We start from the raw sequence: 230,686 nt of genomic DNA on the forward strand, positions 1-230,686 counted from the left end.
GAACCTCGGCGATCTCCACGCCATCCAGGCCCTGCGCCAGGGTCTTGGCGTCGCCGCCCTGCGAGAGCTTGATGCGCAGGCGCACCTCGTTCTGCGAGTCGGCGTAGCGCAGCGCGTCTTCGTAGCTGATCTCGCCGGCCTGGTACAGCTCGAACAGGCTCTGGTCGAAGGTGCGCATGCCCAGGTTGGTGGACTCCTTCATGATCTCCTTGAGCTTGTGGATCTCGCCGTCGCGGATGTAATCCTGCACCAGCGGTGTACCCAGCATGATCTCCATCGCCACGCGACGGCCGCGGCCATCCGGGGTGGGGATCAACTGCTGCGCGACCACGCCCTTGAGATTGAGCGACAGATCCATCAACAGCTGGTTGCGCCGGTCTTCCGGGAAGAAGTTGATGATGCGGTCCATCGCCTGGTTGGCGTTGTTGGCGTGCAGGGTGCACAGCACCAGATGGCCGGTTTCGGCGAAGGCCACGGCGTGTTCCATGCCTTCTCGGGTGCGCACCTCGCCGATCATGATCACGTCCGGCGCCTGGCGCAGTGTGTTTTTCAGCGCGTTTTCCCAGCTATCGGTATCGATGCCGACTTCGCGCTGGGTGATGATGCAGCCCTCGTGCTTGTGCACGAATTCGATCGGGTCTTCGATGGTGATGATGTGCCCGGTGGAATTCTGGTTGCGGTAACCGATCATCGCCGCCAGCGAGGTGGACTTGCCGGTCCCGGTGGCGCCGACAAAGATGATGATGCCGCGCTTGGTCATCGCCAGCGTCTTGATCACCGGCGGCAGGCTCAATTCTTCCACCGTGGGAATGCGCGTTTCGATCCGGCGCAGCACCATGCCGACTTGGTTGCGCTGGTAGAAGCAGCTCACGCGAAAGCGCCCGACCCCGGACACGCCGATGGCGAAATTGCACTCGTGGGTCTTTTCGAACTCTTCGCGCTGCGACGGCGTCATCACGTTCAGCACCAGGTCGCGACTCTGTTGCGCGGTCAGCGGCGTCTGGGTGATCGGACTGATCTTGCCATGCACCTTGATCGCCGGCGGCATCCCCGAGGTGATGAACAGATCCGACGCCTTCTGGTGCGCCATCAGCTTGAGGAAGGAGGTGAAGTCGATGGTGCTCATGGCGTGCTCCTCGGGAGCAGGGATTCGGGATGGGAGATTCGGGATTCGCAAGAGCGGGGTCCGGTCCGGGAAATCGCCGTTGCGAATCCCCAATCCCGAACCCCGAATCCCGGCTACTCGAATATCCGCTTGTCCTTGGCGTACTCGCGGGCCTGGTTGCGCGTGATCAGGCTGCGCTTGACCAGGTCCTGCAGATGCTGGTCGAGCGTCTGCATGCCGTACTGCTGACCGGTCTGGATCGAGGAATACATCTGCGCCACCTTGTCCTCGCGGATCAGGTTACGGATGGCCGGGGTGCCGACCATGATTTCCCAGGCCGCGGTGCGTCCGCCGCCGACCTTCTTCAGCAGCGCCTGCGAAATCACCGCACGCAAAGATTCGGACAGCATCGAGCGCACCATCGGCTTTTCGCCGGCCGGGAACACGTCGATGATGCGGTCGATGGTCTTGGCGGCCGAGCTGGTGTGCAGGGTGCCGAACACCAGGTGGCCGGTTTCCGCAGCGGTCAACGCCAGGCGGATGGTTTCCAGATCGCGCAATTCGCCGACCAGGATGATGTCCGGGTCTTCGCGCAGCGCCGAGCGCAGTGCCTCGTTGAAGCCGTGCGTATCGCGGTGCACTTCGCGCTGATTGATCAGGCACTTCTGCGAGGTATGCACGAATTCGATCGGATCCTCGACAGTGAGGATGTGGCCGTATTCGTTCTTGTTGATGTAGTCGATCATGCCGGCGAGCGTGGTCGACTTTCCCGAGCCGGTCGGGCCGGTCACCAGGATCAAGCCCTGCGGCTGGTCGATCAACTGGCGAAAGATCGGCGGGCAGCCCAGGTCTTCCAGCGTCAGCACTTCGGAAGGAATGGTACGGAACACCGCACCGGCGCCGCGGTTCTGGTTGAACGCATTGACGCGGAAGCGCGCCAGCGACGGAATCTCGAACGAGAAGTCGACCTCGAGAAATTCCTCGTAATCGCGACGCTGCTTGTCCGACATGATGTCGTAGACCAGCGCGTGTACCTGCTTGTGGTCCAGGGCCGGAATATTGATCCGACGGACATCGCCATCGACACGGATCATCGGCGGCAAGCCGGCCGACAGATGCAGGTCCGATGCCTTGTTCTTGACAGAAAACGCCAATAGTTCAGCGATATCCATGCGCTGCTTTTCCCCTAGGCTGCGATTGGAAGGTACTCCCCAAGCGGCAGTATAGCGTTCTGGCTGCTGGCGGGAAGCGGCGCGCGGCCGGTTCAGGCCGGCATCGTCGCGCGGGCCTGAAGGCGTTGGTCTGGAGCCGCGGCGCGGGCACGGCCGATGCCTGGGCAGCTCCGGCATCGGCCGCCAGCTCGCCTCGCTGTGGGCCGGCCCGGCGCGTCCATGGGCCATGGCCGCGTCATTGGCCGGCCCGGTTCGGCGACCCGGCTGGAAGGACGCAGCCGGGGGCGGCACTATAGCGTTCCTTCCCACCTGGATTGCCACGTGCCGGCTTCGTCGCTGCAGCAGATTCTCGATGCCATCCACGCCGCCGCGACTCCACACGCGCGCACCGATGTGCGCCTGCTGGCGGTGTCCAAGACCCGACCGGCGGACGCGGTTGCCGCGCTGGCGGCGCAGGGCCAGCGCGCATTCGGCGAAAACTACGTGCAGGAAGCGCAAACAAAGATCGCCCAACTGCAGATGCTGGGACTGGAGTGGCATCTGATCGGCCACCTGCAATCCAACAAGGCCGAACTGGCCAGCCAGTGGTTCGACTGGGTGCAGACCGTGGACCGCGCCAAGCTGATCGCGCCGCTGGTCAACCACCGCCCGGCCGATCGCACCCCGTTGAATGTGCTGATCCAGGTCAATATCGACGACGAGGACAGCAAGCACGGTTGCGCGCCGGAAGCGGTCGACGGGCTGGCCGCGGCCATCGCGCTACAGCCGCGGCTGCAATTGCGCGGCCTGATGGCGATTCCCGCGCCATTCCCCGAGCAGGCGCGCCGCATGGCGGCGTTCACCCGCATGCAGGCACTGTTCGAAGAGCTCAAGCGCCGCTACCCGCAGGTGGATACCTTGTCGATGGGCATGAGCTCGGATTTTGCCGAAGCGATTGCGGCCGGCGCGACCATGGTGCGGGTCGGGACTGCGTTGTTCGGCGAACGCGGCTCGTCGGCTACTGCAGCGTCCTGACCGTTTTTCCCGATCAGCCTCGCCCAGCACGCTGTGTCCTCTTACTTAAGGTGTCGCAATGACTCTGCCCTCCTCGCCCTCGCCTTCTGCCGCTGCGCTTACCGCATTCGTCGGCGGCGGCAACATGGCGCGCAGCCTGATTGCCGGGCTGATCCGGCAAGGCGTGCCCGCGGCCAGCATCCGCGTCGCCGAGCCGGTGGCCGACCTGCGCGATGCGCTGTCGCGCGACTTCGGCGTACATGTTGTGGAGCAGGCGCGCAGCGCCGTGGACGGCGCAGCCCTCTGGGTGCTGGCGGTCAAGCCGCAGGTGCTGCCAGGGGTATGCGCGCAGCTGGCCGATCTTGCGCAGGCGCAGCAGCCGCTGCTGCTGTCCATTGCCGCCGGCATCACCGCTCCGCAGCTGGATCGCTGGTCCGGCGGCGACCTTGCGGTGGTGCGCGCAATGCCCAATACGCCCGCCCTGCTCGGCGCCGGCGTGACCGGGTTGTACGCCAATCCACGCGTGTCCGAGGCGCAACGCGCGCAGGCGGCCGGCTTGCTGGAGAGCGCCGGTGTCACCGTCTGGATCGACGACGAGGCGCAGATGGACGCGGTGACCGCGGTGTCCGGCAGTGGGCCGGCCTATCTCTTTCTGCTGGCCGAAGCGATGGAGGCCGCCGCGCAGGCACAAGGCCTGCCGGCCGAGACCGCACGCACGCTGGTGCTGCAGACCCTGCTCGGCGCCTCGCGCATGCTGACCGAATCGGGAGAAGCACCGGCACTGCTCCGCCGCCGGGTGACTTCGCCCAACGGCACCACGCAGGCGGCAATCGAGACATTTCAGGCCGGCCAGTTCGAAGCGCTCACCGCCAGGGCGATTGCCGCAGCGACCGAGCGCGGCCGCAGCCTCTCGGCGGCCAATGACTAGGCCGCCTGTGACCGGGCATCATCCGGATTAGGAATGTTCCGCAGCGGCCGGCCGGGTCGCGCGCAGGACAGCCACGGCAATTGCGCAGTGGAACCGTCACGCAACGCAGCGCACCGGCCCTTGTCGGGTGTGGAAAAATCCGGCGCACGCTGCCGGCGCCCACGGCAGCAGCGGCGCGAACGCAGCGGATTGGCTGATCAGAACAAGGCCTCAGGAACGTGCGCCAGCAGTTGGCGACGCAAACCTGTCCTGCACCGCACGGCCACGCGACGCTTGATCGCGGCAGCGAACGCCACCGGCGGCAGCACACTTTGGCCAACGCTCGGCGCCCAGCACGCGGCGAAAACGCCCAGATGCCTGCGCGCAAACGATCTGCTGCTATGCGTCAGACACCGCGTCTGCCTGCGCATCGCAGCCGCGTCGACAGCGCTTTCGCCGAGGTTTTCTGCCACCGGTGAACGAATCCCCGTCAAAAGACGCTTTTTTTCCGTCGTTTCATCGTTTCCCTATTGGCGGCGCGCAGCAGTTGCCCTACATTTCGCGTTGCCGACTGGGTCGGCAGACCCAACACCACCAACGATCACGGAACACATAACTCATGGCAAAAACCGCCGCTAAGAAGGCTGCCCCCAAGAAGGCAGTGAAAAAGGTCGCCGCGACCAAGACCGCAAAGCCGGCCAAGGCCGCTGCTGCCAAGTCCGCTGCGCCGAAGCCGATCAAGGAAGCGCTGAGCAAGACCGGCCTGGTCGCGCACATTGCCGAATCCACCCAGCTGGCTCCGAAGGACGTCCGCGCCGTTCTGGCTACGCTGGAATCGGCCGCACATTCGTCGCTGAGCAAGAAGGGCGCCGGTTCGTTCACCCTGCCGGGCATGCTGAAGCTGACCAGCGTCCATGTGCCGGCCAAGCCGAAGCGCAAGGGCATCAACCCGTTCACCAAGGAAGAGCAGACCTTCGCGGCCAAGCCGGCCAGCTTCAAGGTCAAGGCTCGCCTGCTGAAGAAACTGAAGGACGCCGCGCTCTAATCGAGCACGCCTCCGGTGTCACGAAGGCGGCCTGCGGGCCGTCTTTTTTTTGAGCGTGCAGGACCGCCCGCGGCACTCCCCACATGCCGCTCATCGCCGCTTGCCTACCCTGCACGCTGATTTGCAACGCAGCAGGTGCATGTGACCGGCCCATCGTCTCCTGGCCCATCCACACCGCCGTCATCGGCAACCCGTAGCCCTGCACGCCGCGTGCGCCGGCTGCTGGTGTCGATCGCGCTGCTGTGCGCCCTGGGTGTCGCCGCGCCTTGGGCATGGCAGTTGCCGGTTGCCGAACAACTGCGCACCAGCTGGGAGCTGTCGCGCATGTCGCCACCGGTGCAGTTGTTGGTCCCGGTTCAAGGCGTGCAGGCGCGCCGCATTGCCGACACCTTCGGCGCACCGCGCGGCCGCGACCGACGTCATGCCGGCGTGGATATCTTCGCCCCGCGTGGCACAACGGTGCTGTCCGCGACGCGCGGAGTGGTCAGCGCCATCCGCGATCAAGGCCTGGGCGGCAAACAGGTCTGGGTGCTCGGGCCGGCAATGGAACGCCATTACTACGCGCACCTGGACGATTGGGCCGCGGGCCTGGCTGTTGGCGATATCGTCGAGCCCGGCACACCGCTTGGCATGGTCGGCACCACCGGCAACGCGCGCGGCACCCCGCCGCATCTGCACTATGGTGTCTACGGGCGCAACGGTGCGTACGATCCGCTGCCGTTGCTACGCAAACCCGTGCCACAGCCGGCACAGTGAGCATGCTGGAACACTGCGTCATGGCCTGAGCTATCGAGGCCGTTGCCGGCTACGCCTATGGTGGAGGCAGCCCAAGGAACGCCCCCCTCCATGTCCCGAAGACGCTATCGCATTACGGTCACGCCCATCGAGAGCGATGGCCGCCCCTGCAGCGATCGCTGCACCATCGAATTCGAACAGCGCTCGCGGGCCGACTGGATGCGGCTGCTCGAGGAGCTGCACCTGCGACGCGATCTGAGCAGCGACGAATGCGCGGCGCTGACGGTCGGCTCGCAGCTGCTGGAAGACCTGGCCGCCCGCCCGCGCGCGCAGCCAAGCGATGCACTGGAGGCCTTGCGGCCAAAACTGCAGTTGCTGCTGGAGCGCCTGCAACGTGTGCAGCCGGCCGCCGGCACCTGAGACCGGCATCGCAGCGATCGCTACACTGCGTGCATCTGGGGACGAGAGATGCGCCATGCGAGGGTTGGGGATCGTCATGCTTGCAGCGGCAATCGCAGGTTGCAGTTGTCATCGCAGCGCAGACCAAGAAACCGACAACGCGGCAGCGTCCTCGCACGTTGTCGCGGCGACGCAAACGCCGGGCGTCGGCTCGGGGGGCAATGCGCGCCCAACACCGCCAGGCGACGCCAGGCCCGACGATGCCGTCGCGCGCGCCAACTTCGCTAAAGCAAGCGCAACCGTGCGCCGGTACCTGGGGGCGTTGCCAGGTACGGCGCGTGGCGATGCCGACGCCCTGTGGAGCGGCGGTCGCCCTGCGCCGGTGCCTGACGATGCAGCGCTGCGCGGCATCGGCAATATCCAGTCGATGCGCATCAACAACGACCCGCCGGTCGCACTGGATCAGGAACGGCCCTCGCGCCGGATCGAAGTGCCGGTGCAGCTGATCGTGCGTACCGACACCGGCACCCAACGTCTGGTCGGCGCCTATCGGCTGCAGCCGCGCAACGGCAGCGACGACTGGGAGATCTACTCGGCCACCCTGCACCCGGTATTGCGCTAACCCACGGTTCACCGGCACTGACTAAGGTGATGTCACCTGTTGCCGGAGTCACCCGATGAAACTGCGTTCGCTTGCCGGATCCATGCTTGCCCTCGCTCTGGCGATACCGACGACCGGCGCGTGGGCGACGCCGCAGATCCAGGGACACCAGATCAGCGTACAGGGCAGCGACCTGCAGCAATTCCTGGGCGGTCGCTTCCCGCAGACACACGATGCGCTGGGCGGCCTGGTCGAGATGACGGTCAGCAATCCGGCGCTGTCGCTTCCGCCGGGCGACCGGCTCAAGATGGCATTCGACCTGGCGCTCGCCACCGCCGGCGGCGCGCCCGCGCCGGTCGGCAATGTGACCTTGACCAGCGCACTGCGCTACGACACGGCCAAGCAGGGCTTTTATCTCGATCAACCCACCATCGACGATTTCCGCCCGGCCAACGCTGGCGCAAAACTCGACCACAGCACCCGCGAGTTGCTCAATGCCTGGCTGGCCGATTACGCGCGCAAGGAGCCGATCTATCGCATCGATCCGGCCATCGCGGCGGTGATGGGGAATGTGCAGGTGGAGTCGGTGGGTATCCACGACGGCCGCGTCGCGGTGAATTTCAACCAGAACATCGAGCAACTGGTGCCGGCCGCTGCATTGTCCGGGAAATAGGCTGACGCGCTAGTTGCAATGCAGGACCGAAGCGCGCCGTCATGCCGTTGCGCCAACCTGCGCGAACGGCCATTCGGTCAATACAAAGGCCCGGCGTCATGACGTCAGGCCTTTGTCTTGATACTTCCAACATTGCAACGAACCGGTCAGGCCACCAGGGCCTTGGCCACTGCAGCGGTGAAGGCCGGGATGTCGTCGGGCTTGCGACTGGTGATCAGCGCCCCGTCGACAACCACCTCCGCATCCTGCCAGCGTGCGCCGGCATTGCGCAGATCGGTCTTGACCGACGACCACGAGGTCACATCGCGGTCGCGAACCAGATCGCTTTCCACCAGCAGCCACGGGCCGTGGCAGATCGCGGCAACCAGCTTGTCGGCACTGGCAAAGGACTGGATGAACGCAATCGCCTTGGCGTCGCCGCGCAAGGTGTCGGGGTTGAGCACGCCGCCGGGCAGCACCAGCGCATCGTAGGTGTCGACCTTGGCCTGATCCAGGCTCTGGTCCACCGGCACCGAATCGCCCCAGTCGGTCTTGTTCCAGGCGCGAATCTGCGCAGCGTCGCCGGGCGCAATCACATCGACCTTGGCGCCCCAGGATTCCAGCAGGCGCTTGGGCTCAATGAGTTCGGATTGTTCGAAGCCATCGGTGGCCAGCACTGCGATGGTCTTGCCGGAGAGCGAATACGACATGCGGGAATTTCTCATTGAAAAGAAGCCCGCACGCTAGGCATGCACCTGTTGCGCATGAGTGAATCGATGTGTGCGCCGCGTCAGTGCGGCAGCCGGATGCGGATGCTCAGCGCTTGGGCTGCAGCATCGTGCCGGTGCAGTTCTTCGACCCGCAGCGGCACGCCCAGATCTTCTTCAAGCGCGGCGTATGCCGCTCGGCCAGGGTGATGCCGTAATTGTAGGTGAGTTCCTCGCCGGCCTTGATCGCGCGCTTGGCCTCGATGAAGATCTTGTCCTTGCTGCGGTCCTCGCCTTCGGCCTCTTCGATCACCGCTTCGCAGTTGGGATTGCAGCTGTGGTTGATCCAGCGCGCGACGTTGCCTTCGTAATTGGCATCCAGCACGTAGTCGTCGCTGAGCGTGAACAGGAAGGTGTGGCCGCTCTCCACATCGCCGGTGTCATCGGCATCCACTTCCGCGTGCGTGCGCAGGCGCCCCTTGTACTGGATGATGCGCTCGCCTTTGCGGAGCGCGGCGAGGGCGAACATGCCATTGCCGTGGATACGTGACTTGCGGGCGGCAACTTTGCGCGACATGAAGGGGTCCAGTGATGGGGCCGCTCATTGTGACTGCAGCGCGACGATGCGCCAAGCACAAGCGCACCAGAAACCGCAACGGCTACTGCTTGCCGGCGGCTGAACCGGGCAGGTGGCCCTGCTCCGGCTGAAAGCGTACAATTTCGGTCCGCTTTAGGATTTATCGCCTTCCTCATGTTGCGCGTCACCAAACTCACCGATTACGCCACTGTCGTGTTGACCGTCTTGGCAGCGCGCTGCGGTCAGGTGCTCAGCGCCAGCGAACTTGCCGAGCAGGCCGGCCTGGAAGCGCCGACCGTGAGCAAGATCCTCAAGCCGCTGTCGCAAGCGGGCCTGGTCGAAGGGCTGCGCGGCGTGCACGGTGGCTACCGGCTGGCGCGCGCGGCCAGCGAGATCACGCTGGTGGAAATCGTCGAGGCGATGGAAGGCCCGCTGGCGATCACCGAATGCAGCCAGGACCACAGCCAGTGCGGCATCGCGCAGACATGCGGCGTGCGCTCCAACTGGCGCCTGATCAACGACGTGGTCGGCGATGCATTGCGTCGTGTCACGCTCGCACAGATGTTGCAGCCCCTCTCTCTCCCTGGCGACGGCCGTCGGCGTTCCATCGCCGCACGCGTCGCGACCACCTGACCCTGTAGGCAGCCCGATGGCCACCGAACTTGCACCCCCGCAGAATGCCGAAATTATCGAACGGCTGGGCCGACGCTATGACGCCGGCTTCATCACCGAGATCGAATCGGACTCGCTTCCGCCCGGCCTGGACGAGGACGTCATCCGTGCGTTGTCGGCCAAGAAGGACGAGCCGCAATGGATGACCGACTGGCGTCTTGAGGCGTACCGGCACTGGCTGAAGATGCCGATGCCGGAATGGGCGAAGTTGAAGGTCTCGCCGATCGATTTCCAGGCGTTGAGCTATTACTCCGCGCCCAAGGGCCCGAAGTACGCCTCGCTGGACGATGTGCCCAAGGAATTGCTCGACACCTACGACAAACTCGGCGTGCCGCTGCACGAGCGTGCCCGGCTGGCCGGCGTGGCGGTGGATGCGGTGTTCGATTCGGTCTCTGTCGGCACCACCTTCCGCAAGGAACTGGCCGAAAAGGGCGTGATCTTCTGCTCGATGTCCGAGGCGATCAAGGAACATCCGGAAATCGTCAAACAGTATCTGGGCAGTGTGGTGCCGGTCGGCGACAATTATTTCGCCGCGCTCAACTCGGCGGTCTTCTCCGATGGCAGCTTCGTGTTCATTCCTGCGGGCGTGCGTTGCCCGATGGAACTGAGCACCTATTTCCGCATCAACGCCGGCCATACCGGGCAGTTCGAGCGCACCCTGATCGTGTGCGAAGACAAGGCCTATGTGTCGTACCTGGAAGGCTGCACCGCGCCGATGCGCGACGAGAACCAGTTGCACGCGGCGGTGGTCGAGCTGGTGACGCTGGAAGATGCCGAGATCAAGTATTCGACCGTGCAGAACTGGTACCCGGGCGACGAGGAAGGCCGTGGCGGCATCTACAACTTTGTCACCAAGCGTGCCGAATGCCGTGGCGCGCGCAGCAAGGTCACCTGGACCCAGGTCGAAACCGGCTCGGCGATCACCTGGAAGTATCCCTCGTGCGTGCTGCTCGGCGACGACTCGGTGGGCGAGTTCCACTCGGTCGCGCTGACCCACCATCGCCAGCAGGCCGACACCGGCACCAAGATGATCCACATCGGCAAACGCACCAAGAGCAAGATCGTCAGCAAGGGCATCAGCGCCGGGCGCGGGCAGAACACCTATCGCGGCCTGGTCAAGGTCGACCGCAACGCCGACGGCGCGCGCAACTACACCCAGTGCGATTCGCTGCTGATCGGCAAGCAGTGCGGCGCGCATACCTTCCCCTACATCGAGGTGAAGAATCCCGGCGCCACCGTCGAGCACGAGGCCACCACCTCCAAGATCAGCGACGACCAGCTGTTCTATTGCCGCGCGCGCGGCATCAGCCAGGAAGACGCGGTGTCGCTGATCGTCGACGGCTTCTGCAAGCAGGTGTTCCGCGAACTGCCGATGGAGTTCGCGGTGGAAGCCAAGAAGCTGCTGGAAGTCTCGCTGGAGGGATCGGTCGGATGATCAGGCCTTTGCTTCTGCTGCTGGCCTCGGCGCTGCCGACGCTGGCCCTGGCGGCCGCGCCGGCGCCCGCCCCCAGTTGCTACGACGCCCCCAGCCAGGGCGCGCTGAATCAGTGCGCCGCGAACGAGTTCAAGGACGCCGACGCCCGCCTCAACCGGACCTGGAAGGCGATCCAGGCCAAGTACGCCGACAGCCCGTTGTTCCTGGCCAAGCTCAAGCTCGCCCAGCAGCGCTGGCTCGCGTTCCGCGACGCCGAGCTGGAGGCCCGGATGCCGCTCACCGCGCACGCCGATCCCACCGCCGAATACGGCTCGGTCTATCCGATGTGCGTCGGCCAGATCGAGGCCGAGCTGACCCTGCAGCGCGTGAAGCAGCTGCAGGCCTGGCTTGACGGCGTCGAGGAAGGCGAGATGTGCGCCGGTTCCATTAAAAATTCTGCGGAAGTGAAGTGACATGCTGACCATCGAAAACCTCCACGCCAGCATTGCCGGCAAAGATATCCTCAAGGGCTTGTCGCTGGACATCCAGCCGGGTCAGGTGCACGCCATCATGGGGCCCAATGGCGCAGGCAAATCCACGCTGGGCAATGTGCTGGCCGGGCGCGACGGTTATGACGTCAGCGCCGGCACCGTGCAGTTCGAAGGCAAGGACCTGCTCGACCTGTCGCCGGAAGAACGCGCGGCAGCCGGCCTGTTCCTGGCCTTCCAGTACCCGGTGGAAATCCCCGGTGTCAACAACACCTACTTCCTGCGCGCCGCCCTCAATGCGCAGCGCAAGGCGCGTGGCGAGGACGAGCTGGACTCGATGCAGTTCCTCAAGCTGGTGCGGCAGAAGCTGGCCGTGCTGCATCTGAAGGACGAGCTGCTGCATCGCGGCGTCAACGAAGGGTTCTCCGGTGGCGAAAAGAAGCGCAACGAGATCTTCCAGCTGGCCGTGCTCGAACCCAAGCTCGCCATCCTGGACGAGACCGATTCGGGCCTGGACATCGATGCGCTCAAGAGCGTGGCCGACGGCGTCAACGCGCTGCGCTCGCCGGAGCGTTCGTTCCTGGTGATCACCCACTATCAGCGCCTGCTCGACTACATCACCCCGGATGTGGTGCATGTGCTGGCCGAGGGGCGCATCGTGCAGAGCGGCGGCCCGGAACTGGCGCTGGAGCTGGAAAAGCACGGCTACCACTTCCTCAAGGACCGCGTGGTACCCGAGGCGGCTGCCTGATGAGCGCCCTGCTGGATTCCCTCGCCCGCGGCTTCAAGGGCAACGACGCGCGTCGGGTCGAACTCGATGCCGCGCTGCAGACCGGCCTGCCCGGTCCGCGCGCCGAAGCCTGGAAGTACACCTCGCTGCGGCAACTGGAGCGGCGCAGTTTCCAGCCCGCGCCGCTGGTGCCGACGTTGATCGATGCGGCGCTGCTGGACGAGATCCCATCGCCGCGGCTGGTGTTCGTCAACGGCCGCCCGTCCGACGCATTGAGCGAGCTGTCGACGCTGCCGGACGGCGTGCGGCTGGACACCTTGTCCGCGTCGCTTGCCGCAGGCGACGGTGCCCAGCAATTGCTTGGTCGCCGTTTCGAAGGCAGCGATGAAATCTTTGCGCGCCTCAATGCCGCGCTTGCCGACGAAGGCGTGCTGGTGCACGTGCAGGAAGGCGCGCAGATCGAGGCGCCGCTGCACCTGGTCTTTATCGGCGCGGCCGCCGAGCACGACCTGTCCTGGCATCACCGCCACCTGATCGAACTGCGCGCCGGCGCTGCGCTGAATGTGGTCGAGCATCACCTGCATGTCGGCGATGCCGCGCATCTGCACAACAGCCTGATGCATGTCCATCTGGCCCAGGATGCGGTGCTGTCGCATGCCCGCGTGCAGGCCGGCAGTGCGCACGCAACGGCGCTGCTGCGGACCGATGCGGTGCTGGCGCGCAATGCGCGCTACCAGCGCGTGGATCTGGAACTGGGTGCCCACCTGTCGCGCCACGAGCTCAACGTGCGCCTGGAAGGCAACAACGCCCAACTGATCGCCAATGGCGTGCTGCTCGGCAACGGCCGCCGCCATGTCGATACACGTCTGGGCATCGCGCACATCGCACGCGACACCACCTGCGAGCTGGTCTGGCGCGGCGTGGGCGCCGATCGCAGCCGAGTGGTCTTCCACGGCGGCATCAACATCCGTCCCGGTGCAGACGGCACCGATGCGCGACTGTCGAACAAGAATCTGCTGCTGTCGGCCAATGCCGAGATCGATACCCAGCCGGTGCTGGTGATCGATGCCGAGGAAGTACAGGCCGCGCATGGCGCAACCGTCGGTCAGCTCGACGACAACGCCTTGTTCTATCTGCGCTCGCGCGGTCTGCCGCAGGCCCAGGCGCAGCGCTTGTTGAGCGCCGCGTTCTGCCACGAGCCGCTGCGCGTACTGCCCGCAGCGCTGAGTGCGGTACTGGCGCTGCAGCTGGACCGCGCACTGACCTCGGCAGGCGTGGCATGAGCGCACCCGCCGTCACGCACCTCGCCGCGCCGGATTGGGAACGCGTGCGCTCGGATTTCCCGTTGTTGATGCGGCAGGTGCACGGCAAGCCGCTGATCTATTTCGACAACGCCAACACCGGGCAGAAGCCGCTGCAGGTCATCGCCGCGACCGACGAGTTCTATCGTCGTCAGAACGCCAATGTGAGCCGCGCGGTGCATGCGCTGGGCACCGAAGCCACCGACGCATTCGAGGGCGCGCGCAGCAAGCTTGCACGGTTTCTCAACGTACGCACCGACGAGCTGGTGCTGTGCAGCGGTACGACCTTTGCGATCAATCTGGTCGCCTATTCCTGGGCGCTGCCGCGCCTGGGTAGCGGCGATGTGATCCTGATCTCGCGCATGGAGCACCACGCCAACATCGTGCCGTGGCAGTTGGTGGCGCAACGCACCGGCGCCACCATTCGCGTGGCGGAAATCACGCCGGACGGCGCGCTGGATCTGGACGCCTTGCGCACGGCGATGACGCCGGAGGTCAAGCTGCTGGCGATCACGCATGTGTCCAACGTGCTGGGTACGGTCAATCCGGTGCGCGAGATCTGCCGCGAGGCGCGCAAGCGCGGCATCGTCACCGTGGTGGACGGTTCGCAGGCCGCGCCGCATCGGCGTATCGACGTGGCCGGCATCGGCTGCGATTTCTACGCCATCACCGGCCACAAGATGTGTGGGCCCACCGGTACCGGCGCGCTGTGGGCACGGCGCGAGCACCTGCAGGCGATGCCACCGTTTCTGGGCGGCGGCGAGATGATCAAGGAAGTCAGTTTCGAGGGCACCGTGTTCAACGATGCCCCGCACAAGTTCGAAGCCGGCACGCCCAACATCGCCGGTTTCATCGGCCTGGGCTCCGCAGTCGACTACCTGGAATCGATCGGGTTGGCGCATGTGGAAGCGCGCGAGGCCGAGCTGCTGGCGCATTTCACCGAGGAGCTGCAGCGCATCGACGGCCTGCGCATCTTCGGCACCACACCGGACAAGGCCGCCGTGGTGTCGTTCCTGATCGAAGGCGCGCATGCTCATGACTTGGCCACCCTGCTCGACCTGGAAGGGATCGCGATCCGCTCGGGTCAGCACTGCGCGCATCCGCTGCTGCAGTACTACGGCGTCGCCGCCACCTGCCGCGCCTCGCTGGCGTTCTACAACACGCATGACGAGATCGAGCGCTTTGTTGCTGCGTTGGTGAAGGTGCGTCGGTTGCTGGGTTGACGGCGGGGGATTGGAGATTCGGCATTGGGGATTCGGAAGACCCCTTCGCTACCCTGCAGCGCGTGCGCCAGACCTCCTTGCGTTGGCGCACGTGCCCATGGCAAGACTCAGCGCAACACCCCAATCCGGGCACCCGACACGGCGCAAGAAACAGCGTTCTTGCGCTTTTACGAATCCCAATCCCGACTCCCGCTAAACTGCACCCCATGCAGACCACCACCTTCCGAACCGCCACCGTCGACGACATCGACGCCCTTGTCTCGCTGGTGACCTCGGCCTATCGCGGTGATGTCAGTCGCGTTGGCTGGACCACCGAGGCCGACTTTCTGGACGGCGCGCGGATCGATCCTGCGGTGCTGCGCGAGGACCTGTTGCGCGATCGCAGCCTGGTGCTGCTGGTCGAGCAGGACGGGCGCCTGCTGGCCTGTGCGCATATCGCCGACGACCACGGTGCCGGCTACTTCGGCATGTTTGCGGTGGACCCCTCGCTACAGGGCGGCGGGCTGGGCAAGACGCTGCTGGCCGAGGCCGAGCGTATCGCCTACAGCGAGTGGCAGCTGCCGGTGATGCGGATGACGGTGATCGACATCCGCGACGAGCTGATTGCGTTTTACCAGCGGCGCGGCTATCGCCGCACCGGCATCACCAAACCGTTCCCGTATGGCGACGAGCGGTTCGGTGTGCCGCTGCGCCAGGACCTGCGCTTCGAGGTACTGGAAAAACCGCTCGGCGGCGCAGCGCTGTGAACCAGGCCTGGACCTTCGTCTGCGCCAGCGAGGCGCTGCTGCCCGGCGAGCTGCAGACCGTCTGGGACGAGGTGACCGATACCCCGATCGTGATCTTCAACCTCGACGGCGAGTTGTATGCGCTGGAAGACCGCTGTAGCCACGAAGACTATGAATTGTCGCCGGGCGCGTTCGACACCGCAGAAGGCAGCATCGAGTGCCTGCTGCACAGCGCGCGCTTCGACATCCGCGACGGCCGCCCGCTCTGTGCGCCGGCCTACACCGCGGTGCCCAAATTCCCGGTCAAGCGCGAACACGGCGGCATCTGGACCCGCGACGACCGCTGACAACCGCCGGATCCGTGCGTGACACGACACCCTTGAGCGGAGACCACCCGAGGCTCTGATCCGAAGTCTCGGCCCCGGCCGCACGCCCCCCCCTGGCATCTGCGGATCTGCAGCCTGCCTGAGAAGAGGCGCTGCGCCATCAACGAGCTCGACCAGCCCGATGGCGGCACGTGGGCATCTTGCCAGGGCGCATACATGCCAAGGTCCCTGCGACCTCAGATCGATGGCGCAAGGCCTGACGCTCCGGGCAGCGTGGTTGCCTCGATGTGTGGCGCCAGACGACAATCATTGCAAAGAAGAATGATTTTCATTTAAGATCTCAGCCCTTCAGGCCTTCTTAACAACTGGCCTGCCCTGCGATCCCATGCGCCCAATTCTGCTCGGCACTTCCTTCCTGACCTTGCCTCGTTTGCGCCCCGCTGCGCAGCGCCGGTGCGTGGCCGGAAACTGGTCGGGTCAATTGGCCGCCTCGGGCTAGCGGGCGCGCATTTTCCGATCTGCCTTCCCATCCGCATCCGCCGAGCCATCGCCAGGCAGGAGCCTCGCTTTCCTCTTCGAGACGCCTCATGACTCCCAGGATTTCCCCGCTCACCTCGGCCGTGCTGCTGACGCTGTCCGCTCCTGCCTTCGCCCAGCCTGGCGATGCGCCGGCACCTCCGGGCGCGGTCGATCTGGACGCCATCCGGGTGCAACAGGAACGCGCGCAGAAGCCATCCTCGCCCAAGTACACCGAGGTGCTGCGCGACACGCCGCAGACGATCACCGTGGTCACCAAGCAGACCATGGACCAGCAGAACCTGCTGTCGCTGCGCGACGTGCTCAGCACCCTGCCCGGCATCACCTTTGGCGCGGGCGAAGGCGGCGGCGGCTACGGCGACAGCATCAACCTGCGCGGCTTCACCGCCAGCAGCGACATCACCACCGATGGCGTGCGTGACAGCGCGCAATACAGCCGCAGCGACATCTTCAACCTGGAAGCGGTGGAACTGATCAACGGCGCCAATTCGGCGATGTCCGGCGCCGGCTCGGTCGGCGGCAACATCAATCTGGTCACCAAGACCGCCGGCCAGGGCGACTTCACCAATGTGGTGGTCGGCGGCGGCAGCGATCGCTATGGACGGCTGACCGCCGACAGCAATCACGACTTCGAGAACGGCACCGCCGTGCGCCTGAACGCGATGGGCCACACCCAGGACGTGCCGGGGCGTAACGAGGAATTCCGTCACCGCTGGGGCTTTGCGCCGTCGGTGGCGTTCGGCCTGGGCTCGGATACCCGCTTCACCCTGAGCTACCTGCACCAGCACGACAACAACCTGCCGCAGTACGGCGTGCCGTTCGCGCTCAGTCCGTTCAACGACGGCCCGCTGCCGGGCGTGGACCCGGAAACCTTCTTCGGTTACCGCAACACCTCGCGTCAGGAAATCGACGTGGACATGCTGACCGGCGTGCTGGAAATGGATTTCGACGACAACGTCAAACTGCGCAGTCTGGCGCGCGTGCAGCGCGTCGACCAGACCACCAACGCCACCGCACTGCAGGGCACCTGGTGCCTGCCCAACGGCACCGACCCGTACACCGGCCGCGCCTGCGTCGGCCAGCCAGCGGCGAGCTGGAATCCCAACAGCGGCCCGCGTGGCCTGGTCCGCGAGACGGAGAACTTCATCGCGCACAGCCAGACCGACCTGACCGCCACCCTGCACACCGGCGCCATCGAGCATCGCGTGGTCGCAGGCGTAGCCTTCAGCAAGGAAGACTTCGAACTCGATAGCGGCACCACCTTCCGCAATGCCGACGGCTCCGCCACCGGCATCACCTATCCGCTGCAGTCCTTCGACAATCCGTACAACATCTGGACCGGCCCGCAGAATTACGTCCGCACCGGGCGCAGCAAGGGCAGCCTGACCAATCAGGCGGTGTACCTGTTCGACACGCTGCAGTTCAACGAACACTGGATGCTCAACCTGGGCGGCCGCTACGAACACAACGAAGGCGACAGCACCACCTACACCGTCAACGCCGCCGGCAACGTCACCGGCGTGAGCGCGGGCTTCCCGGCCGGCAGCGAGGAGGACCTGTTCTCGTATCGCGCCGGCCTGGTATTCAAGCCGGTGGAGAACGCCAGCCTGTATCTGTCCTACGCCAACAGCAAGACGCCGTCCAAGGCCTCGGTCAACGGCTCGTGCACGCCGATCGCCACGGCCACCGCCGGCGCCAACTGCAATGTCGAGCCCGAAACGGCGGTCAACATCGAACTGGGCGGCAAGTGGGACGTGCTGGACCAGCGTCTGGCACTGACCGCTGCGCTGTTCCGCAACGAGCGCGAAAACTACAAGGTCAACAGCGGCGATCCGCTGATCCCCGAGCAGGTGCTGGACGGCAAGGCCCGCGTGGACGGCATCGCGCTTGGCGCCGCCGGTTACCTGACCGACCGCTGGTCGATCTTCGCCAACTACACCTTCCTGGACAGCGAAGTGCTGCAGAGCGTGTCCAACCGCACCGAGAGCCTCACCGGAGACCCGGTGGCCGGACGCGCGCTGGTGCAGACCCCGCGCAATGCCGGCAATATCTGGACCACCTATACGCTCAACCAGTGGACCTTCGGCTACGGCGTCACCTACCAGGGCGGTTTCTATCCCAACAACGCCTCGGCTGCGGCCTATCTCAAGACCGACGACTACTGGGTGCACCGCGCAATGGTCGGCCTGCGCGTCAACGACTGGCTCAGCCTGCAGTTGAACGTCAACAACCTGTTCGACGAGGAGTACTACACCAGCGTGCGCAACAACCTCACCGTCAATGCGGCCGGCACGGTCACTGCCGGCAATGGCTGGGCGCTTCCGGGCGAAGGCCGCTCGGCGGTGTTGAGCGCCACCTTCAGTTTCTGACCCACTGGCACGCCGTCCGCACAACGCGGGCGGCGTGGAGACCACCGCATGTTGCTGCCCATTCCCGATGTTCTCAGTCCCGCCCAGCTCGCCGAGCTGCGCGCGCGGCTGGACGCGGCCGACTGGGCGGACGGCCGCATCACCGCCGGCCATCAGTCGGCGCAGGCCAAGGACAACGCACAGCTGTCCGAAGCCAGCGCCACCGCACGCGAGGCCGGCGCGCTGGTGCTGGACGCGCTCTCGCGAAGCAGCACGTTCTTTTCGGCGGTATTGCCGCGGCGCATCTATCCGCCGCTGTTCAATCGCTATAGCGGCGGGCAATCGTTCGGCTATCACGTCGACAACGCGATCCGCTATGACCGCAGTCGCGGCGGCGCAGATCCCGTGCGTACCGATGTTTCGGCCACCTTGTTTCTCAGCGACCCGGACAGCTACGACGGCGGCGAGCTGGTGATCGAGGACACCTACGGTACGCAGTCGGTGAAGCTGCCGGCCGGGCACCTGGTGATCTATCCCGGCACCAGCCTGCATCGGGTGATGCCGGTAACCCGCGGCGCCCGTGTCGCCTGTTTCTTCTGGACCCAAAGCATGCTGCGCGACGATGCGCAGCGTCGCTTGCTGTTCGAACTGGATGTGTCGATCCGGCGGCTCACCCAGGACACCCCCGGCCATCCGTCGCTGATCCAGCTCACCGGCGTCTATCACAACCTGTTGCGGCAATGGGCCGATGTCTGAGCCCGCACTGGACCCGCCGCAGCTGATCGAGCTGCTGCACACGCAACCCGATCGCGCGGTCGCGCTGCTGCGCAGGGCCGCCGAGCGCCAGGATCTGGCAGCGCAACTGCTGCTCGCCCAGCTCTACGCCGAGGGCCGCGGCATCCCCGCCGATCCAGCCATGGCGATGCTGTGGTACGAGGTCGCCGCCAATGCCGGGCATCCGGAAGCGATGAACCAGCTGGGGCGCTGCCACGAACTGGGCTTCGGCACCGCGTGCAACGAGGTGCTGGCGGCGCTGTGGTACCGCCGCGCCGCCGAGCATGGGCTGGATTGGGGCATGTACAACCTCGCCCATCTGTATGGCTCGGGCCGGGGCGTGGCGCAGGACCACGCGCAGGCGTTGGCGCTGTATCGCACCGCCGCCGAGCGCGGGCATGCCAAATCGATGAACTTCGTGGCGCGCTATCTCGACCAGGGCCTCGCCTGCACTGCCGATCCGGTCGCCGCGCGCCACTGGTACCGCCGCTCTGCCGAGGCAGGCGATTTTCGCGGCCAGGCCGGTTACGCCACCTTGCTCGCAGACGCCGGCGACATCGACCAGGCCGAGCGATGGATGCGCCGTGCGATCGCCGGCGGGCATGCCGGCTTCCTGCAACAGCTCACCCCGTTGCTGGCGGGTGCAACGCAGCCACGTCTGCGCGGGTTGCTGAGCGAAGTGGCCGCGCGGCAATCGCACCTGCGGCCGTCGCCCGCAGCGGATGTGGCCTGAGCGCGCCATGGCGACCTCCAACGACACTCTTGCCACCACCCAGCAACGCCGCGGCTTCTGGCTGCGCATGCTGCATCAATGGCATTGGATCAGTTCGGCGCTGTGCCTGATCGGCATGCTGCTGTTCACCATCACCGGGCTGACCTTGAACCATGCCGGGCGCATCGAAGCCAGCCCCTCGACCGAACACCGCACGCTCACGCTGCCGCCGGCATTGCTCAAGTCCCTGGGCACCCGCGACGACGGCGATGCCCCGTTGCCGCCACGCGTGGCGCAGTGGCTGGGGCGTGAGCTGGATATCAGCATCGGTAACCGTGCTGGCGAATGGTCGGCCGACGAGGTGTATCTGGCGCTGCCGCGTCCTGGCGGCGATGCCTGGCTGAGCCTGGACCGCAGCACCGGCGCGATCGAATACGAGCGTACCGGGCGCGGTGCCATCGCCTATCTCAACGATCTGCACAAGGGACGCAATGCCGGGCCGGCCTGGGGCTGGTTCATCGACGTGTTCGCTATCGCCTGCCTGGTGTTCTGCATCACCGGGCTGTTCCTGCTGCATCTGCATGCGCGCCAGCGCCGCATGACCTGGCCACTGGTCGGCCTGGGTCTGCTGATTCCGTTGCTGCTCGCCCTGCTGTTGATCCACTGACTTTTTTCCTACCGGAGACGATCATGCGCGCCACCCTGACCATCGCCCTGAGCGGCCTGCTCGCCATGCCGGCGTACGCCGCCACGCTCGACATCAACGTCGAGATCCCCAAGCTCAACGTCGCCGAATATCACCGCCCGTACGTAGCGATCTGGCTGGAAGGTGCCGACCAGAAGGTCGCCGCCAATCTGGCGGTCTGGTATCAATCCAAGGACACCGCCGAAGGCCACGGTACCAAGTGGCTGCCGGATCTGCGCCAGTGGTGGCGCAAGAGCGGCCGCACGCTGGACGTGCCGGTCGACGGCGTCACCGGCCCCACCCGGCCTGCCGGCGCGCACGCGTTGTCGTTCACCGATACCAAGGGCGCGCTGAAGTCGCTGCCGGCCGGCCAGTACACGCTGGTGGTGGAAGCCGCGCGCGAAGTCGGTGGGCGCGAACTGGTCAAGGTGCCTTTCACCTGGCCGGCGACGTCTGCGCAGACCGCCAAGGCCAGCGGCAGCAGCGAGCTCGGCGCCGTCAGCCTGGTCGCAAAACCCTGAGCATTGCCTGCTGGTGGCGGCCGCGCGCAGCGTACGCGGCCGGCCGCGGCACAGGTGCGCAGTGCATCGCGTTGCCAGACACATATCGCTTCCCACGCATCCACCCAGCGCCATACCTGCGCGCTGATCAGACACGTGACCTACCGTCCTCATCGTCCTTCAAGGAGTTGTCATGAAACGTTCGCTCGTCCTGATCGCCATGCTCGCCGCATTGCCGGTCAGCGCACTCGCCCACAAGGCCTGGTTGCTGCCGTCGCAGACCGTCATCGCCGGTGAGGCGCCGTGGATCACCGTGGATGCAGCGGTGTCCAACGACCTGTTCTACTTCAACCACGTGCCGCTGCGCCTGGACAACCTCAGCATCACCGCGCCCGATGGCAGCGCGCTCAAGCCGGAAAATCTGGCCACCGGCAAGTACCGCAGCGTGTTCGATCTGCAGCTCACCCAGCCCGGCACCTACAGGCTGAGCATCGTCAACGCCGGCCTGTTCGCCAGCTGGAAGGAAGACGGCAAGCCAAAGCGCTGGCGCGGCGACGAAGCCCGCTTCGCCACCGAAGTGCCGAAGAACGCGCAGGACCTGCAGGTCTCGCAGTCCTTCAATCGGGTGGAAACCTTCGTCACCCGCGGTGCGCCGACCACCACGGTCTTCAAGCCCGCCGGCAAGGGCATCGAGTTGATTCCGATGACCCATCCCAACGATCTGGTTGCCGGCGAAGCGGCGCAGTTCACGCTGCAACTGGATGGCAAACCGGCGGCCGGGCTGGAGATCGAGATCGTGCGCGGCGGCACCCGCTATCGCGATGCGCAGAACGAGATCAAGCTCAAAACCGATGCCAAGGGCGGCTTCAGCGTGACCTGGCCGGAGCCGGGCATGTATTGGCTGGAAACCACCACCGAAGACACCAAGACCTCGCTGCCGCAGGCCAAGCAGCGCCGCCTGGGCTATGTCGTCACGCTGGAAGTGTTACCGCAGTAATCTGCCGGTGCGCGGCAGGAGCGCACGCAGCGTGCATCCTGCCGCCCCATCTTCATAAGATCCGTCCATGTCCGCATCGTCTTCCGCCGACCACGCCATCGCCACGCTCGGCGGCCGCAGCATGGGCACCACCTGGAGCGTGAAGCTGGTGGCGCCGCGCCGGCGCGATCTGCACCCCTTGCATGCGTGCATCCAGGCCGCGCTGGATCGCGTGGTCGCGCAGATGAGTACTTGGGAGGCCGATTCGGATATCAGCCGTTACAACCGTGCACCGGCAGGCAGCTGGCACCGTCTGCCCGACGAATTCCACACAGTGCTGACTGCAGCATTGGAGATTGCGCAGGCCAGCGAGGGGGCCTTCGACCCCACTGTCGGCCCGATGGTCGAGCTGTGGGGCTTCGGTGCTGCCGGCGCGCGCCAGCGCGTGCCGGCAGCGGACGCGATCGCGTTGGCGAGCCTGCGTTGTGGTTGGCAACGCCTGCGCCTGGATGGCATGCGGGTGCTGCAGCCGGGCGCGGTGGCACTGGATCTGTCCGGCATCGCCAAGGGCTTCGGTGTGGATTGCGTGCATCGGGCGTTACTGCACTCGGGTATCGACAGTGCATTGATCGAGATCGGCGGCGAATTGTTCGGTTACGGACGCAAGCCCGACGCCAGCGCGTGGCGCGTGCTGGTCGAATCCACCCCCGACGAAGACGCCGGCACCGCGCTGCCGGCACGTGTGCTGGCATTGGACGGCCTGGCGGTCGCCACCTCCGGCGATCGCTGGCACCGCTTCGATGCCGATGGCGCACGCTATACGCACACCTTCGACCCACGCACCGGCGCGCCCGTTCCGCATGCCCCCGCGGCGGTCACCGTCCTCGCATCCGATGCAATGCAGGCCGATGCCTGGGCCACCGCGATGACTGTGCTTGGCATTGATGCCGGTCTTGCCCATGCCCGCAGCGCAGAACTGGCCGTGCGATTTCTGGTGCGCAGGGACGGCATTCTGTTCGAATCCATGAGCCCTGCATTCGAACGCCACCTGTCCGCGTCATGATCACCGCCAACTCACGCGTGTGGCTCGGCAACGGGCTGGTACTGCTGGCGCTTGCCGCCATCGTCGGCTGGCTGGCCGGCCTGCATGACGGCACCTGGTGGAGCGTACCCACGCCGCATCGCTGGCAGCTGGCAGCGCTCGGCCTGGCACTGTATCTGGCCCTGTGCGCGGCCGTGCTGCTGCGGGCACGCAAACGCGGTGGCGCACACCATGCACACGCCAGCGGTGTGTTGATCGTCTGGGCAAGCCAGACCGGATTTGCGCGTGAGCTGGCGCAACGCAGCGTTGCCGCGCTGCAATCGGCAGGGGTCGCCGCACATGCGCTGCCGATCGAAGCCGTCGATAGCGATCAACTCGCACGCGTACCGCGGCTGCTGTGCATCGCCAGCACCACCGGCGAAGGCGATGCACCCGATCATGCGCAGGCGGCCGAGCGCGCCTGGCTGGCCGACGACGCGCATGATCTGGCTGCCGTGCGCTATGCCCTGCTGGCACTCGGCGATCGTGGTTATGCGCACTTCTGCGCGTTCGGACGGCGCCTTGACGATCGCCTGCAGGCGCGCGGCGCCACTCGCCTGTTCGAGCGCATCGAGGTCGATAACGCTGACCCGAACGCGCTGCAGCAATGGCAGCGTCTGCTGGCGGAACTGGCGCCCGCGCTCGCGACGCAACCCGACTGGGGCCTGCCGACCTATATCGCCTGGCAGCTACGCGAGCGTGTCCACGTCAATCCCGGTAGCGCGGGTGCGCCGGTCTACCGACTGCGCCTGACGCCATGCGATGGCGCCTTGCCGCACTGGAGCGCAGGCGATATCGCGGAGATCGCACCGCATAATGCGCCGGACGCGGTGGAGTCCTGGCTGCAGCGCAACCAACGCGATGGCGCGCAGCGAATCGACGGCCGCACCCTGCGCGACTGGCTCGGCGGTGCACAACTTCCCGTCGATGCCGATGCCGCTCTGGGTAGCGATGTGGGTGCCGGCGCCAGTCCTGTTTCCGCTTTTGGTTCCGATGCCGATGCCGGAGTCAAAATCGGCCAAGGTACGGATACGAGTACAGACACAGCCACAGCAACTACAGGTGGAAATTCAGCACTGGACGCAGAAGCACTGGTGCGCCGCCTGGCCGCCTTGCCCCATCGCGACTACTCGCTTGCCTCCATTCCCGAGGAAGGCCACGCCGAACTGCTGGTACGCGAGCATCGGCACGCCGACGGCAGCCTGGGGCTGGGTAGCGGCTGGCTCTGCGTCCACGCACCGATCGGCGCGGCCATAGCGCTGCGCCTGCGCAGCAACCCCGGCTTCCACCCGCCCGCACCCGACCAGCCGATGCTGCTAATCGGCAACGGCACCGGCATCGCCGGTCTGCGCGCGCATCTGCGTGCACGCATCGCAGCCGGTGCACGTCGCAACTGGCTGCTGTTCGGCGAACGCAATGCCGCGCACGACGCACTGTATGCCGACGAACTGCAGCAGTGGCTGCAGGACGGATGGATCGAGCGCCTGGATCTTGTCTACTCGCGCGACCAACCACAGCCGCCGCATTACGTTCAACACGCACTGGCGGCTGCCGCCGATCGCTTGCGTCGTTGGATCGATCAGGGCGCCTGCATCTACGTCTGCGGCAGCCTGCGCGGCATGGCGCCCGAGCTCGACCTTGCGCTGGATTCCATCCTCGGTGCCGGTGTCAGACAGGAACTGCTACGCAACGGGCGCTATCGTCGCGACGTGTACTGAACCATCTTGTGCGGCTGCCAGAGGGACCACAACGCGATTGCACAGACGCCAGCCGAGCGCGCCTGTTGCTGAAATCCGCAGCTTCCATGCATCAGGTAGCAGCGCGCCAACCGTAACGGCTGATCAGCCGTCACGGTTAGCGCGCAGCCACCTGCCCTTCCCGATGGTCCCAACCGTTGCCAGCTGCCGACAACCGCATGTGGCGTTGTGTCAGCCGCCGACGGCGAGGGAGAAAGCACATTGCCCCGAAGTGCATCGGAAAGCGTCCCCGTTATCGCCCAACCACCCCAGTTACGCTGCCAGATCGACCAGAGTGCTGGTTGCCGCGCTGCCGCCAATGCTGCGGTACTGCCCTACAGCCATCTGTACCAACGCTGCATACGCCTGCTGCGTGCCATCACTGCTGGATGCATCGGCGGACGACGGCGGGCGCGGCGGCGGATCGCGCGGCTGCATCGCCTCTTGCAGTTCCTGCAGACTCAGCGCTCGGCTCTTGTCGCTGTCAAGCAGGTCAAGCAGTTGCGTGCTCGATGCGCTGTCGCCATTGACAAGCGTGCTCAATTCACCGCTGCTGACACTCTCGTCGCCATCGCTGTCCAGGCCCGCGAACAACGACTGCACGTCCTGTCCTTGCTGACCCGGCGGAGGCGGCGGCGGCGGTAACGCCTGTGCCAGTTCGCTCTCGCTGACGGTGCCGCCACCATCTTGATCTAGCATGCTCAGCAGCCCATCGATGTCGATCTTGCCGTCCTCATTGCTACTGGACGACAACGCGGTCGACAGTTCCGACGCGGTCAGGCTGCCATCGCTATCGCTATCGATGGACTTGAACAATTGCGTCAGCGGATTGGCTTTTTCCGACTGCGCCGTGGATGCGGTGTTGCCGGTGGCCGCACTGCGGTTTGCATAGGACGTGTAGGCGGCATAGCCGGACCCGACCGAGCTGATGGTACTCATGGATTTCCCCCTGGAATTGCCGGAACCACTCCCGACGCTCGCACTGTTCCCGAGCCAGGTGGCACAGCGATGCCATCGTTTGTCTGCATTGACACGAATGCATCCGGGCACGTGCTGAGGGGCGCGACCTGCCGCGGATAAAGATGCAACGTCCTAGACCGGCCTTACCCGGATCGCCAGTAACTCGCCGCCGCCATCGAGCACGTAACGGGTACGCGAGGAGGCGCTCAGCCACGCGGTATCGCCCGCAGCCAACGGCGGCAAGCCACTATCGCGTCCAAAGCTGGCCTGGCCTGCAAGCAGATGGATTGCCCAGGCGCTGCCCGGATCGGCGAAGAACAGCATGGTGCCGACCAGCGGCCGATGCAGCAGTTCGGTCTGCACCAGGTCACGCCGCCACATCAGGTTGAAATCCCGAGTCGGCCCGTCGAGCAGCGTCGCATGTACCGTTTCTTCGCCTGCGAATCGGGCTCGCTGATACGGCGGCAGCAATTCGCAGCTGCGATGACTGCTGCCGGAAGCATCGGTACCGCCATCGGCGCCGGCGTCATTGCCGCCATGGTCAGCGCTACCGCCCTCATTGCCGCTATCGCTTTTGCTGCCACCGCCACCGCCACCGCCACCGCTAACAGCAGTGCCACCACCAATACCGGTCGCGGTGCCAGTACCGCTGGCGGCATCGCCAAACTGCAACCGCATGCCATTGCCGTGCAATAGCACTAGCTCGCGATCGATGCCCGGGAATGCGGAAAATGCGGCGTCCTGCTCGATCTCGGCGATCGACAGCCGCAGCGCCCAAGCGTCGACATGGCCGAGGCGCAGGATCTCGCGCGTCCAGCCCAGTCGATTGCGCCATCGCTCGCGCCGGTAGTCGGTGGCCGGAATCACCCGGCTGCTCAGGTCTGTCAGCTGCATTGGCGCATTGTGCCGCAAGCGTGGCGCCCAGGCCGTCTCGTATTGTGCATCGCGCCTGACGCTGAGCCTCAGGCGTGACGCCGAGCCTCGAACTTGATGGTGTGGCCAACACCTCACAAAGCGGCCGGTGCCTTGCGATATGACTGGCGCTTCCTGCTGAGACCGCCCTTCCTGCGGTCACCGCCGGTTGGGTGCGCGTAACCCAAGTGGCCCCAAAACGAAAAACGCCCGGCTGCACATCCAAGTGCAACACCGGGCGATTCCACGTCCTTGTCGGCTTCCAGCCATCCCCCGGACATCCTGTCCAGTTAGGTTGCGGCCACGCATCCTCGCGTCGAACCGTATCTCGGATCCCTTCCCCTCAACGCCGTCCCACCGGTTTCACCGCCGCCCCCTTGGCAGCCTTCTTGGCGGGAGCCATCGTGGCTCCTACTTCGATCAGGTCTCGATTCCGTTCGACCGTCTTGAGTCCGATGCCCTTGACCAGTGCCAGTTCCTCGGCACTTTTGAAGGGACCGTTCGCCTGACGGTGCTCGACGATTGCCTCGGCTTTTGATCGCCCGACGTTCGTCAGCACCTTGTCCAATTCCTCAGCAGACGCGGTGTTGATATCGACCTTGTCGAACGCATACGCATTCGAGGACAACAGCAACGCCAGTAGCAGGGACTTCAGGGCTACGGTAAATGACTTCATTGCAACGCTCCTTGTGGCTTGGGTGATGGTCCTAGCCAGCATTCCTGCCGGCGGAGCCAGTGTCCCGCGCCACATGCAGCAATCCTATCGCCAACGAACTTTTCACACAGCCGGTGAACTGCGCGCCGCCTTGTAGGGAAATACCTACCCCAAGGCGCGGAGGTAGAATGTGCCGTTACGTCACGTATTCGGAGTCTCCATGGACAGCGCCAAGATCGACCAATTCATCAGCGACACCTGGGACCGCGAAATCGTCCCGCAGTTGGTCGATTACATCCGTATTCCCAACAAATCGCCGATGTTCGATGCCGATTGGGTCGCGAATGGCTATATGGAACAGGCGGTCACCCTGATGGAAACCTGGGCGCGCGTGCAGGCGATCGAAGGCATGCAGGTCGAGGTGGTGCGCCTGGAGGGCCGCACGCCGTTGATCTTCATCGAGATCCCGGCAACCGGCGCCGAATCGGGCGACGACACCGTGCTGCTGTACGGCCACCTGGACAAGCAGCCGGAAATGACCGGCTGGGACGCCGACCTCGGCCCATGGGAGCCGGTGCTGCGCGACGACAAGCTGTACGGGCGCGGTGGCGCAGACGATGGCTATGCGATCTTCGGTTCGCTGGCGGCGGTACTGGCGCTGCGCACCCAGGGCCTGCCGCATGCGCGCTGCGTGGTGCTGATCGAGGCCTGCGAGGAATCCGGCAGCTACGACCTGCCGGCCTATGTCGACCATCTGGCCGCACGCATCGGCAAGCCATCGCTGGTGGTGTGCCTGGATTCGGGCTGCGGCAACTATGAGCAGTTGTGGTGCACCACCTCGCTGCGCGGGCTGACCGGCGGCAATCTGAGCGTGAAGGTACTGGAGGAAGGCGTGCACTCTGGCGACGCCTCCGGCGTGGTGCCGTCCAGCTTCCGCTTGCTGCGCCAGTTGCTGTCGCGGATCGAGGACGAAGTCAGCGGCCGCATCCTGCTGGACGGACTGCATGTGGAGGTGCCGGCCGAGCGTCTGACGCAGGCCAGGGCCGCGGCGGCGACGCTGGATACCGCCATCTTCGACAAGTTCCCGATGGTCGATGGCCTGGCGCCGATGCATGACGATCTCACCGAGCTGGTATTGAACCGCACCTGGCGCCCGGCGCTGTCGATCACCGGCGTGGCTGGCATGCCGCCGCTGGCTTCGGCCGGCAACGTACTGCGCACGCAGACCGCAGTGAAGCTGTCGCTGCGCCTGCCGCCGACCGCCGACGGCAAGGCCTGTGGCGAACTGCTCAAGGAAGCGCTGCTGCGCGATCCGCCCAACGGCGCCCAGGTAACGCTGGAGCTGGAGAAGGCATCGTCCGGCTGGAATGCGCCGGCGATGGCGCCGTGGCTGGAAAAGGCCATCGACGAGGCCAGCCTGGCGTTCTTCGACAAACCGGCGATGTACATGGGCGAAGGCGGCTCGATCCCGTTCATGGGCATGCTGGGCGAGAAGTTCCCGGGTGCGCAGTTCATGATCACCGGCGTGCTCGGCCCGCACTCCAATGCGCATGGCCCCAACGAGTTCCTGCACATCCCGATGGGCAAGCGGGTGACGGCCTGCGTGTCCAAGGTGATCGCCGAGCATCACGCCGCCTGCCTGCGCGGCGAGACCAGCGGCTCGCCGGTGGCGGCTGACAGTGGCACCCGTCATGGCGGGCATGGCTGCTGCTGATTGATCCCTGACCGCCCCGCGCATCATGGGGTGGTCAGGTGCTTTGTCATGCGCGGCGGCGCGCATGGATATGGTCCCAACGCCGTCGCGGCAGTCGGCACTGCACACGTGGTTGCCGCGGCGGCGAATGCTAGTCTGCCGATCCCTCTTCCCTCAGTGCCTGCGATGAACAATCTCTTCGGTAGCGACAGCTGGCTTTACATCATCCTGGTTGGCTTCGTGGTCGGGCTATTGGCCCGTTTCATCACGCCCGGCACCCAGCGGCTGGGTTGCCTGCTGACCATCGTGCTGGGCATCGCCGGTGCAGTGGTGGCCAGCTGGTTCGGCCGCTACATGGGCTGGTACCACGCCGGCGAACCGGCCGGTTTCCTCGGCGCATTGTTGGGTGCGATCGCGATCCTGGCACTGCTGCGCCTGTTCAGCGGCAGCAAGCGTTGATCGAACCGGCGTCGCTTTCGACCTGGCTACGCCTCACTCCCCGAGACAGCGCTCACCCATGACGTCATCGTTGCTTACCGATACCGCGCGCGATGCGCTCCGTCTGCAGTGGGCGCGGCATGTGTTAGATGACCTTGAGGTCACGCTGCAACGTGCCTCTGTCGATGCGGGATTTCGCAGTTACTGGCGTACGCAAGGACGCGGCGCGGATCGCATCCTGATGGATGCGCCACCTGCACTGGAAAACGTGGCGCCCTGGTTACGCATGCACGCCCTGCTCGGCACCCACGGCGTGCGCGTGCCACAGGTGCTTGCGCAGGATCTTGAAACGGGCTTCCTGCTGCTGGAAGACCTGGGCGTGCCGACCCTGGCGCAGATACTGACCGACGCCAATGCCGACGCGTTGCTGGATGCTGCGATCAGTCAGTTGCTATTGCTGCAACGCATTGCCCCGCCTCCCGACAGCGGCGTGTTCGGCGAGGCGCTGCTGCAACGCGATGCCGGCCTGTTCGAAGAATGGTTTCTCGGCCGCCACCTGGGCCTGCAGCTGGACTGCGGGCATGCCGAGCAGTTGCAGTTGGTGCAGCGCCGTTTGATGGACAACGCGCTGGCGCAGCCGCGCGTGTTCGCCCATCGCGATTTCATGCCGCGCAATCTGATGCCGGTCAGTGACGGGCTGGCAGTGCTGGATTTCCAGGATTGCGTGATCGGGCCGATCGCCTACGACCCGATCAGTCTGTTCAAGGACACCTCGGTGAGTTGGCCGCTTGCGCGCGTGGATGGCTGGCTGGAGCGCTACCACGCACGTGCCGCAGCAGCCGGTTTGCCGGTGCCGCCGCTGGCGCAATTCCTGCGCGATGCGGACTGGATGGGCGTGCAGCGGCACCTGAAGAATCTCGGCATCTTCTCGCGCCTGAACCATCGCGACGGCAAGCATTGGTATCTGGATAACGTGCCGCGTTTCATCGCCTATCTGGACGAGGTGTTGCCGCGTCATCCCGAGCTTGCGCCGCTGATCGGCCTGCTGGAAGACCTGGTCAAACCCGCCTTGGCGGCACGCTCCGCGCAGGCCGGGGCATGAAGGCGCTGATCTTCGCAGCCGGCTTCGGCGAACGCATGCGTCCGTTGACCGAGCGCACGCCCAAGCCGCTGTTGTCGGTCGGCGGCACGCCGCTGATTGTCTGGCATCTACGTAAGCTGGCCGCGCTGGGCGTGGACGAGGTGGTGATCAATACTTCATGGTTGGCCGACCAATTTCCTCATGTACTGGGCGATGGCGGCGCATTCGGGCTGCGGCTGACGTACTCCTTCGAGGGCGACAGCCCGCTGGAAACCGGCGGCGGCATGCTGCACGCGTTGCCGTTGCTGGGCGATGCCCCGTTCCTGCTGGTTAACGGCGATATCTGGACCGATTTCGATTTTGCGCGGCTGTCGGGTGCGCCGGCGGGACTGGCGCAGCTGGTGCTGGTCGATCAACCAGCCTATGCAGCACGCGCAGACTTTGCGTTGGATGCCGATGGCAAGGTGCGCGCAGATCTGCCCGCGACGCTGACCTACGCCGGCATCGGCATGTATCGACCGGCGTTGCTGGCCGATTGGCAATCGGTCATCGGCCAGCTCCCGGAGCCCGCCGGCACGGCGCCGCGCTTTGCGCTGGCGCCGATCCTGCGCGCGCAGATGGCCGCAGGCCTGATCGACGGCATCCACCATGCCGGGCGCTGGACCGATGTCGGCACGCCGCAGCGATTGGCGGAGCTGGATGCCCGGTTGCTGCGCGACGACGGCTGATCGCAGCCACGCCACTGCAAACGCCCGGCCCCATGTCATGCATTGCTCGAACCACGAACACCGACCATCTCGACGGGCCTTGCATCCAACCCGGTGCCCACCGCTCCTGCTGTAATCCATGCGCACCGCCATCCCGACAGGTCCTTGCCTGCCCACCGTCGCGGGACCTTACGCGGCATGGATGCCGCGTAAGAGCCTACATGGACGTACTTGCGGCGTGTCCTGCGATGGTGGGCGGGCAAGGGCCTTGCAGACAACCCACAGATCTGGAGCTCTGCAGTTCTGCAGCCGATCTATCGCACTGTCTGGGCCACTCGAGACAAACGTGGAGACGTGGACCGTGGCGGTGCTTAGTTGCGGTCCGACATTTGAACCAACGGTTTGGTTGGTCGAGGGCGCGATGCCCTCACCACTTCCGGGACACGCCGTGAATCCGTCCGTGGAGGCTCCTTGGCGGCATCCATGCCGCCAAGGGTCCCGCAACCGGTGAGGACATCACGCCTGCCAGGTTGGTCGTGCGCTGTTGGAACTGCACAAGCGAGATGACTTACAGTAAGCCAGATGACTTAACGTAGCGGCATAGTCGCTTGCATGCATGGATGCACGGCTATGTAACGACATGGGCAATCCCGATTGCCTCTCTGCGCGCATTCGGCGGAAAGCGTCGCTGCAATCAGATCACGTCAGTCAGATCACACAAAGTCCATGGAACTACCGCTGACCTAACTCGCCGACCGCCGCTCCTGCTGTGATCCATGCACACCGACCATCCCGACGGGTCCTTGCCCGCCCACCGTCGCGGGACCTTACGCGGCATGGACGCCGCGTAAGAGCCTACATGGACGTACTTGCGGCGTGTCCTGCGATGGTGGGCGGGCAAGGGCCTTGCAGCAGCGCCACAGACCATCTGCTCTAAAAGCTTTAGGCGTTGTGCCTCGAGTGCCTGGACACTGCGATAGATGCAGATGGGAAGCGCAAAGCAGCCCGTGCCTGTCTAGCGGTGAGCGGGGTAATTCCGTCAGCTGCTCGACGAGCCGCGATCCTCCAGCACCCGCCGCAGAAACGGCACGGTGATGCGGCGCTTGGCAGCGAGCGACTCGCGATCCAGCCGGTCCAGCAATGCCACCAGTCCGGCCAGTTCACGCTCGCTGTGGGTCAGCAGCCAGTCGATTGCCGCTTCGTCCAATGCCAGCCCGCGCCGTTGCGCACGATCGCGCAATACCGCCGCGCGCCCCGCGTCGTCGAGCACGGGCAGGCTGACGCGGATGCACTGCGACAGCCGCGAGCGCAGATCCGGCAACACCAATGCCAGGCCATCGGGCATGTGTCGTGCGGTGTACAGCAAGGTGGTGCCGGCAGCACGCGCGCGGTTGTGGAAATCGAACAGCGCCACCTCGTCGTCGCGCTGTCCGGCGACAATCTCCACGCCATCCAGTGCGACCAGGCTGCGCCCTTCCAGCGCCTCGAGCGCATCGCGCAACCGGCCAGTGGCGGCATGCAGAGGCAGGTACGCCGGGGCACGCCCGGCCTGCTCGGCGGCCGCGCACAACGACAACGCCAGATGCGTCTTGCCGGTGCCGGCGGGGCCGGCCAGATACAGCCAGTCGTTCACCTGCCCGATCGCCAACGCCTGCAGTTGCGACAGCAGGCCGTCAGGCGGGGCGATGTAACTATCGAATCGCTGATCGGGCGGCGCGCGTAGCGCCAGTGGCAACTGCGGAACGCTCACAACCGATCCGTGTCCTTGCTCGGGTCGATGACCACGCTGCGCTCGTTGGTGGACTGCAGCACGATACCGGCGCGTTCGCCCGCATACAGATCGCTGCGCGTGTACTGCTCATGCGCATAGCGCAGCAGCACATTGGCCACCGCCGCCACCGGCAACGCCAGCAGCATGCCCAGGAAGCCGAACAACTGGCCGCCCGCCATCACCGCGAAGATCACCGCCACCGGATGCAGGCCGATCTTGTCGCCGACGATGCGCGGCGTCAGTACATAGCTTTCCAGCAACTGGCCGACGGTGAACACCACCCCGACGCCGATCAGCAGCTTCAGGTCGAAACCCTGCGCCTGCACCACCGCCGCCAGCAGGGCGAGCACGATGCCGGTGGTGGCGCCCAGATACGGAATGAAGCTGATCAGGCCGGCGATGATGCCGATCAACAGGCCCAGATTGAGCCCGATGATGGACAGCCCGGCGGCGTAGATCGCCCCCAGCGCCAGCATCACCAGGAACTGGCCGCGGATGAAGCCACCCAGCACGTCGTTGGATTCCTGTGCCAGCCGGCTCACGGTGCCGATGTAGGCGCGCGGAATGACTGCAGCCACACGCTCGACCAGGCGGTCCCAGTCGCGCAGGAAGTAGAACGCCAGGATCGGCAGCAACGCCAGGTTGATCACCCAGGTCACCATCGCAAAGCCCGACCGCTGCACATAGCCGAAGAAGGTCTTGGCGGCGCCGCCGGCCTGTTCCCAGTGGCTGCGGATCCAGTCGATCAGACGCTCCGGGTCCAGCCAGCCCATCAGCTCCACGCCGGTCTTGGCTTCCAGCCACGGGATGGCGGTACTGATCGCCCAGGCACGCATCTGCGGCAGCGCATCGATCAGCGTCATGATCTGGCGCTCGATCATCGGCACCAGAATCATCAGCGCCAGCACGAACAGCAGCAGCGCCAGCACGAACACCAGCACCACCGCGATGTTGCGCGAGCGGCCGGCGCGCTCGATGCGGTCCACCAACGGGTCGCCCAGCCAGGCCAGCAACAGCGCCAGCACGAACGGCGTCAGGATCGGCGACAGCAGCGATACCACCCACAACACGCCGACAGTCAGCGCCACCCATTTCAGGCGACGCAGAAACAGGGCGATTTCGGCTTCGGGAGTCAAAGTCATTTCAGGCGGTACTCGGCGTGCTCGTTTTCGAGAATGATCGGGCCCTCGGTCGGCACCGAAACGGGTACCAATGGGCTGTTGTCGCCGAGCATACGGTTGAGACCGGAAATACCCGTGAGCAATTCCAGATCCACTTCCATGCGGTCGCCGTTGGCGCTGATTGGGCGGATGCTGCGCACCACCGAGACACCCTGCAGCGCGGCAGAGACGCGCAGGTAATCGTCGGCGCTGCCGATGCCGGTGATCACCGCGCGGTAGACCCCGGGCACACCCGAATCCACGCGCTTGGCGTAACGCTTGACCAGCGCATCGGCCGCGCCGTCGGCACCGGCAGCCATCGCGCGACGCGCGTCGCCGTCGCTGCTGGTCCAGCTGGACAGCACGTTGCCGTTGTCGACGAACACCCAATCGGCGGTCCAGCCGGCGTCATTGCGGTAGAGCTTGCCGATCAACTGCATCGGCGGGCTGTACTTGGCTGAGGCGCGCGCCACTGCGGCGGTGTCCTTGCGCCAGATCGCGCCGGCCAGCACCTGCTCGGCGGCGGCACCGCCGGGCAGGCCGAGCCGGTAGCCGCGCTCGATTGCCCGGTCCAGCACGCTGCGCGCGGCATTGGCCTGCGCCACACCGACCAGGCGCGGGCCGCTGCCGTCGTCGATGGCCAGCCACAGCACCGGCTTGGGCCGCGGCAGCGGCCACACCGGCAGGCCCAGCGCGGCGATCAGGCCATCCACGTCCGATTGCCGGAAGCGTGCCACCAGCACGGTGCGGAAGGTCGGCGCTCCGGTGCGCGAGGTGCCCTGGTCCTGACGGTAATCGTAGTTTTCGACATAGCCCGGCGCGCCGCGCAAGGCCTGCGAGACGCCGGGGCGGCTCATCACGCCGCGGTCGCCGGAGACCTTGCCCAGCACCGCGCCAAGCGCGCGCGCCAACGCACCGGGGCGATCGGACTCGCTCTGGCTGTTGACCGGCACATCGGCCTCGTAGGCACTTTGCGCCTTGGCGACGTCGCCTTCGGTGCGTAGATCGGCCTGCGCAAAGGCCGGCGCGAGGGGCATGGCGACCACGAGGGCGAGAAAGAAAGCGAGACTGCGGCGCATCGACGGTTCCATGACTTAAGCGTATCCGGGTGAATTGTTGCCCGAATGGGGCGCCAGCGCCAACGTGGCTGCTAAAATCGCCGCCTTTACAGCCGAGCCCTCCCCGCCCGTGACCAGCCCAACGCCTTCCAATCCCTCGCCCATGACCTACCGTGAGGCAGGCGTCGACATCGATGCCGGCAATGCATTGGTCGAACGCATCAAGCCGCTGGTCAAGCGCAGCTTCCGGCCGGAGGTGATGGGTGGCCTGGGCGGTTTTGGCGCCTTGTTCGACCTGTCCGGCAAGTACAAGGAGCCGGTGCTGGTGTCCGGTACCGACGGCGTCGGCACCAAGCTCAAGCTGGCGCACCAGCTGGGCCGGCACGGCACCATCGGCATCGACCTGGTCGGCATGTGCGTCAACGACGTGCTGGTGCAGGGCGCCGAGCCATTGTTCTTCCTGGATTATTTCGCCACCGGCAAGCTGGACGTGGACACCGCCGCGGCGGTGGTCGGAGGCATCGCGCGCGGCTGCGAGCTGTCCGGCTGCGCCCTGATCGGCGGCGAAACCGCCGAGATGCCCGACATGTATCCGCCGGGCGAGTACGACCTGGCCGGCTTCACCGTCGGCGCGGTGGAAAAATCGCAGCTGCTGGACGGCGCGCAGGTCCGCGCAGGCGACGTGCTGATCGGCATCGCCTCGTCCGGCCCGCATTCCAATGGCTACTCGCTGATCCGCAAGATCTACGAACGTGCCGGCTCACCCGCCGAGCTGGTGCTGGACGACGGCGTCAAGCTGATCGATGCGCTGATGGCGCCGACCGCGCTGTACGTCAAGCCGATCCTGGCGCTGCTCAAGTCGCATCGCGACAGCATCCACGCCATGGCGCACATCACCGGCGGCGGGCTGACCGAAAACATCATCCGGGTGATCCCCGACGGCCTGGGCCTGGACATCGCCGCCAAGGCCTGGACGCTGCCGCCGGTGTTCGCCTGGCTGCAGCGCGAAGGCGTGGTGGCCGATGCCGAAATGTGGCGCACCTTCAACTGCGGCATCGGCTTCGTGCTGATCGCCGCACCCGAGCAGGCTGCCGCGCTGGAACAGGCACTGGATGCGCAGTCGCTGGCGCATTGGCGCATCGGCCAGGTGGTCCCGGCACAGGGCGACGAGCGCGTGCGGATCGGTTGATCGAGGAGAGCTGCATGGACGCTTCCCCACGCGCACTGCCGGCATCGGCCAGCGCTGACGATCTCCAGCATCTGAAACTGCTGTCGGTCTTTCACTATGTGCTGGCCGCCATCACTGCGCTGTTTTCGCTTTTCCCGTTGATCCATCTATTCATGGGCATTGCAATCATCACCGGGCACCTGCTCATGACAAATGCCAATGCGGACGCACCATCGATGGATCCGCGATTGTTCGGCTGGTTCTTCGTGGCGTTCGCGGCTGTGTCCATTGGCTGCGGCCTGACGCTGGCGGCGTTCATGGCCTACGCGGGCCGCTGCATCGCCCAGCGCAGACGGCATCTGCTGTGCCTGATCGTGGCCGGCATTTCCTGCTCCTTCATGCCGTTCGGCACCTTCGTCGGCGTGTTTACGCTGGTGGTGCTGCTGCGCCCGCAGGTCAAGGCCTTGTTCGCTCCGACCGCCACCGCAGCGTGACGCGCACTGCCCCATGACTTCAGCGAACCCGACCCCATGAGCCTGCGTCTGGCCGTCCTGGCCTCCGGCCGTGGCAGCAACCTGCAGGCCATCCTCGATGCCATCGCCAGCGGCCGGCTGCGGGCCAAGGTCGTCGGCGTGTTTTCCGATCGCCCGCAGGCGCCGGCACTGCACAAGGTCGATGCGGCATTGCGCTGGAGCGCCAGCCCGCGCGACTTCGCCGACCGCGCGGCCTTCGACGCTGCGCTGGGCGATGCGATCGCCGCCGCGCAGCCGGACTGGGTGATCTGCGCCGGCTACATGCGCATCCTCGGCGAGCCGCTGGTGCGTCGCTTCGCCGGGCGCATGCTCAACATTCATCCCTCCCTGCTGCCCAAATACCGCGGCCTGCATACCCATGCCCGCGCACTGGAGGCCGGCGATGCCGAACATGGCGCCAGCGTGCATCTGGTGGTGCCGGAACTGGATGCCGGCACGGTGATCGCGCAGGCGCGCGTGCCGGTGCTGCCCGACGACAGCGCCGAGCAACTGGCCGCACGCGTGTTGGCGCGCGAACACCCGCTGCTGCTGGCCACGCTGGACCTGCTCGCCAGCGGGCGTGTGCAGGTGCGTGGCGATGGCGTCCATATCGACGGTCAGTGCCTGTTTACGCCACTGCGACTAGAGTCCGCTGACACCGCATTCGCCTGAATGCGGATACGCCCTCCTCATCCTGTCTCGGACATCCTGGCGGTCCCGTGCCCCGCTCTCAGCGCATGAAATTCCTCCCGATCGCCACCGCGCTGTTGACCACCACCCTGCTCGCCCCGGCCGGCGCCGGCCGTGCGCAACAGGTGCGTGCGGTGCCTGCGCCGGCGGCCCCTGCTCCAGGCGCGGCGCCACCAGCGGCGCCGGCCTCTGCGGCTTCCCTGCCTGGCAGCACCTGGACGCCGCCGCCGCTGCAACCCTTCGTGGCGACGTACCAGGCGTTCTACCGCGGCAAGGAGGCCGGCGATGCCACCATGCAGGTCAGCAACAGTGAAGGCAGCCAGTGGCGTATCGACATGTCGGTGCGTGGCCGCAAGGGTTTTGCCAGCATCCTGGGTTTGAACCTGGAACAGAGCACGGTGTTCCGCGTCGATGGCGACACCTACGTGCCGTTGAGTCAGAGCACCGTGCGCAAGGCGATGTTCTTCGGCAAGAAGGTCACCGGCGTCTACAACTGGCAGACCGCCAGCGCCCAGTGGGACGGCGATCTGAAGAAGGAGCGCCAGCAGCCGATTCCGCTGCAGCGCGGCGATCAGAGCGCGCTGTCGCTGAACCTGTCGCTGATGCGCGATGCACAACCCGGGCGCAGCCTGAGCTATCGCTACGTCGATGTCGGCCGGGTGCGCAAGTACGACTACAAGGCCGCCGATGCCACCGAAGTGGTGCAGGTCGGCGACCTGAGCTACGACGCGTTGCGCGTGTACCGCGTCAACAGCGGCGACAACGAAACCATCCTCTGGATCGCCAACGGAGTTCCTACCCCGGTGCGCATCCTGCAACGTGACAAAGGTGAGGATCAGGTCGATCTACGCCTGGTCGAATATCAAGGAGCCTGACCCATGCACACCGTTTCCCGCACCTGTTCGCTGATCGCCGCTGCCGCACTGGCGGTGGCCAGCCTGCCCGCGTTCGCCCTGCAGCCGTTCCAGGCCGATTATTCGGCCAACTACATGGGCATGCAGGCCAACGGCACCATGACCCTGGCCGCCGCCGGTGCCAATCAGTGGCGCTACACGCTCACCATCCAGAACCAGCTGGCCAACCTGACCCAGAGCACGGTGTTCGAAGAGAGCAGCGGCCAATTGCGCCCGGTCAGCAGCAACGACACCTCGTCGATGATGGTCAAGCGCCGCAACGTCACCGCCAATTACGATTGGAAGACCAGCCAAGCGACCTGGGGCGGCGACATCAAGCCGGACCGCCGTGGCCCGGTGAAATTGCAGCCCGGCGACATGGATGCGCTGCTGATCAACCTGGCGATCACCCGCGACCTGGCCGCCGGCAAGCCGCTGAACTACCGCATGGTTGATGAAGGCCGCATCAAGCCGATGAGCTACAAGGTGGTCGGCAAGGAAACCATCACCGTCAACGGCAAGCAGGAACAGGCGACCAAGGTGTCGCGCGTGGACGGGGACAAGGAATTGATCGCCTGGGTGGTCAAGGACCTGCCGGTGCCGGCGCGCCTGCTGCAGAAGGAAAAAGGCCAGGACGCGCTGGATCTGACCATCAAGGGCCTGCGCTAAGCAAGATGTAACTGACATTTTAAGAGCGCGCCAAGGCGCAAGGCTTTAGGAGCCAGTGGGTCGAGGGCGCGGTGCCCTCACCGCTCGCGGGACACGCCGTGAACCCGTCCCTGGGGCTCGGTGGCGGCATCCATGCCGCCACACGGTCCCGCAATCGGCGAGGACACCGCACCAGAGAGTTAGTCGGTTGTCTTATTGAAAACATGCGCACCGACCATTTCGACGGGTCCTTGCCCGCCCACCGTCGCGGGACCTTACGCGGCATGGATGCCGCGTAAGAGCCTACATGGACGTACTTGCGGCGTGTCCCGCGATGGCGGGCGGGCAAGGACCCTGCAACCAAGCCGCAGATCAGCCACTCTACGACTGATCTATATCCGCACCGACCTATCACTCCTCAGGGCTTGGCCGCCGCCTTGTCGTCCCCGTTGGAAAACACCGTGCGGCAGTCCACGCGGATCTGCTCGCCGTTGCTGCGCCAATAGAACAGATCGCAATGGCGCTTGCCGTCGACGGTCTTCTTGACCGCCACCGCATAGAACGACTGCGCAATCTCGTCGCGGCTGGCGGTGCCGTCGTTGTTCCAGTCCATGTCCTTGAACTCGACGCCCTGGGTGATCGCCATGCCCACCGACCAGGCATACGCCAGCCACGCCAGGATCAGCACGATCACGCCGAGCAGGATCTTGCGCCGGGTGGTGAACCGCCCGCGCAGGATCATGCGATGCGCCGGATGGTCGCACCCAGCGCCCCCAGCTTCTCCTCGATGTTTTCGTAGCCACGGTCCAGGTGGTAGATGCGATCGATGGTGGTGTCGCCGTCGGCCACCAGGCCGGCCAGGATCAGCGACGCCGAGGCGCGCAGGTCGGTCGCCATCACCGGCGCGCCACTGAGGCGCTCGGCGCCGCGCACGATCGCGGCATGGCCCTCGACCTGGATGTCCGCGCCCAGGCGCAGCAGTTCGTTGACGTGCATGAAACGGTTTTCGAAGATGGTCTCGTTGATCACGCCCACGCCATCGGCCACGCAGTTGAGCGCCATGAATTGCGCCTGCATGTCGGTGGGGAACGCCGGGTATGGCGCCGTGGTCAGGTTGACCGCGCGTGGGCGCTTGCCGTGCATGTCCAGCGTGATGCTGTCAGCGGTGGTGGTGATGCTGGCGCCTGCTTCGGTGAGCTTGTCCAGCACCGCGTCCAGGGTGTCCGGACGGGCACGACGCACGGTGACGCTGCCGCCGGTCATCGCCGCAGCGACCAGGAAGGTGCCGGTCTCGATGCGATCCGGCAGCACCGCATGATGCCCGCCGCCCAGGCGCTCGACGCCCTGCACCACGATACGCGGCGTGCCGGCGCCTTCGATCTGCGCACCGAGCGCGATCAGGCAGTCGGCCAGGTCGGTGACTTCCGGCTCCATTGCCGCATTTTCCAGCACGGTGGTGCCTTCGGCGAGCACGGCGGCCATCAGCACGTTCTCGGTACCGGTGACGCTGACCATGTCGAACACGTAGCGGCCGCCCTTCAGGCGCCCGTTGCTGGTGGCCTTGATGTAGCCGTTCTCGACGCTGATCTCCGCACCCAGCGCCTGCAGGCCCTTGATGTGCTGGTCGACCGGGCGCGAGCCGATCGCGCAGCCGCCTGGCAGCGACACCTCGGCGCTGCCGTAGCGCGCCAGCAGCGGGCCGAGCACCAGGATCGAGGCGCGCATGGTCTTGACCAGCTCGTAGGGCGCGACCTGGTGGGTGACCGAGCGCGGGTCGACCAGGATCGAGCGCCCCTTGGCCAGCGTGCCTTCGTCGATGGTGACCTCCGCGCCCAGTTCGCCGAGCAGCTTCACGGTGGTGATCACATCGTGCAGATGCGGCACGTTGCTGATCTCCACCGGCGCATCGGCCAGCAGGGTCGCGCACAGGATCGGCAGCACCGCGTTCTTGGCGCCGGAAATATTGACCTCACCGTGCAGCGCTTGGCCGCCGGTCACTACGATTTTTGCCATGGGAGCTTGGGGAATCCGGTAAAGGGATGTCGGGGGAATGGGAAGCGTCGCCAGGAGTCGGCCGGGCAGCTGGCAGTCGGGGCGCAGGCGCAGCCCGACCGGCCAGGACCCGACTGACGCTCAGCCTTCGTCGGGCGTCAGCGTCTTGAGCTGCAGCGCATGGATCGCCCCGCCCATCAGCTCGCCCAGGGTTGCGTACACCATGCGATGGCGCGCCAGCGGGGCCTTGCCGGCAAATGCGGGGCTGATCACGGTCGCCTCGAAGTGCACGCCGTCGTCGCCGTGCACGTCGACGCGGGCTTCGGGCAAGCCGGATTCGATGAGTTTACGGATGGTTTCGGCGTCCAAAGGGCGTTTCCTCATAAAATGAGCGCACATTCTACTCTTCACCCGAGCCCCCGCATGGCCGTCTCGCACCTGCCCTCCACCACCGTCAGCGACGCCAGCCTGGTCGCCAGCGGCCAGCGCGTGCTGGAGATCGAACGCGAGGCGCTGGCCAGCGTGGGCGCACGGATCGGCAGCGACTTCGCCGCGGCCTGCCGGCTGGTGCTGGCTTCGCGCGGGCGCGTGGTGGCCACCGGCATGGGCAAATCCGGGCATATCGCGCGCAAGATCGCCGCCACCCTGGCCTCCACCGGCACGCCGGCGTTCTTCGTGCATCCGGGCGAAGCCGGGCACGGCGATCTGGGCATGATCACCGAGGCCGACATCGTGCTGGCGCTGTCCTACTCCGGCGAATCGGACGAGGTGCGCATGCTGCTGCCGGTGCTCAAGCGCCAGGGCAACCCGATCATCGCCATGACCGGGCGCCCGAGCTCCTCGCTGGCCCAGGCCGCCGACGTGCATCTGGATGTGAGCGTGTCCACCGAAGCCTGCCCGCTGCATCTGGCGCCCACCTCCAGCACCACTGCCTCGCTGGCGATGGGCGACGCGCTGGCCGTGGCGCTGCTGGACGCGCGCGGCTTCACCGCCGACGACTTTGCGCGCTCGCATCCGGCCGGCAGCCTGGGCCGGCGCCTGCTGCTGCATATCACCGACGTGATGCACAGCGGCGATGACCTGCCGCGCGTGCGCGAGGACGCCAGCCTGAGCGAGGCGCTGATGGAGATGAGCCGCAAGCGGCTGGGCATGACCGCGGTGGTCGATCACGACGGGCACCTGATCGGTCTGTTCACCGACGGCGATTTGCGCCGCGCGCTGGACAGCGACATCGACGTGCGCAGCGCCGGCATTGCCCAGGTGATGACGCACAACCCACGCACCATCGGTGCCGACCAGCTGGCCGCCGAAGCCGCACGGCTGATGGAGGATTACAAGATCAACGGTCTGATCGTGGTCGACGCGCAACAGCGCGCGGTGGGCGCATTGAACATTCACGACCTGTTGCGCGCCAAAGTGGTTTAACAGGTTCAGTTTTCTACCGTTGGAACCCCGTTCTCACCGATTCGTACCGATGCCCTATTCCCCATTGCAGCACCTGCCCGCCGACATCACCGACCGCGCCGCGCGTATCCGCCTGGCCTGTTTCGACGTCGACGGCACCCTGACCGACGGCCGGTTGTATTACGACCATGCCGGCAACGAGAGCAAGTCCTTCAATGTGCTCGACGGCCAGGGGCTCAAGCAGCTCGACCATGCCGGCATCCATGTCGCGCTGATCACCGCGCGCGCCAGCCTGTCGGCGGAAAAGCGCGGCCAGGATCTTGGCCTGCATGTGCAGATCGGGGTCAAGAACAAGCGCCTGGCCGTGCTGGCCCTGTGCCAGGAGCACGGTCTGTCGTTGGACCAGGTGTTGTTCATGGGCGACGACCTGCCCGACCTGCCGGCCCTGTTGGCGGTCGGCCTGCCGGTGGCGCCCGCCGGCGCGCACCCGTTGATCGCCGAGCGCGTGCAGTGGCATACCCGGGCACGTGGGGGCGAAGGTGCCGCGCGCGAGGTCTGCGACGTGGTGCTTGCCGCGCAAGGCCAGATCGAGGGCATCATCGAAAGGTTTTCCGCATGAGCTGGAACTGGCGCAGCACCCTGGGCGTGGCGCTGTTTGCCGCCGCAGTGATTTCCGGCTGGTCGGCCTGGCAGCAGCGCGCGCGCCCGGTTGCCGAGGCGGTGGACGATTCGCGTGCCGACTATGTGCTACGCGACTTCGAACTGATTGCGCTGGACAAGGAAACCGGCAAGGAATCGATGACGCTGCGTGCGCCGGAAATGCATCGCAACCGCGCCGATCGCACCTCCGAGGTCACCACCCCGGTGTTCCTGTTGCCCGACAACGCCAATCAACCCTGGACACTGCGCTCCAAGACCGGCTGGATCAGCCCCAAAGGCGATGAGCTGCGCCTGCGCGGCGATGTCGAGGGCGACAGCCCCACCGGCGGCGCAACCCCACCGACCACGTTCCGCACCCAGAGCCTGGACGTGTTCCCGCAGCAGAATCTCGCCAAGACCGCTGCTCCGGTGAGCATGAGCCGACCGGGTATCATGCAAAGCGGGGTCGGCTTCGAGGCCGATCTCAAATCACGCCAGTACAAGCTCCTTTCCCAGGTCAAGACCCGTTATGAACCGAATGCTGCCCGCTAAACTGGCGTTTGCCGCGCTGCTGCTGCCCGCCCTTGCGTTGGCCAAGACCAGCGATCGCAATCAGCCGATGGCGATCGATTCCAATGCCAACGACTGCAACATGCTCGACGACAGCGGCAAGTGCCGCTTCAGCGGCAATGTGGTGATCACCCAGGGCACGCTGGAAATCCACGCCGACACCGCCGACATCTTCCAGAAGAACGGCCAGACCGACCGCGTCGTGCTGACCGGCAAGCAGGCCACGCTGAAGCAGCAGATGGACGACGGCGCGATGATGAACGGCCAGGCCGACAACATCGAGTACCAGGTCGCCAACGAAGTCATCGTGCTGACCGGCAACTACAAGGTCGACTCGCCCAAGGGCACCAATGCAGGTCAGCGCATGGTCTACAACACCAAGACCGGCAACATGCAGAGCGGCGGCGACGGCAGCCGCGTGCGCACCATCATCCAGCCCAAGACCGCGGCGCCGGCAGCAGCAACGCCTGCGGCAACGCCGGCCGCCAAACCCGCTGCCAAGCCGCAGGGGAAGAAGTAATGCTGGTCGCCACCGGTCTGCGCAAGAAATACAAGCAGCGCGAAGTGGTCAAGGAATTCGGCCTTACGCTCGAGGCCGGCGAAGTGGTCGGCCTGCTCGGCCCCAACGGTGCCGGCAAGACCACCTGCTTCTACATGATCGTCGGTCTGGTCGAGGCCGATGCCGGGCGTATCGAGCTGGATGGCCGCGATCTCACCGCCGAGCCGATGTACGCACGCGCCAAGCTCGGTGTCGGCTACCTGCCGCAGGAGCCGTCGATCTTCCGCAAGCTCACCGTGGCCGACAACATCCGCCTGGTGCTGGAGCTGCGCGAGGAACTGGATGGCGACGGCCGCGAGAAGGAACTGGTCTCGCTGCTGGAAGAACTGCAGATCACCCACGTGGCCGACCAGCTCGGCGCCAGCCTGTCCGGCGGCGAGCGGCGGCGTTGCGAGATCGCGCGCGCGCTGGCGGCCAAGCCGCGCATGATGCTGCTCGACGAACCCTTCGCCGGCGTCGATCCGATTTCGGTCGGCGAGATCCAGCGCATCATCATTCACCTCAAGGAACGCGGCATCGGCGTGCTGATCACCGATCACAACGTGCGCGAAACCTTGGGAATCTGCGACCGCGCGTATATTCTCGCCGAGGGGGGCGTGCTGGCGCAGGGGGCACCAGATGCGCTGCTAGCCAATCCCGACGTCCGTCGCGTGTATCTGGGGGAAACTTTCCGCCTTTGAGCGCGTCGCCGCGCCATCGATTCTTCCAGTCAGTGCCCGCATGAAAGCCCGGCTCCAGACATCGCTAGGACAGCAGTTGGTCATGACGCCTCAGTTGCGTCAGGCGATCAAGCTATTGCAGATGTCCACCACCGAGCTGGAACTGGAAATCGCCGAAGCGGTGGAGACCAATCCGCTGCTGGAGTGGGCCGACGAGGCCGCGCATGCGGCCAACGAGCTGCCAGTGGAGTTGTCGTCGTCGGCTTCCACCGACAACACCCCGCGCGAAGAACCGGCGCCGGCAGAGCGCGACGACGACTGGTCGCAGGACGAGTTGCAGTGGACCGGGTCGGGCAGCGGCGGCAGCTTCGACGACGACGAGTCCGGCGATGCCGCCGAGCGCGTGGCCGAATCCGAGACGCTGGCCGACCATCTGTTGTGGCAGCTGCACCTGTCGCCGCTGTCGCCGCGCGACCGCCAGATCGGCGCGCTGCTGATCGATGCGCTGGACGAAGACGGCTACCTGCGCGAGCCGCTGTCGGCCATTCTGGAAACGCTGGCGCTCGGTGCGGCGGTGGACGAGGCCGAAGTGTTCACCGTGCTGCACCAGATCCAGCGTTTCGACCCGGTCGGCGTGGGTGCACGCAATCTTGGCGAATGCCTGGCACTGCAGCTGGCCGTGCTCGATCCGGCCACGCCGGGGCGAGAATTGGCGCTGCAGATCGTGGCCGGCCCGCTGGAGCGCCTGCCACGCAGCGGCGTGGCCGGTCTGGCGCACGAACTCAAGCGCTCCACCGCCGATGTCGACCAGGCGGTCCAGCTGGTGCGCTCGCTGGACCCGCGCCCGGGCAAGCAGATCGGCGGCCTCACCCAGGACACCTACGTGGTGCCGGACTGCGTGATCTGGCGCCAGCGCGGCGTGTGGCGGGCCTCGCTGGCCGGCCGCGCCCAGCCCAAGGTCACCATCCACCGCGGCTACGAGAATCTGATCCGCAGTTGCGGCGAGTCCGACGCCGGCTATCTGCGCGGCCAGCTGCAGGAGGCGCGCTGGCTGCTCAAGAGCCTGGAGGCGCGCGGCGAAACCCTGCTGCGGGTGGTGCGCTGCCTGCTGCAGCACCAGGCCGGATTCCTGGAGTTCGGCGCGCAGGCGCTGCGGCCGCTGACCCTGCGCGAGATCGCCGGCGAGCTCGGCCTGCACGAATCGACCATTTCCCGCGCGATCGCCCGCAAATACGTGCGTACCCCGCGCGGCACCATCGCGCTACGCTCGTTCTTCGCCTCCGGCATCGACACCGACAGCGGTGGCGAGGCCTCCAGCACCGCCATTCAGGCCATGATCCGGCGCCTGATCGAGGCGGAAAACCCACGTAAACCGCTATCCGACGCCAAGTTGGCCGATCTGTTGAAAACGTCCGGCGTACCAGTGGCGCGGCGTACCGTTGCGAAGTATCGTGAGGCCATGAACATTTCCGCCTCCCACGAACGCGTCCGTATCGCCTGACGTTGCACCCACTGCAACGCCGGCCTGCGCCGGGTGAGTCGGATCACCGGAAAGGTTCATTGGCCCACCGACCAATGGAGGTATCCGATGCGTATCGAGACGTATGGCCACCAGCTTGAAGTGACCCCCGCGCTGCGGGAGTACGTGGCAAGCAAGCTGCAGCGACTGCAGCGCCATTTCGACCAGCACTGCGAAGTCCGGACCCAGCTGGCCGTTCGCAAGCCAGACCATCACGTGGTCGCCACCGTCAACCTTCCCGGTCGCACCCTGCACGCAGATGCCAGCGGCGCCACCATGTATGCCGCCATCGACCTGCTGGTCGACAAGCTCGACCGCCTGGTGCTCAAGCACAAGGAAAAGAAATGTAACCACCATGCACGCGAGGTGCGCGACAATCCCGCATGACGCTTCCCGCTTGATGCCCTCATGCCTTTAACCGATCTGATGGCGGCCGTGCGCACCGTGGTGTCGCCGGCCGCCGATCGCGACACCGTCCTGCATGCCGCCGCCGACTTGCTGTCCTGCCGTCAGGCCGGCGCCGACGAGCTGTATGCCAACCTGTGCGAACGCGAGGCCCTGGGCAGCACCGCCATCGGCCACGGCATCGCCATCCCGCATGGGCGTTGCCCCAATCTCACCGAACCCCGTGGCGCATTGCTGCGGCTGGACACCCCGGTGGCCTTCGGTGGCGATGAGCCGGTGGACCTGATCTTCGCGATGGCGGTGCCTGCGCACTACACCCACCAGCATCTGATGCTGTTGTCGGAACTGGCCGAGCGGTTTTCCGATGCGGACTTCCGTCAGCAGTTGCGCGCCGCCCCCAATGCGGACGCCTTGATGGCGCTGCTCACCGACGCACCGCCAGCACAGGCCAGCGCCGCATGAATACCAGCATCACCGCACGCGAACTGTTTGACCAGCAGCGCGACAAGCTGGCATTGCGCTGGGTGGCCGGCCACAAAGGCGAGCATCGCGAGATCGAGGCCGGCAGCAACATTGCGCGCCGCCCGTCGCTGGCCGGCTATCTCAACGTGATCTACCCCAACAAGGTGCAGATCCTGGGCACAGAGGAGCTGGCCTGGCTGGACTCGCTGGATGCGCGGCAACGCTGGGAAACCATCGAGAAGATCATCCAGGTGCAGCCGTTGGCGCTGGCGATCAGCAAGAACCAGTCCTGCCCGGAAGACCTGCGCGCGGCCGCCGACGAATCCAACACGCCGCTGTGGATCTCGCCCAAGCGCGGCCACGAGCTGCTCAATCACCTCTCCTATCACCTGGCACGCACGCTGGCGCCACGGGTCACCCTGCACGGCGTGTTCATGGAGATCTATTCGATCGGCGTGCTGATCACCGGCGAGGCCGGCTCGGGCAAGAGCGAGCTGGCGCTGGAGCTGCTCAGCCGCGGTCATCGGCTGGTGGCCGACGACGCGCCCGAGTTCACCCAGATCGCCCCCGACGTGCTCGACGGCACCTGCCCGGAATTGCTGCAGGACCTGCTGGAAGTACGCGGCCTGGGCGTGTTGAACGTGCGCGACATGTTCGGCGACACCGCGGTGAAGAAGAACAAGTACCTGCGCCTGATCGTGCACCTGACCCGCCCGATGACCGAGCCCACCCCGTCCGGCTACGAACGCCTGACCGGCGATTCCGGCAGCCGGCATGTGCTGGATCTGGACGTGCCGCTGATCACCCTGCCGGTGATGCCCGGCCGCAACCTGGCGGTGCTGACCGAGGCCGCCACGCGCCTGCATATCCTGCGCACCAAGGGCATCGACCCGGCGGCGATGTTCATCGCCCGCCACAGCAACCTGCTGGAGCGACGCACGCCATGAGTGCCGCGCCCTCCACGTTGATGATCGTGAGCGGGCTGTCCGGCTCGGGCAAATCGGTCGCGTTGAAGACCTTCGAGGATCTGGACTACTACTGTTCGGACAACCTGCCGGTGGAGCTGCTGCCGGATTTCGTGCGCAGCCGCCTGCGTGGCAACCCGCTCGGCGATCAGCGCCTGGCGGTGGGCATCGATGTGCGCAGCCGCAGCGATCTGACCCAGCTGGCGCAGTGGCGCCAGGCTGCGCAGGAATACGGGATCGAGGCGCGACTGCTGTTTTTCGAAGCCAGCGACGAGGCGCTGATCAAGCGCTACGCCGATACCCGCCGCCGCCATCCGCTCAGCCATCTGGGTCTGGCGTTGCCGGAAGCGATCACCCGCGAACGGCAGCTGACCGAGCCGCTGCGTACGCAGGCCGATGCCATCATCGACACCAGTACGCTCAACGTGCACCAGCTGCGTCGCCGCGTGGTCACCGAGTTTGCGCTCGGCACCAGCGACCGGCTGTCGCTGCTGTTCGAATCGTTCGCCTACAAACGGGGCGTGCCGGCCGAAGCCGACTTCGTGTTCGATGCGCGCGTCCTGCCCAATCCGCATTGGGACCCGGAACTGCGCCCGCTGACCGGCCGCGATGCCGGCGTGCGCGACTATCTGGACGAGCAACCGGATGTGGTGCGCTACAGCGCGCAGATCGTGGACCTGCTCGATACCTGGCTACCGCGGCTGCGCAACGATACCCGCAGCTACGTGACCATCGCCTTCGGCTGCACCGGCGGCAAGCACCGCTCGGTGTATCTAGCCGAACGCATGGCGCGGCATGCGCGCGAACAGGGCTGGCCGGAGGTGGCGACGTTTCATCGCGAGCAGGATTGAGGGGCTGTGATTGGGGAATCGGGATTCGGGAATCAGGAATCGTCAAAGCGGTGTAACGCGGCGTGGAATGTGCGAACGACCACCACATCCGTGCGTCGAAGCATTGTCGCGTGAGTTCTGGCTCTGGCGTCGGGTCCCTGCCCCGGGTTTGCTGTCGATGCTTTGGTGTTGATGGCCGTTTGGAAGCTACGGGCCACCTTTTGTCGCTGCTGCTTCCCTTGTCTTGCCGCGGGCGCAGATCGATCGGGCAGGCGCAGGCATTGGGCCTGCAAGAAAAAAACTTTTTTGATCGGTGCATTTCGTCGGCGCGTTCTGGTCGCGCGCTGCAGCGTTCGCTTGTGATGCGGTTCGCATCGGGAGACTGCGCACGTCACGATCACCGCCACGCCGGCAGCAACGCGCTTGCTGCGTGCATTGCACGCGACACACCGCAGCGGTCTTAAACGGCTATTCATTTCGCAACACATCGGTGCCGGCAAACGCTATCGCGCGGTCATGCCGACCTGTTAACGTTTCGGCATGGCCTGTGGCATTCTCCTCATTACTCATCCCGGCATCGGCGCGGCGTTGTTGCACGTGGCGACGGGGCTGTTGCGGCAGTTGCCGCTGAAGACCGAAGCGTTCGATGTGCCGCTCGATGCAGACCTGGACGCATTGCTGCCCCAGGCTTCGTCGGCGATGCGACGGGTCGACAGCGGCGACGGCGTGCTGGTCATGACCGACCTGTACGGCGCCAGCCCCAGCAATCTCGCCAGCCGGTTGGCAAAGCTCGGCACGCCGGTCCGCCGGGTGTCCGCACTCAGCCTGCCGATGCTGTTGCGGGTGATGAACTACCCCGAACAAGGATTGCAGGAGCTACCCGCCACCGCGGCGGCAGGCACCCGCAACGGAGCGATCATCGACGATGCTTGAACGCGAACTCATAGTTTCCAATCGACTCGGACTGCATGCGCGGGCAACCGCCAAGCTGGTGCAGACGCTGTCGTCCTATCGCAGCAACGCCACCCTGGCGGCCAAGGGCCGCGAGGTGAATGCCAAGAGCATCATGGGCGTGATGCTGCTGGCCGCCGGCCAGGGCACCAGCGTGGTGGTGCGGCTGGATGGCGAGGACGAGGCGCAGGCCCTGCAGGCGCTGGTGGATCTGTTCGAGCGTCGTTTCGACGAGGACAGCTGAGCATGTGCTGCGTCGGTGCGGGGCTGACCGACAGGGCGCGGCCGCGCCCGGGCCGCGCATGAGCATGCGTTTGCGTGGACACGCCGCCTCGCGCGGCAACGCGCTCGGACGCGCGCGCGTGCGCCAGAGCCACACGCTGGAAGTGGCCGAACAGCGCGTGCCCGCCAGCCAGGTGGAAACGCAGCTGCAGCGTCTGCATGTGGCAATCGAGGCGGCACGCACCGAGATGCAGCAGCTGCGCGATCGCCTGCATGGTGCGCTTGCGCGCGAGGTCGGCGAATTCCTCGAACTGCATGCGCTGCTGCTCGACGACCCGGAGCTGTTGCAAGGCCTGGACGAGTTGATCCGTACCCACCGTTACAGCGCCGACTACGCCCTGCGCGTGCAGCGCGACCGGCTGGCGGCGGTGTTCGACGGCATGGAGGACGCCTACCTCAAGAGCCGCATGGACGACCTGGATCACGTCATCGGTCGCATCCATGCGTTCTTGCACAAGCGCGCGCCCGACCTCAAGGGCGTGGCCGGAGAAATCCTGGTCTGCGACAACGTGGCACCGTCGGAGCTGGCGCAACTGCAGGCGCAAGGGGTGGTCGGCATCGTCACCACTGCCGGCAGCGCGCTGTCGCATAGCGCGATCCTGGCGCGCAGCCTGCACCTGCCGTTGGTGGTGGGTGTGAGCGATGCGGTACAGCGGATCGACGATGGCGATGTGTTGATCGTCGATGCCGGTTCCGGCCAGGTGATCGTCGATCCCAAGCCCGAGCATCTGCGCGACTACCGCGAGCGCCTGCGCGCGCTGGCCAAGGAACAGCGCGAACTCGGCCGGCTGCGCTCCAAACCCACGCGCACGCGCGACAACGTCGATATCACGTTGCTGGCCAATGCCGAATCGCTGGAGGACGTGGCGAAGGCGCACGCGCTCGGTGCCAGCGGCCTTGGCTTGTACCGCACCGAATTCCTGTTCCTGCAGCGCAACGAGCTGCCGGGCGAGGAGGAACAGTTCCACACTTATCGCGACACCGTACTGGGCATGAGCGGCCGCCCGGTCACTATCCGCACCCTGGATCTGGGCGCCGACAAGGCCGACCGCACCGGTCTGACACTGAGCGATGAGGACAATCCGGCGCTGGGTCTGCGTGGCGTGCGGTTGTCGCTGGCCCGCCCTGCGGTGGCGCAGGCGCAGTTGCGCGCGATCCTGCGCGCCTCCGGCTACGGGCCGGTGCGCATCCTGGTGCCGATGGTCAGCGGCCGCGAGGAAGTCCAGCTGCTGCGCCGGCAGATCAAGAAACTGGCCGCGCAATTGCGCGAGCAAGGCCACGAGATCGCAGAGCACATTCCGCTCGGCGCGATGATCGAAGTGCCGGCTGCGGCCCTGGCGCTGGACTGCTTTATCGACGACATCGATTTCCTGTCGATCGGCACCAACGATCTGGTGCAGTACCTGCTGGCGGTGGATCGCAATAACGAGGCATTGGGCGAGTTGTATTCGCCGTTGCATCCTGCGGTGCTGCGCCTGATCGCACAGGTGATCGCCACCGGGCGCGCGTATGCCAAGCCGGTGGCGGTGTGCGGCGAGATCGCGGGCGACCCGCGCTTCGTGCCGATGTTGCTGGCCTTGGGGCTCACCGAGTTCAGCCTGCATCCGGCCACGTTGCTGGAAGTGCGCCGTGCGGTGCGCGACATCCACCTGGGCGAGTTGCGCGTGCAGGGCGACAAGCTGCTGCGCGCGCGCGACCGCAAGGGCATCGAGAAGTGGCTGGCCACTGTCGCGCAGGGCCTGGCGCGCTGAGCGATCGCGTCATCGCGCGGGCGATGTTCGAGCGCGTTGCGAGCGGCACTGTAGGTTTCGTCACCATGCGCAAGCGATAATGCCGTGCTGATTCAGCAGCGCGTCTTCCATCGGGACGTGTCCACTCTTCCAGGGAGCCGCGCATGGCCGAAGCCGTCCGCCACGACAAGACCGCGCGCCAGCTGCGATTGCTGTCCGATGCGCTCGACAGCGGACGCCTGGGCCCGGTACGACGGCTGGTCAATACGCTGGCGCCGGCGGAGATCGGCAACCTGCTGGAATCGCTGCCGCCCGGCAAGCGCGAGGTGGTGTGGGGGCTGGTCGACCCGGAAGACGACGGCGAAGTGCTGCTGCATGTCGGCGATGAAGTGCGCGAAAGCCTGCTGGCCGACATGGACACCGACGAGATCGTCGCAGCGGTCGAAGACCTCGACATCGACGATCTGGCCAATCTGGTCGAAGACCTGCCCGACACCGTCATCGACGAAGTGCTCAAGTCGATGGACCGCGAGAACCGCGAGCGGCTCGAGCAGGTGCTGTCGTATCCGGAAGACACTGCCGGCCGCCTGATGAATCCGGACGTGGTGACGGTGCGCGCCGACGTCAATGTCGATGTGGTGCTGCGCTATCTGCGCCTGCGCGGCGAACTGCCCGACCACACCGACCACCTGTACGTGGTGAGCCGGCGCCATCAGTACCTGGGCCGGGTGTCGCTGGCCGCGCTGGTCACCCATGAAGACAGCACGCCGGTCAATCGCCTGATCGACGACGAACAACCGGCGATCGATGTCGGCGATGGCTCCGACGAGGTCGCGCGGCGCTTCTCGGACCACGACTGGATCTCCGCCCCGGTGGTGGACGACAACAACATCCTGCTCGGCCGCATCACCATCGACGACGTGGTCGACATCATCCGCGAACAGGCCGAACACCAGGCCATGAGCGCGGCCGGTCTGGACGAGGACGAGGACATGTTCAGCCCGGCGCGGCGCGCCTTCCGCCGCCGCCTGATCTGGCTGGGCATCAACCTGTGCACCGCGTTCCTTGCCTCCAGCGTGGTCAGCCGGTTCGAAGGCACGATCGAGAAGCTGGTGGCGCTGGCGGCGCTGATGCCGATCGTCGCCGGCATGGGCGGCAATGCCGGCACCCAGGTGCTGGCCCTGATGGTGCGCGGCCTGGCGCTGGGCCAGATCGGCTCTTCCAACGTGATGACCCTGCTCAAGAAGGAGCTCACCGTTGCGCTGATCAACGGCCTGGTGCTGGGCGTGGGCCTGGGGCTGATCGTGCTGGCCTGGTTCCAGCAGCCGATGCTGTCGCTGGTGATCGGCACCGCGCTGACCTTGAACATGCTCACCGCCGCATTCGGCGGGGTACTGGTCCCGGTGACGCTGAAACGGCTGGGCTTCGACCCGGCGTTGGCCGGTGGCGTGATCCTGACCACGCTGACCGACGTGATGGGCTTCCTGAGCTTCCTCGGCCTGGCGACGCTGATCCTGTTGCCGTAGTCGTGGTCTGTAGCCATTGCGCCGAACTTTCGTGCCGCGCACACCGCGGCGGCAAGCAAATGAATATTCCGCAGAAAATCGCCGCAGCGCGACATGCCAGCACACCTGCATGCGGTGATACTGCGGGTCTGTCATCGGTCAGGAGGTATGCGTGATCCGTCGTTGTCTTGTTCTTGCGATTCTTGCGCTGGTGCTGGCCGGCTGTTCCAGCATGGCTGAGCGCCACCACGACGGACGCCGCGGCCATTTCGTCACCCGCACGCTGCAGCTGGAGGGGCGGCTCTACCGCTATCAGGTATTCGTGCCGACCTCCAGGGCGCCGCAACCGCGCCCCATCGTGCTGTTCCTGCATGGCTCGGGCGAACGCGGCGACAACGGACGCGATCAGGCCGAAGTGGGCGTTGGCCCTTACCTGAGCGAACACACTGCCGCATTCCCTGCCCTGGTGGTGCTGCCGCAGGTGCCCGACGACGAGGAGTGGCTGGGCATCAACGCACGCATGGCCATCGCCGCATTGGACGCGGCCAGTGCCGAATTCGATGCCGACCCGCAGCGTACCTACCTCACCGGCATCTCGATGGGCGGCTATGGCGCGTGGGAAATCGGGCTGATGCAGCCGCAGCGCTTCGCCGCGATCGTGCCGATCTGCGGTGCACTCAAGGCCCCGCGCGATGAACGTCGCACGCTCTACGTCAGCCTGGTGGCCAACGAGGCCGACCCGTATACCGCTGCGGTCACCCGGCTCAGGCATGTGCCGATCTGGATGTTCCACGGGGCCAAGGACGACTCGGTGCCGCCGCACGACGACCGTGCGCTGTACCGCGCCGCAAAAGGCGTCGGCGCCAATGTGCGCTACAGCGAATATCCGGACGGCAACCACAACGCCTGGGACGCGACCTACGCAGACCCGGCGATGTGGGAGTGGATGTTCAGGCAGCGCCTGCACTGAGCGGGGGCCCATTGCGCGGATGCGGTCTGCGCCCGCTCAGTGGTGATAGCCGGTATCGGCGGTGATCTTGCCGCGGAACACGCGATACGACCATACCGTGTAGCCCAGGATCAGCGGCAGCAGCACCACCAGGCCGATCAGTGCGAACAACTGCGACGACGGCGGCGCGGCGGCCTGCCAGACGGTGTAGACCGGCGGCACCAGATACGGCCACATGCCCAGCACCAGGCCGAGAAAACCGAGCACGAACAGGCCCATCGCCAACAGGAACGGCGGCGTATCCGGCCGCCCCGCTTCGGTGCAACGCCAGAGCGCGAACCCGACGATGGCGACCAGCACCGGCACCGGCATCAGCCACAGGTAATGCGCACCGCTGAACCAGCGGTCCATCACATGCGATTGCAGCGACGGCAACCACGCGCTGACCAGGCCGATGAAGATCAACACGCTGATGGTCAGCGGCCGGCTCAACTGCCGCGCGAGCTGTTGCACATGGCCTTCGGTCTTGAGGATCAGCCAGGTGCTGCCGAGCAAGGCGTAGCCGAACACCAGCGACGCGCCGGTCAGCATCGCGAAAGGACTGAACCAGCCCCAGATGCCGCCGACATAGCGGTCGTTTTCGATCGGCAGGCCCTGCACCAGCGCGCCGAGGATCACGCCCTGCGCAAACGTGGCCAGGATCGAGCCGGCAGCGAAGGCATTGCTCCACAGCCGCCGCGAGCGATGCGCCTTGAAACGGAACTCGAACGCCACCCCGCGGAACACCAGCGCCATCACCATCAACAACACCGGCAGATACAGCGCCGACAGGATCACCGCATACGCCTTGGGAAACGCCGCCAGCAGCCCTGCCCCGCCCAGCACCAGCCAGGTCTCGTTACCGTCCCAGATCGGGGCGGCGGTGTTCATCATCAGATCCAGCTGCGCTTCGTCCTTGCGGAACGGCGCCAGGATGCCGATGCCGAGCACGAAGCCGTCCAGCACCACGTACATCAGCACCCCGAAGCCGATCACCGCGAACCACGCCACCGGCAATACGCTGCTCATGTCCATCATGCGGCTCCGTCGATCGGTTCATCGGCCGCCGACAGCGGCCGTGCCGGGGTGTGTTCGCCGTGGTCCAGCTGCGGCGCGTCATGCGGGGTCGGGCCGATCTTGCCGATCTTGACCAGGTACCAGATGCCCCAGCCGAACACGAACGCATAGCCGGCCACGTACACCGCCAGCGAGATTGCGGTCATCAGCGTCGATTGCGGGCCGACGGCGTCGGCGGTGCGCAACAGCCCGTAGACCACATACGGTTGCCGCCCCATCTCGGTGACGAACCAGCCCGAGACCAGCGCGATGAAGCCGCTCGGCAACATCCAGCGCCAAGTCGCCAGCAACCAGCGCCACTGCAGCAACTTGCCGCGCCACCAGGCGAACGCCGAGACCCAGGCCACCAGCAGCATCAACGAGCCCAGCCCGGCCATGATGCGGAAGGCGAAGAACACCGGCGTCACCGGCGGGCGATCGGCCGCCGGCACCGAGGTCAGCGGCGCAATGCTGCCTTCCAGACGGTGGGTCAGGATCAGGCTGCCCAGGCGCGGGATCGCCACCTCGTAATCGTTGCGCTCGGCCTGCGCATTGGGCAGGGCGAACAGCACCAGCGGAAACCCCTGGCCCTGGCCTTCGTCATGCCAGTGCGCTTCCATCGCCGCGATCTTCATCGGCTGGTGCTTGAGCGTGTTCAAGCCATGCATGTCGCCAACGAAGATCTGCAGCGGCACGGTGATCGCCGCGAACGCCACCGCCAGCTTGAGCATGCGCAGCCCGGCCTCGCGGTGCACGCCGCGATGCAGATACCACGCCCCCACCGCACCGACCACAAAACAGGTGGTGATGAACGAGCCCAACGCCATGTGCGCAAGCCGGTACGGGAACGAGGGGTTGAAGATGATCGTCAGCCACGCCACCGGATGCACGATGCCGTCGACCACTTCATAGCCGGCCGGAGTCTGCAGCCAGCTGTTGGACGACAGGATCCAGAACGTGGAAAACAGCGTGCCCAGCGCCACCATGCAGGTCGCCAGGAAATGCAGGCGCTCGGAAATGCGCCCCCAGCCGAACATCATCACGCCCAGGAAACCGGCTTCGAGGAAGAACGCGGTCAGCACTTCGTAGCTCAGCAACGGGCCGATCACGCTGCCGGCGATCCGGCTCAACTCCGGCCAGTTGGCCCCGAACTGGAAGGCCATCACGATGCCGCTGACCACGCCCATGCCGAACGACACGGCGAAGATCTTCTGCCAGAAGAAATACAGCTCGCGCCACACCGGCAGCCGGGTGCGCAGCCAGCGCCATTCGAGAAATGCCAGCAGGCTGGACAGCCCGATGGTGAATGCGGGAAACAGCACGTGGAATGCGATGACGAATCCGAACTGGATCCGCGATAACAGCAAGGCATCCATGGAGAATCCTCCAGGAAATAGGTCAGCATCAGCGCACGGAGTCCAGGTCGATTGCCAAGACGACAGGCCAGTCGATCGCGACGTCTGCACGAAAGGATCATCATAACGACGGTCGTGCGCGTTCCCGATGCGACACGGCGTCGCATCTGCGGCAAATGGCCGCGCTTGTGCAGCCAGGCGCGGCCAACGAAACGTAGCCAGCGGTCGTCAGGCAGATGCGGACGGCGCGCTCAGAACCGGAGCGCACGAGCGGTTCGTGCCCATTCCGAGCAGCGACCGTGCCGGCCTGACGGCAGCGCAGTGGTTCTGCTGGTTGCAGCGCGCGATGCTGCACCCGGTGTGCAATGCAGCGCGCATTCCTTGCACCCAGATGTGTTGCGCGCACACCGGTCACCGCGATGCACCCGGCTCTAGCGAGTGCACGCCGGCACGCGATGGAAGGTCCACCGCCCCACCCCAAACCGACCCAGGCCGCCGGGAAGCGCTATCTCCCAGGCCCGCAGCAAATGGCTGCTTACGCATCCCCGATGCCTCGCGCGGACCCGCCGGCACCATGTTCGGCTTGCCATCGGCCAGATGGCAATGTTGCAGACACATGGATCAGCAGATCCGGCGACCCGCCCGCCTGATGGCAAGGAAAACACCGCAAGACTGCTTGCGTGTTCTGGCTCCGGCGGTGTGCAGGAACTCACTGCAGGCTTGTCCTCGCTGCCGGACGGTCACGCACTCAGTCACGTGAACCCGCACGTTTAGGTCCGACCACGGGCGCGTCGTGCCACTCCGCTGACCATTGCAATGAAGGCGGTCAAGCCGACCATCGACAGGAACTGCGCACGGGTGTCCACCGACGATGCCAACAGCACGAAGATCACCGCCAGGATCGCCAAGGCCAGCAAGGTCAGAAACGGGTAACCCCGCATGCGGAACGGCAACGCGATGCCGGCGCGGTCGGCGCGTGCGCGCAGGATCAGCTGCGACAGCAGCGAGATCGCCCACACCAGCAGACAGGTGGCGCCGACGATGTTGAGCAGCATCGGCAGCACCTTGTTGGGATACAGCAGTTCCAGTGCTGCCGCGGCAAAACCGAACAGCACGCTGGCGATCACCGCCGCCAGCGGCACCTGCTCGCCGCTGGTCCTGCCGAGCAACCGCGGCGCTTCGCCGCGCTGGGCCAGCGAGAAGATCATCCGCGAGGCGCCATACAGATTGGCGTTGAGTGCCGACAGCAAGGCCACCACGGCGACCAGTGTGATGGCGGTGGCCGCGCCGGGAATGCGCGCCACCTCCAGCACGGCAGCGAACGGCGAGCTGAGCGCCGTGCTGGTCCACGGCACCACTGCCACGATCACGCTGATCGAGCCGATGTAGAACACCAGGATGCGCCAGGCCACGGTGCGAATCGTGCGTGCCAGACTGCGGCCCGGGTCGGCGGTTTCCGCAGCGGCCACTGCCACGATTTCGGTGCCGCCGAAGGCGAACACCACCACCAGCAACGCCGATCCGATGCCGGCCAGCCCCTTGGGCGCGAATCCGCCGTTGCGGGTGAAGTTGGACAGCCCCGGCGACACCACGCCGGGCAGCCACCCGGCCAGCAGGGCCACGCCGATGAGCAGGAACACCACGATCGCAACGATCTTGAGGATGGCGAACCAGAATTCGAACTCGCCAAAATTGCGCACGCCGAGCAGATTGATCGCGGTGAAGGTGGCCATGAACACCACCGCCAGCAACGGCACCGACAACGCCGGCCATACCGAAGCGAGCAGGCCGGCCGCGCCGACCGCTTCGGCCGCGATCACCACCACGATCTGCAGCCACCACAACCAGCCCACCGTCGCCCCGGCGGTCGGCCCCATCGCGTCGGCTGCGTACACCGAAAACGCACCGCTGGCCGGCTTGGAAGCGGCCATTTCGCCCAGCGCGTTCATCACGATGATCACCAGCGCCCCGGCGATCAGGTACGACACCAGCACGGCCGGCCCCGCCGCGTGGATCCCCACGCCCGAGCCAAGAAACAGCCCGGCGCCGATCGCCGTGCCCAGGCCCATCATCATCAATTGCCGCGGTTTCAGCGCATGGCGCAATGCGGGCGCGGCGGACGGAGCGTGCTCAGCAACGGGATCGGTCGGAAGCGGCATGGACGGGCTTGGATGGATGGAATCGCAACACGATACCGCGTCGCGTCGCCCGCCGCGCCTCTTGACGCAGACCAGGAAGCGAGGGTGGATCAGCCCGGGCGGGCTCTTGCCCGTCTCCACCGCCGGCAGCTTCACCGCCACGTACGCAGCAACCGGTGACCACGTGCCCGGCTTCAAACCACCGGTGCACGAACCAGCTGCACACCACAGACAAGAATCCCCGGACAGGCCGGGGATCCACGTGACCGCGCCCCGTCGCCGTTTACTCGGCCAGGTTGGTGGCTGCGCCGGCGGTGGCGATCACCTTGGCCTTGACCTGTGCGGCCGGAGTGATGCTGTAGGTGTAGCCCAGCGGTTCGGGGAACACCTTGCTGGTGATCCAGTTGGTGGCGTTGGCGTAGGGCTTGCTGCCATCCGGGGTGCCCCAGGTGATGCCGCTGCCGACGTAGTTGTTGATCAGGTCCCAGTAGCCGATCTCGCTGCTGTCGCGCGAGGTCACCGGGTTCTTGATGTTCTCGAAGTAGTTGGACTCGATCTTGGCCACCCCGCCCATGCGCACGTTGATGCCCGAGGTGGTGACGTTGTTGAAGTAGTTGTTGTAGATGTGGCTCAGCCCAAAACGTTGCAACGGCACGCGCGATTCGACGTTCTCGAAGCGGTTGTGGTGATAGGTGGTGCGAGCGGCCGAATTCTTGGTGTCGCTGTCGCTGAATCCGTTGAGCGCGACCTTCTGATAGTTGTAGACGTAGTTGTAGGACACGGTGACGTGATGGGTGCCCTTCTTCATGTCGATGCCGCCATCGAAGGACGCATCGCCGGCACCGGAGCACTTGGTCAACGAGGCGAACACGGTGTTGTGGTCGACCCAGATCCTGGACGGCGAACCGCTGGAAGTGCCTTCCAGGGAAATCGAATCGGCATCTTCGCCGCCCTGCAGCAGGCCGATGGTCATGTTCTGGATGATGACGTTGCTGGAGTTGCCCACCACCCACAGCCCGAAGTTGGCCGACGAGCCGTTGGCACCCTTGATGGTGATGTCGCTCTTGTTCTTGATCTGCACGGTCTTGGCCGGCAATTTCCACTGTGCGCAGACGTCCTTGATGGTGCTGAAATCGAACTTGCCGGTGTAGTTGAGCACCAACCCGCCGCTGCCGGAATAACTGTCGATCGCGGCCTGCATCGCCGCGAAGGTAGCCACAGTCACCGGTGTCTTGTTGCCGCCGCCGGTGGTGCCGGCACCGTATCCGACCGGGCCGGCGATGGCGCCCGCAGTGCAGGCAGACAGTGCAAGCGCAAGTGTGCCCTGGAGTGTCTTGATCATCATGCAGCCTCTCCCAAAGAAGTGAACGAGCGATGCATGCTGTCTGCGCCGGAGCGACGACAACAGCAAAGCGATGCGTGGGGGCCGCATTTTTTGCGCGATTTAAGACATAAAACAATTATCCATCACTGAAACTTTGACGCACCACGGTGTTCTTCTTGCAGGACATGCGAAAGAGACAGCGGGAGACACCCGGGACAGGACACTGCTGCGCCGCGCGCAATGTACATTTTGTATGCACATGTGTTTTCTATCCATGCAAACGCCGGCCGATGCTGCGTTTGCGCACGCGCGCTTTCGACTGCCATTGGTAGCGGCAAATGCGCCTGTGGCATCCGCGTGCATCACCAGGTACTGCGCACTGGTAGCTGCGCACGACCGCGTGCCGTGGGCAGTCGGACGTATGAGGCGCAGCTGCGTGCATCAATACGACTGCTCTTCACGATCACTGTTGCAACCTTGCTCCCACGATGCGCAGGCAAGGCAGTTCATGCTCAATTGCGACCCGTCGCAGCAGCGCCCGCAGGCCGCGCACGCGCAGGTTCGCGTGCGCACTCACGTGTCCCACACTGCATCGGCTCAGACCGCGCGACTGGCCTGCATGGACGCATGCACCAGCTGCTCGCCGGGCCACGGCGTGTGGTCGTCGAGGAAGTTGCCGACCAGGCGCATGCACGCCGGGCGTTCTTCCACATGCGGCATATGGCTGGAATTGGCGAACACATGCCACCGCACGTCCGGGATCAGGCGCGCGTACGGCTCCACCGTTTCCGGTGTGGCCTCGTCGTATTTGCCCGACAGCACCAGCGTGGGCGCATTGATGCGATGCAGGCGCTCGATGATGCTCCAGTTGCGCAGGCTGCCCACCACATGAAATTCGGTCGGGCCATTCATGGCGTGATACACGGTCGGGTCGGCATCGATGGCGGCGAAGGTACGCGCCACTTCCGCAGGCCAGGGCAACACGCGGCAGACGTGCTGGGCGTAGAACACCTGACTTGCGACGCGATAGGCCGGGTCGTCCAGGGTGCCGGCCGCTTCGTGCGCGTCCAGCGCCGCCTGGATGTGTTCGGGCAGGTGCGCGCGCAGCCGCAGCGCAGCAGCGCGCCACAGGCCCATCGATGCCGGCGAGTTGGCAATCACCAACGCACGCAGGCCGGCCGGCCGCCGCACCGCATGCTCGGCCGCCAGCATCCCGCCCCAGGACTGCCCCAGTAACGCGTACTGCGACAGCCCCAACTGCGTGATCAAGGCCTGCAACTCGTCCAGAAACAGTCCCACCGTCCAGAAACCGGGGTCTGCATCGGGAAGATGGGTGGACTTGCCGTTGCCGAGCTGGTCGTAATGGATCACCGCGCGGCCATTGGCCGCCAGGTCCTTGAAGCTGTCCACATAGTCATGGGTGCAGCCGGGGCCGCCGTGCAGCACGATCAGCGGGCAGGCATCGTTGCGCAGATCGCCGGTGATGCGGTACCAGGTACGGTACCCACGGAATTCGACGTAACCCTCGGTGGACTGCATGACCTGCGCCTGCTGACGGCAAGAATGAGCACCGAGCCTAGCCAGCGAAACGCCGCGCCATAACTGGCAAAACTCCCAGGTTCGCGCCGCTTTGGAAGGTCAGTGCCCGACAGGCGAGCGGTGCGATCCAGCCGAGCGCGTAGCTGGTCGCCAGGACGGGCATCGACCAGTGCAGCGATTGCGCTTGCCGATCGCCAAATTTCACTACTGGGGAAATCGTCTATCGCGGCCTGGAGTCGCAGGCGCCGACCGCGACGCGCCTACGGCTCCAGCAATCGATAATGCATGCCGCGTACGACGGCCTCGACGCGATTGCGCGCGCCCAGCTTGCGTGCTGCCGAGTTCAGATGCAGGTTCACCGTGGCGGTGGAGCGGTTGAGCGCAGCGGCGATGCTCTTGGCTGTCAGCCCCTTGGCCGAGTATTGCAGGCATTCGCGCTCGCGGCGGGTCAACGCGATGTGGTGGCAGCGGCGTTCCTGCGGATCGAGCAGCTCCTGCGCGCGTGCCTGGAAGGTATGCGCGAGCAGCAGGAATGGCGACAGCTGGGTTTCGGCCAGCCGCAGCGCCTCGGCCGCGACCGCGTCGACCGCAGCGCTGAATGTCGCGAACGCGCCGCCCGGCAGGTGCAGGGGCACGGTGACACCGGTTCCCATGCCGCTATCGCACAAATAGCGTGTGACTTGCCGATGCTGGCTGCCGACGTATTCCACGCCTTCCATCTCGCCGTCGCTGCGGTATGACCACACGAATGGCGTGGTGCGGCGCGTCGCACGCTGCTGCACCGGGTCGTGCTGGTAATAGCCGTGCTCGCACCAGATGTGCTGCATGTCGCCCGGCGCATTGCGCTGCATGAACACCGACGGGGTGATCAATGCCCCTTCCAGGCTCAGCGGGACCGGTGCGTAGTCGTAGACCAGCGACTGGAAGCCCAGCCCACAGACATCGGCAAACGCCCGATCCAGGCAGGCATTGAGCGTGTGCAGCGCCTGCAGATCGCGGCCCAGGCTGGCCAAAGTGTCGAACATGGGGGTCCTTCGGTACCGACGTGCGCCGCTGGATGACATCCAGCAGGGAAAACCTAGCATTTTTACCAATGGATGGGTTTGGCGGCCACATTATCGTCACAATGCCAGCCAGGCAGCTGCACAGAAGCATCGACGTCCAGACGCTCCCACCGCGCCTGCGTCGCGACCCGGCATTCCTTTCAGCGGACACCTGCATGACCGACACACCCTGCCGCGACGCCGCGGCCGCGCTGGAACGCTTTGGCTACGCCCAGGAGCTGAAGCGGCAGCTCACGCTCAAGGATCTGCTGATCTACGGGCTGGTATTCATGGTGCCGACCGCGCCATTCTCCATTTTCGGCGGCGTGTTCGACATCAGTGCCGGGATGGTGCCGCTGACCTACCTGGTCGGCTTCGTGGCAATGCTGTTCACCGCGTTGAGCTACCAGCAGATGTCGCAGGCGTTTCCGGTCGCCGGCTCGGTGTATGCGTACGTGGGGCGGGGCGTGAGCAGCGGCGTGGGCTTTCTGGCCGGTTGGGCGATCCTGCTCGATTACCTGCTGGTGCCGACCCTGCTCTACGTGGTCGGCGCCAACGCCATGCACAACGTGTTGCCGGCGGTGCCGCAGCCGGCGTGGATCGCCTTCTTCGTGGTGCTCAACACGCTGGTCAACCTGCGCGGCATCGAAACCACCGCGCGTGCCAATCGCTTCTTTCTCTACGCGCAGCTGGTGGTGCTGGCGGTGTTTGTGGTGCTGGCCAGCATGGCGATCCAGCGTGGCGTCAATGGTGCGCACTGGAACCTGCGTCCGTTCTACAACCCGCAGGCATTTTCGCCGCAGTTGATCTTCAGCGCCCTGTCGGTGGCGGCGGTGTCGTTCCTGGGCTTCGATGCAATCTCCACGCTGTCGGAAGAGGCCCGTGGCGGCAACCGCGTGGTCGGGCGGGCAACCCTGCTGTCGCTGTTGCTGGTGGCCGGCTTATTCGTGCTGCAGACCTGGCTGGCGGCGCTGCTGCAGCCCACCCTGCAACGCTATCCCAGCGCGCAGGCCTCCAACGATGCCTTCTTCGAGATCGGGCGTTTGATCGCCGGGCCGTGGTTGCAGATCGTCATTGCGCTCACGGTTGCGATCAGTGCGGCCGTCGCCAATTCGTTGGTGGCGCAGGCCGCCACATCGCGCCTGTTGTTCGCCATGGCGCGCGATCGCCAGCTGCCTGCCTTTCTGCGCTACATCCATCCACGCTCCGGTGTACCGCAGCGCGCCATCCTGCTGGTGGCAGGCTTGAGCATGGTGCTGGGCGAAGTCTTCGTCGGACAGATCGCGCTACTGTCCTCGTTGTGCAATGTCGGCGCGCTGACCGCCTTCATTCTGTTGCATGCGGCAGTGCTGTGGCATTTTCGCGGACAGGGCCACAGCACGCTGTTGCATGTGGCGACACCGTTGATCGGCATCGTGATCCTGGCGTATGTGCTGATCAATGCCGACCAGCATGCGCAACTGGGCGGCGCAGCCTGGATGATGGTCGGGTTTGCCGTCCTGGCGTTTCTGAAAGTCAGCGGTCGCTCGACCGACTTCCGCGCCAGCGACGCGTTGGAATAGTGCGTCGCGGCTCAGTGTGCGGCCCTGCAGCGGTCTGCTGGCGCGCATCGACATTGCAGGTACGTCGAGCACGCAGGGCAACGCCCGCAACGGCGATGCGCGCTGGCCCTCCCGCATGCAGCGTATCCGCCTGAAGCGTCCGACAGGTTGGTCGAAGCGTCGTTGCCGGCGGCGTGCGCGATCGTGTTGCCGCAGGTGGAGCGGCACGCGTGTCGCAGACGATTCCCAGCATGCCGCATTGCGGCGCCTTGCGTCTGCGCAAGCGAGTGCCGAGGCGTGCACACGTCGACCGCCGCACGCAAAATACGCTTGTGTTTTTGTCGACTGCTAACCTCTGAACGAGATTTTCAGCACATATTCAGCCGTCAACATTCGCTAGTCTCATTCGGCGCCAACGATGGCGCCCGCAGGATGTGGCCCCCGCCGCAACCTGTCGTTCCCTGACGAGAAGGACTACCCATGAATCGCAAGAATGCGTTGTACCTGGCGCTGTTTTCCGCCGTTTCCGGCTCTGCACTGGCAACGCCGCCGACCGAAATGGACGCCGCGCCAGTGAGTACCGCGCCGCAAGCAGCCAAACTCGGCGCGGCGACGTTGCAGTCGGCAAGTCTGCGTGGAGGCATCCTGCCCACGCGTGTGGTGCAACTGACTGCGCCCACCAGCACCGAGATCAGTCGCGTGCGTGAGCGTCGCATCGCACAGGTCAAACATGGGCAGCCCCTGCAGATCGGGTTCTCGCGCGCGGTTGCCAAGCCCCTGGTGAATCTGGCCACACTCGATTGGAAGATGGCCAAAGACGGCTCGCGCGTGGCGACCTTGAACGTCGGCTCCGCGCAGGCGGCCTCGCTGCGTGCGTCGCTGATCCTGCGTGGCGCCGGCGCCACGCCGGGCGATCCGTCCAAGGTGACGCTGCGCTTTGCCGGCGACGACGGCAGGGTGTTCGAACAATCCGGTGCCAGCTTCACCGCCGGCGGCGACGCCATCGGCTGGTCGCCCACCGTAAACGGTGAGAATCTGCTGGTGGAGCTGTCGCTGCCGGCCGGCCAGTATCCGGAGAACTTCAGCCTGAGCATCCCGCAGCTGTCGCATCTGGACATCAGCCCCACCGCCAGCACGCGCGACATGATGACCATTGCCATCGGCGAGAGCGATTCCTGCCAGAACGATATCGTCTGCCGCGCCAATCCTACCGCCGGCTTCACCAACGCTGCAAAGGCGGTTGCGCGCATGGTGTTCACCACCAGTCAGGGCTCGTTCCTGTGCACCGGCACGCTGCTCAACAATACCAACTCGCCCAAGCGCAATCTGTTCTGGACTGCGGCGCATTGCATCAGCACGCAGACGGTGGCCAATACGCTGCAGACCTACTGGTTCTACGACGCGGCCAGCTGCAACGGCAACACTGCCAGCGCGCAGGCCACCACGTTGACCGGTGGCGCGTTCCTGCGCCACGCCAACACCACGCGCGACACCGCGTTGCTGGAGCTGAAGACCGCACCGCCAAGCGGCGCGTTCTATGCGGCCTGGAACAGCGCGGCGATCGGCGCGACCGGCACGTCGATCGTCGGCATCCACCACCCGTCCGGCGACGTCAAGAAGTACTCGCTGGGCACCGTCAACGGGCTGAGCACCACCATCGACGGCAAGAGCCCGCTGTACCGTGTGGTCTGGAACGATGGCGTCACCGAAGGCGGCTCGTCCGGCTCGGGCCTGTTCACCGTCGCCAGCGGCGGGGCCTACCAGCTGCGCGGCGGCCTGTACGGCGGCTACTCGTTCTGCACCGCGCAGACCGACCCGGACTACTACTCGCGCTTCTCGGACGTGTATTCCAGCATTTCCACCTACTTCGGCCCGTAAGCGGGTGATGCGCGTGGCAGGCGGGTAGCGCCTGCCACGTGCGACTGCGCACTGTACTGCGCGGAGCGCGGCCGGTTGTTTGAGGTGCTTCGTGGATCGATGGAAGTGCATCGATCTTAGGTGAGTCGATCTGGGGATCGTTGTCGACCGCATACGTCGGTCAGCGTGCAGTCCTTCATCTGCAGTGCCCGGATGATGCAGACTTGGCAGCTCGTCCTTCACCTGGATCGGCATGCCCGTTCAACGCACTCCTCATGTAATCGCCGCAGCTGCACTCCTGGCCTTGTCGCTACAGGTCACCGCCCATGCAGCCGGCAAGCCCGCCAATCGCGACGACGTCAAGGCCTACGCGCTGCAGCTGTGCCTGGACAATAACTATCAGCGCAGCGGCAAATACACCGCCGACCAGCTGCGCGATCGCTCGTATCTGCTGACCACCTATGCGCTCGACAATGCCAAGACCGGTGCCACCGACCGCCTGCATCGCTTCGTGGCCGAGCGGACGGCAGACTTCCATCGCGCCGAAGTGCCGATGAAGGACGAAGCCCGCCGCGGCCCGTTCAACCGGATCTTCGCGCAATGCATGGCGTTTTATCGTTCGCCTGCGTTGAACGAGTTCATCGCACGGGAGCTCTGAAGGCACTCGATGCAAGCTCACCGTTGGAAGGCGACGGATGGATCGAACGTGGCCGATTCGGAGAGGGTCATCGGACCGAGCGCTGCACGCACCGCATGCGTCGCAGTTGCGGCTCTCCTGCATCGGGCGCGGGCATGCCGGTGCCGAGGTTTGCGTGGCGCCGTCGCAAACCCGGCCGCCCCACGATAGTCTGACGCAGTGCCACGCCCCGCCTGGCACATTCTCTCCCCCGCTTCGACAGGAGCCGTCATGTCCGCCTCTTCGCCACGCCCTTCCCGTCGCCAGGTGCTGCGCATCGCGCTGGCAGCGGCCACGCTGAGCGTGACGAGCCAGCTCGGTGCCGCGTTACGGCGCGAGCCGAAGGAAGACATCGCGTCATCCGACCCAACGCCGCCGGCGTCCTTCCCGGCCAAGGGCAGCGTACTGGTGCTGCTCGGCACCAAGGGCGGCCCCACGCCATCACCGCTGCGCGCCGCGGCCGCCAACGCGCTGGTCATCGACGGGCAGCCCTACCTGATCGACTGCGGCAATGGCGTTGCACAGCAACTGGCCAAAGCCGGCATCCGCCTGCCTGCGCTGCGCGACATCTTCCTCACCCACCACCACTCCGACCACAATGCCGACCTGCTCAACGTGGTGTGGCTGGCCTGGGCCAGCGGGCTGCAGACGCCGGTGCATCTCTATGGCCCGCCCGGCATCGCCAGGATGGTGAATGCGTTTGTCGAGATGAATGCCATCGACATCGAGGCGCGCATCCGCGAAGAAGGCCGCCCGCCACTCAAACAGCTGATCCATGTGCACGAGTTCGACCACCCCGGCACGGTGCTGCAAAACGACCAGGTCACCGTCACCGCCACGCTGGTGGATCACTACACGCTCAAGCCGGCGTTCGCCTACCGCTTCGCCGCGCGCGACCGCACGGTGGTGTTCTCCGGCGATACGCGCTACCTGCCTACACTGGCCGAATTCGCCAAGGACACCGACATCCTGGTGCACGAGGTGATGTACCTGCCCGCGCTGGAGAAGATGCTCAAGACCAACGACAACGCGCCGACCTTGCTCGACCATCTGCTCAAGAGTCACTCCACCGGCGAGGAAGTCGGCAGGATCGCTGCAGCGGCCAACGCAAGGATGCTGGTGCTGAACCACTTTGTCCCTGGCGGCGACCCGACGATCACCGATGCGATGTGGAGCGAGGGCGCGCGCAAGCACTATGCTGGGCCAATTGTGGTCGGCAAGGATTTGATGCGGTTGTAGTGGAGCAGTTGGGCACTGCAGCGACCGGTCGTCAGCGCATTCGATCTGCGTCCGGCCGCGATGTCGCGAACCGCCCTTAACCAGCCAAAGATCAAAATGCACAGTGCGGACCGGGCATCAAACAGTACGCGGCACTGCATCTCCGGTTTCGTGTGCCCAAGAGCGGCTAACACGTAGCACGCAGCCGTCAGGTGGGGCGTGGACGGCGCGCCCGGAACCGCAGTGTGCGAGCAGCCCATGCCGATTCCGCGCGCCGGCTATGCAGCCTTTTGCCAGCGGCCCTAAGTCCCCACCGGACTGCGCAGGCCCCATACGCTCGCGCCTGCCTTGCAATACGCGTCGATAAACGCCTGCTGTGCCGGCATCTGATCCACCGCGTGGCGGATCGGCTGGGCGATGCCGTCGAGCAGGCGGCGCAGGTCGCGATCGGACACCGCGCGCGCCAGCGGGTGATGCTGTTCGGGCACGATGCCCTGCCCCATCAGCACATGGGTCCAGGAGTCGACGCGGAACAGTTCATCGGCCGCTTGCCAGGCATGTGCGCGTTCGCGCCAGGCGCGCAGGCGCAGGGTAAGCGAGTCGGGCAGCTCCATCGCGCGGCATTGGCGCCATAGCGGTTCGTCGCGCTGGGTGGCGTGGTAGTGCAGGATGATGAAGTCGCGCACATGTTCCATCTCGGCGCGGCTGATGTCGTTGAACAGCTCCACCTGCGAGGGCGCGATGCCCTCTGCCGGGAACAAGGTGATCAGACGCACCACTGCGGCAATGGTGAGATGAATGCTGGTGGATTCCAACGGTTCGATAAAGCCGCTGGCCAGGCCCAGCGACACCACGTTCCGGTTCCAGGCCTTGCGCCGGCGGCCGGTACGGAACGGCACCAGCCAGGGGTCCTTCAGTGCAGGCGCGGCCACATCGCGCAGCAACCTGGCATGCGCCTCGTCGTCGGACAGGTGCCTGCTGGAAAAGACCAGACCATTCCCGACGCGATGCTGCAGCGGGATATGCCAGCGCCATCCGGCTTCGTGCGCGATGGCGCGGGTGTACGGCACCGGCGGGCCAAGCGCCTCGGTCTGCACCGCAACGGCGCGATCGCACGGCAACCAGTGGCTCCAGTCTTCGTAACCGGTGTGCAGTGCCTGTTCGATCAGCAGGCCGCGAAAGCCGCTGCAATCGATGAACAGATCGCCCTCGAGTAGCTGCCCGTCTTCCAGCAGCAGGCTGGCAACATCGCCGCTGTCTGGCTGCAGCGTCACCTGCTGGATCCTGCCCTCGATGCGCTTGACGCCACAGGCTTCGCTGCGTGCGCGCAGGAATCTGGCATACAACGCGGCATCCAGGTGATAGGCGTAATTGACCGCAGGCTCGCGCAGCAACGCGAAACGATCCACGCGCGAGGCAACGGTTTCCAGGCAGTAATCGCCAAAGCTGCCCGGCATGCCGCGGCGCTGGCTCTCCAGCCATAGATGATGGAAGGCGCACACCAGCGTGCTTTGCCCGGTGATACCGAACGGATGGAGATAGCGCTCGCCCTGGCGGCGCCAATGCTCGAAGGAGATCGACAACTTGAAGGTGCCGGCCACCGCGCGCAAGAACTCCTGCTCGTCGATCTGCAGGAAACGATGGAAGGTGCGGATCGGCGGCACCGTGGATTCGCCCACGCCCACGGTACCGATCTGCTCGGATTCGACCAGGGTGATCTCCAGCAGCTCGCGGAACTGATGCGACAGCGCGCAGGCGGCGATCCAGCCCGCGGTACCGCCACCGGCGATGACGACCCTGCGAATCGGGGCTTGGCTCACTGCGCGCTCCTGTGTGATGGATTGGGGGTGAGGTCTTGATTGATCGTCTGGACAACGCGGAAGGCCTGCGGGGGAGCGGAACGCGTGAGTGGCGCATGCGAATACCGCACATCGGCCCTGACCGTCCGGCAGCTGCGTAGTTGTCCGGTCGCTGGCCCTGAAACCAATCTGGCGCATCAGCGGTTGAGCTTGCCGATCAACATCGCGCGCAGCTGTCGCGCGAGCGTGGGGTCGATCGGGCCCAGCGCATGCCGTGCCTGCTCGGGCAGGTGCTCGCCCGCGCGCTCGGCAGGACCGAACACGTAGTAGTCGAACAGGGCGCGCCAGGCCTCCTTCTCCGCCGCCGGGCGGTCGCGGATGGCCCACAGCGCGTGATACAGCGCGGGCATCGGCGCCGGCAGGTGCGCGGGCACGCTGCTCCACCAGTAGTTGATCAACACGTTGAACAGCTGCAGCGACTGCACGTGGTGCCACCACATACCGGGAATGAATACCGCATCGCCCGGCTCCAGCACGGCGGTGCGCGCCTGCGCCAGCGCCTGGGCGAAGCGTGGATACCGCAGCAGGTCCGGGGCGGCGATATCCACCATACTCACGACCTGCCCGCCCGGCGTGGGGTCCAGCGGGCCGGGATACAGGTTGGCCACCTGCTCGGGCGGAAACAGCGTAAAGCGACGTTGTCCCACCGCGCAGCAGGCCAAGTTGTTGGGCGCATCGTAATGGCAGGAGGCGATGACGCGATTGCCGATCCAGATACTCGGCTGCACCGCGATGCCGCTGGCGGCAAAATCCAGATCGTTGCCTGCACGCAGACCCGGCAGGTTGTCGTCGACCGGCAACGAGGCCAGGTAGTAGGTAGGCGGCTGCGGATCGTCGCGATGTGTGACGATGGATTCCAGCAAGCTGCTCAAGCTGCCACGCTGCACCTCGAAATTCAGCGCACTGCAATCGTCGGTATAGAACGGCCGGCCGGCGATCTCCGGGCCGCCGCGGGAATACTGCAGGGGGCGTCCACTGTCGTGCGCGCGCAGCAGCGCCATCGCCTCCTCGGGGCTGCGCAGTCCGGCCTGCACCAGCGACCAGTCGCGTGCGATGCCACGCAGCACCACCGGCTCGGCGGCATCGCACAGCGCGGCGAGCGGCAGCGCGTCGGGGTGGCAATCGCTGCGCTCGGCGACGGGCGCAAGGGAGGAGAAGGCTGCGCCGGTCGTCATGCGCTCAGGCAAACGCAGCAGTCGCAGACGCACTGTGCGCCTGCTGCAGGCGGCGCTGCTTCTCGGCCATCAGCCGACGCACGTTGTGCAGCGAGGCCAGCATCAGGAACGCAGCCTCCAGATAGCCGGCCCGATGCAGTTGCTGCAACGAGGACGCTTCGAGTGCGGCAAGCCGCTCGCGGTCGATGGCGAACAGGCCTTCCAGCTTGGTGGCGTGGGTGGCATCCAGCGCCACATCCAGCTGCACCGGCTGGATCAGCCCCAGCGCATCCAGGGCGGCTGCCATCGCCTGGCCGGCATCCACACCGTCGCGGATGCCGCGCAGCACACCGATGATGTGCTCCAGATACGGGCTGTGGCCGCCCTGCGGCAGAAACACCGCCTCGCCTTGGTGGCGGCTGATGCGTGGGTGCTCCAGATCGACGTGGATCACCGGCTCCTGCACCAGGGCGCCATCGATACGCTGCTCCTGGAAACCGATCAAGAATGGCCCCTTGGCGACGATGCCGGGCAGATAGCTGGCAGTCCAACGGCCGTCCTGTAGGAACAGATTCTCGTCCTGTGCAAAGCCCAGCAACGCCACCGACTGGTAGCCGCCGGTGGCCGGATCCGTGCGAAAGAACAGCGGGTACTCGCGTTGCAACTCGGCGTATTCGGTGACGAACGCCGGCACCAGGCCGAGCGCATCGCCGAACTCGGCACCGAAGCGCAGCACGACGCGTAGATCATGATGCGCCACATTGTTGAGCACTGCGTATCGCGTCATCTGGAACTCCCACGGTGCACCGTGACGGAGCACCGCATCACGTGGAATGCGTCGATCGCGCGGCCAGGTGCAGCGCCCGCTGTTGGCGAGCATTGCCAAAAAGCGACAGGCCGGCAAGCGGCACAGCAGCATGGGAACAAGCCTGCGCCACTCGGCGTCGCTGCGCTGCCATAGCGGCCATCAGCAGGTGGGCGTTTGCTTGCAGGCAACCGCAATGCGTGCCGGCTGCACCGACGAATGCGTCGCGGCACCGAGCTCGAGCCTGCAGTTGCGGTCGCCAGACCAGCGCCACGCAGGCTGACAACTCGACCCCGGCCACTCGGCGCAGCCAGCGAACGATTGCCCGGCTGCCTCAAAAAACGCGCACCACAGGCCCGCAGCAGGCTGCACGTCGGCATCTGCCACACCAGGCACCGGCTGCGCTCACCGGGAGGGAAGTGAGCGCAGCCGGTGGGTCAGAACGCGTAACGCACACCCAGCGTGTAGCGCGGCTGCTGGTCGATCAGGCGGATGATCTGCTTGTCCGAGCGCCCATGCCAACGCACGTCCTCGCCGGTGAGGTTGATCGCCTCAAAGCCCACGGAGAGCTGCTTGCTGAAGCTGTAGCTGACGCTGAGATCCCACTGCTGATAGGCCTCGACGTAGTACGGATTGCGGTTGGCATTGTCCTGGTTGGCGGCGATCAGGTACTGGTCGCGCCAGTTCCAGGCCAGCCGCGCGCTCCAGCCGTATTTTTCGTACATCAACATCACATTGGCGGTGTCGCTGAGGCCGAGCAGCGCGAACTGGTCGCGGTCGATCACCGTGTTGTCGAAGCCCACATCGCCTTCGACGATGGTGTAGTTGGCGTAGATACCGAAGCCGGTGCTGTCGAAGAAGTACTGCCCGCCCAGCTCCCAGCCGTGGATGTTGGCCTTGTTCTGGTTGACCGGGCGCGACACGTCGAACTGATACAGCGGATCGGAGGCATTGCCGACGATATCGTAGGCGTTCTCCAGTGCCAGGCTCTGTGCGGAGCTGCCGTTGTAGGCGGCCAGTCCGCCGGTGGCCGCGGCGTTGCGCAGCAGCGCCATTGCCGCAAACAGCGAGGTGTCGTTGGCCGAACACGCAGCCGCGACGTCGTTGCCCGAAGCACCCACCTGCGCCGCGCAGGCGCCGCTCTGCAGGAATGCCAGCGCGGACTGGGCATCCGGGCCGGAGGTGGGATCGCGCAGCCCGAACAGGGACTCGCGCGACACCGTGTTGCCGATGAAGTTGCTGACGCGCTTGTTCCAGAACGTGGCCGACACGTAGCTGGCATCGGCGAAGTACCACTCCAGCGCCAGATCGAGGTTGTCCGATTCCAGCGGATCCAGTTGCGGGTTCTGCGAGCTGCCGCCGGCACGGTTGGAGGGATTGATCAGGATCGAGCCATTGGGCGTATTCGGCGTCGGGCCGGCGATCAGGTTGTTGTAGGGCGCACGTGCGATGGTCTGGCCGAACGAAGCGCGTGCTTTCAGCTGATCGGAGATGTCGATGCTGAAGTCGAGATTGGGCAGGATGTAGTTGTAGCTGGTCTTTTCGCTGAAGGGCTGCTGCTCGGTGGAGCGCAACAGCTGGAAGTCGTTGTTGGCCTGCCACAACAATGCCGTGGGCGTAGCCACCTGCGAGGTGGATTCCACGTCGGTACGCTCGTAGCGCAAGCCCAGCCGCGTATTGGTGGTCATGCCGGAGATATCGCCCTTCAGTTCCAGCTGCACGTAGGCGGCGCGGGTCTTCTCTTCCACCTGGTTGTCGGCGCTGTATTGCGGGTTGTAGCGGGTCGTGGCGCCATACTGGCTGCCACCCCACAGCGCCAGCTGATCGGCATCGCCGCGCCATGCACTGGGTGCCGCGCCGTTGGCGTTGAAGTCCTCGAACATGCCGGTGATGCTCACCGGTCGCAGCAGCGCCTGCATGCCCGGCTCGTTGCCGGCATTGGCCACACCCCAGTCGCCCAGGGTCGAATAGGTGTCGCTGGTAAGCCGGTTCATGGTGGTGTCGGCCGTGCTCACGCCGAACTGGAAGCGTCCGTCCTCGAAGTCGAAGGTGCCGTCCATGCGGCCTTCCTTGATCTCGGTGACCTGCGATTGATAGAAGATGCGCAAGACCTGCGAGCCGAGCTCGGCGGGGGTGAAGTCCGGGTTGAGCACGCCGTTGGTACCGGCCAGGGAATCGGCCGCGGTGGGATACCAGGTGCGTGCGCCGATCGGCAGGCCGTTGTTGAAGCGCAGCTCCTGCCCCCATTGACCGCCGCAGGAGGGTCCGTTGCTGCAGTTGTTGGTGCCGGCAAAACTGAAATACGTGGCGCTGCCACCGGTGACCGGGTCGTTGGGCAGGCTCTTGGTCCTGGAGTTGTGCGCATCGAAGGACAGCTGGAAGCGATCGCTCACCTGCCAATCGGCATTGAAGCCGAGCGAACCGAGCGTGTACTTCTGCTCGTTGCGCTGCTGCTCCATGCCGAAGTCCTTGGCACCGTTGGGCACATCGCGCAGATACACCGGCGTGGCCACCGCCTGGCCGGTATCGAAGGTCAGATCGGTGAAGCTGTTGGCGCGCTGCAGCCAGATGCCCTGTTCGCCGCGCTCTTCGCGGATCTCGTTGGACGAATAGGTGTAATCCAGGGTCAGGGTGAGGCTGTCGCTGGGTGCGAACTGCAGCACCGCCTGGCCGTTGGTGCGCTCGCGCTGGAAGTCGGCAAACGCATAGCGCAGATCGTTGGGCATGCCGTACAGCTGGCCGATCGCCGGTGCATTGGTCACCACCGCATCCGGACGCAAGGCCGGATCGGTGCCGGTCCAGCGCTGGATGTTCCAGGTGTTTTCGGTGGCCTGCACCGAGCCGCCGTGACGCTTCTGATAGCTGCCGCTCAAGCCGATGCCGAAGGTCTTGTCGGCATTGGTATAGCTGAAGATGCCGGAGACTTCAGGGGTGAGCGAATCGCCGAACGGCTGCGAACGATCCGACACCATCTTGGCGCCGGCATTGGCCACCACGCCCTCGTGATTGAACGGCTTGTCGGTCTGGATGTTGATGGTGGCGCCGATGCCGCCGCTGGGCGCAGTGGCACGGCTGGTCTTGAATACCTCGATCCCGGTGATGGCTTCGGAAGCCAGCTGGGCGAAATTGAACGCGCGCGTGCCCACCTCCACCCCGCCGATCGGGGTCTGGCCCGGCGCGCCGAACGCATCGGCGCCGGGAATCAGGCGGCCGTTGAGCGTGACCGTATTGAACTGCGGGCCAAAGCCGCGTGCGGTGACCTGCGCGCCTTCGCCATCGCGGCGCTCGATCGAGATCCCGGTGATGCGTTGCAGCGACTCGGCCAGATTGGTATCGGGAAATTTGCCGATGTCTTCGGCACTGATCGCATCCACCACGCCGGCAGCATCGCGCTTGATGCCCATCGACTGATCCAGGCTGCTGCGGATGCCGGTGACATTGACCGCATCCAGGGTGGTGGCGGTTTGTGCGCCGGACTGCGGCGGCGACAGCTGCTGCGCGGCAACGTCCTGCGCAAAGGCGGGGTTGATCACCAGGATGCCACCGACGAAGGTAAACATGGCCTTCGACTTGAACTTGCTCAACGTACGACGCATCGATCTATCCTCGGGTCTGGAGTCCAACACCCACGGCCGTGGTCGCGGAATGCGACGCGGCGCTTTGCCTGGCCACGCGCTTGGACGGCACGCGGCATACATCCCTGCACAGCACTTGCCCTGATGCGCCGCCTCGACCGCCGGCGCCCCCCCCCCCTGATGCCAGCCGTGCGCGTGCCACGTCCCTGACGGACGCGACCTGCTGCCGGACCTGTACAGCACCTGCGACTGCCTTCCCAACCAGTACGCCTGCAAGACATGCACTGCCGTGCGCCTCTGCTCTCAACCCGGTGTCAGCAGGCGATGCAGAAAACTGATAGCGCTAACACGCGGCGCAGCCTAGTCATGCGTGTCGGGGCTTGTCACCGTGCGTTGCAGCAAACACACCAGGCCACACGCAGGCACACAACACCGCGCGCGCTTGAGTCCGCAGCACGAATGCAGACGCAGCGTGGCTGGAAGCGTTACCAGCCTGTGACCTCGGCAAATGCGCTGCAGCGGCGTTGTCGCAGGTCGTCGCGTAGCGGCGAGAACACCGCATGGAACAGTTGCGCAAAGCGTCACTAGGATCGCAACGCAGCAGTCGTCGATGGCTGCGCGCCGAGCGACACACCTGCATGACAATTGACGCCGATGCGAGCACATCGTCGCGCGATTGTGCTCGACATCGGACTGCACGGCGCAACGAGAAACGGCGCAATCGCTGCAATCGATTGCGCCGTTGCCGACGGTAAGCCGCGTGCGCTGAAAGCCCGAAGCATCTGCGCCATTGCAGCGCAGATGCCTGCACCGTCACCCACTAGCCGATCATCTCCACCTGGTTATCGCCACGCTGGGCATCGGGCAATACATGGTCCGGATCCAGCGTCACATGCAGCACTTTCTGCGTGGTCGGCAACGTCAGCTTGGGCGCGGTGTTCTGCAGCCAGGTTTCCACCGGCACGCGGCGGTCCAGATGGCTGCCGTCGGCCAGGTCCACCCGCACGGTGACCGGCATCACCAGTTTCTGGCTGCTGCGCAGAGTGAGTTGCAGGCCCTTGGCAGGATCGTGATCGACGTAATGGGCCTCGCTGATGCCCATATCCAGCTGCCAGTTGTTGAGATACCAACCGCGCCACCACCAGGCCAGATTCTCTCCACTCTCGCTTTCCATCAGCCGGAAGAAGTCCGATGGCGTGGGGTGCTTGTAGGCCCAGCTCGCGATGTATTTGCGGAAGGCCGGATCGAAGCGTTCCGGCCCCAGGATCTGCTCGCGCAACAGCACCAACCCCAATGCGCCCTTGAAATAGGTCAACGAATGACGGTAGGTCTCGCTGGTGGAATCGGCGTTGTCGATCAATGTCGGCGCGCCGGCATCGGCCAGCAGCGGCAGGATTTCGTCGACCGGGTTGCCACCCTTCGGCGCATATTCCGAGTCGCGCTTGGGCGCGTACTCGCCCTTGTTGAAGGCATCGGACGCATAGACGTCGATGAAGGTGTTGAAGCCTTCGTCCATGAACGCGTGGCGGCGCTCGTTGGAGCCGACGATCATCGGGAACCAGGTGTGGCCGATCTCGTGCGCGGTGATCCAGAACAACTCCTTGCCGCTGTCCTCGAAACCGTCGAAGACGATGCCCGGATACTCCATGCCTGCACCGTATCCGCCCAGGTTGATCGCGGCCGGCCACGGATAGGGGTACCACTGCGAGAAATGTTCGATCGCGCCTTTGACGTATTCGGTGGAGCGGTTCCACTTGTCCGCGCCCACACCTTCCAGCGGATACACCGACATCGCCAGCGAGGTCTTGCCGCCTGGCAACTTGATGCGCGCGGCATCCCACACAAATGCTGGCGAGGCGGCAAACGCCACATCGCGGGTGTTGTCCATATGGAAGCGCCAGGTGCGCGTGGTGGCTCCCGCGGGTTTGGCCGCGCGCGCGGTCACTTCCTCGGGCGTGCGGATCAGCACCGTGCGATCGCTGCTGCGTGCCTGTTGCAGGCGTTGCTGCTCGGTGCGGCCGAGCACCTCGGCCGGATTGGTCAACGCGCCGGAACCGGCGACCAGGAAGCCCTCCGGTACGGTCACCGCGTAGTCGAAGTCGCCGTACTCCAGATAGAACTCCGAGCCCAGGTACGGCTGCGTATCCCAGCCGCGCAGATCGTCGTAGACGGCCATGCGCGGATACCACTGCGCGATCTCGTAGATCTCGCCCTGCTTGCTGGCACTGACTGCGGTGCGCCCGCCCCAGGTGCCCGGAATCGTGTAGCGGTAGCGGATATGCATGGTCAACGCCTTGCCCTGCCCCGCCAACGGCTGCGGCAGGTCCACCCGCATGCGGGTGTCGTCGACGACGAAGTGCGCGGGCTGGCGACGCCCGCCGTCGTCGATCTCGACACTGGCGATCTGCATGCCATCGGTGAACTGGGTGCGGCGTGAGGGCCGGCTGGCGGCAGCGCGCGCATCGGCGCGGTAGATGTTCTGGTCCAGTTGCAGCCACAGCACATCCAGCGTGTCCGGGCTGCGGTTGGTGTAGTGGATCGCCGCCTCGCCGGTGAGCGTGTGGGTCGCCGGGTCGATGCTGGCGTTGAGGGTGTAGTCGGCACGGTTCTGCCAGAACAACGGGCCGGGGACGCCGCTGCCGCTGCGGTAGGCATTGGGCGCATCGGGCAGTTGCAGCGGTGCGAACAGGGCCAGCGGATCGAAAGCACTCGCTGGCGCGGTGGCGCTGGCTGCGGGCGCGGCGTGCGCGTACGAGGTGATGCACGCCAGCGACAGCGCAACGGCGAGCGATCGGCGCAAGGTGGGGAACATGCGTGAAGTCCTGCGGCGGAGGGGAACCCCCATCCTACGGTCGTCTTTGCCCGTCACGGTACTGCCATTGGTCCCGGTGGCGACATTGCAGCCTCGAGGGTGACGGGCCGTCCGGCATGCAGTAGCGGCGCAGCCGCCACGGTCCGCGTGCGCGCTGCAGATGTCGATCGTGCCACGGCGGCGCAGCCGGCGCACGTCACTTCAGTCGGCTGCAGGCCGCGACAGTCGCAATGCGCCATCCCCGCCCTCGGCCAGCGTATCGCCCGGATTGCTCAACCGGCAGCGGCGCAGCGACAGACAGCCGCAACCGATGCAGTCGGTGAGCTGGTCGCGCAAGGCCTGCAGTTCGGCGATGCGCGCATCCAGTTGCCCGCGCCAGCGAGCCGACATGCGTGCCCATTCCGCACGCGTGGGCGTGCGCTGGTCCGGCAGCACCGAGAACGCATCCAGCACCTGCTGCAACGGCACGCCGAGCCGTTGCGCCACGCGAATCACGGCGATGCGCCGCAACACATCGCGCGCATAGCGGCGTTGATTTCCCGCAGTACGCAGACTGCAGATCAAGCCCTTGCGCTCGTAGAAATGCAATGCCGACACCGCCACGCCGCTACGCTTGGCCACCTCGCCCACGGACAACTCACGCTGCATTGCCTTGACCTCAACCTTGGTTGAGGCAGGATGCTGCGCGGCCATGACCGGTGCAAGCACCGGCGTCATGGCTCTACACCCTGCCGTCCTGGATGCTCGATGCCCACCGATACCGCCCTGCCCGCCAGCTCACCTGGCGACACCTCACCCAGCTCCATCCTGGCCGCTCCGTATCGCGCCGCAACGCTGGGCATGGTGGCGCTGGTGTCGCTCAATGCCTTCGAATCGCTGGCGGTGGCCGCCGCCATGCCGACCGTCGCGCGCGAATTGAATGGCTTGCCGCTGTACGCGCTGGCGTTCGGCGGCACCCTGGCGACCAGCGTGGTCGGCATGACCGCCGCCGGGCGCTGGAGCGACCGGCGTGGCCCCGGCGGGGCGCTGGCTTACGGCCTGCTGTGCTTCGTGATCGGCCTGCTGGTGGCAGGACTGGCGCCGAGCATGCCGGTGCTGATTGCCGGCCGTCTGCTGCAGGGCCTGGGGGCCGGCGCGTATTCGGTGGCGCTGTACGTGATCGTCGGGCGCTTGTATCCGGACGCCTTGCGGCCCCGCGTGTTTGCCGCGTTTTCGGCCGGCTGGGTGGTGCCGTCGTTGATCGGGCCGGGCATCAGTGGATGGATCGTGCAGCACGTCGGCTGGCGCTGGGTGTTCCTGTCTGTGCCGCTGCTGGCGATTCCGGCCGGGCTGATGCTGTGGCCGGCGATCCGCGGGCGCACCTGGTCGCCCGACACGGCCGGTGCATCGAATGCCGCGTTGCGCTGGGCGGTGGGAGCGGCAGTGGGCGTACTCGGCGTGTATCTGGGCGGGCAATTGCACGGCACGAGCGCGTTGCTGGCGATGCTGCCGGCATTGCTGCTCACCGTGTGCTGCGCCTGGCAACTGTTGCCGGCCGGCACCCTGCGGCTTGCGCGCGGGCTGCCCAGCGTGATCGCGCTGCGCGGGATCGCCGCGGCGGCCTTCTTCGGCTTCGAAGCGTTCCTGCCGTTGCTGCTGTCGCGCGAGCGCGGCCTGTCGCCACTGCTGGCCGGCGTGGCGCTGAGCGTCGGCGCGCTGGGCTGGTTCAGTGGCTCCTGGTACCAGGGCCATAGCCGCGCCGGCTGGTCGCGCCCACGCCTGCTCACGACCGGTGCGTGCTTCATGTCGCTGGGCATCGTGATCAGCGCGGGGGCGGTGTGGCCGGTCATCCCGGTGCCGGTGGCGATTGCCGGCTGGGCGCTGACCGGCCTGGGCATGGGCCTGCTGTATCCGAGCCTGTCGGTGTTGATGTTGTCGCTGTCGCCGCCGGCGCAGCAAGGCGCCAACAGTTCGGCACTGCAGTTGAGCGAGGCGATTGCGGTGGCCGGCATGCTGGCGCTGGCCGGCGCCTTGTTCGCCGCGCTGCTGGCCTCCGCGACTGCGGGCGCCTACCTGAGCGTGTTCGCCCTGGCGTGGCTGCTGGCGGTGGCGGGCTTGTTCGTGGCGCGGCGGGTGTGATGGGTGTGCGATGTGCGATGTGCGATGTGCGATGTGGGCAAAGTGTCGAAGTAAGGAAGCACTGATCGCCAGCGCCGATGCGTTGCGCTCGGTCGCTGTGTATCGCCTGCATCGCATGCAGCGCGCGCTCTGCACGACTTGCATGATCTGGACGCTCGGCACGGCGCCATGGCATGGCGCAAGGCAGACCGGGACGCCGCACCGCTCACGGCGCGACCGACTTTGCCGATCCTGTCGAGATCGCTGCGATCGAGGCCGGAAAAACGCATCCGCGAGCGGCTGGTCATTTTTTCGCCCCCCCATCTTGACAGCATTGCAGGCCGGGGCCTGCGCCCACTTGTCCACAGCCTTGTGCAAGTTCCATCCACAGGCGATGTGGAAAACCTGCGCTGCGCGGCAGGCAGCGCAGGGCTTGCGCGCCACTGCAGCGTGTGTCGGGCGATGCGGCATGGCAGCCGCGTCACGCGGCGCGGGCCATGGCGTACGGCCCGGCCATGCGGAGCAAGCGCTTCACTCACGCGCATATGCAAGGGCGATCGCAATACACGGCACCGCCGCGCCACGGCGGCGATGCGCACTCCTGCAGCATCAGTCCAGAATCACGTGCGGCACGAAGCGCGAGGTGTCGCGGGTGATCGGGCCGTCGTCGTCGCGCATGCCCAGCCCGGCCGGACGATCGGCCACCACCCAGCTGCCCACCAGCGCATGCCGGCCATCGAACACCGGCAACGGATGATGCGCCTGCAGGATCGCCGGCCCGTCCACATATGGGCCGTCGGTCTGCGCAGCGTCGCCCTGTGCGCTGACCAGGGAAATATTGGCGCCCTCGCGCGACAGCAGCGGCTTGCGTACCCAGCCTGCCGTGGGCGCTTCGCCCGCTTGCGCAAAGTGCGCCGGCAGCAGGTTGGGATGGCCCTGATGCCGCTCCCACAGCAGCGGCAGGATGCCCTTGTTGCTCAGCACCGATTTCCACGCCGGCTCGATCAGGCGCACGCGGTTGGCGCACAGCGCCGGGCCGAAGCGTTCTTCCATCATGAATTCCAGCGGGTAGAGCTTGAACAACGTGTGGATCACCCGGTCCTGCTCGTCGGTGAACCAGCCATCGGCGCTCAGGCCGATGTCTTCGATGGCCACTTCCTCGGTACTGATGCCCACCTGATGCGCGCAGTCGCGCAGGTAGCGCACCGTGGCGCGGTCTTCCAGCGACTCGCGCACCGCAGAGAAATGCATCTGCGCACCGAGCGCGCCATCCACCGCCAGCGCGCCCAGGGTTTCGCACAGCAGGTCCTGGATCAGGTTGTACTGATCGGTGCCCTTGGGCAGCGCACCGGCGGCGATCTGCTGTTCCAGCCACAGCCACTGGAAATACGCCGATTCGTACAGCGAGGTCGGCGTGTCGTAGTTGAGCTCATACAGCTTGGCCGGGCCATTTCCGGCATAGGCCAGGTCCATGCGGCCGTACAGATGCGGGTCGCGGTTCTTCCACGAGGTGGCGATCCAGTCCCAGTAGAACGGCGGGATCGCCAGCTGCGTCATCAGCTGTTCCGAGCCCACCACCTCGTCCACCAACTGCATCGCCATGTCGTGCAGTTCTTGCGTGGGCGCTTCGATGTCGTGTTCGATCTGCTGCAGCGTAAACGCGTAGTACGCGCTTTCGTCCCAGTACCGCTCGCCGTCGATGGTGTGGAAATGGAAGCCGAGCGCCTCGGCCTGCTCGCGCCAGTCCGGGCGCTCGGCAATTGCGATCCGTCGCATGTCAGCCGCCGTATCCGGAGCTGCGCCCGCCGCTACCGAACGAACTGCGCGCCGCCGCACTGGAGCCGAAACCCGAGCGCGACACGGTGATCGCCCGCGACGGCATGTCGATGGCGCCGCTGCGCCCGCGGACGGTGCCGACGCGGTTGCTGGCCAGATCGCCATTGGGCTTGTAGTACCCACCGCTGCGGTAATCGCGGTACAGCGGCACCGCGCCGCCATAGCGATAGCCGCCACCACCGGTCATGTTGCCCAACGCGTAGCCCAGCAAAAACCCGCCCATCGGCGGGATCCAGCTCTGCTGGCCCTGCGCCGTCTGCACCGCCGTGCAACTGCCGAACTGCTCGTCGCACTCGTAGCGCGTACTGAAGCGCGGCGCGGCCTGCTGGTGCTTGGCCACCGCCTCGTCGTAGGCCTTGAGGCATTGCTGGATGTCGGTCTGTTCCTGCTTGATCTGGTAGCAGTCGGAGGCCGACTGCAGCACCACGCCGGTTTCCGGTTCAGAACCGCAGCCGGTGACGAAGGCGGCCGGCAATGCGGCCATCAGGGTGAGCTTGAGATTGCGTGATCGCTTCATGCCTGCGCTCCGTTACGGCGTGATCGCCGCGGCATTGATCAGCCCGACCGCGATCGACACGCCGGCCGAAAAGATGCCGGCGGCGGTGACGTTGTCGGTGATCTGCCGCGAGATGCGCCCGGCCACCAGGTTGGCCAGCAGATACGCCACGACCTGGATGCCGCAGGCGACCGCACCCCAGATCAGCGCATCGACCAGGCTCACCGAATGGGTGATGGCCGAATGTAGCGGCAATGCCACACCGATCAGGTTGCCGGCCAAGGCGGTGGCCGCAGCCACGTTGCCTTGCCGCAGCAGGGTGAAATCCTTGTGCGGGGTGACCAGGGTCACCAGCACCACCGCGACGATCAACACGCCCAGGCCGGTGCCGAAGTAGGAAAGAAACGCGAGAAAACTCTGCAGGTTGATCGGGTTCATGACAGGACCAGTGTAGGTGGAAGACGAGCGCGCACGCTCAGGTGATATCCAGATCGGCGACGGTGACATCGATGCCGACTGCATAGGTGACGCAGAATTCATTGGGGCCGGAATCCTCGCCGGTGACCAGCAGGAATTCCTCGCGCTGCAGCTCCGGCACATCACGGCTGTAGAGCATGGCGTAGTGGGTCAGATCGCCATCGCGGCGTGGCGGCTGATAGCGGTACAGCACCTCGTCGTAGGCGATCGGCGGAATCCGCGCGGCATCGTCGGTGGACTGCGTGGCGCGCTGCCAGCGCTTGCCGGCGTACTCGATCTGCGCCGCACCCAGATGCGGATGCTGCATCACGAACTCCTGAAACGCCTGCTTGCTGGGCGGATTGACCGTCTCGCAATACACGAACGCCTTCATCGCTTCCAGATCGCCGCCGACCGTGGTGACCTGCAGGAACGCATCGTCGTCCAGATAGAAACGGTGCAGGGCATAGCCGTCGCCCAGATTGACATGGCCGTAGCACGGAATGCCTTGATGCCCGCCCGGCAGCTCGGCGGTCATGGCCTCCGGTGCCATGCGGTACAACGTGGTATCGATCTCCAGCTGCCCCCCCACGCGCAAGCCCAGCGGCAGCGCGTGACCGATGGCGCCAGTGCCGGATGCGGGCAACGGCGGCGGTTGTGGTTGACCGAACAACTTGCTGAAAAAACTCATCGTCATGCACCTTGTGGCGATGGGGAACGGGACACGGTGGCAGCGCGCAGCGCCTGCCATGCGATGGCATGCGCGGGCACGCGCTGTTCGGCCAGGTAGTACAGCATGGCACCGGCCGGCACCGCGGTGTGTGCGGGCGGGTTCAAGCGCAGCGCGCCATCGGGCGCGCGCAACCCCAGCAGCAGGGCGCCACGCTGACCAAAATCGGCGGCCAGCAGGCGGTAGTCCAGCGGGTCGACATCGGCAGGAACCGCCAGGCTGAACTGGGTCGGGCCATCGTCCACCGACAGCAGTTCGGCCGTGATCGCCGCGCTGCCCGGATCCTGCGCAGCGCGGGCCAGGATCTCGGCGGTCATCGGCCGCGTGCATTCGATCGCCGGATAGTGGCAATTGACCAGCCGCGCGGCGCTGCCCGAGTCGAAGTGCGCCACGATGTGCGCACGCGGCGCTTGCGCCATCAGCGCGAACACCGCCGCCAGGGTCTGGTCGTCCGAGGGCGGGTTGACGATCACCCGCGCCGCGCCGGCGATGCCGGCACGCAGGTAGACCTCGGTATGCGTATACGACTCGGCGGCAATGAAGCGCATATGGTCGGGCATCGGGTTCTCGGCCACGCCCTCGGCGATCAGCACCACGCCTTCGTCGTCGGTGGCGGTGTCGGACAGCAACAGCTCCACCAGGCGCATGGACGCGGCGCCCTGCCAGCCGATCAGGATGGTGTGCCCGCGCAGATCGGCGTAAGCCATCTTGCCCATGTGGTGGCGCCTCCAGAAGGTAATGAGCACGCCGCTGGTCTTGGCCAGCACCGTGGCGAACAGCGCCACCGCGCCCGGCATCAGCACGAACGCGGCGATATAGCGCCCGGCCACCGAACCCGGCGACAGGTCGCCGTAGCCGATGGTGGTGGCGGTGGTCATGTAGTAATACGGAAACGCGTCCAGGCCAACGAGCCTGTGCTCGCCGGCCAGCAGCAGCAATACCCAGCTCAGCGCCATGTGCGCCAGCAATGCCAGCGCCACCATGCCCCAGCTGACGCGGCGCACGTGGCGCCGCAGTACCCGCAACAGCTTTCCGACGATGATCATGGCGCGTCCTGTGCCGTGCGGCGGATCAGCTGTCGCTGCGCGGAACCTGCTGCACGTCGCGCACCTGGCCGATCAGCGGCGCACTGCCGCCGGCGGTGTCGTGGCCGAGCTGGGCCGGCTTCTTGAAGCGTGCCAGCACGGCGGCGGCGTTGGACTCGCCTTCCATCAGGCCGGCCGCAGCCAGACGCCGATTCAGATCGCCGTCGCCGCTGGACGCTTCCAGCTCTTCGGCCGATTCGATGCGTGCGGAGGTTTCGGCCTGACGCGCCTTGATCCGCTCCAGCGATTCCAGTGCCGAGCCCATCTTGCTGCTGGCGCCGGAATGCCGCGCGGCAATCGCCGCCTGCGCCTTCTGCACCGCGTCGGTGGCCTTGACCGTATCGATCTGCTGGCGCATGCCGCGCAGCTGGTTCTCGGTCTTCTGGATGGTGGCCTTGAGCGTCACCACCGACTGGTCCAACGCCGTCTTGGAGGCCTTGTCGCCGGTGTCCTCGCTTTCCAGCGCAGCGAGTTTGCTCGCCACGTCGTGGGCCAGCGATTCGTCGCCCTTGGCCAGCGCACCTTCGATGTAGCGCGTGTATTCGGCCATCTTGCCGGCGCGCGCGTCGATCTTCTGCTGGGCAAGCTTGCTCTGCGCCATCAGCTTGGTCAGCTCTTCACGCGAGCGCGTGAGCTGGGCACCGGCATCGCGCATTTCCTGGTCCAGGATGCGCAGCGCGTTGGCGTCGACCGCCTTCTGGCCGGTTTCGTGTGCAGTGCCACGCAGCAGCGTGATCAGCTTTGAAAAGATACTCATGACAACACGCCTTTAGGAAAAGAACGGCTTGAGAGATTCGGCGGCATCCAGCGTATTGGCCGCCAGGGTCTGGATTTCCTCGTCGATCTGGTCGAGCGTGGACGACGCCGACAGTTCGCCGAAGACCACATAGCTGTCCTTGCCGTCGACCTGCACCAGGCCCAGGTTGGACAACGGGTTGAGCGGGTTGAGCCGCAGGCAGGCATCGTTGAACGCCGCGCGGTCGCTGACCTGGTCGGCATTGGCCAGCAGCGTGGAGACGAACACCTGCGAGCCGGAGGCGGCGACCTGGATCTGCATGTCGCCATGCTCGGCCAGGGTGAGGTTGATGGCCGGTTCCAGGCCGTCGATCAGCTCGACCTCGATCGGCTGGTCGCGGTAGCGCTCGGCCAGCAGGCCGTGCAATTCGACAGTGGTGTACTGCGTCATACGATGTCCTGTCCTTTGGTCATGCAAGCGGTGGTGATGCAGATGCAGTGATGCGGCAACGGTCGTGCAATGGGCGGACATACTACAGACTGTCCGCGACCGGCAGAAAGGGCCGGACGTCGGCCGGTCAGGCCAGCGGCAGGCGGTAGTAGACCACCCGTTCAGTCGGCTCGAAGCCACATGCCGCATGCGCCGCCTGGGCGCCGCTGTCTTCCAGCCGCGCATCGGAGGCCAGCTCCGCGCAGCCCTGCTGCCGCGTCCACTCCACTGCCGCGGCCACCAGCGCGCGACCCAGCCCGCGGCCGCGCCAGGCTGGACTCACATACCAGCCTTCCAGAAAGCCCACCGGCGTACTGTCGGTGCCGTTGACGTAGTCTTGGCGCACCGAGACCTCGGCAAACCCCAGCGCCGCCTCCGCGTCGTCCACCACCAGCAGGTGGCTGGCGTCTGCCTGCGCCAGCGCGGCCTGCAGCTCGGCGACGCTGTCGTCGGCGACGCCATCGTCGGCATCCGGCCACAAGGCCAGGCGCAAGGCCTGCAAGGCCTGCGCATCGGCGCCGACCGCCGCACGCACCCGCCACCCGGCCTGCGCGCTCACGGATACAGCATCCGCTTGCTCCAGTGGCTGGCCGCATCGGCCTCGTAACGCCAGCGCTCGTGCAGGCGGAACGTGGCGCCGTACCAGAACTCGAATGCCTGCGGCACCACCCGGAACCCGCCCCAGCCATCCGGACGCGGCACCTCGCGGCCTTCGAAGGTGGCTTCGACCTTGGCGATGGCCGCGTCGAATTCCTCGCGCGAGCCCAACGTCTGCGACTGCAGCGAGGCCCAGGCACCGATCTGGCTCATGCGCGGGCGCGAGGCGAAGTAGGCATCGGATTCCTCCGCGCCGACCAGTTGCACGCCGCCTTCGATGCGCACCTGGATGCCGGCCTCGCGCAGGCTGCGCCACAGGAACAGCAGGGCGGCCTGCGGATGGGTCTGCAGGTCGCGGCCCTTGGCGCTGTCCAGATGGGTGTAGAACACGAACCCGCGCGCATCGAAGGCCTTGAGCAGCACGGTGCGCGCGCTCGGCCGGCCGTCCACGTTGGCGGTGGCGACGGTCATTGCGCTGGCTTCGAGTTCGGCGCCGGCATGCGCTTCGGCATACAGCGCGGTAAAGGTGGCAAGGGCTTCTGCGTACAGATCGGTCATGGCGGTGCGAGGGCAGCAAGATTGACGCCTATTGTGGGCGCATCGCGCCTGCTTCGCCTATGCGCGGCGGCTGACAGGTCCGCGCGCGCTGCCAGGACCTGCGGCTGGCGCCCGGAAAGCGTGCTGCGCAATCGCGCCCGCCCCCCTGACGGCACGCCGCGCGACACCGTGGTGTTCTCCCACGTTGCGCGCGTGCTCCTGGGCGTCCTTGCGTCGCCGACGCCTGGCTGCCAAGCGCTCGCCACGTTCGCTTGCAGCCGTTCTCCACGCCGCGGCGGGTGTCGGTGCTGCTGCGTGCAGCCGACGGGCGCCGCGCAGGAATGGTTTCAGTCCATGCGGATCGGCCCGATGCGCGGGCCCGAATGCTACGATCCCTGCGCATGAACCCCGCTCCCAATCTCGTGATGGTCGGCCCGATGGGCGCCGGAAAAAGCTGCATCGGCCGCCGCCTGGCCGAGCGCTTCGGGCTGGAGTTCGTCGATGTGGACCAGGCCATCGTCGAGCAGGTCGGCAGCAGCATTCCGGCCATTTTCGAGCAGCATGGCGAAGCGCGGTTCCGGCAGCACGAGGGCCAGACCCTGCAGACGCTGCTGGAGCAGGACAACAAGCTGATTTCCACCGGCGGTGGCGCGGTGCTGGATCCGCTCAACCGCCAGCGCATCCGCGAGCGCGGCTTCGTTGTGTACCTGCACGTCAGCGTGCCGGCACAGCTCACCCGGCTGGCGCGCGACCGCAACCGGCCGCTGTTGCAGCGCGCCGACCGCGAGCAGGTGCTGCACGCGATGGCCGCGCAGCGCACCCCGCTGTACCAGGAGGTCGCCGACCTCAGCCTGGAAACCGATCACTTCTCCCCCGCCGAGGCCACCGCGCAGCTGGTGCTGCGCCTGGCCGCGCAATGGCGTATGTCGAGTACCCCCGCATGACACTTTCCCGTTCCTCGCGCAGCGTCGATGTCGACGGTGCGCAGCCGTACACCATTACCATTGCGCCCGGCCTGCTGGCCGACGGCGCGCGCCTGGCCAGCCATGTGCGTGGCCGCCACGCATTGCTGCTCAGCGACTCGCAGGTGGCCCCGCATTACGCCGCTGGCCTGCGCAAGGCGCTGCTGCAGGCGCGCCCGGACCTGCAGCTGGGCGAGCTGGTGATCGCCGCCGGCGAGGCTTCCAAGACGCTGGACAATTTCGGCGCCGCGATCGCGGCATTGGCCGAGCTGGGCGCCACCCGCGATGCCTGCGTATTCGCGCTCGGCGGTGGCGTGGTCGGCGATCTGGCCGGGTTCGCGGCGGCCTGCTGGATGCGCGGGGTGGACTGCGTGCAACTGCCCACCAGCCTGCTGGCGATGGTGGATTCCTCGGTCGGCGGCAAGACCGCGGTGGACATCCCGCAGGGCAAGAACCTGGTCGGCGCGTTCCATCCGCCACGCGCGGTGATCGCCGATACCGACACCTTGCACACCCTGCCCGCGCGCGAGCTGCGCGCCGGGCTGGCCGAGGTGATCAAGTACGGCGCCATCCGCGACCCGCTGTTCTTCCAGTGGCTGCATGCCGAACGCCGCGCGCTGCTGGAGGGCGATGCCGACGCGCTGGCACAGGCGATCGCGCGCAGCTGCGAGCACAAGGCCGACATCGTGGCGCGCGACCCGCTGGAAAAGGGCGAGCGTGCCCTGCTCAACCTGGGCCACACCTTCGGCCATGCGATCGAGACCGAACAGGGCTACGGCGCACCCGGCAACGACAACCTCAACCATGGCGAAGCGGTCGCGGTGGGCATGGTGCTGGCCGCCCGGCTGTCGGCCGCGCTGGGCATGAGCGATGTGCAGGACACCGAGGCGCTGCGTACCCTGCTGCACGAGTTCGACCTGCCGACCGCCATTCCGCCCGGCCTGTCGCCGCAAGCCTTGCTGGGGCGCATGCGGCTGGACAAGAAGAACATCGCCGGCCGCCTGCGGCTGGTGTTGTGGCGCGGCATCGGCAAGGCCGAGGTGGTACCCGATGTCGACGAGGCGGCAGTGCTGGAAATCCTGGCGGGCTGAGCAACGCCATCACTCACTTGTCTCCGGCGCATTCGTAGGAGCGCCCCCGGGCGCGACAGGGCCTTGCCGGTAAATCCCCATCGCGCCCAGGTGCGCTCCTACGCATTGCCTGCCAATGCCCCCTTCGCAACCGGAGCAACCCGGCGCGCCCACTGCTCCCAGCCTTCAGCACCGCCCGGCTACAATCGGCGTCATGCGCATCCACTTGCAACACGATCCTGGCGGCAACGCGCCGCTCCGCTACGTCCAGCTGACCCTGCAACCGGATCTGTTCGGCGGCTGGGAGCTGCTGCGCGAGAGCGGCGAGATCGGTGGACGCTCGCAGTTGCGACGCGACCAATACCTGCTGCAGGACGAAGCGGACCGGGCCTTCGACAAGGCGCGCGACACCCACCTCAAACGCGGCTTCCAACTCATCACCGGCGGCGCCGACGCGCCGCGCTGAGGAACACCATGCTCAAGAACGATCGCCTGTTGCGTGCCCTGAATCGCCAGCCCGTCGACCGCACCCCCGTGTGGCTGATGCGCCAGGCCGGCCGCTACCTGCCGGAATACCGCGCCACCCGGGCGCGCGCGGGCAGCTTCCTGGGCATGGCCAAGAACCCCGAGATCGCCTGCGAAGTGACGCTGCAGCCGCTGCAACGCTTTCCGCTGGACGCGGCGATCCTGTTCTCCGACATCCTGACCATTCCCGATGCGATGGGCCTGGAGCTGTATTTCGTCGAAGGCGAAGGCCCCAAATTCCGCCACCCGGTGCGCGATGCCGCCGCGATCCATCGGCTGGGCGTGCCGGACATGGAAACCGAGCTGCGTTACGTGATGGATGCGGTGCGTTTGATCCGCCGCGAGCTGGACGGCGCGGTGCCGTTGATCGGCTTCTCCGGCAGCCCGTGGACGCTGGCCTGCTACATGATCGAAGGCGGCGGCAGCAAGGAATACGCGCGCATCAAGGCCATGGCCTTCAACGCGCCGGACGTGCTGCATCACCTGCTCGGCACCGTCACCGATGCGGTGATCGCCTACCTGTCGGCGCAGCGCGCGGCCGGTGCACAGGCGCTGCAGGTGTTCGACACCTGGGGCGGCGTGTTGTCGCCGGCGATGTACCGCGAATTCTCGCTGCCCTACCTCACCCGCATCGCGCGCGAGCTGGAACGCGGCGACGGCGCCGAGCGCACCCCGCTGGTGTTGTTCGGCAAGGGCAACGGCGCCTATGTGAGCGAGCTGGCGGCCAGCGGCGCCGAAGCGGTAGGCGTGGACTGGACCATCTCCCTGGCCGACGCCGCCCAGCGCGCCGGCGGCCGCGTCGCCCTGCAAGGCAACCTGGACCCGGCCACCCTGTACGGCTCGCCCGAGGCGATCCGCGCCGAGGTCGGCAAGACCCTGGACAGCTACGCACAAGGCAACGGCGGCTCGCGCGAAGGCCATGTCTTCAACCTCGGCCACGGCATGTCGCCGGATATGAATCCCGAACATGTGGGTGTGCTGGTGGAAGCGGTGCAGACGCTGAGCAAGCGGTAAGGCCAAGGCACGGGTGGACAGCGCACCGGTGTGCTGTCCACCGCCGCTCAACGCGCGCACCCGAGTAGCGCGCGCTGAGCGTGATGACGGGCGGTGGCTGCATCAGCAATAGATCGGCAGCACCGCCGGGACGTCTCTGCTGCTGCCAGGCCACCCCAGGCACGCGGCACAGCGACGAAGGCAGTCTTCAGCGATCGCAAGGCCAGCCTCCATGCCTTCACCCGCATCGCGTCTGCATCCGCTCCAAACACGGCCTGCCCGCCTCGTTCCGTTGAACGTTATTCCGCCACCCCAGTGATGTGCGGCAGTGAGCACCCTGCCGACGTCACTGCGAGGTGATGCGCGCCGCGCTCAACCGCACTGCGGTCAATCATCGATGCGCCTGGGCTCCGGTTTCGCAAGGCTCCGACAGCGTGTCGGCTGGCCATTGACTTGCCGCAAAGAATCGCCAAGCGGACGCGAGCTTTCCTGCCTTGCGTCAAGAGCAGCCTGTGCCCGCCTGTTCCGCATGGTCTTTGTGTAACTCCCTTCGCGATTCCCCGCGACATTCCCCGCACGCCGTTCCAAAACGCGTCATTACCTCGCATACCGCTCTAAAGCGGATCGGCTTCACGTCGATAAGCCCGGCATTGCCGTCGTTTAAACCAATTTTTCCGGAGCAAGGAGATCTACTGTTTCTCCACGGTGATGCGGTGCCACTGCAACACATCTCCGGACAGGCAGGCCGCCTGCCGAACCTCGACATCGTCACGTTTGTTCAAACGCTTCACTCATTCGAGAACAAGGAGAAACGCATGGCATTTCCAACCGCCGTCAACGACCAGATCACCGACTCCGTCACACAAGCCAATACCAAGGTGCTGGGCGATGCCCCCGCCATCGCCATGGGCAATCTGTACCAGGCAACCGCGCAGGCGCTGGCCAATGCCGCCCATAACGCGACCAATGCGCAGCAGCAGAGTTATGTCACCGCGCAGTCGGCCACCACCATGGGCGTGGCCACGCTCTACTCCATCGACACCGCCACCACCGGGGTTGCAACCAAGCAGGTTCTGAGCACCGGCGTGCCTGGGCTCGTCTCGCGCTAACTCGAATCTTTAGGAGAAGAAAATGGCATTTCCGACTGCAGTCAATAATCAGATCACCGATTCCGTCACCCAGGTCAATACCAAGGTCCTGGGCGATGCACCGGCAATTGCAATGGGCAATCTGTATCAGGCAACCGCACAAGCGTTGGCCAATGCTGCCCATAACGCGACCAACGCGCAGCAGCAGAGCTATGTCACTGCGCAGTCGGCCACCACCATGGGTGTGGCCACCCTGTACTCCATCGACACCGCCACCAGCGGCGTCGTTACCAAGCAGATCCTGGGCGTCTGACGGCCCGGCTAACGCCAAGGACATCCGCCAATGGCATTTCCCACCGCCGTCAACGACCAGATCACCGACTCGGTTACCCAGGCCAATCTGCAGGTATTGGGAAGCGCTCCAGCCGCAGCCATGGGCAATCTGTACCAGGCCACCGCGCAGGCGCTGGCGAACGCGGCACACAACGCAACACTCGCGCAACAACAGATGTATGTCACCGCACAGGCAGCAACCACGATGGGCGTTTCGCTGCTGTATTCGCTCGATACCGGCGCCACGGGTGCCGCCACCAAGAAGATTCTCGGCTAACCGCTAACGCCGCAGCGTCTTCGTTCTTTCACTATCTCAAGGAGCTATCACCATGGCCTTTCCGACCGCCGTCAACAGCCAGATCACCGATTCCGTTTCCCAGGTCAATACCAAGGTCCTCGGCGATGCGCCGGCGATTGCAATGGGCAACCTGTTCGTTGCCACCAGCCAGGCGCTGTCCAACGCCGCGCACAACGCCACCAACAACCAGCAGCAGTCCTACGTGACGATGCAGGCATCGACCACGCAGGGCGTGTCCACCCTGTATTCGGTCGATACCGCATCCGAAGGCGTCGCCACCAGGCAAATCCTCGGTCTGACCTGATCGGCCACCGGGCGCCGCTGCTGCCGCACGAGCGGCGCCCGGTTGACTAAGCGATGTGATGCCAACCCCACGCGGTTTCGTTGATCGAATCGAGAAAGGACGCCTCATGCTGCAACTACGTCATATCCCGACGTCCAACACCCTGGACGTCGTCGTCAGACTGATCCGGGGCCGCACCATTGTGGCGACGTTCGCGCCGCACCAAAAGGCAGTGATCAACGTCGAGTTCGACGGCATCCTGCCGGTGATTCCCGGCGCGCAGCCGTTGGTCTATCGCCAGAAGCTGGATAGCGTTATCAACCTGCCGCAAGGCAACTTTGCATTCCTGGAACGCGTGCCCGATGGCGTGGCCTTGCAGTACGCGTGCAGACACGAACCACAGAACACCGTGCTGTTCTCGGCGTCGGCTGGCGTTGAACAGCGCAGGCCGTCGTTGGCCTAGAACGCCGACGCCAGTGCCCCGTCATGGAGCCAAGCGCGCAGGCCGCAAGCGTCGCCAGCCTGGTCGGCACTGCCGCTACAGGCGCGGCGATGGCCATCGGGCAGGCGCCGGCCTTCGCGATGGCGGCGACCTATCTGGCGCTGTCGGACTCCATCGCCCTGGCAATGGAAAACGCGGTTGCCAATCAGCAGCGCGGGCAGGTGCTTGCCGATGCAGCTCTCACCCAGATCCTTGCCTTAATCATCCAGAAGGGAGCGACTTCGTCATGATCGACGACAGTAGCGTGAACAGCCAGATCGTCGATGCGGTGAGCAGCATCGTCACGCTGACCACCGGTCAGGCACCCGCACAGGCGCTCGGCATGCTCGATGCCGTGATGCTGGAGACGCTGGGCATGGCGATGCACAACGCCGTCAACCGGCAGCAAGGCGCCGGCATGATCAATGCAGCAGCGATCACCGCCGCCTGCGCCAAGATGATCTCGGCACCGTTCCCGGTTCTGCCACCACTACCACCGCCTGCGCCACCCGGACCACCACCTACGGTTGCGCCGTTGCCTGGCCCTCCCCCTGTACCGCCCCCGCCGGCAGCGCTCATCGCCGCCGCCGCGGCGGAAGCCAAGGTGGCCGTCGACGTGCTGAAGACGCAAGCACAAGGCGCCTCGGCAGATGCTGCGACCGCCACCGCCGACCTCATGGAAGTGCATGCGCTGAGCGTCCCGCCGCCCCTGCCCGCCACTCCCCCCGCCCCCGGCGCCGGCCCCGATCATGCTGCCACTCCTGATGCTCCTGCTGCTGCACCGGCAACTTCACCCGCAGCTGCAGCTGCTGGCACACCCCCTGTTGTTGCTGCATCTGCACCTGCTGCTCCTGCTGCACCTGCATCTGCATCTAGCTCTGCACCTGCACCTGCGCCGCCTGCTCAGTCGTAGGCCGTCTGCAGAGATGAGGTCAGCCACCCCTACCACCAGGCCTCATTGAAAGGCGGCCGATCATTCCATAGGAACCAAGATGGAACCGACAAAGGTCAATGCGCAGGTCATCGATGTCATCAACCAGGTGCAGCTGGCGACCATGAGCCCGCAGGTCGTGCTGACCAGCGGAGCCGGCAAAGCCTACCAATCGGTGGCGCAGTCCACCGCCATTGCGGTGCAGGACGCCACCGACGCGTTGCGCAATGTCTCCACGATCGCAACCACGGCCGTTGGTGTGGCGATGGCGCAGTACCTGGCCACCGGCGATGACAAGTACGTCACCGCACTCACCCAGGCGCAGGCGCTGATGCAGGGCGCCACCGACGACTTCGCCAGGATCGGTTCGGCGGCCGGGCTGGTGCTGAAGAATTTCCCCGCTGGTTGACCTCACAAGGAGTCATGCAATGTCCGTTTCGATCGCAGGCCGCCTGATCTCGATGCCGACGATGCTCTCGACGCTGGGCAGGCAGTGCCTGGCCTTCATCGATGGAGGCACGCAGTGGCTGGCATGGGCGATCCAGTCGCCCGGTGTGCGCTATGACTTTCCCGACGAGAGCAGCTTGCTCGACGAGGTGCAGCAAGGCCTGCACGGCTCGCGCCTGGCCTTGTTGCCGCAGCTGGAACTGAAGGTCAGCCCGGTCAAGCTGATGACCTTTAGCCCGACCGACCTGGCCACGCTGGCGCAGGCAGAGGCCGGCGACACCGGCTCGGTGGTCAAGGCGCAGCTGCAGCGCATCTTCCGTGACAACGCCCTGTACACCGCAAGCGACCTGGCCGCAGGCCGCAGCCTGCTGACACAGCTGAAGATCGATGGCGCCGGCGTGTTCCAGTCGCTGGACCTGGAAGAAAGCCTGGCGCTACGCCAACTGGCCGCAGACGCGCCGCCGGCCAACGTGACGCCGGCACTGCAACAGGAGGCAGCGGCTTTCGCGGTCGAGCAGGCGCGCACGCCGCTGGAATTCTGCGATTACTACCGCTTCTACCTGGCCTGCAGCGCCACCATCGCAGCTGCGGACGAGCGCGCGCATGCGGCGGCTTCGGCGCTGCAGACGCTGTTGCCGCAGCTGTTCACTACCCTGGACTGCCCACAGGTCCAGGGGCTGCCTTCGCCCAACGAGGTCGAGCGCAGCGTGGCCGAATGGCTGGCACGCGGTCGCCAGATCGGCTTCGCGCGGCTATCGCTAGCGGCCCAGCAGATCGTCCAGCACACCCGCTACCGAGGCGAAGGCGACGACCAGGCAGCGAGCGACGCGATCCGCCTCTACCTGCAGTCGGCGCAGGCATTCCTGGCGGCCAACCGGCCCAGCCGTGGGGTGCTGGGCCAGGACGGCAGCAGCTGCATGTTCTCCATGCACAACGACACCCTGGCTGCGCTGCTGCAGGTCAACAACGGCGTCATCTCGCTGCGCGACTTCGGTGCCGCACCTGCATCACCCACCACCTCGCAAGACACGGATGCGGAGGCCACGCAGTGAGCGCACCGCCGCCGCCTGCTGCGGCCGGCGACCAGGCCCCGCTTGCGACCAGCGCCGCCGACGCGGCGCGCGAAGCGGTGCATGCAGGTCGCGCCGCTGCCCTAGCGGCCGCACGCCAGGGCATGGCGCAGGCCGAAAACGCACTGGGTGAGAGGCTGCGCGCGCTTGCAGCGCAGCGCCCAACCGAAACCGCACCACTCGCCGCGCCGATGCGACCATCGCGTGCCGATGCCGTCACCCCGCTCCATTCCGCGTCCACTTCAGGAGATACCAGCATGTCCGACGATACTCAGCCCACGCCCCCGGACCAGACACCAGCCTCCACTGCGCAATCGTCAGGATCCTCGCAGATCGAAGCGGCGCTGAAAGCGGCGCAAGCCCAGATCGATCAGGCGATGGCGGCCAGCGATAGGGCAGTACGGGCGGCCATGCAGGCCGCAACCGCCGCGACCGCCGCAGCTGGCAATGACCAGGCGATCGATAGCGCAAACCAGGCACTGCAGCAGGCCGAACAGGCCGCCGCTGCGGCGGTGACCGCCGCGCAGCAGCAGACCGAGCAGGCAATGGCGGCGACGTCGCCGGCCACTCCGAACGCCGACGACGGAATAGCCAGCTGACGGAGCGATGCGTTTCGGCGTTGCGATGAAGCCGGTCTCGCGATGAACCCGTCCGGTCTCATTGGCGCCGGTCTGCCGGCTCCCCGCCGCCACGTTGATCCAGCAGCGCAGCTCCACTTGCCGCGGCCATCTAGCCCCGGCCCAGCCAACGCCCGATCCGAAGGAATTCCGACATGACCTTCTACACAGGCTTCGACACCGATCAATTCCCCGGATTGCCCGCCCTTGACTGGCTCAAGACCCAGGCCGAGCTGGCGTGGTGCGGCTACTACCTGGCACCGGCGCCAAGCCATGCCGACACCGGCTGGATGGGCCAACGCGCTGCGTTGATCGCACAAGGCTGGGGCCTGGCGCCCGTCTACCTTGGTCAGCAGACGGTCGGCCCCGGTTCGCACGACGTCACCGCCCGGCAGGGCAGCCTCGATGGTGCACAGGCCGCAGCGCTGGCACGCGCCGAAGGCTTTCCCGATGGCGCGGTGGTCTATCTCGACTGGGAAGATGGCGGCAGCCCGCCACAGGCAGCCATCGACTACATCCGTATGTGGATCGCCGCGCTGTTGGGCAATGGTTTTTCGCCCGGCCTGTACTGCTCGCACGCGCGCGCAGTGGAACTGCTGTCGCGGATCGGCCCCCGCCCCTCCCCGCGCGTCTGGGCCTGGCGGGTCTCCACGGCAGGGCGTCACCTCTACGCCGGCGACATCCGGCACGTCCAGCCCTCCGATCCGGCCGACTGCGGCTATTCCCAGGCCATGCTCTGGCAATACGAACAGGATGCGGTGCTGTCGCTTCCTGGTACGCCGTGCGATGGGCTGGAAGTTGACCTCAGTTATTCGAGTTTAGCCGATCCGAGCTCGGCGTGATTGCGCGTATTTCCTGCATCGGGAAAAAGCAGAAACCCATAAACTCCAGCAATGCATGAAGATCCCTTGCAACCAACCCGACACTCCCTGCATCGATAGACGACACCACGCATCACCCCACTTTCCCCCGCACTGATTCAATGCATTAAACGACCGGATAAGCGCATCACCTGCGTCATCAATCCGCCAACGCACTCGTCGAAACCAGGCCAAAGCCGAATCCGGATCAACGCCTGGTGCGGACCTACCTCCATGGAATCACATCAATATTCCATAGCAACCCTCGCCCAAAGGGCCCTGCAACGATTGGCTAGCGCCCTCGGAAAGAATAATAACTGTGACTTTCCCCAATAAAGTATAGAGAAATCGGCGGTATTACTAAACGCTCCGACACCCCTGTCCAAGAGCCCACGTCTGTATCGAGCGTGCATACGCGTATCCCCGCAGACCGGGATCATGCCGATCTAACCGCATAAAACCTAGCGCCTGCAGCAGCCAGCCCACGAGTACGCATTACCGCAGCGGCAAGAGAACTCCGCCATCAGGTCGCTCGATCTCGGTACGACATATGCCGGCCTGCACCTTCCGCCCCGAAAGGAGATGTGAAATGACAGTAATAGTTGATTTGATGTCAGAACAAACCAATTCCGTCGGCATCGCAGGCATCTCACGACACCAAGGACGTTGGAGGCACCGGCCAGACATGCGCTATGAAGTCGACCCCGACCCGACCTTGATCGCTTGGACCGAGCAAAACATGGGAATCGGATCCTCAAGATTATCGCGCTCCCCCCTGTTACAGCAATTTACAGGTCATACGGCCGTTCTGTCTCGTCTTCGCGGGCGGGTCCAGTTCGTCAGGGGACTGGTACCGAATGTGTCGGGTTATCCATGGGCGTTCTTTGGCCAAGGCGGTGGAGGCCACTGGCAAGATGATAGCGCCATGCTTGACGACCCGACCTGCGTCAGTTTCGAGATACCTGTAACAGAGGAGGATGCCGGAAATTTCCCGCGATGGTTCCGTGCTGTGGCTCCGGAAATAAATGTCTTCGCACTGAAGAATGGTGACGGATTCAATAGCTTCAATTGCGTCCTAGCTTCTCTCACGCTGCTCATCAACTACCTTCTCGAGTCGGAGAACGACTATTCATCCTATGTCATCCAACTGACAAAAGTACGTGACTCGCTTCAAGGCCATTTGATGCAAAACATCATGGGTGGATTTATATAAATCCACCACATGACACGCCCGCCGCAATCACAACCCCGGTCAACAGCAGTGCATTGAATAATCACGCAACTCGACTACAGCGAAAGTTTAGCAGAAAAAGCCACATTTCACTCCATGAATGCATCAAGAGTTCACCCTCATACCACCGTAGTGCACGAGCCCCGTAATCCACACATAGATTAATACAACGACCCAACCACCCGAGATTATGGAGACATCAAGAATGTCAACATTCACAGTATTTTTTTGCGGGACAGGATCGAACAGCCTGGATTACGACAGTGCAAACTACAGCGAAGGACAGCTTATCTCCACATTGGCACGCAACCATCTCGGGGTGGAGTTCGATGATTGGCTCATAGCGGATGGACCGGGCAGCGGGAATCAACAAGAAAACGATAAATGGACACTCCCGGGGAACTACACTGATGCTCGGGGCACCACTTTTGGCTCGGGCTGGGAGGAGAACGTCAAGCACGCGATTGCGGTGATCAAGAAGGACCCCAGCCATATGAGGACCTTAATGACAGATGCGGAAATACGCATCCTACAAAGGGAAAAGGCAGCTGCCGAAGCAGCTGGACTTGAGCCGCAGAACACTTTTGGTGGCTGGACCCCTGCCAATAGGCACCGAAAAATCGTTCCCCAAGCTTTACAAAAGGCGCGAGCAAAAGTCCTGCGAACACCACTGCCTGACCGCGTCAACCTCATTGGCTGGAGCCGTGGCGCAGTTACCTGCCACATGATGGCCAATGCAATGTATGCCGACCCGCAGCTCCGCCACATCTGCGTCAACATTTTTGCGATAGACCCGGTACCCGGTCCTTTGAATTTCCAGTTAAACAGGACAACACTGAATACCAACGTGCTGGAATACCGCGCCGTATACGCACGCGATGAGAGGGCGCGCGGCTTTACTCCGATCATCCCGGACGTAAAAGTAAAGAAGGAACTAATCCTCATGCCTGGTGCCCATGCGACCCTTGTCGGAAACGCATCCAAGAATGGCAAGGGCGGCGGCAACCAGATCTTTCCGGAACCAGGACAAATGGTGCGGCATCTTGCGGAGACATTCCTGCGGGATAATGGGACGCAGCTCGGCTCATGCCTGAATCTGAAGGATACCGGCTTATTGGAACTCTACGAACAAATTCTCAAGGACGATAGAAGCTACATCGCAATGCGGCAACTGGGCTACGGCATGGGATGTGTGGAAACGGAAAGCGGAGACCGATGGGCAGCCGTGGGTTCCGGTGCGGTTGTTGCGGGCCTGACATCGCTACCGATGCTGCACCCCGATCCGATCTTTGTAAATTGGCACCATCGCAGTGTTTACATCAAGCACTATGCCGATCTGACAGGAAGGCCGGAGGCCATTGAAAGGGACTTGCTGGCTCAGTGGTTCCCGGTAACCACAGGGCGGTTCATTAGTCGTCCCTGAAAGACGTCACTCGCCCGACCGCCCCAATGCGTTACAGGCAGCCCAACCGTGCCACAACTGCGCTTTTTCGCTACGCTGGACCTGATCGCTAGCAATCCGGGACCATCCTTGCACTGCCGTACCCGTGGCCGAATGATGCCAGCTCGTTGTCGGCAGCGCAGGAGTGAAGCGGGATTGGACGGATTGCTGACGCACGCGATCGATGCCGCGCATGTAGTAGAGGTAGAGACAGCCGATGGGCACGACCCGGCGCGGGCGATCTTTTCGGGCGCCGCAAGTCGCCACCCCAACCAATCGGTGCTTGAATAGAATTTTTTCTGAGAGGCGGCGCATTTGTAAGCAACCGCATGCTGGGCCCAGCCGATGAACCCAGCACGAAGTTGGGGCCTCATATCTGACGGTCAATCCTGGCCATAGACCCTACGGAACTCACGCGGGCTTACCCCAACCAGCCGCCGGAAGCTCTTTTCGAAATGGCTCAGGTCGCCGAAGCCGACCTTCAGCGCCACTTCGGTGATGCGCAGCTTGCGTTGCCGCTGCAGAAGCTCCTTGGCCTTTTCGATGCGTAGCTGCTGCAGCATCGGTTTGAACGGGGTACCGAGTTCGTCGCGGAACAGAAAGCCCAGATGCGACTGGCTAACGTGCGCCTGCCGGGCCAGATCGCCCAGGGTCAGCGGCTCGGCGTAGTGCTCGCCCAGATGCACCAGGGCGCGCCGCAGCGCGTCGTGCAGGCTGGCGAGACGTTGCCCGGGGCGATGCGGAAGGCCGTCGATCCAGTCGACCGGCGTTTCCGGCGGCGTGGGCTCTGCCGGAGGATCGGCCTGTCGCGACACCGTGGCGCGCGCATCGTGCTGCGCTCCTTGCGCCCGGCCTTCCAGCAGACGCGGTGCGTGGCGCTGGATGTCGGCGCTGCCGACCGGCCTGCCTGCAGTCATGACCGCCAGGCGCAGCACCACCCGCTCCAGCTCCTGGAGGTTTTCCGGCCATGGGTAGTGCGTCAGGGCGTCCATCAACACCTCGGTGACCACCTGACCGTGATCCAGGCCATGCCGATCCAGCACATGCTCGACGTGAAAGCCGATATCTGTCCGCCGGGTGCGCAACGGCGCGAGCTCGATTGCCAGGACATCCAGTTGCGACAGCAGCGCGCGTGAGAAGCGTCCGGCATGTACGCGGCGCGACAGATCAGCGGTCGTGGAGGCGATCACCCGCGGCAAGGCCCCGCCGCCCGAGATAGCCCACGGTGTGGACCTGCCCCGAAGATGCACTGCAAGTTGATGCTGTGGCGCGTCGTCGAGCTCATCCACGCCCTGCAGGAACAGCGTTCCTCCCATTGCGCGCTCGAACCATGTTGCCGGCATGTCGTCGGGAGCGGCGCAATCGACCGCAACGAACGGACCCTCTCGCCAGGGTGCAGCTGCATGCAGCAAAACGGCCACCTCCTCTTTCTCGGTGCCGAACTCGCCGCGCACGATGACTGGCAAACGACTGTCTGCGGCCTGCTCGACGAACGCATCGATCATCCAGACTTCTTCGCAGACCCCCGTCATCATCAAAGATCGAGCGAGCCGGTCTTCCGCCAACCTCCGCGCTGCATCGCGCTTGATCAGGTACGCACAACATTTTGCGATCTGCCGACACAGCGTCATCGCCTGCGCGGCCATGCCGCCGTGGGCCGGGGTCACGTGCAGCGTACCGAGCACTTGCCTGGCGTGCTGGACCGGAAAACACCGCACAATCGTTGCCTGATCGTTCGCCTGATCCGGAGCAAGCGGATCGCTTTGCGCTACCCCGACGAACGCGCATGTCGCACCGTTCAAGATCTCGCTCTGCGATAGTTCCGCAGCGATCTTGCCGAGCATTGCCGCCAAGGGATCGCCCGGGAGATAGGCGCGCTGCAATACGTCTAAGACCTGCTTTTCCATTATTAGTCCGACCTGATCAACGGCGCGCTCAGAAGGCGGCCATACCCAAGTCGCGCCATCCCTGACCAGACCGTCGGCAAAGCTCCAAGAAATGAATTCCGCTTTTAGGTTCAACGCTCCCCCACCTCCCGCTCGATCGATCCATCGCAACGTGGAATGACCCTCGCCTGCCTTGTCTGGACCCGTCGGAGGAGCGAAGGATTCGCCAGCGAATCAAACGCTTGTTGCAAGCCATGGCGGGCATTAGCACGCCACCATTCCCCTTTCCCGACGATTCGTGGCAGGTGGCCGACCTTGAATGCGATTGGTTGAAGCGCGTCTCATTCGTTACCGGCACATCGGTGCGTTGCTGCGACGGACTCAAGCAACGACGTGCCGCATGCCGTTGCGACCTCCTGCACAGCGGCGCAGGGATAATGCGCTGTCTTCCCTATGGCGATGCTCATGCCTCAGCCCGTTTCCGCCTTGCGTGCCTACGACACCATCAAGCCCCTGCTATGGCTGGTGTCGCTGGCGATCTTCATGCAGATGCTGGATGCGACCATCGTCAATACGGCGCTGCCGTCGATGGCGCGCAGCCTGCACGAAAGTCCGCTGCAGATGCAGTCGGTGGTCTTCAGTTATGCCTTGGCGGTGGCGATGTTCATCCCTGCGTCGGGCTGGATTGCGGACCGCTTCGGCACCCGGCGCACCTTCCTTGCGGCGATCATCGTGTTCACGCTGGGCTCGCTGCTGTGCGCAGCCGCCCAGCAGCTGCCGCAGCTGGTGGCCGCGCGCGTGGTGCAGGGCATTGGCGGGGCGATGCTGCTGCCGGTGGGCAGGCTGGCAGTGCTCAAGACCGTGGCACGCGCCGATTTCCTGCGCGCGATGAGTTTCATCGCGATTCCCGCACTGATCGGCCCACTCATCGGTCCCACGCTGGGCGGCTACCTGGTGGAAGTCGCCTCGTGGCACTGGGTGTTCCTGATCAATCTGCCGATCGGCGTGATCGGTTTCATCGCTGCGTTGAAGATCATGCCCGACCACTATGGCGATGCGCGCCAGCGCTTCGATCTGATCGGCTATCTGATGCTGGCGTTCGGCATGGTGGCGCTGTCGCTGGCGCTGGATGGCATCTCCGAGCTCGGCTTGCGCCATGCCTTTGTCATGCTGCTGGCCATCGGCGGGCTGGCCGCATTGGCCGGTTACTGGCTGCATGCGGCCAGCATGCCGGCGGCGTTGTTTCCGCTGGCCTTGTTCAAGGTGGCCAGCTATCGCATCGGCATCCTGGGCAACCTGTTCGCGCGGGTGGGCAGCGGCTCGATGCCGTTCTTGATTCCGCTGTTGTTGCAGGTCGGCCTGGGCATGAGCCCGATGAACGCCGGACTGATGATGGTGCCGGTGGCGTTGGCCGGCATGGCGGCCAAACGTGCCGCGGTGAAGCTGGTCGGTCGCTTCGGCTATCGCCGCGTGTTGATGCTCAACACCGTGCTGGTAGGCCTGGCGATGGCCAGCTTTGCCTTGATCGATGTCGGCCAGCCGCTATGGCTGCGGCTGGTGCAGCTGGCCTGCTTTGGCGCGGTGAACTCGCTGCAGTTCACCGTCATGAACACCGTGACCTTGCGCGACCTGGATCGCGAGCAGGCCAGCCCCGGCAACAGCTTGTTGTCGATGGTGATGATGCTGGCCACCGGCTTCGGCGCGGCGGCGGCGGGCAGTCTATTGGCTGCCTTCAACACGCATCTGGGCGACAGCCACGGCGCCACAGCCGCATTGCATGCAACCTTTTTGTGCGTCGGTGGCATCACCTTGTCGTCGACGCTGATCTTCTGGCAGCTGGCCGAGACGCGGCCGCATCCCAGGCAGGTGGAAGAAGTCGCCGAATGACGCGACCTTTGCGGCATCGACCGGCGCCGTACGCAAACGCAGGGCCGTGCGCGATTTCAACGCAGCGTACTGCTCTAGATCTCGTCGCGCGGGCGTTCACGTTGCAGTGCCTCGGCGATGGTGTCGGCCAGCATGTCTCCTGTGAGCGGCTTGCGCAGGAAGCTGTCGAACCCGGCTTCCTGCGCGGTAGGCTCGGCCTCTTCGTCCGAGCGTGCGGTCACTGCAATCAGCGGCATGTCGTAACCGAATACGCGCAGCTGCCGCGCCAGAGCGAAACCATCCAACCCCGGAAGATCCAGATCCAGCAAGGCCAGATCGAAGGCGTTGTCGGCCGCTTCGGTCAGCGCGGCCAGCCCGTGCGGCGCGTGCACCACCGAGTGCCCTTGCGAACGCAGCAGGCCAACGATGACCTCGGCGATAGTGGGGTCGTCTTCCACCAGCAGGATGCGCTGCGGGGCGACCGCGCGTCCCGCGCGCGCCACCTCGCTGCCTAGCGTGGCGTTGGAGGCGACCCAGCGCAGCGGCAGGTCGACCACGAAGCGCGTGCCGGCGCCCAACCGGCTGATCACCTCGATATGCCCGCCCATCGCCATCGCCAGTTCCTGACAGATGGCCAGACCCAGGCCGCTGCCGCCGTAACGCGAGGTGGTCTTGGCGCCATCGCCCTGTTCGAAGCGCTGGAACAGGCGCGCTTTCTGGTCGGCGTTGATGCCCGGGCCGGTATCGGCCACCTCGAAACGCAGCCCCTGATACGAGCCCAGCGTGGTCAGCTTGAGCCCGACCACGCCGCGCTCGGTGAACTTGATCGCATTGCTGAGCAGGTTGAGCAGAATCTGGCGAATGCGGGTGACATCGCCGCTGGCGGTGATGTCGCCAAGCAGCCCTACTTCCAGGCTGAAACGCAGGCCGCGCTCCTGCGCCAGGGGCGCCATCAAGCCCTCCACCTCGGCCACGAGCTGGCGTACCGAGAACGGCTCCAGATCCAGTTCCAGGCGCCCGGATTCGATCCGCGCCAGGTCCAGCGCATCGTTGACCAGCCGCAGCAGATGTGCGCCGGCACGACGGATCGATTCGGTATAGCTGCGTTGTTTGTTGTCCAGCGAGGTCTTGAGCAACAGCTCGCTCATGCCCAGCACACCGGTCATCGGGGTACGCACCTCGTGGCCAAGCGTGGCCAGAAAGCGCGTCTTGGCCAACGACGCCTGCTCGGCCAGCTCCTGCTTGTGCACCGCCAGTTGCCAGGCATTCAAACGCCGCAGGCGGCGGCGATACAACAGCACCGCCGCGGCGATGACGCATAGCGCGAGCAGGCCCAAAAAAACCAGTCCCCACGGCGACAACCACCAGGGCGGCAGCACCTGGAAACGTAACGTCTGGCTGGCCGACCAGATCCCGTCGGCGGTGCGCCCCTGCACTTCCAACGTGTAATGCCCCGCGGGCAGCCGCGAAAACTGCCGCTCGCCGCTGGGACCGACATCGATCCAGTCCGGATCGTAGCCACTCAAACGAAATCGGTAACTGTTGGATTCGGAATCGGCCAGGCTGAGCAGGCGCGCGACGATATGCAGATCGCGGTCGCCGTCCTGCATCGTGAGCGGCTCCTGTCCGGTGATATCCAGACCACGCTCCCCGCGCCGCAAGCCCACGCGTTCGATGATCAACGGCGGCCTGCGCGTGCTGGGGCGCATCGTGGCCGGATCGAATACCACCACGCCGTCGGGCGATGCGGCGACGATCCGCCCGCTGCCGGCCTGCACCAATGTATTGATCTGCAACTGCTGGTTGGGGAGCCCATCGTGCACCCCATATACACGCACCAGTCTGCTGCCCGGATCGATCCGGATCAGGCCGCGTTGACTGGACACCCAGGCGACTCCCCGGGCGTCGACCACCAGCCCGTTGGGCGCCACCAGCGGAAACTCCTGCTCCTTTCCGACGGTATCCAGGTGCTTGAGCCGCGTTCCGTCCCACAGATACCGCCGGATCTCGCCGGCCAACCCGATCCAGACCACGCCCTCCTCTCCCAGCCGGAACAGATACGTCGGCAGGGCCGGCGCACCGTCGACGGGGACAAATCGGTCGGCCACGGGGTCCCAGCGCCGCAGACCGGCGTTGTTGCTCAGCCATATCTGGCCATCCGGGCCAAGGCGTATGTCCAGGATGGTCAACACCTCCAGTCCATGACTGCCATTGACGATGGTCCGCAGCAATCGCCCCTCCTGGTTGCGGATTTGCAGACCGTATTCCAGTACCGTCACCCACAGTCGGCCCTGCGCGTCCTCTGCCATCCAGCCCGGTCGGTCCGCAGCGCCGTCTGGATCGGGTTCGATATCCTCACGCAACGGCCAACGCCTGACTTGCCGGGTCTGCGGGTCATACCGCATCAATTTTCCTTCGACGCCGATCCAGACCAAGCCGCGCCGGCTTTCGAGCATGGAGTCGGGCGGACGCGCGTCGATCTGAGCCAGATGCGTCTGCAGTTGGCCGGTTGCCGCATCGAGATACTCCAGTACATGCCGCGAGCCAGCCAGCCAGACACCGCCCGCAGCCGAAGACGCCGTTGCCAGCACGGACGGATTGGTCAGCGACTGTGGATCACCGCCGTGGTGGGCCAGTACCGCAAAGGTGTCCCAATGCGGGGGCAGGTGCCACAGGCCGCCTTCGAGCGCCGCAAACCACAGCCCGCCCTCCCGATCTTCGTAGGCTGTAATCCAGTTGCGTCTGACCAGGCCGTGCGCCGACAGGCTGTAGACCGGCACGCTGCCGATCTCGGTTCCTGCAGTGGACAGGCCCAGGCCGCTGTCGGTGTCCAGCCAATAGCGCCCGCTGCGATCGTGCAGCAACACCCCCATGACCCGCCGTTTGCTCACGGCTTTCTGCCATGGCTGGGGCCGCGCCTGGCCGTCGGCGCCCACACGAAACGCGTCGCCGGCCACATCCGACACCCATAAGGTGTCGCCACTGTGCTCCATGTGCAGCCGATTGATCGCCTGCGTAGTTCCTGGCAGCGCAACCCGTTGAAAATGCGCACCGTCCCAGCGAGCAAGCCCGCCATGGGTCCCGATCCACAATGTTCCGTCGGGCGCGACCTCGAACCCGATCACGCTGTCGGACGGCAGGCTGGTGGGGTCGTCGGGCACGTTGGAAAATCGCTGCATGCTGCCGTCGGGACGTCGCCGGTACAGCCCGTGGGCCGCGGTACCAAGCCAGACATCGCCGTTCGGGGTGTTTGCCAGCGCCCACACCGTGATTTCGCGCAACTCCGGAAACTGCGGGTTCTCCAGCCGCCTGAACGTGCGTGTCTTGGGCTCCAGAAAACCGGCCCCGCCGTTTTCGAACCCCATCCACACCCGATTGTCGCGATCGACGCAGAGCGTCCAGATCGCGTTGCTGGTCAACCCGTCTTCCATCCGCCAGACGCGGTAATTGCGGCCATCGAATCTGGCCAAGCCGTCATCGCTGGCGATCCAGAGATAGCCCTGCTGGTCTTCGGCCAGCTCACTGACGGTGTCCGAGGGCAACCCGTCGGCGACCGTGACCTGACTGGGCACCGGCGTGAGCAGCGCGCGCGTGGTCGCCCCTGTAGGTGGCACCGCGACGCACAGACACAGCGACACTGCTGCGATCAACCAATAGGAAAAACACAAAAAAAGGCGCACTGGACAGGTTTCACGACGAGTCGCCGCATAGTGCGGGCCGCACGCGGTGCGAGCAAGCCCGAGCGAGCTTGCCGCGCGGCGCATCCGTTCCCGCGTCACGTGGCTTCTCCACCGTCACTGCCCGAGCCGCGCGCGCCTGCCGTGCAGCCACGATCGCTTCGGCCGGCATCTCGGCCGTGACCGGCTTGCGCACGCATCCCTGTCCCATCGGCACCTGCGCGGTCGCGCGCGCCCTGACGGGACTACACGTGACCCGCTTCATGGCAGCCGGGCTCAGAGCGGCCAACAAAACTACGGCGCAGCCGTCAGGCGGCACTACGTTTTTGTCGGCCGCTCCTAGTCGGCGGCCGGCACGTCGTGCGCATCGACGGCGTCGGCCAGCACACGTGCCAGTGCCTGCGCCAGCAGCTCGCCGGTGACCGGCTTGCGCAGGAAGCCATTGCAGCCGGCGGCCATGGCCTGCGGTTCTGCGTCGGCATCGGCACGTGCGGTAACCGCGACGATCGGAAAGCGCACGCCGCGCGCGCGCAACTGCGCCACCAACGACGCACCGTCGATGCCCGGCAGATCCAGATCGCACAGACCCGCGTCGAAGCTGCGCGTACTTATCTCGGCCAACGCCGCCAGGCCATGCAGGACATGGGTGACCTGATGGCCACGCGTCTGCAACAGGCCAACGATCACCTGCGCCACGGTCGGGTCGTCTTCGACCAGCAGCAGCTGCAAGGGTGCCTGTGCCTGCGGCGAGGTTGCGCGTGCAGGCGCAGGCACCGCGGGGAGCACACTCACCCAGCGCAGCGGCAGCTCGACCGCAAAACATGCCCCTTGCCCCAGTTCGCTGCTGACCGTCACCGTACCGCCCATCGCCGCCGCCAGTTCGCGGCAGATCGCCAGGCCCAGGCCACTGCCGCCATGCCGGGCAAGCGTCACGGCGCCTTCGGCCTGCTCGAAGCGCTGGAACAGGCGCCCGCGCTGTTCTGCACTCATGCCCGGGCCGGTATCGCACACGTCGATCCGGATGCCGTGCCTGTGGCTTTGCGGCACCACCGCAACACGCAGGCTGACGCTGCCGTGCTCGGTGAACTTGACCGCATTGAACAACAGGTTGAGCAGGATCTGTTGCACCCGGCTGGCATCGCCATGCAATGCCGGCGGCAGCGCGTCGTCCAGCTCGCACGCAAAGGCCAACTGCTTGTGCTCGGCGCTCGGGCGCACCAGCTCGGCCACCTGCCCGATCAGCTGACGCAGATCGAAGTCGCGGTAATCCAACGGCAGCTTGCCGGCCTCGATCCGCGCCAGATCCAACGCATCGTTGACCAGCCGCAGCAGATGCTTGCCTGCCAGCTGGATCGCACTGGCATAACCCTGCTGACGTCCATCCAGCGGCGTCTGCAGCAGCAACTCGCTCATGCCCAGCACACCGGTCATCGGCGTGCGCACTTCATGCCCGAGCGTCGCAAGAAAGCGCGTCTTGGCCAACGATGCCTGTTCGGCCAGCTCGCGTTTGTGCTGGGCCAGCTGCCACTGCGCGCGCATGCGCACACGGCGACGATAGGCGGCCGCGAGGAATGCGCTCAGCAGCAACCCAAGCAGGCAGATGAGCGCGATGCCTGCGTCACTGCGCCACCATGGTGGATTGACCGAGAACCGCAGCGAGCGCATCTGTGAGCGATTGCCCAGCGGATCCACGCCTTGCAGCGCGAGTTCGTAGCTACCGGCAGGCAAACTGGCAAATTCTCGGATTCCCGCATTGCCCGACGTCTGCCAGTCGGTGTCGAAGCCTTTCAGGAAACTGCGATAACGATTGGAAAGCGGATCACTGTACGACAGCAGACGGCTGACGATCTGCAACTGGCGATCTCCAGGACCCAGCTGAAACGGGCGATCCATGGGTAACGCGATGCGTGCGCCATTGCGTAGCACGCTGACATGCTCCAGCTGCAATGCAGGTACGAACGGTGCGATATCGGGCATTGCTGTATCCAGCAGCACGGTAGAGCCATCGCTGGTCGCACCGATCAGGATATCGCCTGCCATCAGCAGGCAATGCTGGGTGAACTCCTGGCTGGTCAATCCATCGCGCGTGCCGATATTGCGCAGCCGTGCCGGCGTTACCGAAGGGTCGATCCGCCATAGCCCGCGCAAGCTGGAAATCCAGACCCTGCCACGCGCGTCGATCCGCATTGCGGACGCGTCGAACCCGGTCAGGCCATCAGCCTGGCCCACTTGGCGCACGCGCACCCAACGTGTCGCGGTTTTTTTCCATTGTTCTGCACCGATGGCCCGATACACCCAGACCATGTCCGGCGATTGGCTGGCAAATGCCTGGATCTGCGTTCCTTCCAGGCCTGCGACCGGCACGAACCGGCGTGACGCGTCGTCCCAGGCAAACATGCCGCCCTCGCCTGCAACCCAGACACGCCCGTCCGGGCCCTGTTCCAGCTGCTGTACGGCGATATCGCGCAGGCCGTGCAAGTCTTGCTGCGTAATGCGCTGCAGGACACGACCGCTACGCAAATCGCGCTGCTGCAGCATGTCGATGAAGGCCATCCATACCGTGTCACCATGCTCGATGATCCAGTCAGGCGCCGATAGCGCCGACGCCGGTTCAGGGCCATGGGACGGCCAGTGGATGAATTCACCCGTACGCAGATCCATGCGAGAAAGACCAAAGCTCAAGTTGCCCAGCCACACACGTTGCAGGCGATCCTCCAGCGCCGATACCAACTCCATGTCCTTGAGATGCGGCGACTGCAGACCTGTCTGAAACGTGTCGCCGGTGCCTGGATCAACACGCAACAAGCGCCCTTCTGCATCGACTTGCCACAGGCCACCAGAACGGGTGGCAGGGGCCAGGTTGCAATAGATGGCATCGCCCGTCGGCACCGGTGGTTTGAGCACGGCGGTGCGCTTCCAGTCTGCCGGCAAATACCCAAGGCCGGTACCATGCATCGGAACCCAAAGCCCTCCATCGGCTGCTCCCAGCAGGCCAATGACATTACGGCGTGACAACGGCCCTTCACCGCTGAAGGCAGGGACCGGTGGACGCTCGCCACGGGTCCGCCACAGACCGCGTCCGCTTCCCAGCCAGAATTCGCCGTCCGGGGCAGCCACTGCACCCCAGAATTCGTTGCCGGTGCCGAACATCGTCCCCCAGGGAAGCGGCAGCCATTGATCGTCGGTTCCCATGACATGCAATCCCGACTCGCTGCCCAGCCACAGACGGTCCCCCGCCCATTGCAGACCGAAGATGGCGGACTGCCGGTTCGGTTCGTCCGGGACATGTACGCGATGCAGACGTTTTCCGTCGTAATAGGCCAGGCCGCTACTGGTTCCGATCCACAGCCGCCGCCGGTTGTCCGCCGCAAGATTCATGACCATGGCCTGGTCAAGGTTGCCATCGACCATCCCCAGATCCACCGACGACATCGCGCCGGAAGTATCGATGCGAACCAGCGCGCCGGTCGTGGTTCCGGCCCAGATATCGCCGTCGAACGCAGCGACGCTGTAAATCTCGCCATCCTTCATCGACGGATAGTCAACCGCGCGGTAGTGCCGAAAGTGGCTTCGTCCGGCATCCATGACGCTCAGCGTCTTGCCGCAGCCGATCCATATCCTGTCCAGCGCGTCGATGTGCAGCGCCTGGATCGCGTTGCAGGGCAACGATGCCGGGTCGGAAGGATCGTGTCGCCAAGTCCTGAATCCTGCGCCGTCGTATCGCACCAAACCATCCAGGGTGCCAAGCCACAGATAGCCGGCACGATCCTGGTGGATCGCAACCACCATGGTCGATGGGAGTCCGTCGCTGGGACCGACGATCCGGAAACGCGGGATCTCCGGAATCTTCGCCGCACAGGGCAATGCGCCCAGCAGCAAGACGAGCAAAACGGCAAACGCACGCATGTGGGCATCCTTTCCACGTCCAGCCCGCATGCTCGCAACGGATCGTTGCGAGCGCAAGCCAAGCGCGGTGCAGCGGGATATGTCTAGAATCCGCCCATGACAACCCTCGCCCGCCTGTTGCTGCTTCCCGCCCTGGTCGTGACCAGCCTCGCCGCAACCGCTGCGCCGGCGCGGTACGCGCTGGATCCGGTGCACACGCGGGTCCTGTTCGCAGTCGAACATGCCGGCTTTTCCAAGGCGTTGGGCACCGTTTCCGGAACCAGCGGCACGCTGGTGTTCGACCCGGACGACTGGGCCTCGGCTAGGCTGGACGTCACCGTGCCGCTGCACCGCGCCGACCTGGGCGATGCCAAGTGGAACCAGGCCACCCTGGCACGCAACCTACTGAACGCCGAGCGGTTTCCCGACGCGCATTTCGTCTCCACGCAGGTGGAAGCCAGCGGCGAGAACCACGCCAAGGTCACCGGCAATCTGACCCTGCACGGGGTCACCCGCCCGGTCACCCTGGACGTCACCCTCAATGCGCTCAAGCGCCATCCACTGCCGCCGTTCCGCCGCACTGCCGGGTTTTCCGCCACGGCCACGCTGAGCCGTGCGGAGTTCGGCGTCGACGCGTGGAAATCGATGATCGGCGATACGGTGGAACTGCGTATCGAAGCCGAAGCCGTGCGCGAAGGCCGCGCCGACGACGACACGCCGCAACCGCAACCTCAAAACGCACCCGCCGCCCCCGTCGCTGCCCCCAACCCGGAATCCTGAGCATGACCCTGAAGAACGTCGAACGCTGGGGCGGTGTCAGCCAGACCCTGCACTGGCTGATCGCACTGCTGATCCTGGTGCTGGGCATCGTCGGCCTGACCATGGGCGAATTGCCCAAGACGCCGAAATATTTCTGGGTCTACACCGCGCACAAATCGGTGGGCCTGAGCGTGTTGGCACTGGTGATCGTACGGCTGGGCTGGCGCCTGTATGCGGGCGCGCCGCCGCCGGTGTCCGGCACCCCGCGCTGGCAGGAACGCATCGCCGGGCTGACCCACTGGCTGCTGTACGCGATGATCTTGGCGATGCCGCTGTCGGGCTGGTTGTACGACTCCACCAGCGGCCTGCGCCCGTTCCGCTGGTTTGGCCTGTTTGCCGTGCCCAAGCTCAGCCCGCCGGACGAACAATTGCGTGCGGTTGCGCACTTCGTCCACGAGTGGGGCTTCTGGTTGTTGATAGCCGTGGTGCTGGCGCATGCCGGCGCTGCGCTCTACCACCACCTGTTCCAGCGTGACGCCACCTTGGTGCGGATGTTGCCGCGCGGTTGGCTCTCTTCCAAACCCTGAAGGATTTCCCCATGTCGTCCAGATTGCTCGCCTCTCCCCTGCTGGTCGCCGCCGCCCTGGTGGCCACATTCGCTGCCGCCCCGCTTCTCGCTGCCGATTACGTGCAGGCGCCCGGCTCGTCGCTGGTATTTGCCAGCAAGTACGACGGCGAAGTGTTTACCGGCAAGTTTCCCGGTTTCGACACCACACTGAGTTTCGACCCGGCCAATCTTGCCGGCGCCAAGCTCGATGTGCGCATTCCCCTGGCCAGTGCCATCAGCGGAAACAACGATCGTGATTCGACCCTGCAAGGGCCGGACTTCTTCAACGTGGCCAAGTTCGCCACCGCGCGCTACCGCGCCGACAAGGTCCGCGCACTCGGCGGCAATCAGTACGCGGCCGACGGCACGCTGGAATTGCGCGGCGTCAGCAAGCCGGTCACGCTGACCTTCACCTGGACACCCGGCGCGCAGCCGGTGCTGGCCGGCAAGGCGCTGGTCAAGCGCCTGGACTTCGGCGTCGGCGGCGGCGACTGGGCCGATACCAAGACCATTCCCAACGAGACCGCGATCAGCACCAAGGTGGTATTCAAGGCGAAGTAACGCCACCGGCCGCAACCGGACGCGGCCATTGAACGGCGGCCTACCTCGTCGGGCCGCCGTCCTTTACGCCTGTGCCAAACGCATCGCCGCCGCACAGTTGTCGCCTGTTGCATCAGCGCACGCCGGCATCCAGCCACTCGCGCAGACGCCGGCGATCGAACGGCCAACCCAACTCACGCCCATCCGCATCGCACACCACCGGCACGCGCTCACCATAAACGGACTCAAGCGCCGCATCGCCGTCGATGAAGACGCTACTGAACTCGCCTGCGCGTGCCTGCGCCAGTACTTCCACGGCCTGGTCGCACAGGTGGCAATCGTCGCGCTGGTACAGGATCAAGGCCATCCAGAACTCTCATGCTGCGCTGCAGCCGTGCCGCAAGCGCCGACCGACTAGAATAGCCGCCTTTACGCTCACCTCTCCGGCAAGCATGGCTGTCAGCACGTTCGACCTGTTCAAGATCGGCATCGGTCCGAGTTCCTCCCACACCGTGGGGCCGATGCGCGCGGCCGAGCGCTTCGTGCATCGCTGGCTGCTCGACGCCGGCCGCCTGCAGGATGTGGTGCGCATCCGCGCCGAAGTCTTCGGCTCGCTGGCCCTGACCGGCCGTGGCCATGGCACCGACAAGGCCGTGCTGCTCGGCCTGGAAGGCCACCGCCCCAACCTGATCGACCCGGACATCATCCCGGCCACGCTGGAGCGCATCCGCGCCAGCAAGCGCATCAGCCTGATGGGCCAGCACGTCATCGCCTTCGACGAAAAGCGCGACCTGCCGATGAACAAGCGGCAGAAGCTGCCCTACCACACCAATGGCATGCGCTTCACCGCTTACGATGCCGATGAAGCGGTGATCGCCACGCGCGATTACTACTCGGTCGGCGGCGGTTTCGTGGTCAATCAGGACGATGCCGCCGACGACCGCATCGTGGCCGACGAAACGCCACTGCCCTATCCCTTCCTCAGCGGCGACGAACTGCTCGCGCAATGCGCGCGCAGCGGCCTGAGCATCGCCGCGCTGATGTTCGAAAACGAAAAGAGCTGGCGCAGCGAGGACGCCATCCGCGCCGGCCTGCGCGAGCTGTGGGCGGCAATGCAGTCCTGCGTGGAGCGCGGTATCCGCCAGGAAGGCACGCTGCCAGGGGGGCTGAACGTCTCGCGGCGCGCGCCGGCGTTGTATCGCGAACTGTCGTCCAAACCGGAAGCGGCGATGCGCGATCCGCTGACCACACTGGACTGGGTCAATCTCTACGCACTGGCCGTCAACGAGGAAAACGCGGCCGGTGGCCGCGTGGTCACCGCGCCCACCAACGGCGCGGCCGGCATCATCCCGGCGGTGCTGCATTACTTCGACCGCTTCTGCCCCGGCGCATCCGAGCAGCGCATCTTCGACTTCCTGCTCACCGCTGCGGCCATCGGCATTCTCTACAAGGAAAATGCCTCCATTTCCGGCGCCGAGGTCGGCTGCCAGGGCGAAGTGGGCGTGGCCTGTTCGATGGCCGCCGGCGGTCTGGTCGCCGCGCTGGGCGGCAATCCCGGGCAGATCGAAAATGCCGCGGAAATCGGCATGGAACACAACCTGGGCCTGACCTGCGACCCGATCGGCGGCCTGGTGCAGATCCCCTGCATCGAACGCAATGCAATGGGCGCGGTGAAGGCGATCAATGCCAGCCGCATGGCCATGCGCGGCGACGGCAAGCACAAGGTGTCGCTGGACAAGGTCATCAAGACCATGCGCGACACCGGCCGCGACATGCAGGACAAGTACAAGGAAACCAGCCGCGGTGGCCTGGCGGTCAACGTCATCGAATGCTGAGCCGGGCGCGGCCCCGGGCCGCGCCCTGTATCGCCACCGAGCGCGGCAGCGCGCTGCGCACCCGTCGCGCACGCGGAAGAAGACGCCCCACCCCTCCCCTCTGGCAGGCGCAGAAAGCGGCACAGATCGAGCAGGCCGCGAACGTCCTGCCCTGCAACACGTGCCCCCGCAGACACCCTTCTGCCGCCTGCGGAGCAAGGGCTCCGAAGTGCGGATGGGGCCATCGCGATCGTTATCGCTCGCCGGAAGCCGGCGCGCGGCGCAGCCATGCAAGATGCCCTGCCATGGTGTGATTGCAGTCACTGCCCGCAGATCGCCAAACAGGGCGATACGTCCAACGGCCGCGCCCGCCGATGCAGTCGCATGACAGCGCTGTACGTCCCCACCACATGCCGCCATGTACCGTCTGACGCTGGATTCCGACGGAGATCGCGATGCGACAGCTTGCCTGCACTCTCGCCCTGGCCCTGGCCTGCGGCCCCCTGCTGGCGCAGGAAACCAGCTACGGCCCGCGCCTGGAAGGCTTCGACTACCCGTATCCGGTCAAGACCTTTGCGTTCACCTCGCAACGGCAGCCGCTGGAAATGGCTTACCTGGATGTCGCGCCCACCGGCAAACCCAACGGGCACACTGCCGTGCTGCTGCATGGCAAGAACTTCTGCGCTGCCACCTGGGAGCAGACCATCGCCGCGTTGAGCACCGCCGGCTATCGCGTCATCGCGCCTGACCAGGTGGGCTTCTGCAAGTCCAGCAAGCCGGCCGCCTATCAGTTTTCCTTCGCGCAGCTGGCCGACAATACGCAGGCACTGCTGAAAAAATTGGGCATCGAACGTGCGGTGGTGGTCGGCCATTCGATGGGGGGCATGCTCGCCATCCGTTACGCGCTGATGTATCCGCAGGCCACCGAGCACCTGGCCTTGGTGGACCCGATCGGCCTGGAAGACTGGAAGGCCGAAGGCATCCCTTGGCGTAGCGTCGACGCCTGGTACGACAATGAACTGAAGATCAATTTTGAGCGCATCAAGAAGTATCAGATGGAGGTCTACTACGCCGGCCAATGGAAGCCCGAGTTCGAACGCTGGGCGCGCATGCAGGCCGGCATGTCGCTGGGCAGAGGTAGGCAGGCAGTTGCCTGGAACCAGGCGCTGACCTACGACATGGTGTTCAACCAGCCAGTGGTCTACGAACTGCACAAACTCAACGTGCCGACCACATTGTTCATCGGCCTCAAGGACCGCACCGCGATCGGCAAGGACACCGCACCGCCCGAGGTCAAGGCACGTGTCGGCGATTACACCACGCTGGGCAAGCGTGCGGCCGAAGCGATTCCGAACGCCAAGCTCGTCGAGTTCGCCGATCTCGGACATTCGCCGCAGGTGCAGGACCCGACACGTTTCAATGCCGCGTTGTTGAAGGCGCTTGCGCAGTAAGCAGAGCCGGTCCTCTCCACTTCCCCAACCCGCTACCCAGCCACAATCCGCAACACGTCATCCAGCAACGCCGCCGCCGTCACCTCGGCACCCGCGCCCGGTCCCTGTATCAGCAATGGCTGCTGGCGATAGCGATCGCTGCTGATGGCGACACGGTTATCGGTGCCGGCGCCGCCGGCCAGCGGGTGATCCAGCGCCAACTCGCGCAAGCCGACGCTGGCACCATGCGCATCCACGCGGCCGACAAAGCGCAGGCAACGCCCTGCGGCACGTGCCTGCTGCCAGCGCGCGCCGACCACCGCATCCAGCGCGCCCAGCTGCGCATCCAGGGTATCGAGCGGCACCCGCGCAATGCTCGCGGGCACCAGCGATTCCACATGCACCTGTTCGGCTTCCAGTTGCCACCCAGCCGTACGCGCCAGGATCAGCAGTTTGCGCCGCACGTCCTCGCCCGACAGATCGATACGCGGATCCGGCTCGGTATAGCCGGCCGCCATCGCCTCACGCACGCAATCTGAAAACGCGCCATTGCCGTCGTAGCGATGAAACAGCCATGCCAGCGATCCGGACAACACGCCTTCGATCGAATGGATATGGTCGCCGCCTGCCACCAGCGCGCGCACGCTGCTCAGTACCGGCAGCCCCGCCCCGACGGTGGCGCTATCGCCGTAATGCGCACCGCTGGCGTGACGCGCCGCGTGCAAGGCCTGCGCCCGCGACAACGCGGTGCCCTGGCCCAGCTTGTTGGCAGTCACCACATGCACGCCGCGCAGTAGCCATTCCACATGCCAATCGGCGACGACATCGCTGGCGGTCGCATCCACCAGCACATCCCCGGCACGCAAGGCGGTGGTCTCCGCCCAGGGTTGCAGCACGGTCTGGCCGCGCGGCGCAGCATTCGCCTGTTGCAGGGCCTGGGCGGCGCTGGTGCCGCAATCGTGGGCAATGCGCGAATTGGCCAACCAGTCGAAGCGCGGCAACTGCAGCTGGCGCTCCTGCAGCGCGGTGTAGCGCGCCACGAACGCGCGCCCCACCGTTCCGGTGCCCAGCAAGGCCAGCCGCGGTGTCGGCGCCACCGCTGCCGCCGAAGCGCGGCGCGAAACAGGCAGCACAGTGCTCACGCGTCGACCTGTTTGCGGCTTGCGCTGGTCAGTGTCGCCTCCGCACGCGCCAGACCGGCGCGCAGATCGATCAACAGATCCTCTGCCGATTCGATACCGATCGACAGCCGCAGCAAGCCATCGGAAATGCCGGCGGCAGCGCGTGCTTCGGCAGTCATCGCCGCATGCGTCATCGAGGCCGGATGCGCGATCAGGCTTTCCACACCACCCAGCGACTCGGCCAGGGTGAAGTAACGCAGACCATCGACAAAGGCGCGCACTGCGGCTTCGCCACCATCGAGCTCGAAACTCATCATCGCGCCGAAACCCTTCTGCTGGCGCGCCGCCAGCGCATGACCCGGATGCGCGGCCAGGCCCGGGAAATACACTTGATTGACCACCGCATGCCCGTCCAGCAATTCGGCGATCGCATCGGCGTTTTCCTGATGCACGCGCAGGCGCGCATCCAGCGTGCGCAGACCACGCAAGGTGAGGAAGGCATCGAACGGCGAACCGGTCAGGCCCAGTGCGTTGGCCCACCACACCAGCTGTTGATGCAGTTCGGCATCGCGCGCGACCACCGCACCGCCCACCACATCGCTGTGGCCGTTGATGTACTTGGTGGTGGAATGCAGCACCAGATCCGCACCGAACTCCAGCGGCTTCTGCAGCGCCGGCGACAGGAAGGTGTTGTCCACCACGGTCAACGCGCCGACCTTCTTCGCCGCCTCGATGACGAAGCGCAGATCGGTGATGCGCAGCAACGGGTTGGACGGGGTTTCGATCAGCACCAGCTTGGGCGACTGTGCCAACGCATCGGCCAGCGAACGCGGGTCGGTGAGGTCGGCGGTGATCAACGCGAAGTGGCCTTTCTTGGCCAGCGCGTTGAACAGGCGCCAGCTGCCGCCGTAGGCATCGTGTGGCACCACCAGGGTGTCGCCCGGCTGCAGCAGCGCATTGAGCACCAGGTTGATCGCGCCCATGCCGGTGGAGGTGATCACCCCGCCGGCGCCGCCTTCCAGCTCGGCCAGCGCTTCACCAAGCAGATCGCGGGTCGGGTTGCCGCTGCGGGTGTAGTCGTACTGGCGCTTGTTGCCGAAACCATCGAAGGAGAAGTTCGACGACAGCACGATCGGCGGCGTCACCGCGCCATAGGCAGTGTCGCGATCGATGCCGGCGCGGACGGCGGCGGTGGCGGCAGTACAGGGGGCGTCGGCAGGGTCACGAAAGCTCATGCGGTTTCTCCGGTGATGCGAAGGGCAGTGGCGAGGATCGCGTCGATGCGATCGATTTCTTTCAGGAAGGCGTCGTGGCCATAGGGCGAGCGCAGCACGCGCAGACTGCCGCGCGGCCCCAGGCCTTCGACCAGGCTGACCAGGTCGGCCAGCGGCACCAGGCGGTCGCCCTCCACCGCAACGACGACGGTGGGCACGCGTACCTGCGCCGGGTCGATGCGGTGCAGGTCGATGGATTCGGACAGCCGCAAGTAGGCGGTCACCGGGGTGCGCGCGACATACTGCGCGCCCGCGGCATCCAGATAGTCTTCGGCGGCCACGCGCACGCGGCCATTGATCACTTCCGGCGGCGCGTCGAAGCGCTCGCTGAATTCTTCCGGGGTGCGGTAGCTGAGCATGGCGAACTGTCGTGCCAGCGCCAGCCCATGGTTTTCGGCGCATTGCAGCTGACCCAGCGCCACCGCGCGGCGCTGCAGTGCACGCCAGGCGGCGGCATACGGATGCGCGCGATGCGCGCCGCTGACCGCAATCAAGGTGCCGACGCGGGTGGCATGGCGGGTCGCGAACTGCAAGCCGACCAGCGCACCGTACGAGTAGCCGACAAAGCCGTGCAGACGCGCGATCCCCAGCGCATCCAGCAATGCGGCAATCGCATCGGCCTGGTCGGCGGTATCGATCGGCGCATCCAGCGTGCCGTCGGCGCCGAGGAAATCGAATGCCAACAGACGACGCGATGCCGGATCCAGCGCGCGGCCGGCACCGACCAGACCATCCACCCAGCCCTTCTCGGGGAACAGGTCGCTGGCGGCCAGATGGCGATGTGCGGAAATCCCGCCGGCCACGAACACCACCGGCGCATTGGCGGCGCCGATCAGTTCATAGCGCAGCCGCAGCTCGCGCATGCCGGCATGGCGCATCGGCAGGGCAATGACAAGCTCACCGCGCACGGCGATCAAGCCGTCGTCGGTGGCGGCGGGCGTATCGGCGTATTCGGTCGGTGATGGCGATGCTGTATTCACGAGGCTCATGGCGATATCCGGGGTGGATCGGCCATCGAGCTTCGCGGGAGCTCGCGTTCGACGTGCGCAAGGCACGATTCGAACCATCTTTCGGCGGACACGACGTCCCCGCAGGATTTGGCACCAAACGCGGGCGCTTGCGCGCTCCGCTGGCTGCCCCGGCATCAAAGGGCCTGTCCCTCCGCCGGTCTCGATGGTGAGGCTAAGATGCCACCGCTTTTCTGCGATGTCAATCTCTTCATGCGGATGGAAAGATATATTTTCATCCGATACCACCCCTGCCTGCGATGGACCGCATACTTGATGTCCCTCCGTTCGAGCCGATCGCGTGCCCCACCACGTGTCTCGCGGCGCCCTGCCCGCCCTCGCCTGGCATTTTTTCATTGCGTTCCTGGCGTGCATCGCACCCGCCAACGCGCAGCAACGCTGGCATTGGCCAGGTGCCGCAGACACGCCTGCGCGCTCGCCAGCAGGCGCAGTTGCGCAGACGGCGCCCGCATCGCCCGGCACCGGCCCGGCGCTGCAGCTGGAGTGGCAGGCCCCGGCCTATCTGGCATGGGTGAACAACCCGCTAGCCGGACCCGCACAGGTGCAGCTGAGCGCACCGCCCAGCGAGGATTACCGCGCCGTGCCGCAGTTGCCGCTGACGGTGCAACTGGCTGCGCACCAGCGCCGCCTGCTCGCCCGGCTGTATCCGGCCAGCAACCAGCGCAGCCTGGGCGGGCTTGGACTCAAGCTCGACGTGGTGCCCGGCGATCCGCAGGCCCGCCCGCAGCAGCAAGTGCGCTACCAGCTCCCGTTTCGCGATGCGCCGATACAAGTGGACCAGGGTTTTGGCGGGGCCTTCAGCCATACCGATGCGCCCAACTGGTACGCGGTGGACTTCGCGCTGCCGCAAGGCACCCCGGTGCTGGCGGCGCGCGAGGGCGTGGTGATGGAGGTACGGCGCGACGTCATCGAAGGCGGCCCGCACGACCAGGCGGCCGGCGGCGGCAACCTGGTGCGGGTGCTGCACGCCGACGGGAGCATGGCCATTTATGCCCACCTGGCGCCCGATGGCGTGGCGGTACGCCCCGGCCAGGTGATGCGCATCGGCGAGCGCCTGGGTGCTTCGGGCAGCACCGGCTTCAGCACCGCCCCGCACCTGCATTTTTCGCTCCAGCGCAATGCGGACATGCGCCTGATCTCGTTGCCGTTCCGGATGCTGGGCCCGCAGGGCGAGTTGCAGTTCCCCTCGCCGGCACCGTAAGTGACGGCGCCCGGAAGCACCCAGCTGCCGACATCGGGCCACCCGGCCAGCGCCACAAAGGCCCGCCGCGGCGAAGCCGCTATAATCGCCGGCTTCCTCAGTTTCCGCGGGCGCCCGACCGGGCGCGCTCAACCCATGTCCGACGTCTCCAACGAAGCCGCGCGCCGCCGCACCTTCGCCATCATTTCCCACCCCGATGCGGGCAAGACCACGCTGACCGAAAAGCTGCTGCTGTTCGGCGGTGCGATCCAGATGGCCGGCTCGGTGAAGGGCCGCAAGGCCGCCCGTCACGCCACCTCGGACTGGATGGCGCTGGAAAAGGAACGCGGCATCTCGGTCACCTCCTCGGTGATGCAGTTCCCGTACGAGGGCAAGATCGTCAATCTGCTCGACACCCCCGGCCACGCCGACTTCGGCGAGGACACCTATCGGGTGCTGACCGCGGTGGACTCGGCGCTGATGGTCATCGACGTCGCCAAGGGCGTGGAAGAACGCACCATCAAGCTGATGGAAGTCTGCCGCCTGCGCGACACCCCCATCATGACCTTCATCAACAAGCTCGATCGCGAGGGCAAGAACCCGATCGATCTGCTGGATGAAGTCGAAACCGTGCTGGGCATCCAGTGCGCGCCGGTGACCTGGCCCATCGGCATGGGCCAGCGCCTGAAGGGCGTGGTGCACCTGATCACCGGCGAGGTGCATCTGTACGAACAGGGGCGTAACTTCACCCGTCAGGATTCGACCATCTTCCCGTCGCTGGATGCGCCTGGACTGGCCGAAAAGATCGGCGCGCAGATGCTGGCCGAGCTGCGCGACGAGCTGGAACTAGTGCAAGGCGCCAGCAATCCGTTCGACCTGCAGGCCTACCGCGCCGGCCAGCAGACCCCGGTGTTCTTTGGCTCTGGCGTCAACAACTTCGGCGTGCAACCGCTGCTGGATTTCTTCATCGAGCAAGCACCGCCGCCGCAGGCACGCGACACCACCGGCCGCCGGGTCGAGGCGACCGAAGCCAAGCTCAGCGGCTTCGTCTTCAAGATCCAGGCCAACATGGACCCGCAGCATCGTGACCGCGTGGCCTTCATGCGCGTGTGCTCGGGCAAGTTCACTGCCGGCATGAAGGCACTGCACGTGCGCAGCGGCAAGGACGTCAAGCTGGCCAACGCGCTGACCTTCATGGCCTCCGACCGCGAGATCGCCGCCGAAGCCTGGCCGGGCGACGTGATCGGTATCCACAACCACGGCACCATCTCCATCGGCGACACCTTCACCGAAGGCGAATCGCTGTCGTTCACCGGCATTCCCAATTTCGCGCCGGAGTTGTTCCGTCGTGCGCGCCTGCGCGACCCGCTCAAGCTCAAGCAGCTGCAAAAGGGCCTGGCACAGCTCTCCGAAGAAGGCGCCACGCAGTTCTTCCGCCCGTTGATGAGCAACGATCTCATTTTGGGTGCGGTGGGCGTGCTGCAGTTCGACGTGGTGGCTTACCGGCTCAAGGACGAATACGGCGTGGACGCGATCTTCGAGCCGGTCAGCGTCACCACCGCACGCTGGGTGCATTGCGACAACGCCAAGAAGCTGGAGGAGTTCCGCGAGAAGAACGCCGGCAATCTGGGCATCGACGCGGCCGGCCAGCTGGTCTATCTCGCTCCGACACGCGTGAATCTGCAGCTGGCGCAGGAACGCGCGCCGGACGTGCGCTTCTCGGCAACGCGCGAACACGCGCATGCCAAGGCGATCGATTGACCGCGGCTTGAACCGATGCATGCAACCGCACCCGCCGGCAATGCGAATTGCTCGCAATTGCGGTACCTTTTTGGCATGAACGCAGACGCCTCTCCCTCGACCGACCTGCGCGACGAGATAGCCAGCGCCGTCACCCATGGCCTGGGTGCCATCGCTGCATTGGCCGGTGGCTCGGTGCTGATCACGCTGGCCGCCGTCTATGGCGACGGCTGGCAACTGGCCACCTCCATCGTCTTCAGCGCCACCCTGGTCTTGCTGTACGTCGCCTCCACGCTGTTTCATGCCATCCCGCATCCCGGCGCCAAGGCGCGCCTGCAGGTACTCGATCACTGCGCGATCTATCTGTTGATCGCCGGTACCTATACCCCGTTTACGCTGGTCAATCTGCGCGACTCCTGGGGCTGGGGCCTGTTTGCCGCCATCTGGACGATCGCCGCTGCCGGCGTGGTCTTCAAGTTGTTCTTCACCGGTCGTTTCCGGCTGCTGTCGACAGTGCTGTATCTGGCGATGGGCTGGCTGATCGTCGTAGCGATCCAGCCGTTGCTGCGCTCGGTCGATACCTGGTCTCTGTGCTGGCTGTTGGCCGGCGGACTCTTCTATACGCTGGGCACGTACTTCTACCAGCGCGACACCCAGCGCTATTTCCACGCGATCTGGCATTTGTTCGTGCTGGCCGGTAGCGCTTGCCACTTCGTTGCGGTGATTGCGCAAGTGATGTGAAGCGCGATCTGCAGCGCGTTCGCGCGCCGTGCACGAGCCATCGCCAACCATGGCCGGCGTGAACATCGTGACCGACACCCCAGCTGCACCACCTTCCCCCACGCCACGTCGCCGACGCTGGCTGGTCGGGCTTGCCATCGTCGCCGCCATCGTGGTGATCTTCGTGCTGCTATTCCAGTGGAACTGGCTACGCGGCCCGGTCGAGCGCGTGGTCAGCGCCAAGACCGGCCGCGAATTCCATCTCGGTTATCTGGATGTGAAGCTGGGCCGCACGACCACCGTGCGCGGCAATCGGCTGAGCCTGGCGAATGCAGCATGGTCCAAGCGCGGGCCGATGGCCGAGCTCAACTCGGCGGAGATCGATGTCGAGTTGTGGCCGCTGCTGCGCGGCAAGGTGCGTCTGCCGGAAATCCGCCTGGATCACCCGACCGTCCTGCTGGAAGCCGGCGACGATACCCATCCGGGAAACTGGGTATTCGACCAGGACGATGGCGATGGCACGATGCCCCGCCTCGGCCGCCTGCTGGTGAACGACGGGCGCCTGCAATACATCGATGCAGCCAATCGCTCGGACGTGGATGTGGCGATCAACAGCCTCGCGCCACCGAGCAGCGACCAGCGTGCAGCGCCGATCGGCATCGACGGCAAGGGCCGGTGGAAGGGCTATCCCTTCATGCTCAAGGGCAACACCGCCTCGCCGCTGGAGCTGAGTCAGAGCGAGCACCCGTTCCGCATCGATCTTCACGGCAGCGCCGGCGCCACGCGCACCCACGTACGCGGCACCTTGACCAACCCGTTCCAGTTTCAGGTGTTCGAGCTGCAAATGGCGCTCAGTGGCCAGGATATGCAGGACCTGTACCCGCTGACCGGTGTGGCCATGCCGTCGACACCGCCCTACAAGCTCGATGGTCACCTGCGCCGCAACGGCCAGCTCTGGCGCTACGAGAAGTTCACCGGTACCGCCGGCGACAGCGATCTGTCTGGCACTGCAGAAGTGGACCTGCGCAACAAGCGTCCGTTCCTGCGTGCCGATCTGGCGTCCAAACGCCTGGATTTCGACGATCTGGCAGGATTCGTCGGCGCGCCACCGAAAACCGGCGCGAACGAGTCGGCAAACGCCGAACAGAAAAAACAGGCGGCGCAGCTCGCAGCCAGTGCGCGCGTACTGCCACACACCCCTTACGACTTGTCGAAGCTGCGCGCGATGGATGCGCAGGTACGCTGGCGTGCGCAACGCATCAATGCGCCATCGTGGCCGCTGGATGACATGGACGCCTCGCTGACATTGAAGGACGGCCTGCTGCGGCTGGACCCGCTGAACTTCGGCGTTGCCGGTGGCGATATTCGCTCCACCATCCGCATGGACGCGCGCAAGGAGGTGATCACCACGCAGCTCAAGGCAGGCCTTCGCGGCATTCGGCTGGATCAGCTCTTCCCCGATACCGCGCTCGCAAAGCAGGCCTCGGGCGCCATTGGTGGCGAATTCGACCTGCGTGGCCGCGGCAACTCGATCGGCGCGATGCTCGGCACCGCCGACGGCACGATCGGCGTCGGCATGGGTCGCGGTCATGTGGGCAATCTGATCATGGAGCTGGCCGGGCTGGACATCGCCGAGTCGCTGAAATATCTGTTCACCAAGGACCGTCAGATTCCGGTGCGCTGCATCTTCGGCGACTTCGGTGTGCAGGACGGGCTGATGCAATCGCGCGCGTTGGCCTTCGACAGCACCGACACCATCATCATTGGCGAAGGCAGCATCAGCCTGAAGGACGAAACGCTGGACCTGCTGCTGCGCCCACGTCCGAAAGACCGCAGCATCCTGAGCCTGCGCTCGCCGTTGCGGATTGGCGGCAGCTTCAAGGACCCGACCTTCCGTCCCGACTTCAAGGCATTGGGCCTGCGCGGCGCGCTTGCGGTTGGCCTGGGCATGATCGCCCCACCTGCCGCCTTGCTCGCAACCTTCGAACCGGGTCCCGGCAAGGACAGCGACTGCGGCGGCAAGTTCGCGAAGTAAGTGCACCACATCACTTTGGGCGGCCGGCAAACCTGTCGAACGCTGTAGCGATAATGGCAAGGCGGTAACCGCATGCACTTTCTCTGACTGGTGCAGTGATCCCGAGACCTGCAGTGATGGCCCGGATCGAAAGCTGCTGATCAGACTGCAGTCCTCCGAAGACCGCACGGCATGCACTGCTTGCACCATGCAAACCGACCCTTTCGACTGGTCCTTGGCCGTCCACCGTCGTGGGACCTTACGCGGCATGGATGCCGCGTAAGAGCCTACAAGGATGTACTTGCGGCATGTCCCGCGATGGTGGGCGGGCAAGGGCCGTGCGACCAGGCCGCAGATCAAACGCTTCAAAAATGATCTATCTGCCCGCCAGACTCCTCAAGTTATTCCGACCAGGAGCGCGGTTCAAAACAAGATACACGGAAATTGGCCAGCGCTGCTCTAGCTGGCGATGTACCGCTGCAGCTGATCGATATCGCGCTGCTGGTTCTCGATCACCGCCTTGACCAGATCGCCGATGGACACCACGCCCTGCACGCGGCCGCTGTCGACCACCGGCAGATGCCGGAAGCGTCCGTCGGTCATCAACTGCATGCAACGCTCCAGCGTGTCCGACGGCGACACGGTCACTACCTGGGCACTCATGATTTCGGCAACGCTGGTGGTCGATGAGGCGCGATCGCGCAGCACCACCTTGCGCGCGTAATCGCGCTCGGACACGATGCCGACCAGGCGTGGCCCGTCCATCACCAACACCGCGCCGATGCCTTTCTCGGCCATCAGGCGGATCGCCTCGATCACTGCGGCATCTGCCGCGACCGCGAATACCTCAACCTGTTTGGTCCCCAACAGCTGTCGTACGGTCTGCATGGCCCGCTCCGCGCTTGGTCTGGTGGTCGCAGACTACTCCCACCGCGCCACGGTGGGTATCGACCAGGTACAGCGGACGCTGCTTGGCTTCGTCATACAAGCGGCCCAGGTACTCGCCAATCAGGCCCAGGGCGATCAGCTGGATGCCGCCCAGGAACAGGATCACCGACATCATGGTCGGCCAGCCGGCCACCGGGTCGCCCATCAGCGCCGCCTTGACTACCACCCAGCCACCGAACAGGAATGCCACCAGCGCGGTGAGCAAGCCCAGATAGGTCGCCACGCGCAGCGGCACGGTGGAAAAACTGGTGATGCCATCCAGCGCGAAGTTCCACAGCCGCCACACCGTGAATTTGCTGCGCCCCGACAAACGCGGCGCACGCCGGTACGGCAGCGCTACCTGACGAAACCCGACCCAGCCGAACAGCCCCTTCATGAAACGGTGGCGCTCGCGCAGCTGCTGCAAGGCTTCCACCACCCGCGGCGACAACAGCCTGAAATCCCCGGTATCGGCCGGAATCGGCGTACGCGACAACTGCCGGATGACCCGATAGAACGCATGCGCCGCACTGCGCTTCAACCAGCTCTCGCCCTCGCGAAAAATCCGCGTGCCGAAGACGTTGTCGTAACCGGCACGCCACAGCGCGACGAACTCGGGGATCAACTCCGGCGGGTCCTGTCCATCGGCATCGAGCAGCACCACCGCACCGGACAGCACATGGTCCAGGCCGGCAGAAATGGCCACTTCCTTGCCGAAGTTACGCGACAGCCGCACCGCACTCACCTGCGCATCGGCATCGGCAAGTGCCTGCAACACGCTCCAGGTGCCATCGCTGCTGCCATCGTCGACATACAGCACATGCGTCTGCACTCCACTCAGGCCCGCCAGCACTGCGCACAGGCGCGGATGCAGCAGCGGAATGCTGGTCTCCTCGTTATAGGCTGCAATCACCACCGTCAGGCGGTCTGCGACCACCGGCAGCTGCGCGGGGCCGGACGTGCGCATGCTCACGGCGCCTGCAGATACGCAGGGCCGCCTAGCTGGCGCGCCTGCCGCTGGATCCATGCCGTCCGCCGTTGCACAAAGGCGCCGGGGCGACGGGCGTCATAACGGCGTGGCGAGGGCAGCACCGCCGCCAGACGCGCCGCCTCGGTCGGCGACAACCCGGCCGCGTCCTTGCTCCAGAACTGCCGGGCGGCGGCCTGCGCGCCGTACACCCCGTCGCCGAACTCGGCCACGTTGAGATACATCTCCAGAATGCGCTGCTTCGGCCACAGCAGCTCGATCAACACCGTGTACCAGGCCTCCAGGCCCTTGCGCACCCAACTGCGGCCTTGCCACAGGAACACGTTCTTGGCGACCTGCTGACTGATCGTGCTGGCCCCGCGCACGCGCCCACCGCGCGCATTGTGATCGCGCGCCTTTTCGATCGCCTGCAGGTCGAAGCCGTGATGCACCGGAAACTGCTGATCCTCCGCAGCCACCACCGAAATCGGCAGGCTGGCGGCGATCCTGTCGTAGTCGCGCCATTGCTGGTGCAGCGAAAAATGCCAATCGCGCTCGCCCCAGGCTTCCAGATAGCGCCCGACCATCATGCTGCTGATCGGCGGATCGATCACCCGCAGCACCAGCACCTGCAGCACACTCGCAGCGGCAAACAGCAGCGGTGCTGCCAACAGCCAACGTAGCCAGCGCCGCGCGCGCCGCGGTGGCGCCACCTGCTTGCCATCCAATGCATCCGTCCCCATTGTTCGCTACGACCTTTCATCCCGATGCTTGTTGCATTATCCGGCAACCGGCGTCCCTTACGTTCGATGTACCCATGACCGATCACGATCAGCTTTCCCGTTTCCTGCTGCCTGCTGCCGGCGTGCGCGGCGTCCATGTCTGCCTGACCCAGGCCTGGCACGACATCCAGGGCGCCGCCGACTACCCGCCCGCCGCCCGCCAGTTGCTTGGCGAGGCCGCCGTGGCCGCCGCCTTGTTCACCGGACACACCAAGGTCGATGGGCGTTTGTCGGTGCAACTGCGCGGCAATCAGACGCTACGCACCCTGTTTGCCGAATGCACCGCGGCCGGCACCTTGCGCGGCATCGTGCAGCTGGCCGACGGCGCCGATGCCCCCACCGACCTGCGCGAACTGGGCGAGGCCGCGCTGCTGGCGATCACCATCGAAAACCCCGGCCTGGACCCACGCGAACCGCAGCGCTACCAGAGCCTGGTCGGCATGCAGGCGCCGGATCTGGCCGAAGCCTTCGAAACCTATTTCCAGCAGTCCGAGCAGTTGCCAACCCGGCTGCTGCTGGCCGCGGGTCCGGACCAGGCCGCCGGCCTGCTGTTGCAAAAGCTGCCCGGCGACGAAGGCGACAACGATGGCTGGACCCGCATCGGCGCGCTGTTCGACACCCTGGGCGCCCCGGAATTGCTCTCGGTCGCCAGCGAGGACCTGCTGCACCGGTTGTTCCACGAGGAAGACACCCAATTGCTGGGCAGCAAGCCGCTCAGCTTCGGTTGTTCCTGCTCGCGCGAGCGGGTCGCCTCGATGCTGCACTCCCTGGGCGAAGACGAGGCGCGCGCCGCTGCCGAGGCGACCGGCGAGGTTGAGGTTCGCTGCGAGTTCTGCGGGCGTGAGTATCACTTTCCGTTGACCGCGCTGGACGTACTTTTCAACGAGGCGCCGCTGTCGCTGGACGCGCCGGAAAGGTTGCAATAGATAGCGTCCGCGCCGCATTCCGGGGAACGCGGCTACTTGTTAAATAATCATAAACGCCCTAGCATTCTCGTTGCCCGCTCTCGGGAACTTAACAACTGCCCCTGGGTCTGAACTCTGGTATGCGCCACCTTCTTCGCCTCCCGCTCGCTTTGCTGGTTGCTCTCGCGGCAACGACGGGCTTGCACGCGCAGTCGGCATCCCAGCAGTCGCGTGAGAGCACCATCCTGCCGGTTTGGAACAAGGGCAGCGGCAAGGTGGAAGCCTTTCTCTACCTGGAACCCACCGGCGAGCAGAAGGCTGGCGCACGCTGGCACTTCGGCCGCAACTCGCTGGATGCAGCCTTCGGCCTGACCTCTGGCGATTCGCTGGGGCTGATCTGCAACAGCAGCCGCGGGACCAACATCAACGGGCTCGCCAGCCACTGTCTGCTCGCAGGCATCGGCGATGACGAAGAGGACAGCGCCACTGCATCGCGCCGTGTCTCGGCGACCCTGGGCTTCAACCGCGCTGGCGCCCGCGCCGGCGTCACCGCTGGCACCGGCCGCGACGCCCTGCCGGCCTGGTTAATCGGCGCCGGCAAGGCGCCGCTGACCCGCGTCGAACAGAACGACCTGACCGTGTTCGGGCAGAAGAACATCGGTCGCGAAGGCTTCGTCTCGATCGGCGGTACCTATGCGCGCGCGCGCTTGGTGCCGCTGGCCGACGTCTCGCCGGCGATCGCCGACCAGTGGGACAGCAAGACCTTGAGCGTCGGCGGCGGCTACGGCGCCTTCAGCGCCAACGTCATCGGCCGCGTCGTCGACGTCCCAGGTCAACCGGAAAAGTGGGAAGGCCTGGGCCTGGGTCTGACCTGGCGCACCCCCTGGAGCGGCCAGTTGACGGTCGGGGCAGAGAACGTCATTTCCCGTGGCAAGAACCCGTTTGCGCCGAGCAACGAGAGCAACAGCGACGGTACGATCCCGTACGTCCGATACGAGCAAGACCTCTAAATCATTGGTTTTAAATGATTTTATCTGACGCCATCGGTTCGTAGCCGGTGGCGTTTCGCGTTTGGGGCCTATGCCTGTGGCCGCCTTTCACGGCTTTCTTCTTTTTTGTTAACGGGACTTTAATTTCTCGCATAACGCATATACCATCGGTTCACCCTGACGTTTTGGATCCGCTCTTTTCGGACCCCCCGACAGGCAAACAACCCTTGGCAGTACCCAAGATCACTTGGAGAGAGAGCTAATGAATTGCAAGTCCAACAAGCTGCGCGATGCAGTCGTCCTCGCGCTTGTCGTGGGCGTCGGCGGTACCGGTACCGCCATCGCTCAGGAAGCCGGCACCACCAACCTCGACAAGATCGAAGTGACCGGTTCGCGCATCAAGCGCGCGGACGTTGAAACGTCGCAGCCGGTTTTCAGCATGAGCCGTCAGCAGATCGAATCGCAGGGCCTGACCTCGATTGGCGACGTGATCCAGAACATCAGCTCCGGCGGTTCGGCGCTCAATAGCAATGTCAACAACGGCGGCAACGGCGAAACCCGCGTCAACCTGCGCAACCTCGGCTCCAACCGCACTCTGGTGCTGGTCAATGGTCGTCGTTGGGTCGGCGGCACCGGCCTGGGCGGCGCAGTCGACCTCAACACGATTCCGACTGCTGCCGTCGAGCGCATCGAAGTCCTGAAGGATGGCGCCTCCACGATCTACGGCTCCGACGCCATCTCCGGCGTGGTCAACATCATTTTGCGTCAGAACTTCGATGGCGCCGAAGCGAATGCGTATTTCGGCCAGTACGACAAGGGCGACGGCAGCCGTGAGTCTTACGACTTCACGATCGGCTCCACTGGCGATCGTTGGCACGCCACGTTGGGCGTCGGCTATGTCAAGGAAGAGCCAGTCTGGGCAGGCGATCGCGAAATCTCGTCGGTCCCGGTGTTCGGCGCCGTCGCCGGTACCGGCAACAGCACAACGATTCCTGGCGGTCGCTTCGGCATCTTCGGACCGACCGGCACCAGCGCCACCGGCACACCCACCTTTGGCGCAACGCGCTTCAATGGAACGCCTGGGTTCTCCATCACCAACGACGGCGGTACGACCTCGCGCAACTACACTGCAGCCGACAGCTACAACTTTGCGCCGGCCAACTATCTGGTGACCCCGCAGGAGCGCAAGTCGGTATTCGCCGACGCTGGCCTGTCGATCACGGACAATGTGCGCTTCAAGACCACGGTGACCTACAACGAGCGCGAGTCGAGCCAGATCCTGGCACCGATGCCGGTCGTTCTTGGTCGCTCCGCGCCCGGCACCAACGGCGCAGATATCGTTATTTCGGCAAATAACATCTACAACAATACCGGCCGCGATATCGACTACATCCAGTACCGTGCCGAAGAGACCGGCGGTCGCATCTTCACCCAGAACGTCAAGACGTTCGGGTTCAGCGGTGCATTCGAGGGTGATTTCGAAGTCGGCCAGCGCTTCTTCAACTGGGAAGCCGGTATGTTCTACGGCAAGAATGACCAGACAGATCGCACCACCGGCCTGTTCAATATTTCCGCACTGCGCAACGCGCTTGGCCCGTCGTTCGTCGATGCTGGCGGCGTGGCACGCTGCGGTACCGCAGCCAGCACGATCGACGGCTGCGTGCCGATGAATATGTTGAGCGGCCCGGGCTCGTTGACCCCGGAAATGCTCGGTTACGCTGGCTTCAATGCACATGACCTCTATGGGTACGAGCAGAAGACCTATTTCGGCAACATCGGCGGCGAGCTGTTTGACCTGCAGGGAGGTGCATTTGCATTCCCCTTTGGTGCTGAACACCGCGAAGAGTCGGGCTTTGACGATCCGGACGCGCTGATCAACTCCGGTGACACCACTGGCAACGCACGTACTGCGACAAACGGCGGCTACAAGCTGGACGAAGCCTACCTCGAACTCGCCGTGCCGCTGCTGGCTGACCTGCCGGGCGCACAGTTGCTGGACTTCAGCCTGGCCACGCGGTATTCGGACTACAGCAACTTCGGCGACACCACCAACAGCAAGTTTGGTTTCCGCTGGAAGCCGATCACCGACTTGATGATCCGTGGTAACTGGTCGCAGGGTTTTCGCGCACCGTCGATCAACGAGCTGTTCCAGGGCGTAAGCGATACCTTCGAAGACGTGCGTGATCCGTGCGCAGGCTCCTTCAGCGATGGCTCTGTCAACGGAACGCGTCCGGGTTCGTGCGGCGCAGTGCCGGCCTACGCTCAGGCCAACCCGCAGGTGCGTACCGCCACTGGCGGCAACCCGAACCTGCAGCCGGAAACGTCGACGTCCAAGACTTTGGGCTTTGTGTTCAGCCCGAGCTGGGTCACTGGCCTGGATATCTCGCTGGACTGGTGGAACATCGAGATCGAAGATGCAATCGACACGCAGACCGTGCAGGAGACTCTAGACAGCTGCTATTTGGCAGGTATCGCCAATGCTTGCTCGCTGATTCAGCGCGAACCTACTGGCGAAGTTTCGAATCTGCTGGCAGTGCCGAACAACATTGCGAAAATCGAGGCTGAAGGTTACGACCTGACCGTGGGCTATCGCCTGCCGGACACCGCATGGGGCAGCTTCAGCGTGGTGTGGGACTCGACCTACATGAGCAAGTTCGTGGTCGAGAAGCCGCTGCAGGACCCGGAAACCCGCGTTGGCTTGTACCGTGGCGGCTCGGCCCGTGACAACAACTGGCGCATCCGCTCCAACCTGATGCTCAATTGGGAATTGGGCGACGTCGGTGGCTCGGCATCCATGCGCTACTACAGCTCGCAGGTCGAAAACTGCACGGGCGCCAATGTGGCGACTCCGGCAAACGTGGCACTGCTGTGCTCGGATCCGGATCGTGTGACTGCTGCTGGTGCAGCGCCGCGCAACCACGTTCCCAGCGTGACCTACACCGATCTGGCGGCGTACTGGAAGGCGCCGTGGAACGCACGGGTTACCGTTGGCGTGAACAATGCGTTTGACCGTGATCCGCCGCAGGCAGCGACTGCCTTTGCGAACAGCTTTGACTCGCAGTACGAAATTCCGGGTCGCTTCTACTACATGCGTTACACCCAGAAGTTCTGATATCGGCTGCTCATGTAATACGTAACCAAAAAACCGCGACTCGAAGGAGTCGCGGTTTTTCTTTACCTGACGATCAGGAATCAATCCATGCCGGGCGCCTGAGACCCTACCCCGGAATCAAGGTCTGGATCACATGCTCGACGTAGGCTTCGAAATCTTCGCGGGCTTGCTTGGGTTGCTGCAGTTGCAGCGAGAGCTGCAGGAAGCCGACGTAGGCGGCATAGGCCAGGCGCGCGCGGTGCTGGGCGTCGGTGCGGCTCAGGCCGGCCTGGCGGAACGAAGCGATCAGGTAGTCGAGACGGCGCTGCGAGACACGGTCGATGACCGGGCGCACGGCCGGGTGGTCCAGTGCCTTGAGCAATTCGCTGTAGATCACATGCGGTTTGACTTCGTGCGCGACCAGTTGGAACAGCGCGCGCAAGCGTGCGCTAGGGTCCGGGACGTCTTCCAGGCTGCCGAACACTTCCTTCTGTTCGAAGATCTCCCAACGTTCGAGGGCTGCCTGCAGCAACGCATCGCGCGAGGGGAAATGCCAGTAGAAGCTGCCCTTGGTCACGCCGAGACGGCGTGCCAGCGGCTCGACCGCGACGGCGCCCACCCCTTGTTCTGCGATCAGGTCCAGTGCGGCCTGTGCCCAATCATCCGCGCTGAGGCGATTGCCGCGACCGGACGTGGCGCGGGGTGTGGTGAGGCTTGGGTCGGTAATGTCATTCATTGACGCGATTTAACCATACGCTTGAGTCAGTTGCAGTATGCATCACAAAAAGGACATACAAATGCCACGATTCAATGGCTTAACCGTCCATACCAGGCAGTATTGACAGCAGCCAGGGCAGGTCCATACCATGAGGTATGGTCACGTCCTCTCCTAGCCTCGCCCACAGTGCGTCTGCCAGTCGCATCGACGCTGGCGAGACATCGCTTGCCGTGTCGGTGCGAGGTGCTGACCACGCGGCGACGGTGCTGCTGGCACACGGGTTCGGACAGAATCGGCATGCGTGGGGAAGCACCGCGGCTCGATTGGCCGATGCCGGCTACCGAGCGTTGGCCTACGATGCGCGCGGTCATGGCGATTCCGGTTTCAACGACCCAGGCCTGCCCTACTCGTCCACCCAATTCACTGATGACTTGATTGTGCTGGCAGGCGAGCAGGCCGAGCCGCCGGTGCTGGTCGCCGCGTCGATGGGCGGCTTGTTCGGCCTGCTTGCGGAGGCGCGCTGGCCAGGTCTGTTTCGCGCGATCGTGCTGGTCGACATCACGCCCCGCTGGGATACTGCCGGCGTGGAACGCATCCTGCGTTTCATGACCGCGCATCCGGATGGCTTTGCATCGCTGGATGCCGCTGCCGACGCAATTGCCGCGTATATGCCGCAGCGCCCACGCAAGACGGCCGAGCAGTTGCAGGCCTTGTTGAGGCGGCGCGCGGACGGTCGCTGGCACTGGCATTGGGATCCGCGGCTGGTCGACGAACTGGCGGGACAGGATCCGCACGCACAGCAGCAGACCTTGCTGCACGCCGCCGCGCAGGTGCGTTGCCCGATGCTGCTGATCAGCGGCGGGCGCAGTGATCTGGTCACGCCGGACAATATCAACGAATTCCTGTCGATCGCGCCGCATGCGCAGCACGTGCATTTGCCCGATGCCACACACATGCTGGCCGGCGACGACAACACCACGTTTACCGCAACCGTGTTGCATTATCTGGACGCACTGCCCCCGGTTGGCACCATCGTAGCGTCCAACATTACCGAGCATGTCACTGGAGCAAGACCATGAGCATCGTTGCACCGTTCCTCCTCGTCATCCTGGCGGCGGGCATCGCTGCCTATCACCGCATGCGTCTTGCCACCTGGGTTGCGCTGAGCGCCTGTGTGCTGGTGGCCTGCTGGTTGCTGGGTGCCAATCTCACCGCAACCATCGCCGCTGCCGTGCTGGTGGTACTGGTCTCCGCGCCGGTGCTGTTGCCGTTCCTGCGCAAGCCACTGCTGACCACGCCGCTGATGGGCTTCTTCCGCAAGGTGCTGCCGCCGCTGTCGCAGACCGAACGCATCGCGCTGGAAACCGGTTCGGTGGGCTTTGAAGGCGAGCTGTTCACCGGCGACCCGGATTGGCAGAAGTTGCTCAACTACCCCAAGCCCCAACTGAGCGCCGAAGAGCAGGCCTTTCTCGACGGCCCGGTCGAAGAGCTGTGCAAGATGGTCAACGATTGGGAGATCACGCACGTCCACGCCGACCTGCCACCGGAGCTGTGGGAGTACATCAAGAAGAACAAGTTCTTCGGCATGATCATTCCCAAGCAGTACGGCGGCCTGGGCTTCAGTGCGCTGGCGCATCACAAGGTGATCCAGAAGCTGTCCTCGATCTCCAGCGTGGTCAGCTCCACCGTCGGCGTGCCCAACTCGCTCGGGCCGGGTGAGCTGCTGCTGCATTACGGCACGCCGGAACAGAAAGACTATTACCTGCCGCGTCTGGCGGTCGGCGCCGAGGTGCCGTGTTTCGGTCTGACCGGCCCGTTCGCCGGCTCCGATGCGACCTCGATCCCCGACTACGGCATCGTCTGCAAGGGCGAGTGGAATGGCGCCAACGTCCTCGGCGTCAAGCTCACCTTCGACAAACGCTACATCACCCTGGCGCCGGTGGCCTCGTTGATCGGCCTGGCGTTCCGCGCCTACGACCCGGATGGCCTGATCGGCGACAAGAAGGACATCGGCATCACCCTGGCGCTGCTGCCGCGCGAGACCCCCGGCGTGGAAATCGGCCGTCGCCATTTCCCGCTCAATTCGCCGTTCCAGAACGGCCCGATCCACGGCGAGGAAGTGTTCATCCCGCTGAGCCAGCTGATCGGCGGCGTGGAGATGGTCGGCAAGGGCTGGAACATGCTCAACGAGTGCCTGGCGGTGGGCCGCTCGATCACCCTGCCCTCCACGGCCAGCGGCGGCGGCAAGTACGCCGCAGTGGTGACCGGCGCGTATGCGCGCATCCGCAAGCAGTTCGGCCTGTCGATCGGCCGCTTCGAGGGCGTGGAAGAAGCGCTCGCGCGGATCGGCGGCAAGGCGTATGCGATCAGCGCGTTGTCGCAGGCCACCGCTGCGGCGGTGGACCGTGGCGACGTGCCGTCGGTGCCATCGGCGATCGCCAAGTATCACTGCACCACCATGGGCCGCGAAGTGGTTAGCGACATGATGGATGTGATCGGCGGCAAGGGCATCATCCTGGGGCCGCGCAACTTTGCCGGCCGCGCCTGGCAGGCGGCGCCGATCGGCGTGACCGTGGAAGGCGCCAACATCATGACCCGCAGCCTGCTGATCTTCGGCCAGGGCGCGATCCTGTGCCATCCGTGGGTGATGAAGGAGATGCAGGCGGCGCAGGATCCGGATACGCGGCGTGGCCTGGAAGAGTTCGACCAGAGCCTGTTCGGGCATATCCGCTTCGGTATCTCCAACGCAGTGCGTTCGTTCTGGTTCGGGCTGACCGGTGCGCGCATCGGTGCAGCGCCGGGCGACGTGTACACGCGGCGTTTCTTCCGCAAGCTGGACCGTTATTCCGCCAACCTGGCGCTGATGGCCGACGTATCGATGCTGATGCTTGGCGGCAAGCTCAAGTTCAAGGAATCGCTGTCCGGCCGTCTGGGCGACGTACTGAGCCATATCTACTTGACCAGCGCGATGCTCAAGCGCTATCACGACGAGGGCGCGCCGGCGACCGATCAGCCGCTGCTGGCCTGGGCTTTCCATGACAGCGTGCACAAGATCGAAACCGCGCTGTCCGCGGCGTTGCGCAACTTCCCGATCCGTCCGGTGGGTTGGTTGATGTGGGTGCTGATCTTCCCGCTGGGCCGTCGTGCCGAAGCACCGGGTGACCGCCTGGGACATCGCGTGGCATCGATCCTGATGACGCCGAACGAAGCGCGCGACCGTCTGGGCCAGGGTGTGTTCCTGACCCCGTGCGCCAACAATCCGGGCGGACGTATCGCCAGCTATCTGGCCAAGGCCGTGCTGGCCGAGCCGGTGGAGCGCAAGTTCCTCAAGGCGCTCAAGACCAAGGGCATCGAAGCGCTGGGCTTTACCGCGCAATTGGACGAGGCCGTGGCCGAAGGCGTGATCACCGGCGACGAGCGCAGGCAGCTGGAGGAGTTGCGCGAGATGATGATGGACACCATCACCGTTGACGACTTCGATCCGCACGAGCTGCGCGCGGCCAGCTACTACGACAAGCCGCAGGCCCAGCAACCGCGCGAAGCGGCGTAAGGCTCAGGGCAGGGTAACAGCAGATAACGGCGGGCTTCGGCCCGCCGTTGTCGTTTGTGGAGACTGGCTGTGGTGGAGGCCGAGCATTTCGCAACTGCACTGCCTGCCGTCAGCGTCTTCGACCAGTCCCCAGCAACTGCAATCCCGGTGGACTGTCTGGTAAGAGCGGGCTTGCCCGCGATGAAGCTCCACCGGTAACGCCTCATCGCGGGCAGGCCCGCTCCTACAGACAGCGAGCAAGCCGCCTCAGCGCGGCAACCACAGCAACGCCAGGGCAATCAGCGCGGGCAAGGCCTGCACGAAAAAGATGCGGCGGTTGACGCTGTAGGCGCCGTAGCAGCCTGCCACGACGACACAGCCCAGAAAGAAGCTGAGCACATCGGTGCGGGCCTGGAGCGCGCCCCAGAACAGGCCCGCGGCCAGGAAACCGTTGTACAGACCCTGGTTGGCCGCCAGCACGCGTGTGGCCTGCGCCTTCTCGAGGGTATTGCGGAAGGTCTTCAAGCCCAGCCGCCGCGTCCACAGCACCATCTCCAACACGAGGATGTAGACGTGCAGCAGAGCGACGCACAGACCGGCGACGATGGCAAACAGGGACATGGCGGATCGGCGTGGTGGATGTAACGGTCAGCATAGCTGCGATTGCGGTCCTGTTGTTCAGAGCAGGCGATGGAACCCATCGCGCCAGCGGTGCATGGCGATGTACGGGACCTGCACGATCGGAGCGTCGCGATTGCCGGAATCGGCGGCGTCTCCCGCGGACGTGTCCCGCGGTGGTTGGTGGGCGGGCACAGGTGCTGCAGCCGAGTTGCAGATCAAGCGCTCTACAACTGATCTATTTGCTCGCCACGCTCGCCCGAAGGCAAACGCGGCTAGTTCAAACAGCGGCATCGTTTAGGTGCAGCCCAATGCCGCGGTCAAGAGCTCAGTGAATCGAGCGCGCGGTGCCATAGGTTGCTTCATTGAAAGCCTGCTTGCTGCTCGGCTTGTCTTGGCAACTGATTGGGCATGCTGCAAACAATGCCTGTCATGCCCTGCTTGCCTGTGCACACCGACCATCTCGACTGGTCCTTGCCCGCTCACCGTCGCGGGACCTTACGCGGCATGGATGCCGCGTAAGAGCCTACAGGGACGTACTTGCGGCGTGTCCTGCGATGGTGGGCGGGCAAGGACCCTGCAACCAGGCCGCAGATCATCCGCTGTAAAACCGATCTATCTGCACTGGCCCAGCACCCCGAATAAGGCGACCAAGAATCCGAGGCCAAGCGTCATTCAGCGGATCCAGTCAAGAACTGGTCAATAGAATGCGCGGCGCCCTCGCCGCATCAGGAAGTTTGCAGATGGCGTTGTCGAAAGCCATCCACACGGGCTGGTACCCCCACAGTATGTCGCTCCAAGCAATGGTCGCGCCCGCCTGATACCCACGAAGTCGTCTTGCTGGCTGCTTCTAGTCGGAGGTGTGCTTGCTCGTTTCCGCATCGCGTTCTGCGGGCAGTTTGCGCGCCTCGCGCAGCAGGCCGAACGCGCCCAGGGTCATGCCCGATGCCACCAGCAGACCGACGCCGAACACTGCGCTGGAGCCGAATGCGGATACCAGCTTGTGCACCCACACAAAGGTGAGATCGCCACCGCGGTAGATCACGGTGTCGATCGCCACACCGGCCTTGTAGCGCCATTCCCGCTCCACCCGCGTGTACAAGGTCTCGCGCGCCGGCTTGGCCAGCGCGAACTCGCTGGAGCGGGTGATCACCTGCACGATCGCAAGCATCATCGGCAACGGCGAGGCCGTCAGCACGGCATAGCCCAGCGTGATCGCCACGCCCGGGATCAGCAGCGCCGGTGCGATGCCGAAGCGGGACAACAGCGCGCGCGTCACCAGCAGCTGCAAGACCAGGGTAAGCGCGTTGATCGCCAGGTCGATACTCGCGTAATAGGCAGTGGCGGCCGCTGCGTCCGTGTAGAGCCGCCGTACCAGCGCTGCCTGCTCGTTATAGAGCAAGGTGCCGACGCCCACACCGAACAACACCACAAAGGCCAGCCAGCGCAGCAACGGCTCGCGCACGATCAGCTTGAGCCCGCCCAGCACATCGCCGCCCATCGGCACCTCGCCGGAGCTCAGCTGTCGCTCCTGCTCGCGCGCAACCGCCCACAAGCGCAGACGCAGCACGCAGACCACGCACACCGTCAGGAACCCGGCCGACACCAGCATCAGATGTGCGATGCCGATGCGCTCGACCAGCGTGCGGGTGAGGATCGGCCCGAGAAACGCGCCCAGCGTACCGGCCGCGCCGATGTAACCGTAGTAATTGCGCGCTTCGGCATTGCTGAAGACGTCGGCCATGAAGCTCCAGAACACCGCCACCGCAAACAGGTTGAAGACCGTCACCCACAAGAAGAACGCCATGCCGCGCCCGGGCACGCCGCTGTCGAACAACACGTAGAACAGCAACAGGGTCGCGATGAAGAAGCCATATACCACCGGCAGGAACACCCGGCGCGGATGGCGGCTGACCAGCGCGCCGTAGACCGGCTGCAGCAACACCATGATCAGGAAGGTGCAGGTGAACAGCACCTGCAGGGTGAAGTCCTTGAGCGGCATGCCGCGCGCAGCGAAGAAGGCGATCATGCCGGTGGGAAAGATCGCTTCAACATCCGCCGACGCGCTCATCGCCTCGCGCACCGGACGCAGCACGTAGTAGCCGCTGAGCAGGCAGAAGAAGTACAGGAACGACCACGCCAGCGGCGGCGAGCTGCGCAATGCCGCACTCAGACGGCCAGCCGCCGAGCGCGGCGGAGATGGGCTGGTCATCGGGTAAGGCTCGCTCGCATCAACGGGCGCGACAGCAGGGACATGGCAGCGGCAACACCCGCGATACAAGCGCGCAAGTTAGCCGATGCCGCGCTGCATCACCAGCGGCAGCGGGCGGCACGGACCATATCGATCGCGTGCGAGTACGGCACGCAGCTTGCAGCTGTCTCCGTACGGGCCCCGCGCTGCGCTGCAAAGGCGCCGAGCAAGTCGATTTATGAACCTAAAATCATCAATAGGATCAATATGATGCCCATTCATCTTCTGGCAGTTTGTGCTATTGCGAAGCGCGGCGCTAGAATCGCCGGAGGCAGTGGAACAGGCGGGATGATCATGACTCAAATGCGCAGGCGCCGACGGTTCCGACCGTTGGCCATCGGGCTGCTCGGGGCGTTATTGCCTTTGGCCCTCTCTTCCACCGCGCAGACACCCGCGCCGACTGCTTCTGCGCTGCAGCCGGCCACCGTCGTGCAGTCGCCTACCGCTCCGCTGCAATATCGTGCGTCGCTCCCGGCCAGCCAGGTGCTTGCCCCGGCTGCCGGGTTCGATGTGGCCGCGTTCGAATCGATGGCCAATCAGTTGACCTACGGCAATCGCCTGCCCGGCATGGCGATGGCGATCGTGCAGGGCGGCAAGGTCCTGAGCGCGCGCGGCTACGGCGTCACCGACGTCAATCACCCGCAGCCGGTCGATGCCCACACCGTGTTCCGTCTTGCATCGCTGTCCAAGGCTTTTGCCGGCACCATGGCCGGGTTGCTGGTCAACGACGGCGTGCTGCGTTGGGACAGCAAGGTGGTGGACTACGTGCCCGGCTTCCAGCTCAGCAATAACGTCGCCACCCGGCAACTCACCGTTGCCGAGGTGCTCAGCCACCGCGTCGGGCTGACCCGCAATGCCTACGACAACGATATCGAGTCCAACGTCGACTACTACTCGCTCAGCCACAAGCTTGCCGCCGCGCCGCTGCGCTGCGCGCCCGGCGATTGCTATGCGTACCAGAACGTTGCCTTCAGCCTGGTCGGCGATGTGGTGTTCGCTGCGTCAGGCAGCTTCTACGAGCAGTCGGTGGAACGCCGCATCTTCAAGCCGCTGGGCATGAACGATGCGAGCATGGGTCTGGCCGGTATCCAGGCCAGTCCACGCTGGGCGCGCCCGCACGTGCGCAGCCGCAATGGCTGGGTGTCGCTGACGCCCAAGCCGACTTACTACCGCCTCGCCCCCGCTGCCGGCGTCAATGCCAGCGCCAGCGACATGGCGCAGTGGTTGCTCGCGCACACCGGCCACCGCACCGACGTGCTGCCTGCGCCGCTGCTGGCGACGTTGCACGCGCCGCTGATCTCCACACCAGGGGAAATGCGTTCGGGTTGGCGCCACGAGCGCGTGGACGCTGCCAGCTACGCGCTGGGCTGGCGCGTGTTCGACTACGCCGGCCATCAAGTCGTCTTCCATGCCGGCGCAGTGCAAGGCTACCGCGGCTTGGTCGCACTGCTGCCCGAGCGCGATCTCGGCATCGCAATCATGTGGAACGGCGAGAGCGGTTTGCCCTCCGGCATGCTGCCGACCATTCTGGATCGTGCGCTGGGCCTGCCCGCCAAGCGTTGGCTGGATATCGATGTGGATGGCGACTTCGGCAGCGAGAACATGCTGGCCGAGCGTCCCGACCCTGCCGGCAAAGGCGCTTCGTCCGGCAAGTCGGTGGCATCGCCGCGCTAAGTGGAGCTTGCTGCGACCTCGCACACAGGCGGCTTCGGCCGCCTGTGTCGTTTCTGGCCAGCAGGATCGAATCGGGCGTGTCGACATCGGTGGCCGGAAGCCGGGCATCGCTCCATGGCCCTGCGATGACGGTCATGGCAGGCGCAGGTCTGATTCACCTTTTCGACTAAGCGCGTCAGGCCTAACTGAAAAAGCGGGCGGTGGTTCGTCGCCACATGATGCTGCCCAATGCATCTCCCTCGCTTGGCACGACCAACCCATCGCACCGCTACGCCAATCGATGGCGGCACTGCCGATCAGGACAGACGATGGTCAGCTGGGCGGACGGCGCAGCGGTCCAGCCCACCAGAAGGGATGGACCGGAGCAAGCGGTGGCGAATCGCAAGTGGCGAATAGGGCGGCGATAGCCACAACGCTTCGGCCTGACATTCCGTCACGCAGAGCGCGGCGCATCCGGCAGCCATAGCTTTGGCTGCCTGCGTGCGACCGGCACGTCCTCGATCATGGACGTTCTGGACCAATAAAAAAGCTCCCTCCCCGCTGGGCGTCGGGGAGAGAGCTCGATGTTTACGGCGATCGGGTAGTGCGGATCAGATCAGCGGCGCCGGGGTTGCGGGCAGCGCGACCGGAGCGGCCTTCTTCTTGCGAACGGCCGGCTTCTTCTTGGCGACCTTCTTCACAGCAGGCTTCTTGGCGGCAGTCTTCTTGGTGGTGGACTTCTTGGTCGCCTTCTTGGCGACTGCCTTCTTGGCGGTCTTCTTGACTGCCTTCTTGGCGGTCTTCTTGACTGCCTTCTTGGCGGCGGTCTTCTTGGTCGCCTTCTTCGCAGTCTTCTTCACTGCCTTCTTGGCGGCAGTCTTCTTGGTTGCCTTCTTTGCAGTCTTCTTCACTGCCTTCTTGGCGGTTGCCTTCTTTGCAGTCTTCTTGACGGCCTTCTTGGCAGCAGTCTTCTTCACTGCCTTCTTGGCGGTCGCCTTCTTGGCGACCTTCTTGACGGCCTTCTTGGCGGCAGTCTTCTTCACTGCCTTTTTGGCAGTGGGTTTCTTTTTCGCAGCTTTTGCAGTGGCCATGTAATTGGCTCCTCGTCAGTGAACTATGGAGGTGAAACGCCCAGTTGAAGCAAACCCCGCAACGGCACGCCGTCGTCGGGAACCATCCGCAGGTAATGCGCGACGGGACGGATACAGAAACACCCGCATCGAACTGCGACGCGGGTGCGTGATCGGAGCGACTGCTGCTTTTTTGGAGAGAAGCGGACCCAGCTCCACCGTGGATAGCGCTTCGGTGGACATCTGAAACAAGCGTGTCGGCTTGATGTTGATCCTGCTCACTCTCTTTCGCAGCAACGTCTGCTGGGCGAAACCTAATCACGCTTTTTTTTACTGTCAACAGTCTTTTGCATTTTTTTTTCAACACCTCGTCGCCATGCGCCCCGTCGAGATGCCCCAAAGACGCTGCGCGATGCCGCGCGCAGCTGCCCTTCGCATGCGGTCGTGCAACGGCGTTTTCAAAAAAGCACTTCTTTTGTGCTGTTTTTTTTTTGCGATGCAGACAAGCGTGCCGTTGTCCGCTGCACCGATGGAGCGGCGCACACCTTCTCGCCGCAGTGCGCACCGCCTGTCCGCCAGCTGAAAATTTTTTATCCGCCAAGCTTGCCTGAGGCGCCGCACAAGCAAAAATGCGCAAACTTATTGCGCGGTTCTCGACCCATGCGTGCATCCGCATGCGTTGCCAACGGCATGCACTGCACACCGTGTCCGATGTTGGACGCACGCGATGCTGCAGACATTCTTCACCGGCTGCACGCCATCTCCTCACGATTAGCTCACGTCAGAAATCCGGCACCGCGATGGTGGCATCGTGTTGGACGATGTGGCGCGCGAAGACCGCTGGCAAGTGCGATTTGTCGAACATCGGCAACGGCATGGGCCGCGATCGACAGCCGGCACTGATCGGTCGCGTGCAGATCGGCAAGATGCACGCCGTCGTCGGGCAGGATCGGCGCGCGGCCACCGCCGCGCAGGCAAAAAAAATGGCCGCTCCAACGAGCGGCCATCCGGGTCTGCGACGGGCCAGGCGAAGTCAGTGCGCGTCGTCTTCCAGCAGCTCGGCGTAGTCGTCCGGCGTCAGCAGGTCGTTGAGCTCTTCCTTGTCGTCGAGTTCGACCACGAAGATCCAGCCTTCGCCGTAGGCGTCTTCGTTGATGGTTTCCGGCTTGTCGCTGAGTGCGCTGTTGACCTCAACGACGGTGCCGCTGACCGGGCTGTAGACGTCGGAGGCGGCCTTGACTGACTCCACCACCGCCGCGCCGTTGCCAACCTGCACGGTGTCGCCGACGCCGGGCAGTTCGACATAGACCAAGTCGCCCAGCAAGCCCTGCGCATGGTCGGAGATGCCGACAGTCACGCGGCCGCTGCTTTCGACGCGGGCCCACTCGTGGGACTTTAGGAACTTGAGGTCGCCAGGGATCTCGCTCATGGGTGTGCTCCGGGGAAACTGAGGGGTTGGGGACAGGTGGCTAGTTTAGACCGCACGACAAGACAGGTGCACGCGTGTCGGCAGATGGCGGGTGGCGACGGATGTTGCACGCCGCCGGATGTTTGCATGTCCGGCAGCATTTGACTCATTCGCCAAGGACGCCGGGCTGCGCCTGGCCGTCGCGCACGAACGGAAACTTCACCGCGCGCAACGGCACCTGCTTGCCACGGATGTCCACGCGCAGCGCATCGATGCTGCCGGCCGGCACACGCGCGAACGCGATCGCCTTGCCGAGCGTGGGCGAAAAGGTGCCGGACAGGATCTCACCTTCGCCGCTGGCGCTGAGCACGGTCTGGCCATGCCGCAGCACGCCCTTCTCATCCATCACCACACCGATCAGTTGACGCGGTGCGCCCTGCGCTTTCTGCGACTCGAGTACGGCGCGACCGATGAAGTCGCGGCCGTCGTCCAGGGCGATCGTCCAGGCCAGCGCAGCCTCGTACGGACTGACCGTGTCGTCCATGTCCTGGCCGTAGAGATTCATGCCGGCCTCCAGACGCAGGGTGTCGCGGGCGCCCAGACCGGCCGGCTTGACGCCTTGCGCGAGAAGTGCGTTCCAGAACGCCACCGCTGCCTCCTGCGGCAACACGATTTCAAAACCGTCTTCGCCGGTGTAACCGGTACGCGCAAGGAACAGCTCCACCCCATCGCGCGAGCGCGTCTGCAGCGCAGCGAAACGGCCGAGCTTGCTCGCCGCTGCGGTATCGGCCGGATCCACCAGTTCAATGACCTTGGCGCGCGCGTTGGGGCCTTGCACGGCGATCATCGCAAAGTCGCCGCGCTCTTCCACGCGCACCTGGAAAGCTGCGGCCTGTTCGCCGATCCACTGCAGGTCCTTTTTGCGGGTGGCGGCGTTGACCACCAGGCGGAAGAAGTCCTCGCGCAGGAAGTAGACGATCAAATCGTCGATCACCCCGCCCTGCGGATTGAGCATGCAGGTGTACAACGCCTTGCCGGAGACCTTGAGCTTGTCCACCGAGTTGGCGAGCAGGTAGCGCAGGAACTCGCGCACGCGTGGACCGTGCAGGTCGACCACGGTCATGTGGCTGACATCGAACATGCCGGCGTCGCGACGCACCTGATGGTGCTCGTCCAGCTGCGAGCCGTAATGGATCGGCATGTCCCAACCGCCGAAGTCGACCATCTTGGCGCCAAGCGCACGATGGGTGTCGTTGAGGATGGTCTTCTGGGTCATGCGCGCCGGTCCAAGGGAAAGAGGACCATTATCGCCGCCCGGCCGCGCTTGGGGGAACGGCGCAGGCCACGCAGCAGCGCGCTGCGCCAGCCGGACCTGGCCGCGCCATATCGCGCCGCACTGCAGCATCGCTGCCTCGGCGCGACCCGCGTGCCTGGCCCGATCAACCGGACGCCTGCACCTGCAAGGTGTCGGCGTTGCGCATCTCGCCGCAACGGAGCAGGCAACCGCGCGTTGCGAAACGCCGACGTTGCTGCGAAGGCGCGCTCAGACGCCGCGCGGCGAGAACATGATGATCGCCATGCCGAGCAGGCAGCACGCTGCGCCAAGCAGATCCCAACGCGTCGGCGTCACCCCGTCCACCCACCACAGCCACACCAGTGCACTGGCGATGTAGACCCCGCCATAGGCGGCATACACGCGCCCGCTGGCATCGGGATGCAGGCTCAACAACCATACGAAGATGGCCAGGCTCAACGCCGTCGGCAGCAGCAACCAGATGCTGCCGCCTTTACGTAGCCACAGATAAGGCAGGTAGCAACCGACCAGCTCGGCGATGGCGGTGGCCGCGAACAACAACAGCGTGGTCGGTGCGACATTCATGCACGGCCTGGCTTGCCGACGCCCTGCTTGCCGGCATCAGCTTGCTGCAGCTCGGAGGTGTCGCGCGCCTGATCGCCGACCGCCGGCGCGTCAGTGACAGGCGTTGCGGCAGCCAGGTGACCGAAAGCAGACGGATCACCGCCGCGTTCGCCGCGCTTGACCTGTTGCCACAGCGCCTCCTGTTGCTGCAGCGAGAGTGCGACCAAGGAGGTGCCGTTCGCCTGCGCCTGCGCTTCCATTGCGCGAAAGCGACGCTCGAACTTGAGGTTGGCGTGGCGCAGCGCCGCACCCACGTCGACCCTGGCATGGCGCGCCAGGTTGGCGCAGACAAACAACACATCGCCGAGCTCGTCCTCCAGCCGGGCCTGGTTGTCGGCGACCGGGCCACGGCCGAACTCCACGCGCAGCTCCTCGATTTCTTCCTGCAGCTTTTCCAGCACCGGGGCCGGGCCGGGCCAATCGAAACCGACCCGCGCCGCACGCGCCTGCAGTTTGGTGGAGCGCTGCCATTCCGGCAGGCCGCGTGCGATGCCGGCGAGCGCGGAGTCGTCCTGATGGCCCGCCGCGCGACGTTCGTCGCGCTTGATCTGCTCCCAGTTGGCGCTCACCGCCTGCGCATCGTCGGCGCGTTGCTCGGCGAAGACATGCGGGTGGCGGCGCACCAGCTTGTCGCTGAGCGTGGCGACCACGTCGGCGAATCCGAACGCGCCCCGCTCGGCGGCCATCTGCGCATGGAAGACCACTTGCAAGAGAAGGTCCCCCAGCTCGTCGCGCAGAGCCGGCAGGTCGTTGCGATCGATGGCGTCGGCGACTTCGTAGGCTTCTTCGATGGTGTACGGCGCGATGCTGGCGAAGGTCTGCTCCACATCCCACGGACAACCGTGCTCACGGTCGCGCAGGCGCGCCATCAGCTGCAGCAGGCGCTGGAGGTCGCCGGTCGGCGGGGACTGAGACATAGTGGGTTCCTGGCAGATGTGGTGCAGTTGAGCGGCGTGGCCAAGCGATGCCGTGGGCAAGTACCGCGTCACCTGGCGGCAGGCGATGCGTAAGGACCGCATTGGACATGACTGCATCGGGATTGCGCGCAGCCGTCGGAGCCTTCCGGCGGGCGCGCAGGCAGCTGTCGGCGATGCTCACACCAGCCAGCTGCGCCATGGCAGATTGGGATCGCCCAGCGCGATGAAATCGCCATTGAGCAAGGTGTCGCGGCGGTTGTAACGGAACGGTTTGCCGGTGCCGCCGGCCAGCAGCACACCACCGGCGGCGTGCAGCACGCACTGGCCGGCCGCGGTGTCCCACTCGGAGGTAGGGCCGAAGCGCGGATACACGTCCAGGTCGCCCTCGGCAATGCGGCAGAACTTCAACGACGACCCTTGCGCGACCACATCGATCTCGCCCATGCGCTCCAGCGCGGCAGCGGTGCGGGCGTCGCGGTGCGAGCGACTGGCGGCAACCCGCAGCGGCGTGGCCGCCGGCGTACGCGTGTGCAGCATCTCGTCGCGGTCGCCATCGCGGCGGTAGGCGTTCTCGCCGCGCGCGGCATACCAGACCCGGCCATCGACCGGCGCCTGCACCACGCCGAGCACCGGTGCACCCATATGGATCAGTGCGATGTTGACGCTGAACTCGCCGTTGCGCTTGACGAACTCGCGGGTGCCGTCGAGCGGGTCGACCAGCCAGTAGCTGGTCCAGAACTGACGGTCTTCCCAGGCCACGTGCGCGGATTCTTCCGACAGCACCGGCACGTCCGGGGTGACCCGGCGCAAGCCTTCGACGATGACACGATTGGCGGCAAGGTCGGCCTGCGTCAGCGGGCTGGCGTCGTCCTTGATCTGCACTGCGAAATCCTGCGCGTAGACATCCATGATCGCCGCCCCCGCCTCGCGGGCGATGGCGATCACGGTTTCGCGCAGTTCCATCGGGATGCGGATCATGGGTTGCGCTCCAGCCACTCGCGCGCGATGAACAAGGCGGCCAGCGAGCGGCCTTCGGAAAAATCTTCGCGCAGCATCAGGTCGTCCAGACGGGCGATCGGCCAGGGCACCACTTCCATCTCCTCCGGCTCGTCGCCGACCAGGCGCTCGGGATAGAGATCGCGTGCCAGCACCAACCAGGATTGGTGACTCATATAAGTAGGAGCGAGCGTCATCCCACGCAGCACCTGCACCTGGCGCGCGCCGTAACCGGCTTCTTCCTTGAGTTCGCGGTCGGCGGCCTGCTCCGGCGTTTCGCCGGCATCGATGCGGCCCTTGACCAGACCCAGCTCGTAGCGATGCACGCCGGCGGCGTACTCGCGCACCAGCAGCACGGTCTGCGCGTCGAGCATCGGCACCACCACCACCGCGCCATGACCCTGGCTGAGCTGGCGTTCGTAAAGGCGACGCTCGCCATTGGAAAATTCCAGATCCAGCTGCTGGCGACGGAACGGCCCGTCGCCCAGATCGGTGATCTTGTGGATGGTCGGCAGGCGCGGGCTCATACGCAGCACGCAGCGGCGAAGCCGACCGATAGAATAGGCGTATGCATCGACATGTTCATGAGCCCGAAATCCTAGCAGACCCGGCAGCCTCTCAAGCTGACGAACATTGGCGGCAACGCGATCTTGAGGTGCTGTGGCACCCCTGCACGCAGATGCGCGAGCACCCGCACACACTTCCGCTGGTGCCGATCGCCCGTGGCGATGGCGCGTGGCTGATCGGCCACGACGGCCGCCACTATCTGGACGCGGTCAGCAGTTGGTGGACCAACCTGTTCGGCCATAGCGAACCGCGCATCGGCGCGGCCATCGCGCGCCAGGCTGGCGAACTGGAGCAGGTGATGCTGGCCGGCTTCACCCATGCGCCCGCCGTGCAGCTGGCCGAGCGTCTGCTGGCGATCGCGCCGCGCCAGGCCGGCCGCGCGCCGTTGTCCAAGGTGTTCTATGCCGACAATGGCTCGGCCGGCGTAGAAGTGGCCTTGAAGATGGCCTTCCATTATTTCCACAACCGCGGCGAGCACCGCCGCACGCGTTTCGTGGCGCTGGAGAACGGCTACCACGGCGAGACCATCGGCGCACTGTCGGTCGGCGACATTCCGTTGTATCGGCGCGTATATGCGCCGTTGCTGCTGGAGTCGATCTTTGCGCCCTCGCCCGATGCCTACCTGGCCGAGCCTGGACAGAGCGCGGAAGACTACGCACTGCAGGCGGCCGATGCGCTACAGGCGGTGTTCGAACACTCGCCTGGCGAAATCTGCGCACTGATCCTGGAGCCGCGCGTGCAGTGCGCAGGCGGCATGCGCATGTATCACCCGGCCTATCTGCGCCGCGCACGCGAACTGTGCGACGCGCATGGCGTGTTCCTGATCGCCGACGAGATCGCCACCGGCTTCGGTCGCACCGGTAGCCTGTTCGCCTGCGAGCAGGCCGGGATCATGCCCGACCTGTTGTGCCTGTCCAAGGGGCTGACCGGCGGATTCCTGCCGCTGTCGGCGGTGCTGGCCACGCAGCAGTTGTACGAGGCGTTCCTGGACGACGCTCGCGAACGTGCGTTCCTGCATTCGCATAGCTATACCGGCAACCCGCTGGCATGCGCCGCCGCGCTGGCGACCCTGCAGATCTTTGCGGACGACGATGTCATTGCGCGCAACCAGCGCACCGCCGCGCACATGACCAGGCTGGCTGCGCAGATCGGCGAACACCCCGCGGTGGCGGACGTGCGCCAGGCCGGCATGATCGTGGCGTTCGAACTCACGCAGGGCGGCGACAAGCGCACGCCATTCCCGGCTGCGGCGCGGGTGGGCCTGAAGGCCTATCGCGCCGCACTGGACAAGGGCGTGGTGCTGCGCCCGCTCGGCGACGTGCTGTACTGGATGCCGCCGTATTGCGTGGACGATGCGCAACTTGCGCTGCTGGCTGCGACCACCCGCCACGCCATCGGGGAGGCCGTCGCATGCGCCTGACCCGCTCCCATGTCGCACTGCCGCTGCACTGCGACCAGGAGGTGACGCTGCCGGAAGAATCGGCCAATCACCTGCTGCGTGTGCTGCGACTGCGCGAGGGCGATGCCTGCGTGCTGTTCAATGGCGACGGCAGCGACTACCACGCGCGCATCACCCTGGCCGGCAAGCGCGAGGCACGCGCACTGGTGGAACGTGCCGAGCCGCTGGGCAACGAATCGCCGTTGTCGATCACCTTGATCCAGGGCATCGCGCGCGGCGAGAAGATGGATCTGATCCTGCAGAAGGCCACCGAGCTGGGGGTGACGGCGGTCGTGCCGGTCAACGCCGAGCGCACCGAGGTCAAGCTGGATCCGGCGCGCATGGAAAAACGCCTGGCGCATTGGCGCAGCGTGGTGGTGTCGGCCTGCGAGCAGTCCGGGCGTGCGCGCATTCCCACGGTCGCTGCGCCACACGGCCTGCAGGACGCAGCGCAGGCCAGCGACCGGCAGGCGCTACGGCTGACGTTGGACCCGCACGGCGAGCATCGCCTGGGCACCCTGGCGCTGGGCGCACAACCGCATGTGGTCGTGGCGATCGGCCCGGAAGGCGGCTGGTCGCCACGCGATCGCGCCACCCTCGCCGAGGCCGGCTTCAGCGGCCTGCAACTGGGGCCGCGCATTTTGCGCACCGAAACCGCGGGGCTGGCCGCGATTGCGGCGCTGCAGTCGCGGCTCGGGGATCTATAGCCCCATGTCGTCGTAGGAGCGCACCTGGGCGCGACCGGGCGTTTATCGGTAACGCTTCGTCGCGCCCGGGTGCGCTCCTACGGGGATGTGGAGTTGCCCGACGTTGCGTCGTCCGCTGCGTGTTGATGGCTCCGTCCACTGCGTCCCGGCCCTAAACCCGCGCCGACTCGTAGGAGCGCACCAGGGCGCGATTGGGCATTATCGGTAACGCCTCGTCGCGCCCTGGTGCGCTCCTACGGGGATGCGGAGTTGATCGGTGGGTGCAGACAGCTGCACCGGGCGATGCGCACGCACTCAGCGGCCGTGCTGCAGGAACCAGCTGGCCGCGCCGATCACACCGAGCTGGCCGTGCTCGACGATACTGACCGGCACCTGTTCCAGCGCCGGACGCAATGCGCCCTTGTCGAGCAGACGTGCGACGAAATCACTTGCGGCCACGAATGCGGCAATCTGCGGCAGGAACCCACCCGCCAGATAGACACCGCTGCGCACGCCGTAGAGCAGCATCATGTCGCCGACCACGCTACCCATGAAGCCGCAGAACGCCTGTAGCGCATCGCGCGCCAGTCCGTCATCCCCAGCCAGTGCGGCAGTAGTGACATCGGCCGGGCTGGCGTGCAGCACCGGCGCGCCACGCAGCGCGGCCAGCGCGGTGTAGAGATTCAACAGGCCCGGGCCGGAGAGCAGGTGCTCGGTGGCCACGTGCGTGCGCGTGCGGCGTAGCTCCTGCAGCAAGGCCACCTCCAGATCGCTGGCTGCGGCAAGCGCGGCGTGGCCGGCCTCGGTCGGCAACACCACCGGGCTGGCACCGTTGGGAATCCACAACGCCGCGCCCAGGCCGGTGCCGGGACCCAGTATCAGCGCCGGGCCCGGTGTGCCCTGCGGCGGGCCGGACAACTGCATGACCTGATTGCCGGCCATGTAATTGGCCGCATGCGCCACCGCTTCGAAATCGTTGACCAGATGCAGCGCCTGCATGCCGAGCTGGCGGCGGATCTGCTCGGGCGCCAGTACCCACGGCAGGTTGGCGGTGATCACGCTGCCGTCCTCCAGCGCATACCCGGCGCTGGCGATGACGCCGCGATGCACCGGTGCGCAGCCCAGCTCCGCAAAGAACGCGGCCATGATCTCGGCCAGACCCGGGTAATCGGCGCACCGGTACTTGCGATAGTCCAGCACTACGACCGGTTGGCGTGGATCGACGCTTTCGCACACCAGCGCCAGACGCACATGCGTCCCTCCTACGTCTGCGGCAACGAAGGTGTCGGGGCGCGGAAAGGCCACCGCTTCCATTGGACTGCTTGCGCTCACGCATTCTCCTGATAAGTGGCCGCGGGCCGACGTCACGCCTGTCGTCAGACGAACGGTGACGGCAGACAACGTTGTCAGCAATTGCCTTGCAACGCAACCGTGGCGGTCACGATTTGAACAGGATGCCGCAAATTTCATCATCCACTGAAAATCCGCACCTGCGGCAACGATTTCAGCACAGACCATGGTCTCTCATCCGAACATACGCGATTCCCCATAGAAGCGGCCGATCACAACACAGACGCGCTATTGGCACGCTGCACGACAGTCATGACGAGGTGCATGGCGTCAACCGGAAATGCTGCAATGCAGCGCAATCGCAGTCGCTTCAGAGATCTGTGACGATGTGTTGACAACGCTGTCAACGCTACGCGAGACTCGATCCAAATCGGAGTTATGGCAGGCGGGGCCATGGACTGTTCGCCACTCAGGAACGGGCCCTCCCTCGCCGGCGCATTCCAGGTTCGTGAGCGGGACATCGCCTGATGTCCGACTCGCTGAAGTCGCAGTCGCTCTATCGCTTCACCACACGGGGGACACCTCCTCTACCACGCGAATCACCTGGACCCGCCGCTTGCGACGCGTGCCAGTGCGATCACCGCGATCGGTCAGGGCGTGTTGTTTTGCCGGCCACGCCGAGCGCGTGACGCCTTTCCGAGGCGGCGCGCTCACAGCACTAACCAACGAGGTTTAGCCATGCACAGCCGCACCACGACGTTAGCACTCTGTATCACCGCCGCTCTGTACTGCTCCGGCTCTGCAATGGCTGCCGGACAAGAACAACAGGCTGCTGCCGCCACACCGTCGACGACCACCGAGCTGGATACCGTCACCGTCACCGGTTATCGCGCGTCGCTGGAGAAGAGCCAGGCGGTCAAGCGCTCGGCCAACTCGATCGTCGATGCGATCAGCGCCGAAGACATCGGCAAGTTCCCGGACGTCAACGCCGCCGAATCGCTGTCGCACCTGCCGGGCATCAGCGTCGATCGCCAGTTCGGCGAAGGCGAAAAGGTCAGCATCAACGGCACCGACCCGGCCTTGAACCGCGTGCTGCTCAACGGCCAGACCATCGCCTCGGGCGACTGGGGCGGCAACCCGACCGACACCAGCGGCCGTACCTTCAACTACACCCTGCTGTCGCCGGAAATCATCGGCCTGATGGAGGTCTACAAGACCCCGGAAGCGCGCATCGACGAAGGCTCGATCGGCGGCACGGTGATCGTGCACACCCGCAAGCCATTGGACCTGCCCAAGAACACCATCCGCGGCTCGGTCGGTTACAACTACAACGACCGTTCGGAAGAAGGCAATCCGCGCGGCTCGGCGCTGTGGAGCTGGAAGAACGACGACGAGACCTTCGGCGCGTTGATCTCCGCCACGCATGACAAGCAGGATATTGCACGTGCTGGTATCGAATTCTTCGGTTACAACACCGGCGCCGGCATTGCGCCGACTGCCGCGATCTCGGGCGACGGCGGCGACGTTGCCACTGCCCGCATTCCGGTAGGTATCAACAGCGCCTTTTTCCAGCAGACCCGCCAGCGCGATGGCCTGCAGGGTGCATTGCAATGGAAGCCGAACGAGCAGAACGAATTCAATCTGACCGGCGTCTACATCAAGGGCAAGTACAACAACTTCAGTGAATCGCGCTACGTCTGCCCCGGCTGCGGCGATCAGGACAAGATCACCAGCGCAACCGTCCAGAACGGCTACATCACCCAGGCAACCGTGACCGACGGTGCCGGTAACGGCAACCAGCCCTACGCGCAGCTGGACACCAACTATCGCGAGAGCGAAGTCACCACCAAGAGCTTGAACCTGCGCCATGACTGGCTAGGCGAGAAGTGGGTTTTCACCACGCAGATTGGCGATACCAAGGCTACCGGCGGCAAGAATCCCGAATACCTGATGAAGTTTCTGCTGCAGGACGGCGGCTATAACTTCAACTATGACGGCACCAGCACAGGCGTCACGTATGGCAACAATGGCGCATCGAACTGGGGCCTCAAATCCGGGCAGCAGGCTGGCGGCATTGAATACACCACCAGCAAGGATCAGGAAAAGTATTTTCAGTTCGATGCGGCACGTGACCTCGACTGGGGTCCGCTCAACAAGCTGCAGCTGGGCTACAAGTACATCAACCACCAGAATGGCCAAGACTCGCGTGGCAATGCGATCTTCGCCAATCAGGATGTGCTGCTGACGTCATTTAATCCAGGAACTACCCCTAGCGGCCTTTACGATGGATTAAATGCCAGCTCCGATCTGGTCAACTGGCCCACTGCAAATCTCAACTCTGTACTTTCGTATCTAAAGTCGTTGCCACAGGGCGCACTGGAGAACAAGTATGGCCAGATGTTCGATGTCAAAGAGATCACCAGCAATCTCTATGCCCAACTCAACTTCGAGTCCGGCAACTGGCGCGGCAACCTGGGTGTGCGTTACGTCGACACCATGGACAAGTCGCTGTACTGGCTTAGTTCCAATGGGGGTACGTTCACGCAGGTTCAGTCCAAAACGAACTACTACAAGCCTTTGCCGAGCTTCAACATCGCCTACGACATCGACGACGACAAGGTATTGCGCTTTTCGGCAGCAAAGGTCATCGCCCGCCCCCGCTATCAGGATCTGGCAGGCTCGGTCTCTCTCAACAGCACCAGTAGCGATGGCACCGTCTGTACCGATGCGAACTCCTGCAACCTGACGGGCAGCGGCGGCAACCCCAACCTAAAGCCATATGAATCAACCAATTACGACCTGGCGGCCGAGTGGTATTTTGCTCCGTCGAGCATGCTGTCTGCTGAAGTGTTTTATCGTGACATCGGCTCTTACATTGTCACCGTCACCAATGCGCAACAGTTGACCGATCCGATCAATGGAGTCAGCGGCACCTATCAGATCAGCTCTCCAGTCAATGCAACCGGCGCGAAGGTGACCGGTGCCTCGCTGAACTATCAACAGGCCTTCGGTTATGGTTTCGGACTCCAGGCAAACTATACGTACGCCGAAGCAGATTCCGATGGCGGGCTCAATCTTCCATACCTGTCGCGCAACACTTACAACGTGATCCCGTACTGGGAACAAGGCGACTGGATGGTACGTGTGAATTACAGCTATCGCTCTAAGTACTTCACTCAGATCGGCCGCTTGAACTCGAACGTCTTTACCGACGAATACAAGCAGCTAGACCTGACCGCTTCCTATCAGATCAACGACTGGATGGGCATCAGCGTGAGCGCAACCAATCTGCTGGATTCGACCTACTACTGGTACAACGAGGTCAAGTACGCGCCGATCGGCATGTACAAGAACGGCCGCGGTTATCAGGCCCAGTTGAACTTCAAGTTCTGATGTAGTCCCGGCGCGCCACCGACCCTCCACGGTGGCGCGCTTTTTTTTGAGCTGTGCGTTGCATGCAGCGCACCGCTCGATGTTGTACCAAGGAGTGGTACTGGCCACGCCCCTTCGCGGTTGAGGGCGCATGGCCAGGCCCGCTTTTGCCATCCACGTGCCGGCTGCGCTGCAACCGCCATGTCTCGCTTGAAGGAGTGCAGTTCCCATGACGACCGATAGCCGCCCTGCGGCTCCATCCCGCCGCCACGCCGGAGCTGCACCCAGAACGCGAATGCTCGCGCTCGGTCTGCTGCTCGCGTTGCCTGCTGCCACGCTCAGCGCGCAATCGCCCACCGCGCCCACCGCCACCACGCTCAGCCCGGCACAGATCGACCAGCAGTGGCTCAGCGCCACCGCCAAGTACGCACCCGAGCGCGAGCGCCTGGTGCGCGAAGCCGAACAAGGCGCGCGCAAGGGGCCGTTCCGCCCCGATTGGGCTGCGCTCAAGGCTTATCAATCACCGGCGTGGTACGACAACGCCAAGTTCGGCATCTTCATCCACTGGGGCGTGTTCTCGGTGCCGGCGTTCGGCAGCGAGTGGTACTCGCGCAACATGTACCTGGAAGGCTCCAAGGAATTTGCCCATCACGTGGCGACCTACGGGCCGCAGGCGCGCTCCGGCTACAAGGATCTGATCCCCAAATTTACCGCACCCAAGTTCGACCCCAATGGCTGGGCCAAGCTGTTCCGGCAATCCGGCGCACGCTATGTGGTGCCGGTGGCCGAGCACCATGACGGCTTTGCGCTGTACGACTCCAGGTTGTCGGACTGGACCGCGGTCAAGATGGGTCCCAAACGCGATCTGCTGGGCGAATTGTCCAAGTCGATCCGCGCGCAGGGATTGCACTTCGGGCTGTCTTCGCACCGCGCCGAGCACAACTGGTTCTTCGATGGTGGACGCACCTTCGATTCGGACGTCAACGACCCGCGCTATGCCGCGCTGTACGGCCCGGCGCAGGTGCGCCTGCCGGGCAAGGACGATGCCGATGTGGCCAACGACTGGACGCCGGTGTCGCAGGCGTGGCTGGACGACTGGTTGGCGCGTACCACCGAGCTGATCGACACCTATCAGCCGGACCTGATCTATTTCGACTGGTGGATTGCCCACCCCACCTTCCGCAGCAGTCTGCCGACCATGCTGGCCTACTACTACAACCAGGGCGCGGCGCGCACCGAAGCCGATCGCGGCGTGGTGGTGAACTACAAGCTGGGCGCGTTTCCGGAAGGTGCCGGCACGCTGGACATCGAGCGCGGCCAGCTCACCGGCATCCATCCCACCCATTGGCAGACCGATACCTCGGTCAGCAATGCCTCGTGGGGCTACATCGAAAACGACACCTACAAGTCGCCGACCTTCATCATCCACATGCTGGCCGACGTGGTGGCCAAGAACGGCAACCTGATGCTCAACATCGGCCCGCGGGCCGATGGCTCGATCCCGGATACCGAGCGCGGCATCCTGCTGGCGATCGGCAAGTGGCTCAAGACCAACGGCGGCGCGATCTACGACAGCAAGCCGTGGCGCGTGTATGGCGAAGGCCCGACCGAAGTGGTGGGCGGCACCTTCCAGGACGTCAAGACCAAGCCGTACACCGCCGAGGATTTTCGCTTCACCACGCGCGATGGCACGCTGTATGCGATCGAACTCGGCTGGCCGGCCGGTGGCAAGGCGGTGATCCGTTCGCTCACGCCGGCCGACGGCGTGCGCGCGGTGACGCTGCTGGCCAACGGCAGGAAGGTGCCGTTCGAGCTGCAGGCCGACGGCCTGCATCTGAGCCTGCCTGCCAAGCCAGTGGGCGAGCACGCCTACGTGCTGCGCATCGATCTTTCTTCTTCCACTCCCTGACGGATGCTGTTTTCATGAGCAAGCGATTGACCTGGATGTTGCTTGCGCTGGCGTTTGCCTGCGCCCCGGCCCTGGCCAAGAACCCCACCGCGTTGTTCTATCTGATGAACACGCAGAAATCGACCAACGCGTTCCTGGCCAATGTCGACAAGATCGACGTGGTGGTGCCGACCTGGTACGGCGTCGACCAGAACGGCCTGGTCAACGGCACACCCAACACGTACCTGTACGACATCGCCAAGCAGAAGAACCTGCGGGTGATGCCGATCCTGTCGATGACCACCGGGCGCGACGGCTTCCACAAGCTGATGCACGACGAAGCCGCCAAGAAGCGCATGATCGAATCGCTGCTGATCCACGGCAAGCAGCACAAGTACTATGGCTTCCAGTTCGATTTCGAGAACATCGCCTGGACCGACCGCGATGCCTACACGCTGATGGTCAAGCAGACCGCCGATGCGCTGCACAAGGCCGGCTTCAAGATGTCGGTGGCGGTGGTGCCCAATGCGCCGGGCCATGCCGAAGGCGGCCAGTTCTCCAAGTGGATGTGGGAGTACTGGCGCGGTGCATACGACCTCAAGGCGCTGGGCCAGGCCGCGGATCTGGTCAGCATCATGACCTACGACCAGCACACCCGCTGGACCACGCCAGGCCCGGTCGACGGCATGGTGTGGATGAAAAAGCACCTGGACTACGCGATCACCCAGGTGCCGAAGGACAAGCTCTCGCTCGGCATCGCCACTTACGGCTACCGCTGGTACACCGGCAATCCGGTCAAGGAAGACGGCACCGAAGCGTCGAACATCTCCGCCACGTACATCGATGCCGACGAATCGTTCCCGCTGGCGATCGAGCAGAACGCCACCGTGCAATGGGATCCGGTCGAGCAGGAATCGTGGTTCTACTTCTACCGCGACGACATGCGCGAGTGGGTGTTCCGCCCGGATGCGCGCAGCTTCAAGGCACGCTACGACCTGGTGAAGCAGTACGGCCTGGAAGGTTTCAGCTGCTGGGTGCTGGGCGCCGAAGACCCGAAGGTGTGGGACGAGTTGCCGACCGCGCAGCGCTGAACGCGTCATCGCACTGCTGCACGACATGACGGGCGCGGTCGGTGTTCGCATCGGAATGCATCCACTGCAATCCGATGCGCGCACTGCCCGCGCCCGTTCTGCAACAACGATGCGGAGCGCGGTTGCTGCGCGACACCACACGCCGCGCCCCCCGACGAAGCGTGCGCCAGTCCCTGCGCCATGCGGCAAGGCTTTGCTACTGTGCGTGGCTGCCGTGTTTCCCCCGCCATACCGGGATGTGATTGCATGATGTCCAACTCCGCACCGAGCCTGCGCTCACCGCTATCCAGGCAGCCGTTGCCGCGCAGCCTGTCGTCGCGCCTGCTGTCATCGCACGGACGTTCCTCGCGCCTGCTTGCAATGGCGTTTGCGACGATGGTGCTGGCTGGCTGCGGCCAACGCGGTGCAGCGACCGCACCTGCGGCCAATCCCGGCAACACCGCAACACTGCCTGCGACCACCGCACCGCTGCCCCTGATTCCCGCCCCGGCCGAAGCCAGGCGCGGCACCGGCAGTTTCCGCGTCGGCACCGGCACGGTGATCTCCATCCCCACCGGCAACGCCGAGGTGCGCCGCAGCGCCGAGTCGCTGGCCAGCCTGTTGCAACGCACCCGCGGCCTGGCCCTGGAAGTGCGCACCGAAGCCAGCGCCTCGCCGCGCAGCATCCGCCTGGAGCGCACACCGCAGGCGCCGGTGGCACACAAGGAAGGCTATAGCCTGGATGTGGATGGCAACGGCATCCGCATTGCCGCGCGCGATGGCGCCGGCCTGTTCTATGGTGCGATCAGCGCCTGGCAACTGATGACGCCGGACGCGCGCAAGGGCGACGTCGCCGTGCCGGCGGTGGCGATCCGCGACTGGCCGCGCTTTGGCTGGCGCGGCCAGCATCTGGATGTGGCCCGCCACTTCCACGACGTGGCCACGGTCAAGCATGTGCTCGATGCGATGGCCGCGCACAAGCTCAATGTGCTGCATTGGCATCTCACCGACGACCAGGGCTGGCGCATCGAGATCAAGCGTTACCCCAAACTCACCGAGGTCGGTGCCTGGCGCACCCCGCCCGGCGCCGGCCAGCACGGCACGCCCGAGCGCTATGGCGGTTTCTACACGCAGCAGCAGATCAGCGAGATCGTCGCCTATGCGGCGCGCCTGCACATCACGGTGCTGCCCGAGCTGGACATGCCCGGGCATGCGCAGGCCGCGGTGGCGGCATATCCGGAAGAAGTCGGCGTGCCCGGCCAGCGCACGCAGGTGGGTGTGGACTGGGGCGTCAACCCGTACCTGTTCAACACTAGCGAACGCAGCCTGAGCTTCATCACCAACGTGCTGGACGAGGTGCTGACCTTGTTCCCGTCGGCGTATATCCATATCGGTGGCGATGAGGCGGTCAAGGATCAATGGGAAGCCTCGCCCGCGGTGCGCGCGCAGATGCGCAAGCTCGGGGTCAAGGACGCGCATGCGATGCAGGGCTGGTTCAACGCGCAGCTGGCGACCTATCTCACCAATCACGGCCGGCGCATGATCGGCTGGGACGAAATCCTCGAAGGCGGCGTGCCTGCAAGTGCCTCGGTGATGTCGTGGCGCGGCATCGACGGTGCGGTGACCGCAGCCCGGCAAGGCCACGATGTGGTGCTTGCGCCAGGCGAATGGCTGTACCTGGACAACCTGCAGACCACGCGCAGCGACGAACCCAACGGCCGCCTGACCGTACTGCCGTTGTCCAAGGTCTACGCCTTCGACCCGGTACCTGGTGAACTCAGCGCCGAGCAGTCCACGCATGTACTCGGCGCGCAAGGCGCGTTGTGGTCCGAATACATTCCCTCGCGCTGGCATGTAGATCACGCGCTGTTCCCGCGTCTGTCCGCCATCGCCGAAGTGACCTGGTCGCCGATGGCTGCACGCAGCTGGAAGGATTTCCTGGCGCGCCTGCCGGCGCAGCTGCAGCGCTACAAGGCGCTGGGCATCGACTCCAGCGACGGCGCCTTCGCTGCCGATATCGCACTGGAAAGCGGCCCCAACCCGGTGCTGGCCGGTGGCCCGGCCAAGGTGGCACTCGGCACCCAGGCCGGTACAGGCACCCTGCACTACACCACCGACGGCAGCGATCCCACGCCGGCATCGCCACGCTATGCGGCGCCGTTCACGATCCAGCTGCCGACCACCGTCAAGGCCACCGCCTTCGATGCCGGTGGCACCGCGTTGGCGGCCCCGCGCAGCCGCACCTTCGATCGTGCCGGTCTGCTGCGCGTGGACACCCAGGGCCTGCGCGATTGCGTGGACACCGGTGCGCTCGGCCTGCGTCTGCCGTTGCTGCCGGAGCTGACCGGCGCCGACACGCCGGTCTACAACGTCGACCTGTTCCATGCCTGCCGCCTCTATCCGCAGGCGCGCCTGGACGGCGTCGGCGCGATCCGGATCGAGGCCGCACGCCTGCCGAACAACTTCGGCCTGGCCCACGAACAATCCAAGGTGGTGCAGTACCCCGCCAGGACGCGTCGCGGCGAGCTGGAAGTGCGCCTGGGCTGCGAGGGCGAACTGATCGCCAGCGTGCAGCTGCCCGACAGCGCCATCGTGGGCGAACAATTCACGCTGGAAACCGTACTGCCTGCACGCACCGGCATCCACGATCTGTGCCTGCGCTTCACCGCGCCGATTCGCGGCCCGTTGTATGCCATCGGCGCCGTCCAGTTGATTGAAACCACCGCGCAGGCGCCCCCCGCCGCCACGCGCTGATCCATCCAAGGAGAGTCATCCATGCCCCTGCCCCGTCATCGTTGCGTTCCCGCCCCCGCCCGCCTCGGGCTTGCCCTGGCCGTTGCCATCTCGCAGGCCTGGGCCGCGCCGCCCACGGCAACGCCCCTGGACAGCGGCTGGCAGGTGCGGCTGGTGCCGGGCCAGGAACAGGCCAGGACCTATCCGAAGGCGGCGGCCTGGTTGCCGGCGCAGGTACCGGGCGCGGTGCAGACCGATCTGATCGCCGCCAAGATCGTGCCGGACCCGTTCTATCGCGACAACGAAGGCAAGATCCAGTGGGCGGGCCTGAGCGACTGGCAGTACCAGACCCGCTTCAACGTGGACGCAGCCACGCTCAAGCGCGAGCATGTCGAGCTGGTGTTCGACGGCCTGGATACGTTTGCCGAGGTCACCCTCAATGGCAAGCCGCTGCTCAGCGCCGACAACATGTTCCGGCAGTGGCGCGTGGATGCCAAACCCCTGCTCAAGCGCGACGACAACGTACTCGAGGTCAAGCTGTTCTCGCCGATCAAGAAGATCCAGCCCTGGCTGGCCAAGCAGCCGTACGCGCTGCCGGGCGCCTACGATTCCGCCTTCGGCGACGAGCCCGAGTCGCGCCACAGCTCCACCTATGTGCGCAAGGCGCCGTACAACTTCGGTTGGGACTGGGGCCCGCGCATGGTCAATGCCGGCATCTGGAAAGACGTGCGCGTGGAAGCCTGGGATGCGGTGCGCGTGGACGGGCTGCATATCGCCCAGCAACGCGTGGATGCCGACAGCGCGCAGTTGCAGGCGCAGCTGGAACTGCAGGCCGGCCGCAGCGGGCCGGTGCAGGTGACGCTGGACGTGCTCGGCCCGGATGGGCAGTCGGTTGGGCAATTCACCCAGCAGGCGGTGGTCGACCCGGGGCAGAACCGTATCGATGTGCCGGTGCGCATCGCCAAGCCCAAGCGCTGGTTCCCGGCCGGCTACGGCGCGCAGGACCGCTACACCTTCGTGGCCAGCGTGCGCGACGCCGATGGCGACAACCAGCAGATCAAGCGGGTGACCGGCCTGCGCTCGGTGGAGCTGCGGCGCGAGAAGGATAAGTACGGCAAGAGCATGGAGATCGTGATCAACGGCATCCCGATCTTCGCCAAGGGGGCCAACCTGATTCCGCTGGATGCGTTTCCCGCGCGCGTGAGTCCCGAGCGCATGCGCAGCACCTTGCAGGATGCGCGCGATGCCAACATGAACATGCTGCGCATGTGGGGCGGCGGACATTATCAGGACGATCGCTTCTACGAGGTGGCCGACGAGCTGGGCATCATGATCTGGCAGGACTTCATGTTCGGCGGCGCGGTGCCGCCGTACGACGTGGAATTCCGCGAGAACACCCGACAGGAAGCGATCGACCAGGTCAAGCGCCTGCGCGACCATCCCAGCATCGTGCTGTGGTGCGGCAACAACGAAGTGCAGACCGGCTGGGAAAACTGGGGCGACCGGGTCAAGTTCAAGCAGTCGGTGGACCCGGAAGAACGCAGCCGCATCGAGCGCGGCATGACCACCTTGTTCGGCACCGTGTTCCGCGAAGTGGTGGCCACCTACGACAGCGACGTGCCGTACTGGTCCACCTCGCCGGGCACCAACTTCGACGGCGCCGCCGACCAGGCCAACGATGGCGACTTGCACTACTGGAAGGTCTGGGGCGGCCCTGCGCTGCCGGTGACCGAATACCTCAACGTCACTCCGCGCTTCATGTCCGAGTACGGCCTGCAGTCGTTCCCGGACATGCGTACCGTGCGTGCCTTCGCCGAACCCGGCGACATGGACCCGGAATCGCCGGTGATGCGTGTGCATCAGAAGTTCGACAAGGGCAACGGCAACAAGCGGCTGATGCTGTACATCCGGCGCGAGTTCGGCGAGCCCAAGGATTTCGAGAGCTTCGTCTACCTGAGCCAGCTGATGCAGGCCGAGGGCATCAACCTGGCCGCCTCGCATCTGCGCGCCTCGCGCCCGCAATCGATGGGCTCGTTGTACTGGCAGCTCAACGATGTGTGGCCGGGTGCGTCGTGGTCCAGCGTGGACTACTACGGCCGCTGGAAGGCGCTGCATTACCACGCCCGCCGGTTCTACGCGCCGGAGCTGATCGCCGCACTGCGTAACGACAAGGGCCAGACCGAGGTGTCGCTGGTGTCCGACCGCACCACTGCGCTGGCGGCCCGCTGGCGCATGCGGGTGATGAACATGGACGGCAAGCTGCTGAGCAAGCGCGAGGAAAAGGCCACCGTCAAACCGCTTGGCAGCCTGCAGGTGGGCAACTTCAGCGACAAGCAATTGCTGGGCAGCGCCGATCCCAAGCGCAGCTATGCGGTGTTCGAGTTGTTCGACGGCGAGAAGCTGCTGTCGCGCGAGGTGGTGTTCTTTGCGCCGGCCAAGCAGCTGGCGTTGCCGGCCGTGAAGATCGACAGCCAGTGGCGCGCCGATGGCGATGGCTACGCGCTGACGCTGTCCAGCAACACGCTGGCACGCGAGGTCTGGCTATCGTTCGGCGATGTGGATGCCACGCTGTCGGACAACGCGTTCGATCTGCTGCCGGGCGAGCCGTTGACCGTGCACGTGAGCAGCAAGGCCGCGCTGGCGCAGTTGCAGTCCACGCTGCAGGTCCGCAATCTGGCCGGCACGCTGGCCGGCGCGCCGCCGGAGCCGGCGGAGCCGAAGTAAGCCGCGCCGGGAACACGCGTCGGACGATGGCGCAGCGCTCGCATCAGGGCGCTGCGCCGTCAGCCAAGACGGCGCGTGGCGCAGCGGCTGCAGTGGCAGGCGCAGGTCGCGCCCGATCCGGTGCCTGATCGGCAACCACCACCGCCCCGCGTGTCATCAACCGCCGCCCGCGGTGTCGCTGCGGGCAATCCAAGAACAACGCGTGACGGCCCGTCGCCGCCCCGCAGGAGTGAGCAGATGTCGTTGTCCGTGTTTCCATGCCGCCTGGCGGTCGCGCTGAGTCTGGGCGTGGGCCTGCCGCTGATCTGCGCGCCGGCATTGGCCGCAACAAGACCCGATGCGACGCCGGAGCAACGCGCCGCCGCCCTGGTCGCGCAGATGAGCCGGGAGGAAAAAGTCGCGCAGGCGATGAACGATGCGCCGGCGATTCCGCGCCTGGGCGTCCCCGCCTACGAATGGTGGAGCGAAGGCCTGCACGGCATCGCACGCAATGGCTACGCCACGGTGTTTCCGCAATCGATCGGACTGGCGGCCAGCTGGAATACTGCGTTGATGCAGCAGGTGGGCACGGTGGTGTCGACCGAGGCGCGCGCCAAGTTCAATCAGGCCGGCGGCCCGGGCAAGGATCACAAGCGCTACGCGGGCCTGACCATCTGGTCGCCCAACATCAATATCTTCCGCGACCCGCGCTGGGGCCGTGGCATGGAAACCTACGGCGAGGATCCCTTCCTCACCGGGCAATTGGCGGTGGGCTTCATTCGCGGCTTGCAGGGCGACGATCTGGATCACCCGCGCACCATCGCCACGCCCAAGCACATCGCCGTCCATAGCGGACCGGAGCCGGGCCGGCACGGCTTCGATGTGGACGTGTCGCCGCGCGACGTGGAGGCGACCTATACGCCCGCCTTCCGCGCCGCCCTGATCGACGGCCAGGCCGGCTCGGTGATGTGTGCGTACAACGCGCTGCACGGCACCCCGGCCTGCGCGGCCGACTGGTTGCTCAACGGCCGCGTGCGTGGCGACTGGGGCTTCAAGGGTTTTGTGGTGTCCGACTGCGATGCGGTGGACGACATGACCCAGTTCCATTATTTCCGCCCAGACAACGCCGGCTCCTCGGCCGCCGCGCTCAAAGCCGGGCACGATCTCAACTGCGGTTACGCGTACCGCGCCCTGGGCACTGCCATCGAACGCGGCGAAGTGGACGAAGCCCTGCTCGACCAGTCGCTGGTGCGCCTGTTCGCCGCGCGCTATCGCCTGGGCGAACTGGAAGCGCCGCGCAAGGATCCGTATGCCAGGCTCGGCGCCAAGGACATCGACAACGCCGCCAATCGTGCCTTGGCACTGACAGCGGCCGCCGAGTCGATCGTGTTGCTCAAGAACCAGGCCAATACCTTGCCGCTGAAGGCCGGCACGCGGCTGGCGGTGATCGGCCCCAATGCCGATGCCCTGGCGGCGCTGGAAGCCAATTATCAAGGCACCTCGTCCGACCCGGTGACGCCCCTGCTCGGCCTGCGCCAGCGCTTCGGCGCGCAGCAGGTCAGCTATGCGCAAGGCGCGCCGCTGGCCGCAGGCGTGCCCGGCATGATTCCGGAAACCGCGCTGCGCAGCGACGGCAAGCCGGGCTTGCGTGGCGAGTATTTCGACACTGTCGATCTGGACGGCGCGCCGCGTGTGGTGCGGCAGGATCGCACGGTGAGTTTCAACTGGGACCAGGTCGCCCCCGCAAAGGGCGTGCCGGCCGACCGCTACGCGGTGCGCTGGAGCGGCGAGCTGCTGCCGCCGAGCGCGGGCGACTACACGCTGGCGGTGCGGGTGGCGCGCTGCTTCGATTGCGCCGGCCATGACCCGGTGCGGCTGTACGTCGACGACAAGCTGGTGGTCGCCGGCAATGCCGAAGACAAGCACGTGCCGGCCGGCATGCACAACGCCGACGGCCGCAGCGTGGAGACCGTGCTGCACTTCGACGACACCCGCCCGCGCAGGATCCGCCTGGAGATGGAACACCGCGGCCAGGACCAGGGCGTGCGCCTGGAGTGGCTGCCACCGGCAGCCGCGCAACTGGCCGAGGCCGAGCAGGCGGTGGCGCAGGCCGATGCGGTGGTGGCCTTCGTCGGCCTGTCGCCGGATGTGGAAGGCGAGGAGCTGCGCATCGACGTGCCCGGCTTCGACGGCGGCGACCGCACCGACATCGCCCTGCCCGCCCCGCAGCAAGCGCTGCTCGAACGCGCCAAGGCCTCCGGCAAGCCGCTGGTGGTGGTGCTGATGAGCGGCAGCGCGGTGGCCTTGAACTGGGCCAGCACGCACGCCGATGCGATCGTGGCGGCGTGGTATCCGGGCCAGTCCGGCGGCACCGCGATCGCGCGCATGCTGGCCGGCGACGACAACCCCGGCGGGCGCCTGCCGGTGACGTTCTATCGCTCCACCAAGGACCTGCCGCCCTACGTCAGCTACGACATGAAGGGCCGCACCTATCGCTACTTCAAGGGCGAGCCGCTGTTTCCGTTCGGCTACGGCTTGAGCTACACCCGCTTTGCCTACGGCGCGCCGCAGCTGTCCACTGCAACCCTGCAAGCCGGCAGCACCCTGCAGGTGACCGCCACCGTGCGCAATACCGGCACGCGTGCCGGCGACGAAGTGGCGCAGGTGTATCTGCAGTATCCGCAGCGCCCGCAGTCTCCGTTGCGCAGCCTGGTCGGCTTTCAGCGCGTGCATCTGCAACCGGGTGAGCAGCGCACGCTGCGCTTCACCCTGGATGCGCGCGCCCTGAGCGATGTAGATCGCACCGGGCAGCGTGCGGTGGAAGCCGGCGATTACACGCTGTTTGTCGGCGGTGGCCAGCCTGACTCCGGCGCGGCTGGCGAGGCCGCAGCGTTCTCGATCTCGGGGCGTTCGCCGTTGCCGAAATAAGCGGGGCATCTGCGCGACATGCAACAGGCGTCGGCTGTCATGGCCGGCGCTCGGCGGCAGCCACATGGACGCCTGCAAGGCGTTGCTGATCCATCCGGCGATCGGCACGTAGCCCGTCGCGGCGCATGCTGGCAGAAGGTTGTCCGGGCGGCATGCGCAGGACGATGGCCACTGCGCAGTGCCGGTCTAGCGGCGCGGACATGCGCTCGAGCGAAGGACGGTGCTGCGCGAGCGCGGGTGAGGCCGACCAGCCGCCGCGGGCACGGCTGCAGGCCACGCGTACGGCGCCGAATTGTGCGGGTGCACTATGCACATTCGGCGCACACGTTGTATGGTCATCGGGAATTGGTCATGCATAGGTCTGATCCTCGGGCCGGCACGTGATGCCGCCGCTGCAAGGAAGTCCACTGCGTCGACCGTTTGCTGAAATCCCAGGGAGCTCCAGGTCATGCACACCCGCCGCGACATCCTCCAGTTGCTGGGCGCCAGCGCGGGCGCCGGCCTGCTCGCCGGCGCACTGCCCGCCTTCGCCGCCCCCGTTGCCGGCACCTCCACCGCTGCCGGCAACTTCGTCAGCAAGCGCCCGCCCAAGGCGCAGCGCCGCTTCGTCAGCAAGGCGGTCGAGCAGCAGATCGTGCAGATCAAGTCGCGCATCGCCGACCCCGAGCTGGCCTGGCTGTTCGAGAACTGCTACCCCAACACGCTGGACACCACGGTGGAAACCGGCACCCGCAACGGCAAGCCGGACACCTTCGTCATCACCGGCGACATCCATGCGATGTGGCTGCGCGACTCCTCCGCCCAGGTGCACCCGTATGTGCCACTGGCCAGGCGCGACCCCGCCTTGCGGCGCATGTTCCATGGCCTGATCCAGCGCCAGGCCGCCTGTATCCGGCTGGATCCCTACGCCAACGCCTTCCTGCCCGATGGCCAGACCCAGCGCCTGAAGTGGTCGCTCAACGACATCACCGAGATGAAGCCCGGCGTGGGCGAGCGCAAGTGGGAGATCGATTCGCTGTGCTACCCGATCCGCATCGCGCACGCATACTGGCGCGCCACCGGCGATGCCGCCCCGTTCGACGACGACTGGCGCGCGGCGATGCACGTGGTGGTCAAGACCTTTCGCGAACAGCAGCGCAAGGACGACCGCGGCCCGTACGTGTTCCAGCGCCCCTCGCCGCTGGCGACCGAGACCCTGGTGCTGGAAGGCTACGGCCAGCCGACCCGGCCCAACGGCATGATCCACTCGATGTTCCGCCCCTCCGACGATGCCTGCGTGTATCCGTTGTTCGTGCCGGCCAACCTGTTCGCGGTGGCTTCGCTGCGCCAGCTGGCAACGATGAGCACGGCCCTGCATCGCGATGCCGCGTTCGCCGCCGACTGCACCGCGCTGGCCGACGAAGTGGAAGCCGCCACGCGCAAGTTTGGCCAGCAACGCGACGCCGATGGGCAGTCGTACTGGGCATTCGAAGTGGACGGTTACGGCAACCAGTTGTTCATCGACGACGCCAACGCCCCCGGCCTGCTCAGCCTGGCCTACCTGGGCTGCTGCGACCGCGCCGACCCGGTGTTCCTGCGCACGCGCCAGCTGGCCTGGAGCGAACGCAACCCGTATTTCTCGCGCGGCAGTGCCGCCGAAGGCGTCGGCAGCCCGCACAGCGGCATGGGCACGATCTGGCCGATGTCGATCATCCAGTACGCCCTGGTCAGCGACGACGACGCACACCTGCGCCAATGCCTGCAGTGGCTCAAGACCACCCATGCCGGCACCGGCTTCATGCACGAGGCCTTCGACAAGGACAACCCGAGCACCTTCACCCGCGACTGGTTCGCCTGGGCCAACACCTTGTTCGGCGAACTGATCATCGACCTGCACCAACGCAAACCCCAGCTGCTGCGCAGCGCCTGATTTTGCGAAGGGCCCGCCCTTCCAACGCGGAACTGCAGAGCGCTTGATCTTCCCTTCTCCCGCCGGGAGAAGGTGCCCGAAGGGCGGATGAGGGTACGGCCCGCCCCATTTCGTGACATCCAAGAGCACATCACCATGGCAACACGACGCGGTTTTCTCCAAGGCGCCATCGCAGCGGCACTGTTCGGCGGCGCAGGCCTCTCCGGGCGCGCGCGCGCGCGCGCCGGCAACTACGCACTGCCGGCCGATGCGCGCACCCGCGCCGAGCTCACCCGCCATGTCGATGTGTTCATCGGCACCGGCGGCCATGGCCACACCTTCCCCGGTGCGACCCTGCCGTTCGGCATGGTGCAGCTGAGCCCGGACACCTACAACGCGGTGTGGGATGCGTGCTCCGGCTATCACGCGTCCAACGGCTCGATCATGGGCTTCTCGCATACGCACCTGTCCGGGACCGGCATCGGCGACATGCTGGACTTCCTGCTGGTGCCCGCCACCGGCGAAGTGAAGCTGGTGCCCGGCGCACTCGACGCACCGGACAGCGGTTACCGCTCGCGCTACGACCATGCCGACGAAGCCGCCTCGCCCGGCTACTACCGCGTGCGGCTCAAGGACAGCGGCGTGCATGCCGAACTCACCGCCACCGCGCGCGCCGGCCTGCACCGCTACCACTTCCCCAAGGGCAGGCCGGCGCATGTGCTGCTGGACCTGTGCCACGGCATGCAGGACAAACCCGGCATCCCCACCCGCATCACCGACGCGCAACTGCGCGTGGTCGACGACCGCACCCTCACCGGCGGCCGGCGCGTCCATCAATGGGCGCAGGGGCGCTACATCTATTTCGCCATGCGGCTGTCGCGACCGTTCAAACAGGTGCAGCTGTACAACGAAGACCAACCGCTGGCCGCAGGCACGCGCAGCGTGGACGGCGTGCACCTCAAGGCCGCACTGCACTACCCCGACGCAGCCGACGCACCGCTGCTGATCAAGGTCGGCATCTCGGCGGTCAGCGCCGACAATGCGCTGGCCAACCTGGATGCGGAACTGCCCGACTTCGACTTCGCCCGCGTGCATGCGCAAGCCGTGGCCGCCTGGGAAAAGGAACTGGCGCGCGTACGCATCGACAGCGACGACGACGCGCAACGCCGCATCTTCTACACCGGCCTGTATCACAGCCTGCTCGCGCCCACCCTCTTCAGCGACGTGGATGGCCGTTACCGCGGCATGGACCTGCAGATCCACACCGCCCCCAAGGGCTATCACAACTACAGCACCTACTCGCTGTGGGACACCTACCGCGCCGCGCATCCGCTGCTCACCCTGGTGCAGCCCGAGCGCGTGCCGGACCTGGTGCAATGCCTGGTGCGCGGCGCCAACGAATGCCCGGATGGCGTGGGCATCTGGCCGCTGCAAGGCGTGGAGACCGGCTGCATGATCGGCTACCACTCGGCCGTGGTGCTGGCCGAAGCGCATGCCAAGGGCTTCACCGGCATCGACTACAAGGCCGCCTGGCCGGCCTACCGCAAGCGCGCCATGGACGACACCACCCATGGCCTGGCGGACTACCGCACGCTCGGCTACATCCCCGCCGACAAGGTCGACGAAGCGGTCAGCCGCACGCTGGAATACGCCTACGACGACTGGGCCTGCGCGCATCTGGCGCAGGCCGCCGGTGCCACCGACGATGCACGCGCACTGCGCGAACGCTCGCGCAACTACCGCAACGTGTTCAATCGCGACAGCGGCTTCGTGCAGGCGCGCCTGGAAGACGGCAGCTGGGCTAAACCGTTCGATCCGCGCGGCATGGGCCACATCGGCAAGTGGCGCGACTTCACCGAATCCAACGCCTGGCAGGCCAGCTTCCTCAACCAGCACGACCTGTACGGCTACATGGACCTGTACGGCGGCCGCGACGGCTTCGTCGCCAAGCTCGACGAGCTGTTTTCCACCAGCTCCGAACTGCCCGCCGATGCGCCACCGGATATCGACGGCCTGGTCGGCCAGTACGCGCACGGCAACGAGCCCAGCCATCACGTGGCCTATCTGTTTGCCTACGCCGGCCAGCCGTACAAGACCCAGGCGATGGTGCGCCGGCTGCTGCGCGAGCAGTACCACGATGCGCGCAACGGCCTGTCCGGCAACGAGGATTGCGGGCAGATGAGTGCCTGGTTCGTGCTCAGCGCGCTGGGGCTGTATGCGGTGGACCCGGTCAGCGGCAACTACGTCCTTGGCAGCCCGCTGTTCAAGCGCGCAGAACTCGATGTCGGCAACGGCCGTACGCTGCGCATCGTCGCGCACAACAGCGGCGCGCAGAACGTGTATGTGCAGTCGCTGAGCTGGAACGGCAAACCGACCAACCGCAGCTGGATGCGGCATGCCGACCTGGCCGCTGGCGGCACGCTGGAATTCACCATGGGCGCCAAACCGAATCCGGCCTTCGGCGCGAACAAGGAGGATCTGCCGCCTTCGTTTGCTTGATGTTTGTTCTTGCTCGTCACTCGTCACTCGTTACCGCCGGGAATCGCCCATGTTGCGCAGCACCCTCAGCCCCCTCGTCCTGGCCCTCGCGCTGGCGCTTCCCGTCGCCGCCCGTGCCGCCGACACCGACACCTGGCCCAGCTTCGGCACCCAGGGCACGCAGTTCGTGCGCGACGGCAAGCCGTATCAACTGCTCTCCGGCGCCATCCATTTCCAGCGCATTCCGCGTGACTACTGGAAAGACCGCCTGCAGAAGGCGCGCGCACTGGGCCTGAACACGGTGGAGACCTACGTGTTCTGGAACCTGGTCGAACCGCAGCAGGGCCGGTTCGACTTCACCGGCAACAACGATGTGGCCGCATTCGTACGCGAAGCCGCCGCGCAAGGCCTCAACGTGATCCTGCGGCCGGGCCCCTACACCTGCGCCGAGTGGGAAGCCGGCGGCTACCCCGCCTGGTTGTTCGGCAAGGACAACATCCGCGTGCGCAGCCGCGACCCACGCTTTCTCGCCGCCAGCCAGGCCTATCTGGATGCCGTGTCCCGACAGGTGCGTCCGCTGCTCAACCACAACGGCGGGCCGATCATCGCCGTGCAGGTCGAGAACGAATACGGCTCCTACGACGACGACCACGCCTACATGGCCGACAACCGCGCCATGTACGTCAAGGCCGGCTTCGACGACGCCTTGCTGTTCACCTCCGACGGCGCCGACATGCTCGCCAACGGCACCTTGCCGGACACCCTGGCGGTGGTGAACTTCGCTCCCGGCGAGGCCAAGAGCGCGTTCGACAAACTGATCAAGTTCCGCCCCGGGCAACCGCGCATGGTCGGCGAGTACTGGGCCGGCTGGTTCGACCACTGGGGCAAGCCGCACGCCAGCACCGACGCCAAACAACAGACCGAAGAACTGGAGTGGATCCTGCGCCAGGGGCATTCGGCCAACCTCTACATGTTCATCGGCGGCACCAGTTTCGGCTTCATGAATGGTGCCAATTTCCAGGGCAATCCCAGCGACCATTACGCCCCGCAGACCACCAGCTACGACTACGACGCCATCCTGGACGAAGCCGGCCGCCCCACCCCCAAGTTTGCGCTGATGCGCGACGCCATCGCCCGCGTCACCGGCGTGCAGCCGCCCGCGCTGCCGAAGCCGATCGCGATCGCGGCACTGCCGGACACCCAACTGCGCGAATCCGCCTCGCTGTGGGACAACCTGCCCGCCCCGATCGCCATCGACACGCCGCAGCCGATGGAACATTTTGGCCAGGACTACGGCTACATCCTCTACCGCACCACCGTCACCGGCCCGCGCAAGGGGCCGCTGTATCTGGGCGAGGTGCGCGATGCGGCGCGGGTGTATGTCGACCAGAAGCCGGTCGGCAGCGTCGAGCGCCGGCTGCAGCAGGTTTCCACCGATGTGGATATTCCGGCTGGCCAGCACACACTGGATGTCTTGGTCGAAAACAGCGGCCGCATCAACTACGGCCCACGCATGGCCGACGGCCGCGCCGGGCTGGTCGACCCGGTGCTGCTGGACAACCAGCAGCTCACCGGCTGGCAGGCCTTCCCGCTGCCGATGCGCTCGCCCGACAGCATCCGCGGCTGGACCCGCACTCCCGTCGCAGGCCCGGCCTTCCACCGCGGCACGCTGCGCATCGGCACACCGACCGACACCTATCTGGACATGCGCGCCTTCGGCAAGGGCGTGACCTGGGCCAATGGCGTCAACCTGGGCCGCCACTGGGCCATCGGCCCGCAGCGGGCGTTGTATTTCCCGGCGCCGTTCCAGCGCAAGGGCGACAACGCCGTGGTGGTGTTCGACCTGGACAGCACCGCCAAGCCCGGCGTGCGCGGCCTGCAGCAGCAGGTATGGATCACGCCGAAGGAGTAACGGGCACGCGGATGGCGGGCCGGTGACGATCACGCACCGGTCCGGGATGGCGATCGCAAGCCGCATACCCATGCCCGCCGACGCCCAAACCAACCGCGCGGCAACCCGCCGGGCGCTCCCGGACTGGCGCCCCTTCAGACTGCCGCGTGCGTGCCGCTATCTGGAGGTCCGCTGCCCGCGCAGCGTCTGCTACCTGTGCGGTATCGGACCGATCGCATTCCAGGCAAGATCACCGGCTCACGCCGTTGTGCAAAGGCAGTGGCGCATTCCCGTCGTCCCCTCGGGCGACGGTCAGATCGTGAGTTCCAGGAGCGTTTCATGTCCTCGTCCACCGTTACGCAAGACCCTGTCTCCGCGGTTCCGGAGCAGACCCAGCACGCCTTCGCCGAACACGTCCACAGCAAGCCCGCGCCCAGCCAGCCGATCGGCAGCACCGAAGCGGCGCACCTGATGACCTTCCTGTGCCAGACCCACTCGGCCAAGCAGCCGCAGATCCTGCTGCCACCGCAGGCGCGCGACGACGACGCGGCCTGAGTGCACCGACGCACTCGCGTCAGCAACATTGGCGACAGCACTGCCGCTGTCGCCAGCCGCCATTATTTGCCGGTGTTGAACGCATTGAGCACGGTGAGCAGACTGGTCAGATTGTCGGCGACACCTGCTTGCGCGACCTTCTCGACATCCGCCGCCGAGGCGGTCGTATCAAGGCTGTAGATCTGCATCACGCCCTGATTGGCGGCGGCCTGCGACAGCGTGTTTTGCTGCTGTTGCGCCGATACCGCGTTCTGAAACAGGATGTCGGTCGAATGCGCCATGCTCTGGTAGATCGTGCCCATCGCCATTGCAGGCGCCTCGCCAATGACCTTGACGTTGGCCTGCGTGACGGTATCGGTGATCTGGTCGTTGACTGCGGTGGGAAACGCCATGTGCGTGCTCCTGGGTGGATGGATACACGGCACTACGCGCTCAGCCCGGTTGCGCCGAAGGCCAGCCGCAGCCACTGATCGCTTCGCAGTCCACCGGGCAAGCGCCAGCCCCAACTGCATACCGTGTCATCTCGATAACGGCCTGCGCGTGTACGACTGAACCCTTGCAGCACACCGACGCAATCTGCGTCGCAGGCACATCGTGGCCGCGCGCAACCGCTGTGCGATAACACTTGTCACCACATGGCTGACCGGCTCCCGATCGGAGCCGGCCTGGCAATCGGCATGTTCGCTACGTGCCAACACACCGCTCAACCACGCTCAGCGCGCAGCCGCACCCTTGCCGGTATTGAACAACTGGAACTCGCGGATATGCACCGCATCGGCACCGGACTGGATGTTCAGGCGCACCCGCGACGCGGTCACCGGCGCGAAGTGATCGATCTTCATCCGGCCAATCGCCTGCGCCTTGGCCAGCGGCACCCACTTGCCGTCCTGCCAGGCTTCCACCGCATACTTCTGCACCAGCTGGCCGTCGTTGATCCACTCCATGCTCAGCGCGCTGTCGAAGGTCACCGGCTGCTTGAACTGCAGCTCCAGCACCGCGCTATGCGAACCGGCCGGCGCACTCCAGAATGTTTCTCGATCGCCGTCCACTGCCGCGTCGATGCCGTCGGTTTTCTTGATATTGCCGGCCACCAGATTCTTGTCCGCGCCGTAGCGCGCCTGGAGCGCCTGGCCGAGTTCCTGCAAGCGTGCAACGTCGGCTTCCGGCAACAGTCCGCGCTTGTCCGGTGCAAGACCCAGCACCAGCTGACCGCCCAGGCCGACGCTCTTTTCCCAGATGTCCACCAGTTCATCCACGCTCTTGAGCGTCTGATCGCTATTGGGGTGCCAGAACCACTGCAGCTTGTGCAACGGCGTATCCACCTCCACCGGGCGCCAGCGCAGGTAGCCATGGCGGTCGATCACGTTCCAGTTTTCGCCTTCGATGAAGCCGGCCTCGTTGCCCACCCAACGCACGTCGCCGTACTCGAACAACGCGGTGTCGGCGAACACCATCGCATTGGCCTGATAGGTGCGCAGCTCTTCCATGTACTTGTCGAAGTTGTACACGTGGCCGGCGCTGCCGGCGCCGTCCAGCCACCACTCGGTGATCGGGCCGTAGTGCGAGGCCAGCTCCACCAACTGCGCGGCGTAGAACTTGTCGTATGCCTTGGAATCGGCATATTTGGGCTCGTGGCGATCCCACGGCGACAGGTACACGCCAAAGCCCATGCCCTCCTTGCGCACCGCATCGCTGGTGAGCCTGACCAGGTCGCCCTTGCCGCCCATCCACGGGCTGCTCTTGACCGAATAATTGCTCTCGGCGGTCGGCCACAGCGCAAATCCGTCGTGATGCTTGGCCACCAGGATCACGTACTTCGCACCGGCCGACTTGGCCGCGCGCGCCCACTGGCCCGGGTCCACATTGGTCGGGTTGAAGGTCTTGGCGCTGGCGGTCCCGTCGCCCCACTCCTGGTCCAGCCAGGTATTGGGATTGAAGTGCACGATCACGCCGAATTCCAGGTCCTGCCACGCCACCTGCTGCGGCGAGGGCTTCACCTCGGCAAAGTTCTGCGCAATGGCGGTGGGCAGGGTCAGCGCGGTCAGGCCGAGCGCGGCCAGCCAGCGCAACGGGGAGAGCGGGTGTGATGACATCGCGGGTCCTCGCAGTGGTGGGCGACCACGGCCGCCTGGATGGCCAGAGCATATGGTATTTAATAGATGATAAATAGGTATCTTTAAAATCTGCACAGGACTGGACCACGATGCATCCGTCACGCCTGCTGAGCTGCCTTGCCGCAAGCCTTGCCGTCTTCGCAGTCCAGGCCGAATCGCGCACGCCGCCGTGCTCGCCCATCGTGCTCAGCGAGTTCATCGCCGACCCTGCACCGACGCCGCAGGCGCACGCCTCCACCCTGCTGGAAACCCGCGACGGCACGCTGCTGGCGGCCTGGTTCGGCGGCGCGCAGGAGGGAGCGGCCGATGTCGGTATCTGGCTCGCGCAGCGCGGCGCGCAGCAATGGCAGCCGCCGCGACGCATCGCCGACGGCGCGCATGCCGGCACGGATGGCGCGGCGCTGCCGGCCTGGAATCCGGTGCTGTTCCAATCCGGCACCGGCCCGGCGCAGCTGTACTACAAGCTCGGCCCCAATCCGCGACAGTGGTGGGGCCTGCGTATCACCTCGGATGATGACGGTGCGCATTGGTCGCCACCGCAGCGCCTGCCCGACGGCATTCTCGGCCCGATCAAGAACAAGCCGGTGCAGTTGCCGAATGGGCGCATCCTCGCGCCCAGCAGCAGCGAAGACCGCGGCTGGCGCGCGCATCTGGAATGGAGCGACGACGACGGCGCGCATTGGCAACGCGGCATGCCGCTCAACGACCCGGCGGTGATCGGCGCGATCCAGCCCAGCGTCCTGCTGCATGCGGACGGGCGCGTGCAGCTACTCGGGCGCAGCCAGCAGAACAGGTTGTTCAGTACGTTCTCGCAGGATGGCGGCCTGCATTGGCACCCCATGCAGTTGCTGGACGTGGAGAACCCCAACTCCGGCACCGACGCGGTGATGCTGCGCGACGGCCGCGCCCTGCTGGTCTACAACCCCGGTATCGCCGGCAAGGACTGGTGGGACGGTCGCGGCACGCTTGCGGTGGCGCTCTCGAGCGACGGCGTGCATTGGCAACGCGCCATCACGCTGGAAAACAGCGCAAAAGACGAGTTCTCCTATCCGGCGGTGATCCAGACCCGCGATGGCCTGGTCCATATCAGCTACACCTGGAAGCGCCAACGTATCAGGCATGTCGTCCTGGATCCGACACGTCTCGGCAGCGAGGCAGAGGACACGAGATCGCCCCAATCACTGCCCGGAAGTGCGCAATAGATCGAGAGATTGAGGGCGCGGTGCCCTCACCACTTCTGGGACACGCCGTGACCCCGTCCGTGGAGGCCCTTGGCGGCATCCATCATGCTCTGCTTGCAAACACGCACACCGACCATTCCGACTGGTCCTTGCCCGCCCACCATCGCGGGACCTTACGCGGCATGGACGCCGCGTAAGAGCCTACAAGGACGTACTTGCGGCGTGTCCTGCGATGGTGGGCGGGCAAGGGCCCTGCAACGAAGCACAAGATCAGATGCTTTGCGCTCGCTTCTTCCACAGTGCCCCTGCTTTTGTCCACGCATACCGACCATCTCGACAGGTCCTTGTCCGTCCACCGTCGCGGGACCTTGAGCGGCATGGATGCCACGCCAGAGCCTACAAGGACGTACTTGCGGCGTGTCCCAAGATGGTGGGCGGGCAAGGGCCCTGCAACGAAGCACAAGATCAGATGCTTTGCGCTCGCTTCACCTGGATTGCCCAGCCCCAGCATGCAAAAAGGTCCCAGCTCACCTGCTCCACAATCGGCACGCAGCGCCTCACAGCTCTTGCAACAGCCCCACGATCCGCCGCACCCGCGCCACATCGGTACGCTGGTAATCGCCGCCCAGGTCGGAGATGTGCGCATGCGGCGCATGCACCTGCGCCGCAACCGGCCCACGTGAGGAGGCATGGAACTCGCGCGCACCGGTGTTGGCACGCAGCGCACGTACATTGCTTTCGGACACGCCTGCACCGGGCATGATGCTGATGCGATCACCCGCCTGCCGCACCAATGCGGCAATGGTGTCGATACCGTCAAGCGCGCTCGCACGTGCACCGGAGGTCAGCACGCGCTCGCACCCCAGCGTCACCGCATCTTCCAGCGCGCGCGACGGATCGGCACTGACATCGATCGCACGATGAAAGGTCACACCCAGCGAACCGGCTGCGGCGATCAACACCCGCATCGTGTCCATGTCGACCTGCCCATGCGGATCCAGCGCGCCCAGCACCACGCCATCGCAGCCCAACTGCACGCATTGCTCCACATCGCGCCGCATCACCTCGACCTCCGCCGCATCGAAGACGAAATCGCCCGCGCGCGGACGGATCAGTACGTACAGCGGAATCTGCAATCGCTCACGCACCACCGCCAGCGTGCCGAATGATGGCGTCAGCCCGCCGCCATCCAGGCCCCCGCAGAGCTCGACACGCATCGCACCGCCTTCCTGCGCCGCCAATGCCGACCCCACCGAATCGGCGGCCACTTCCAGCCCCAACGCACTCATGCTGCAGGCGCAGCGGTGTAGTGGCTTTCGCCGGGCACCAGCAGATCCTGCCGCTGCGCATCGCAGACCGCGTAACTGAAACCCTTCTGGATCGCGAACGCCCCCACCTCGCCGCGCTTGTTCATTGCCAGAAACCCCACCTGCAAGGTGCGGGTGAGTTCGGGCTTGCGGCGAATCAGCCGCATCACCACCTCGCGGCAGGCATCGGCAGGCGACTTGCCCTGGCGCATCATTTCCACCACCGCAAAACTGCCGACACTGCGGATCACCTCTTCGCCGACGCCGGTCGAGGTCGCACCGCCGACCTCGTTGTCCACATACAGGCCCGCCCCGATGATCGGGCTGTCGCCGACCCGCCCGTGCATCTTCCACGCCATGCCGCTGGTGGTGCACGCGCCGGACAGGTTGCCGTGCGCATCCAGCGCCAGCATGCCGATGGTGTCGTGATTGTCCTTGCCGCCCGGCAGCTTCGCATCGCGCCAGGCACGGTTTTCGATATTGGCTTCCGGCGAGTACTTCGAGGTCTTCAGCCACTCTTTCCACGCCGCTTCCGAGCTGGGCGTGAGCAGCCTGGTCTGCGCAAATCCCTGTTCCAGCGCGAACTGTCGCGCGCCGTCGCCGACCAGCATCACATGCGGGGTTTTTTCCATCACCGCGCGCGCCACCGAAATCGCATGCACCACATCTTCCAGCGCCGCCACCGAGCCGCAATTGCCCAGGTGATCCATGATGCAGGCGTCCAGCGTCACCCGGCCGTCGCGGTCCGGGTAGCCGCCCAGCCCCACGGTGGGATTGCTCGGGTCCGCTTCGGGCACCCGCACGCCGGCTTCCACCGCATCCAGTGCGCTACCGCCGCTGCCGAGGATTTTCCAGGCCGCCTGATTGGCGGCAATGCCGAAATCCCAGGTGGAAATCACCCGCGCCGCGCCGTGTGGCAGCGCGGTAACGCGTCCGGCCGTGCCGGCACCGACGGCCGCCTGCGCGCGTGCGCCCCACCCGGCCAGGCCGGAAGCGATCGCACCAAGCGTGGCGCTCTTGAGGAAGTGACGACGTTGGATCATCCGGGCGAACTCCATGCGGGAAGAAGACAGCCAGCCGCACTGCGCGGCGACAGTCTTCCATCATGCGGCAGCGCCGCGCGCGGATAAACCGCCTTGCGGCGCTGTCGGCCGCGGATCCGCGCACAACGACCGCTGCATCCGGCCCATTGCGCGCGCGGTAGCCTGCCCGCCCCACGACGAGGGCAGACAGACTCACCCGCCACAGGTGTCAGCGTCGTCGCGCAATTTGCTGGTCAACACATGGTCGCGCCAGACGCCGTTCAATTGCAGATACCGGCGCGCATAGCCTTCGATCTGAAAGCCCAGCCGCTGCAGGACACGCGCACTGCGCAGGTTGTCGGGGACGTATTGCGCCATCACCCGATGCAGGCCAAGCGGGCCGAACGCAAACGCGATGCCCTGCATGGCGGCCCACTGCATCAAACCGCGTCCCTGCTGCTGCGCATCCAGGCCGTAACCCAGATGACAGCCCTGGAAGGCACCGCGCTGGATCTGGGTGAAGCCGACCGTGCCGATCACCTGCGCATCGCGCAGCAATACCAGTTGCAACTCGCGTTCGCCGGGCACTGCGGTGCGATAGGCGATGCTCAGGCGGCGCCAGCCGTCGGTGCTGTAGAACGCCGGCGGCCGCAGCGGCATCGCAGCGGCCAGATGCGCGCGATTACGGCTGTGGTAGTCGGCCATCGCCGCCGGATCGACGATGGCCAGATCACACAGCACCACACCCTCGGCGTGCTCGACGCGGGCAAAGACGGGCAGACTCATGACAACCACGATCGCGCCTTGCGCGCGTCGTGCGTGTTGCGTGGATCAGGCTGATGCATACAGATCACGCCCCCGCAAACGGTTGCCCAACGGCAGCAAGAAGGCTCGGGCATCTGCCGTGTCATCATGGACTGCACGCAGCAGGGGCACGCCCGACTGGCCGGTGCAGCTCTGTCCCGATCCCCATCCCGACACTACCCGCACGTCGGCAGCGGCGGCGTCCAGCAGCGGCGCTTTAGGCGGCGACCGCCGCAAGCGCCTGCGCAACCTGCGCTTCGATCGCATCCAGGTTCGGCAGCAATGCGCTCTGCTCGCCCAGCAGCACGCGCATGTGCACGCCGTCGGGCAGCGCATCTTCGGACGCGTCGGCCAGCAGGCCATCGCGCGGCACCGAGATCAGCTGCGGGAACGAAGCGGTGAGCAAGGCGAAATACGGCAGCGCCGGATTGCCGCCCAGCGCCTTGAGCACGATCACCTTGTTGTTGACCGCCGTCGGCTCCTCGCCCATCCCGCTCAAGCGCGCGAACGACAGCAGCGGCACCTTCCAGCCGTACCAGTCGATGCGCCCGACCACCCAGCGCGGCATTTCGGCCATCGGCTCGACCGCCACCCGCGACATCACCTCGGCCACCGTGGCGTTCGGCAGCAGCACGCGCTCGTGGCCGGCCTGGATCAAAACGCCGCGGATTTCGTCATTGTTGGCGTAGCTCATCGCACCTGTTCCGATCTTGAGAGGAAGCGCCCGGCTTATGCCGGCCAGCGCTGTGCCAACGCCTGCGCCAACTGCACGGGGTCGCCGGTCAGGATGCCTTGGCGTGCCAGACGCGCCGCCGCGGCCGGGTCGTAGCAACCGTCGGCGGATTGACCCGCCAGCCAGCCGCCCTGCTCGGCCAGCGCCAGCGCTGACTCGACCAGCGCCTCATTGGCGCCGCTGAGCATCAGCACCGCGCTGTCGGTCGGCGGCAACGCGGCCACCAGCCCGGCAGGATCGGCCTGCGCGACAAACGCCAACGCGCCGGCATGCTGCTGCACGCCGATGTCGTCGGACAGCACGTAAACCTTGCCCGACGTAATCACCTGGCCGGCCTCGCCCAGTTCGACCGGCAACGCCGACACGCGTCCCATCTGCCGCACCAGGTTGCCGTACTGGCCGCCATCCAGGGTCATGCGCACCAGCACAGCGCGCGGAAACTCCGGCGGTAGCGCGGACAGTAGGCGACGGATCGCATCCGGGCCGCCGATGCCGGCCAGCACCAGCACTGCACCGGTGGTCGCACCGGCCTGATCCAGCTCGACCAGCGACAGCCCGCCGGTCGACAACGTATCCATGTTCACTTCGGCACGCGGGCGCACCACCACGGCCACCTCGTCGACCAGGCCCCAGGTACTGGAATCGCCCAGCGTCAGGGCCGGCGCCTCTGCCGCCGCTGCGGTCTCGGACGCGTCGGCGCCACGTGCGAACAAGGTGTCGCTGGGCACGCTGTCGAACGCATGCGCGGCTGCCTGCAGATGCTGGTCCAGCTGCAGATCCGAATGCTGCCGCGGTGCCAACTCCAGGCCCGGCTCGGGCTGCAGCGACGGCTCGCTCTCGGTGCCTGGCGGCAACACGTCGGCATGGCCATGCAGCTTGGCCGCCAGATGGCGCACCCAGCGCTGCGCTTCCCAGCCCTCGCGGCGCACGGTCAGCTCGGCTTCGTCGAAGATCACCGTGACGCCGGGCATGTTGAAGGCCGGCTCCAGCGCTTCGAGCGCGTCTTCGATCGACGGCTCCAGCGCAACCAGCACTGCCACCGGTTCGGCATCGCGCAGCATCTGCACGTCCACCGCCGCCGGTTCGTCTTCCAGCACCACGTGCGCGCCGGCCAGGCCGAGCGCTTCACGCAGGCGCTCGCGCGCCTGCCCGGGCCGGCCCAGCAGGGCGACCGGAGTTCCCATTGCGCCATTATTCTCGGACACGGGCGATCCCCAGCAGGTCATACACGTTTCGCATCAGATCCAACTCTTGGTAGGGCTTGCCCAGGTAACGCTGCACGCCGATCTCGAAGGCGCGCTGGCGATGCTTCTCGCCGCTGCGCGAGGTGATCATCACGATCGGCACCGCCTTGAAGCGTGGGTCGGCACGCATCGCGGTCGCCAGCTCGTAGCCGTCCATGCGCGGCATTTCGATGTCCAGCAGCATCAGGTCGGGCACGCGCTCCTGCAGCAGTTCCAATGCCTCGACACCATCGCGTGCGGTGGTGACGTCCAGGTTGTGGCGTTCCAGCACGCGGCTGGTGACCTTGCGCATCGTCAGCGAATCGTCCACCACCATCACCAACGGCACCTGACGCTGCGATTCGGCCGGGGTTTCCAGCGCCGGACGCGCCGGCTGGCTCAGATAGCGACGCACCAGCGGGGCCACGTCCAGGATCACCACCACACGGCCATCGCCGGTGATGGTGGCGCCGTAGATGCCCGGGACCGAGGCGATCTGCAGGCCCACCGGCTTGACCACGATTTCGCGGTTGCCCAGCACCTGGTCGATCGCCACCGCCGCGCGCAGGTCGCCCGCACGCACCAGCAGCAACGGCACCTGCGCCTGACCATCGGCACGCGCGGCGGCCTGGCCGACCAGCGAGCCGAGATCGTGCAGGACGTACTCTTCGCCAGCGTAGTGGTAGCCGCCCTCGCCAGACGCGTAGCGGCTGCGCGAGATGCGGCCGATACCGCTGACCGACGCCACCGGCACCGCGAAGGTGGTGTCGCCGATGCGCACGAACACCGCCTGGGTGACCGCCAGCGTCTGCGGCAGGCGCAGGGTGAAGGTGACACCCTGGCCGCGCACCGAGTGGATGTCCACCGAGCCGCCCAGCTGGCGCACTTCGTTGCGGACCACGTCCATGCCCACGCCACGGCCGGCCAGCTGGCTGACCTGCTCGGAGGTACTGAAACCGGAGGCGAAGATCAGCCCATCCAGCTCGGCCTCGCTGAGCTCCTGGCCAGGTTCGATCAGGCCGCGCTGCTCGCCACGGCGACGGATCGCCTCGCGGTCCAGCCCGGCGCCGTCGTCGGCCACTTCCAGCACGATTTCCGAACCTTCGCGGCGCAGACGGATCGCGATGCTGCCCTCTTCCGGCTTGCCCGCGTCGCGCCGTTGCTCCGGCGTCTCCAGGCCGTGCGCCACCGAGTTGCGCAGCATGTGTTCCAGCGGCGCGACCATGCGATCGAGCACGTTGCGGTCGAGTTCGCCCTGGGTGCCCTCCAACAGCAGATGCACCTGCTTGCCGGTGTCGCTGGCCGCCTGGCGGACCACCCGGCGCAGACGCGGCACCAGGCCGTCGAACGGCACCATGCGCGCGCGCATCAGGCCGTCCTGCAACTCGGAGCTGACGCGCGACTGCTGTTGCAGCAGACCATCGTATTGACGCGACAGGTCCTCCAATACCCCTTGCAGACCGCCCAAGTCGGCGGCCGATTCGTTCAGCGCGCGGCTGAGCTGCTGCAGGGTGGAGAAGCGGTCCAGTTCCAGCGGATCGAAGGTGCGATCGCCCTGGTCCTGCTCGCGCTGATACCGCGCCACGATCTGCGCTTCGGTTTCCAGATCCAGACGCCGCAACTGGTCGCGAAGACGGGCGTTGGTGCGATCCAGTTCGCCCATGGCACCGCGGAAGGCGCCCATCTGCTGTTCCAGGCGCGAGCGGTAGATCGCCACTTCGCCGGCGTGATTGACCAGGCGATCGAGCAGGTCGGCACGCACGCGCACCTGTTCCTGCTGCGCGCGCGGCATCAGTTCTTCCTCGACTTGGCCCTCGACCGGCACCGGCGCCGACAGCGGTGCCGGTTCCACCGACGCCTTGGCGATCGCACGCACATCGGCGTCGCTGGGCTCTGCGGCATTGCGGCCACGGGTACGGGTTTCGAAGGCTTCCACCAGGTCGGTCGGCATCGCCACGGCGCGGTGCATGCCGGTGCGGGTCAGCAGCTGATGCAGGCGGTCGAAGCCGCGCTCGAACAGGCGCACGTCGTCGCGGTCGATGTCGGTACGGTTGGCCGCCACCGCTTCGAGCAGCGATTCGATCGCATGGCCGAGATCGCCAATGGCGTTGATGCCGGCCATGCGCGCGCCGCCCTTGAGCGTGTGCAGGTCGCGCTGCAGTCCGTTGAGGACCTCGCGGTCTTCCGGCACCTCGCGCATGCGGGCGATCAGACCATCGCAATGATCCAGCAGGTCGCGGCCTTCCTCGACGAAGATGTCGACCAACTCGCCATCGAGCTGGTCGAAGTTGAGCGGGCCGGCATCGGAGTCTGCGCCCACATCGTTGGCGGTGCCATCGGCCGCTGCGGCGTCTTCCACCGGCGCACTGAAGGGCACGGCTGCGGCGTCTTCGTGTTCGCTTGCGGGTTCGGTGTGTCCGACTTGTTCGGAATGCTCGACAGGATCCGTTGCGTTGGTAGCCTCGCGCGTCTCGTCTGCGTCTGGATGCTGCGCGTAGACCCCGGCATCGGCACGAGAATCCACCTCGGCGTCGGCAACGACGTCCGACTGCAGCTCCGGCGCAATTTCCGACTGCGGATCGCCGGCCTCTTCGACCCGATCGGCCACCTGCGCCATCTCGAAGGCTTGCACCGACTCGATAGTGCGTTCGGGTAGCGCTTCGGCAGCCTGCTGTGCTTCGTCAGTCTGCTGCGCTTGTGCAGCGTGCTCTGCCTCTGCAATGTGCTCGACTTGGTCGGCATGCGCGTGCGCGTCCGCGCGTTCCTGCTCGCTCGACTCGACGTGCGCGTCCGATTGCGCAGGCTCGTCCGCATGCGCAGGTTGCTGCGGGTGCACCTGCTCGCCCGACAGACCATGCTCTTCGGAAGCCGGCTGCTCGCCAAACTGCGCCGTGTCTTCCATGTGCAACCGGTCGCCAACCTGCGCGTCGGCATCGTGCGGCAACGCGGCATCGCCGTGCTGGGCTGCTTCGTCGGCAGGCAGCTGCGCGTGCTGTGCCTGCCCGGCGGTCGTCCCTTCGTGCGGCGTGGGGACGTGGTCGCCCTGCTCAGTCGCACCACTGTCCAGCGCCGCGGTGCCCGGCGTCCAGTCTTCGCTGGTCGCCGCGTAGGTCTGGTCGGCAAGCAGGGCCTGCGCGTGCACCGCTTCCAATGCCTCGATGGTCTCGACAGGCGCATCGTCCGTGGACGCGGCGCCATCGCTCGACGCCGCGTCGGCATCCTGCGCGATCGCGGCGCCATCGTGTTGGTCGTGCACGGCCGCGTGCTCGCCCAGCGACTGCTGCTCGGGGTCTGCACGGTCGGCATCGACATCCCCGGCTTCCGGCGCGGCGAGCGTCTGCGCGTCGCCCAACGTAGCTTCCGCGTCGGACAACTCGTCCACCGCCACGTGCTCGCCAGCGTCCGGCACCTGGCTTGATTGCTCATGCGAGGCCGCATCGCCACTGCCGGCCTGCTGCAATCCGGTCGCGTCCCATGCAGCGGCGTCGACCACCGGCTCATCGGCCGGCGTGTCGTGCGCACCGACGCCAAGCGACTCGGCGTCGGCTTCGGCTGCGTGCTGGTGCTGGTGCTGGACAGCATCGCCATGCACCGCGTCGGCGACCTGCTCCGTACCGGCCTCGGATGCGAGTGCATCCCCAGGTGCTGCCTGCGCGGTCTCGACCGATTCGACACCCGGCTCTAGCTCCTGTGCAGCAATGTCAGCTGCCTGTGCCTGTTCGTGCGGTGCCGGCGCTTCCAGCGCAAGCGCCGACGTGTCGTCGGCCTCGGCCTCGGCCAGCTCGTCCACCGCGATCGGGGCGTCGGCGTGCGCATCGGCATCCGGCGCGGCGTCATCGGCGACATGCGCGGGCGCGCGGTGATCGGCCGCATCCGGCGGCAGCACGTTGGCGTCCAGATACTGTGACAGATCCTGCGCGCCGGTCAGCTCGACCGCCGACTCGCTGTCGACCCCCGACTCGCTCGGCGCATCCAGGTCGTCCAGTTCGTCCAGGAACGCATGCGGTGGCCATTGCACTTCCGGCAGGGTCTCCACCAGCGCGCGCAGGCGCTCGGTCAATGGCGCAAACGAGGGGATCAACGGCGCATCGGCGCGCAAGGCGGTCACGGTGACGGCGATTGCGGCGGCCGTTGCGGCGATGGCGTCGATGCCCTCCTGCGATGGGACCAGCGACGCGGCGAGCAGCCGCTTGACGTAGCTTTCGGCCGGCGTGGTCACCAACGTGATTTCCGGCACATCGGTCATCGCGAATGCGCCGCTCATGGTGTGCACGGCGCGCAGCAATTCCTCGCTCGCCAACTGCGGCTCGGCCTGGCTGGCGTGCAGCCATGCGTTGACGGTTTCCAGATGGGTGGCGACTTCGGCTTCCAGGATCTCGCGCAGCACGCTGTCCACCGACGCCGGTGTGCCACCGGTCGCCGCGAACACACCTGCAGCTGCCGGAATGAAACCGACATCCGCAGCCGCCGGCGTCGCCGGCGCGGCCACGTAATAGACTTCTTCGCCTGCGGCCACACGCTCGGCAACTGCCTGGATGTCCGGCAGGTCGGCACTGATGCGGCCCTGGTCGCGCAGTGCGGCGTTGAACTGCGGCAGCACCTGGTAGGCCAGCTCGACCATCGCCACCACCGCCGGGCTGGCCGGCCGTGAATTGTCGAGCACGCGATTGAGCATGCTCTCGATCTTCCAGCTGAACTCGCCGAGCACCTGCGCGCCGACCAGACGACCGCTGCCCTTCAAGGTGTGGAAGACGCGGCGGATCGGGCGCAGGTTGTCCTGGCTATGCGGCGCGGCACGCCATACCGGCAGCAGCTGGCCCAGATTGACCAGTTCCTCGTCGAATTCCTCCAGGAACACGTCGCGGATATCGTCGTCGATATCGCTGTCGCCAAAGCCGCCGAAGATGCCAACATCCGCACTCGCCTGGACCGGCTCGCTCACTGCTGGCTCGGGCGCTGCCTTCGCTGCCTGGGCATGGGCATCGGTCGTCTGCGGATGCTGCACATCGAACTGCGCGGCGGCCGCGTCGAGCTGGGCCAGGAACGCCGTCGATGCGGCGTCCAGTTCGAATTCGCTGACCACCGCCTGCTGCACGCGCGGCGCGCTCTGCCCGGAGGCTTCATCGGCCGGGGCTGGCTGCGGTTCGGGCACGGATTCGACGAACGGGTCGTCCAGCTCCTGCGGCGCGACAGGCGGCAACGGCGGCGGCGAGAACGCATCGTCGATGCTGGTCTGCGCGCGGTTGGTTTCGGCCTGCGCGATGAAGTCCAGCGGTGCCTCGGTCTGGTCGGCATCGCCCGGCAACTCGATCTGCTCAATCTGCAGCGGCGCCGGTTCGGCAACCGCGGGCGTGGCGCTGTCGTCCTGCTCCAGCGCACTCAGATCCACGGTGTAGCTGACCTGCGCGGCATCGGCAGACACGCTGCCGTCCTGCTCGGCCGACACCGGGTCGAACACGGAGGTGGCGATCGGTGCGGCGTGCTCGCTGGTTTCCAGCTGCCAGTCGCCTGGCGCCTGCGCGCCATCGTCGGACAGGTCCAGCGGCGCGACCGTGAACGGCACGTGCGCCTGGCCGGAGACGGTTTCTTCGGCGGCGACCGGGTCGAAGGAGAACGCCGTATCGGTGGCGGCAGCGCCGGTGTCGTGCACCACGCTGGCGGCGAACGGCGCCTCGACCACGGTTTCGTTGGCCCATTCCAGCGACGGCGTCGGCGCAGCGTCGTTGGCCGCCAGCGCCGGGGCACCGGTTTGCCGAGCGAGCGATGCGGCGGACGGCTGCGGCTCGGCCACGCTGCCCGGCTGGTCGGCACCGACCGGCAGGTCGGACGGCTGGCCCGAGGGCAGCGGCCAGTAGCGCAGGGTCTCCAGGCTGTTGCGGGTGATGTCCAGGATCTCCTCGCGGCCGGGGCGGCGCTCGCGCAGGGCTTCCAGGTAGTACTCCAGGCTGGCCATCGCGTCGGCCAGGGTGTCCAGCTGGCGACCGCTGGGCACGCGCTGCTTGCCGATCAGTTCCAGATCGACGTAGCGGCGCACGCCTTCCAGATAATCGGCTGCCTGCGGCAGCTCGAGGATACGCAAGGCACCGCCCACTTCGCCGAGCAGATGCGGAACATCGGTCAGACGGGCGTGGTCCCAGTTGGTCTCGATGAAGGCGACGAAATGCTCGCGCGCCGCACCGAAATTGGCGATCGCTTCCTGCGCCAGCACGTCCACCGTGCGCCGCACTTCCGAGGAGGTGGCGCTGTTGCTGGCTTCGTTGCCGTCGCCGACATCGGCGCCCAGGCTGGCGACCTGATCATCCAGCGAGGCATCGACATAGAGCAGCGCGCCGGCGATATCCAGCAGCACGCCTTCGTCCATCTGCACCTGGCCGTCGACCACGCGCGCCAGCGCATCGCGCTGCTGCACGACCACGTTGCGCGCCACGCCCAGGCCCATCATGCCCAGGGTGTCGGCAACGCTGCCGAGATCATTGACCTGGCTCTGCAGGTCGGCGATCTCGCCGCCGGTGCGCAGGTGCAGGTCCAGCGCATCCTTGACGCGCAGCAATTCTTCCTTGACCGCGTTGCCGACGGTGTCGAGCAACTCGCGATTGCGCCCGCTCAGACTGCCGCGGGCATGATCCAGCTCGGCCTCGGTGGCGGCACCGGCCTGCGGATCGAACGCGAACAGCACGCTTTCGTTCAGACCCGGCTGACCACGCGTGGCACGGATTTCATTGAGCAGCGGCAGCAGCACGATCGGAATGTCGCGGTGACCGTTCTGCAGGCGCTCCAGGTAATCGGGCAACAGCACGGTGCCACGCATCAGCATGGCGCAGGCTTCGTCGCGGTCGGCCACGTCGCCGGCCTGCACCGCCTGGGCCAGCAGTTCGAGTTCTTCGGCCACCATCGCCGGGGCGTATAGCTCGACCATGCGCAAGGTGCCCTGCACCTGGTGCAGATAGCCGGCGCAGAAACGCATCCGACTGGTGTCGGACGGTTCTTCGGCAAAATACTCGATCTCGTTGCGCGCCTGGCGCAACGTCTCGTCCAGCTCCGGCTTGACCCAGCCCAGCGCGGCGTGACTCATCGCATCGCGAAGCGCACTCATTGCAGCCCCCTGCCTACGGCCGGCGTACCGCCAGGGCGGCCACCGGTCTGTTCCTGCATCGACGTAACGCTACTACGCGCCATCTGCTGATCCTTTCCCGTTCCGCGTCGTGCTCACGCCGGCAGCTTGAAGTCGGCGACCGAACGGCGCAGATCGGCCGCGAGCTGAGCCAGGTTGCCGATCGACTCGGCCGTCTGCTCCGCACCCTGCGATGTCTGGCTGGTGATCTGACGGATCACGCCCATGGTCTGTGTGATGTCCGTCGCTGCGGCCGACTGCTGGTGCGCGGCGATGGAGATGTTCTTGATCAGGTTGTTCAAGGCGTTGGACACGCGCTCGATTTCGGTCAGCGCGGTACCGGCGTCTTCGGCCAGGCGTGCACCGGACACCACTTCGGAGGTGGTCTGCTCCATCGAGCTGACCGCTTCGTTGGTATCGGCCTGAATGGTCTGCACCAGGCCTTCGATACGCCGGGTCGCACTGGAGGTGCGTTCGGCCAGGCGCTGCACTTCGTCGGCCACCACCGCGAAACCGCGACCGGCCTCGCCCGCCGAGGCGGCCTGCACCGCAGCGTTGAGCGCCAGGATGTTGGTCTGCTCGGAAATGTCGTTGATCAGTTCCACGATCGAGCCGATCTCCTGCGAGGACTCGCCCAGGCGTTTGATGCGCTTGGAGGTTTCCTGGATCTGGTCGCGGATCTGGTCCATGCCCTGGATCGTCTCGCGCACCACGCCGGCACCTTCGGCGGCGATCACCACCGAGCGCTGTGCCACCTCGGCCGATTCGGTGGAATTGCGCGACACCTGTTCGATGCTGGCAGCGATTTCGCTGATGCGCTCGGAAGCGGTGGTGATCTGGTTGGCCTGCTGCCCGGCTGCGTCGGCCAGCTGCATCGCGGTGGCCTGGGTTTCCTGGGTCGACACGGCGACCTTGGCCGAGGTGTCGTTGATCGTGGTCACCAGGTGGCGCAACTCGTCCACCGCGTAGTTGATGGCGTCTGCAATCGCGCCGGTCATGTCCTCGGTCACCGAGGCCTTGACGGTCAGGTCGCCCTCGCCGAGCGAGCTGATTTCGTCCAGCAAGCGCATGATCGCCTGCTGGTTGCGGCTGTTGAATTCCACCTGCGCCTGATAACGCACGTCCTGCTCGCGCGAGCGCATCCGCACCGAGCTCCAGACGAAACCAATGATCGCCAGCAGCGCCAGCAGGCCGGACACCACGCCCAGCCAGAAGTTCGGAAACAGGCGCGTGTCGCGCACCGAGCCGAACGCCGAGAACGCATCGAACAGCTTCTTGCTGTCGTCCAGCATCTTGTTCGAACCGGCGGTCAGTGCGGCGGCCGAGGATTGCGCGGCGAACAGGTTGCGCGAGCTGGCCAGGATGGCGTCGACGTCCTTCTTCATCGTCACCCACTGGGCCTGCGACTGCTCCAGCGCCGACAACGCCGCCGGATTGCGCACCGCGGCGATCCCGAGTTCGTCATTGCCTGCGCGCAGGCCCTCGAGCATCTGCGTGAACACCACCGAGTCGCGCGCCAGCGCATCGCCGGAGGCGGCGGCATTGGCGCCACCGGCGCGCATTTCGGTCACCCGGCGCGCCATGGTGCCGGCAACCACGACCTGCTGCAGCGTGTTGTAGATCTGCGACGCGGGCGCGCCGCTGACCGTCATCGCGCGCACCACTTCGTTCAACTGCGCCTGCAACTGCGGCACGCTGCCGGAGAAGCGTTCGGCATTGCCGGCCAGCCCGAGCACCGCCGGTTCGCTGGCAATGACCTGATCGGCGTTCTTGCTCAGCGGCACCCAGGTCGCCTTGAGCTGGGCCATCGCACCGGCGACCGAACCTTCCTGGCCGTAGCGGCCATCCAGTTCGCTGACCGTGCTGTCGATGCGGCCCTTGGTCTCCTTGAACGCGGCGAACGCCTTGGGGTCACCGGAGACCGCTTCGCGGCCCTGGTTGGCCAGCTGCTGCGACAGCACCTGCAGATCGGCCGCGCCGGTGCCGGCACCGGCCAGGCGACTGCCCTGCCAGGTGGCGACGCCGGTATTGGCGCCGAACACGATCATCGACAACACCAGCAAACCAAGCCAGAAGCTGGTGCTGACGCTGCCGAGCTTGTTGGTCTTGCGGGCGTCCGGGGCGGTACTCATGGTTCGACCTCGATCTGTATGACGTGGCGGGGTCGCGGCTTAGGCCGCGGCCTGCCGGAATTCAGGAGTGCGCGACAGCAACGCCAGGGAGAACACACCCCAGTCCTGCGTCTCGTTGCGGAAGGCACGGTCGATGAAGTGGGCGTAGCGGCCTTGCGCCAACTCGCCGGGTTCGACCGCCTGGACCTGCTCGAAGCTGCGCTGGCCGTACAGCTCATCGATGGTCAGCGCGACGTCGCCGCCGCTCTGGCGCATGATCAGCACGCGCTGGCCTTCCTGCAGCACCGTCCGTCGGCCCTCCAGGAACTGCTTCAGATCGATCACCGGGAACAGGTTGCCGCGCAGGTTGCCCACGCCCAACAGCCAGGGCTGTGCGCCCGGCACCGGCGTGACCGGCGGCATCGGCACGATTTCCGCGACTTCGCGGAAATCCGAGACCAGGCGCCGGGTACCGACGCGATAACCGACGCCGCGCCAGATGTCGGCCGAGAACTGGCGTTCCGGCAGCGGCGTGGCGTGCGCAAGACTACGACGCTCGTAGTCTTCGAGAATGTCGAATGGAGAACGCATCAACGCACCAGTTGTTCGATGCGGGCGATCAGATCGTCTTCGCGCGGCGGCTTGACGATGTAGTCGCTGGCACCCTGTCGCAGACCCCAGGCCTTGTCGGTCTCCATGCCCTTGGTGCTGACCAGCAGCACGGGGATGTCCTTGGTGGCCTGGTCGCGCGCCAATGCGCGCGTTGCCTGGAAGCCGCTCATGCCGGGCAGCACCACGTCCATCAGCACCAGATCGGGCGCCTGGCTGCGAATCAGCGCAAGTCCCTCCTCGGCATTGTCGGTGGCGACGACCGTATGGCCTGCTTTTTCCAGCCATTGACTGAAGACTGCCCTATCGGTGGGCGAGTCCTCGATCAATATAATTCGAGCCATGTTGCCTTTCCCCCTGGTCAGGCGTGGACGTACGTGCGAATCGCGCTCAGTAGTTCTTCACGTGTGAACGGCTTGGTCAGATATTGCTCGGAGCCGACGATGCGGCCGCGTGCCTTGTCGAACAGGCCGTCCTTGGACGACAGCATGATCACCGGCGTCGACTTGAAGAGCTGGTTGCCCTTGATCAACGCGCACGTCTGGTACCCATCCAGACGCGGCATCATGATGTCGACGAAAATGATCTGAGGTTGCTGGTCGGCAATCTTGGCCAGTGCCTCGAAACCATCGGTCGCTGTCACTACTTCACAGCCTTCCCGCTTCAGCAGCGTTTCGGCGGTGCGGCGAATGGTCTTCGAATCATCGATCACCATCACCTTCAGTCCTGCGAGTTCCCCACCCGCAGCAATGTTTTCAGTCATGCAAATATCCCCGGACGCGCGACGCTTCTTCCCTTCCGGCGTCGCTACGAAACTACATGTATATCCCAAGACCCGCATCGACTGTCAAGGGTACGTTGCCGGGGGCCCGCCAGGCGGACGTTCCGACCGTGTGCAGCTGCGGGGGCGACCGGCAAGTCGCGCACTCACGACCGGCCGGGCGCGCCATCGCCCACCGCTTGAAGTTACCATCGGCAGCCTGTTCTAGAGGTTTAGCTCCCCATGTCGCTCGACGTCGTTGTGGTGATGGATCCCATCGCCTCCATCAAGATCGCCAAAGACACCACCTTCGCCATGTTGCTGGAAGCGCAGCGGCGCGGTCACCGCCTGCAGTATGTGCGTCCGGGCGGACTCAGCCTGCGCGAGGGACGCGCGGTGGCACAGGTCGCGCCCTTGAGCGTGTGCGAGGACAAGACCGGCTGGTTCACCCTGGGCGAGTTCGCCGAACTGGCATTCGGCCCCGGCCAGGTGGTGCTGATGCGCAAGGACCCGCCGGTGGATGCGGAGTTCGTCTACGACACCCAGGTGCTGAGCGTGGCCCAGCGCGCCGGCGCGCAGGTGGTCAACGACCCGCAGGGCCTGCGCGACTACAACGAAAAACTGGCCGCGCTGCTGTTTCCGCAATGCTGCCCGCCGACCCTGGTCAGCCGCGATGCGGCGGCGCTGAAGGCCTTCGTGCTCGAACATGGCCAGGCTGTGCTCAAGCCGCTGGACGGCATGGGCGGGCGTTCGATCTTCCGCAGCGGCACCGGCGACCCCAACCTCAACGTGATCCTGGAAACGCTGACCGACGGCAATCGCAAGCTGACCCTGGCGCAGCGCTTCATCCCCGACATCACCGCCGGCGACAAGCGCATCCTGCTGGTCGATGGCCAGCCGGTGGACTACTGCCTGGCACGGATTCCGCAGGGCGACGAATTCCGCGGCAACCTGGCCGCCGGCGGGCGTGGCGAAGGCCGGCCGCTGTCAGAGCGCGACCGCTGGATCGCCGCGCAGGTAGGCCCGGAAATGCGCCGCCGCGGCATGCGCTTCGTCGGCCTGGACGTGATCGGCGATTACCTGACCGAGGTCAACGTCACCAGCCCCACCTGCGTGCGCGAGCTGGATGCGCAGTTCGGCCTCAACATCGCCGGGCTGCTGTTCGACGCGATCGAGGCCGGCGCGGCGCAATGAGCGCGGCCGCGGCACCGGCTCCCATGGACGAGCGGCGACGGTTGACCGCGACGCTGGTGATCTCGCTGCTGCTGCACGGCGCGCTGATCCTGGGCGTGGGGTTTGCGGTCAGCGAGGACGCTCCGCTGGTGCCGACGCTGGATGTGATCTTCAGCCAGACCAGCACCCCGCTGACGCCCAGGCAGGCCGATTTCCTGGCCCAGGCCAACCAGCAGGGCGGCGGCGATCACGCCACCGCGCAACGTCCGCGCGACAGCCAACCCGGGGTGGTGCCGCAGGACCGCAGCGGGCTGGCACCGCAGGCGCAGCGGGCAACCACGGTGCAGGTGCCGGAACCGACCCAGACCCGAGTGGTGGCCAGTCGCCGCGGCGAGCAGACCGTGCCCACACCGCAGCCGAACCCGCAGACCGACCCGCTCTCGCCCACCGATGCGCAACGCGTGCAGCGCGACGCGGAAATGGCGCGACTCGCTGCCGAGGTGCATCTGCGCTCGGAACAATATGCCAAGCGTCCCAATCGCAAGTTCGTCTCGGCCAGCACCCGCGAGTACGCCTACGCCAACTACCTGCGTGCCTGGGTGGACCGCGCCGAGCGCGTCGGCAATCTCAATTACCCGGACGAAGCGCGCCGGCGCCGACTCGGCGGCAAAGTGGTGATCAGCGTGGGCGTGCGCCGCGACGGCAGCGTCGAAAGCAGCCGCGTGCTGGTCTCCAGCGGCACCCCGACCCTGGATGCGGCAGCGCTACGGGTGGTGCAGCTGGCGCAGCCGTTCCCGCCGCTGCCCAGGACCAAGGACGACGTGGATATCCTGCAGGTCACACGCACCTGGCTGTTCCTGCCCGGCGGCGAACTGCACGACGACCGTTGAGCCGTCGCGCGTGCCGACAAGGACGCGTCTTTCTGCGGCATGCCTTTCCGGCAGACTGTATTGGCCGATGCGCGACGCGGCGTTATGCGAGCTGCGCAGCTGCGTATAGCCGATCGGCCAGCTCGACGATCGCATCCGCATCCTGCACGCGCGCGCGCCAGGCGGCAGGAATCCCGTCGATGCCATGGAACGCACCGGCCAGCTGACCGCAGATGGCCGCGGTGGTGTCGGCATCGTCGCCCAGGTTGGCCGCACGCAGCACCGCATCGGCGAACGTGTCGGTGGTGGCGAAGCACCAGAGCGCCGCCGACAACGCATCCACCACGTAGCCGGTGCCGCGGATCCGTGCGGCGGGAACCGCACGATGGTCGCGCGCCGACAACGCACGCAGCGCCGCTGTCGACAGCCCTTCGCAGCGGGTCTGCAACACCTGCTGGCGCTGGCCGCCGAGCAACGCGGCACGCAACTGGAAGGCGAACAGCCGGCAGGCATCCAGCGCTTCGTCGGCGGCATGCGTGGTGCGCGAGCTGTCGGCGGCGCGCTCGCCCAGCTGGTCGGGGCGGTGCGCGTAATACATCGCCACCGGCGCCAGCCGCATCAGCGAGCCATTGCCGGCCGAGCGTGGATCGGTGCTGCCGCTGAAGGCCGGGCCGCCATCCAGATAGCGCTCCAGTGCCTGCCGCACGGTCGCGCCGATGTCGAAGCAGGTGCCGGTGCTGCTGAGGTAGCCGTGCTGGTACCAGTTGCAATAGCGGTTCATCTGGTCGGCGGCGTCGAAGCCCTGCCGATGCAGCAGGCTGTGCGCCAGGCACAAGGCCATCGAGGTGTCGTCGGTCCACTGCCCGGCGCGCAGCGCGAACGGGCCGCCGCCGCGCATGTCGTCGATCGGCGTGAAGCTGCCCGGCGCGCAGAATTCCAGCGTGGTGCCCAGCGCATCGCCCACCGCCAGGCCCAGCAGGCAGCCGCGAAAACGCGCGCGCTGCAGGTCGTCGGTCATGGCGCGGCGCCAGCGGCCTTGGCTGCGCGTGCGGCCTGTTGCTCGAGCAGGGTCAGCGCCACGTTGTCGCGCAGATACGCCGGCTCCACCCGCTCCGGCGCCACGCCTTCGCCGCGCAGCAGCGCCGGCACGGCCAGCGTGAGCAGATCGGCGGCATGCGGCAGTGCGGCGGCATCGATGCTGCTCAGCCGGGTCGCAAAGCGCTGTTGCAGCAACGCCTCGGCAGCGGCGAATCCGCTGCCGACACCGGCAAAGCGGTGCAGCGTGTCCGGCACGACGCATTGCTGCGGTGCGCAGACCACTTCCGACATCAGCTCCCGCAGCGTGTCGCCGTCGCGCGCGAAGACGCCGGCATACACCTCGCCCATGCGCGCATCGATGCAGGCCAGCACCTGCGCCGCCTCGGCGGGCGCGCGCAGCGCCAGCACCTGCAGTGTGGACACCGCCAGCACCGGCACGTCCAGACCCAGCGCGATGCCCTGCGCGATGCCGATCGCCAGACGCACGCCGGTGAAGGCGCCCGGGCCACGACCGACTGCAATCGCATCGAGCTGGCGGCGCGCGATGCCGGCGTCGGCCAGCAGTTGCTCGGCCCATGGCAGCGCCAGTTCGGCATGGCGACGCGGCGCCAGTTCGAAGCGCTCCAGCACGCGGCCATCCACGTGCAGCGCGACGGAACAGGCTTCGGTGGAGGTCTCGAACGCAAGCACTTTCATGGCAGGACCGCAGGCAGGAAGGGGACGCTCACGCGTCGCCGAACGGCAACGCGAGCACGCCATTGTCGCCCACCGGCTCGGCGACGCCAAAGAACGCGCGCACGTCGCCGATCTCGCGGGTGCGCGCAAACGGCGGCAGCGAATTCATGAAGGTGCGGCCGTAGCCCTTGTTCACCAGCCGCGGGTCGCACAGCACCAGCACGCCGCGATCGGTTTCGCTGCGGATCAGCCGGCCCACGCCCTGCTTGAGCGCGATCACCGCCTGCGGCAACTGCTCGTCGCGGAATGGGTTGCCGCCGTCGCGGCGGATCGCATCCAGGCGCGCTTCGAACACCGGGTCGTCGGGCGCGGCGAACGGCAGCTTGTCGATCACCACCACGCTCAAGGCATCGCCCACCACATCCACGCCCTCGCGGAAGCTGGCCGACCCCAGCAGCACGCCGTTGCCGGAAGTGCGGAACCGCTGCAGCAAGGTGGCACGCGGCGCCTCGCCCTGCACGAACAAGGGCCACGGTGCGCCGCGCAATGCGTCGGCCGCCTCGCGCAGCGCGCGGTGCGAAGCGAACAACAGGAATGCGCGGCCGTTGGAGGCGTCCAGCACCGGTGTCAGCGCCGCGATCAGCGCCGTGCCGAACCCGCGCGCTGCGGGATCGGGCAGATGCGGCGGTAGATAGCACAGCGCCTGGCGCGCCCAGTCGAAGGGACTGGGCTGCAGCAAGGTCACCGGATCGCTCAGGCCCAGGCGCTGCGCGATATGGTCGAACTCGCCGCCCACCGCCAGCGTGGCCGAGGTGAACACCCAGGCCGCATGCGATTTTTCGCGATGCTCGCGCAGCGGGCCGGACACATCCAGCGGCGTGCGCTGGCAGCGGAATCCGCGCGGGCTGAGCTCGTACCACAGCACATCGTTGTCGACGGTCTTCGGCAGCTCCTGGTCGAAATCCGGCACCGGCGCGTCCTCGCCCAGCCACCGCGACAGCCGCGCCAGCGCTTCCTGCGCACGTGCACAACAGCCGTCGAACCCGGGCGAGGCCTCGCGCAACGGCAGCAAGGCCTCGCCCAGCCGCGCCAGCGACGACAGCACCGCATCGAATCCTTCGCGCACCTGCGGCCTGGCCAGCGCGCGCCATTGGGTGCCGCGTGACGGCAGGCCTTCCATGCCGGCACGCAGGCCGCGCAGGGCCTGGTCCAGGGCCAGGATCGGTTCCTGCAGGCTGGCCTGCGCACCGGCGACCAGGCGCGCTTCGACCATGCAGTCGCGCGCCAGTTCCTGCCACGGCCGCATGCCGAAACTCTCGCCGAAGAAGTTCGCCGCCAGTTCCGGCAGCTGATGCGCCTCGTCGATGACGAAGGCCTGCGCGCCGGGCAGGATCTCGCCGAAGCCTTCCTGCTTGAGCGCCAGATCGGCCAGCAGCAGATGGTGGTTGACCACCACCAGGTCGGCCGCCTGCGCGCGCTGGCGCGCCTGCACCACGAAGCATTCGCTGTAGAACGGGCATTCGGTGCCCAGGCAGTTGTCGACGGTGGAGGTCACCAGCGGCAGTAGCGGCGAATCGTCCGGCAGCGCTTCCAGCTCGGCCATGTCGCCGAACTGGGTGCGCCCGCTCCAGGCCACGATGCGCTGAAACTGCGAGACCTGCTCGGGCGTGGCAAGGCGCGGCTCGCCGCGCGCCTGCTGGGTGCGGTACTTGCACAGATAGTTCGCGCGGCCCTTCAGCAGTGCGCTGCGCAGGCCGATGCCGAGCGCGGCGCGCACGCGCGGCAGGTCGCGATGGAACAACTGGTCCTGCAGCGCGCGCGTACCGGTCGAGACGATGGTCTTCAGCCCCGACAGCAGTGCCGGCACCAGATAGGCGTAGGTCTTGCCGGTGCCGGTGCCGGCTTCGGCCAGCAGCACCTCGCGTGCCTCGAACGCCTCGGCGATGGCGCCGGTCAGGCGCAACTGCGCAGCACGCGGCGCGAACGCATCGAGCTGACGCGCAAGCGCCCCGCCCTCGCTGAGCGCCTCGATGCTGGCAGTGGCAAGTTGAGACATGGGACCGGATGCTGGGGCAGGAAGCGCGACAGCCTAGCGCGTGCGCGGTGATGCTGTGTGGGTTGCGCGGCGGAGGTGGCAATGGCCGCGTAACCGGCCCTTACGCCTCACGGAGGACCGCGAGGCAACGCTGGCAGTCGTGCGCGGGCAGCAACGGCGCGCGCCGAGCAAGTGCTTGCGGGCGATACAGACCGCACCGCACGCCGGCTGCGCCTGCCTTGTTGCAGGCGCAGCCGGCGGCGTCGCCGTGCTCAGTAGCGCTTCACGCCGGGCACCGTGCACCCGGCAATCTGCGACTTGGCCGAAGCGGCGTTTTCCTTCTCGCCGCGCGCCAGACGCGATTGTTCGATGGTGGCCCAATGCCGACGGCACAGCGGCCCGGTCTTGGAGCCCAGCTCGATGGCCTGCCTGGCGAAACGCTCGGCGGCAGGCCAGTCGGCCTGCAGCACCGCCACTTCGGCACGCTCCTGCAGGATGGCGGGATCGCCGGAGACCAGACCCACGGCCTGATCCAGCGCCGCCGCCGCGCCGGCCAGATCGCCGGCCTGTCGCTTGCTCTTGGCGGCCTCGCGCAGGTCGTCCACCTGCGGGTCGCGCAATGGCTGCACCGACAGCTCGGTGTCGTCGACGCCGGCCTCGCGTTCGATCAGCAGCAGCCGCTGTGTCGGCGTCGTCGGGTCCACCGGGGTCGGCGGCGGCACGGGTGGCGCGCTGACGCAGGCGGTGAGTGCGGCAGACACGCCAGCGAGGGCAAGCAAACGGTGCAGTCGGTTCATCAGGTCACTCCAGTCAACGTGCAGGTGCAGCCGCGGCGGGTGCCGGCGCAGGGTCTTCCGGCTTCTTTTCCAGACCGAAGAAGCGACGCCAGCCACCACCGCTGGATTGCTCGGCCGGCGCGGATGCATCGCCGGGCACGCCTTCGATCGACGGTGCATTGCCGGCACAGGGGGCGTAGGCCGGCGTGAAACCGACCACGAACGGGAACTGACGCGCGCCAGGGCAACCGGCATCGGTCACGCCGGTACCGGCCGCGTCCACCCACTGCCAGTCCAGGCCCTTGCCGCTGACCTTCAACGGCGCACTCGGCAGCCGCGCGAAGATGCTCGACCACACCCGCATCGCGCCGGTGGCGCCGTATAGGCCGGTCTGCGCGTTCTGGTCGTTGCCCATCCAGATCACCGCCAGATGGTCGCCCGTGTAGCCGGCGTACCAGCTGTCGCGGCCGTCGTTGGAGGTGCCGGTCTTGCCGGCCGGCGACAGCCGGCCCAGGCCATCGCCCAGCAACTGCCGCGCGGTACCGCCGCTGACCACCTGCTGCAGGGCGATGCTGATCAGGTTGGCCGCCACCGAATCGCCCTCCTGCGCCGGTGCCGGGGTCTTGTCGTAGCGCTTGAGCAGCTTGCCCTGCGGATCGAGCACGCCGCGCACCGCATGCAGCGGCTGGATCTCGCCACCGGCGGCCAGGAACTGGTACAGCTGCGCCATGCCGTACGGGCTCTGATCGGTGGCACCGAGGATCAGCGAGGGATTGGTGTCGGCCTTGATGCCGGCCAGTACCTGGATCAGCTGCGCGATGCGCTCCGCGCCAACCTGCATGCCCACGCGCACCGTGGCCTGGTTGTAGGAATGCGCCAGCGCATCGATCAGCCGCACCGTGCCGTGACTGCGGTTGTCGGAATTGCCCGGCGACCAGGTCTTGCCGCGGCTGAGCTGCACCGTCACCGGTGCATCGTCGACCCAGCTGGACAGCGCCCAGCGGTCCGGCGAGGCCAGCGCCAGCAGGTACACGAACGGCTTGAGCAACGAGCCGACCTGCCGCTGCGCTTCGACCGCGCGGTTGAAGCCCGGCTTGGCCACGTCGCGGCTGCCGACCACCGCCAGCACGTCGCCGTTATGCACGTCGGTCAGCACCAGGCCGGCCTGCAGCGGGGGGCGCTTCTTGTTATCCAGCCGCTTGATGGTGCCGGTGACCGCGCCTTCGGCATAGGCCTGCGCGGACGGCGACATGCCGGTGAGCACGCTCATGCCGGCGCCCTGCAGCACGCCTTCCGGGTAGTCGTGCGCCAGCTGGCGCCGCACCAGATCCACATAGGCCGGGAAGCGGTTGGCCGCGACCAGGCCCGGCTCGGCGGGCACGCCCAGCGGTGCGGCCAGCGCGCGCTTGTATTCGGCCGCGTCGATCAGGTCGTTTTCGTGCAGCTTGCCCAGCACGAAATTGCGCCGATCCAGCGCGCGCTCCGGGTTGCGTCGCGGGTCGTAGTAGGACGGCCCCTTGACCAGGCCGATCAGCAAGGCGATCTGCTCGGTAGTCATCGAATTGAGCTCGCGACCGAACCACAGCTCCGCGCCCGAGGACACGCCGTGGATCGCCTGCCCGCCACGCTGGCCCAGGTAGACCTGGTTGAGATAGGCCTCCAGGATGGTGCGCTTGTCGTAACGCGCCTCCATGATCACCGCGTAGAGAATTTCGTTGAACTTGCGGGTGAGGGTCTGTTCCTTGCCGATGCCGAGCAGGCCGCTACGGGCCAGCTGCTGGGTCAGGGTGCTGGCGCCCTGGCGGACCTGGCCGCCGGAGCGCGCCATGATCCAGGCCGCGCGCACCATGCCGCTGAGATCGATGCCGTGGTGGCTGTTGAAGTCGCGGTCCTCGACCGCCTGCAGGCCGGTGACCAGCAGCTCGGGCACTTCCTCCATGCGCACCAGACGCCGTTCTTCCTGCTTCTGCCCATACAGCGTGGCGATGCGCGCCGGGTCCAGCCGCGCACCCTTCAGCGCCTTGCGGTCGCCGGCGTCGCGCAGGCTGGCAATCCGCCCGCCGGAGAGGCCGACCTCCACCCGCCGCGCGGGCACGCGCCCATCCACATCGATATAGCCGCGGCTGGCGATGGTGAAGCGGCTGCCGTCCTGCTGGTAGGTGCCGGCCAGCTTGGCTTGTCCGTCGTCACGGTACGAGGCGGCGTCCAGCTCGGTCTTCAACGTCGCCGCATCCAGCGCATTGCCCGGCGCCAGCACCAACGGCCGCCCGTACACCCGGGTCGGGATCTGCCAACGCAGCTCGCCGAAACGCTGGGTGACCTGCTTGTTCAGATACACCGTGTAGGGAATCAGAAAACCGAGCGCCAGCGCGAATGCCGCAAAGGCCCAGACAATCAGCCTGCGTTGCCAGCGGGAGCCTTGCTCGGTGGAGTCGTCCTCGAAATCGTCGGGAGCGTCGTTGTCGTGGCGTCGGGGCACAGGGATGCGAGAATGTAGAGTCCGGCGAGTCTAGCGCAGCGCTGTCGTGGTTGTGGTCGGCCGGCCCCGCTGACTTAAGAGCGGCTAACAAAGCGGCAACGCTCGCCGTCAGCGGGCACGGACCGTCTTCGGCATCTGCGGGTACCCTGCGTACCCTGCGGTTGCCTTGTGCCGTCCTCGCCGCCTGTCGACTGCTCGCCGGGTGTTCTTCGCCACGCCACATCTGGAGGTCCAACGGAATGTCGATGTCCCTGGCCGATGCACGCTATCTGTTCAATCGCGTGCTTGGGCTGATTCACCGCAGCGTGGCAAGCATGCGCACACGCGGCTGGCGCGCCACCTGGCAGCGCATTCGCGTACATACGCAGGCACCGCCGGTGGCGCTCGGCACGCCGCTGTGGTTGCCGGAGGCGGCGCCGTTTGCCGCGTTCGCGGTTCCGTACAGCGACACCCCGCGCGTGACGGTGGTGATTCCGGTCTACAACCACATCGCGCGCACGTTGGCGTGCCTGCGCTCACTGGCCGCACATCCGCCGCTGCTGGAGGTGAAGATCATCGTCGTGGACGACGGCAGCAGCGACGCCACGCAGGCGCAGCTGCCGCAGGTGCAGGGGCTGCACTACCACCGGCGCGCCAGCAATGGCGGCTTCATCGCCGCCTGCAACGACGGCATCGCACTGGCGCGCGGCGACTACGTGGTGCTGCTCAACAACGACACCATCCCGCAGCCCGGCTGGCTGGATCGGCTGATCGACACGTTTGCCCAGCACCCCAGTGCCGGGCTGGTCGGCGCGCAACTGGTGTACCCGGACGGACGCCTGCAGGAATCCGGCGGCGTGGTGTTCGCCGATGGCAGCGCCTGGAGTTACGGTCGCTTCGAATCGGCCGACGACCCGCGCCATGCCTATGTGCGCGCGATGGACTATTGCTCCGGCGCGGCCATCGCGCTGCCACGCGCGTTGTTGCAGACGCTGGGCGGGCTGGATCGCCGCTACATGCCGGCGTACTACGAAGACACCGATCTGGCGTTTGCGGTACGTGCGGCCGGCTACCGGGTGCTGGTGCAGCCGACCAGCGTGGTGGTGCACGACGAGGGCACCAGCAATGGCACCGACACCCGCACCGGGGTGAAGGCGTATCAGGTGCGCAACCAAGGCGTGTTCGCCGACAAGTGGCAGCAGGCCCTGGCAACGCAGCTACCGGCCGGCACGGTCCCCGGACCTGCGCTGCTGCATCGCGGCCAACGCCAGGTGCTGATCCTGGACGAATGCGTGCCGCAACCGGATCGCGACTCGGGTTCGTTGCGGCAGTTCAATCTGATCCGCCTGCTATGCGAAGAAGGCGCGCACGTGGTGTTCGTGCCGACCCGTCGCGAACACGCCGGACGGCACACGCAGGCGCTGCAGCAACTGGGCGTGGAAGTCTGGTACGCGCCGTTCCTGGACGGCATCGGCAGCTGGCTGCGCACGCACGGCCCGCGGTTTGCCGTGGTGCTGCTGGTGCGTCACCACGTTGCGCATGCCTGCCTGCCGCTGCTCAGACGATACGCCCCGCAGGCCCGCACCCTGTTCGACACCGTCGATCTGCATTACCTGCGCGAGCGCCGCGGCGCCGAGCTGGCCGGCGATGCCAACCTGTTGCGCGCGGCCGAACGCACCCGCCTGCGCGAACTGGAGATCATGGCCGCCACCGACGTCACGCTGCTGGTCTCGGCGGCCGAACAGGCGCAGCTGCAGGCGGACGCACCGCAGATCCGCACCGCGCTGCTTTCCAACCTGCATGAGGTGGCCGGCAGCGGTCGCCGCTTCGAGCAACGCCGCGACCTGGTGTTCGTCGGCGGCTTCCGGCATCCACCCAATGTGGATGCGGTGCAGTGGTTCATCAGCGCGATCTTTCCGCAGGTGCGCGCGCAATTGCCGGAGGTGATCTTCCACTGCATCGGCGCGGACATGCCGGAGGCGCTGACACTGCTGGCCGACGAATGCCCCGGCGTGCGATTGCACGGGCATGTGCCGGATCTGCTGCCATTCATGGAAAACGCACGCATCGCGGTGGCGCCGCTGCGCTTCGGCGCCGGCGTCAAAGGCAAGATCAACCTGAGCATGGCGCATGGGCAGCCGGTGGTCGGCACCACCTGCGCGGTGGAAGGCATGCATCTGCGCGACGGCGAGGACGTCTGCGTGGCCGATGATGCCGCTGACTTCGCCGAGGCGATCGTGCGCCTGTATCGCGATGCGGCGCTGTGGCAGCGTCTGGCCGATAACGGGTTGCAGAACGTGGCCCGGCATTTTTCGCTGGATGCGGCGCGTGGCACGGTGCGCGCGCTATTTATCGCGGAGTGAGTGCGCGCCGGGCGCTCGGGGATGGCGCTGCGGGTAGCGCCGTCGAAGACAGCCGCTGCGTCAACGCTGCTCGGTCACGGCCTTGACCCGGCGCGTGAACTCGGCCAATTCCGGCAGCCCCGGATCCAGCTGGTGCGCCTCGTCCTGCGCGCGTCGTGCAAAGGCGGCGTCTTCCTGTCCCAGGCGTTCGCTGCCCACCGCAACCCAGCGTTGCGCCAGCCGTCGACGCGCGCCGGCCAGTGCATCGCCGTTGGGCGTCAGCGCCTGCCAGGCATCCAGACAGCCGCGCGCGGCACGCAGGCGGTTGTTGCGCAGCTCGTCCTCGAAGCAGCGCTGACTGGCCGGCACCACACGTGCGGCGGCCTGCAGCACGCGTGGATCGCCCGGCGCCAGCGCCTGCGCGGCACGCACCGCGTCGTAGGCACTGGCGCCGGGCGGCGTCATCCACTGCTGCTGCGCTTCGGCAGCTGCCACCCGTTGCAGCAGCGCACGCAGGCGACGCTCGCGCGCACTGCGCGACAGCCCGGTCTCGGGGCTGCGTTGGGCATCGCGGGCACGCGCAATCGCCTGCTCGGCCTGCGCAATCGCGGCGGCGCCGGGCAGCAAGGTCTTGGCTTCCTGCAGCGACTGCAGCGCGGCGTCGAACTGGAAATCTGCCGCCTGCCTGCCGGCTTGCGCGGCATATTCGCCTGCCACCTGCTCCAGCCCACGCTGGGCGGCCACATCCGCCGGCTCGGCTGCCAGCACGGCGGTGAAATCGCGTGCGGCCGGTGCCAGCCGGCCACGCCGCAACAGGCCCTGCGCGCGCTGACGGCGCTGCTCCAGCGCACGGTGATAGTGGCCTTCGGTCAGCGGCACATCGGCATGCCCGGCGTCGTAGTGCCTGGCAGCGGCCAGCAGCATCGCCGCATCGGCCAGCGCATCGCGCGCCAGGGCCTGGCGCGCCTGCGCCAGCAGATCGGTCAGGGCGTCCTCGCGCCCTTCCAGCGCATCGGTGCGCTCAGGTGCCAGGGTCAGGATGCGCTGATACAACGGCAGCGCGCTGTCCGGGCTGCCATCCAGGCGCCCTTGCTGTTGCGCGGACACCGCCTGTGCGAACAAGGCGTCCAGGCCGGCCCGACGCGCCTGCAACTGGCGCAGGCGCAGTGCCACCGGTGCGATCTGCGCCTGCGGCACCTCCAGCGCGCTCGCCAGCGTCAGCGCGCGCTGTGCAGCAGCGGCATCCCCGGCCGCAATCGCCGCGCGCGCCTGCACCACGGCGGCGGCGCCGGTGCGCGCCAGGCCGGCACGGGCCTCATCACGATCGCTGTCCAGGGCAAGCGCGGCAGCGAACAGTTCGCGCGCGCCGTTGCCATCGGCCGCACTGAGGTGACCGCGCGACAGCGCCGCATCGCCCCGTTGCAGCAGTTGCTGGATACGCGTGTCCGGCCACAGCCAATCGGCCAGCGGCTTGCGCAGCACGACCGTGGCCAGCAAGAGACAGGCACACAACGCCAGCACCACGCGCCATAGCGCGCGGCTGCGCAATGGTGCCCAGAGGCGAGGCGATCTTGCCCAGCGCGGAAGCGGGAGCATGCGGTGGCGTCCGTCCTTGGCGCGACCTGACGGGGACGCGTTCACCCCGTCATGGTAGCGGTCTGCCGCGAAGACGATGTGGGCTTGGGGGAATCGGGAATCGGGATTCGGGATTCGGGATTCGGGAAGCGTCAGGCGGGCACACCTTGTTTGCTTTGGGTGCCGCCTGTTTCAAGGCGATTGGCGCCGGCGGGCTGCGGCGCACTCAACCGAGTCGCCGCACCTCGTTTACGCCGGGCAAGGCATCCAGTTTGCCAAGCAGGCTGGACAGCTGGTCGTAGTCGCTGACCTTCAGGCGCAGGCGCAGTTGCGCCCTGCCGGTGTCGCGTACGTTGTCGCTGTTGATCTCCAGCACATGCGCGTCCTCCTGCGCGATCAGGTTGGTGATGTCCTTGAGCAGCCAGCGGCGGTCGACCGCGCGCACCTGCACATCCACCTCGTAGCCGCTGCCGGCCTGGCCCCACTCCACCGGCAATACCCGCTGCGGATGCGTCGCGGCCAGACGCGCCAGTGCCGCGCAATCGGTGCGATGCACGGTGATGCCGCGGCCGCGGGTCAGATAGCCGGCGATCGGCTCGCCCGCCACCGGTTGGCAGCAGCGCGCCAGCTGCACCAGCAGGTTGCCCACGCCCTGCACGGTGAACTTGGACTTGCCCAGCCCCTCGCGGCGCGCGGTGGGCCGTGGCGGCGCCGGCACCGCCGGCTGCGAGGCGGCCCGCTCGGCCTCCAGCAGTGCACGGCTGACCTGGTTGGGCCCGGTATCGCCCAACGCCACCTGGATATACAGATCGTCGACATTCTCGGCGTGGAACTTGCGCGTGGCCACGCTCAGATCGGCGTGCTGCAGGCCCAGCCGCTTGAGTTCGCGATCGAGCAGGTCCTTGCCGGCCTGTACGTTGCGCGCGCGATCGAGCTTGTGGAACCACGCGCGCACCTTGTCGCGCGATCGCCCGCTGGCCAGGAACCCGTTGGACGCCAGCAGCCAGTCGCGGCGCGGGTCGGCCTCCTTGGCGGTCATGATCTCCACCCGGTCGCCGCTGCGCAGCCGGTAGGTCAGCGGCACGATGCGGTCGTTGACGCGCGCGCCGCGGCAGCGATGCCCGACCATGGTGTGCACGTGATAGGCGAAATCCAGCGGCGTGGCGCCTTGCGGCAGATCGATGACCTCGCCCTTGGGGGTCAGCGCATACACGCGGTCCTCGATCAGCTCGGCATCCAGCGCGCCGGCCAGTTCGCCGTGGTCGCCTTCCTGCACCTGCTCCAGCAACTGGCGCATCCACAGGATCTTGCGGTCGAAGGCCTTCTCGCCGCCCTTGCCGCCTTCCTTGTATTTCCAGTGCGCGGCCACGCCGAGCTCGGCCTGCGCGTGCATCTCGTGGGTGCGGATCTGGATTTCGATCGTGCGCCCTTCCGGGCCGACCACGGCGGTATGCAGCGAGCGGTAGTCGTTGGCCTTGGGCCGGGCGATGTAGTCGTCGAACTCGCTCGGCACCGGCGCCCATAGCGAGTGCACCGCCCCCAGGGCGGCGTAGCAGGCGGCCACGTCGTCGACCATCACCCGCACCGCGCGGATGTCGTACAACTGGTCGAAGGACAGGCGCTTTTTCTGCATCTTCCGCCAGATGCTGTAGATGTGCTTGGGCCGCCCGCTGACCTCCGCGCGCAGGCCCTGCTGGGCCAGCGTCGCCGACAGGGTGCGCTTGACCGCGTCCAGATAGCGCTCGCGCGCCACGCGGGTTTCGTCCACCTCGCGGGCGATGCGGCGGTAGGTGTCCGGCTCCAGATGCCGGAACGCCAGGTCCTCCAGTTCCCACTTCACTTGCCAGATGCCCAGCCGGTTGGCCAGCGGCGCATGGATGTCGCGGGTGAGCTGGGCCAGTGCACGGCGCTGCTCTTCGCTCAGGCGGTCGGCCACGCGCATGCGCGCCAACTGGCGCGCCAGCAGGATCGGCACCACCCGCAGGTCGTGGATGATGGACAGCAACAGCCGCCGCAGGCCTTCGCTGTTGCGCCCGGCCTCGCGCCCGGCATGCAGGGCCCAGACCTGGTCGGCCGCATCCAGTCCGTCCAGCAGGCCTTCCACCGCCACTCGCCGCTCGGCCGGCTGCCACGGCAGGCCGGCGATCTTGGCGCGCAGCGCCGGCAGGTCGAACAGCAAGGCCGCAATCAAGGTGGCCTCGTCGGCCGCCAGCAGCGCCAACGCGTCCAGCGTGTCGGCGATCAGCGCCCAGGCCACGTCCTCGCTCTGCGCCGGCAGCTGCTGCCAGGCCTGCGCCAGGGCGTCACGCAGATCTGGCGCGATCGACGCGATGGCGGGACGCTGCAGCAAGGCATGCAGACGCTCGAAGGAGGAACTGGTCACAGCGGTGGACACGGCGATCGGCAACGACACGGGGATGACAGCTACGGTAACGTGCGCGTCACCTTCTCCACAACGCGCAATTACGCTGTCGCTGGCGCAATGCCGCACGCTTGCGCTTATGGTCGGTTCACCCGCCAACGTCTTGATTCGCAACCGCTGTGCGCCGCAAATGCGGCAATGCTGCAGGCCAATCGACACGCTCAATCGGCTTTTTACGTGCTTTTTACAACTCGCCCAAACCGCCTGCCTATCCTCCAGTGGCGTTGTCGCTGCGTCCTGCCGCGGCGACGTCATTCCAACCAACTGCGAGGTAGCCGATGAAGACCTGGAAGAAGCCTGTCGTTCGTGAAGTCAACTGTGGCGCCGAGATCAACTGCTACGTCTCCGGCGAATTCTGAGCTCACCTGCCGCCCTTCCTCCCGATGCATGACCGGCAATCGCCGGCAGACAGGTAACAGTTCTCCATGCGCATCATCGTTCTGGGATCGGCGGCCGGCGGTGGGCACCCGCAGTGGAATTGCCACACACCCGCCAGTCGGCGGGCATGGCAACAAGCCGATGGTGCCCAACGTCGTACCCAGGCCAGCATCGCCGTCAGTGCCGATGGCCAGCGCTGGGCCCTGATCAACGCCTCACCCGACTTCCGTCAACAAATTCTTGCAACGCCCGCACTCTGGCCGCAGCGCGACTTGCGGCATTCGCCGATCGAAGCGGTGCTGCTGACCAGCGGCGAGATCGACCATATCGCCGGATTGCTGTCGATGCGCGAGAGCCAGGTATTCTCGCTGCATGCCAGCAGCCGCGTGCTGGATCTGCTGTCGCAAAACCCCATCTTCGACGCGGTCAATCCCGCCTACGTGGAGCGCCAGCCGTTTGCGCTGGACACGCCGGTGTCGCTGCTGGGCCTGCAACTCACGCCGTTCTCGGTGCCCGGCAAGGTGCCGCTGTTCATGGAGTCGCGCAGTGGCGGCGACCTGGCCGGCTCCAACGAAGAAACCCTCGGGCTGACCATCGACGATGGCCGGCACCGCGTGCATTACATTCCCGGCTGCGCGGCGATGACCGACGCCTTGCGCGCGCGCCTGCAAGGCGCCGAACTGGTGTTCTTCGACGGCACGCTGTGGCGCGACGACGAAATGGTGCAACTAGGCATCAGCCAGAAGACCGGCCAGCGCATGGGCCACATGAGCATCGACGGCCCCGACGGCACGATTGCCGCGTTCGCCCCGCTGGAGGTGGCGCGCAAGATCTTCATCCATCTCAACACCACCAATCCCGTGCTCGACACCCACTCGCCGGAGTACGCCAGCGCGCGTGCCAGCGGCTGGGACGTCGCGCACGACGGCCTGGAGATCACCTTGTGACCACCCTGCTCACCCCGGACCAGCTGGAAGCGGACCTGCGTGCCATCGGTGCCCGCCTGTATCACGACCAGCATCCCTTCCACGCGCTTCTGCACGAGGGCAAGCTCGATCGCGGCCAGGTCCAGGCCTGGGCGCTGAACCGCTTCGAATACCAGCGCTGCATTCCATTGAAAGACGCCGCGATCCTGGCGCGCATGGAAGACCCGGCGTTGCGGCGGATCTGGCGGCAACGCATTCTCGATCACGACGGCAACAGCCCCAGCGACGGCGGCATCGCGCGTTGGCTGCACCTGACCGATGCGCTCGGCCTGGATCGCACGCTGGTGGAATCCGGCCGTGCGCTACTGCCCGGCACCCGTTTCGCGGTGCAGGCCTATCTGCAGTTCGTGCGCGAAAAAAGCCTGCTCGAGGCGATCGCCTCCTCGCTGACCGAGCTGTTCGCCCCCAACATCATCGGCCGGCGGGTGGCCGGCATGCTCAAGCATTACGACTTCGTCTCGCCCGAAGCGCTGGCCTATTTCGAGCATCGCCTGACCGAGGCGCCACGCGATTCGGATTTTGCGCTGGACTACGTCAAGCAGCACGCCGATACCGTCGAAAAACAGGCCCTGGTCAAGGCCGCGCTGCACTTCAAGTGCTCGGTGCTGTGGGCGCAGCTGGATGCATTGCACGTGGCTTACGTCGCCCCCGGCATCGTGTGGCCGGATGCGTTCGTGCCCGACCGCGACGCCAGCCGGGCCGCGGCGTGAGCAGCATTACCCGCGACAGCCAGCCGGCCCTGCGCGCAGGCGTGCGCCTGCAGCACGACCGCGCGCGCGACCAATGGGTGCTGCTGGCGCCGGAACGGGTGGTGGAGCTGGACGAGATCGCACTGGTGGTGGCGCAGCGCTACGACGGCACGCGCTCGCTGGCGCAGATCGCGCAGGAACTGGCGGGCGAATTCGCTGCCGACGCGGCCGATATCGAGATTGATGTGATCGAACTCACCAATACGCTGCATCAGAAGCGCCTGCTGCGGCTATGACCATCGCCCCGCCGCCACTGTCGGTGTTGCTGGAACTGACCCATCGCTGCCCGTTGGCCTGCCCGTATTGCTCCAACCCGATCGCGTTGGCGGCGCTGCGCGAGGAAATGGACACCGCCGGCTGGCGCTCGCTGCTGCAGCAGGCCGCCGACATGGGCGTGCTGCAGGCACATTTTTCCGGCGGCGAACCGATGCTGCGCAAGGACCTGCCCGAGTTGGTGGCGCATGCACGCGCGCTCGGGCTGTACAGCAACCTGATCACCTCCGGCGTGGCCGGGGGCGAGCCGATGCTGGACCAGTTGCAGGCAGCCGGACTGGAGCATGTGCAGCTGAGCGTGCAGGACGTCGACCCGGCCGGTGCCGACCGTATTGCCGGCTATCGCAACAGCCTGGCGAAGAAGCGCGAGTTCGCCGCGGCCGCGCGTGCGCGCGGCCTGCCGCTGACGCTCAATGCGGTGCTGCATCGCCATAACGCCGGGCGCGTGCCCGGCATGATCGCGCTGGCGCTGGAATGGCAGGCCGAACGCATTGAAGTGGCGCATACCCAGTACTACGGCTGGGGCCTGCGCAATCGCGCCGCGCTGATGCCCAGCCGCGAGCAGCTGATGGCCACGATTGATGCGGTGGAAACCGCCCGCCGCGAGCTCGGCGACCGCCTGGCGATCGACTTCGTCACCCCCGATTACTACGCCCGCCAGCCCAAGCCGTGCATGGGCGGCTGGGGCCAGCGCTTCGTCAACATCTCCCCGCGCGGCGATGTGTTGCCCTGCCACGCGGCAGAGACTATCGACGGCATGCGCTTTGACAACCTGCGCGAGCGGTCGCTGGCCGACATCTGGAACAACGGCGAGGCCTTCGTGCGCTTCCGCGGCACCGCATGGATGCCGGAGGTCTGCCAGGGTTGCCCCAAGCGCGAGATCGACTGGGGCGGTTGCCGCTGCCAGGCGCTGGCGCTCAGTGGCGATGCCGCCACGTTGGACCCGGTCTGCGAACGCTCGCCGCGGCATGCCCAGGTGCGCGCCACCGCCGAACGCGAGGCCGCCACACCGCCGCCGGAATTCGTCTACCGCCGCCCCGGCCGCCCCGAACGCGCGGCATCGGCCAGCGCAGACGCACGCACCGCCGACGCGCCGTAGCCGGCTGCGGCAGGCGCGGGCTAGCGTCTACACTAGCCGCCTCCTCTGATCGGATGGTCTCCATGTCGCTCGCGCGCCGCATTCCCCTGCTGGTCTGCCTGACCCTCGCCCTGAACGCCAGCCCGGCCCTCGCGCAGCGCGCGGTGCAGGGCGACCTGCAGTCGCAGATGAGCGCCGAGCAGTTCAAGGCCGCCGGTCTGGACAAGCTCGATGCCGGCGAACTGGCCGCGCTCAACGACTGGCTGCAGGGCAAGGTCGCCAAGGAAGCTGCGGTCGTGGTCGAACAAGCCAAGGAGGCCGGCCGCCAGGAAGTGATCGTCAAGAACCGCGGCTTCTTCGATTTCGGCAGCAACGAGCCGATCCAGAGCAACATCGTCGGCGAGTTCAAGGGTTTTTCGAAGGGGCGCGTGTACACGCTCGCCAATGGCCAGGACTGGGAGCAGACCGACGCTGCGACGTTGTCGGGCGTGCGCAATGAGGCGCCCAAGGTCAAGATCAAGCCGGGTCTGGTCGGCGTGTGGTATCTGCAGATCGAGGGTTACAACACGCAGGCCAAGGTGCGCCGGGTCAAGTAAGCGCGCCGGAACACTGCCGGCCCGTCACCGCAGACTGCGGCAGGCCACCCGGAGAACACGCATGCGTTGGATGACACGTTGCAGCCTGGCGTTGCTGGCGTCACTGGCCTGGTTCGCAGGCATTGCGCCTGCAGATGCGGCCACGGCGCCCCCGCTGTCAGCGCAGCAGTGCGCCGCAGCGCCCGAGGTCGGCATCGACCAGGCGCTGGTGTGCTATCGCGACGCCATCGAGCGCCAACCGCTGGTCTACCGGCGTGTGGCCACCAGCACGGTGGACGGTGTCGAGCGGCGCGATTACCTGCTGACCTCGCAGCAGTGGTCGCCGGAGGACCTGGTGCAGCCGGCCAGCTGGCAGCACGATGTGGCCATCTACGTGCCGGCGGATGCGTTGCCGACGCGTGCGCTGCTGATCTCCACCAATGGCACCCGCCAACCGGCCGATGGCGGCGCGCCGCAACCGTCCAGCGAATTGCCGCCCGAGGCCCTGGCCGCACTGGCGCAACGCAGCCGCACCGTGGTGATCGCGCTCGGCGATCTGCCCAGCCAGGCACTGACCTACCGCAACGATGGCAGGCCGCGCCGCGAAGACGACAGCGTCGCCTACAGCTGGTCGCTGTTTCTGGCATCGCCGCAACGACGCAAGACCATGCCGCTGCATGTGCCGATGGCCGCGGCGATCGCGCGCACCATGAGCCTGGCCGAACGCGAATTGGCGCCGTTGCAGATTCATCGCTTCATCCTCGCCGGCGCCTCCAAGCGCGGCTGGGCCAGCTGGCACGCCACCATTGCCGATGCGCGCGTGGAGGCCGTGGTGCCGTTCGTGATCGACATCCTCAATATGCCGGCCGTGCTCGAGCACATGTCTCGGGCCTATGGCGGCAACTGGCCGATCGCATTCGGCGCCTATGCCAGGCAGGGAATCACCGCGCAGCTGCACACGCCGGCATTTGCGCAACTGGTGCAACTGCAGGACCCGCTGAGTTATCTGCACACGCCGCAGCGCAAACGCCTGGCCGTGCCCAAGTACATCGTCAATGCCAGCGGCGACGATTTCTTCCTGCCGGACAACACGCAGTTCTTCTACAACGCGCTGCCCGGCAGCAAGGCGCTGCGCATGGTGCCCAACAGCGCGCACAGCGGCATCCGCGCCTCGATCGTCGACAGCCTGGTGCCTTTCGTGAACCGGCTGCAGCAGCAGCGTGCATTGCCGACGGTGCGCGATTCCCTACACGCAGGCGAACATTCGCAGATCCGCTTCCGCTCCTCAGAGCGCCCTGCGCAATTGCGTCTGTGGCAGGCGAACAACCCGGCGGCACGCGATTTTCGCTATGCCTGCGGCATTCGTTACAGCGCCACGCCGATCGCGCCTACGCGCGGCAACACGGTGTCGGTACCGGTGCAGACTCCCGATGCCGGCTGGAGCGCGTACTTCGTCGAGGCCACCTACGCGGACGGCTTCGTCGCCACCAGTCAGACCTACGTGCTCGGCAAGCAGCAGTACCCGACGCAGGCGCCACCCACCGACGGCGCGGCCTGCAGCACCTTGCCGGGCACTGCCGCTGCGGCGCCTGCACGCTGAGTCGGCGGCTCCGCGGATCGCTCACCCAATCAGGCCGGCCGTCTCGATATCGAGGGTCGATGTCGACGCTGCGCCAGCGTCCTGGGACCGACAACGGTGCCAGCGGTCAGAATGGGCCATGACTTGAGTGGACACTTTCGCCCGCCTTGCGCAATCAAGTCCGCATAAACGATGTCGAACCGAGCCATTTTGCACTTGAGTCCGCCGACAAGATCGATCCAACCCGACTGAACCATTGACATCGTTGTCACCAACTTCTACACAGGCCGCTACTCGCCGATCGCATTGGCCGGTCGGACGAATCCAAAGGACTGCACGTGGCTGCGACTTCGCGTTCTGCTCTCGCTTCTGACCTGCCCACCGCACCGGTCGCCACCGGCTTTATCGCGGCCGACGTAGGTGGCACGCATGTGCGGGTCGGCCACATCGCGCGGGCAGGCACTGCTGCGAGCGAGCTGTCGCATTACCGCACCTATCGCTGCGCCGAACACGCCAGTCTGGAGGCCATCCTTGCCGACGTCCTGCAGCAACGGCGCGACGTCGAGGCCGTGGTGATCGCCAGTGCCGGGGTCGCGCTGGATGACGGCAGCTTCATCAGCAACAACCTGCCATGGACGATTTCGCCGGGCCGCATTCGCGCCACGCTCGCCGTGCCCAGCGTGCGCCTGGTCAACGATTTCGAAGCGGTGGCCTACGCCGCACCGCTGATGGAACAACGCGCCGTGCTGCAACTGAGCGGACCGACACCCCGGCATGCGCGCGCTACCGGCCCGATCCTGGTGGTCGGCCCCGGCACCGGGCTGGGTGCGGCGGTCTGGATCGATGCCAAGCCGCGGCCGATCGTGCTCGCCACCGAAGCCGGCCAGGTCGCCCTGGCCAGCAACGACGGGATGGAGCTGCAGCTGCTGCGGATCCTGCTGCGTGGCGAGCGCTATCTACCGCTCGAACATGTGCTGTCCGGACCCGGCCTGCTGCATCTCTACAACGCCCTGTGCGAATTGCACGGCGCCACGCCACGCCACCGGCTGCCGGCCGCGATCACGCATGCCGCGCTGCGCGACGACGATGCGCTGGCACGCGACTGCCTGCAGATCTTCTGCGCGGTGCTGGGCAGCGCGGTCGGCGACATGGCGCTGGCCTACGGCGCGGCCGGCGGCATCTATCTGGCCGGCGGCTTTTTGCCGGCGATCGGCCCGTTTCTGCAGAGCAGCCGCTTTCGCGAGCGTTTTCTGGACAAGGGACGCATGCGCGCGGTGCTCGAACGCATTCCGGTCAAGTTGGTCGAGCACGGGCAACTGGGCGTGCTCGGCGCGGCCAATTGGTATCTGCAACACCCCGCTGACCTGTCGTAAGCGATCCACCACGCGCTCGGCCCCGAGCGCGCGTCTGCAAGACCCGCATCCGGCGTGCAGCAGCCCGCCGTCCATCCCTGTGCGTGATGAGGAGAGACATCATGAAATACAGCACCACCCTGCTGTCCAGCGCGATCGCGTTGTCGCTGGCATTCGCTGCGCAAGCCCAGGACGCGGTCGACCGACAGGCCACCGATCTGGATGCCGTGCAGGTGGTCGGCATCCGTGCCAGCCTGGAAAGATCGCTCGACACCAAACGCAACAACGCCGGCATTTCCGAAGCGATCACCGCCGAAGATATCGGCAAGTTTCCAAGCACCAACGTAGCCGAGGCGCTGTCGCAGATTCCCGGCGTCACCCTGGACCGGCGCTTCGGCCAGGGCGAGCGCGTCAGCATCGACGGCACCGACCCCAGCCTCAACCTGTCGTTCCTGGACGGCCACCCGGTGGCCCAGGCGATCTGGCTCTATGGCGAGCAACCCAGCCGCGGATTCGATTACACCTTGCTGGCGCCGCAAATACTGGGCCGTGCGGAAATCCTCAAATCCTCCGAAGCGCGCCTGACCGAAGGCAGCCTGGGCGGCACCGTGTTGATGCACACCCGGCAGCCGCTGGACCTGAACGTCAACGAGGTGGCCGCCTCCATCGGCTACAGCTACAGCGAGCAGGCCAGCGAAGGCAAACCGAACGCGGCGCTGCTGTATAGCTGGAAGAACGCGGCCGACACCTTCGGCGTCGCCGTGTCGGCGCAGCATTACGAAGAACGCGTCGATCGCCGCGGCATGGAAGTGTTCGGCTACGCGCCGGCCGGCACGTTCGCCAATGCCGCAGGCGGCGTGCCCGCCGATGCGGACGTGCCCAATTCGATCAACGCAGCCTGGTTCCAGCAGGATCGCGAGCGCAACAGCGCCGTGGTCAACCTGCAACTCAAGCCCAGCCAGGCGCTGGAATTCAACCTCAGCGGCCTGTACATCAACGAAAACTTCGACAACTACAACCAGTCGATGTACAGCTTCCTGACCTGGAATGCCGGCACGGTCGCGGCAGTGGATCAACTCGGCGGCCTGCGCAATGGCGTGGTGACCAGCGGGCATTCCGCTGCCAATGCCGACCCGCTCGGCGGCACCGTGATCTACGACAACAACGTGCGTGAATCGGAAGTGACCACCAAGGGCCTGGACCTGCGCGGTGCATTTCGCGGCGACGGCTGGGGATTGAATGGGCAGGTGGGCCAAAGCAGATCCGAGAACAAGGATCTATCGCAGTATTTCATCGAGCCGTTCTACAACGGCGGCTTCAGCTGGGATACGCGGCGCGGCATCCGTTTCGACGATCCGGCGCGTGCGCGCGATCCGGCCAGCTGGGGGTCTGCCGGCGGCTGGTTCGGCAATAACGGCATCTTTTCCACCGAAAGCAAGCACACCTACGGACAACTCGATCTGAATCTGCAGTTCGACAGCGTGTTCAACCAACTGCTGCTGGGCGTACGTCATGGCAAGCATGAGGAACGCTTCGAACTCAACGTCTATGGCGGCGTGACGCCGGGCACGCTGGCCGACGTGGGCACGATCGGGCTGACCGATCTGCAGGATTTCTATCCGGATCACGGCCGGCATGTGCAGGCAGGCCGCAACAACGTGCTGAACTGGATTCGCAACAGCCCGGTCGATTACGCCGCGCCGGATCCGGCCAGCTATCTCAACAACACCTGGGCGCTGCAGCAGACCAATAACGCCGCCTACGCCCAGTTGAATTTCTCCGGCGGCGGTTTGCGCGGCAATCTCGGGCTGCGGTATGTCGATTCGAAAACCGAGGGCAGCGGCTTCGTCTACAGCGGCACGCCCACACTGCAGAACGCCGGGGACCTGTGGCAGACCCGCACGCGCAAGGAGGATTTCCTGCTGCCCTCGCTCACGTTGTCCTACGAGGCCGCCGACGATTGGGTGTTCCGTCTTGCCGCAGCCAAGGTGATCGCCTGGGCGCCGTACAACCAGATGGTCAACAACACCTTCCTCAACGACACCACACTGACCGGCAGCGGCGGCAATGCCGAGCTGTCGCCGTACGAATCCTGGAACTTCAACCTATCGGCCGAGTATTACTTTGCGCAGCAGTCGGTGGTGGCGTGGTCGCTGTTCTACAAGAAGATCGACAACTACATCGACACCAGCGCCAGCGTGGAGCGCCAGTACAACGCGCTGCGCGATACCGCGCCGCAGAGCTGGGCGCAGTTGCTCGGCAGCAACGGCTGCACCGCCGATGGCTATTGTGATTACAGCATCCAGCGGCCACGCAATGCCGGCGATGGCAAGGTCAAGGGCTTCAACATCGCGTTCCAGCAGCCATTCGGCGACAGCGGTTTCGGCCTGACCGCCAACTACACCTACGCCAATGGCGAAAACAACACCGGCGATGCCCTGCCCTACCAGTCGCGCAACAGCGTGGCAGTCAGCCCGTACTACGAAAAAGGCCCGCTCAATGCACGGCTGACCTACAACTGGCGCGACAGCTATCTGGCCGGCGGTTACGTGGCCGGTGCCGCGCCGGCAAGCGTGGATGACTACGCCGAACTCGGCGCAAGCATCGGCTATGCGTTCAGCCCGAACTGGTCGCTGCAGATCGACGCGCAGAACCTGCTGGACGAGCAATACCTGCAGTACCTCGGCGACACCGACCATCTGGCCGGTCGCTACAGGAGCGGGCGCCGCTACATGGCGAGCCTGCACATGAAGTTCTAAGCGCGGCTGGCAAAAAGCACGGCGCTCACCGCCAGGCGGGCGCGGCCGGCACTCGGAATCGGCATGCACCACCCGCAGATGCCGGTTCAGAGCGCGCCTTCCACGCCCTGCTGACGACTGCTCGCTGAGTTTCGTTGGCCGTTCCAAGCGCAGCGCTCGGCCTGGGCCGCCAGTCGATGGCAGAACCTGCGCGGACACAGCGCGCTGGCGATGACGGCAAGCCGTCATCGCCAGCGCATCGATCACCATTCAGTTGCGCAACGCAGCCACCCGCTGCGACAGCTTCTTCGCCGACACGCCCGACCTGGCACCCAGCTCCTGCGCGAACACCGACACGCGCAATTCCTCCAGGTCCCAGCGTAGCGACTGCCATTCATCACGTTGCTGCAGACCACGCGCAGCCGCCTGGTCCAATGCATCCACGAACGGCTTGAGTTCGAGCATGCGTGCCTGGTCGCGGGCCGGATCGCGTTTGGCGCGCTCGGTCCGCAGGATCATCGCCTTGAGATAGCGCGGGTAATTGGCCAGCGCCTCGGCCGGCGTTTCGCGCAGGAAGCCGGCGTGCACCAGCGCGCGCAGCTGCTGCTCCATATCGTCCAGGTTGCCGCGCGCCCAGCCCATCAACGGCGCTTCCAGCAGGGGCTTGAGCTCGGCCACCGCGGCGAGAATGCTTTCGGCCAGCTTCAGCCGTTCCATCGCCTCGCCGAACAGGCGCTTGATCGCCTCGTCGCGGCGCTGCGCAAAGGCACCGGGATCGCGGATCGCGCCCAGACCATCGGCCAGCACCGCGTTGAGCGCGGCATCGACCAGATCGCCGCGCAGGCGTTCCTGCGATTCGATCGCCGCGTACAGCAGGCCGGTCTTGGGCGACACCGGCAACTGCTTGCGCGCCTGCTTGATCTTGTCGGCCAGCGCGATTTCCAGCAGCCGGCGCACGCCGCGCGGATGCGCCTGCGCCGCCTCGTTGCGGTCGGCAAAGATGCGTAGCGCCGCGTCGTCGCCCCGATCCACCAGCGCCGGATAGGCCGGCACGCCGGCTTCGCCGGCAACCTGTTCGGGAATCGGCGTGGACGGAAAATCGCGCAAGCCCTCGGCAGCCAGCGCGCGCCCTGCACGCGCGGCAAAGGCCTGGCCGGCACGCTCGCCAAAGCGTGCGCGCAATCCATCCAGATCGCGCGACTCGGCCAGCACCTTGCCGCCGTCATCGCGCAGGCGCAGGTTCATCAGCAGATGCGTGTCCAGCGACTCTTCGTCGAAATCCAGCGCCGCCACCTGGGTGCCGGTGGCCTTGGTCAGGAAGCGCGCCAGCTCGCCGCGGATGTCGTCGGCCGAGGCGATGCTGTAGGCCTCGTAGAACGCGCGTCCGAAATCCGGCGCCGGCACATAATTGCGCCGCTGCACCTTGGGCAGGCTGCGAATCAGGGCCGATGCCTTGTCGGCAACGAAGCCCGGCGCCAGCCACGACAGCCGCGCCGGATCCAGCGCGTTGAGCAGGTGCAACGGCACATCCAGCGTCACGCCGTCATCGATGGCGCCCGGCTCGAAGCGGTAATGCAGCGGCAGCCGCGCATCGCCCAGCGGGAAATACTTCGGAAAACGATCGGCCTCGCTGCCTTCGCCCGGCAGCAGGTCGTTCAATGTCCAGTGCAGGCTGCGGCGCTTGTCCGGCGGCAGGCCTTTCCACCATGCATCCAGCCCGCTGGCCGAATGCAGTTCGGCCGGAATGCGGTCCAGATACCAGCGCGCCTGCCAGTCTTCGTCGGCAACGATGCCGGCGCGACGCAGCTTGGCTTCTTCTTCGCGCGCCTGCTCCAGCACCTTGAGGTTGTCGGCGATAAACGCCGCACGCGTATTGATTTCGCCCGTGACCAGGCCCTGGCGCACGAACAGGTCATGCGCGCCGGCGGGGTCGATCTTGCCGAAATGGACCGGCTTCTTCGGCGCCAGCACCAGGCCGAACAGGCTGATCTGTTCGGACGCTACCACCTGCCCCTGCGCACGCGACCAATGCGGGTCGAAATGCTTGCGCGCCAGCAGATGTCCCAGCTCGGCGATCGCCCAGTCCGGCTCGATCGCGGCATTAGTCATGCCCCAGACCTTTTGCGTATCCAGCAGCGTGGCCGCCAGAATCCACGGCGGCGGCTTGCGTGCCAATGCCGAGCCAGGAAACGGCACGAACCGGCGTTGCCGCGCGGCGAGAAAGTCGCCTTTTTCGGTGCGATGGCCGATCTGCGTCGGCAGGCCCGCCAACAGCGCGCGATGCAAGGCCTGATACGCCGCCGCACGTTCGCGCTCGCTGGTGCGTGCCGCCGCTTCGGCCGCTTCGGCCTGTTTGGCGGCAGCAGCAGAGACGTGTTGTGCAGGTGGCGCGTTCGGATCCGGCTTGCCTTCGCGTGCCAGCCGCGCAGCGCGATGCAGCTGCCCGCGCGTGGGCCGGTTGGCGTTGTGCCCATCCTCGCGCGCAGGCGCGCTGGCACCGGCCAGCAATGGCGCCAGCATCGCGGTGGCGGGCTCTTCGCTCCAACCCAGCTCTTCGCACAACAGGCGCAGCTGCCGATGCAGCTCGCGCCACTCGCGCATGCGCAGGAAGCCGAGAAAATGCCGGTTGCACCAGTCGCGCAGCTTGGACTGGGTGAGATCTTCGTGCACCTGTCGGTACGCCTCCCACAGCCGCAGGATGCCGACGAATTCCGAGCGTGCATCGGCAAACAGCGCATGCGCGTTGTCGGCCGCTTCGCGTGCTTCGGGCGGGCGCTCGCGCGGATCCTGGATGCCCAGGAAGGCGGCGATGATGATCATCTCGCGCAGGCAGCCGTGCTGTTGCGCAGCCACCAGCATGCGCGCCAGCTTGACGTCCACCGGCAGGCGCGCCATCTGGCGGCCGGTCGCGGTCAAGCGCCGTTCGGCATCGATCGCGCCCAGCTCCAGCAACTGCTGCCAGCCGTCGGCGACCGCACGCTCGTCCGGCGCTTCCAGGAACGGGAAATCCTCGATCCGCCCCAGGCCCAGTTGCAGCATGCGCAGGATCACGCCCGACAACGACGAGCGGCGGATTTCCGGATCGGTGAATGCAGGCCGCGCGGCAAAATCCGCTTCGGCATACAGGCGGTAGCAGATGCCTTCGGCGATGCGCCCGCAGCGGCCCATGCGCTGATTGGCGCTGGCCTGCGAGATCGGTTCGATATGCAGCCGGTCCAGCTTCTGGCGCGGGCTGTAGCGCTTGATCCGCGCAAAACCCGGGTCCACCACGTAACGGATGCGCGGCACCGTCAGCGAAGTTTCGGCCACATTGGTGGCCAGCACCAGGCGCCGACGCGGCCCCGGGTTGAACACCCGGTCCTGGTCGGCCGCCGACAGCCGCGCGTACAGCGGCACCACTTCGGTTTCGCGGTACTTGCGCCGTTCCAGCGACTGGTGCGCATCGCGGATCTCGCGCTCGCCGGGCAGGAACATCAGCACGTCGCCACGCGGATCGAGGCGGGTGATCTCGTCGATCGCCGCCACGATCGCATCGTTGACGGTGCGTTCGCCATCGCGGCCATTGCCACGCTCGCTGTCGCCGCTGTCGCCGCTGTCGCCGGCCTCGCCTTCGAGCGGCCGGTAGCGCACCTCGACCGGAAAGGTACGGCCTTCCACATCGATCACCGGCGCGTTATCGAAATGCTGTGCGAAACGCCCGGTATCGATGGTGGCCGAGGTGACGATCAACTTGAGATCGGAGCGCTTTTGCAGCAACTGCTTGAGATAGCCGAGCAAGAAATCGATGTTGAGGCTGCGTTCGTGCGCTTCGTCCACGATGATGGTGTCGTAGGCCGACAACCAGCGGTCGCTGGCGATCTCGGCCAGCAGGATGCCGTCGGTCATGAACTTGATCCGCGATTGCTCGCCGACCCGGTCGGCGAAGCGCACCTGGAAGCCCACCGTGGTGCCCAACGGCGTCTTCAGCTCCTCGGCCACGCGCGCCGCCACCGCGCGCGCGGCGATCCGGCGTGGCTGGGTGCAGCCGATCATGCCCGCCGCACCGCGCCCGGCCGCCAGACACAGCTTCGGCAGCTGGGTGGTCTTGCCAGAGCCGGTTTCGCCGGCGATGACGACAACCTGATGGTCACGGATCAGCGCGACGATGCGCTCAGCCTCGCGCGCGATCGGCAGTTGCTCGTCCAGCGTGATGGCCGGCTGCTGCTCGGCGCGCGCCTGGCGTTGCGCCTGCGATGCCGCCAGCGCCTGCTCGAACGCCTCCCGCACCTGCGCGTTGCCGGGCTTGCCTTGCCAGCGCGACCATAGACCGAGCAGCCGGCCACGGTCGCGGCTCATCGCGCCATCGACGGCGCGGCGGCGCTCACGCAAGGTGGTGGCAAGGTCGGTGTCGATAGCGCTCATTGATGGAAAAATGTGAAAGATTGAATGACAGAAGATCCTTTAGCCTGTCTATTGTGACCCGATATCAGTTCCCTCAGGAGGATCATTCCCATGTCCAAGAAAAAGAACGCCAACAAGCCCGTCGTCATCAATGAAGCACTGGATGCACTTCCGGTCGCCGCAGCATCGGCACCACACATCGATATCGGGATCAAGGACAGCGATCGCAAGCAGATCTCCGACGGTTTGGCCCGCTACATGGCTGACGCCTTCACCTTGTATCTGAAGACCCACAACTTCCACTGGAATGTCACCGGGTCGATGTTCAACTCGCTGCACACCATGTTCGAGACCCAGTACACCGAACAGTGGGCCGCGCTGGACGAAGTCGCCGAGCGCATCCGTGCCCTGGGCTACAACGCACCGGGCTCCTACAGCGAGTTCGTCGCCCTGACCTCGATCCCGGAAGAACAGGGGCTGAGCGACAGCGCCGACTGGCGTGAAATGGTGCGCCAGCTGGTCAGCGGCAACGAAGCGGTCTGCCGTACCGCGCGCAAGGTGCTGGGTACCGCCGACGACGCCGGCGACGATCCGACCGTGGACCTGCTGACCCAGCGCCTGCAGACCCACGAAAAGTACGCCTGGATGCTGCGTTCGCTGCTGCAGTAACCCCCTGGGCTTCGCCCTGCGGGTTGCCCAAGGTTTCGCTGCGCCGAAACCTTGGACCCCTGCTCCATTAGTTAGACACTGAGCCTTCTCCCCTCGGGGCGAGGAGGCAAAGCTGGCGCGCCATGGGCGCGCGTGCCTTGGAGCGCCCGCGCCGCAAGCGCGGGCCGGGGCGCGGAGCGGGGGCTGGGGTGAGGGTACGGAGCGAAGCTCACGTGCCCCACCCACTGCGCAGCCACTGCCCGTTTGCTGCGCCGTCGGTCCTGCCCCGGCACATGCTTAGGTATGCATTTTCCCGCCACGCCCAACAAATCACGGCAATCCCCGACCCGCCATCGCGCAGCACCGCCGGCATGACACCGGCCAGGGCTTGACCCGCGCGGTATCCTTAGCGGATGTCTTCCCCCGCCCACGAACTGCTCAGCCGCGTCTTCGGTTACGACGACTTCCGCGGCCCACAGCAAGCCATTGTCGAACACGTCGCTGCCGGTAACGATGCCCTGGTGCTGATGCCCACCGGTGGCGGCAAGTCGCTGTGCTATCAAGTGCCGGCGCTGTTGCGCGACGGCATCGGCATTGTGGTCTCGCCGCTGATCGCGCTGATGCAGGATCAGGTCGAGGCCCTGCGCCAGCTTGGCGTGCGCGCCGAATTCCTCAACTCCACGCTGGACGCGGAGAACGCCCAGCGGGTCGAACGCGCCCTGCTGTCGGGCGATCTGGACCTGCTCTACGTCGCGCCGGAACGCCTGCTGACCCAGCGCTTCCTGTCGTTGCTGGAACGTAGCCGCATCGCGCTGTTCGCCATCGACGAGGCGCATTGCGTGTCGCAATGGGGCCATGATTTCCGCCCCGAGTACCGCCAGCTCACCGTGTTGCACGAACGCTGGCCGCAGATCCCGCGCATGGCGCTGACCGCCACCGCCGATCCGCCGACCCAGCGCGAGATCGCCGAACGCCTGGATCTGGTCGACGCGCGCCACTTCGTCAGCTCCTTCGACCGCCCCAACATCCGTTACACCGTGGTGCAGAAGGACAACGCGCGCAAGCAGCTGCAGGAGTTCCTGGGCCGCCACCGCGGCTCGGCCGGGATCGTCTATGCGATGTCGCGGCGCAAGGTCGAAGAGACCGCGCAGCATCTGTGCTCGCAGGGCTTCAATGCCCTGCCCTACCACGCCGGCCTGCCAGCGGAGGTGCGCGCGGAAAACCAGCGCCGCTTCCTGCGCGAGGACGGCATCATCATGGCCGCCACGATCGCCTTCGGCATGGGAATCGACAAGCCGGACGTGCGCTTCGTGGCGCATGTGGATCTGCCCAAATCGCTGGAAGGCTACTACCAGGAAACCGGTCGTGCCGGCCGCGATGGCGACCCGGCCGAGGCCTGGCTCTGCTATGGCCTGGGCGATGTGGTGCTGCTCAAGCAGATGATCGAACAGGGCGAAGCGGCCGAGGAGCGCAAGCGGCTGGAGCGCGCCAAGCTCGATCACCTGCTCGGCTACTGCGAATCGATGCAATGCCGCCGTCAGGTGCTGCTGGCCGGCTTCGGCGAGACCTATCCCAAGCCCTGCGGCAACTGCGACAACTGCCTGACGCCCGCCGCCGCGTGGGACGCCACCGTGGCCTCGCAGAAGGCGCTCAGTTGCGTGTACCGCAGCGGGCAGCGCTTCGGGGTCGGCCATCTGATCGACATCCTGCGCGGCAGCGAGAACGAACGCATCAAACAGCTCGGCCACGACCAGCTGAGCACCTATGGCATCGGCCGCGACCTGGACGAGCGCACCTGGCGCGGGGTGTTCCGCCAGCTGGTGGCCGTCAGCCTGCTGGAGGTGGATAGCGAAGGCCATGGCGGGTTGCGCCTGACCGATGCCAGCCGCCAGGTGCTCAAGGGCGAGCGCCAGGTGATGATGCGGCGCGAGAACCCGGCTGCCGGACGCGAGCGCAGCGCGCAACGGACCGGCCTGCCGGTGCAGCCGCAGGATCTGCTGCTGTTCAATGCCTTGCGCGGCCTGCGCGCGGAACTGGCCAAGGAGCAGAACGTGCCGGCCTTCGTGATCTTCCACGACAGCACGCTGCGCAATATCGCCGAACAGCGGCCGACCAGCATCGACGCACTGTCGCGTGTCGGCGGTATCGGTGGCGGCAAACTGGCCCGCTATGGCGCGCAACTGATCGAGATCGTGCGCGAGCAGGGCTGATGCAACGGCATGTGTCATCGCGGTGGCGGCGCCGGCACAAAAATCCGCAGAATCGACAGCGCGCATTCAATCAGCCATTGCTAGTTTCACCAGGCGATCTGGCACGCGCTGTCAGTCCCTCTTGAGTAGAGTCCACCCATGAAACGCAGCCTGCTTGTCCTGGCCACCCTGTTTGCCGCCGGCAGCGCGCTTGCCCAGGCCGGCGAGAGCAGTGCCGAGCCGGGGTCGGCGCGGTCGCTGGACCTGAGCGTCCCGCAAGCCCCGCTGCAGTACCGCTCCGACCCGGAATACAGCACCGACCCGCCGGGCACCTTCTACGGCGACAAGAGCGGCCCCAAGCCTGCGCTGACCCGCCCCAGCGCGGCCTCGCTCGCTGCCGAACGTGCCGAACAATGCCAGGGCAAGCTGCATGGCGCGGTCGAAACCGGCATGGGCTATTCCAACCGCGGCGGCAACAGCAACTGGCAGGCCGTCAACCTGAATTCCTGCAAGACCTATTACGACGACGACGGCAAGGCGCACCAGATCGGCGTCAGCATCAGCGTCGGACGCGGCGAAGGCGCGCTGTTCGGCCCGCGCTACGGCCCCGGCGGCTACGGCCCCGGCCCGTTCGGCTGGTAACCGTACGGCTCCGTCTGCGTTGACAGAGGGTTCACTGCCGCATCGCTGAGAATGTGGCCTGCCTTACGAGACGTGCTCATGTCACAGAACAAGGAACGGCCAGTTGTATTTGTCGTCGAAGATGGCGATGGCACCCGACAACTCAGCTGCCTTGTGCTGGAAAGCTATGGTTTCACCTGCCGTAGTGCAGGCTCGGTCGAAGAGGCGCTGACCCTAATCGAAAGCGACCCACGCGTGGATGTGCTGTTTTCCGACATCCATTTCCCGGGCGGCCTGACCGGCGTGGACCTGGCGCTCAAGACGGCGCACGCGCCCTACAACCTGCCGGTGCTGCTGACCTCCGGCCTGGCGGTTGAATATGTGGAAGAGATCCTGCCGGACGGCGTGGCCTTCCTCGAAAAGCCCTATACCCCCGAGCAGTTGCTGGGCGCGATCCGTAGTGTGATGGCCAAGCACCGGGTGCCCTCTACGCCGGTCGCATGACACGGGCAGCCGCAGCCGGATGGCCGCCCACGCTCTCGGCATGAAGTGGCACTGATCGCGCGATGCGTGGGCAACGGGGAGGCCACGGCCGGGGACCGCGCAGCTCTCATGGCACAACGAATGTGGGGACTGGCCCGACACGCTGTCGGCGCAGCCCCGATTTACCCGATGCCTTGCTCGTTTAGACTGCAGCCACCGGACGCGAGGCCTGTTGGGCCGCTCAACTCGCGAGGCGCTGAGCACGCCCATGTCGGGACATTGTCGGCATCGGGTGAGACGCACCACGTCGTAGTTGGTTGTTCGTCCACCAGCCTGGTTGCGCGCGCTATCTCAGACGATGAAGTCATTCGCGCGCAAGCGCAGGCGACTTGAGTTTGCAGTCGAACCGCTTGGTACCTGCACGACCACGGTGCCTGCGCTCCAGCGGACGTGACGTGGCTCTCCAACCTGCAGCGCGATCCGTGCCGATGCTCGCAGCGGCTTAGCTCACGCGCCGTCATTGCGTGGGCATCGAATCGATAGCCTCCATAGCCGATGTCCTGACGCTGCTGCTTCTGCCCCTGCGACTGGAGACTTACCGGCTTGCCGTTGCAACACACGCAAGCAGAGCGTCAGTCGTGCCTGTATGGCAACGACAGCGTGGTCAGGCAGATGCCGAACAACCGCGCTCGCAGCCATAGGGTGTTCTTGCGGGATTGGCGATGTATCGCCGCTGCGAGTCACGAATACAGTGTATTTCACGCCATCAAGCAAGCCGCTCGCTAGGCTGATGTCGGTGCAGCACTTGGCTGCGAAGACTTCAGGAAATTCTCATGGGCGACAATTCGTTTCTGTCACCGGCCTTCATCATTCTGGTCGTCGGTGTGATTGCCGTAGTGTTCTGGTTGGTGACGCGCGCCAAGAAGAAACGCAACAAGAAATAAGCGATGAAGCAAGCGGGTCTGGCACCGGCATACGCAACGCAGTTCGCGCTCGATACGCGGTTGCCCTGAAGTGCTGATGCCGGGCGCCGGTTTAAACCAGGACGGCCTTCGCCTGGTGCGGCTTACGCCTGCTTTCCGCAAAAGCGCACCAGTGCTGTAGCGGCCTGAACAGCGATGCACCGTAGCCATATCGCCATGTTGAGGCCGCATGGCGCTTGATGCAGATAACGCATCAGCAGCATCGGTGTGCGACCGCACTGCAATCACGCGTGTTGGACAGCCGGATGCCAATCAAAAACGCTCGCCTGTCGGCAGGTAGCGCCATTGGCCGATGGCCAGCTTGCCCAGCGACACGCGGCCCGCGCGCAGGCGCCGGATGCTGACCACCTCCAGCCCCACCTCACCGCACATGTAGCGCAGCTGGCCGGGTTGCACGTGCTTGATCGCAAACCGCAAGCGTTCCTCGTTTTGCCAGCTGACCTTGCACGGCGACAGACTGCGCTGGTGATACACCAGACCATGCGCAAGACGCGCCATGCCATAGGGACGCAGCTCGCCGCGTACCTCCACCAGGAATTCCTGTTCAATGGACGTCGCGTCGCCGTTGAGCCTGCGCAGGACGCGGCCGTCCTGGCTCAGCACCAGCAAACCGCTCGCCTCGTCCTCCAACGGCAACGGCGCGTGCAGGCGCAGGAAGTGCCGCTTCAGCACACGCATCTCGAGCTGGTCGAGTCCGCTGCGCGTTGCCGGAGTAGCCAATGCCAGCGCCGCTGCAGCGCTCATCCCTGCCGGCTTGTGCAGCAGCAGCGTGGCGGGCTCGGCAGGTTCGAGCACGGCGTTTTCCGCCAGCGTCACCTGCGCTGCAGTCGCCAAGGCTTGCGGCTCTTCGACCACGCCCCCGTCCACGCTGACCCAGCCGCCTTCGATGTATTGCTGCGCCTCTCCACGCGAGCAGCCCAACAGCGCGGCCACGCATTTATCGAGACGGATCGGATCGGACATCGGGCGAGCTCGGCTTCAGGGGACGGCAGTGTACGTGCTGGGTCGACGGATGCGTGAGGCGGCTTCTGCACTGTCCGACGACGTGGGAAACTGGGCGCTCACACAGGAGATCGCAGATGTTCATCAAGTTCGGCACCACCCGGATCCGCCTCAACCATATCTCCGTCATCAACGATCCCTTCAATGCAGGCGAAAGCTTCGGGTCATATTGCCACTCGGTCCGGGTCGGCCTGCTCTCCGGCGAAGAAATCTTTGCACGCTTCAATACCGAAAGCGGCGCCGAGCAGCTCTATGCAGAGTTGCTTGCTGCGCTGGAAGGTTGAGCACAAGGCCCACTATGCCGCCGCGCGCGTGATGTCTCACGTGCGCTGCGCGGTGCCGACAAGAGCAGCCGGCTATTCCGACCTGCAAGATGCAGGTGGCAAGGCCGGTTTGTCGCACCGCATCAGAGCCGATCGAATTGCGGGCCGTTCCACTGCACTGCTGCCGGCGACACATGGCGGATCCTGTCTCAGCATCTGCCGCACGCTCAATGCGGCACGCGCCTGTCCGCAGAACGTCGGAAAACGTTCCGCCGCTGGCATGCTTGAATCCAGCAACACGCAATGAGACGCAGTTCTTGCGCACGTGTCAGGCCGCTGCGGACGGCTGTCGGGAAATCTCTTCCCCACAATGAATTCAATATAAGCAATTTCAAATACGAGCCTTTAGCTCGTCGCAATCCGGCCGCTAGCTGGGGCAAGACGCTTTGGTGGATGACCCATTCATCGAGCCCCTCCGTTGCACTACCTGGATGCGGTAATGAACACATATCTGCAACGCCTCAATGTCGGCCGTCGCCTGGGCTTGGCCTTTGGCATCCTGATCCTATTGTCGGGCCTGCTTGTGGCCACCGGCCTGGTCACCATGTCCAACGCACGTTTCGAGCTGGACACCATCGTCAACAGCAACATGGAGAGGATCCAGCTGTCCTCGGAAATGCTCGACGCCAATACCAACGTGGCAATCGGCCTGCGCGATATCGTCATGGTCGCTGGCGACGCAGCCAATCGCCGTGCGATGGACATGATCGAAAAGAACCGCGCCCGCTACAAGCAGGCACACGACGCCTTGGCCGCACTGCCCAACAGCGCGGCTGAAAAGCAGGCGCTCGACCTGGTGCAGGAAAAGCGCGACGTCTCCGTCAAGCTCAATAACCAGATTCTCGAATACGGCCTTCGCGATCAGAACCAGCAAGCGCAGGTGTTGCTGCAAGGCGACGCCGCAGCGGCCATGGATGCACAGCAGACGGCGATCCGCGAAAACGCTGCACTGGAGCGCCGCCTCAGCAAGGATGCCTATGCGGCCGCAGTTGCATCGATGCATCGAGGGAAAATCACCCTGGCCACCGGCGGCATCGCCGCACTGGTCATCAGCGGCCTGCTCGCATGGCTGATCACACGCAGCCTGACCCAGCCGCTCAGCCAGGCCACACGCACCGCAGAAGCCATCGCGGCCGGCAACCTGCACAACGATGTGCACACCATCGCCACCGACGAAACCGGCCGTCTGCTCAAGGCCATGGACAAGATGCAGCTGCAGCTGCGCAACCTGATCGCCGCGCAAACCGACATGGCCAGGCATCACGACAACGGCCAGATCAGCTTCCGCATCGATGCGGCGGCATTCCCCGGCGACTACGGCCGCATGGCCAACGACACCAATCTGCTGGTCGCCTCGCACGTGGCAGTGCAGACCGATCTGGCACGCATCATGGGCCGGTATGCCGTTGGCGAACTGTCGGAAGACATGCAGCCGCTACCCGGCGAAAAGGCCGTCTTCAGCGACACCATGTCGCAGGTCAAGCTCAACCTGTCGGCGATGAATCACGAGATCAAGCATCTCGCCCAGGCGGCCGCCAACGGCGACTTCAGCGCGCGCGGCGATGCCGAGCGCTTCCAGTTCGATTTCCGCATCATGGTCGAAAGCCTCAACCACCTGATGTCCACGGCCGACGGCAATCTGCAGTCGCTGTCGTCGTTGCTGCAGTCCATCGCCG

Annotated in this window: 194 protein-coding genes, 3 other RNA genes, 2 pseudogenes and 1 riboswitch (2 of these 200 cut by a window edge); of the genes and pseudogenes, 120 read left to right on the forward strand and 79 right to left on the reverse strand. The window is 65.9% G+C overall.

Annotated elements, in window-relative coordinates; genetic code table 11:
* Both XarjCFBP7645_RS01070 and XarjCFBP7645_RS01075 read right to left on the reverse strand, forming a co-directional pair.
* On the reverse strand, positions 1-1,126 hold the 5' portion of the coding sequence (locus XarjCFBP7645_RS01070) for a PilT/PilU family type 4a pilus ATPase (RefSeq protein ID WP_047126909.1). 5 nt of this gene lie to the left of the window's left edge; 1,126 of the gene's 1,131 nt are visible here — the first part of the coding sequence; it begins with the start codon at positions 1,124-1,126; its stop codon lies beyond the left edge, outside the window.
* Positions 1,127-1,239: 113 nt separating this feature from the next.
* The gene (locus tag XarjCFBP7645_RS01075) at positions 1,240-2,277 is read right to left on the reverse strand and encodes a type IV pilus twitching motility protein PilT (protein WP_003489919.1); all 1,038 of its coding nucleotides are present in this window, start codon (positions 2,275-2,277) and stop codon (positions 1,240-1,242) included.
* A gap of 321 nt (positions 2,278-2,598) precedes the next feature.
* Between XarjCFBP7645_RS01075 and XarjCFBP7645_RS01080 the strand changes: the two genes are divergently transcribed.
* The 7 genes from XarjCFBP7645_RS01080 to XarjCFBP7645_RS01110 all read left to right on the forward strand — a co-directional run bounded on the left by XarjCFBP7645_RS01080 (position 2,599) and on the right by XarjCFBP7645_RS01110 (position 7,630).
* Entirely contained in the window at positions 2,599-3,291 is a 693-nt protein-coding gene (locus tag XarjCFBP7645_RS01080; RefSeq protein ID WP_047126910.1) for a YggS family pyridoxal phosphate-dependent enzyme, read from the forward strand.
* A gap of 58 nt (positions 3,292-3,349) precedes the next feature.
* A complete protein-coding gene (proC, locus tag XarjCFBP7645_RS01085) occupies positions 3,350-4,198 on the forward strand; it encodes a pyrroline-5-carboxylate reductase (RefSeq protein WP_047126911.1) in 849 nt (282 codons plus the stop codon).
* Between the two features lie 598 nt (positions 4,199-4,796).
* Positions 4,797-5,222 (forward strand): HU family DNA-binding protein, encoded by a 426-nt coding sequence (locus XarjCFBP7645_RS01090; protein ID WP_026064288.1) that lies wholly within the window; start codon positions 4,797-4,799, stop codon positions 5,220-5,222.
* Positions 5,223-5,357: 135 nt separating this feature from the next.
* On the forward strand, positions 5,358-5,978 hold the full coding sequence (locus XarjCFBP7645_RS01095) for a M23 family metallopeptidase (protein ID WP_104535916.1): 621 nt from the start codon (positions 5,358-5,360) through the stop codon (positions 5,976-5,978).
* A gap of 90 nt (positions 5,979-6,068) precedes the next feature.
* Positions 6,069-6,377: a DUF3861 family protein gene (locus tag XarjCFBP7645_RS01100; protein WP_166774432.1), complete on the forward strand. Its 309-nt coding sequence runs from the start codon at positions 6,069-6,071 to the stop codon at positions 6,375-6,377.
* A 280-nt stretch (positions 6,378-6,657) separates the two neighbouring features.
* A complete protein-coding gene (locus XarjCFBP7645_RS01105) occupies positions 6,658-6,978 on the forward strand; it encodes a hypothetical protein (RefSeq protein ID WP_104535918.1) in 321 nt (106 codons plus the stop codon).
* Positions 6,979-7,033: 55 nt separating this feature from the next.
* Complete coding sequence (locus XarjCFBP7645_RS01110; RefSeq protein ID WP_104535919.1) at positions 7,034-7,630, forward strand: DUF1439 domain-containing protein; 597 nt, start codon at positions 7,034-7,036, stop codon at positions 7,628-7,630.
* Between the two features lie 146 nt (positions 7,631-7,776).
* On the opposite strand, the gene XarjCFBP7645_RS01115 is transcribed toward XarjCFBP7645_RS01110, so the two are convergent.
* Positions 7,777-8,319, reverse strand: a complete 543-nt coding sequence (locus XarjCFBP7645_RS01115) for a type 1 glutamine amidotransferase domain-containing protein (protein WP_104535920.1) — start codon at positions 8,317-8,319, stop codon at positions 7,777-7,779.
* Positions 8,320-8,425: 106 nt separating this feature from the next.
* Positions 8,426-8,893, reverse strand: a complete 468-nt coding sequence (locus tag XarjCFBP7645_RS01120) for an SET domain-containing protein (RefSeq protein WP_104535921.1) — start codon at positions 8,891-8,893, stop codon at positions 8,426-8,428.
* Positions 8,894-9,067: 174 nt separating this feature from the next.
* On the opposite strand from XarjCFBP7645_RS01120, the gene XarjCFBP7645_RS01125 reads away from it, so the two are divergent.
* The 16 genes from XarjCFBP7645_RS01125 to XarjCFBP7645_RS01200 all read left to right on the forward strand — a co-directional run bounded on the left by XarjCFBP7645_RS01125 (position 9,068) and on the right by XarjCFBP7645_RS01200 (position 25,103).
* On the forward strand, positions 9,068-9,526 hold the full coding sequence (locus XarjCFBP7645_RS01125; protein WP_104535922.1) for an SUF system Fe-S cluster assembly regulator: 459 nt from the start codon (positions 9,068-9,070) through the stop codon (positions 9,524-9,526).
* 16 nt (positions 9,527-9,542) lie between these two features.
* Complete coding sequence (gene sufB, locus XarjCFBP7645_RS01130; protein WP_102584994.1) at positions 9,543-11,000, forward strand: Fe-S cluster assembly protein SufB; 1,458 nt, start codon at positions 9,543-9,545, stop codon at positions 10,998-11,000.
* Positions 10,997-11,452: a lysozyme inhibitor LprI family protein gene (locus tag XarjCFBP7645_RS01135; RefSeq protein WP_104535923.1), complete on the forward strand. Its 456-nt coding sequence runs from the start codon at positions 10,997-10,999 to the stop codon at positions 11,450-11,452. The genes sufB and XarjCFBP7645_RS01135 overlap by 4 nt, the downstream gene beginning before the upstream one ends.
* Position 11,453: 1 nt before the next feature.
* A complete protein-coding gene (gene sufC / locus XarjCFBP7645_RS01140; protein ID WP_104535924.1) occupies positions 11,454-12,218 on the forward strand; it encodes a Fe-S cluster assembly ATPase SufC in 765 nt (254 codons plus the stop codon).
* Entirely contained in the window at positions 12,218-13,480 is a 1,263-nt protein-coding gene (gene sufD / locus XarjCFBP7645_RS01145; protein WP_104535925.1) for a Fe-S cluster assembly protein SufD, read from the forward strand. Before sufC ends, sufD begins: the two co-directional genes overlap by 1 nt.
* Positions 13,477-14,721 (forward strand): cysteine desulfurase, encoded by a 1,245-nt coding sequence (locus XarjCFBP7645_RS01150; RefSeq protein ID WP_104535926.1) that lies wholly within the window; start codon positions 13,477-13,479, stop codon positions 14,719-14,721. The genes sufD and XarjCFBP7645_RS01150 overlap by 4 nt, the downstream gene beginning before the upstream one ends.
* Before the next feature lie 206 nt (positions 14,722-14,927).
* Positions 14,928-15,467: a GNAT family N-acetyltransferase gene (locus tag XarjCFBP7645_RS01155; RefSeq protein WP_104535927.1), complete on the forward strand. Its 540-nt coding sequence runs from the start codon at positions 14,928-14,930 to the stop codon at positions 15,465-15,467.
* Complete coding sequence (locus XarjCFBP7645_RS01160) at positions 15,464-15,793, forward strand: non-heme iron oxygenase ferredoxin subunit (protein WP_047129065.1); 330 nt, start codon at positions 15,464-15,466, stop codon at positions 15,791-15,793. Before XarjCFBP7645_RS01155 ends, XarjCFBP7645_RS01160 begins: the two co-directional genes overlap by 4 nt.
* A gap of 566 nt (positions 15,794-16,359) precedes the next feature.
* A complete protein-coding gene (locus XarjCFBP7645_RS01165) occupies positions 16,360-18,678 on the forward strand; it encodes a TonB-dependent receptor (protein ID WP_104535928.1) in 2,319 nt (772 codons plus the stop codon).
* Positions 18,679-18,726: 48 nt separating this feature from the next.
* Positions 18,727-19,413, forward strand: coding sequence for a Fe2+-dependent dioxygenase (locus tag XarjCFBP7645_RS01170; RefSeq protein WP_104535929.1), 687 nt, complete (start codon positions 18,727-18,729; stop codon positions 19,411-19,413).
* Positions 19,406-20,164 carry a tetratricopeptide repeat protein gene (locus XarjCFBP7645_RS01175; RefSeq protein WP_104535930.1) on the forward strand — a complete coding sequence of 253 codons (759 nt, stop codon included), beginning with the start codon at positions 19,406-19,408 and terminating at the stop codon, positions 20,162-20,164. The genes XarjCFBP7645_RS01170 and XarjCFBP7645_RS01175 overlap by 8 nt, the downstream gene beginning before the upstream one ends.
* A gap of 7 nt (positions 20,165-20,171) precedes the next feature.
* Positions 20,172-20,810 (forward strand): PepSY-associated TM helix domain-containing protein, encoded by a 639-nt coding sequence (locus tag XarjCFBP7645_RS01180; RefSeq protein ID WP_104535931.1) that lies wholly within the window; start codon positions 20,172-20,174, stop codon positions 20,808-20,810.
* A 23-nt stretch (positions 20,811-20,833) separates the two neighbouring features.
* Complete coding sequence (locus XarjCFBP7645_RS01185; protein WP_104535932.1) at positions 20,834-21,349, forward strand: DUF2271 domain-containing protein; 516 nt, start codon at positions 20,834-20,836, stop codon at positions 21,347-21,349.
* A 172-nt stretch (positions 21,350-21,521) separates the two neighbouring features.
* Positions 21,522-22,325 carry a DUF4198 domain-containing protein gene (locus XarjCFBP7645_RS01190; RefSeq protein ID WP_104535933.1) on the forward strand — a complete coding sequence of 268 codons (804 nt, stop codon included), beginning with the start codon at positions 21,522-21,524 and terminating at the stop codon, positions 22,323-22,325.
* A gap of 67 nt (positions 22,326-22,392) precedes the next feature.
* Positions 22,393-23,367 (forward strand): FAD:protein FMN transferase, encoded by a 975-nt coding sequence (locus tag XarjCFBP7645_RS01195; protein WP_104535934.1) that lies wholly within the window; start codon positions 22,393-22,395, stop codon positions 23,365-23,367.
* A complete protein-coding gene (locus tag XarjCFBP7645_RS01200) occupies positions 23,364-25,103 on the forward strand; it encodes a flavodoxin domain-containing protein (protein WP_104535935.1) in 1,740 nt (579 codons plus the stop codon). The genes XarjCFBP7645_RS01195 and XarjCFBP7645_RS01200 overlap by 4 nt, the downstream gene beginning before the upstream one ends.
* Before the next feature lie 291 nt (positions 25,104-25,394).
* Here the strand turns inward: XarjCFBP7645_RS01200 and xopAW are convergent, their stop codons facing one another.
* The 3 genes from xopAW to XarjCFBP7645_RS01215 all read right to left on the reverse strand — a co-directional run bounded on the left by xopAW (position 25,395) and on the right by XarjCFBP7645_RS01215 (position 27,711).
* Complete coding sequence (xopAW, locus tag XarjCFBP7645_RS01205; RefSeq protein WP_104535936.1) at positions 25,395-26,060, reverse strand: EF-hand domain-containing protein; 666 nt, start codon at positions 26,058-26,060, stop codon at positions 25,395-25,397.
* Between the two features lie 153 nt (positions 26,061-26,213).
* Entirely contained in the window at positions 26,214-26,975 is a 762-nt protein-coding gene (locus XarjCFBP7645_RS01210) for a HutD/Ves family protein (RefSeq protein WP_104535937.1), read from the reverse strand.
* A 361-nt stretch (positions 26,976-27,336) separates the two neighbouring features.
* A complete protein-coding gene (locus tag XarjCFBP7645_RS01215; protein WP_308685772.1) occupies positions 27,337-27,711 on the reverse strand; it encodes a ComEA family DNA-binding protein in 375 nt (124 codons plus the stop codon).
* Between the two features lie 157 nt (positions 27,712-27,868).
* Here XarjCFBP7645_RS01215 and XarjCFBP7645_RS01220 point away from each other — a divergent pair, with 157 nt between their 5' ends.
* From XarjCFBP7645_RS01220 to murU, 4 genes are all read left to right on the forward strand, one after another.
* On the forward strand, positions 27,869-29,362 hold the full coding sequence (locus tag XarjCFBP7645_RS01220; protein WP_104535938.1) for a M20 family metallopeptidase: 1,494 nt from the start codon (positions 27,869-27,871) through the stop codon (positions 29,360-29,362).
* Positions 29,363-29,527: 165 nt separating this feature from the next.
* Complete coding sequence (locus XarjCFBP7645_RS01225) at positions 29,528-29,800, forward strand: GlsB/YeaQ/YmgE family stress response membrane protein (RefSeq protein ID WP_006452367.1); 273 nt, start codon at positions 29,528-29,530, stop codon at positions 29,798-29,800.
* A gap of 58 nt (positions 29,801-29,858) precedes the next feature.
* The gene (locus XarjCFBP7645_RS01230; protein ID WP_104535939.1) at positions 29,859-30,881 is read left to right on the forward strand and encodes an aminoglycoside phosphotransferase family protein; all 1,023 of its coding nucleotides are present in this window, start codon (positions 29,859-29,861) and stop codon (positions 30,879-30,881) included.
* Positions 30,878-31,588, forward strand: coding sequence for an N-acetylmuramate alpha-1-phosphate uridylyltransferase MurU (gene murU / locus XarjCFBP7645_RS01235; protein WP_104535940.1), 711 nt, complete (start codon positions 30,878-30,880; stop codon positions 31,586-31,588). Before XarjCFBP7645_RS01230 ends, murU begins: the two co-directional genes overlap by 4 nt.
* A 1,018-nt stretch (positions 31,589-32,606) precedes the next feature.
* On the opposite strand, the gene hda is transcribed toward murU, so the two are convergent.
* From hda to XarjCFBP7645_RS01255, 3 genes are read right to left on the reverse strand one after another with little or no spacing between them, the layout of a single operon-like run.
* Positions 32,607-33,317, reverse strand: a complete 711-nt coding sequence (hda, locus tag XarjCFBP7645_RS01245) for a DnaA regulatory inactivator Hda (protein WP_104535941.1) — start codon at positions 33,315-33,317, stop codon at positions 32,607-32,609.
* Positions 33,314-34,480, reverse strand: coding sequence for an AI-2E family transporter (locus XarjCFBP7645_RS01250; RefSeq protein WP_104535942.1), 1,167 nt, complete (start codon positions 34,478-34,480; stop codon positions 33,314-33,316). The genes hda and XarjCFBP7645_RS01250 overlap by 4 nt, the downstream gene beginning before the upstream one ends.
* On the reverse strand, positions 34,477-35,589 hold the full coding sequence (locus tag XarjCFBP7645_RS01255; RefSeq protein ID WP_104535943.1) for a DUF2066 domain-containing protein: 1,113 nt from the start codon (positions 35,587-35,589) through the stop codon (positions 34,477-34,479). Before XarjCFBP7645_RS01255 ends, XarjCFBP7645_RS01250 begins: the two co-directional genes overlap by 4 nt.
* Before the next feature lie 22 nt (positions 35,590-35,611).
* Here XarjCFBP7645_RS01255 and purM point away from each other — a divergent pair, with 22 nt between their 5' ends.
* The 5 genes from purM to XarjCFBP7645_RS01280 all read left to right on the forward strand — a co-directional run bounded on the left by purM (position 35,612) and on the right by XarjCFBP7645_RS01280 (position 39,488).
* A complete protein-coding gene (gene purM / locus XarjCFBP7645_RS01260) occupies positions 35,612-36,745 on the forward strand; it encodes a phosphoribosylformylglycinamidine cyclo-ligase (protein ID WP_181126095.1) in 1,134 nt (377 codons plus the stop codon).
* 14 nt (positions 36,746-36,759) lie between these two features.
* On the forward strand, positions 36,760-37,218 hold the full coding sequence (locus tag XarjCFBP7645_RS01265) for a hypothetical protein (RefSeq protein WP_104535945.1): 459 nt from the start codon (positions 36,760-36,762) through the stop codon (positions 37,216-37,218).
* A gap of 36 nt (positions 37,219-37,254) precedes the next feature.
* On the forward strand, positions 37,255-37,908 hold the full coding sequence (gene purN, locus XarjCFBP7645_RS01270) for a phosphoribosylglycinamide formyltransferase (RefSeq protein ID WP_104535946.1): 654 nt from the start codon (positions 37,255-37,257) through the stop codon (positions 37,906-37,908).
* A 65-nt stretch (positions 37,909-37,973) separates the two neighbouring features.
* On the forward strand, positions 37,974-38,801 hold the full coding sequence (locus XarjCFBP7645_RS01275) for a DUF3108 domain-containing protein (protein WP_104535947.1): 828 nt from the start codon (positions 37,974-37,976) through the stop codon (positions 38,799-38,801).
* Positions 38,802-38,804: 3 nt separating this feature from the next.
* On the forward strand, positions 38,805-39,488 hold the full coding sequence (locus tag XarjCFBP7645_RS01280; RefSeq protein WP_104535948.1) for a DUF3108 domain-containing protein: 684 nt from the start codon (positions 38,805-38,807) through the stop codon (positions 39,486-39,488).
* Between the two features lie 397 nt (positions 39,489-39,885).
* On the opposite strand, the gene XarjCFBP7645_RS01285 is transcribed toward XarjCFBP7645_RS01280, so the two are convergent.
* From XarjCFBP7645_RS01285 to XarjCFBP7645_RS01295, 3 genes are all read right to left on the reverse strand, one after another.
* Positions 39,886-40,209, reverse strand: coding sequence for a hypothetical protein (locus XarjCFBP7645_RS01285; protein WP_104535949.1), 324 nt, complete (start codon positions 40,207-40,209; stop codon positions 39,886-39,888).
* Positions 40,206-41,480: a UDP-N-acetylglucosamine 1-carboxyvinyltransferase gene (gene murA, locus XarjCFBP7645_RS01290; RefSeq protein WP_104535950.1), complete on the reverse strand. Its 1,275-nt coding sequence runs from the start codon at positions 41,478-41,480 to the stop codon at positions 40,206-40,208. Before murA ends, XarjCFBP7645_RS01285 begins: the two co-directional genes overlap by 4 nt.
* A gap of 120 nt (positions 41,481-41,600) precedes the next feature.
* Complete coding sequence (locus XarjCFBP7645_RS01295) at positions 41,601-41,828, reverse strand: BolA family protein (RefSeq protein WP_016905061.1); 228 nt, start codon at positions 41,826-41,828, stop codon at positions 41,601-41,603.
* Between the two features lie 54 nt (positions 41,829-41,882).
* Here XarjCFBP7645_RS01295 and XarjCFBP7645_RS01300 point away from each other — a divergent pair, with 54 nt between their 5' ends.
* The 15 genes from XarjCFBP7645_RS01300 (at position 41,883) to XarjCFBP7645_RS01370 (ending at position 54,909) form a co-directional block, all read left to right on the forward strand.
* Positions 41,883-42,884 (forward strand): KpsF/GutQ family sugar-phosphate isomerase, encoded by a 1,002-nt coding sequence (locus tag XarjCFBP7645_RS01300; RefSeq protein WP_104535951.1) that lies wholly within the window; start codon positions 41,883-41,885, stop codon positions 42,882-42,884.
* A 49-nt stretch (positions 42,885-42,933) separates the two neighbouring features.
* Entirely contained in the window at positions 42,934-43,482 is a 549-nt protein-coding gene (locus tag XarjCFBP7645_RS01305) for a KdsC family phosphatase (protein WP_104535952.1), read from the forward strand.
* A complete protein-coding gene (lptC, locus tag XarjCFBP7645_RS01310; protein ID WP_047126938.1) occupies positions 43,479-44,054 on the forward strand; it encodes an LPS export ABC transporter periplasmic protein LptC in 576 nt (191 codons plus the stop codon). Before XarjCFBP7645_RS01305 ends, lptC begins: the two co-directional genes overlap by 4 nt.
* Positions 44,032-44,592 (forward strand): lipopolysaccharide transport periplasmic protein LptA, encoded by a 561-nt coding sequence (lptA, locus tag XarjCFBP7645_RS01315; RefSeq protein ID WP_104535953.1) that lies wholly within the window; start codon positions 44,032-44,034, stop codon positions 44,590-44,592. Before lptC ends, lptA begins: the two co-directional genes overlap by 23 nt.
* Entirely contained in the window at positions 44,592-45,311 is a 720-nt protein-coding gene (gene lptB, locus XarjCFBP7645_RS01320; protein ID WP_047126940.1) for an LPS export ABC transporter ATP-binding protein, read from the forward strand. The genes lptA and lptB overlap by 1 nt, the downstream gene beginning before the upstream one ends.
* An 82-nt stretch (positions 45,312-45,393) precedes the next feature.
* Positions 45,394-46,791 (forward strand): RNA polymerase factor sigma-54, encoded by a 1,398-nt coding sequence (locus XarjCFBP7645_RS01325; RefSeq protein ID WP_429001448.1) that lies wholly within the window; start codon positions 45,394-45,396, stop codon positions 46,789-46,791.
* Positions 46,792-46,878: 87 nt separating this feature from the next.
* Positions 46,879-47,196, forward strand: coding sequence for a ribosome hibernation-promoting factor, HPF/YfiA family (gene hpf, locus XarjCFBP7645_RS01330; protein ID WP_047126942.1), 318 nt, complete (start codon positions 46,879-46,881; stop codon positions 47,194-47,196).
* 21 nt (positions 47,197-47,217) lie between these two features.
* Positions 47,218-47,676 (forward strand): PTS sugar transporter subunit IIA, encoded by a 459-nt coding sequence (locus XarjCFBP7645_RS01335; protein ID WP_026064839.1) that lies wholly within the window; start codon positions 47,218-47,220, stop codon positions 47,674-47,676.
* The gene (gene hprK, locus XarjCFBP7645_RS01340) at positions 47,673-48,623 is read left to right on the forward strand and encodes an HPr(Ser) kinase/phosphatase (RefSeq protein WP_104535955.1); all 951 of its coding nucleotides are present in this window, start codon (positions 47,673-47,675) and stop codon (positions 48,621-48,623) included. The genes XarjCFBP7645_RS01335 and hprK overlap by 4 nt, the downstream gene beginning before the upstream one ends.
* Positions 48,620-49,492, forward strand: a complete 873-nt coding sequence (rapZ, locus tag XarjCFBP7645_RS01345) for an RNase adapter RapZ (RefSeq protein ID WP_181126097.1) — start codon at positions 48,620-48,622, stop codon at positions 49,490-49,492. Before hprK ends, rapZ begins: the two co-directional genes overlap by 4 nt.
* A gap of 519 nt (positions 49,493-50,011) precedes the next feature.
* Positions 50,012-50,404 carry a PTS sugar transporter subunit IIA gene (locus tag XarjCFBP7645_RS01350; protein ID WP_104535956.1) on the forward strand — a complete coding sequence of 131 codons (393 nt, stop codon included), beginning with the start codon at positions 50,012-50,014 and terminating at the stop codon, positions 50,402-50,404.
* Complete coding sequence (locus XarjCFBP7645_RS01355) at positions 50,397-50,666, forward strand: HPr family phosphocarrier protein (protein ID WP_016904613.1); 270 nt, start codon at positions 50,397-50,399, stop codon at positions 50,664-50,666. Before XarjCFBP7645_RS01350 ends, XarjCFBP7645_RS01355 begins: the two co-directional genes overlap by 8 nt.
* Positions 50,667-50,724: 58 nt before the next feature.
* On the forward strand, positions 50,725-52,455 hold the full coding sequence (ptsP, locus tag XarjCFBP7645_RS01360) for a phosphoenolpyruvate--protein phosphotransferase (protein ID WP_104535957.1): 1,731 nt from the start codon (positions 50,725-50,727) through the stop codon (positions 52,453-52,455).
* A gap of 143 nt (positions 52,456-52,598) precedes the next feature.
* Positions 52,599-53,960: a magnesium transporter gene (mgtE, locus tag XarjCFBP7645_RS01365; protein WP_016904202.1), complete on the forward strand. Its 1,362-nt coding sequence runs from the start codon at positions 52,599-52,601 to the stop codon at positions 53,958-53,960.
* 211 nt (positions 53,961-54,171) lie between these two features.
* On the forward strand, positions 54,172-54,909 hold the full coding sequence (locus tag XarjCFBP7645_RS01370; protein ID WP_258079513.1) for a prolyl oligopeptidase family serine peptidase: 738 nt from the start codon (positions 54,172-54,174) through the stop codon (positions 54,907-54,909).
* 36 nt (positions 54,910-54,945) lie between these two features.
* Here XarjCFBP7645_RS01370 and cydB read toward each other — a convergent pair whose 3' ends face one another.
* The 7 genes from cydB to XarjCFBP7645_RS01405 all read right to left on the reverse strand — a co-directional run bounded on the left by cydB (position 54,946) and on the right by XarjCFBP7645_RS01405 (position 63,364).
* On the reverse strand, positions 54,946-55,962 hold the full coding sequence (gene cydB / locus XarjCFBP7645_RS01375; protein WP_104536704.1) for a cytochrome d ubiquinol oxidase subunit II: 1,017 nt from the start codon (positions 55,960-55,962) through the stop codon (positions 54,946-54,948).
* Positions 55,962-57,359, reverse strand: a complete 1,398-nt coding sequence (locus XarjCFBP7645_RS01380) for a cytochrome ubiquinol oxidase subunit I (RefSeq protein WP_104535958.1) — start codon at positions 57,357-57,359, stop codon at positions 55,962-55,964. The genes cydB and XarjCFBP7645_RS01380 overlap by 1 nt, the downstream gene beginning before the upstream one ends.
* 181 nt (positions 57,360-57,540) lie before the next feature.
* Positions 57,541-57,617, reverse strand: a non-coding RNA gene (locus tag XarjCFBP7645_RS01385) — sX9 sRNA.
* Between the two features lie 491 nt (positions 57,618-58,108).
* Complete coding sequence (locus tag XarjCFBP7645_RS01390) at positions 58,109-59,497, reverse strand: amino acid permease (protein ID WP_104535959.1); 1,389 nt, start codon at positions 59,495-59,497, stop codon at positions 58,109-58,111.
* Positions 59,498-59,759: 262 nt separating this feature from the next.
* Positions 59,760-60,821 (reverse strand): pectate lyase family protein, encoded by a 1,062-nt coding sequence (locus XarjCFBP7645_RS01395; protein ID WP_104535960.1) that lies wholly within the window; start codon positions 60,819-60,821, stop codon positions 59,760-59,762.
* A 576-nt stretch (positions 60,822-61,397) separates the two neighbouring features.
* Positions 61,398-62,339 carry a proline iminopeptidase-family hydrolase gene (locus XarjCFBP7645_RS01400; protein ID WP_104535961.1) on the reverse strand — a complete coding sequence of 314 codons (942 nt, stop codon included), beginning with the start codon at positions 62,337-62,339 and terminating at the stop codon, positions 61,398-61,400.
* Between the two features lie 260 nt (positions 62,340-62,599).
* Positions 62,600-63,364: a LuxR family transcriptional regulator gene (locus XarjCFBP7645_RS01405; protein ID WP_104535962.1), complete on the reverse strand. Its 765-nt coding sequence runs from the start codon at positions 63,362-63,364 to the stop codon at positions 62,600-62,602.
* A 194-nt stretch (positions 63,365-63,558) separates the two neighbouring features.
* On the opposite strand from XarjCFBP7645_RS01405, the gene XarjCFBP7645_RS01410 reads away from it, so the two are divergent.
* The 4 genes from XarjCFBP7645_RS01410 (at position 63,559) to XarjCFBP7645_RS01425 (ending at position 68,695) form a co-directional block, all read left to right on the forward strand.
* A complete protein-coding gene (locus XarjCFBP7645_RS01410; RefSeq protein WP_104535963.1) occupies positions 63,559-64,944 on the forward strand; it encodes an APC family permease in 1,386 nt (461 codons plus the stop codon).
* 459 nt (positions 64,945-65,403) lie between these two features.
* Positions 65,404-66,801 carry a trypsin-like serine peptidase gene (locus tag XarjCFBP7645_RS01415; RefSeq protein WP_047126952.1) on the forward strand — a complete coding sequence of 466 codons (1,398 nt, stop codon included), beginning with the start codon at positions 65,404-65,406 and terminating at the stop codon, positions 66,799-66,801.
* Between the two features lie 232 nt (positions 66,802-67,033).
* Positions 67,034-67,438 (forward strand): hypothetical protein, encoded by a 405-nt coding sequence (locus XarjCFBP7645_RS01420; RefSeq protein WP_047126953.1) that lies wholly within the window; start codon positions 67,034-67,036, stop codon positions 67,436-67,438.
* Positions 67,439-67,687: 249 nt separating this feature from the next.
* Entirely contained in the window at positions 67,688-68,695 is a 1,008-nt protein-coding gene (locus tag XarjCFBP7645_RS01425) for an MBL fold metallo-hydrolase (RefSeq protein ID WP_104535964.1), read from the forward strand.
* 164 nt (positions 68,696-68,859) lie between these two features.
* Here the strand turns inward: XarjCFBP7645_RS01425 and XarjCFBP7645_RS01430 are convergent.
* The 7 genes from XarjCFBP7645_RS01430 to soxR all read right to left on the reverse strand — a co-directional run bounded on the left by XarjCFBP7645_RS01430 (position 68,860) and on the right by soxR (position 79,527).
* Positions 68,860-68,934: non-coding RNA, sX9 sRNA (locus XarjCFBP7645_RS01430), on the reverse strand.
* Between the two features lie 42 nt (positions 68,935-68,976).
* Positions 68,977-70,494 (reverse strand): tryptophan halogenase family protein, encoded by a 1,518-nt coding sequence (locus XarjCFBP7645_RS01435; RefSeq protein WP_104535965.1) that lies wholly within the window; start codon positions 70,492-70,494, stop codon positions 68,977-68,979.
* A gap of 176 nt (positions 70,495-70,670) precedes the next feature.
* Positions 70,671-71,708: a cupin-like domain-containing protein gene (locus XarjCFBP7645_RS01440; RefSeq protein WP_104535966.1), complete on the reverse strand. Its 1,038-nt coding sequence runs from the start codon at positions 71,706-71,708 to the stop codon at positions 70,671-70,673.
* A 4-nt stretch (positions 71,709-71,712) separates the two neighbouring features.
* Complete coding sequence (locus XarjCFBP7645_RS01445; RefSeq protein ID WP_047126957.1) at positions 71,713-72,474, reverse strand: SapC family protein; 762 nt, start codon at positions 72,472-72,474, stop codon at positions 71,713-71,715.
* A 455-nt stretch (positions 72,475-72,929) separates the two neighbouring features.
* The gene (locus XarjCFBP7645_RS01455) at positions 72,930-76,088 is read right to left on the reverse strand and encodes a TonB-dependent receptor (RefSeq protein WP_181126101.1); all 3,159 of its coding nucleotides are present in this window, start codon (positions 76,086-76,088) and stop codon (positions 72,930-72,932) included.
* A 799-nt stretch (positions 76,089-76,887) separates the two neighbouring features.
* On the reverse strand, positions 76,888-78,879 hold the full coding sequence (locus tag XarjCFBP7645_RS01460) for a M1 family metallopeptidase (protein WP_104535968.1): 1,992 nt from the start codon (positions 78,877-78,879) through the stop codon (positions 76,888-76,890).
* A gap of 201 nt (positions 78,880-79,080) precedes the next feature.
* Complete coding sequence (gene soxR / locus XarjCFBP7645_RS01465; RefSeq protein ID WP_104536705.1) at positions 79,081-79,527, reverse strand: redox-sensitive transcriptional activator SoxR; 447 nt, start codon at positions 79,525-79,527, stop codon at positions 79,081-79,083.
* 99 nt (positions 79,528-79,626) lie between these two features.
* On the opposite strand from soxR, the gene XarjCFBP7645_RS01470 reads away from it, so the two are divergent.
* Positions 79,627-80,997 (forward strand): MFS transporter, encoded by a 1,371-nt coding sequence (locus tag XarjCFBP7645_RS01470; RefSeq protein ID WP_104535969.1) that lies wholly within the window; start codon positions 79,627-79,629, stop codon positions 80,995-80,997.
* Positions 80,998-81,585: 588 nt separating this feature from the next.
* Here XarjCFBP7645_RS01470 and XarjCFBP7645_RS01475 read toward each other — a convergent pair.
* From XarjCFBP7645_RS01475 to pdxH, 9 genes are all read right to left on the reverse strand, one after another.
* The gene (locus XarjCFBP7645_RS01475; protein WP_104535970.1) at positions 81,586-82,752 is read right to left on the reverse strand and encodes a glutathionylspermidine synthase family protein; all 1,167 of its coding nucleotides are present in this window, start codon (positions 82,750-82,752) and stop codon (positions 81,586-81,588) included.
* 1 nt (position 82,753) lies between these two features.
* Positions 82,754-83,329 carry a DUF1190 domain-containing protein gene (locus XarjCFBP7645_RS01480; RefSeq protein WP_104535971.1) on the reverse strand — a complete coding sequence of 192 codons (576 nt, stop codon included), beginning with the start codon at positions 83,327-83,329 and terminating at the stop codon, positions 82,754-82,756.
* Between the two features lie 12 nt (positions 83,330-83,341).
* Positions 83,342-83,746 carry a DUF350 domain-containing protein gene (locus XarjCFBP7645_RS01485; RefSeq protein WP_005995053.1) on the reverse strand — a complete coding sequence of 135 codons (405 nt, stop codon included), beginning with the start codon at positions 83,744-83,746 and terminating at the stop codon, positions 83,342-83,344.
* A gap of 37 nt (positions 83,747-83,783) precedes the next feature.
* On the reverse strand, positions 83,784-84,461 hold the full coding sequence (locus XarjCFBP7645_RS01490) for a YjfK family protein (RefSeq protein ID WP_166774391.1): 678 nt from the start codon (positions 84,459-84,461) through the stop codon (positions 83,784-83,786).
* A complete protein-coding gene (locus tag XarjCFBP7645_RS01495; protein WP_104535973.1) occupies positions 84,458-85,540 on the reverse strand; it encodes a potassium channel protein in 1,083 nt (360 codons plus the stop codon). Before XarjCFBP7645_RS01495 ends, XarjCFBP7645_RS01490 begins: the two co-directional genes overlap by 4 nt.
* Positions 85,541-85,565: 25 nt before the next feature.
* A complete protein-coding gene (locus XarjCFBP7645_RS01500; protein WP_104535974.1) occupies positions 85,566-86,336 on the reverse strand; it encodes a PspA/IM30 family protein in 771 nt (256 codons plus the stop codon).
* A gap of 12 nt (positions 86,337-86,348) precedes the next feature.
* Entirely contained in the window at positions 86,349-86,765 is a 417-nt protein-coding gene (locus tag XarjCFBP7645_RS01505; protein WP_104533991.1) for a YjfI family protein, read from the reverse strand.
* 127 nt (positions 86,766-86,892) lie between these two features.
* Positions 86,893-87,363 (reverse strand): aminoglycoside 6'-N-acetyltransferase, encoded by a 471-nt coding sequence (gene aac(6'), locus XarjCFBP7645_RS01510; RefSeq protein WP_104535975.1) that lies wholly within the window; start codon positions 87,361-87,363, stop codon positions 86,893-86,895.
* Positions 87,360-87,959: a pyridoxamine 5'-phosphate oxidase gene (pdxH, locus tag XarjCFBP7645_RS01515; RefSeq protein ID WP_104535976.1), complete on the reverse strand. Its 600-nt coding sequence runs from the start codon at positions 87,957-87,959 to the stop codon at positions 87,360-87,362. Before pdxH ends, aac(6') begins: the two co-directional genes overlap by 4 nt.
* A 380-nt stretch (positions 87,960-88,339) precedes the next feature.
* On the opposite strand from pdxH, the gene XarjCFBP7645_RS01520 reads away from it, so the two are divergent.
* The 17 genes from XarjCFBP7645_RS01520 (at position 88,340) to XarjCFBP7645_RS01600 (ending at position 100,550) form a co-directional block, all read left to right on the forward strand.
* Complete coding sequence (locus XarjCFBP7645_RS01520; RefSeq protein ID WP_104535977.1) at positions 88,340-88,882, forward strand: shikimate kinase; 543 nt, start codon at positions 88,340-88,342, stop codon at positions 88,880-88,882.
* Positions 88,879-89,991 (forward strand): 3-dehydroquinate synthase, encoded by a 1,113-nt coding sequence (gene aroB, locus XarjCFBP7645_RS01525; RefSeq protein WP_104535978.1) that lies wholly within the window; start codon positions 88,879-88,881, stop codon positions 89,989-89,991. Before XarjCFBP7645_RS01520 ends, aroB begins: the two co-directional genes overlap by 4 nt.
* Positions 89,992-90,184: 193 nt before the next feature.
* Positions 90,185-90,436, forward strand: coding sequence for a WGR domain-containing protein (locus XarjCFBP7645_RS01530; RefSeq protein ID WP_006449079.1), 252 nt, complete (start codon positions 90,185-90,187; stop codon positions 90,434-90,436).
* Positions 90,437-90,444: 8 nt separating this feature from the next.
* The gene (gene hemE, locus XarjCFBP7645_RS01535) at positions 90,445-91,509 is read left to right on the forward strand and encodes a uroporphyrinogen decarboxylase (RefSeq protein ID WP_104535979.1); all 1,065 of its coding nucleotides are present in this window, start codon (positions 90,445-90,447) and stop codon (positions 91,507-91,509) included.
* Between the two features lie 794 nt (positions 91,510-92,303).
* Positions 92,304-92,597: a RebB family R body protein gene (locus XarjCFBP7645_RS01540; protein ID WP_104535980.1), complete on the forward strand. Its 294-nt coding sequence runs from the start codon at positions 92,304-92,306 to the stop codon at positions 92,595-92,597.
* A 22-nt stretch (positions 92,598-92,619) separates the two neighbouring features.
* Entirely contained in the window at positions 92,620-92,889 is a 270-nt protein-coding gene (locus tag XarjCFBP7645_RS01545) for a RebB family R body protein (RefSeq protein ID WP_104535981.1), read from the forward strand.
* A 30-nt stretch (positions 92,890-92,919) separates the two neighbouring features.
* On the forward strand, positions 92,920-93,186 hold the full coding sequence (locus XarjCFBP7645_RS01550) for a RebB family R body protein (RefSeq protein WP_104535982.1): 267 nt from the start codon (positions 92,920-92,922) through the stop codon (positions 93,184-93,186).
* A gap of 52 nt (positions 93,187-93,238) precedes the next feature.
* A complete protein-coding gene (locus tag XarjCFBP7645_RS01555) occupies positions 93,239-93,511 on the forward strand; it encodes a RebB family R body protein (RefSeq protein ID WP_047696493.1) in 273 nt (90 codons plus the stop codon).
* A gap of 58 nt (positions 93,512-93,569) precedes the next feature.
* Positions 93,570-93,953, forward strand: a complete 384-nt coding sequence (locus XarjCFBP7645_RS01560) for a hypothetical protein (protein WP_258079486.1) — start codon at positions 93,570-93,572, stop codon at positions 93,951-93,953.
* 89 nt (positions 93,954-94,042) lie between these two features.
* On the forward strand, positions 94,043-94,222 hold the full coding sequence (locus tag XarjCFBP7645_RS01565; protein ID WP_243848944.1) for a RebB family R body protein: 180 nt from the start codon (positions 94,043-94,045) through the stop codon (positions 94,220-94,222).
* Positions 94,219-94,884, forward strand: coding sequence for a RebB family R body protein (locus tag XarjCFBP7645_RS01570; protein ID WP_104535985.1), 666 nt, complete (start codon positions 94,219-94,221; stop codon positions 94,882-94,884). Before XarjCFBP7645_RS01565 ends, XarjCFBP7645_RS01570 begins: the two co-directional genes overlap by 4 nt.
* Positions 94,885-94,963: 79 nt before the next feature.
* Complete coding sequence (locus tag XarjCFBP7645_RS01575) at positions 94,964-95,311, forward strand: hypothetical protein (protein WP_024939226.1); 348 nt, start codon at positions 94,964-94,966, stop codon at positions 95,309-95,311.
* 19 nt (positions 95,312-95,330) lie between these two features.
* Positions 95,331-96,401, forward strand: a complete 1,071-nt coding sequence (locus XarjCFBP7645_RS01580) for a hypothetical protein (RefSeq protein ID WP_104535986.1) — start codon at positions 95,331-95,333, stop codon at positions 96,399-96,401.
* 275 nt (positions 96,402-96,676) lie between these two features.
* Complete coding sequence (locus XarjCFBP7645_RS21835) at positions 96,677-97,018, forward strand: hypothetical protein (RefSeq protein ID WP_243848943.1); 342 nt, start codon at positions 96,677-96,679, stop codon at positions 97,016-97,018.
* A 173-nt stretch (positions 97,019-97,191) separates the two neighbouring features.
* A complete protein-coding gene (locus XarjCFBP7645_RS01590) occupies positions 97,192-97,878 on the forward strand; it encodes a glycoside hydrolase domain-containing protein (RefSeq protein WP_104535988.1) in 687 nt (228 codons plus the stop codon).
* A gap of 607 nt (positions 97,879-98,485) precedes the next feature.
* On the forward strand, positions 98,486-99,109 hold the full coding sequence (locus XarjCFBP7645_RS21840) for a hypothetical protein (RefSeq protein WP_223293132.1): 624 nt from the start codon (positions 98,486-98,488) through the stop codon (positions 99,107-99,109).
* Between the two features lie 223 nt (positions 99,110-99,332).
* Entirely contained in the window at positions 99,333-100,550 is a 1,218-nt protein-coding gene (locus tag XarjCFBP7645_RS01600; protein ID WP_102580871.1) for a hypothetical protein, read from the forward strand.
* A 401-nt stretch (positions 100,551-100,951) separates the two neighbouring features.
* On the opposite strand, the gene XarjCFBP7645_RS01605 is transcribed toward XarjCFBP7645_RS01600, so the two are convergent.
* Positions 100,952-102,475 carry an AraC family transcriptional regulator gene (locus tag XarjCFBP7645_RS01605; protein WP_104535989.1) on the reverse strand — a complete coding sequence of 508 codons (1,524 nt, stop codon included), beginning with the start codon at positions 102,473-102,475 and terminating at the stop codon, positions 100,952-100,954.
* A 444-nt stretch (positions 102,476-102,919) separates the two neighbouring features.
* Here XarjCFBP7645_RS01605 and mdtD point away from each other — a divergent pair, with 444 nt between their 5' ends.
* The gene (gene mdtD / locus XarjCFBP7645_RS01610) at positions 102,920-104,341 is read left to right on the forward strand and encodes a multidrug transporter subunit MdtD (RefSeq protein ID WP_104536706.1); all 1,422 of its coding nucleotides are present in this window, start codon (positions 102,920-102,922) and stop codon (positions 104,339-104,341) included.
* A 74-nt stretch (positions 104,342-104,415) separates the two neighbouring features.
* On the opposite strand, the gene XarjCFBP7645_RS01615 is transcribed toward mdtD, so the two are convergent.
* A complete protein-coding gene (locus XarjCFBP7645_RS01615; protein ID WP_181126206.1) occupies positions 104,416-108,084 on the reverse strand; it encodes an ATP-binding protein in 3,669 nt (1,222 codons plus the stop codon).
* A 252-nt stretch (positions 108,085-108,336) separates the two neighbouring features.
* Positions 108,337-111,903, reverse strand: a complete 3,567-nt coding sequence (locus XarjCFBP7645_RS01620; protein WP_104535991.1) for a hybrid sensor histidine kinase/response regulator — start codon at positions 111,901-111,903, stop codon at positions 108,337-108,339.
* Between the two features lie 96 nt (positions 111,904-111,999).
* On the opposite strand from XarjCFBP7645_RS01620, the gene XarjCFBP7645_RS01625 reads away from it, so the two are divergent.
* Genes XarjCFBP7645_RS01625 through XarjCFBP7645_RS01635 form a run of 3 tightly spaced genes read left to right on the forward strand, consistent with a single transcriptional unit; the run spans position 112,000 to position 113,809 of the window.
* Positions 112,000-112,662: a YceI family protein gene (locus XarjCFBP7645_RS01625; protein WP_104535992.1), complete on the forward strand. Its 663-nt coding sequence runs from the start codon at positions 112,000-112,002 to the stop codon at positions 112,660-112,662.
* Positions 112,663-112,664: 2 nt separating this feature from the next.
* Positions 112,665-113,228, forward strand: a complete 564-nt coding sequence (locus XarjCFBP7645_RS01630; protein ID WP_104535993.1) for a cytochrome b — start codon at positions 112,665-112,667, stop codon at positions 113,226-113,228.
* An 11-nt stretch (positions 113,229-113,239) separates the two neighbouring features.
* On the forward strand, positions 113,240-113,809 hold the full coding sequence (locus tag XarjCFBP7645_RS01635) for a YceI family protein (RefSeq protein WP_104535994.1): 570 nt from the start codon (positions 113,240-113,242) through the stop codon (positions 113,807-113,809).
* Between the two features lie 112 nt (positions 113,810-113,921).
* Here XarjCFBP7645_RS01635 and XarjCFBP7645_RS01640 read toward each other — a convergent pair whose 3' ends face one another.
* Positions 113,922-114,155, reverse strand: coding sequence for a glutaredoxin family protein (locus tag XarjCFBP7645_RS01640; RefSeq protein ID WP_104535995.1), 234 nt, complete (start codon positions 114,153-114,155; stop codon positions 113,922-113,924).
* Between the two features lie 85 nt (positions 114,156-114,240).
* Here XarjCFBP7645_RS01640 and XarjCFBP7645_RS01645 point away from each other — a divergent pair, with 85 nt between their 5' ends.
* Positions 114,241-115,623, forward strand: coding sequence for an L-serine ammonia-lyase (locus XarjCFBP7645_RS01645; protein WP_104535996.1), 1,383 nt, complete (start codon positions 114,241-114,243; stop codon positions 115,621-115,623).
* Between the two features lie 434 nt (positions 115,624-116,057).
* Positions 116,058-117,053 (forward strand): alpha/beta fold hydrolase, encoded by a 996-nt coding sequence (locus tag XarjCFBP7645_RS01650; protein WP_104535997.1) that lies wholly within the window; start codon positions 116,058-116,060, stop codon positions 117,051-117,053.
* Between the two features lie 32 nt (positions 117,054-117,085).
* Here the strand turns inward: XarjCFBP7645_RS01650 and XarjCFBP7645_RS01655 are convergent, their stop codons facing one another.
* The 3 genes from XarjCFBP7645_RS01655 to metX are packed head-to-tail and all read right to left on the reverse strand — an operon-like array spanning position 117,086 to position 120,416.
* Positions 117,086-118,174, reverse strand: coding sequence for a homoserine dehydrogenase (locus XarjCFBP7645_RS01655; RefSeq protein ID WP_181126103.1), 1,089 nt, complete (start codon positions 118,172-118,174; stop codon positions 117,086-117,088).
* Positions 118,171-119,388 (reverse strand): O-succinylhomoserine (thiol)-lyase, encoded by a 1,218-nt coding sequence (locus XarjCFBP7645_RS01660; RefSeq protein WP_104535999.1) that lies wholly within the window; start codon positions 119,386-119,388, stop codon positions 118,171-118,173. Before XarjCFBP7645_RS01660 ends, XarjCFBP7645_RS01655 begins: the two co-directional genes overlap by 4 nt.
* Positions 119,385-120,416, reverse strand: a complete 1,032-nt coding sequence (gene metX, locus XarjCFBP7645_RS01665; RefSeq protein WP_053054152.1) for a homoserine O-succinyltransferase MetX — start codon at positions 120,414-120,416, stop codon at positions 119,385-119,387. The genes XarjCFBP7645_RS01660 and metX overlap by 4 nt, the downstream gene beginning before the upstream one ends.
* A gap of 71 nt (positions 120,417-120,487) precedes the next feature.
* Positions 120,488-120,607: riboswitch (SAM riboswitch) on the reverse strand.
* Between the two features lie 128 nt (positions 120,608-120,735).
* On the opposite strand from metX, the gene XarjCFBP7645_RS01670 reads away from it, so the two are divergent.
* From XarjCFBP7645_RS01670 to XarjCFBP7645_RS01685, 4 genes are all read left to right on the forward strand, one after another.
* Entirely contained in the window at positions 120,736-121,656 is a 921-nt protein-coding gene (locus tag XarjCFBP7645_RS01670; RefSeq protein ID WP_080995375.1) for a M23 family metallopeptidase, read from the forward strand.
* Positions 121,657-121,791: 135 nt separating this feature from the next.
* Positions 121,792-123,396: a peptide chain release factor 3 gene (locus tag XarjCFBP7645_RS01675; protein WP_104536000.1), complete on the forward strand. Its 1,605-nt coding sequence runs from the start codon at positions 121,792-121,794 to the stop codon at positions 123,394-123,396.
* Positions 123,397-123,471: 75 nt separating this feature from the next.
* On the forward strand, positions 123,472-124,116 hold the full coding sequence (trhA, locus tag XarjCFBP7645_RS01680) for a PAQR family membrane homeostasis protein TrhA (protein WP_104536707.1): 645 nt from the start codon (positions 123,472-123,474) through the stop codon (positions 124,114-124,116).
* Positions 124,117-124,165: 49 nt separating this feature from the next.
* The gene (locus XarjCFBP7645_RS01685; protein ID WP_429001449.1) at positions 124,166-126,130 is read left to right on the forward strand and encodes an AsmA family protein; all 1,965 of its coding nucleotides are present in this window, start codon (positions 124,166-124,168) and stop codon (positions 126,128-126,130) included.
* Between the two features lie 438 nt (positions 126,131-126,568).
* On the opposite strand, the gene XarjCFBP7645_RS01690 is transcribed toward XarjCFBP7645_RS01685, so the two are convergent.
* From XarjCFBP7645_RS01690 to mtgA, 3 genes are read right to left on the reverse strand one after another with little or no spacing between them, the layout of a single operon-like run.
* Complete coding sequence (locus XarjCFBP7645_RS01690; RefSeq protein WP_104536001.1) at positions 126,569-126,997, reverse strand: CBS domain-containing protein; 429 nt, start codon at positions 126,995-126,997, stop codon at positions 126,569-126,571.
* Positions 126,957-128,003, reverse strand: coding sequence for a glycosyltransferase family 2 protein (locus XarjCFBP7645_RS01695; protein ID WP_104536002.1), 1,047 nt, complete (start codon positions 128,001-128,003; stop codon positions 126,957-126,959). The genes XarjCFBP7645_RS01690 and XarjCFBP7645_RS01695 overlap by 41 nt, the downstream gene beginning before the upstream one ends.
* Before the next feature lie 2 nt (positions 128,004-128,005).
* Positions 128,006-128,746 carry a monofunctional biosynthetic peptidoglycan transglycosylase gene (gene mtgA / locus XarjCFBP7645_RS01700; RefSeq protein ID WP_104536003.1) on the reverse strand — a complete coding sequence of 247 codons (741 nt, stop codon included), beginning with the start codon at positions 128,744-128,746 and terminating at the stop codon, positions 128,006-128,008.
* 74 nt (positions 128,747-128,820) lie between these two features.
* Between mtgA and XarjCFBP7645_RS01705 the strand changes: the two genes are divergently transcribed.
* The 3 genes from XarjCFBP7645_RS01705 (at position 128,821) to XarjCFBP7645_RS01715 (ending at position 133,791) form a co-directional block, all read left to right on the forward strand.
* Positions 128,821-129,711: an Hsp33 family molecular chaperone HslO gene (locus XarjCFBP7645_RS01705; RefSeq protein ID WP_104536004.1), complete on the forward strand. Its 891-nt coding sequence runs from the start codon at positions 128,821-128,823 to the stop codon at positions 129,709-129,711.
* A 152-nt stretch (positions 129,712-129,863) separates the two neighbouring features.
* Positions 129,864-130,700: a hypothetical protein gene (locus tag XarjCFBP7645_RS01710; protein ID WP_181126207.1), complete on the forward strand. Its 837-nt coding sequence runs from the start codon at positions 129,864-129,866 to the stop codon at positions 130,698-130,700.
* 241 nt (positions 130,701-130,941) lie between these two features.
* A complete protein-coding gene (locus tag XarjCFBP7645_RS01715) occupies positions 130,942-133,791 on the forward strand; it encodes a TonB-dependent receptor domain-containing protein (protein ID WP_104536006.1) in 2,850 nt (949 codons plus the stop codon).
* A gap of 106 nt (positions 133,792-133,897) precedes the next feature.
* Here the strand turns inward: XarjCFBP7645_RS01715 and XarjCFBP7645_RS01720 are convergent, their stop codons facing one another.
* Complete coding sequence (locus tag XarjCFBP7645_RS01720; protein ID WP_016902764.1) at positions 133,898-134,506, reverse strand: TetR/AcrR family transcriptional regulator; 609 nt, start codon at positions 134,504-134,506, stop codon at positions 133,898-133,900.
* Positions 134,507-134,643: 137 nt separating this feature from the next.
* Here XarjCFBP7645_RS01720 and XarjCFBP7645_RS01725 point away from each other — a divergent pair, with 137 nt between their 5' ends.
* A complete protein-coding gene (locus tag XarjCFBP7645_RS01725) occupies positions 134,644-135,567 on the forward strand; it encodes an alpha/beta fold hydrolase (RefSeq protein WP_181126105.1) in 924 nt (307 codons plus the stop codon).
* Positions 135,564-138,038 (forward strand): acyl-CoA dehydrogenase, encoded by a 2,475-nt coding sequence (locus XarjCFBP7645_RS01730; RefSeq protein WP_104536007.1) that lies wholly within the window; start codon positions 135,564-135,566, stop codon positions 138,036-138,038. Before XarjCFBP7645_RS01725 ends, XarjCFBP7645_RS01730 begins: the two co-directional genes overlap by 4 nt.
* Before the next feature lie 246 nt (positions 138,039-138,284).
* Here XarjCFBP7645_RS01730 and XarjCFBP7645_RS01735 read toward each other — a convergent pair whose 3' ends face one another.
* Positions 138,285-138,638, reverse strand: a complete 354-nt coding sequence (locus tag XarjCFBP7645_RS01735; protein ID WP_104536008.1) for a DUF1304 domain-containing protein — start codon at positions 138,636-138,638, stop codon at positions 138,285-138,287.
* 847 nt (positions 138,639-139,485) lie between these two features.
* Positions 139,486-140,847 (reverse strand): NTP/NDP exchange transporter, encoded by a 1,362-nt coding sequence (locus XarjCFBP7645_RS01745; protein WP_104536009.1) that lies wholly within the window; start codon positions 140,845-140,847, stop codon positions 139,486-139,488.
* A gap of 369 nt (positions 140,848-141,216) precedes the next feature.
* Between XarjCFBP7645_RS01745 and XarjCFBP7645_RS01750 the strand changes: the two genes are divergently transcribed.
* From XarjCFBP7645_RS01750 to XarjCFBP7645_RS21580, 3 genes are all read left to right on the forward strand, one after another.
* Positions 141,217-142,560, forward strand: a complete 1,344-nt coding sequence (locus XarjCFBP7645_RS01750; protein WP_181126107.1) for a serine hydrolase domain-containing protein — start codon at positions 141,217-141,219, stop codon at positions 142,558-142,560.
* A gap of 642 nt (positions 142,561-143,202) precedes the next feature.
* Entirely contained in the window at positions 143,203-143,634 is a 432-nt protein-coding gene (locus XarjCFBP7645_RS21845; RefSeq protein WP_243848942.1) for a hypothetical protein, read from the forward strand.
* Between the two features lie 240 nt (positions 143,635-143,874).
* Positions 143,875-144,192 carry a hypothetical protein gene (locus tag XarjCFBP7645_RS21580; RefSeq protein WP_181126109.1) on the forward strand — a complete coding sequence of 106 codons (318 nt, stop codon included), beginning with the start codon at positions 143,875-143,877 and terminating at the stop codon, positions 144,190-144,192.
* 193 nt (positions 144,193-144,385) lie between these two features.
* Here the strand turns inward: XarjCFBP7645_RS21580 and XarjCFBP7645_RS21585 are convergent, their stop codons facing one another.
* From XarjCFBP7645_RS21585 to nudE, 7 genes are all read right to left on the reverse strand, one after another.
* A complete protein-coding gene (locus XarjCFBP7645_RS21585) occupies positions 144,386-144,616 on the reverse strand; it encodes a hypothetical protein (protein WP_181126111.1) in 231 nt (76 codons plus the stop codon).
* Between the two features lie 26 nt (positions 144,617-144,642).
* Positions 144,643-145,038 (reverse strand): glycine cleavage system protein GcvH, encoded by a 396-nt coding sequence (gene gcvH, locus XarjCFBP7645_RS01765; RefSeq protein WP_104536012.1) that lies wholly within the window; start codon positions 145,036-145,038, stop codon positions 144,643-144,645.
* Between the two features lie 145 nt (positions 145,039-145,183).
* A complete protein-coding gene (gene gcvT, locus XarjCFBP7645_RS01770; protein ID WP_104536013.1) occupies positions 145,184-146,293 on the reverse strand; it encodes a glycine cleavage system aminomethyltransferase GcvT in 1,110 nt (369 codons plus the stop codon).
* Positions 146,294-146,560: 267 nt separating this feature from the next.
* Complete coding sequence (locus XarjCFBP7645_RS01775; protein WP_104536014.1) at positions 146,561-146,896, reverse strand: YnfA family protein; 336 nt, start codon at positions 146,894-146,896, stop codon at positions 146,561-146,563.
* On the reverse strand, positions 146,893-147,852 hold the full coding sequence (mazG, locus tag XarjCFBP7645_RS01780) for a nucleoside triphosphate pyrophosphohydrolase (RefSeq protein WP_104536015.1): 960 nt from the start codon (positions 147,850-147,852) through the stop codon (positions 146,893-146,895). The genes XarjCFBP7645_RS01775 and mazG overlap by 4 nt, the downstream gene beginning before the upstream one ends.
* A 177-nt stretch (positions 147,853-148,029) precedes the next feature.
* Positions 148,030-148,830, reverse strand: coding sequence for a 3'(2'),5'-bisphosphate nucleotidase CysQ (gene cysQ / locus XarjCFBP7645_RS01785; RefSeq protein WP_024939266.1), 801 nt, complete (start codon positions 148,828-148,830; stop codon positions 148,030-148,032).
* Positions 148,827-149,375, reverse strand: a complete 549-nt coding sequence (gene nudE / locus XarjCFBP7645_RS01790; protein WP_166774360.1) for an ADP compounds hydrolase NudE — start codon at positions 149,373-149,375, stop codon at positions 148,827-148,829. The genes cysQ and nudE overlap by 4 nt, the downstream gene beginning before the upstream one ends.
* A gap of 41 nt (positions 149,376-149,416) precedes the next feature.
* Here nudE and bioA point away from each other — a divergent pair, with 41 nt between their 5' ends.
* Both bioA and XarjCFBP7645_RS01800 read left to right on the forward strand, forming a co-directional pair.
* Entirely contained in the window at positions 149,417-150,835 is a 1,419-nt protein-coding gene (gene bioA / locus XarjCFBP7645_RS01795; RefSeq protein ID WP_104536017.1) for an adenosylmethionine--8-amino-7-oxononanoate transaminase, read from the forward strand.
* The gene (locus tag XarjCFBP7645_RS01800; RefSeq protein WP_104536018.1) at positions 150,826-151,560 is read left to right on the forward strand and encodes a 16S rRNA (uracil(1498)-N(3))-methyltransferase; all 735 of its coding nucleotides are present in this window, start codon (positions 150,826-150,828) and stop codon (positions 151,558-151,560) included. The genes bioA and XarjCFBP7645_RS01800 overlap by 10 nt, the downstream gene beginning before the upstream one ends.
* 294 nt (positions 151,561-151,854) lie before the next feature.
* On the opposite strand, the gene XarjCFBP7645_RS01805 is transcribed toward XarjCFBP7645_RS01800, so the two are convergent.
* Positions 151,855-152,871 (reverse strand): glucokinase family protein, encoded by a 1,017-nt coding sequence (locus XarjCFBP7645_RS01805; protein ID WP_104536019.1) that lies wholly within the window; start codon positions 152,869-152,871, stop codon positions 151,855-151,857.
* A 696-nt stretch (positions 152,872-153,567) separates the two neighbouring features.
* Here XarjCFBP7645_RS01805 and XarjCFBP7645_RS01810 point away from each other — a divergent pair.
* The 10 genes from XarjCFBP7645_RS01810 (at position 153,568) to XarjCFBP7645_RS01855 (ending at position 174,335) form a co-directional block, all read left to right on the forward strand.
* A complete protein-coding gene (locus XarjCFBP7645_RS01810) occupies positions 153,568-156,222 on the forward strand; it encodes a TonB-dependent receptor (protein ID WP_104536020.1) in 2,655 nt (884 codons plus the stop codon).
* A gap of 208 nt (positions 156,223-156,430) precedes the next feature.
* The gene (locus XarjCFBP7645_RS01815; RefSeq protein ID WP_104536021.1) at positions 156,431-158,110 is read left to right on the forward strand and encodes an alpha-L-fucosidase; all 1,680 of its coding nucleotides are present in this window, start codon (positions 156,431-156,433) and stop codon (positions 158,108-158,110) included.
* Positions 158,111-158,124: 14 nt separating this feature from the next.
* Positions 158,125-159,180, forward strand: coding sequence for a glycosyl hydrolase family 18 protein (locus tag XarjCFBP7645_RS01820; protein WP_104536022.1), 1,056 nt, complete (start codon positions 158,125-158,127; stop codon positions 159,178-159,180).
* Positions 159,181-159,426: 246 nt separating this feature from the next.
* Entirely contained in the window at positions 159,427-161,913 is a 2,487-nt protein-coding gene (locus XarjCFBP7645_RS01825; protein ID WP_181126113.1) for a family 20 glycosylhydrolase, read from the forward strand.
* Positions 161,914-161,934: 21 nt separating this feature from the next.
* Positions 161,935-164,616 carry a beta-mannosidase gene (locus tag XarjCFBP7645_RS01830; RefSeq protein ID WP_181126115.1) on the forward strand — a complete coding sequence of 894 codons (2,682 nt, stop codon included), beginning with the start codon at positions 161,935-161,937 and terminating at the stop codon, positions 164,614-164,616.
* 237 nt (positions 164,617-164,853) lie between these two features.
* Positions 164,854-167,523: a glycoside hydrolase family 3 C-terminal domain-containing protein gene (locus XarjCFBP7645_RS01835; RefSeq protein ID WP_104536024.1), complete on the forward strand. Its 2,670-nt coding sequence runs from the start codon at positions 164,854-164,856 to the stop codon at positions 167,521-167,523.
* 448 nt (positions 167,524-167,971) lie between these two features.
* Positions 167,972-169,432, forward strand: a complete 1,461-nt coding sequence (locus tag XarjCFBP7645_RS01840) for a glycoside hydrolase family 125 protein (RefSeq protein WP_104536025.1) — start codon at positions 167,972-167,974, stop codon at positions 169,430-169,432.
* 135 nt (positions 169,433-169,567) lie between these two features.
* The gene (locus XarjCFBP7645_RS01845) at positions 169,568-171,910 is read left to right on the forward strand and encodes a GH92 family glycosyl hydrolase (RefSeq protein WP_104536026.1); all 2,343 of its coding nucleotides are present in this window, start codon (positions 169,568-169,570) and stop codon (positions 171,908-171,910) included.
* Between the two features lie 49 nt (positions 171,911-171,959).
* Positions 171,960-173,801: a glycoside hydrolase family 35 protein gene (locus XarjCFBP7645_RS01850; RefSeq protein ID WP_104536027.1), complete on the forward strand. Its 1,842-nt coding sequence runs from the start codon at positions 171,960-171,962 to the stop codon at positions 173,799-173,801.
* A 318-nt stretch (positions 173,802-174,119) separates the two neighbouring features.
* Positions 174,120-174,335, forward strand: coding sequence for a hypothetical protein (locus XarjCFBP7645_RS01855; protein ID WP_016904393.1), 216 nt, complete (start codon positions 174,120-174,122; stop codon positions 174,333-174,335).
* Positions 174,336-174,397: 62 nt separating this feature from the next.
* On the opposite strand, the gene XarjCFBP7645_RS01860 is transcribed toward XarjCFBP7645_RS01855, so the two are convergent.
* Positions 174,398-174,727 carry a RebB family R body protein gene (locus tag XarjCFBP7645_RS01860; protein ID WP_104536028.1) on the reverse strand — a complete coding sequence of 110 codons (330 nt, stop codon included), beginning with the start codon at positions 174,725-174,727 and terminating at the stop codon, positions 174,398-174,400.
* A gap of 321 nt (positions 174,728-175,048) precedes the next feature.
* On the reverse strand, positions 175,049-176,428 hold the full coding sequence (locus XarjCFBP7645_RS01865) for an alpha-L-fucosidase (RefSeq protein WP_104536029.1): 1,380 nt from the start codon (positions 176,426-176,428) through the stop codon (positions 175,049-175,051).
* Positions 176,429-176,538: 110 nt separating this feature from the next.
* On the opposite strand from XarjCFBP7645_RS01865, the gene XarjCFBP7645_RS01870 reads away from it, so the two are divergent.
* Positions 176,539-177,651: a sialidase family protein gene (locus tag XarjCFBP7645_RS01870; protein ID WP_104536030.1), complete on the forward strand. Its 1,113-nt coding sequence runs from the start codon at positions 176,539-176,541 to the stop codon at positions 177,649-177,651.
* Positions 177,652-178,187: 536 nt separating this feature from the next.
* On the opposite strand, the gene XarjCFBP7645_RS01885 is transcribed toward XarjCFBP7645_RS01870, so the two are convergent.
* The 11 genes and pseudogenes from XarjCFBP7645_RS01885 to pilG all read right to left on the reverse strand — a co-directional run bounded on the left by XarjCFBP7645_RS01885 (position 178,188) and on the right by pilG (position 193,313).
* Positions 178,188-178,919 (reverse strand): copper homeostasis protein CutC, encoded by a 732-nt coding sequence (locus XarjCFBP7645_RS01885; protein WP_181126130.1) that lies wholly within the window; start codon positions 178,917-178,919, stop codon positions 178,188-178,190.
* Complete coding sequence (locus XarjCFBP7645_RS01890) at positions 178,916-179,980, reverse strand: N(4)-(beta-N-acetylglucosaminyl)-L-asparaginase (protein WP_104536711.1); 1,065 nt, start codon at positions 179,978-179,980, stop codon at positions 178,916-178,918. The genes XarjCFBP7645_RS01885 and XarjCFBP7645_RS01890 overlap by 4 nt, the downstream gene beginning before the upstream one ends.
* 192 nt (positions 179,981-180,172) lie before the next feature.
* Positions 180,173-180,745 (reverse strand): GNAT family N-acetyltransferase, encoded by a 573-nt coding sequence (locus tag XarjCFBP7645_RS01895; RefSeq protein WP_104536032.1) that lies wholly within the window; start codon positions 180,743-180,745, stop codon positions 180,173-180,175.
* A gap of 235 nt (positions 180,746-180,980) precedes the next feature.
* Positions 180,981-181,457, reverse strand: coding sequence for a chemotaxis protein CheW (locus XarjCFBP7645_RS01900; RefSeq protein WP_104536033.1), 477 nt, complete (start codon positions 181,455-181,457; stop codon positions 180,981-180,983).
* 35 nt (positions 181,458-181,492) lie between these two features.
* A complete protein-coding gene (locus XarjCFBP7645_RS01905; RefSeq protein ID WP_104536034.1) occupies positions 181,493-182,680 on the reverse strand; it encodes a chemotaxis protein CheB in 1,188 nt (395 codons plus the stop codon).
* Between the two features lie 7 nt (positions 182,681-182,687).
* A pseudogene (locus tag XarjCFBP7645_RS22140) lies at positions 182,688-185,093 on the reverse strand (hybrid sensor histidine kinase/response regulator); the annotation flags it as partial.
* A 153-nt stretch (positions 185,094-185,246) separates the two neighbouring features.
* A pseudogene (locus tag XarjCFBP7645_RS22145) lies at positions 185,247-189,812 on the reverse strand (Hpt domain-containing protein); the annotation flags it as partial.
* Positions 189,813-189,925: 113 nt separating this feature from the next.
* Positions 189,926-191,962: a methyl-accepting chemotaxis protein gene (locus XarjCFBP7645_RS01915; RefSeq protein WP_104536036.1), complete on the reverse strand. Its 2,037-nt coding sequence runs from the start codon at positions 191,960-191,962 to the stop codon at positions 189,926-189,928.
* 39 nt (positions 191,963-192,001) lie between these two features.
* Complete coding sequence (locus XarjCFBP7645_RS01920) at positions 192,002-192,532, reverse strand: chemotaxis protein CheW (protein ID WP_003482487.1); 531 nt, start codon at positions 192,530-192,532, stop codon at positions 192,002-192,004.
* Complete coding sequence (locus XarjCFBP7645_RS01925) at positions 192,532-192,894, reverse strand: response regulator (RefSeq protein WP_104536037.1); 363 nt, start codon at positions 192,892-192,894, stop codon at positions 192,532-192,534. Before XarjCFBP7645_RS01925 ends, XarjCFBP7645_RS01920 begins: the two co-directional genes overlap by 1 nt.
* 17 nt (positions 192,895-192,911) lie before the next feature.
* Complete coding sequence (gene pilG / locus XarjCFBP7645_RS01930; protein WP_024711139.1) at positions 192,912-193,313, reverse strand: twitching motility response regulator PilG; 402 nt, start codon at positions 193,311-193,313, stop codon at positions 192,912-192,914.
* Positions 193,314-193,553: 240 nt separating this feature from the next.
* On the opposite strand from pilG, the gene gshB reads away from it, so the two are divergent.
* Together gshB and XarjCFBP7645_RS01940 are read left to right on the forward strand one after the other, a co-directional pair.
* Entirely contained in the window at positions 193,554-194,504 is a 951-nt protein-coding gene (gshB, locus tag XarjCFBP7645_RS01935; protein ID WP_104536038.1) for a glutathione synthase, read from the forward strand.
* Positions 194,501-195,373 carry an energy transducer TonB family protein gene (locus XarjCFBP7645_RS01940; protein WP_104536039.1) on the forward strand — a complete coding sequence of 291 codons (873 nt, stop codon included), beginning with the start codon at positions 194,501-194,503 and terminating at the stop codon, positions 195,371-195,373. The genes gshB and XarjCFBP7645_RS01940 overlap by 4 nt, the downstream gene beginning before the upstream one ends.
* Positions 195,374-195,455: 82 nt before the next feature.
* On the opposite strand, the gene XarjCFBP7645_RS01945 is transcribed toward XarjCFBP7645_RS01940, so the two are convergent.
* From XarjCFBP7645_RS01945 to mrcB, 5 genes are all read right to left on the reverse strand, one after another.
* Entirely contained in the window at positions 195,456-196,370 is a 915-nt protein-coding gene (locus XarjCFBP7645_RS01945; protein WP_104536040.1) for an ADP-ribosylglycohydrolase family protein, read from the reverse strand.
* The gene (gene tsaB, locus XarjCFBP7645_RS01950; protein ID WP_104536041.1) at positions 196,367-197,086 is read right to left on the reverse strand and encodes a tRNA (adenosine(37)-N6)-threonylcarbamoyltransferase complex dimerization subunit type 1 TsaB; all 720 of its coding nucleotides are present in this window, start codon (positions 197,084-197,086) and stop codon (positions 196,367-196,369) included. Before tsaB ends, XarjCFBP7645_RS01945 begins: the two co-directional genes overlap by 4 nt.
* Positions 197,087-197,114: 28 nt before the next feature.
* Entirely contained in the window at positions 197,115-199,121 is a 2,007-nt protein-coding gene (locus XarjCFBP7645_RS01955; protein ID WP_104536042.1) for an ATP-dependent DNA helicase, read from the reverse strand.
* A 251-nt stretch (positions 199,122-199,372) separates the two neighbouring features.
* A complete protein-coding gene (locus XarjCFBP7645_RS01960) occupies positions 199,373-199,897 on the reverse strand; it encodes a hypothetical protein (protein ID WP_104536043.1) in 525 nt (174 codons plus the stop codon).
* Between the two features lie 13 nt (positions 199,898-199,910).
* Entirely contained in the window at positions 199,911-202,355 is a 2,445-nt protein-coding gene (gene mrcB / locus XarjCFBP7645_RS01965; protein WP_104536044.1) for a penicillin-binding protein 1B, read from the reverse strand.
* Positions 202,356-202,594: 239 nt separating this feature from the next.
* Between mrcB and XarjCFBP7645_RS01970 the strand changes: the two genes are divergently transcribed.
* Complete coding sequence (locus tag XarjCFBP7645_RS01970; RefSeq protein ID WP_104536045.1) at positions 202,595-204,697, forward strand: glycosyltransferase; 2,103 nt, start codon at positions 202,595-202,597, stop codon at positions 204,695-204,697.
* Between the two features lie 60 nt (positions 204,698-204,757).
* Here the strand turns inward: XarjCFBP7645_RS01970 and XarjCFBP7645_RS21590 are convergent, their stop codons facing one another.
* A complete protein-coding gene (locus XarjCFBP7645_RS21590; protein ID WP_104536046.1) occupies positions 204,758-206,272 on the reverse strand; it encodes a hypothetical protein in 1,515 nt (504 codons plus the stop codon).
* 205 nt (positions 206,273-206,477) lie between these two features.
* The gene (locus tag XarjCFBP7645_RS01980; protein ID WP_104536713.1) at positions 206,478-208,658 is read right to left on the reverse strand and encodes a RelA/SpoT family protein; all 2,181 of its coding nucleotides are present in this window, start codon (positions 208,656-208,658) and stop codon (positions 206,478-206,480) included.
* Positions 208,659-208,951: 293 nt separating this feature from the next.
* Between XarjCFBP7645_RS01980 and pqqA the strand changes: the two genes are divergently transcribed.
* The 10 genes from pqqA to XarjCFBP7645_RS02030 all read left to right on the forward strand — a co-directional run bounded on the left by pqqA (position 208,952) and on the right by XarjCFBP7645_RS02030 (position 218,542).
* The gene (gene pqqA / locus XarjCFBP7645_RS01985) at positions 208,952-209,032 is read left to right on the forward strand and encodes a pyrroloquinoline quinone precursor peptide PqqA (protein WP_002812057.1); all 81 of its coding nucleotides are present in this window, start codon (positions 208,952-208,954) and stop codon (positions 209,030-209,032) included.
* A gap of 66 nt (positions 209,033-209,098) precedes the next feature.
* A complete protein-coding gene (pqqB, locus tag XarjCFBP7645_RS01990; protein WP_104536047.1) occupies positions 209,099-209,998 on the forward strand; it encodes a pyrroloquinoline quinone biosynthesis protein PqqB in 900 nt (299 codons plus the stop codon).
* A complete protein-coding gene (pqqC, locus tag XarjCFBP7645_RS01995) occupies positions 209,995-210,747 on the forward strand; it encodes a pyrroloquinoline-quinone synthase PqqC (protein WP_047127017.1) in 753 nt (250 codons plus the stop codon). The genes pqqB and pqqC overlap by 4 nt, the downstream gene beginning before the upstream one ends.
* A complete protein-coding gene (gene pqqD / locus XarjCFBP7645_RS02000) occupies positions 210,744-211,022 on the forward strand; it encodes a pyrroloquinoline quinone biosynthesis peptide chaperone PqqD (RefSeq protein WP_047127018.1) in 279 nt (92 codons plus the stop codon). Before pqqC ends, pqqD begins: the two co-directional genes overlap by 4 nt.
* A complete protein-coding gene (gene pqqE, locus XarjCFBP7645_RS02005; RefSeq protein ID WP_047127019.1) occupies positions 211,019-212,158 on the forward strand; it encodes a pyrroloquinoline quinone biosynthesis protein PqqE in 1,140 nt (379 codons plus the stop codon). Before pqqD ends, pqqE begins: the two co-directional genes overlap by 4 nt.
* Before the next feature lie 62 nt (positions 212,159-212,220).
* On the forward strand, positions 212,221-212,733 hold the full coding sequence (locus tag XarjCFBP7645_RS02010; protein WP_047127706.1) for a hypothetical protein: 513 nt from the start codon (positions 212,221-212,223) through the stop codon (positions 212,731-212,733).
* 61 nt (positions 212,734-212,794) lie between these two features.
* Complete coding sequence (locus tag XarjCFBP7645_RS02015; protein ID WP_047127020.1) at positions 212,795-214,312, forward strand: PhoPQ-activated pathogenicity-related family protein; 1,518 nt, start codon at positions 212,795-212,797, stop codon at positions 214,310-214,312.
* A gap of 317 nt (positions 214,313-214,629) precedes the next feature.
* On the forward strand, positions 214,630-215,664 hold the full coding sequence (locus XarjCFBP7645_RS02020) for a glucokinase family protein (RefSeq protein ID WP_047127021.1): 1,035 nt from the start codon (positions 214,630-214,632) through the stop codon (positions 215,662-215,664).
* A 101-nt stretch (positions 215,665-215,765) separates the two neighbouring features.
* Positions 215,766-218,402 carry a TonB-dependent receptor gene (locus XarjCFBP7645_RS02025; protein ID WP_104536048.1) on the forward strand — a complete coding sequence of 879 codons (2,637 nt, stop codon included), beginning with the start codon at positions 215,766-215,768 and terminating at the stop codon, positions 218,400-218,402.
* A 63-nt stretch (positions 218,403-218,465) separates the two neighbouring features.
* Positions 218,466-218,542, forward strand: a non-coding RNA gene (locus XarjCFBP7645_RS02030) — sX9 sRNA.
* A 109-nt stretch (positions 218,543-218,651) separates the two neighbouring features.
* Here the strand turns inward: XarjCFBP7645_RS02030 and hrpA are convergent.
* The gene (gene hrpA, locus XarjCFBP7645_RS02035; protein ID WP_104536049.1) at positions 218,652-222,782 is read right to left on the reverse strand and encodes an ATP-dependent RNA helicase HrpA; all 4,131 of its coding nucleotides are present in this window, start codon (positions 222,780-222,782) and stop codon (positions 218,652-218,654) included.
* A 90-nt stretch (positions 222,783-222,872) separates the two neighbouring features.
* On the opposite strand from hrpA, the gene XarjCFBP7645_RS02040 reads away from it, so the two are divergent.
* The 4 genes from XarjCFBP7645_RS02040 to XarjCFBP7645_RS02060 all read left to right on the forward strand — a co-directional run bounded on the left by XarjCFBP7645_RS02040 (position 222,873) and on the right by XarjCFBP7645_RS02060 (position 226,723).
* Positions 222,873-223,430, forward strand: a complete 558-nt coding sequence (locus tag XarjCFBP7645_RS02040; RefSeq protein ID WP_016903711.1) for a Dps family protein — start codon at positions 222,873-222,875, stop codon at positions 223,428-223,430.
* A gap of 392 nt (positions 223,431-223,822) precedes the next feature.
* Positions 223,823-225,619, forward strand: coding sequence for a DNA helicase RecQ (recQ, locus tag XarjCFBP7645_RS02050; RefSeq protein WP_104536051.1), 1,797 nt, complete (start codon positions 223,823-223,825; stop codon positions 225,617-225,619).
* A 138-nt stretch (positions 225,620-225,757) separates the two neighbouring features.
* Positions 225,758-226,240, forward strand: a complete 483-nt coding sequence (locus XarjCFBP7645_RS02055) for a hypothetical protein (protein ID WP_104536052.1) — start codon at positions 225,758-225,760, stop codon at positions 226,238-226,240.
* 78 nt (positions 226,241-226,318) lie between these two features.
* Entirely contained in the window at positions 226,319-226,723 is a 405-nt protein-coding gene (locus XarjCFBP7645_RS02060; RefSeq protein WP_104536053.1) for a response regulator, read from the forward strand.
* A gap of 1,214 nt (positions 226,724-227,937) precedes the next feature.
* Here XarjCFBP7645_RS02060 and XarjCFBP7645_RS02070 read toward each other — a convergent pair.
* Entirely contained in the window at positions 227,938-228,648 is a 711-nt protein-coding gene (locus XarjCFBP7645_RS02070; RefSeq protein WP_104536054.1) for an rRNA pseudouridine synthase, read from the reverse strand.
* A gap of 116 nt (positions 228,649-228,764) precedes the next feature.
* On the opposite strand from XarjCFBP7645_RS02070, the gene XarjCFBP7645_RS02075 reads away from it, so the two are divergent.
* From XarjCFBP7645_RS02075 to XarjCFBP7645_RS02080, 3 genes are all read left to right on the forward strand, one after another.
* Complete coding sequence (locus XarjCFBP7645_RS02075) at positions 228,765-228,971, forward strand: hypothetical protein (RefSeq protein WP_104536055.1); 207 nt, start codon at positions 228,765-228,767, stop codon at positions 228,969-228,971.
* Positions 228,952-229,257: a hypothetical protein gene (locus XarjCFBP7645_RS21280; protein ID WP_146096261.1), complete on the forward strand. Its 306-nt coding sequence runs from the start codon at positions 228,952-228,954 to the stop codon at positions 229,255-229,257. Before XarjCFBP7645_RS02075 ends, XarjCFBP7645_RS21280 begins: the two co-directional genes overlap by 20 nt.
* Before the next feature lie 192 nt (positions 229,258-229,449).
* On the forward strand, positions 229,450-230,686 hold the 5' portion of the coding sequence (locus tag XarjCFBP7645_RS02080; RefSeq protein ID WP_104536056.1) for a methyl-accepting chemotaxis protein. It continues 932 nt past the right edge of the window; the window shows 1,237 of its 2,169 coding nt (coding positions 1-1,237); the start codon lies at positions 229,450-229,452; its stop codon lies off the right edge, out of view.

Origin of the sequence: Xanthomonas arboricola, assembly GCF_002940665.1 — a bacterium.
Taxonomy (GTDB): Bacteria; Pseudomonadota; Gammaproteobacteria; order Xanthomonadales; family Xanthomonadaceae; genus Xanthomonas; species Xanthomonas arboricola_B.

What these genes read in the sequence shown, in the direction of transcription:
- hemE (WP_104535979.1), top strand. Translation starts at nt 90,445, where the DNA reads ATGCTCAAGAACGATCGCCTGTTGCGTGCCCTGAATCGCCAGCCCGTC.
- XarjCFBP7645_RS01565 (WP_243848944.1), top strand. Translation starts at nt 94,043, where the DNA reads ATGGCCATCGGGCAGGCGCCGGCCTTCGCGATGGCGGCGACCTATCTG.
- XarjCFBP7645_RS01230 (WP_104535939.1), top strand. Translation starts at nt 29,859, where the DNA reads ATGACGTCATCGTTGCTTACCGATACCGCGCGCGATGCGCTCCGTCTG.
- XarjCFBP7645_RS01575 (WP_024939226.1), top strand. Translation starts at nt 94,964, where the DNA reads ATGGAACCGACAAAGGTCAATGCGCAGGTCATCGATGTCATCAACCAG.
- XarjCFBP7645_RS02010 (WP_047127706.1), top strand. Translation starts at nt 212,221, where the DNA reads ATGTCGCTCGCGCGCCGCATTCCCCTGCTGGTCTGCCTGACCCTCGCC.
- nudE (WP_166774360.1), bottom strand. Translation starts at nt 149,375, where the DNA reads ATGAGCCCGCGCCTGCCGACCATCCACAAGATCACCGATCTGGGCGAC.
- XarjCFBP7645_RS01370 (WP_258079513.1), top strand. Translation starts at nt 54,172, where the DNA reads ATGGCTGAGCGCCACCACGACGGACGCCGCGGCCATTTCGTCACCCGC.
- XarjCFBP7645_RS01100 (WP_166774432.1), top strand. Translation starts at nt 6,069, where the DNA reads ATGTCCCGAAGACGCTATCGCATTACGGTCACGCCCATCGAGAGCGAT.
- XarjCFBP7645_RS01440 (WP_104535966.1), bottom strand. Translation starts at nt 71,708, where the DNA reads ATGACGACCGGCGCAGCCTTCTCCTCCCTTGCGCCCGTCGCCGAGCGC.
- XarjCFBP7645_RS02025 (WP_104536048.1), top strand. Translation starts at nt 215,766, where the DNA reads ATGAAATACAGCACCACCCTGCTGTCCAGCGCGATCGCGTTGTCGCTG.
- XarjCFBP7645_RS01970 (WP_104536045.1), top strand. Translation starts at nt 202,595, where the DNA reads ATGTCGATGTCCCTGGCCGATGCACGCTATCTGTTCAATCGCGTGCTT.
- XarjCFBP7645_RS01415 (WP_047126952.1), top strand. Translation starts at nt 65,404, where the DNA reads ATGAATCGCAAGAATGCGTTGTACCTGGCGCTGTTTTCCGCCGTTTCC.
- sufD (WP_104535925.1), top strand. Translation starts at nt 12,218, where the DNA reads ATGAGCGCCCTGCTGGATTCCCTCGCCCGCGGCTTCAAGGGCAACGAC.
- ptsP (WP_104535957.1), top strand. Translation starts at nt 50,725, where the DNA reads ATGAGCATGCGTTTGCGTGGACACGCCGCCTCGCGCGGCAACGCGCTC.
- XarjCFBP7645_RS01255 (WP_104535943.1), bottom strand. Translation starts at nt 35,589, where the DNA reads ATGGAACCGTCGATGCGCCGCAGTCTCGCTTTCTTTCTCGCCCTCGTG.
- hrpA (WP_104536049.1), bottom strand. Translation starts at nt 222,782, where the DNA reads ATGAGCGCTATCGACACCGACCTTGCCACCACCTTGCGTGAGCGCCGC.
- XarjCFBP7645_RS01690 (WP_104536001.1), bottom strand. Translation starts at nt 126,997, where the DNA reads ATGCAGACCGTACGACAGCTGTTGGGGACCAAACAGGTTGAGGTATTC.
- XarjCFBP7645_RS01890 (WP_104536711.1), bottom strand. Translation starts at nt 179,980, where the DNA reads ATGATCCAACGTCGTCACTTCCTCAAGAGCGCCACGCTTGGTGCGATC.
- XarjCFBP7645_RS01395 (WP_104535960.1), bottom strand. Translation starts at nt 60,821, where the DNA reads ATGATGATCAAGACACTCCAGGGCACACTTGCGCTTGCACTGTCTGCC.
- XarjCFBP7645_RS01125 (WP_104535922.1), top strand. Translation starts at nt 9,068, where the DNA reads ATGTTGCGCGTCACCAAACTCACCGATTACGCCACTGTCGTGTTGACC.
- XarjCFBP7645_RS01915 (WP_104536036.1), bottom strand. Translation starts at nt 191,962, where the DNA reads ATGAGTACCGCCCCGGACGCCCGCAAGACCAACAAGCTCGGCAGCGTC.
- metX (WP_053054152.1), bottom strand. Translation starts at nt 120,416, where the DNA reads ATGAGCCTCGTGAATACAGCATCGCCATCACCGACCGAATACGCCGAT.
- XarjCFBP7645_RS01905 (WP_104536034.1), bottom strand. Translation starts at nt 182,680, where the DNA reads ATGGGAACTCCGGTCGCCCTGCTGGGCCGGCCCGGGCAGGCGCGCGAG.
- XarjCFBP7645_RS01220 (WP_104535938.1), top strand. Translation starts at nt 27,869, where the DNA reads ATGGACAGCGCCAAGATCGACCAATTCATCAGCGACACCTGGGACCGC.
- XarjCFBP7645_RS01955 (WP_104536042.1), bottom strand. Translation starts at nt 199,121, where the DNA reads ATGTCTCAACTTGCCACTGCCAGCATCGAGGCGCTCAGCGAGGGCGGG.
- XarjCFBP7645_RS01815 (WP_104536021.1), top strand. Translation starts at nt 156,431, where the DNA reads ATGACGACCGATAGCCGCCCTGCGGCTCCATCCCGCCGCCACGCCGGA.
- XarjCFBP7645_RS01855 (WP_016904393.1), top strand. Translation starts at nt 174,120, where the DNA reads ATGTCCTCGTCCACCGTTACGCAAGACCCTGTCTCCGCGGTTCCGGAG.
- XarjCFBP7645_RS01960 (WP_104536043.1), bottom strand. Translation starts at nt 199,897, where the DNA reads ATGAACCGACTGCACCGTTTGCTTGCCCTCGCTGGCGTGTCTGCCGCA.
- XarjCFBP7645_RS01305 (WP_104535952.1), top strand. Translation starts at nt 42,934, where the DNA reads ATGCCCTATTCCCCATTGCAGCACCTGCCCGCCGACATCACCGACCGC.
- XarjCFBP7645_RS02040 (WP_016903711.1), top strand. Translation starts at nt 222,873, where the DNA reads ATGTCCAAGAAAAAGAACGCCAACAAGCCCGTCGTCATCAATGAAGCA.
- murU (WP_104535940.1), top strand. Translation starts at nt 30,878, where the DNA reads ATGAAGGCGCTGATCTTCGCAGCCGGCTTCGGCGAACGCATGCGTCCG.
- XarjCFBP7645_RS01500 (WP_104535974.1), bottom strand. Translation starts at nt 86,336, where the DNA reads ATGAGTATCTTTTCAAAGCTGATCACGCTGCTGCGTGGCACTGCACAC.
- XarjCFBP7645_RS01840 (WP_104536025.1), top strand. Translation starts at nt 167,972, where the DNA reads ATGCACACCCGCCGCGACATCCTCCAGTTGCTGGGCGCCAGCGCGGGC.
- XarjCFBP7645_RS01165 (WP_104535928.1), top strand. Translation starts at nt 16,360, where the DNA reads ATGACTCCCAGGATTTCCCCGCTCACCTCGGCCGTGCTGCTGACGCTG.
- XarjCFBP7645_RS01625 (WP_104535992.1), top strand. Translation starts at nt 112,000, where the DNA reads ATGACAACCCTCGCCCGCCTGTTGCTGCTTCCCGCCCTGGTCGTGACC.
- proC (WP_047126911.1), top strand. Translation starts at nt 3,350, where the DNA reads ATGACTCTGCCCTCCTCGCCCTCGCCTTCTGCCGCTGCGCTTACCGCA.
- sufC (WP_104535924.1), top strand. Translation starts at nt 11,454, where the DNA reads ATGCTGACCATCGAAAACCTCCACGCCAGCATTGCCGGCAAAGATATC.
- XarjCFBP7645_RS02015 (WP_047127020.1), top strand. Translation starts at nt 212,795, where the DNA reads ATGCGTTGGATGACACGTTGCAGCCTGGCGTTGCTGGCGTCACTGGCC.
- XarjCFBP7645_RS01745 (WP_104536009.1), bottom strand. Translation starts at nt 140,847, where the DNA reads ATGACCAGCCCATCTCCGCCGCGCTCGGCGGCTGGCCGTCTGAGTGCG.
- XarjCFBP7645_RS02070 (WP_104536054.1), bottom strand. Translation starts at nt 228,648, where the DNA reads ATGTCCGATCCGATCCGTCTCGATAAATGCGTGGCCGCGCTGTTGGGC.
- pqqB (WP_104536047.1), top strand. Translation starts at nt 209,099, where the DNA reads ATGCGCATCATCGTTCTGGGATCGGCGGCCGGCGGTGGGCACCCGCAG.
- XarjCFBP7645_RS01590 (WP_104535988.1), top strand. Translation starts at nt 97,192, where the DNA reads ATGACCTTCTACACAGGCTTCGACACCGATCAATTCCCCGGATTGCCC.
- murA (WP_104535950.1), bottom strand. Translation starts at nt 41,480, where the DNA reads ATGGCAAAAATCGTAGTGACCGGCGGCCAAGCGCTGCACGGTGAGGTC.
- mazG (WP_104536015.1), bottom strand. Translation starts at nt 147,852, where the DNA reads ATGTCTCAGTCCCCGCCGACCGGCGACCTCCAGCGCCTGCTGCAGCTG.
- XarjCFBP7645_RS01390 (WP_104535959.1), bottom strand. Translation starts at nt 59,497, where the DNA reads ATGCCGCTTCCGACCGATCCCGTTGCTGAGCACGCTCCGTCCGCCGCG.
- XarjCFBP7645_RS01275 (WP_104535947.1), top strand. Translation starts at nt 37,974, where the DNA reads ATGAAATTCCTCCCGATCGCCACCGCGCTGTTGACCACCACCCTGCTC.
- XarjCFBP7645_RS01615 (WP_181126206.1), bottom strand. Translation starts at nt 108,084, where the DNA reads ATGCGCCGCGCGGCAAGCTCGCTCGGGCTTGCTCGCACCGCGTGCGGC.
- cydB (WP_104536704.1), bottom strand. Translation starts at nt 55,962, where the DNA reads ATGGACATGAGCAGCGTATTGCCGGTGGCGTGGTTCGCGGTGATCGGC.
- XarjCFBP7645_RS01120 (WP_104535921.1), bottom strand. Translation starts at nt 8,893, where the DNA reads ATGTCGCGCAAAGTTGCCGCCCGCAAGTCACGTATCCACGGCAATGGC.
- XarjCFBP7645_RS01660 (WP_104535999.1), bottom strand. Translation starts at nt 119,388, where the DNA reads ATGAGCTTTCGTGACCCTGCCGACGCCCCCTGTACTGCCGCCACCGCC.
- gcvT (WP_104536013.1), bottom strand. Translation starts at nt 146,293, where the DNA reads ATGACCCAGAAGACCATCCTCAACGACACCCATCGTGCGCTTGGCGCC.
- XarjCFBP7645_RS01685 (WP_429001449.1), top strand. Translation starts at nt 124,166, where the DNA reads ATGGCCGGCGTGAACATCGTGACCGACACCCCAGCTGCACCACCTTCC.
- XarjCFBP7645_RS02060 (WP_104536053.1), top strand. Translation starts at nt 226,319, where the DNA reads ATGTCACAGAACAAGGAACGGCCAGTTGTATTTGTCGTCGAAGATGGC.
- XarjCFBP7645_RS01405 (WP_104535962.1), bottom strand. Translation starts at nt 63,364, where the DNA reads ATGTTCGACACTTTGGCCAGCCTGGGCCGCGATCTGCAGGCGCTGCAC.
- XarjCFBP7645_RS01550 (WP_104535982.1), top strand. Translation starts at nt 92,920, where the DNA reads ATGGCATTTCCCACCGCCGTCAACGACCAGATCACCGACTCGGTTACC.
- XarjCFBP7645_RS01540 (WP_104535980.1), top strand. Translation starts at nt 92,304, where the DNA reads ATGGCATTTCCAACCGCCGTCAACGACCAGATCACCGACTCCGTCACA.
- XarjCFBP7645_RS02075 (WP_104536055.1), top strand. Translation starts at nt 228,765, where the DNA reads ATGTTCATCAAGTTCGGCACCACCCGGATCCGCCTCAACCATATCTCC.
- XarjCFBP7645_RS01425 (WP_104535964.1), top strand. Translation starts at nt 67,688, where the DNA reads ATGTCCGCCTCTTCGCCACGCCCTTCCCGTCGCCAGGTGCTGCGCATC.
- XarjCFBP7645_RS01820 (WP_104536022.1), top strand. Translation starts at nt 158,125, where the DNA reads ATGAGCAAGCGATTGACCTGGATGTTGCTTGCGCTGGCGTTTGCCTGC.
- XarjCFBP7645_RS01215 (WP_308685772.1), bottom strand. Translation starts at nt 27,711, where the DNA reads ATGCTGGCTAGGACCATCACCCAAGCCACAAGGAGCGTTGCAATGAAG.
- XarjCFBP7645_RS01420 (WP_047126953.1), top strand. Translation starts at nt 67,034, where the DNA reads ATGCCCGTTCAACGCACTCCTCATGTAATCGCCGCAGCTGCACTCCTG.
- XarjCFBP7645_RS01455 (WP_181126101.1), bottom strand. Translation starts at nt 76,088, where the DNA reads ATGCGTCGTACGTTGAGCAAGTTCAAGTCGAAGGCCATGTTTACCTTC.
- gcvH (WP_104536012.1), bottom strand. Translation starts at nt 145,038, where the DNA reads ATGAGCGAGATCCCTGGCGACCTCAAGTTCCTAAAGTCCCACGAGTGG.
- lptA (WP_104535953.1), top strand. Translation starts at nt 44,032, where the DNA reads ATGAACCGAATGCTGCCCGCTAAACTGGCGTTTGCCGCGCTGCTGCTG.
- XarjCFBP7645_RS01090 (WP_026064288.1), top strand. Translation starts at nt 4,797, where the DNA reads ATGGCAAAAACCGCCGCTAAGAAGGCTGCCCCCAAGAAGGCAGTGAAA.
- mgtE (WP_016904202.1), top strand. Translation starts at nt 52,599, where the DNA reads ATGGCCGAAGCCGTCCGCCACGACAAGACCGCGCGCCAGCTGCGATTG.
- XarjCFBP7645_RS01870 (WP_104536030.1), top strand. Translation starts at nt 176,539, where the DNA reads ATGCATCCGTCACGCCTGCTGAGCTGCCTTGCCGCAAGCCTTGCCGTC.
- mtgA (WP_104536003.1), bottom strand. Translation starts at nt 128,746, where the DNA reads ATGGGGACGGATGCATTGGATGGCAAGCAGGTGGCGCCACCGCGGCGC.
- XarjCFBP7645_RS01715 (WP_104536006.1), top strand. Translation starts at nt 130,942, where the DNA reads ATGAATTGCAAGTCCAACAAGCTGCGCGATGCAGTCGTCCTCGCGCTT.
- XarjCFBP7645_RS01635 (WP_104535994.1), top strand. Translation starts at nt 113,240, where the DNA reads ATGTCGTCCAGATTGCTCGCCTCTCCCCTGCTGGTCGCCGCCGCCCTG.
- gshB (WP_104536038.1), top strand. Translation starts at nt 193,554, where the DNA reads ATGTCGCTCGACGTCGTTGTGGTGATGGATCCCATCGCCTCCATCAAG.
- XarjCFBP7645_RS01285 (WP_104535949.1), bottom strand. Translation starts at nt 40,209, where the DNA reads ATGATCCTGCGCGGGCGGTTCACCACCCGGCGCAAGATCCTGCTCGGC.
- lptB (WP_047126940.1), top strand. Translation starts at nt 44,592, where the DNA reads ATGCTGGTCGCCACCGGTCTGCGCAAGAAATACAAGCAGCGCGAAGTG.
- sufB (WP_102584994.1), top strand. Translation starts at nt 9,543, where the DNA reads ATGGCCACCGAACTTGCACCCCCGCAGAATGCCGAAATTATCGAACGG.
- purN (WP_104535946.1), top strand. Translation starts at nt 37,255, where the DNA reads ATGAGCCTGCGTCTGGCCGTCCTGGCCTCCGGCCGTGGCAGCAACCTG.
- XarjCFBP7645_RS01475 (WP_104535970.1), bottom strand. Translation starts at nt 82,752, where the DNA reads ATGCGACGGATCGCAATTGCCGAGCGCCCGGACTGGCGCGAGCAGGCC.
- XarjCFBP7645_RS01170 (WP_104535929.1), top strand. Translation starts at nt 18,727, where the DNA reads ATGTTGCTGCCCATTCCCGATGTTCTCAGTCCCGCCCAGCTCGCCGAG.
- XarjCFBP7645_RS01725 (WP_181126105.1), top strand. Translation starts at nt 134,644, where the DNA reads ATGGTCACGTCCTCTCCTAGCCTCGCCCACAGTGCGTCTGCCAGTCGC.
- aroB (WP_104535978.1), top strand. Translation starts at nt 88,879, where the DNA reads ATGACACTTTCCCGTTCCTCGCGCAGCGTCGATGTCGACGGTGCGCAG.
- XarjCFBP7645_RS01830 (WP_181126115.1), top strand. Translation starts at nt 161,935, where the DNA reads ATGCCCCTGCCCCGTCATCGTTGCGTTCCCGCCCCCGCCCGCCTCGGG.
- XarjCFBP7645_RS01325 (WP_429001448.1), top strand. Translation starts at nt 45,394, where the DNA reads ATGACGCCTCAGTTGCGTCAGGCGATCAAGCTATTGCAGATGTCCACC.
- XarjCFBP7645_RS01250 (WP_104535942.1), bottom strand. Translation starts at nt 34,480, where the DNA reads ATGACTTTGACTCCCGAAGCCGAAATCGCCCTGTTTCTGCGTCGCCTG.
- XarjCFBP7645_RS21585 (WP_181126111.1), bottom strand. Translation starts at nt 144,616, where the DNA reads ATGGCCGCTCGTTGGAGCGGCCATTTTTTTTGCCTGCGCGGCGGTGGC.
- hprK (WP_104535955.1), top strand. Translation starts at nt 47,673, where the DNA reads ATGAATACCAGCATCACCGCACGCGAACTGTTTGACCAGCAGCGCGAC.
- XarjCFBP7645_RS01155 (WP_104535927.1), top strand. Translation starts at nt 14,928, where the DNA reads ATGCAGACCACCACCTTCCGAACCGCCACCGTCGACGACATCGACGCC.
- XarjCFBP7645_RS01640 (WP_104535995.1), bottom strand. Translation starts at nt 114,155, where the DNA reads ATGGCCTTGATCCTGTACCAGCGCGACGATTGCCACCTGTGCGACCAG.
- XarjCFBP7645_RS21835 (WP_243848943.1), top strand. Translation starts at nt 96,677, where the DNA reads ATGTCCGACGATACTCAGCCCACGCCCCCGGACCAGACACCAGCCTCC.
- XarjCFBP7645_RS01110 (WP_104535919.1), top strand. Translation starts at nt 7,034, where the DNA reads ATGAAACTGCGTTCGCTTGCCGGATCCATGCTTGCCCTCGCTCTGGCG.
- XarjCFBP7645_RS01825 (WP_181126113.1), top strand. Translation starts at nt 159,427, where the DNA reads ATGATGTCCAACTCCGCACCGAGCCTGCGCTCACCGCTATCCAGGCAG.
- XarjCFBP7645_RS01810 (WP_104536020.1), top strand. Translation starts at nt 153,568, where the DNA reads ATGCACAGCCGCACCACGACGTTAGCACTCTGTATCACCGCCGCTCTG.
- XarjCFBP7645_RS21590 (WP_104536046.1), bottom strand. Translation starts at nt 206,272, where the DNA reads ATGCTCCCGCTTCCGCGCTGGGCAAGATCGCCTCGCCTCTGGGCACCA.
- XarjCFBP7645_RS01835 (WP_104536024.1), top strand. Translation starts at nt 164,854, where the DNA reads ATGTCGTTGTCCGTGTTTCCATGCCGCCTGGCGGTCGCGCTGAGTCTG.
- XarjCFBP7645_RS01335 (WP_026064839.1), top strand. Translation starts at nt 47,218, where the DNA reads ATGCCTTTAACCGATCTGATGGCGGCCGTGCGCACCGTGGTGTCGCCG.
- recQ (WP_104536051.1), top strand. Translation starts at nt 223,823, where the DNA reads ATGTCTTCCCCCGCCCACGAACTGCTCAGCCGCGTCTTCGGTTACGAC.
- XarjCFBP7645_RS01850 (WP_104536027.1), top strand. Translation starts at nt 171,960, where the DNA reads ATGTTGCGCAGCACCCTCAGCCCCCTCGTCCTGGCCCTCGCGCTGGCG.
- XarjCFBP7645_RS01150 (WP_104535926.1), top strand. Translation starts at nt 13,477, where the DNA reads ATGAGCGCACCCGCCGTCACGCACCTCGCCGCGCCGGATTGGGAACGC.
- XarjCFBP7645_RS01195 (WP_104535934.1), top strand. Translation starts at nt 22,393, where the DNA reads ATGTCCGCATCGTCTTCCGCCGACCACGCCATCGCCACGCTCGGCGGC.
- XarjCFBP7645_RS01410 (WP_104535963.1), top strand. Translation starts at nt 63,559, where the DNA reads ATGACCGACACACCCTGCCGCGACGCCGCGGCCGCGCTGGAACGCTTT.
- XarjCFBP7645_RS01675 (WP_104536000.1), top strand. Translation starts at nt 121,792, where the DNA reads ATGTCCGACGTCTCCAACGAAGCCGCGCGCCGCCGCACCTTCGCCATC.
- pqqA (WP_002812057.1), top strand. Translation starts at nt 208,952, where the DNA reads ATGAAGACCTGGAAGAAGCCTGTCGTTCGTGAAGTCAACTGTGGCGCC.
- XarjCFBP7645_RS01210 (WP_104535937.1), bottom strand. Translation starts at nt 26,975, where the DNA reads ATGCAGCTGACAGACCTGAGCAGCCGGGTGATTCCGGCCACCGACTAC.
- pdxH (WP_104535976.1), bottom strand. Translation starts at nt 87,959, where the DNA reads ATGACCGATCTGTACGCAGAAGCCCTTGCCACCTTTACCGCGCTGTAT.
- pilG (WP_024711139.1), bottom strand. Translation starts at nt 193,313, where the DNA reads ATGACTGAAAACATTGCTGCGGGTGGGGAACTCGCAGGACTGAAGGTG.
- XarjCFBP7645_RS01560 (WP_258079486.1), top strand. Translation starts at nt 93,570, where the DNA reads ATGCCAACCCCACGCGGTTTCGTTGATCGAATCGAGAAAGGACGCCTC.
- soxR (WP_104536705.1), bottom strand. Translation starts at nt 79,527, where the DNA reads ATGCAGCGTGAGTTGTCCGTGGGCGAGGTGGCCAAGCGTAGCGGCGTG.
- XarjCFBP7645_RS01775 (WP_104536014.1), bottom strand. Translation starts at nt 146,896, where the DNA reads ATGAATGTCGCACCGACCACGCTGTTGTTGTTCGCGGCCACCGCCATC.
- XarjCFBP7645_RS01180 (WP_104535931.1), top strand. Translation starts at nt 20,172, where the DNA reads ATGGCGACCTCCAACGACACTCTTGCCACCACCCAGCAACGCCGCGGC.
- XarjCFBP7645_RS01620 (WP_104535991.1), bottom strand. Translation starts at nt 111,903, where the DNA reads ATGCGTGCGTTTGCCGTTTTGCTCGTCTTGCTGCTGGGCGCATTGCCC.
- XarjCFBP7645_RS01925 (WP_104536037.1), bottom strand. Translation starts at nt 192,894, where the DNA reads ATGGCTCGAATTATATTGATCGAGGACTCGCCCACCGATAGGGCAGTC.
- XarjCFBP7645_RS01355 (WP_016904613.1), top strand. Translation starts at nt 50,397, where the DNA reads ATGCTTGAACGCGAACTCATAGTTTCCAATCGACTCGGACTGCATGCG.
- XarjCFBP7645_RS01645 (WP_104535996.1), top strand. Translation starts at nt 114,241, where the DNA reads ATGGCTGTCAGCACGTTCGACCTGTTCAAGATCGGCATCGGTCCGAGT.
- bioA (WP_104536017.1), top strand. Translation starts at nt 149,417, where the DNA reads ATGCATCGACATGTTCATGAGCCCGAAATCCTAGCAGACCCGGCAGCC.
- XarjCFBP7645_RS01730 (WP_104536007.1), top strand. Translation starts at nt 135,564, where the DNA reads ATGAGCATCGTTGCACCGTTCCTCCTCGTCATCCTGGCGGCGGGCATC.
- XarjCFBP7645_RS01720 (WP_016902764.1), bottom strand. Translation starts at nt 134,506, where the DNA reads ATGAATGACATTACCGACCCAAGCCTCACCACACCCCGCGCCACGTCC.
- XarjCFBP7645_RS01380 (WP_104535958.1), bottom strand. Translation starts at nt 57,359, where the DNA reads ATGGATGCCTTGCTGTTATCGCGGATCCAGTTCGGATTCGTCATCGCA.
- XarjCFBP7645_RS01800 (WP_104536018.1), top strand. Translation starts at nt 150,826, where the DNA reads ATGCGCCTGACCCGCTCCCATGTCGCACTGCCGCTGCACTGCGACCAG.
- XarjCFBP7645_RS01300 (WP_104535951.1), top strand. Translation starts at nt 41,883, where the DNA reads ATGGCCGTCTCGCACCTGCCCTCCACCACCGTCAGCGACGCCAGCCTG.
- XarjCFBP7645_RS21580 (WP_181126109.1), top strand. Translation starts at nt 143,875, where the DNA reads ATGTTGATCCTGCTCACTCTCTTTCGCAGCAACGTCTGCTGGGCGAAA.
- XarjCFBP7645_RS01555 (WP_047696493.1), top strand. Translation starts at nt 93,239, where the DNA reads ATGGCCTTTCCGACCGCCGTCAACAGCCAGATCACCGATTCCGTTTCC.
- mdtD (WP_104536706.1), top strand. Translation starts at nt 102,920, where the DNA reads ATGCCTCAGCCCGTTTCCGCCTTGCGTGCCTACGACACCATCAAGCCC.
- XarjCFBP7645_RS01945 (WP_104536040.1), bottom strand. Translation starts at nt 196,370, where the DNA reads ATGACCGACGACCTGCAGCGCGCGCGTTTTCGCGGCTGCCTGCTGGGC.
- XarjCFBP7645_RS01115 (WP_104535920.1), bottom strand. Translation starts at nt 8,319, where the DNA reads ATGTCGTATTCGCTCTCCGGCAAGACCATCGCAGTGCTGGCCACCGAT.
- XarjCFBP7645_RS01885 (WP_181126130.1), bottom strand. Translation starts at nt 178,919, where the DNA reads ATGAGTGCGTTGGGGCTGGAAGTGGCCGCCGATTCGGTGGGGTCGGCA.
- XarjCFBP7645_RS01530 (WP_006449079.1), top strand. Translation starts at nt 90,185, where the DNA reads ATGCGCATCCACTTGCAACACGATCCTGGCGGCAACGCGCCGCTCCGC.
- XarjCFBP7645_RS01225 (WP_006452367.1), top strand. Translation starts at nt 29,528, where the DNA reads ATGAACAATCTCTTCGGTAGCGACAGCTGGCTTTACATCATCCTGGTT.
- xopAW (WP_104535936.1), bottom strand. Translation starts at nt 26,060, where the DNA reads ATGAGTACCATCAGCTCGGTCGGGTCCGGCTATGCCGCCTACACGTCC.
- XarjCFBP7645_RS21840 (WP_223293132.1), top strand. Translation starts at nt 98,486, where the DNA reads ATGACAGTAATAGTTGATTTGATGTCAGAACAAACCAATTCCGTCGGC.
- XarjCFBP7645_RS01075 (WP_003489919.1), bottom strand. Translation starts at nt 2,277, where the DNA reads ATGGATATCGCTGAACTATTGGCGTTTTCTGTCAAGAACAAGGCATCG.
- rapZ (WP_181126097.1), top strand. Translation starts at nt 48,620, where the DNA reads ATGAGTGCCGCGCCCTCCACGTTGATGATCGTGAGCGGGCTGTCCGGC.
- XarjCFBP7645_RS01900 (WP_104536033.1), bottom strand. Translation starts at nt 181,457, where the DNA reads ATGAGCTACGCCAACAATGACGAAATCCGCGGCGTTTTGATCCAGGCC.
- XarjCFBP7645_RS01350 (WP_104535956.1), top strand. Translation starts at nt 50,012, where the DNA reads ATGGCCTGTGGCATTCTCCTCATTACTCATCCCGGCATCGGCGCGGCG.
- XarjCFBP7645_RS01460 (WP_104535968.1), bottom strand. Translation starts at nt 78,879, where the DNA reads ATGTTCCCCACCTTGCGCCGATCGCTCGCCGTTGCGCTGTCGCTGGCG.
- XarjCFBP7645_RS01570 (WP_104535985.1), top strand. Translation starts at nt 94,219, where the DNA reads ATGATCGACGACAGTAGCGTGAACAGCCAGATCGTCGATGCGGTGAGC.
- XarjCFBP7645_RS01520 (WP_104535977.1), top strand. Translation starts at nt 88,340, where the DNA reads ATGAACCCCGCTCCCAATCTCGTGATGGTCGGCCCGATGGGCGCCGGA.
- XarjCFBP7645_RS01705 (WP_104536004.1), top strand. Translation starts at nt 128,821, where the DNA reads ATGACCGATCACGATCAGCTTTCCCGTTTCCTGCTGCCTGCTGCCGGC.
- XarjCFBP7645_RS01175 (WP_104535930.1), top strand. Translation starts at nt 19,406, where the DNA reads ATGTCTGAGCCCGCACTGGACCCGCCGCAGCTGATCGAGCTGCTGCAC.
- XarjCFBP7645_RS01545 (WP_104535981.1), top strand. Translation starts at nt 92,620, where the DNA reads ATGGCATTTCCGACTGCAGTCAATAATCAGATCACCGATTCCGTCACC.
- tsaB (WP_104536041.1), bottom strand. Translation starts at nt 197,086, where the DNA reads ATGAAAGTGCTTGCGTTCGAGACCTCCACCGAAGCCTGTTCCGTCGCG.
- lptC (WP_047126938.1), top strand. Translation starts at nt 43,479, where the DNA reads ATGAGCTGGAACTGGCGCAGCACCCTGGGCGTGGCGCTGTTTGCCGCC.
- XarjCFBP7645_RS01485 (WP_005995053.1), bottom strand. Translation starts at nt 83,746, where the DNA reads ATGAACCCGATCAACCTGCAGAGTTTTCTCGCGTTTCTTTCCTACTTC.
- XarjCFBP7645_RS01895 (WP_104536032.1), bottom strand. Translation starts at nt 180,745, where the DNA reads ATGAGTCTGCCCGTCTTTGCCCGCGTCGAGCACGCCGAGGGTGTGGTG.
- XarjCFBP7645_RS01630 (WP_104535993.1), top strand. Translation starts at nt 112,665, where the DNA reads ATGACCCTGAAGAACGTCGAACGCTGGGGCGGTGTCAGCCAGACCCTG.
- XarjCFBP7645_RS01735 (WP_104536008.1), bottom strand. Translation starts at nt 138,638, where the DNA reads ATGTCCCTGTTTGCCATCGTCGCCGGTCTGTGCGTCGCTCTGCTGCAC.
- pqqE (WP_047127019.1), top strand. Translation starts at nt 211,019, where the DNA reads ATGACCATCGCCCCGCCGCCACTGTCGGTGTTGCTGGAACTGACCCAT.
- XarjCFBP7645_RS01400 (WP_104535961.1), bottom strand. Translation starts at nt 62,339, where the DNA reads ATGCAGTCCACCGAGGGTTACGTCGAATTCCGTGGGTACCGTACCTGG.
- XarjCFBP7645_RS02055 (WP_104536052.1), top strand. Translation starts at nt 225,758, where the DNA reads ATGAAACGCAGCCTGCTTGTCCTGGCCACCCTGTTTGCCGCCGGCAGC.
- XarjCFBP7645_RS01600 (WP_102580871.1), top strand. Translation starts at nt 99,333, where the DNA reads ATGTCAACATTCACAGTATTTTTTTGCGGGACAGGATCGAACAGCCTG.
- XarjCFBP7645_RS01605 (WP_104535989.1), bottom strand. Translation starts at nt 102,475, where the DNA reads ATGGAAAAGCAGGTCTTAGACGTATTGCAGCGCGCCTATCTCCCGGGC.
- XarjCFBP7645_RS01490 (WP_166774391.1), bottom strand. Translation starts at nt 84,461, where the DNA reads ATGACGATGAGTTTTTTCAGCAAGTTGTTCGGTCAACCACAACCGCCG.
- XarjCFBP7645_RS01280 (WP_104535948.1), top strand. Translation starts at nt 38,805, where the DNA reads ATGCACACCGTTTCCCGCACCTGTTCGCTGATCGCCGCTGCCGCACTG.
- XarjCFBP7645_RS01650 (WP_104535997.1), top strand. Translation starts at nt 116,058, where the DNA reads ATGCGACAGCTTGCCTGCACTCTCGCCCTGGCCCTGGCCTGCGGCCCC.
- XarjCFBP7645_RS01860 (WP_104536028.1), bottom strand. Translation starts at nt 174,727, where the DNA reads ATGGCGTTTCCCACCGCAGTCAACGACCAGATCACCGATACCGTCACG.
- XarjCFBP7645_RS01920 (WP_003482487.1), bottom strand. Translation starts at nt 192,532, where the DNA reads ATGCGTTCTCCATTCGACATTCTCGAAGACTACGAGCGTCGTAGTCTT.
- XarjCFBP7645_RS01865 (WP_104536029.1), bottom strand. Translation starts at nt 176,428, where the DNA reads ATGTCATCACACCCGCTCTCCCCGTTGCGCTGGCTGGCCGCGCTCGGC.
- XarjCFBP7645_RS01470 (WP_104535969.1), top strand. Translation starts at nt 79,627, where the DNA reads ATGCCCACCGATACCGCCCTGCCCGCCAGCTCACCTGGCGACACCTCA.
- XarjCFBP7645_RS01200 (WP_104535935.1), top strand. Translation starts at nt 23,364, where the DNA reads ATGATCACCGCCAACTCACGCGTGTGGCTCGGCAACGGGCTGGTACTG.
- XarjCFBP7645_RS01135 (WP_104535923.1), top strand. Translation starts at nt 10,997, where the DNA reads ATGATCAGGCCTTTGCTTCTGCTGCTGGCCTCGGCGCTGCCGACGCTG.
- XarjCFBP7645_RS01505 (WP_104533991.1), bottom strand. Translation starts at nt 86,765, where the DNA reads ATGACGCAGTACACCACTGTCGAATTGCACGGCCTGCTGGCCGAGCGC.
- XarjCFBP7645_RS01480 (WP_104535971.1), bottom strand. Translation starts at nt 83,329, where the DNA reads ATGAAGCGATCACGCAATCTCAAGCTCACCCTGATGGCCGCATTGCCG.
- XarjCFBP7645_RS01265 (WP_104535945.1), top strand. Translation starts at nt 36,760, where the DNA reads ATGGACGCTTCCCCACGCGCACTGCCGGCATCGGCCAGCGCTGACGAT.
- XarjCFBP7645_RS01845 (WP_104536026.1), top strand. Translation starts at nt 169,568, where the DNA reads ATGGCAACACGACGCGGTTTTCTCCAAGGCGCCATCGCAGCGGCACTG.
- XarjCFBP7645_RS01695 (WP_104536002.1), bottom strand. Translation starts at nt 128,003, where the DNA reads ATGCGCACGTCCGGCCCCGCGCAGCTGCCGGTGGTCGCAGACCGCCTG.
- hpf (WP_047126942.1), top strand. Translation starts at nt 46,879, where the DNA reads ATGCGTATCGAGACGTATGGCCACCAGCTTGAAGTGACCCCCGCGCTG.
- trhA (WP_104536707.1), top strand. Translation starts at nt 123,472, where the DNA reads ATGAACGCAGACGCCTCTCCCTCGACCGACCTGCGCGACGAGATAGCC.
- XarjCFBP7645_RS01185 (WP_104535932.1), top strand. Translation starts at nt 20,834, where the DNA reads ATGCGCGCCACCCTGACCATCGCCCTGAGCGGCCTGCTCGCCATGCCG.
- XarjCFBP7645_RS01495 (WP_104535973.1), bottom strand. Translation starts at nt 85,540, where the DNA reads ATGATCATCGTCGGAAAGCTGTTGCGGGTACTGCGGCGCCACGTGCGC.
- XarjCFBP7645_RS01190 (WP_104535933.1), top strand. Translation starts at nt 21,522, where the DNA reads ATGAAACGTTCGCTCGTCCTGATCGCCATGCTCGCCGCATTGCCGGTC.
- XarjCFBP7645_RS01940 (WP_104536039.1), top strand. Translation starts at nt 194,501, where the DNA reads ATGAGCGCGGCCGCGGCACCGGCTCCCATGGACGAGCGGCGACGGTTG.
- XarjCFBP7645_RS01445 (WP_047126957.1), bottom strand. Translation starts at nt 72,474, where the DNA reads ATGACGCGATACGCAGTGCTCAACAATGTGGCGCATCATGATCTACGC.
- cysQ (WP_024939266.1), bottom strand. Translation starts at nt 148,830, where the DNA reads ATGATCCGCATCCCGATGGAACTGCGCGAAACCGTGATCGCCATCGCC.
- XarjCFBP7645_RS01580 (WP_104535986.1), top strand. Translation starts at nt 95,331, where the DNA reads ATGTCCGTTTCGATCGCAGGCCGCCTGATCTCGATGCCGACGATGCTC.